The organism is Mycolicibacter hiberniae, from assembly GCF_010729485.1.
GTDB classification, from domain to species: Bacteria; Actinomycetota; Actinomycetes; order Mycobacteriales; family Mycobacteriaceae; genus Mycobacterium; species Mycobacterium hiberniae.
On sequence record NZ_AP022609.1, the window covers coordinates 796,245 to 1,026,930 of the forward strand.

Annotated in this window: 197 protein-coding genes, 7 tRNA genes, 3 rRNA genes and 4 pseudogenes (2 of these 211 only partly in view); 143 read left to right on the top strand and 68 right to left on the bottom strand. The window is 68.4% G+C overall.

The features are described 5' to 3' along the window. The 5 genes from G6N14_RS03785 to G6N14_RS03805 form a co-directional block, all read left to right on the top strand. Window positions 1-210, top strand: partial view of a beta-class carbonic anhydrase gene (locus G6N14_RS03785; RefSeq protein ID WP_085133748.1) — the final stretch only. 282 nt of this gene lie to the left of the window's left edge; the window shows 210 of its 492 coding nt (coding positions 283-492); the start codon falls outside the window, past its left edge; it ends in the stop codon at window positions 208-210. 201 nt (window positions 211-411) lie between these two features. Further along, window positions 412-1,350: a sulfate adenylyltransferase subunit CysD gene (gene cysD / locus G6N14_RS03790; protein WP_085133749.1), complete on the top strand. Its 939-nt coding sequence runs from the start codon at window positions 412-414 to the stop codon at window positions 1,348-1,350. Further along, on the top strand, window positions 1,350-3,203 hold the full coding sequence (gene cysC / locus G6N14_RS03795; protein ID WP_085133750.1) for a sulfate adenylyltransferase subunit CysN: 1,854 nt from the start codon (window positions 1,350-1,352) through the stop codon (window positions 3,201-3,203). The genes cysD and cysC overlap by 1 nt, the downstream gene beginning before the upstream one ends. Next, window positions 3,200-3,928: a 3'(2'),5'-bisphosphate nucleotidase CysQ gene (locus G6N14_RS03800; protein WP_085133751.1), complete on the top strand. Its 729-nt coding sequence runs from the start codon at window positions 3,200-3,202 to the stop codon at window positions 3,926-3,928. Before cysC ends, G6N14_RS03800 begins: the two co-directional genes overlap by 4 nt. A 25-nt stretch (window positions 3,929-3,953) precedes the next feature. Further along, entirely contained in the window at window positions 3,954-4,430 is a 477-nt protein-coding gene (locus tag G6N14_RS03805; protein ID WP_085133752.1) for an Rrf2 family transcriptional regulator, read from the top strand. 9 nt (window positions 4,431-4,439) lie between these two features. On the opposite strand, the gene G6N14_RS03810 is transcribed toward G6N14_RS03805, so the two are convergent. After that, a complete protein-coding gene (locus tag G6N14_RS03810; protein WP_085133753.1) occupies window positions 4,440-4,829 on the bottom strand; it encodes a VOC family protein in 390 nt (129 codons plus the stop codon). Window positions 4,830-4,876: 47 nt separating this feature from the next. On the opposite strand from G6N14_RS03810, the gene G6N14_RS03815 reads away from it, so the two are divergent. Together G6N14_RS03815 and G6N14_RS03820 are read left to right on the top strand one after the other, a co-directional pair. Then, entirely contained in the window at window positions 4,877-5,779 is a 903-nt protein-coding gene (locus tag G6N14_RS03815) for an LLM class flavin-dependent oxidoreductase (protein ID WP_234808754.1), read from the top strand. 132 nt (window positions 5,780-5,911) lie between these two features. Next, a complete protein-coding gene (locus G6N14_RS03820) occupies window positions 5,912-7,351 on the top strand; it encodes a glycoside hydrolase family 183 protein (RefSeq protein WP_085133754.1) in 1,440 nt (479 codons plus the stop codon). A gap of 10 nt (window positions 7,352-7,361) precedes the next feature. Here the strand turns inward: G6N14_RS03820 and G6N14_RS03825 are convergent, their stop codons facing one another. From G6N14_RS03825 to G6N14_RS03835, 3 genes are read right to left on the bottom strand one after another with little or no spacing between them, the layout of a single operon-like run. Further along, window positions 7,362-9,230, bottom strand: a complete 1,869-nt coding sequence (locus G6N14_RS03825) for a GMC family oxidoreductase (RefSeq protein WP_085133755.1) — start codon at window positions 9,228-9,230, stop codon at window positions 7,362-7,364. After that, on the bottom strand, window positions 9,227-9,583 hold the full coding sequence (locus G6N14_RS03830; protein ID WP_085133756.1) for a hypothetical protein: 357 nt from the start codon (window positions 9,581-9,583) through the stop codon (window positions 9,227-9,229). Before G6N14_RS03830 ends, G6N14_RS03825 begins: the two co-directional genes overlap by 4 nt. Continuing rightward, on the bottom strand, window positions 9,580-10,566 hold the full coding sequence (locus G6N14_RS03835; RefSeq protein WP_085133757.1) for a tocopherol cyclase family protein: 987 nt from the start codon (window positions 10,564-10,566) through the stop codon (window positions 9,580-9,582). Before G6N14_RS03835 ends, G6N14_RS03830 begins: the two co-directional genes overlap by 4 nt. Window positions 10,567-10,591: 25 nt before the next feature. Here G6N14_RS03835 and G6N14_RS03840 point away from each other — a divergent pair, with 25 nt between their 5' ends. Continuing rightward, on the top strand, window positions 10,592-11,314 hold the full coding sequence (locus G6N14_RS03840; protein WP_085133758.1) for a FadR/GntR family transcriptional regulator: 723 nt from the start codon (window positions 10,592-10,594) through the stop codon (window positions 11,312-11,314). Window positions 11,315-11,330: 16 nt separating this feature from the next. On the opposite strand, the gene G6N14_RS03845 is transcribed toward G6N14_RS03840, so the two are convergent. The 10 genes from G6N14_RS03845 to G6N14_RS03890 form a co-directional block, all read right to left on the bottom strand. Beyond that, the gene (locus G6N14_RS03845; protein ID WP_085133759.1) at window positions 11,331-12,251 is read right to left on the bottom strand and encodes an LLM class F420-dependent oxidoreductase; all 921 of its coding nucleotides are present in this window, start codon (window positions 12,249-12,251) and stop codon (window positions 11,331-11,333) included. A 77-nt stretch (window positions 12,252-12,328) separates the two neighbouring features. Beyond that, window positions 12,329-12,565, bottom strand: coding sequence for a hypothetical protein (locus tag G6N14_RS03850; protein ID WP_133054879.1), 237 nt, complete (start codon window positions 12,563-12,565; stop codon window positions 12,329-12,331). Window positions 12,566-13,253: 688 nt separating this feature from the next. Beyond that, a complete protein-coding gene (locus G6N14_RS03855) occupies window positions 13,254-13,565 on the bottom strand; it encodes a hypothetical protein (protein ID WP_133054881.1) in 312 nt (103 codons plus the stop codon). Between the two features lie 182 nt (window positions 13,566-13,747). Then, window positions 13,748-14,530 carry an IS21-like element helper ATPase IstB gene (gene istB, locus G6N14_RS03860; RefSeq protein ID WP_179960867.1) on the bottom strand — a complete coding sequence of 261 codons (783 nt, stop codon included), beginning with the start codon at window positions 14,528-14,530 and terminating at the stop codon, window positions 13,748-13,750. Window positions 14,531-14,532: 2 nt separating this feature from the next. Continuing rightward, window positions 14,533-15,774, bottom strand: coding sequence for an IS21 family transposase (istA, locus tag G6N14_RS03865; protein ID WP_085133763.1), 1,242 nt, complete (start codon window positions 15,772-15,774; stop codon window positions 14,533-14,535). Between the two features lie 54 nt (window positions 15,775-15,828). Next, window positions 15,829-16,107: a hypothetical protein gene (locus tag G6N14_RS03870; protein WP_163787050.1), complete on the bottom strand. Its 279-nt coding sequence runs from the start codon at window positions 16,105-16,107 to the stop codon at window positions 15,829-15,831. Between the two features lie 240 nt (window positions 16,108-16,347). Continuing rightward, window positions 16,348-17,037 (bottom strand): hypothetical protein, encoded by a 690-nt coding sequence (locus G6N14_RS03875; protein WP_085133765.1) that lies wholly within the window; start codon window positions 17,035-17,037, stop codon window positions 16,348-16,350. Continuing rightward, complete coding sequence (locus G6N14_RS03880) at window positions 17,034-18,431, bottom strand: hypothetical protein (RefSeq protein WP_085133766.1); 1,398 nt, start codon at window positions 18,429-18,431, stop codon at window positions 17,034-17,036. Before G6N14_RS03880 ends, G6N14_RS03875 begins: the two co-directional genes overlap by 4 nt. 6 nt (window positions 18,432-18,437) lie before the next feature. Further along, entirely contained in the window at window positions 18,438-18,797 is a 360-nt protein-coding gene (locus tag G6N14_RS03885) for a type VII secretion target (protein ID WP_163787052.1), read from the bottom strand. Window positions 18,798-18,875: 78 nt separating this feature from the next. After that, window positions 18,876-18,951: transfer RNA gene (locus G6N14_RS03890), tRNA-Arg, on the bottom strand. A gap of 112 nt (window positions 18,952-19,063) precedes the next feature. On the opposite strand from G6N14_RS03890, the gene argS reads away from it, so the two are divergent. The 21 genes and pseudogenes from argS to G6N14_RS03995 all read left to right on the top strand — a co-directional run. Then, window positions 19,064-20,710: an arginine--tRNA ligase gene (gene argS / locus G6N14_RS03895; RefSeq protein WP_085133768.1), complete on the top strand. Its 1,647-nt coding sequence runs from the start codon at window positions 19,064-19,066 to the stop codon at window positions 20,708-20,710. Beyond that, complete coding sequence (gene lysA / locus G6N14_RS03900; RefSeq protein WP_085133769.1) at window positions 20,707-22,134, top strand: diaminopimelate decarboxylase; 1,428 nt, start codon at window positions 20,707-20,709, stop codon at window positions 22,132-22,134. The genes argS and lysA overlap by 4 nt, the downstream gene beginning before the upstream one ends. A 2-nt stretch (window positions 22,135-22,136) precedes the next feature. Beyond that, window positions 22,137-23,471: a homoserine dehydrogenase gene (locus tag G6N14_RS03905; RefSeq protein WP_085128489.1), complete on the top strand. Its 1,335-nt coding sequence runs from the start codon at window positions 22,137-22,139 to the stop codon at window positions 23,469-23,471. Next, the gene (thrC, locus tag G6N14_RS03910) at window positions 23,468-24,550 is read left to right on the top strand and encodes a threonine synthase (protein WP_085133770.1); all 1,083 of its coding nucleotides are present in this window, start codon (window positions 23,468-23,470) and stop codon (window positions 24,548-24,550) included. Before G6N14_RS03905 ends, thrC begins: the two co-directional genes overlap by 4 nt. Continuing rightward, entirely contained in the window at window positions 24,550-25,497 is a 948-nt protein-coding gene (gene thrB, locus G6N14_RS03915) for a homoserine kinase (protein ID WP_085133771.1), read from the top strand. Before thrC ends, thrB begins: the two co-directional genes overlap by 1 nt. Window positions 25,498-25,760: 263 nt before the next feature. Continuing rightward, window positions 25,761-27,848: a transcription termination factor Rho gene (gene rho / locus G6N14_RS03920; protein WP_085133772.1), complete on the top strand. Its 2,088-nt coding sequence runs from the start codon at window positions 25,761-25,763 to the stop codon at window positions 27,846-27,848. A 166-nt stretch (window positions 27,849-28,014) separates the two neighbouring features. Then, a complete protein-coding gene (gene rpmE / locus G6N14_RS03925; protein WP_085133773.1) occupies window positions 28,015-28,257 on the top strand; it encodes a 50S ribosomal protein L31 in 243 nt (80 codons plus the stop codon). 72 nt (window positions 28,258-28,329) lie between these two features. Further along, window positions 28,330-29,406 carry a peptide chain release factor 1 gene (gene prfA / locus G6N14_RS03930; protein WP_085133774.1) on the top strand — a complete coding sequence of 359 codons (1,077 nt, stop codon included), beginning with the start codon at window positions 28,330-28,332 and terminating at the stop codon, window positions 29,404-29,406. 13 nt (window positions 29,407-29,419) lie between these two features. Next, window positions 29,420-30,313, top strand: a complete 894-nt coding sequence (gene prmC, locus G6N14_RS03935) for a peptide chain release factor N(5)-glutamine methyltransferase (protein ID WP_234808755.1) — start codon at window positions 29,420-29,422, stop codon at window positions 30,311-30,313. Continuing rightward, entirely contained in the window at window positions 30,310-30,969 is a 660-nt protein-coding gene (locus G6N14_RS03940; RefSeq protein WP_085133775.1) for an L-threonylcarbamoyladenylate synthase, read from the top strand. The genes prmC and G6N14_RS03940 overlap by 4 nt, the downstream gene beginning before the upstream one ends. Further along, window positions 30,966-32,144: a glycosyltransferase family 4 protein gene (locus tag G6N14_RS03945; RefSeq protein WP_085133776.1), complete on the top strand. Its 1,179-nt coding sequence runs from the start codon at window positions 30,966-30,968 to the stop codon at window positions 32,142-32,144. Before G6N14_RS03940 ends, G6N14_RS03945 begins: the two co-directional genes overlap by 4 nt. Before the next feature lie 115 nt (window positions 32,145-32,259). Beyond that, window positions 32,260-32,706 carry an ATP synthase subunit I gene (locus G6N14_RS03950; RefSeq protein WP_085133777.1) on the top strand — a complete coding sequence of 149 codons (447 nt, stop codon included), beginning with the start codon at window positions 32,260-32,262 and terminating at the stop codon, window positions 32,704-32,706. Next, window positions 32,699-33,454, top strand: a complete 756-nt coding sequence (atpB, locus tag G6N14_RS03955; RefSeq protein ID WP_085133778.1) for a F0F1 ATP synthase subunit A — start codon at window positions 32,699-32,701, stop codon at window positions 33,452-33,454. Before G6N14_RS03950 ends, atpB begins: the two co-directional genes overlap by 8 nt. 61 nt (window positions 33,455-33,515) lie before the next feature. After that, a complete protein-coding gene (locus G6N14_RS03960; RefSeq protein WP_019735417.1) occupies window positions 33,516-33,776 on the top strand; it encodes a F0F1 ATP synthase subunit C in 261 nt (86 codons plus the stop codon). Between the two features lie 8 nt (window positions 33,777-33,784). Next, complete coding sequence (locus G6N14_RS03965) at window positions 33,785-34,306, top strand: F0F1 ATP synthase subunit B (RefSeq protein ID WP_085133779.1); 522 nt, start codon at window positions 33,785-33,787, stop codon at window positions 34,304-34,306. An 8-nt stretch (window positions 34,307-34,314) separates the two neighbouring features. Beyond that, entirely contained in the window at window positions 34,315-35,652 is a 1,338-nt protein-coding gene (locus G6N14_RS03970; RefSeq protein ID WP_085133780.1) for a F0F1 ATP synthase subunit B/delta, read from the top strand. A 61-nt stretch (window positions 35,653-35,713) separates the two neighbouring features. Further along, a complete protein-coding gene (gene atpA / locus G6N14_RS03975; RefSeq protein WP_085133781.1) occupies window positions 35,714-37,363 on the top strand; it encodes a F0F1 ATP synthase subunit alpha in 1,650 nt (549 codons plus the stop codon). Between the two features lie 7 nt (window positions 37,364-37,370). Then, a complete protein-coding gene (locus G6N14_RS03980) occupies window positions 37,371-38,294 on the top strand; it encodes a F0F1 ATP synthase subunit gamma (protein WP_085133782.1) in 924 nt (307 codons plus the stop codon). Between the two features lie 24 nt (window positions 38,295-38,318). Continuing rightward, complete coding sequence (atpD, locus tag G6N14_RS03985; RefSeq protein WP_085133783.1) at window positions 38,319-39,749, top strand: F0F1 ATP synthase subunit beta; 1,431 nt, start codon at window positions 38,319-38,321, stop codon at window positions 39,747-39,749. Window positions 39,750-39,783: 34 nt separating this feature from the next. Then, entirely contained in the window at window positions 39,784-40,149 is a 366-nt protein-coding gene (locus tag G6N14_RS03990) for a F0F1 ATP synthase subunit epsilon (RefSeq protein WP_046321570.1), read from the top strand. A 13-nt stretch (window positions 40,150-40,162) separates the two neighbouring features. Next, window positions 40,163-40,600 (top strand): annotated as a pseudogene (locus G6N14_RS03995) (DUF2550 domain-containing protein); the annotation flags it as partial. 31 nt (window positions 40,601-40,631) lie between these two features. On the opposite strand, the gene G6N14_RS04000 reads toward G6N14_RS03995, so the two are convergent. Beyond that, on the bottom strand, window positions 40,632-41,225 hold the full coding sequence (locus tag G6N14_RS04000) for a cob(I)yrinic acid a,c-diamide adenosyltransferase (RefSeq protein WP_085133785.1): 594 nt from the start codon (window positions 41,223-41,225) through the stop codon (window positions 40,632-40,634). A 99-nt stretch (window positions 41,226-41,324) separates the two neighbouring features. On the opposite strand from G6N14_RS04000, the gene murA reads away from it, so the two are divergent. From murA to G6N14_RS04025, 5 genes are all read left to right on the top strand, one after another. Further along, complete coding sequence (murA, locus tag G6N14_RS04005) at window positions 41,325-42,578, top strand: UDP-N-acetylglucosamine 1-carboxyvinyltransferase (protein WP_085133786.1); 1,254 nt, start codon at window positions 41,325-41,327, stop codon at window positions 42,576-42,578. A gap of 273 nt (window positions 42,579-42,851) precedes the next feature. Further along, a 16S ribosomal RNA gene (locus G6N14_RS04010) occupies window positions 42,852-44,386 on the top strand. 361 nt (window positions 44,387-44,747) lie between these two features. Further along, window positions 44,748-47,866 (top strand): 23S ribosomal RNA (locus G6N14_RS04015). 122 nt (window positions 47,867-47,988) lie between these two features. Further along, window positions 47,989-48,101: ribosomal RNA gene (gene rrf / locus G6N14_RS04020) — 5S ribosomal RNA — on the top strand. The 16S, 23S and 5S rRNA genes sit together here, the layout of an rRNA operon. A gap of 280 nt (window positions 48,102-48,381) precedes the next feature. Then, window positions 48,382-49,488, top strand: a complete 1,107-nt coding sequence (locus G6N14_RS04025; RefSeq protein ID WP_234808829.1) for a PE-PPE domain-containing protein — start codon at window positions 48,382-48,384, stop codon at window positions 49,486-49,488. A gap of 47 nt (window positions 49,489-49,535) precedes the next feature. On the opposite strand, the gene G6N14_RS04030 is transcribed toward G6N14_RS04025, so the two are convergent. Together G6N14_RS04030 and G6N14_RS04035 are read right to left on the bottom strand one after the other, a co-directional pair. Beyond that, the gene (locus G6N14_RS04030) at window positions 49,536-50,027 is read right to left on the bottom strand and encodes a methylated-DNA--[protein]-cysteine S-methyltransferase (protein WP_085134655.1); all 492 of its coding nucleotides are present in this window, start codon (window positions 50,025-50,027) and stop codon (window positions 49,536-49,538) included. After that, a complete protein-coding gene (locus G6N14_RS04035; RefSeq protein ID WP_085134656.1) occupies window positions 50,024-51,529 on the bottom strand; it encodes a DNA-3-methyladenine glycosylase 2 family protein in 1,506 nt (501 codons plus the stop codon). Before G6N14_RS04035 ends, G6N14_RS04030 begins: the two co-directional genes overlap by 4 nt. Window positions 51,530-51,623: 94 nt before the next feature. Between G6N14_RS04035 and glsA the strand changes: the two genes are divergently transcribed. Further along, window positions 51,624-52,910: a glutaminase A gene (gene glsA / locus G6N14_RS04040; protein ID WP_085134657.1), complete on the top strand. Its 1,287-nt coding sequence runs from the start codon at window positions 51,624-51,626 to the stop codon at window positions 52,908-52,910. Here glsA and G6N14_RS04045 read toward each other — a convergent pair. Next, window positions 52,907-54,511, bottom strand: a complete 1,605-nt coding sequence (locus G6N14_RS04045) for an adenylate/guanylate cyclase domain-containing protein (protein WP_085134658.1) — start codon at window positions 54,509-54,511, stop codon at window positions 52,907-52,909. The two genes, glsA and G6N14_RS04045, sit on opposite strands and share 4 nt — an antisense overlap. 46 nt (window positions 54,512-54,557) lie before the next feature. Here G6N14_RS04045 and nucS point away from each other — a divergent pair, with 46 nt between their 5' ends. From nucS to G6N14_RS04060, 3 genes are read left to right on the top strand one after another with little or no spacing between them, the layout of a single operon-like run. Beyond that, window positions 54,558-55,229 (top strand): endonuclease NucS, encoded by a 672-nt coding sequence (nucS, locus tag G6N14_RS04050; protein ID WP_046321236.1) that lies wholly within the window; start codon window positions 54,558-54,560, stop codon window positions 55,227-55,229. 45 nt (window positions 55,230-55,274) lie between these two features. Continuing rightward, window positions 55,275-56,369, top strand: a complete 1,095-nt coding sequence (locus tag G6N14_RS04055; RefSeq protein ID WP_085134659.1) for an NADH:flavin oxidoreductase — start codon at window positions 55,275-55,277, stop codon at window positions 56,367-56,369. A 30-nt stretch (window positions 56,370-56,399) separates the two neighbouring features. Continuing rightward, complete coding sequence (locus G6N14_RS04060) at window positions 56,400-56,693, top strand: Rv1322 family protein (RefSeq protein ID WP_085134827.1); 294 nt, start codon at window positions 56,400-56,402, stop codon at window positions 56,691-56,693. Window positions 56,694-56,697: 4 nt separating this feature from the next. Here G6N14_RS04060 and mce read toward each other — a convergent pair whose 3' ends face one another. Beyond that, window positions 56,698-57,192 (bottom strand): methylmalonyl-CoA epimerase, encoded by a 495-nt coding sequence (mce, locus tag G6N14_RS04065; RefSeq protein WP_085134660.1) that lies wholly within the window; start codon window positions 57,190-57,192, stop codon window positions 56,698-56,700. 81 nt (window positions 57,193-57,273) lie between these two features. Between mce and G6N14_RS04070 the strand changes: the two genes are divergently transcribed. Beyond that, on the top strand, window positions 57,274-58,455 hold the full coding sequence (locus G6N14_RS04070; protein ID WP_085134661.1) for an acetyl-CoA C-acetyltransferase: 1,182 nt from the start codon (window positions 57,274-57,276) through the stop codon (window positions 58,453-58,455). Window positions 58,456-58,598: 143 nt separating this feature from the next. Continuing rightward, on the top strand, window positions 58,599-59,507 hold the full coding sequence (locus G6N14_RS04075; RefSeq protein ID WP_085134662.1) for a tetratricopeptide repeat protein: 909 nt from the start codon (window positions 58,599-58,601) through the stop codon (window positions 59,505-59,507). A 101-nt stretch (window positions 59,508-59,608) separates the two neighbouring features. Here the strand turns inward: G6N14_RS04075 and glgB are convergent, their stop codons facing one another. Then, a complete protein-coding gene (gene glgB, locus G6N14_RS04080; RefSeq protein ID WP_085134663.1) occupies window positions 59,609-61,825 on the bottom strand; it encodes a 1,4-alpha-glucan branching protein GlgB in 2,217 nt (738 codons plus the stop codon). Then, window positions 61,825-63,861, bottom strand: coding sequence for an alpha-1,4-glucan--maltose-1-phosphate maltosyltransferase (locus tag G6N14_RS04085; protein ID WP_085134828.1), 2,037 nt, complete (start codon window positions 63,859-63,861; stop codon window positions 61,825-61,827). The genes glgB and G6N14_RS04085 overlap by 1 nt, the downstream gene beginning before the upstream one ends. A gap of 140 nt (window positions 63,862-64,001) precedes the next feature. Here G6N14_RS04085 and glgP point away from each other — a divergent pair, with 140 nt between their 5' ends. Continuing rightward, window positions 64,002-66,584 carry an alpha-glucan family phosphorylase gene (gene glgP / locus G6N14_RS04090; RefSeq protein WP_085134664.1) on the top strand — a complete coding sequence of 861 codons (2,583 nt, stop codon included), beginning with the start codon at window positions 64,002-64,004 and terminating at the stop codon, window positions 66,582-66,584. Window positions 66,585-66,668: 84 nt separating this feature from the next. Here the strand turns inward: glgP and G6N14_RS04095 are convergent, their stop codons facing one another. Beyond that, window positions 66,669-68,039, bottom strand: a complete 1,371-nt coding sequence (locus tag G6N14_RS04095) for a neutral zinc metallopeptidase (RefSeq protein WP_407663156.1) — start codon at window positions 68,037-68,039, stop codon at window positions 66,669-66,671. Window positions 68,040-68,194: 155 nt separating this feature from the next. Further along, window positions 68,195-70,177: an ATP-dependent DNA helicase gene (locus G6N14_RS04100; RefSeq protein WP_085134830.1), complete on the bottom strand. Its 1,983-nt coding sequence runs from the start codon at window positions 70,175-70,177 to the stop codon at window positions 68,195-68,197. A 65-nt stretch (window positions 70,178-70,242) separates the two neighbouring features. Here G6N14_RS04100 and G6N14_RS04105 point away from each other — a divergent pair, with 65 nt between their 5' ends. Next, on the top strand, window positions 70,243-70,506 hold the full coding sequence (locus G6N14_RS04105) for a YdeI/OmpD-associated family protein (RefSeq protein WP_085134665.1): 264 nt from the start codon (window positions 70,243-70,245) through the stop codon (window positions 70,504-70,506). An 8-nt stretch (window positions 70,507-70,514) separates the two neighbouring features. On the opposite strand, the gene G6N14_RS04110 is transcribed toward G6N14_RS04105, so the two are convergent. Further along, window positions 70,515-71,822 carry a nicotinate phosphoribosyltransferase gene (locus tag G6N14_RS04110; protein WP_109559727.1) on the bottom strand — a complete coding sequence of 436 codons (1,308 nt, stop codon included), beginning with the start codon at window positions 71,820-71,822 and terminating at the stop codon, window positions 70,515-70,517. A gap of 55 nt (window positions 71,823-71,877) precedes the next feature. Here G6N14_RS04110 and clpS point away from each other — a divergent pair, with 55 nt between their 5' ends. From clpS to G6N14_RS04150, 8 genes are all read left to right on the top strand, one after another. Further along, a complete protein-coding gene (clpS, locus tag G6N14_RS04115; protein WP_085134831.1) occupies window positions 71,878-72,192 on the top strand; it encodes an ATP-dependent Clp protease adapter ClpS in 315 nt (104 codons plus the stop codon). Between the two features lie 31 nt (window positions 72,193-72,223). Next, window positions 72,224-72,811 (top strand): oxidative stress transcriptional regulator AosR, encoded by a 588-nt coding sequence (gene aosR / locus G6N14_RS04120; RefSeq protein ID WP_085134667.1) that lies wholly within the window; start codon window positions 72,224-72,226, stop codon window positions 72,809-72,811. 5 nt (window positions 72,812-72,816) lie between these two features. Next, a complete protein-coding gene (locus G6N14_RS04125; protein ID WP_085134832.1) occupies window positions 72,817-73,893 on the top strand; it encodes a P1 family peptidase in 1,077 nt (358 codons plus the stop codon). After that, window positions 73,890-74,543 (top strand): rhomboid family intramembrane serine protease, encoded by a 654-nt coding sequence (locus G6N14_RS04130; RefSeq protein ID WP_085134668.1) that lies wholly within the window; start codon window positions 73,890-73,892, stop codon window positions 74,541-74,543. Before G6N14_RS04125 ends, G6N14_RS04130 begins: the two co-directional genes overlap by 4 nt. Next, window positions 74,540-75,346 (top strand): glutamate racemase, encoded by an 807-nt coding sequence (gene murI / locus G6N14_RS04135; RefSeq protein ID WP_085134669.1) that lies wholly within the window; start codon window positions 74,540-74,542, stop codon window positions 75,344-75,346. Before G6N14_RS04130 ends, murI begins: the two co-directional genes overlap by 4 nt. Before the next feature lie 80 nt (window positions 75,347-75,426). Further along, window positions 75,427-76,203, top strand: coding sequence for a cyclic nucleotide-degrading phosphodiesterase (locus tag G6N14_RS04140; RefSeq protein WP_085128553.1), 777 nt, complete (start codon window positions 75,427-75,429; stop codon window positions 76,201-76,203). 76 nt (window positions 76,204-76,279) lie between these two features. Beyond that, window positions 76,280-77,059, top strand: a complete 780-nt coding sequence (rph, locus tag G6N14_RS04145) for a ribonuclease PH (protein WP_085134670.1) — start codon at window positions 76,280-76,282, stop codon at window positions 77,057-77,059. Between the two features lie 4 nt (window positions 77,060-77,063). Further along, window positions 77,064-77,672 carry a non-canonical purine NTP pyrophosphatase gene (locus G6N14_RS04150; RefSeq protein WP_085134671.1) on the top strand — a complete coding sequence of 203 codons (609 nt, stop codon included), beginning with the start codon at window positions 77,064-77,066 and terminating at the stop codon, window positions 77,670-77,672. A 12-nt stretch (window positions 77,673-77,684) separates the two neighbouring features. Here G6N14_RS04150 and G6N14_RS04155 read toward each other — a convergent pair whose 3' ends face one another. Then, entirely contained in the window at window positions 77,685-78,026 is a 342-nt protein-coding gene (locus tag G6N14_RS04155) for a DUF3817 domain-containing protein (RefSeq protein ID WP_085134672.1), read from the bottom strand. Further along, complete coding sequence (locus tag G6N14_RS04160; RefSeq protein ID WP_179960805.1) at window positions 78,023-78,397, bottom strand: hypothetical protein; 375 nt, start codon at window positions 78,395-78,397, stop codon at window positions 78,023-78,025. Before G6N14_RS04160 ends, G6N14_RS04155 begins: the two co-directional genes overlap by 4 nt. A 96-nt stretch (window positions 78,398-78,493) precedes the next feature. Here G6N14_RS04160 and G6N14_RS04165 point away from each other — a divergent pair. Both G6N14_RS04165 and G6N14_RS04170 read left to right on the top strand, forming a co-directional pair. Continuing rightward, window positions 78,494-78,580 (top strand) — tRNA-Leu (locus G6N14_RS04165). A gap of 90 nt (window positions 78,581-78,670) precedes the next feature. Further along, on the top strand, window positions 78,671-79,030 hold the full coding sequence (locus G6N14_RS04170) for a DUF732 domain-containing protein (RefSeq protein WP_085134674.1): 360 nt from the start codon (window positions 78,671-78,673) through the stop codon (window positions 79,028-79,030). A 6-nt stretch (window positions 79,031-79,036) separates the two neighbouring features. On the opposite strand, the gene G6N14_RS04175 is transcribed toward G6N14_RS04170, so the two are convergent. Continuing rightward, window positions 79,037-80,290, bottom strand: a complete 1,254-nt coding sequence (locus G6N14_RS04175) for an MFS transporter (RefSeq protein ID WP_085134675.1) — start codon at window positions 80,288-80,290, stop codon at window positions 79,037-79,039. A 564-nt stretch (window positions 80,291-80,854) separates the two neighbouring features. Here G6N14_RS04175 and G6N14_RS04180 point away from each other — a divergent pair. The 4 genes and pseudogenes from G6N14_RS04180 (at window position 80,855) to G6N14_RS04195 (ending at window position 92,972) form a co-directional block, all read left to right on the top strand. Further along, window positions 80,855-90,088 (top strand): type I polyketide synthase, encoded by a 9,234-nt coding sequence (locus G6N14_RS04180; RefSeq protein ID WP_085134676.1) that lies wholly within the window; start codon window positions 80,855-80,857, stop codon window positions 90,086-90,088. A gap of 61 nt (window positions 90,089-90,149) precedes the next feature. Then, on the top strand, window positions 90,150-90,542 hold the full coding sequence (gene acpS / locus G6N14_RS04185; RefSeq protein WP_085134677.1) for a holo-ACP synthase AcpS: 393 nt from the start codon (window positions 90,150-90,152) through the stop codon (window positions 90,540-90,542). Window positions 90,543-90,572: 30 nt separating this feature from the next. After that, window positions 90,573-91,963: pseudogene (locus G6N14_RS04190) on the top strand (M20/M25/M40 family metallo-hydrolase). A 58-nt stretch (window positions 91,964-92,021) separates the two neighbouring features. After that, entirely contained in the window at window positions 92,022-92,972 is a 951-nt protein-coding gene (locus G6N14_RS04195) for a LysR family transcriptional regulator (RefSeq protein ID WP_085134679.1), read from the top strand. Here the strand turns inward: G6N14_RS04195 and G6N14_RS04200 are convergent. From G6N14_RS04200 to bcp, 3 genes are all read right to left on the bottom strand, one after another. Further along, window positions 92,969-94,006, bottom strand: a complete 1,038-nt coding sequence (locus tag G6N14_RS04200) for an FAD/NAD(P)-binding protein (protein ID WP_085134680.1) — start codon at window positions 94,004-94,006, stop codon at window positions 92,969-92,971. The two genes, G6N14_RS04195 and G6N14_RS04200, sit on opposite strands and share 4 nt — an antisense overlap. 117 nt (window positions 94,007-94,123) lie before the next feature. Then, window positions 94,124-94,597, bottom strand: a complete 474-nt coding sequence (locus G6N14_RS04205) for a VOC family protein (RefSeq protein WP_085134833.1) — start codon at window positions 94,595-94,597, stop codon at window positions 94,124-94,126. Between the two features lie 38 nt (window positions 94,598-94,635). After that, window positions 94,636-95,109, bottom strand: coding sequence for a thioredoxin-dependent thiol peroxidase (bcp, locus tag G6N14_RS04210; protein WP_085134834.1), 474 nt, complete (start codon window positions 95,107-95,109; stop codon window positions 94,636-94,638). A gap of 92 nt (window positions 95,110-95,201) precedes the next feature. On the opposite strand from bcp, the gene G6N14_RS04215 reads away from it, so the two are divergent. Next, window positions 95,202-95,429 carry a DUF3618 domain-containing protein gene (locus G6N14_RS04215; protein ID WP_085134681.1) on the top strand — a complete coding sequence of 76 codons (228 nt, stop codon included), beginning with the start codon at window positions 95,202-95,204 and terminating at the stop codon, window positions 95,427-95,429. Window positions 95,430-95,486: 57 nt separating this feature from the next. Here G6N14_RS04215 and G6N14_RS04220 read toward each other — a convergent pair whose 3' ends face one another. Together G6N14_RS04220 and G6N14_RS04225 are read right to left on the bottom strand one after the other, a co-directional pair. After that, on the bottom strand, window positions 95,487-96,512 hold the full coding sequence (locus tag G6N14_RS04220) for a hypothetical protein (RefSeq protein ID WP_085134682.1): 1,026 nt from the start codon (window positions 96,510-96,512) through the stop codon (window positions 95,487-95,489). Between the two features lie 293 nt (window positions 96,513-96,805). Further along, window positions 96,806-96,878, bottom strand: a tRNA-Lys gene (locus G6N14_RS04225). Between the two features lie 155 nt (window positions 96,879-97,033). Here G6N14_RS04225 and G6N14_RS04230 point away from each other — a divergent pair. Next, complete coding sequence (locus G6N14_RS04230) at window positions 97,034-98,266, top strand: L,D-transpeptidase (RefSeq protein WP_085134683.1); 1,233 nt, start codon at window positions 97,034-97,036, stop codon at window positions 98,264-98,266. A 16-nt stretch (window positions 98,267-98,282) separates the two neighbouring features. Here the strand turns inward: G6N14_RS04230 and G6N14_RS04235 are convergent, their stop codons facing one another. Continuing rightward, entirely contained in the window at window positions 98,283-98,687 is a 405-nt protein-coding gene (locus G6N14_RS04235; RefSeq protein WP_163787054.1) for a VldE C-terminal domain-containing protein, read from the bottom strand. 703 nt (window positions 98,688-99,390) lie between these two features. On the opposite strand from G6N14_RS04235, the gene G6N14_RS04240 reads away from it, so the two are divergent. After that, window positions 99,391-99,759: a hypothetical protein gene (locus G6N14_RS04240; RefSeq protein WP_085134685.1), complete on the top strand. Its 369-nt coding sequence runs from the start codon at window positions 99,391-99,393 to the stop codon at window positions 99,757-99,759. On the opposite strand, the pseudogene G6N14_RS04245 reads toward G6N14_RS04240, so the two are convergent. From G6N14_RS04245 to orn, 3 genes and pseudogenes are all read right to left on the bottom strand, one after another. Next, window positions 99,750-100,268 (bottom strand): annotated as a pseudogene (locus G6N14_RS04245) (AMP-binding enzyme); the annotation flags it as partial. The gene G6N14_RS04240 and the pseudogene G6N14_RS04245 overlap by 10 nt on opposite strands. A gap of 72 nt (window positions 100,269-100,340) precedes the next feature. Continuing rightward, window positions 100,341-100,413, bottom strand: a tRNA-His gene (locus G6N14_RS04250). 44 nt (window positions 100,414-100,457) lie between these two features. Continuing rightward, window positions 100,458-101,102: an oligoribonuclease gene (gene orn, locus G6N14_RS04255; protein WP_085134686.1), complete on the bottom strand. Its 645-nt coding sequence runs from the start codon at window positions 101,100-101,102 to the stop codon at window positions 100,458-100,460. 75 nt (window positions 101,103-101,177) lie between these two features. On the opposite strand from orn, the gene G6N14_RS04260 reads away from it, so the two are divergent. After that, on the top strand, window positions 101,178-102,743 hold the full coding sequence (locus G6N14_RS04260) for a helicase HerA-like domain-containing protein (RefSeq protein WP_085134687.1): 1,566 nt from the start codon (window positions 101,178-101,180) through the stop codon (window positions 102,741-102,743). 4 nt (window positions 102,744-102,747) lie between these two features. Here G6N14_RS04260 and cmrA read toward each other — a convergent pair whose 3' ends face one another. Continuing rightward, window positions 102,748-103,554: a mycolate reductase gene (gene cmrA / locus G6N14_RS04265; RefSeq protein ID WP_085134688.1), complete on the bottom strand. Its 807-nt coding sequence runs from the start codon at window positions 103,552-103,554 to the stop codon at window positions 102,748-102,750. Between the two features lie 23 nt (window positions 103,555-103,577). Here cmrA and G6N14_RS04270 point away from each other — a divergent pair, with 23 nt between their 5' ends. Beyond that, window positions 103,578-104,891, top strand: a complete 1,314-nt coding sequence (locus tag G6N14_RS04270) for an MFS transporter (RefSeq protein ID WP_085134689.1) — start codon at window positions 103,578-103,580, stop codon at window positions 104,889-104,891. On the opposite strand, the gene G6N14_RS04275 is transcribed toward G6N14_RS04270, so the two are convergent. After that, entirely contained in the window at window positions 104,866-105,672 is an 807-nt protein-coding gene (locus G6N14_RS04275) for an MmpS family transport accessory protein (RefSeq protein ID WP_109559728.1), read from the bottom strand. The genes G6N14_RS04270 and G6N14_RS04275 overlap by 26 nt on opposite strands. A gap of 63 nt (window positions 105,673-105,735) precedes the next feature. Further along, window positions 105,736-106,368 (bottom strand): SACE_7040 family transcriptional regulator, encoded by a 633-nt coding sequence (locus G6N14_RS04280; protein WP_085134691.1) that lies wholly within the window; start codon window positions 106,366-106,368, stop codon window positions 105,736-105,738. Between the two features lie 210 nt (window positions 106,369-106,578). On the opposite strand from G6N14_RS04280, the gene G6N14_RS04285 reads away from it, so the two are divergent. From G6N14_RS04285 to G6N14_RS04350, 14 genes are all read left to right on the top strand, one after another. Next, window positions 106,579-107,325, top strand: coding sequence for a CoA transferase subunit A (locus G6N14_RS04285; RefSeq protein ID WP_085134692.1), 747 nt, complete (start codon window positions 106,579-106,581; stop codon window positions 107,323-107,325). 49 nt (window positions 107,326-107,374) lie between these two features. Beyond that, window positions 107,375-108,016, top strand: a complete 642-nt coding sequence (locus tag G6N14_RS04290) for a 3-oxoacid CoA-transferase subunit B (protein ID WP_085134693.1) — start codon at window positions 107,375-107,377, stop codon at window positions 108,014-108,016. Continuing rightward, the gene (locus tag G6N14_RS04295) at window positions 108,013-109,584 is read left to right on the top strand and encodes a carboxyl transferase domain-containing protein (protein WP_085134694.1); all 1,572 of its coding nucleotides are present in this window, start codon (window positions 108,013-108,015) and stop codon (window positions 109,582-109,584) included. Before G6N14_RS04290 ends, G6N14_RS04295 begins: the two co-directional genes overlap by 4 nt. A 5-nt stretch (window positions 109,585-109,589) precedes the next feature. After that, a complete protein-coding gene (locus G6N14_RS04300) occupies window positions 109,590-111,653 on the top strand; it encodes an acetyl/propionyl/methylcrotonyl-CoA carboxylase subunit alpha (RefSeq protein WP_085134695.1) in 2,064 nt (687 codons plus the stop codon). Next, on the top strand, window positions 111,650-112,807 hold the full coding sequence (locus G6N14_RS04305; RefSeq protein ID WP_085134696.1) for an acyl-CoA dehydrogenase family protein: 1,158 nt from the start codon (window positions 111,650-111,652) through the stop codon (window positions 112,805-112,807). Before G6N14_RS04300 ends, G6N14_RS04305 begins: the two co-directional genes overlap by 4 nt. Window positions 112,808-112,827: 20 nt before the next feature. Then, entirely contained in the window at window positions 112,828-113,352 is a 525-nt protein-coding gene (locus G6N14_RS04310) for a MaoC family dehydratase (protein WP_179960868.1), read from the top strand. A gap of 7 nt (window positions 113,353-113,359) precedes the next feature. Further along, window positions 113,360-114,157 (top strand): HpcH/HpaI aldolase/citrate lyase family protein, encoded by a 798-nt coding sequence (locus G6N14_RS04315; protein ID WP_085134697.1) that lies wholly within the window; start codon window positions 113,360-113,362, stop codon window positions 114,155-114,157. A gap of 23 nt (window positions 114,158-114,180) precedes the next feature. Continuing rightward, window positions 114,181-115,368, top strand: coding sequence for an enolase C-terminal domain-like protein (locus tag G6N14_RS04320; protein WP_085134698.1), 1,188 nt, complete (start codon window positions 114,181-114,183; stop codon window positions 115,366-115,368). Window positions 115,369-115,372: 4 nt separating this feature from the next. Beyond that, window positions 115,373-116,299 carry a ketopantoate reductase family protein gene (locus G6N14_RS04325; protein ID WP_085134699.1) on the top strand — a complete coding sequence of 309 codons (927 nt, stop codon included), beginning with the start codon at window positions 115,373-115,375 and terminating at the stop codon, window positions 116,297-116,299. Between the two features lie 66 nt (window positions 116,300-116,365). After that, window positions 116,366-117,187, top strand: a complete 822-nt coding sequence (locus G6N14_RS04330) for a class I SAM-dependent methyltransferase (RefSeq protein WP_085134700.1) — start codon at window positions 116,366-116,368, stop codon at window positions 117,185-117,187. An 87-nt stretch (window positions 117,188-117,274) separates the two neighbouring features. Next, window positions 117,275-117,883: a TetR/AcrR family transcriptional regulator gene (locus G6N14_RS04335; RefSeq protein WP_085134701.1), complete on the top strand. Its 609-nt coding sequence runs from the start codon at window positions 117,275-117,277 to the stop codon at window positions 117,881-117,883. Beyond that, window positions 117,876-118,949, top strand: coding sequence for a DUF1214 domain-containing protein (locus G6N14_RS04340; RefSeq protein ID WP_085134837.1), 1,074 nt, complete (start codon window positions 117,876-117,878; stop codon window positions 118,947-118,949). The genes G6N14_RS04335 and G6N14_RS04340 overlap by 8 nt, the downstream gene beginning before the upstream one ends. After that, window positions 118,946-120,181 carry a sulfotransferase family protein gene (locus tag G6N14_RS04345; protein ID WP_234808830.1) on the top strand — a complete coding sequence of 412 codons (1,236 nt, stop codon included), beginning with the start codon at window positions 118,946-118,948 and terminating at the stop codon, window positions 120,179-120,181. Before G6N14_RS04340 ends, G6N14_RS04345 begins: the two co-directional genes overlap by 4 nt. Window positions 120,182-120,222: 41 nt before the next feature. Continuing rightward, window positions 120,223-122,832, top strand: a complete 2,610-nt coding sequence (locus G6N14_RS04350; protein WP_085134702.1) for a multicopper oxidase domain-containing protein — start codon at window positions 120,223-120,225, stop codon at window positions 122,830-122,832. A 6-nt stretch (window positions 122,833-122,838) separates the two neighbouring features. On the opposite strand, the gene G6N14_RS04355 is transcribed toward G6N14_RS04350, so the two are convergent. Further along, complete coding sequence (locus tag G6N14_RS04355) at window positions 122,839-123,528, bottom strand: GNAT family N-acetyltransferase (protein WP_234808831.1); 690 nt, start codon at window positions 123,526-123,528, stop codon at window positions 122,839-122,841. A 157-nt stretch (window positions 123,529-123,685) separates the two neighbouring features. Here G6N14_RS04355 and pdhA point away from each other — a divergent pair, with 157 nt between their 5' ends. The 3 genes from pdhA to G6N14_RS04370 are packed head-to-tail and all read left to right on the top strand — an operon-like array spanning window position 123,686 to window position 127,019. Beyond that, window positions 123,686-124,783, top strand: a complete 1,098-nt coding sequence (gene pdhA, locus G6N14_RS04360; protein WP_085134703.1) for a pyruvate dehydrogenase (acetyl-transferring) E1 component subunit alpha — start codon at window positions 123,686-123,688, stop codon at window positions 124,781-124,783. Further along, complete coding sequence (locus G6N14_RS04365; RefSeq protein WP_085134704.1) at window positions 124,780-125,838, top strand: alpha-ketoacid dehydrogenase subunit beta; 1,059 nt, start codon at window positions 124,780-124,782, stop codon at window positions 125,836-125,838. The genes pdhA and G6N14_RS04365 overlap by 4 nt, the downstream gene beginning before the upstream one ends. Next, window positions 125,835-127,019, top strand: coding sequence for a dihydrolipoamide acetyltransferase family protein (locus tag G6N14_RS04370; RefSeq protein WP_085134705.1), 1,185 nt, complete (start codon window positions 125,835-125,837; stop codon window positions 127,017-127,019). Before G6N14_RS04365 ends, G6N14_RS04370 begins: the two co-directional genes overlap by 4 nt. Window positions 127,020-127,029: 10 nt before the next feature. Here the strand turns inward: G6N14_RS04370 and G6N14_RS04375 are convergent, their stop codons facing one another. Then, entirely contained in the window at window positions 127,030-127,788 is a 759-nt protein-coding gene (locus G6N14_RS04375) for an enoyl-CoA hydratase (protein ID WP_085134706.1), read from the bottom strand. 220 nt (window positions 127,789-128,008) lie between these two features. Continuing rightward, a tRNA-Arg gene (locus tag G6N14_RS04380) sits at window positions 128,009-128,082 on the bottom strand. Window positions 128,083-128,349: 267 nt separating this feature from the next. Here G6N14_RS04380 and G6N14_RS04385 point away from each other — a divergent pair. The 3 genes and pseudogenes from G6N14_RS04385 to G6N14_RS04400 all read left to right on the top strand — a co-directional run bounded on the left by G6N14_RS04385 (window position 128,350) and on the right by G6N14_RS04400 (window position 135,872). After that, complete coding sequence (locus tag G6N14_RS04385; RefSeq protein ID WP_085134707.1) at window positions 128,350-129,798, top strand: wax ester/triacylglycerol synthase family O-acyltransferase; 1,449 nt, start codon at window positions 128,350-128,352, stop codon at window positions 129,796-129,798. Next, window positions 129,795-133,792, top strand: a pseudogene (locus G6N14_RS21520) (glycerol-3-phosphate 1-O-acyltransferase). The gene G6N14_RS04385 and the pseudogene G6N14_RS21520 overlap by 4 nt, the downstream one beginning before the upstream one ends. Window positions 133,793-133,862: 70 nt before the next feature. After that, a complete protein-coding gene (locus G6N14_RS04400) occupies window positions 133,863-135,872 on the top strand; it encodes a bifunctional copper resistance protein CopD/cytochrome c oxidase assembly protein (RefSeq protein WP_085134840.1) in 2,010 nt (669 codons plus the stop codon). Here G6N14_RS04400 and G6N14_RS04405 read toward each other — a convergent pair. Beyond that, window positions 135,865-136,443 carry a TetR/AcrR family transcriptional regulator gene (locus G6N14_RS04405; RefSeq protein ID WP_085134710.1) on the bottom strand — a complete coding sequence of 193 codons (579 nt, stop codon included), beginning with the start codon at window positions 136,441-136,443 and terminating at the stop codon, window positions 135,865-135,867. The genes G6N14_RS04400 and G6N14_RS04405 overlap by 8 nt on opposite strands. Before the next feature lie 114 nt (window positions 136,444-136,557). Between G6N14_RS04405 and G6N14_RS04410 the strand changes: the two genes are divergently transcribed. Then, on the top strand, window positions 136,558-137,388 hold the full coding sequence (locus tag G6N14_RS04410; RefSeq protein ID WP_085134711.1) for an SDR family NAD(P)-dependent oxidoreductase: 831 nt from the start codon (window positions 136,558-136,560) through the stop codon (window positions 137,386-137,388). On the opposite strand, the gene G6N14_RS04415 is transcribed toward G6N14_RS04410, so the two are convergent. Continuing rightward, a complete protein-coding gene (locus G6N14_RS04415) occupies window positions 137,350-138,081 on the bottom strand; it encodes a nitroreductase family protein (RefSeq protein ID WP_085134712.1) in 732 nt (243 codons plus the stop codon). The genes G6N14_RS04410 and G6N14_RS04415 overlap by 39 nt on opposite strands. Window positions 138,082-138,244: 163 nt before the next feature. After that, on the bottom strand, window positions 138,245-139,576 hold the full coding sequence (locus G6N14_RS04420) for an MFS transporter (RefSeq protein ID WP_085134841.1): 1,332 nt from the start codon (window positions 139,574-139,576) through the stop codon (window positions 138,245-138,247). 171 nt (window positions 139,577-139,747) lie between these two features. Between G6N14_RS04420 and G6N14_RS04425 the strand changes: the two genes are divergently transcribed. The 5 genes from G6N14_RS04425 to G6N14_RS04445 all read left to right on the top strand — a co-directional run bounded on the left by G6N14_RS04425 (window position 139,748) and on the right by G6N14_RS04445 (window position 148,265). Then, complete coding sequence (locus tag G6N14_RS04425; RefSeq protein WP_085134713.1) at window positions 139,748-140,536, top strand: LppX_LprAFG lipoprotein; 789 nt, start codon at window positions 139,748-139,750, stop codon at window positions 140,534-140,536. Window positions 140,537-140,687: 151 nt separating this feature from the next. Further along, the gene (locus G6N14_RS04430) at window positions 140,688-141,167 is read left to right on the top strand and encodes a single-stranded DNA-binding protein (RefSeq protein WP_085134714.1); all 480 of its coding nucleotides are present in this window, start codon (window positions 140,688-140,690) and stop codon (window positions 141,165-141,167) included. An 80-nt stretch (window positions 141,168-141,247) separates the two neighbouring features. Then, a complete protein-coding gene (gene ettA / locus G6N14_RS04435; protein ID WP_085134715.1) occupies window positions 141,248-142,921 on the top strand; it encodes an energy-dependent translational throttle protein EttA in 1,674 nt (557 codons plus the stop codon). Window positions 142,922-142,974: 53 nt separating this feature from the next. Continuing rightward, complete coding sequence (locus G6N14_RS04440; protein WP_085134716.1) at window positions 142,975-147,828, top strand: NAD-glutamate dehydrogenase; 4,854 nt, start codon at window positions 142,975-142,977, stop codon at window positions 147,826-147,828. Between the two features lie 29 nt (window positions 147,829-147,857). Then, window positions 147,858-148,265, top strand: coding sequence for an acyl-CoA thioesterase (locus G6N14_RS04445; protein ID WP_264079941.1), 408 nt, complete (start codon window positions 147,858-147,860; stop codon window positions 148,263-148,265). Between the two features lie 15 nt (window positions 148,266-148,280). Here the strand turns inward: G6N14_RS04445 and G6N14_RS04450 are convergent, their stop codons facing one another. Beyond that, window positions 148,281-148,946, bottom strand: coding sequence for a TetR/AcrR family transcriptional regulator (locus G6N14_RS04450; RefSeq protein ID WP_085134842.1), 666 nt, complete (start codon window positions 148,944-148,946; stop codon window positions 148,281-148,283). Here G6N14_RS04450 and G6N14_RS04455 point away from each other — a divergent pair. Then, window positions 148,945-149,787: an alpha/beta fold hydrolase gene (locus G6N14_RS04455; RefSeq protein WP_085134718.1), complete on the top strand. Its 843-nt coding sequence runs from the start codon at window positions 148,945-148,947 to the stop codon at window positions 149,785-149,787. The two genes, G6N14_RS04450 and G6N14_RS04455, sit on opposite strands and share 2 nt — an antisense overlap. Window positions 149,788-149,800: 13 nt before the next feature. On the opposite strand, the gene G6N14_RS04460 is transcribed toward G6N14_RS04455, so the two are convergent. After that, window positions 149,801-151,378 carry a glycoside hydrolase family 13 protein gene (locus tag G6N14_RS04460; protein WP_085134719.1) on the bottom strand — a complete coding sequence of 526 codons (1,578 nt, stop codon included), beginning with the start codon at window positions 151,376-151,378 and terminating at the stop codon, window positions 149,801-149,803. After that, window positions 151,378-151,776, bottom strand: a complete 399-nt coding sequence (locus G6N14_RS04465; RefSeq protein ID WP_085134720.1) for a globin — start codon at window positions 151,774-151,776, stop codon at window positions 151,378-151,380. The genes G6N14_RS04460 and G6N14_RS04465 overlap by 1 nt, the downstream gene beginning before the upstream one ends. Before the next feature lie 135 nt (window positions 151,777-151,911). Between G6N14_RS04465 and G6N14_RS04470 the strand changes: the two genes are divergently transcribed. The 4 genes from G6N14_RS04470 to G6N14_RS04485 all read left to right on the top strand — a co-directional run bounded on the left by G6N14_RS04470 (window position 151,912) and on the right by G6N14_RS04485 (window position 154,105). Then, window positions 151,912-152,541 (top strand): HNH endonuclease, encoded by a 630-nt coding sequence (locus G6N14_RS04470; RefSeq protein ID WP_085134721.1) that lies wholly within the window; start codon window positions 151,912-151,914, stop codon window positions 152,539-152,541. A gap of 115 nt (window positions 152,542-152,656) precedes the next feature. Continuing rightward, complete coding sequence (ctaJ, locus tag G6N14_RS04475; RefSeq protein WP_192829954.1) at window positions 152,657-152,842, top strand: aa3-type cytochrome oxidase subunit CtaJ; 186 nt, start codon at window positions 152,657-152,659, stop codon at window positions 152,840-152,842. Continuing rightward, window positions 152,829-153,296: a DUF5130 family protein gene (locus G6N14_RS04480; RefSeq protein WP_085134722.1), complete on the top strand. Its 468-nt coding sequence runs from the start codon at window positions 152,829-152,831 to the stop codon at window positions 153,294-153,296. The genes ctaJ and G6N14_RS04480 overlap by 14 nt, the downstream gene beginning before the upstream one ends. Before the next feature lie 29 nt (window positions 153,297-153,325). Further along, window positions 153,326-154,105: a hypothetical protein gene (locus tag G6N14_RS04485; RefSeq protein ID WP_234808832.1), complete on the top strand. Its 780-nt coding sequence runs from the start codon at window positions 153,326-153,328 to the stop codon at window positions 154,103-154,105. Here G6N14_RS04485 and pepN read toward each other — a convergent pair whose 3' ends face one another. Further along, window positions 154,106-156,727: an aminopeptidase N gene (pepN, locus tag G6N14_RS04490; protein WP_085134723.1), complete on the bottom strand. Its 2,622-nt coding sequence runs from the start codon at window positions 156,725-156,727 to the stop codon at window positions 154,106-154,108. Between the two features lie 61 nt (window positions 156,728-156,788). On the opposite strand from pepN, the gene G6N14_RS04495 reads away from it, so the two are divergent. The 4 genes from G6N14_RS04495 (at window position 156,789) to G6N14_RS04510 (ending at window position 159,239) form a co-directional block, all read left to right on the top strand. Continuing rightward, window positions 156,789-157,169 carry a DUF1304 domain-containing protein gene (locus G6N14_RS04495; RefSeq protein WP_085134844.1) on the top strand — a complete coding sequence of 127 codons (381 nt, stop codon included), beginning with the start codon at window positions 156,789-156,791 and terminating at the stop codon, window positions 157,167-157,169. Between the two features lie 75 nt (window positions 157,170-157,244). Continuing rightward, the gene (locus G6N14_RS04500) at window positions 157,245-157,853 is read left to right on the top strand and encodes a DsbA family oxidoreductase (RefSeq protein WP_046315089.1); all 609 of its coding nucleotides are present in this window, start codon (window positions 157,245-157,247) and stop codon (window positions 157,851-157,853) included. 84 nt (window positions 157,854-157,937) lie between these two features. Then, entirely contained in the window at window positions 157,938-158,417 is a 480-nt protein-coding gene (locus tag G6N14_RS04505) for a ribose-5-phosphate isomerase (RefSeq protein WP_085134724.1), read from the top strand. Between the two features lie 18 nt (window positions 158,418-158,435). Beyond that, entirely contained in the window at window positions 158,436-159,239 is an 804-nt protein-coding gene (locus tag G6N14_RS04510) for an Fpg/Nei family DNA glycosylase (protein WP_085134725.1), read from the top strand. Between the two features lie 21 nt (window positions 159,240-159,260). On the opposite strand, the gene G6N14_RS04515 is transcribed toward G6N14_RS04510, so the two are convergent. Next, the gene (locus tag G6N14_RS04515; protein WP_085134726.1) at window positions 159,261-160,484 is read right to left on the bottom strand and encodes a serine hydrolase domain-containing protein; all 1,224 of its coding nucleotides are present in this window, start codon (window positions 160,482-160,484) and stop codon (window positions 159,261-159,263) included. A gap of 172 nt (window positions 160,485-160,656) precedes the next feature. Next, window positions 160,657-160,727 (bottom strand) — tRNA-Gly (locus G6N14_RS04520). Window positions 160,728-160,864: 137 nt separating this feature from the next. Between G6N14_RS04520 and G6N14_RS04525 the strand changes: the two genes are divergently transcribed. The 4 genes from G6N14_RS04525 to clpP2 all read left to right on the top strand — a co-directional run bounded on the left by G6N14_RS04525 (window position 160,865) and on the right by clpP2 (window position 163,744). Then, a tRNA-Pro gene (locus G6N14_RS04525) sits at window positions 160,865-160,941 on the top strand. 58 nt (window positions 160,942-160,999) lie between these two features. Further along, entirely contained in the window at window positions 161,000-162,424 is a 1,425-nt protein-coding gene (gene tig / locus G6N14_RS04530; protein WP_085134727.1) for a trigger factor, read from the top strand. 109 nt (window positions 162,425-162,533) lie between these two features. Next, window positions 162,534-163,112 carry an ATP-dependent CLP protease proteolytic subunit ClpP1 gene (gene clpP1 / locus G6N14_RS04535; protein ID WP_085134728.1) on the top strand — a complete coding sequence of 193 codons (579 nt, stop codon included), beginning with the start codon at window positions 162,534-162,536 and terminating at the stop codon, window positions 163,110-163,112. Beyond that, complete coding sequence (gene clpP2, locus G6N14_RS04540; RefSeq protein WP_046315104.1) at window positions 163,109-163,744, top strand: ATP-dependent CLP protease proteolytic subunit ClpP2; 636 nt, start codon at window positions 163,109-163,111, stop codon at window positions 163,742-163,744. Before clpP1 ends, clpP2 begins: the two co-directional genes overlap by 4 nt. Window positions 163,745-163,765: 21 nt before the next feature. Here clpP2 and mmuM read toward each other — a convergent pair whose 3' ends face one another. Further along, window positions 163,766-164,692, bottom strand: a complete 927-nt coding sequence (gene mmuM, locus G6N14_RS04545) for a homocysteine S-methyltransferase (RefSeq protein WP_085134845.1) — start codon at window positions 164,690-164,692, stop codon at window positions 163,766-163,768. Window positions 164,693-164,957: 265 nt separating this feature from the next. Between mmuM and clpX the strand changes: the two genes are divergently transcribed. The 17 genes from clpX to G6N14_RS04630 all read left to right on the top strand — a co-directional run bounded on the left by clpX (window position 164,958) and on the right by G6N14_RS04630 (window position 185,938). Beyond that, window positions 164,958-166,241 carry an ATP-dependent Clp protease ATP-binding subunit ClpX gene (gene clpX, locus G6N14_RS04550; RefSeq protein WP_085134729.1) on the top strand — a complete coding sequence of 428 codons (1,284 nt, stop codon included), beginning with the start codon at window positions 164,958-164,960 and terminating at the stop codon, window positions 166,239-166,241. 285 nt (window positions 166,242-166,526) lie between these two features. Next, entirely contained in the window at window positions 166,527-168,467 is a 1,941-nt protein-coding gene (locus tag G6N14_RS04555; RefSeq protein WP_085134846.1) for a 2-oxoacid:acceptor oxidoreductase subunit alpha, read from the top strand. Next, window positions 168,464-169,549, top strand: a complete 1,086-nt coding sequence (locus tag G6N14_RS04560; protein WP_085134730.1) for a 2-oxoacid:ferredoxin oxidoreductase subunit beta — start codon at window positions 168,464-168,466, stop codon at window positions 169,547-169,549. Before G6N14_RS04555 ends, G6N14_RS04560 begins: the two co-directional genes overlap by 4 nt. Before the next feature lie 4 nt (window positions 169,550-169,553). Continuing rightward, window positions 169,554-170,129 carry a molybdenum cofactor guanylyltransferase gene (gene mobA, locus G6N14_RS04565; RefSeq protein WP_085134731.1) on the top strand — a complete coding sequence of 192 codons (576 nt, stop codon included), beginning with the start codon at window positions 169,554-169,556 and terminating at the stop codon, window positions 170,127-170,129. An 834-nt stretch (window positions 170,130-170,963) separates the two neighbouring features. Then, entirely contained in the window at window positions 170,964-171,287 is a 324-nt protein-coding gene (locus G6N14_RS04570; RefSeq protein ID WP_085134847.1) for a transglycosylase family protein, read from the top strand. 88 nt (window positions 171,288-171,375) lie between these two features. After that, window positions 171,376-172,632, top strand: coding sequence for a saccharopine dehydrogenase family protein (locus G6N14_RS04575; RefSeq protein ID WP_085134732.1), 1,257 nt, complete (start codon window positions 171,376-171,378; stop codon window positions 172,630-172,632). Between the two features lie 99 nt (window positions 172,633-172,731). Beyond that, window positions 172,732-173,322, top strand: a complete 591-nt coding sequence (locus G6N14_RS04580; protein WP_085134733.1) for a DUF937 domain-containing protein — start codon at window positions 172,732-172,734, stop codon at window positions 173,320-173,322. Between the two features lie 109 nt (window positions 173,323-173,431). Beyond that, a complete protein-coding gene (locus G6N14_RS04585) occupies window positions 173,432-176,083 on the top strand; it encodes a valine--tRNA ligase (RefSeq protein ID WP_085134734.1) in 2,652 nt (883 codons plus the stop codon). Then, window positions 176,080-177,507, top strand: a complete 1,428-nt coding sequence (gene folC / locus G6N14_RS04590) for a bifunctional tetrahydrofolate synthase/dihydrofolate synthase (protein ID WP_085134735.1) — start codon at window positions 176,080-176,082, stop codon at window positions 177,505-177,507. Before G6N14_RS04585 ends, folC begins: the two co-directional genes overlap by 4 nt. 47 nt (window positions 177,508-177,554) lie before the next feature. Continuing rightward, the gene (locus G6N14_RS04595) at window positions 177,555-177,905 is read left to right on the top strand and encodes a DUF4233 domain-containing protein (protein WP_085129763.1); all 351 of its coding nucleotides are present in this window, start codon (window positions 177,555-177,557) and stop codon (window positions 177,903-177,905) included. A gap of 86 nt (window positions 177,906-177,991) precedes the next feature. After that, entirely contained in the window at window positions 177,992-178,438 is a 447-nt protein-coding gene (gene ndk / locus G6N14_RS04600) for a nucleoside-diphosphate kinase (RefSeq protein WP_085134848.1), read from the top strand. Between the two features lie 366 nt (window positions 178,439-178,804). After that, complete coding sequence (locus G6N14_RS04605) at window positions 178,805-181,792, top strand: ribonuclease E (protein ID WP_234808833.1); 2,988 nt, start codon at window positions 178,805-178,807, stop codon at window positions 181,790-181,792. A gap of 151 nt (window positions 181,793-181,943) precedes the next feature. Continuing rightward, window positions 181,944-182,255 (top strand): 50S ribosomal protein L21, encoded by a 312-nt coding sequence (gene rplU, locus G6N14_RS04610; RefSeq protein ID WP_085134737.1) that lies wholly within the window; start codon window positions 181,944-181,946, stop codon window positions 182,253-182,255. A gap of 47 nt (window positions 182,256-182,302) precedes the next feature. After that, entirely contained in the window at window positions 182,303-182,563 is a 261-nt protein-coding gene (gene rpmA, locus G6N14_RS04615) for a 50S ribosomal protein L27 (protein ID WP_085134738.1), read from the top strand. Between the two features lie 49 nt (window positions 182,564-182,612). Continuing rightward, window positions 182,613-184,058: a GTPase ObgE gene (gene obgE / locus G6N14_RS04620; protein ID WP_085134739.1), complete on the top strand. Its 1,446-nt coding sequence runs from the start codon at window positions 182,613-182,615 to the stop codon at window positions 184,056-184,058. Further along, window positions 184,055-185,167: a glutamate 5-kinase gene (proB, locus tag G6N14_RS04625; protein ID WP_085134740.1), complete on the top strand. Its 1,113-nt coding sequence runs from the start codon at window positions 184,055-184,057 to the stop codon at window positions 185,165-185,167. The genes obgE and proB overlap by 4 nt, the downstream gene beginning before the upstream one ends. Before the next feature lie 9 nt (window positions 185,168-185,176). Then, window positions 185,177-185,938 (top strand): PE-PPE domain-containing protein, encoded by a 762-nt coding sequence (locus G6N14_RS04630; protein ID WP_085134741.1) that lies wholly within the window; start codon window positions 185,177-185,179, stop codon window positions 185,936-185,938. Between the two features lie 8 nt (window positions 185,939-185,946). Here G6N14_RS04630 and G6N14_RS04635 read toward each other — a convergent pair whose 3' ends face one another. Then, the gene (locus G6N14_RS04635; RefSeq protein WP_085134742.1) at window positions 185,947-186,579 is read right to left on the bottom strand and encodes a TetR/AcrR family transcriptional regulator; all 633 of its coding nucleotides are present in this window, start codon (window positions 186,577-186,579) and stop codon (window positions 185,947-185,949) included. Between the two features lie 103 nt (window positions 186,580-186,682). On the opposite strand from G6N14_RS04635, the gene G6N14_RS04640 reads away from it, so the two are divergent. Continuing rightward, window positions 186,683-187,942 carry a cytochrome P450 gene (locus G6N14_RS04640; protein WP_085134743.1) on the top strand — a complete coding sequence of 420 codons (1,260 nt, stop codon included), beginning with the start codon at window positions 186,683-186,685 and terminating at the stop codon, window positions 187,940-187,942. Here the strand turns inward: G6N14_RS04640 and G6N14_RS04645 are convergent. The 3 genes from G6N14_RS04645 to G6N14_RS04655 are packed head-to-tail and all read right to left on the bottom strand — an operon-like array spanning window position 187,892 to window position 190,623. Further along, complete coding sequence (locus G6N14_RS04645) at window positions 187,892-189,178, bottom strand: MFS transporter (protein ID WP_234808834.1); 1,287 nt, start codon at window positions 189,176-189,178, stop codon at window positions 187,892-187,894. The two genes, G6N14_RS04640 and G6N14_RS04645, sit on opposite strands and share 51 nt — an antisense overlap. A 49-nt stretch (window positions 189,179-189,227) precedes the next feature. Beyond that, complete coding sequence (locus tag G6N14_RS04650) at window positions 189,228-190,079, bottom strand: SIR2 family NAD-dependent protein deacylase (RefSeq protein WP_085134744.1); 852 nt, start codon at window positions 190,077-190,079, stop codon at window positions 189,228-189,230. A gap of 4 nt (window positions 190,080-190,083) precedes the next feature. After that, window positions 190,084-190,623: a cysteine hydrolase family protein gene (locus tag G6N14_RS04655; RefSeq protein ID WP_085134745.1), complete on the bottom strand. Its 540-nt coding sequence runs from the start codon at window positions 190,621-190,623 to the stop codon at window positions 190,084-190,086. Between the two features lie 56 nt (window positions 190,624-190,679). Here G6N14_RS04655 and G6N14_RS04660 point away from each other — a divergent pair, with 56 nt between their 5' ends. Genes G6N14_RS04660 through G6N14_RS04670 form a run of 3 tightly spaced genes read left to right on the top strand, consistent with a single transcriptional unit; the run spans window position 190,680 to window position 193,910 of the window. Beyond that, a complete protein-coding gene (locus tag G6N14_RS04660) occupies window positions 190,680-192,734 on the top strand; it encodes an NAD(+) synthase (RefSeq protein ID WP_085134746.1) in 2,055 nt (684 codons plus the stop codon). A gap of 15 nt (window positions 192,735-192,749) precedes the next feature. After that, on the top strand, window positions 192,750-193,493 hold the full coding sequence (locus G6N14_RS04665; RefSeq protein ID WP_085134747.1) for a methyltransferase domain-containing protein: 744 nt from the start codon (window positions 192,750-192,752) through the stop codon (window positions 193,491-193,493). Between the two features lie 21 nt (window positions 193,494-193,514). After that, window positions 193,515-193,910: a tautomerase family protein gene (locus tag G6N14_RS04670; RefSeq protein WP_085134748.1), complete on the top strand. Its 396-nt coding sequence runs from the start codon at window positions 193,515-193,517 to the stop codon at window positions 193,908-193,910. 88 nt (window positions 193,911-193,998) lie between these two features. On the opposite strand, the gene G6N14_RS04675 is transcribed toward G6N14_RS04670, so the two are convergent. Then, entirely contained in the window at window positions 193,999-194,862 is an 864-nt protein-coding gene (locus G6N14_RS04675) for a ribokinase (protein ID WP_165756872.1), read from the bottom strand. A gap of 55 nt (window positions 194,863-194,917) precedes the next feature. Here G6N14_RS04675 and G6N14_RS04680 point away from each other — a divergent pair, with 55 nt between their 5' ends. The 6 genes from G6N14_RS04680 to G6N14_RS04705 all read left to right on the top strand — a co-directional run bounded on the left by G6N14_RS04680 (window position 194,918) and on the right by G6N14_RS04705 (window position 202,722). Continuing rightward, window positions 194,918-197,113 (top strand): adenylate/guanylate cyclase domain-containing protein, encoded by a 2,196-nt coding sequence (locus G6N14_RS04680; RefSeq protein WP_085134749.1) that lies wholly within the window; start codon window positions 194,918-194,920, stop codon window positions 197,111-197,113. After that, window positions 197,110-198,489 carry a mechanosensitive ion channel domain-containing protein gene (locus G6N14_RS04685; protein ID WP_085134750.1) on the top strand — a complete coding sequence of 460 codons (1,380 nt, stop codon included), beginning with the start codon at window positions 197,110-197,112 and terminating at the stop codon, window positions 198,487-198,489. The genes G6N14_RS04680 and G6N14_RS04685 overlap by 4 nt, the downstream gene beginning before the upstream one ends. Before the next feature lie 27 nt (window positions 198,490-198,516). Then, window positions 198,517-199,770 (top strand): glutamate-5-semialdehyde dehydrogenase, encoded by a 1,254-nt coding sequence (locus G6N14_RS04690; RefSeq protein WP_085134751.1) that lies wholly within the window; start codon window positions 198,517-198,519, stop codon window positions 199,768-199,770. Window positions 199,771-199,784: 14 nt separating this feature from the next. Then, a complete protein-coding gene (locus G6N14_RS04695) occupies window positions 199,785-200,684 on the top strand; it encodes an AAA family ATPase (protein ID WP_085134752.1) in 900 nt (299 codons plus the stop codon). Then, window positions 200,681-202,123, top strand: a complete 1,443-nt coding sequence (locus G6N14_RS04700; RefSeq protein ID WP_109559735.1) for a vWA domain-containing protein — start codon at window positions 200,681-200,683, stop codon at window positions 202,121-202,123. The genes G6N14_RS04695 and G6N14_RS04700 overlap by 4 nt, the downstream gene beginning before the upstream one ends. 224 nt (window positions 202,124-202,347) lie before the next feature. Further along, window positions 202,348-202,722, top strand: a complete 375-nt coding sequence (locus G6N14_RS04705) for a hypothetical protein (protein ID WP_085134754.1) — start codon at window positions 202,348-202,350, stop codon at window positions 202,720-202,722. Window positions 202,723-202,808: 86 nt separating this feature from the next. Here the strand turns inward: G6N14_RS04705 and G6N14_RS04710 are convergent, their stop codons facing one another. Next, window positions 202,809-205,427: a helix-turn-helix transcriptional regulator gene (locus G6N14_RS04710; RefSeq protein ID WP_407663158.1), complete on the bottom strand. Its 2,619-nt coding sequence runs from the start codon at window positions 205,425-205,427 to the stop codon at window positions 202,809-202,811. Between the two features lie 226 nt (window positions 205,428-205,653). Next, on the bottom strand, window positions 205,654-206,706 hold the full coding sequence (locus tag G6N14_RS04715; protein WP_275986310.1) for a class I SAM-dependent methyltransferase: 1,053 nt from the start codon (window positions 206,704-206,706) through the stop codon (window positions 205,654-205,656). A 137-nt stretch (window positions 206,707-206,843) separates the two neighbouring features. On the opposite strand from G6N14_RS04715, the gene nadD reads away from it, so the two are divergent. Genes nadD through G6N14_RS04740 form a run of 5 tightly spaced genes read left to right on the top strand, consistent with a single transcriptional unit; the run spans window position 206,844 to window position 210,134 of the window. Beyond that, complete coding sequence (gene nadD / locus G6N14_RS04720) at window positions 206,844-207,470, top strand: nicotinate-nucleotide adenylyltransferase (protein WP_109559730.1); 627 nt, start codon at window positions 206,844-206,846, stop codon at window positions 207,468-207,470. After that, window positions 207,467-207,853: a ribosome silencing factor gene (gene rsfS, locus G6N14_RS04725; RefSeq protein ID WP_085134758.1), complete on the top strand. Its 387-nt coding sequence runs from the start codon at window positions 207,467-207,469 to the stop codon at window positions 207,851-207,853. Before nadD ends, rsfS begins: the two co-directional genes overlap by 4 nt. Next, window positions 207,850-208,527, top strand: a complete 678-nt coding sequence (gene gpgP / locus G6N14_RS04730) for a glucosyl-3-phosphoglycerate phosphatase (RefSeq protein WP_085134759.1) — start codon at window positions 207,850-207,852, stop codon at window positions 208,525-208,527. Before rsfS ends, gpgP begins: the two co-directional genes overlap by 4 nt. Continuing rightward, complete coding sequence (gene octT / locus G6N14_RS04735) at window positions 208,517-209,266, top strand: diglucosylglycerate octanoyltransferase (protein ID WP_085134760.1); 750 nt, start codon at window positions 208,517-208,519, stop codon at window positions 209,264-209,266. Before gpgP ends, octT begins: the two co-directional genes overlap by 11 nt. 7 nt (window positions 209,267-209,273) lie before the next feature. Next, window positions 209,274-210,134, top strand: coding sequence for a DegV family protein (locus tag G6N14_RS04740; RefSeq protein WP_085134761.1), 861 nt, complete (start codon window positions 209,274-209,276; stop codon window positions 210,132-210,134). A gap of 4 nt (window positions 210,135-210,138) precedes the next feature. Here G6N14_RS04740 and G6N14_RS04745 read toward each other — a convergent pair whose 3' ends face one another. Together G6N14_RS04745 and G6N14_RS04750 are read right to left on the bottom strand one after the other, a co-directional pair. Then, window positions 210,139-213,051, bottom strand: a complete 2,913-nt coding sequence (locus G6N14_RS04745; RefSeq protein ID WP_085134762.1) for an MMPL/RND family transporter — start codon at window positions 213,049-213,051, stop codon at window positions 210,139-210,141. Then, window positions 213,048-213,491, bottom strand: coding sequence for an MmpS family transport accessory protein (locus G6N14_RS04750; RefSeq protein ID WP_085134851.1), 444 nt, complete (start codon window positions 213,489-213,491; stop codon window positions 213,048-213,050). Before G6N14_RS04750 ends, G6N14_RS04745 begins: the two co-directional genes overlap by 4 nt. 224 nt (window positions 213,492-213,715) lie before the next feature. Here G6N14_RS04750 and G6N14_RS04755 point away from each other — a divergent pair, with 224 nt between their 5' ends. Further along, window positions 213,716-214,297: a PepSY domain-containing protein gene (locus G6N14_RS04755; protein ID WP_085134763.1), complete on the top strand. Its 582-nt coding sequence runs from the start codon at window positions 213,716-213,718 to the stop codon at window positions 214,295-214,297. On the opposite strand, the gene G6N14_RS04760 is transcribed toward G6N14_RS04755, so the two are convergent. The 3 genes from G6N14_RS04760 to G6N14_RS04770 form a co-directional block, all read right to left on the bottom strand. Continuing rightward, window positions 214,294-215,382 carry an NAD(P)H-dependent amine dehydrogenase family protein gene (locus tag G6N14_RS04760; protein ID WP_085134764.1) on the bottom strand — a complete coding sequence of 363 codons (1,089 nt, stop codon included), beginning with the start codon at window positions 215,380-215,382 and terminating at the stop codon, window positions 214,294-214,296. The two genes, G6N14_RS04755 and G6N14_RS04760, sit on opposite strands and share 4 nt — an antisense overlap. Window positions 215,383-215,445: 63 nt before the next feature. After that, the gene (locus tag G6N14_RS04765) at window positions 215,446-216,555 is read right to left on the bottom strand and encodes an acyl-CoA dehydrogenase family protein (RefSeq protein ID WP_085134765.1); all 1,110 of its coding nucleotides are present in this window, start codon (window positions 216,553-216,555) and stop codon (window positions 215,446-215,448) included. 13 nt (window positions 216,556-216,568) lie between these two features. Continuing rightward, window positions 216,569-217,729, bottom strand: coding sequence for an acyl-CoA dehydrogenase family protein (locus G6N14_RS04770; protein ID WP_085134766.1), 1,161 nt, complete (start codon window positions 217,727-217,729; stop codon window positions 216,569-216,571). Between the two features lie 110 nt (window positions 217,730-217,839). On the opposite strand from G6N14_RS04770, the gene G6N14_RS04775 reads away from it, so the two are divergent. The 4 genes from G6N14_RS04775 (at window position 217,840) to holA (ending at window position 221,863) form a co-directional block, all read left to right on the top strand. Next, window positions 217,840-218,373, top strand: coding sequence for a DUF4352 domain-containing protein (locus G6N14_RS04775; RefSeq protein WP_085134767.1), 534 nt, complete (start codon window positions 217,840-217,842; stop codon window positions 218,371-218,373). A 107-nt stretch (window positions 218,374-218,480) separates the two neighbouring features. After that, window positions 218,481-219,329 carry a ComEA family DNA-binding protein gene (locus tag G6N14_RS04780; protein WP_085134768.1) on the top strand — a complete coding sequence of 283 codons (849 nt, stop codon included), beginning with the start codon at window positions 218,481-218,483 and terminating at the stop codon, window positions 219,327-219,329. A 5-nt stretch (window positions 219,330-219,334) separates the two neighbouring features. Continuing rightward, the gene (locus tag G6N14_RS04785) at window positions 219,335-220,888 is read left to right on the top strand and encodes a ComEC/Rec2 family competence protein (RefSeq protein ID WP_109559737.1); all 1,554 of its coding nucleotides are present in this window, start codon (window positions 219,335-219,337) and stop codon (window positions 220,886-220,888) included. Window positions 220,889-220,900: 12 nt separating this feature from the next. Continuing rightward, entirely contained in the window at window positions 220,901-221,863 is a 963-nt protein-coding gene (gene holA, locus G6N14_RS04790; protein ID WP_163787057.1) for a DNA polymerase III subunit delta, read from the top strand. Window positions 221,864-221,951: 88 nt separating this feature from the next. On the opposite strand, the gene rpsT is transcribed toward holA, so the two are convergent. Beyond that, the gene (gene rpsT, locus G6N14_RS04795; RefSeq protein ID WP_085134770.1) at window positions 221,952-222,212 is read right to left on the bottom strand and encodes a 30S ribosomal protein S20; all 261 of its coding nucleotides are present in this window, start codon (window positions 222,210-222,212) and stop codon (window positions 221,952-221,954) included. Window positions 222,213-222,312: 100 nt separating this feature from the next. Continuing rightward, window positions 222,313-223,170: a ribonuclease Z gene (locus G6N14_RS04800; RefSeq protein WP_085134771.1), complete on the bottom strand. Its 858-nt coding sequence runs from the start codon at window positions 223,168-223,170 to the stop codon at window positions 222,313-222,315. A 126-nt stretch (window positions 223,171-223,296) separates the two neighbouring features. On the opposite strand from G6N14_RS04800, the gene G6N14_RS04805 reads away from it, so the two are divergent. Next, the gene (locus tag G6N14_RS04805; protein WP_085134853.1) at window positions 223,297-223,725 is read left to right on the top strand and encodes a CBS domain-containing protein; all 429 of its coding nucleotides are present in this window, start codon (window positions 223,297-223,299) and stop codon (window positions 223,723-223,725) included. A 19-nt stretch (window positions 223,726-223,744) separates the two neighbouring features. Here the strand turns inward: G6N14_RS04805 and G6N14_RS04810 are convergent, their stop codons facing one another. Next, window positions 223,745-224,359: a type II toxin-antitoxin system PemK/MazF family toxin gene (locus G6N14_RS04810; protein WP_085134772.1), complete on the bottom strand. Its 615-nt coding sequence runs from the start codon at window positions 224,357-224,359 to the stop codon at window positions 223,745-223,747. A gap of 419 nt (window positions 224,360-224,778) precedes the next feature. On the opposite strand from G6N14_RS04810, the gene G6N14_RS04815 reads away from it, so the two are divergent. Genes G6N14_RS04815 through G6N14_RS04825 form a run of 3 tightly spaced genes read left to right on the top strand, consistent with a single transcriptional unit; the run spans window position 224,779 to window position 228,078 of the window. Next, window positions 224,779-225,312 (top strand): hypothetical protein, encoded by a 534-nt coding sequence (locus G6N14_RS04815; RefSeq protein ID WP_085134773.1) that lies wholly within the window; start codon window positions 224,779-224,781, stop codon window positions 225,310-225,312. Further along, window positions 225,230-227,317 (top strand): translation elongation factor 4, encoded by a 2,088-nt coding sequence (gene lepA, locus G6N14_RS04820; RefSeq protein WP_407663069.1) that lies wholly within the window; start codon window positions 225,230-225,232, stop codon window positions 227,315-227,317. Before G6N14_RS04815 ends, lepA begins: the two co-directional genes overlap by 83 nt. Beyond that, window positions 227,317-228,078, top strand: a complete 762-nt coding sequence (locus G6N14_RS04825) for a sensor domain-containing protein (protein ID WP_197747341.1) — start codon at window positions 227,317-227,319, stop codon at window positions 228,076-228,078. The genes lepA and G6N14_RS04825 overlap by 1 nt, the downstream gene beginning before the upstream one ends. Window positions 228,079-228,080: 2 nt before the next feature. Here G6N14_RS04825 and G6N14_RS04830 read toward each other — a convergent pair whose 3' ends face one another. Further along, window positions 228,081-230,108, bottom strand: coding sequence for a glycoside hydrolase family 15 protein (locus G6N14_RS04830; RefSeq protein WP_085134856.1), 2,028 nt, complete (start codon window positions 230,106-230,108; stop codon window positions 228,081-228,083). 198 nt (window positions 230,109-230,306) lie between these two features. On the opposite strand from G6N14_RS04830, the gene G6N14_RS04835 reads away from it, so the two are divergent. Then, entirely contained in the window at window positions 230,307-230,504 is a 198-nt protein-coding gene (locus tag G6N14_RS04835) for a hypothetical protein (RefSeq protein ID WP_085134774.1), read from the top strand. Between the two features lie 117 nt (window positions 230,505-230,621). Beyond that, window positions 230,622-230,686 carry the 5' portion of an Ms4533A family Cys-rich leader peptide gene (locus tag G6N14_RS21430; RefSeq protein WP_407663070.1) on the top strand. 34 nt of this gene lie beyond the right edge of the window, so only the first 65 of its 99 coding nucleotides appear in the window; its start codon is at window positions 230,622-230,624; the stop codon falls past the right edge of the window.

Here is a 230,686-nt window from a genome sequence, read left to right on the forward strand (position 1 = left end):
ACGTTCACCGACGACGACTTCAAGCGGTCCATCCTGGAGGAGACCGGCATCCGCCCGACCTGGTCGGCAGAGGCGTTCCCGGACGCCACGGAGGACGTCCGCCAGTCGCTGCGGCGGATCCAGGCCAGTCCTTTCATCACCGCCACCACGTCGCTGCGCGGGTTCGTGTTCGACGTCGCCACCGGCAAGCTCGACGAAGTCACCCTGTAATTCCCGCACCTGCCCCTGGGGGGTGGGTGAGGCCTGGTACAACGCGGTGCGGGGCCCCTGTCGCAAGGCAGCGGGTCCCGCATCGTGCGTTGGCACGCGTCACGTTGACAGCACCGCGGTGCGACTGGTTGCATAGCCAGCCATAACCAACAAATATGGTAAGTCTCACCAAGATTACCGGGTATCCCTGGCAAGGAAGTCATGACCAGCAACGTCGCCGCGCCGCCGGAAGCCACCACGGCCGGGCAGTACCAGCTCACGCATCTGCGCACGCTGGAGGCCGAGGCCATCCACATCATCCGGGAGGTGGCCGCGGAGTTCGAACGTCCGGTGCTGCTGTTCTCCGGCGGCAAAGACTCCATCGTCATGCTGCACCTGGCCGTCAAGGCCTTCCGGCCGGGCCGGCTGCCGTTCCCGGTGATGCACGTCGACACCGGCCACAACTTCGATGAGGTCATCGCCGCGCGCGACGAGCTCGTCGCGGAGACCGGGGTCCGGCTGGTGGTGGCCTCGGTGCAAGAGGACATCGACGCCGGGCGGGTGGTCGACGACGGTCCGTCGCGCAACCCGCTGCAGACCGTCACCTTGTTGCGTGCGATCCGGGAGAACAAGTTCGACGCCGCGTTCGGCGGCGCCCGGCGCGACGAGGAGAAGGCCCGCGCCAAGGAGCGGGTGTTCAGCTTCCGTGACGAGTTCGGCCAGTGGGACCCCAAGGTCCAGCGCCCCGAGCTGTGGAACCTCTACAACGGCCGGCACCGCAAGGGCGAACACATCCGGGCGTTCCCGCTGTCGAACTGGACCGAGTTCGACATCTGGTCCTACATCGGCTCCGAGCAGATCGCCCTGCCGTCGATCTATTTCGCGCACCAGCGCAAGGTTTTCCGGCGCGACGGAATGCTGTTGGCCGACCACGAGTTCCTGCGGCCCGCCGACGGCGAAGAGGTGTTCGAGACCTCCGTCCGGTTCCGCACCGTCGGCGATGTCACCTGCACCGGCTGTGTGGAGTCCACGGCGGCCACCGTGGAGGAGGTGATCGCCGAGACCGCGGTCTCGCGGCTCACCGAACGGGGCGCGACCCGCGCGGACGACCGGATCTCCGAAGCAGGCATGGAAGACCGCAAGAGGCAGGGGTATTTCTGATGGGTGCGGCCACCACGCTGCTTCGAATCGCGACGGCCGGCTCGGTCGACGACGGCAAGTCCACGCTGATCGGACGGTTGCTGTTCGACTCCAAGGCGGTCATGGAGGACCAGCTGGCCTCCGTCGAGCGCACGTCGCGCGAACGCGGCAACGACTACACCGACCTTGCTCTGGTCACCGATGGGCTGCGCGCCGAGCGCGAGCAGGGCATCACGATCGACGTCGCCTACCGCTATTTCGCAACGCCCAAGCGGAAATTCATCATCGCCGACACCCCTGGGCACATCCAGTACACCCGCAACATGGTGACCGGCGCCTCGACCGCCCAGCTGGCGATCGTGCTGGTCGACGCCCGGCACGGCCTGCAGGAGCAGTCTCGCCGGCACACCTTCCTGGCATCGCTGCTGGGCATCCGCCACATCGTGCTGGCCGTCAACAAGATGGACCTGATCGACTGGGACGCCGACAAATTCGAGGCGATCCGCGACGACTTCCATTCGTTCGCCACCCGCCTGGACGTCCACGACGTGACCACCATCCCGATCTCGGCGCTGCTCGGCGACAACGTGGTGACAAAGTCCGACAAGACGCCTTTCTACGACGGACCGGCCCTGCTGTCGCACCTCGAAGAGGTCTACATCGCCGGCGACCGCAACCTGGTCGACGTCCGGTTCCCGGTGCAGTACGTGATCCGGCCGCAGACCCACGAGCATGCCGACCACCGCAGCTACGCGGGTACGGTCGCCAGCGGCGTGCTGCGTCCCGGCGACGACGTGGTGGTGCTGCCGTCGGGCAAACCGAGCCGGATCGCCGCGATCGAGGGGCCCAATGGCGCTGTGGCCGAGGCATTTCCGCCGATGGCGGTCTCGGTGAGCCTCACCGACGACATCGACATCTCACGCGGCGACATGATCGCCCGGACCAACAACCAGCCGCGCGTGGTTCAGGATTTCGACGCCACCGTGTGCTGGATGGCCGACGGCGCGACCCTGCAGCCGGGCAACGACTACGTCATCAAGCACACCACCCGCACCACCCGGGTCAAGGTGATGGCGCTGGACTACCGCCTCGATGTCAACACCTTGCACCGCGACAAAGACGCCAACGACCTCAAGCTCAACGAGCTCGGCCGGGTCTCGCTGCGTGCCCAGGTGCCCCTGATGCTCGACGAGTTCACCCGCAACGACGCCACCGGCTCGTTCATCCTGATCGACCAGGCCACCAACGGAACCGTGGCCGCCGGCATGGTGCTGCGCGACGTGTCGCCGCGCGCGGCGAGCCCCAACACCGTGCGGCACCAGTCGCTGGTCACCGCCGCGGACCGGTTGTCCAAGGGGCGCACCGTGTGGTTGACCGGCCTCTCCGGTGCGGGCAAGTCGTCGGTGGCGATGCGCGTCGAACAGCTGCTGCTCGAACGAGGCACGCCCGCTTACGTTCTCGACGGCGACAACCTGCGGCACGGCCTCAACGCCGACCTGGGCTTCTCGATGGCCGACCGCGCCGAGAACCTGCGCAGGTTGGCCCATGTGGCCACCTTGCTGGCCGACTCCGGCCAGATCGTGCTGGTGCCGGCCATCAGCCCGATGATCGAGCATCGACAGCTGGCCCGCCAGGTGCACACCGACGCCGGGTTCGACTTCATCGAGGTGTTCTGCGACACCTCGCTCGAGGAGTGCGAGCAGCGTGACCCCAAGGGGCTCTACGCGAAGGCGCGGGCGGGTTTGATCACCCACTTCACCGGCATCGACAGCCCGTATCAGCGGCCGCGTAATCCCGACGTGCGCCTGACCTCCGACGACAGCATCGACGAGCAGGCCCGTCAGGTGGTCGCAGCGATCGACGCCCGGCAGTGAACGACCACCAGCTGGCAGGTCACCTCGCCACCGAGGCCGGCCGGCTGCTGCTGGCGGTGCGCCAGGAACTGGCCGGGGCCGGCGAAGCCGAGCGCAAGGCGGCCGGGGACCGGCGTTCCCACGAATTCCTGATGGCCGCCCTGGCGCAGGCGCGGCCGCAGGATGCGGTGCTGTCCGAGGAAGGCGCCGACAACCCGGCCCGGCTTCGCGCCGAACGGGTGTGGATCGTCGACCCGCTCGACGGCACCCGGGAGTTCAGCGAACTGGGCCGCGACGACTGGGCCGTGCACGTGGCGCTGTGGCAGGCCGGCGATCTGACGGCCGGGGCGGTGGCCCTGCCCGCACGAGACATCACGCTGGCGACCCCGTCGGTTGCCGCACCGCCCGCCGCCGACGGCGCGCCCCGGATCGCGGTGTCGCGCAGCCGGCCCCCGGCGATCTCGGAGGCCGTTCGCGCCCGGCTGGACGGTGTTCTGGTGCCGATGGGCTCGGCAGGGGTGAAGGTGGCCGCCGTGGTCCAGGGCACCGCCGATGTCTACGTGCACGCCGGTGGGCAGTACGAGTGGGACTCGGCGGCCCCGGTGGCGGTGGCCCGGGCCGCAGGACTGCACACCTCCCGCCTGGACGGCTCGCCGCTGGTCTACAACCGGGCCGACCCCCTGCTGCCCGACCTCGTGGTGTGCCGCCCCGAATACGCCCAAGCGGTGCTCTCGGCAGTCAATTGACCCACCAGATGGAAGAATGCTCGCAATGCGCATGTCGGCCAAGGCGGAGTACGCGGTGCGAGCGATGGTCCAACTGGCCACCGCCGAGCCCGGCTCCCTGGTCAAGACCGATGAGATCGCGGCGGCGCAAGGCATTCCGGCGCAGTTCCTGGTCGACATCTTGTCCGATCTGCGCACCGACCGGCTGGTGCGCAGCCAGCGCGGCCGCGACGGCGGCTACGAACTGGCCCGGGCGGCAACCCAGATCAGCGTCGCGGATGTGCTGCGCTGCATCGACGGTCCGCTGGCCAGCGTTCGCGACATCGGCGTAGGCGATCTGCCCTACTCCGGTCCGACCGCCGCCCTGACCGACGTGTGGCGGGCGTTGCGGGCCAGCATGCGCTCGGTGCTGGAGAAGACCAGCCTGGCCGACGTGGCCTCGGGCGAGCTGCCCGCGCACGTCGTCGAACTGGCCGCCGACTACCGCACCCAAGAGCGCCAGCGGGGCCACACTCCGGGCTAGTAACGGCGGTTAACCGCCGGAGCCGTACGGCCGGGTAAGGATCTCCATGTTGTGGCCGGCGGGGTCGCGGAAATACACACCGCGCCCGCCATCGCGGTGGTTGATCTGGCCGGCCTGCGTGCCGCCGGGATCGGCCCAGTGCTCCAGCCCCCGGTCGGAAATCTTGGCGTAGATCGCGTCGAAGTCGGACTCCGAGACCAAGAAGGCGTAGTGCTGCGGCCGAATCGGCTCACCGGCGGGCACGTCGGCGTAATCCAGGCTGGCCTGGTGTTCGAGGGCGACCACCTGGAAGTGGCCCAAGGGCTGCGGTGCGGGCAGGCCGAACAGCTCGGCCAGAAACGCTGCCGAGGACTGCTTGTCCCGGGCGGCCACGATGGTGTGATTGAAGGAGATTCCCATTCCTTCCAGTGTCGGCCGTGCACGGCGCGCATGCCACAATCGCGGTCATGCGCGTGGGAATGACCATGCCGGTGATGGAACCGGACCTGAATGCGACGCTGCTGCGCGACTGGGCCCGCGCGATCGACGACGGGCCGTTCTCGGCGTTGTGCTGGGGCGAACGGATCGCCTTCGCCAACCCGGACAGCCTGACGCTGGCGGGTGCGCTGGCGGCGTGGACCGAGCGGGTTCGCCTGGTGACCACGGTGATCGTCCCGCAACTGCACGACCCCGTGATGCTGGCCAAGGCGCTGGCCACCGCGGACGTGCTCTGCGACGGCCGGCTCACCGTCGGGCTGGGCGTGGGCGGCCGGGTCGAGGACTATCGCGCTGTCGGCGCCGACCCGGCCACGCAGACGATGCGCGCGATGGCCGACGCGGTGGCGATCATGCGACGGGTCTGGGCGGGGGAGAAGGTCACCGAGTCGGTGCTGCCGGTGGGGCCGAGCCCGGTGCAACCCGGTGGGCCGCCGCTGCTGGTCGGCACCATCGGTCCCAAGACGCTGCGCAGTGCCGCGTCGTGGGCCGAGGGCCTGGCCGGAATAACCATGGACCTTGATGTGGCCAAGCAGAACGAACTGTTCGACGTCGCGCGCGACGCCTGGCATCAGGCGGGCCGGGCCAAGCCGCGGCTGGCGACGTCGTTCTGGTTCGCGCTGGGGGATCGCGATGCTGCCCGTGACCAGGTCCGCCGGCACCTGTTGCGCTACATGAACTGGATTCCCGCCGAGTACGTCGAGGCGATGGCGCCGTCAACGGGCTGGGCGGGCAGCGAGGACGAGCTCGCCGAGGTGCTGCGTGGGTTCGCGGCGGTGGGCACCGACGAGGTGCACCTGATCCCCACCAGCTCGGATCTGGGCCAGCTGCGCGGCGTGGCCGACGTAGTCGCCGAGATCACCCGGGCCGGCTGAGCTGTCTTTCCTGCTGGTTGCGACACCGTCACGGATACATCTCTTTCCTTCACCGCCCGCCACACCAGCCCCAGGAATCACTATCGTCGCAGGGGAGTGAGACCCGGCACCGGGTCCGGGGAAAGGTGGGACATGTCGGCGACGCGTCGAATCGTCTCGGCGGCATTGGTGCCGGCGGTGGTTCTTGGGTTGGTGGCCGCCACCGAATTCGCCCCACCAGCCAACGCCGCTACCTGCCACGCCCCCGAGGCCAACATCGACCCGCCGCCGGGATCGCCCACCACCGGTGCGGGTCAGATGCCGACCGGGCGCCGGCCCCGCGGCACCAACGATCAGGCGCCGCTGCCCAAGCTGGGCCCGCTGATCGCCGCACTGATCAACCCGAACGGCACCATCAAGCAGCAGGCCGCGGTGGTGCCGCCGGTTCCCAACCCCGCCGGCCAGGCCGCCCCGAACGTCGCCCAGCCGGTGCAGCCCGTTCCGAACGTCGGCGCCGACCAGGGCATCTCCACCGCCGATCCCGGCGGGGCCATCGCCGGTGCGCAGACGTCCCTGGTGGAGTGGGTGACCGGGCCCAACAGCCCCAATAAGACACTGGAACGCTTCGGCATCTCCGGAACTGACCTCGGCATTCCTTGGGACAACGGGGATCCCGTCAACAGGCAGATCCTCATGGCATTCGGCGACACCTTCGGCTACTGCCGTATCGAGGGTAAGCAGTGGCGCAAGAACGTGCTGTTGCGCAGCCAGGACAACAACCTGTCCGACGGCATCACGGTGACCGCCGGAGCGGTGGGCAACAAATATTCGGGTTCGCCACTGCGGCAAGCGAATTTCTCCAAGCAGATTCTGCCCGCTGTGCAACTGGCGCCCCACCAGGAGGGCATGATCCCCACTGCCGCCATCGGGATTGCCGGCAACCAGTACATGAACTTCATGTCGATCAAGAAGTGGGGCCGCGACGGCGAGTGGTCCACCAATTACTCGGCGATCGCGGTCTCCAACGACAACGGCGAAACGTGGGGCGTCTATCCGGGCACCGTGCGGTCCACATCGCCGGAGAACGTCCCACGGGCCCGCTTCGTGCCGGGCAACGAGAAGTTTCAGATGGGCGCGTTCCTGCGCGGCAACGACGGCTATCTGTACTCCTACGGCACGCCTTCGGGCCGCAGCGGCTCGGCGTACCTGTCGCGGGTGTCCGAGCGCACCATTCCGGACGTGACCACATACGAGTACTGGAACGGCGACACCGGGGCGTGGGTGCCCAACAACCCGGCTGCGGCCACACCGGTGATCCCCGGACCGGTGGGCGAGATGTCGGTGCAGTACAACACCTATCTGCGGCAGTACCTGGCGCTGTACGGCAACGGCGGCAACGACGTCGTGGCCCGCACCGCGCCGACGCCGCAGGGTCCGTGGAGCGCCGAGCAGACGCTGATCCCCACCGGCCAGATTCCCGGCGGTATCTACGCGCCCTACATGCACCCCTGGTCGACCGGCAAAGAGGTGTACTTCACCCTGTCGCTGTGGAACGCCTACGACGTGATGCTGATGCGCACGGTGCTGGGCTGAGGGCGGCCGCTCAACACCGCGAGGCGACCACCTCGTCGGCCACCGCCAGGGCCAGCGCCATGATCGACACCTGAGGATTGACCTCGGGGCAGCTGGGCAGGATGGACGCATCGGCGACCCAGACGCCGTCCACTCCGCGCAGTCTCCCGCGCTCATCGACCGGGCACAGCTGGTCGTCGCTTCCGGCGGCGGCGGTGCCCGTCGGGTGGAATGCCGCCAGGTGCAGGCGCCGGGGATCGGCCCGGCGCAGAACGTCGCTCAGCTCCGCAACCGAGGACACCGTGGGCGCCGAGGACAGGCCGGTGATCACCTCCACCGCGCCGGCGGCAAACAGCAGGCGGCCCATGGCCTCGATCGCCACCACCAGTTTGGCCAGATCCCGATCAGTGATGTCATAGCGCAGCACGGCCGGGCCGCGCGCTGTTCTGACGACTCGCCCCACGCCCTCATCGGCAACCATGGCGCCCACCGACCCGATGTGATGCGCCCGGTCGAGCCAGCTCAGCAGTTCCCGGCCATAGCCCGGGAACACCATCGACCCCATCCCGGGCGGTGTGGCGGTGGCCTCGATCAGGATGCCGTGTGACCGGTGCAGCTCCTCGACCGCAGCGCTTTGCAGGACGCCGTTCCAGGCGTACACCTCTTCGTCGAAACGGCCGGCCAGCGGGACCGAGGGGTGCAGGGCCAGGTTGCGGCCGAGACGCGGATGACCGCCGAGTCGGCTGCGCCACAGAAGTTTCGGCGTCTCGCCGGCGCCACTGGCGATCACCACCGTCGATGCGAGCACCTCGAAGGTGGAACCGTCGGATCGCAGCGCCCGGACCCCTCGGGTGCGACCACCCGAATGCAACACGCGGGTCACCCGGGCCTGGGAAATGATGCGGGCCCCGGCGTCGCACGCCTGCGGCAGCGCGTTGAGGTGGACCCCGAACTTGGCGTTGCGGGGGCAGCCCAACGCGCATTGGCAGCAGGCGCCGCAGCCGGGGGCGTTGCGGGTGAGCGGCGCAGCGCTCCAGCCGAGTTCGCGGGCACCTGCCAAGAGCAGAGAGCCGTTGCGGCCCATGATGTCGTGGGGAACCGGGCCGACCTGCAGGGTGGCTTCGACGTCATCGAGTGCGCGTGCCAGCACGTCCTGATCGGCAAGTGCCAGACCGAAGTGATCCCGCCATCGTTGTTGCACGTCTGCCGGCGGGCGATAGCAGGTGCCCGAATTCACCACGGTGGTGCCACCGACGGCGCGGCCGATGGGCAGCACCAGCGGCGGGCGGCCCAGCGCGAGCGTGGTGCCCCCGGCGCGGTAGAGACCGGCATAGCGGTCCATCGGGTGGGTGGTGCGGAACTCTTCGGACGTCCAGTGCCGGCCTTCCTCGAGGACCACCGTGTCCAGGCCGGCTAGCGTCAAGGTCCGCGCCACCATGGCGCCACCGGCGCCGGAGCCGACAACCACGGCGTCGGCCCGAATCGCTGTGGCGGCTTCGGTCGAAGCGGTGACCGACAGGGCTGCGTCGGGCCGCACGACCGGGGTCGACTGCGCGTGTGCAAGCAGTTCGCCCGCGAAGGTGTCGGCGCCATTGGCCAGCAGTGCCACCGCTTTGAGGCCGTCGACTGCCGCCTCGGTGGCTGCGCCGAGTCCGGCGATGCGGCGCAGGACGGCCGCTCGCGCATCGGGCGGCAGGCGGCGCGCGGTGCGGCCGGTCCCCAGGTAGCCGGCTGCCGCCATCGACAGCAGCCCGGCGCGTACCGCGAGCCTGGTGCCACTGGGCAGCTGTCGGACGTAACGCTCGATCCGGGAGACGAGCACCTCTGGTGGGGGGCCGCCGTGCTCCTGCGGCAACAGCGCGGCACCAAACGACGCGGCGGCGCGGCCGGCGAGTGTCATGAGACCAACGTGAGTCGGCCGGCAGTACGACGCCGACCAAGGCGGCGGCCCAATTTGAGGAAGAACGGATACGTCGCGAAGAGGACCGCTGCCACAGCGTGCGCGCGCCATCCCAACGACTCGGTGCGAAGCCGCAGAATCCCGCTGTTCCACATGAAGTCGCGGCCGTCGCGCGAGCCGAAGGGCCGCCACATGATGCCCAGGCCGGGGACGTTGTTGTACAGCCCGAAGGATGCCCCGAAGAAGGTCCCCAGCACCGCGGCCTCTGCCAGATCACGCTCGGCGACATCGACTTCACGTTCGATCAAGACGCCGGCGGCAACCAGCATCGGGGGATCCAGCAGAAAACTCATCCAAGCGACCTTTCGTTGACGGTGGGCGCCGCGTCGCCGCGGAAGCCGATCTCGGCATGTCCGGTGCCCGACACCGACCAGCTGCGTTCCACGATGCGCACGCCGCGCCGGTGCCGGCCGACCTCGATGTGGATATCGGCCTGCCCGGTGTTGGTGCACACCGCGACGGCGCCGTCGGGATCCTGATAGCGCATGCTGACGCATCGCTCGGCCGGTTGATCGACGCGTATTCGAATGTCACGCCTGCCGATTCGTCCTTCCAGCTGCCACCTCGGCAGGTCGAGGCTGGTGCGCACCCGCACGGCCGGCAGGCCGCTGCCCGGCCAGTCCCGGCCATCGGCGCGCAACCGGATGAACGCCACCGGCCGCAGCGCGCGCAGGCCTGGCCGTCGCGATACCGCGGTGACGACCTCGAGGGCGTCCTGGCCGCCGAGATCGGCGTGGATCCAGCCCCACCGCTCGGCGTTTCCGTGACCGTAGATGTGCGATACCGCGCCGCGCCATCCGTCGATTCTGTGCGCAGTCCCGTTGAGCGACAACGTTCCCTGGAACTCGGCGGTCGGGGCCAACACCACCTGCGCGCCGGGCAGCAGCTCGCGCTCCCAGACGAATCGGGGGAAGGTCCACAGCGGCGCTGCGGGGTCTGTCCAGCGCAGGTCCCATTCCATGGCACCGGCGCGTCCACTAAGAAAGCCCGGGCCGACCCGGCCACCGGCGCCGCGGTACCAGCTGCCGTCGTGCTCGTGGGGCGCCAGCGGCTCCGGGCCGAGCCGCTGAGTCTGCGGTTCGCCCTGTGCCGGAAACCAGGTGATCCAGCCATGGCTGAACGGCGGGCCGCCGTCGGTCGGCGCGACAATCTCGTGGTGGATCCACAGGCCGGCGCGGCTCACCGGATCCGACAGGGTCGCGTACCACACCTCAAGGCGACCGGACTGTCCGCGCCAGCGGGCCGCGGCCGCCGATGCCACATCACTTGACGTCATCCTGCGTACTGTATTGGTTGAGCCAATGGACCAGTCAAGCCCCATCGGGCAACCGCAGCGCCGGCGCCTCGACGAGCAGATCGCGACGTCGATCATCGAGGCGATCGTCGACGGCGCTTATCCGCCGGGTTCGGTGCTGCCGCCGGAGCGTGATCTGGCCGAACAACTCGGGGTCAACCGGACCTCGCTGCGGCAGGCGCTGGCCCGGTTGCAGCACATGAGGCTGATCGAAGCCCGGCAGGGCAGCGGGAATCTGGTGCGTGAGCCCGCGGCGCTGACCGATCCGGCGATCGTCGGGGTCCTGCTGCGCAAGCTGGGTCCCGACTTCCTTGCCGAGCTGTTGGAGATCCGGGAGGCGCTCGGTCTGCTCATCGGCGAGCTGGCCATCAGCCGTGCTACATCCGAGGACCTGGCGGCGTTGCGCCCGACGTTGGAGTTCGTGCGCGCAGCCGACCGCCCCGAAGTGCTTCAGACCGCGGAGCTTGCGTTTTTCGCGGTGCTCATCCAGGCCACCCACAATCGCGCCCTGGCCCTGATGTTCGGTTGGGTGCAGCAGGGTTTCGGTGGGCGCGAGCATGAGCTCACCGCGGCCTTCGCGGACGCCGGCGCCGTACGGACTGCGCTGGCGGCGATCGCCGACGCCGTTATCGCCGGCGATGCGGCCCGGACCGCCGCCACGATGCGGGCACATCTGCAGGCCAGCGGCCAGCGCATGCTCGCCGCCGCACGTCTGACCGGTGCGGGCTGAGTGGCTGGGAACCCCGCTATCCGGCGTCGATCACCGCACGCAACGCCGCACCGACTTCGGCGACCAGGCCTGGGGTGTAGCCGGGGACGTTGATGGTCACGCCGCCGACGCCGGCGTCGAGCACCTTGGTCTTGATCTGCTCGGCGATCGACTCGGGGCTGCCCGCCACCGCGCGCTGTGCGATCGGGGCCGGGATCTGATCGGCGGTCAGGTTCGCACCGGCCAGTGCGGTGAGCAGCATGGTGGTTTCCAGCGTGGCCGGGTCACGGCCCACTTCCTCGCAGCTGCGCCGCACCGCGTCCATCTTCTGCGGGAGCTCGTCGAACCCGGTGATCAGGTTGAGGTGGTCGAAGTGCCGGGCCGCCATCGGGATGGTCTTCTTCTCGCCGCTGCCGCCGATCAACAGCGGAATGTGGTCGCGGTAGCGCGGTTCGGCCACGGCCTCGCGGGTCCGGTACCACTTGCCCTCGAAGGTCGGCCGCTCACCTTTGATCATCGGCAGGATGATCTGCAGCGCCTCGTCGAGCCGGTTGAACCGGTCGGTGAAGGTACCGAATTCGAAACCCAACTGGTCATGTTCGAGCTCGAACCAGCCGGTGCCGATGCCCAGGACGGCGCGCCCGCCGCTGACCACGTCCAGCGTGGTGATGATCTTGGCCAGCAGCGCCGGGTTGCGGTAGGTGTTGCCGGTGACCAGGGTGCCCAGCTGCACCGTTTCGGTTGCCGTCGCCAGCGCACCCAGGGCGGTGTAGGCCTCGAGCATCGGCTGATCGGGGGCGCCCAGCATGGGCAGTTGGTAGAAGTGGTCCATCAGGAAAACGGCGTCGAAGCCGCTGGCCTCGGCCTCGCGGGCTTGAGCGATCACGGTGGGGAAGAGCTGAGAAACATCGGTGCCGTAGGAGAAGTTGGGGATCTGGAAGCCAAGGCGAATCGTCACATGGCTGAGCGTAGGGGCAGCGGGGGAGTGGGATGGGGCGATTCCGCTGTGCGCGAAGTGAAATTCTGCCGGCGGGTTTAGCCGTCCAGCTTTCGGTGGCGGGGATGTGCTCGGTATTCCATCGACTGCTTGCGTCGCAGGGGCCGGCGCTGGCCGATGTAGTAGGCGGTCATGTAGAGCAGGGCGAAGATGCCCACGGTGATGACGGCGTTGACGCCGAACTGTAGGTATTGGCCGCGCGCAATCGGATAGCCCCAGCTCGCGTCGCCGTATGCGGTCACGACGGCGAGCATTGCGGCGAAGGCACCACTCATGACGCCCACCCAGATCTCGCCTTTTCCTATGGCGGCGAAATACTCATTTCCGGCGCCGATCGCACTGAGTACGACGAGAGCCCACCACATGGTTGTGGCGGTGACAGCCCGCTGTAGGAGTCGGGATGTGGATCGATCTCTTGCTGTGCGGCATCGGTTGTCGCGGGTGTGTCTTCGGGGTCGGGGTCTTCGATCGTCAAGGAGTAAATCTTTCCGCCGATCTTGATGTAGGGAGTCGATACATACGCTGCGATGGCCATCGCCGACGCGAAAAAGACTCCCCCGGCTGCGTTTTTCCACGTGGGATATGTCGCCAGGACGCCAAAAACCCCTGCAATGCAGGCAGAACTCCAATAGATCCGCCGCTGAGCGTGAATGCTGATTTTGAGAAACGAAAGGACAAATCCCGTAAAGAAGCACAAGACTACTACGAAGAAAGCCAGATTCCTCACCATTAGCCGCCCATCGCTTTCTCCACTGCTAACTCCCCGCCAAAACTACCTGCAATAGGGCCGGCAAGTCCGACAACCACGGTGCCTTCGGGCCCGACCAATGAACCGCGCGTCGCCCCTGCGGTGAATCCTCCTAACCAGCCCCCAAGACCGCGACCTCTGTGTTTGAGCGGACCCTTGGGCAAAGGGAGCTCCACTCAATATGTCGTCGCCAGTCACCAAGAAATCCAGTCCTCCTAGTTTCGATGCCGGGGGTGTGCTCGGTATTCCATCGACTGCTTGCGTCGCAGTGGCCGGCGTTTGCCCATGTAGTAGAGGGGCAGGTAAATCAGGGGCAAAGCGCCTGCGGTGATCACCGATACGACGGCGAACGGTGTGTATTGGCCGCGCGCGATGGGGTAGCCCCAGCTGGCGTCGCCGTAGGCGGCGCCGACAATTATCAGGGCAAAGAAGGTGGCGCTCATGGCGCCGACCCAGATCTCCCCTCGTCCCTCGGCGGCGAAGTAGACGTTTGCGGTGGCGGTCAGCGCGGGCACGAGGAGCCTCACCAGAATATTGTGGCGGTAAGGATCCCGCTGTAGGAGTCTGGATGCGGATCGATCTCCTGCTGCGTGGGATCGGTTGTCGCGGGTGTGTCTTCGGGGTCGGGGTCGATGATCGTCAAGGAGTGTTGACGACGGTCGAAATCTAGGCCAGAAGCGACGGTGAAAAGTAGGCCACGTGGTCGTGGTTATTGTGCCGTGTTGTCGGCTCTGGCGGAGGGCAAGGTGGCGATTCCGGTGTCTTTGAGGCGGTAGCTGGAGCCTTTGAGGGTCAGGACGTCGGCGTGGTGGACGATGCGGTCGATCATGGCTGCGGCCACGACCTGGTCTCCGAAGACGTCGCCCCAGCGGGCGAAGGGCAGGTTTGAGGTCAGGATCAGCGAGGCGTGTTCGTAGCGGCTGGAGACCAGTTGGAAGAACAGGTTCGCAGCGTCCTGCTCGAACGGGATGTAGCCGACCTCGTCGACGACGAGCAGACCGATGCGACGCAGCTTGGCCAGCTCGGCGGGCAGCCGGCCGGCGTTGTGGGCGGCCTTGAGGCGAGCGACCCAGTCCACGGCGGTGGCGAAGGCGATGCGGTGCCCGGTCTGGGCGGCTTTGATGGCCAATCCGATGGCGAGGTGGGTTTTGCCGGTGCCGGGTGGGCCGAGTAGCACCACGTTGCGGGATTTGGCCAGGAACGCGCTGGTGCCGAGATGAGCGATCATGTCTCGGTTCAGAGCTGGTTGGTGATCGAAGTTGAAGTCCTCCAACGATTTGCGGGTCGGGAATCCGGCGGAGCGGATGCGGGTCGCCGCGCCGGATGCTTCGCGGGCGGCGACCTCCCGCGAGAGCACCGCCGCCAAGTACTCCTCATGAGTCCAGCCGTCGTCGCGGGCTTGGTCGGCCAGCCGGGCGGCCGACTCGCGGATACGCGGGGCCTTGAGCGCTTGGGCGTAGTGCACAACGGCCTTCATCGGGTCCTCGGCCATGCTCACGCCACCTCCCCGTCGGAGGCGGTGGTGCTGCCGAGGAAATCAACACCGAAGGCCCGGTCATAGTCGGATAGATCCCGCATCGGATGATCACCGGCCGCCAAGGGTGGGCTGGCCTGGAACTGCTGACGCAACGCCGCGGCAGCCTGCACGTGGGCGGGGTCGGTCAGGGTCTGTCGCCTCGCCCAGCAGCGGTCATGAGCCGCCAGCAGGCGCCCCGATCTGCTCACCGTCACCTGCGTCAAGGTGGTGCTCACCTCGACGAGTTGGCCGATCGCTCGCGGGTCCACGGAGTAGTCATTGCCGGCCACCCGCACGTAGTAGTCACGCCCCAATCGCACCGAAGTCACCGACTGCACCAACGGTGGCACCGGTGGCAGCGCCAGCATGTGGCCTCGATCGGAATCGAGGAAGTCGACGGGTCGCCCATCGAGGACCCGCACCCGACGGCGGTTGGCGATCGGAAGCCACAGTTGCAGTTGGCTATTGAAGTCTTGCGGTGAGGTGAAGCTACGCCCGGGCAGAAACGAGGTCTCCAGGTACCGGTTGGCCCGCTCCACCACCCCCTTGGATTCGGGGTCATAGGGTTTGAGTTGCACCAGCCGCGACCCGAGGGTGCCCACCAGAGCCGTCACCGGATCAGTCAACCGGCCACGACGACCGATCCCGGCTTCGTTGTCCCACCACAGCTCACGGGGCACCGCGCCAAAGCTGCCCGAAAGCAGCTGCCACATCCCGGCCACCAGATCCATGGTCTGACGCGAGGGCAGCATCACCGCGGCGATGAACCGAGAAAACGCCGCCACCATCACCAGCACCGGCAGCACCGCCTCTTGGCCGAACCCCACCGCAATCTTGGGCGCGGGGAACCACAGGTCGCACTGGATCACCCGACCTGGCGGATGCTCAAGCCGATCCACCGGATCGGCAGGCAGGTACTCCGGGCGGATCGCCCGGACTCGCTCCCTAAACCACGAGATCGAACCGGCCCACCCGACCCGCTCGGCGAGCACCGTCGCCGGCATCTGCGGATAGACCGACAACACCGTCCGAATCCGCGGCTCCACCTCGCTGATCGCCGACGGCACCGCCGCCCGCTCGTACTTCGGTGGAACATCGCTGGCCAGCGCGCTGGCGACCGTGTCGCGCGCAATACCCAGCTGCCGTGCGATAGCCCGCTGCGACAACCCTTCGCTGCGGTGAAGATGCCGGATCAAGGCCCAGTCTTCCAAGGAGATCACCCATCCAATCTGATTGGGTGGCCTACTTTTCAACCGTCGCGACTGGCCGGACTTTCAACCGTTGTCAACAAAGGAGTAGATCTTGCCGCCGATCTTGATGTAGGGGGTCGCGAGATACGCCAAGCCCACCATTATCACCACGGGCGTGAACCCCAGCGCCGCTGCGCGATCCCACGTCGGATACGTCGACAGGACGCCCGCCGCCGCCGCGATACAAACAAGGCTCCAGTACCAGCGCCGCTGGACACTTCGGTCGATACTGAGAAATGACAGCACGACTCCGCCCGCCAAACACAGGGCGAACACCCAGAACATCAGGTCGCTCAGCGTCATCCGCCCAGTCCCCAGGTAGCTATCTTGTCCCCGAGCAACCCGCCCCCAGCCGCGCCGAGAAGGCCCGCAATTACGCTGCCCTCCGGCCCCATCCACGAACCCCAAGCTGCCGCTGCCGCGAATCCCCCGAGCCATGCGCCGGTACTGCGCCCTCCGAGTTTGGGGGCTTTGGCAAAGGGAGTTCCGCTCAAGATGTCGTCGCCAGCCACCAGTTACCAGTCACCATGAAATCCAGTCCTCCTATTTTCGATGCCGGGGGTGCACCAGATATTCCATGGACTGCTTGCGTCGCAGTGGCCGGCGTTTGCCCATGTAGTAGAGGGGCAGGTAGAGCAGGGGCAAAACGCCTGCGGTGATCACGGAGGCGACCACAAACGGGATGTATTGACCGCGCGCTATCGGGTAACGCCAGCTGGCGTCACCATATGCGGTGATGGCACATAGCATCGCGAAGAAGGTGCCACCCATCAGGCCGACCCAGATCTCGCCTTCCCCGGTAGTGGCGAAGTAGACGTTTCCGGCGGCGATCGCACCTAGTACGACGAGAGACCACCACAGGGTAGTGGCGGTGAGGAGTCCGCTGTAGGAGTCTGGATGTGGATCAATCTCCTGCTGCGTGGGATCGGTTGTCGCAGGTTCATCGTCGGGGTCAGGGTCTGTGATCGTCAGCGCATAGATTTTTCCGCCAATCTTGATGTGGGGCGTCCACACATACGCCATCACCACCATTGACACCGTGGGCATCAGTCCCCGCGCTGCCGCGCCTTCCCACGTCGGATACGTCGACAGGACGCCAGCCGCCCCCGCAAGGCAGGCGAGGCTCCAGTACCAGCGCCGCTGGACATTTCGGTCGATACTGAGAAATGACAGCACGACTCCGCCCGCCAAACACAGGGCGAACACCCAGAACATCAGATCGCTCAGCATCATCCGCCCAGTCCCCACGTAGCTATCTTGTCCCCGAGCAACCCGCCCCCAGCCGCGCCGAGAAGGCCCGCAATTACGCTGCCCTCCGGCCCAATTAGCGAACCCCAAACTACCCCTGCGGCGAATCCGCCAACCGCACCGCCGAGATTGCGTCCGCCAAGCTTGGCCCATTCTTCGTAAGCCGGAGCTCCCTGCCAGATGTCATCGGCGGTTACTAAGAGGTCGAGCCCGAAACCGGCAATGCCCACCCTGCGGCCCAGCGTCTTAAGGGCATCGACGTCTGCCGCAGACCACGTCGGAGCGTTGCCCCAATGCCTACCCTGGGGCAGGGCATTCGCCTGCGAACTGAGTCCGCTGCCCAAACCACCTACTCCGGTGGAGATTTCAGACCCCGCTTCGTGGATCAGCTGTCGGGGCGACTTGCCGCTTCGCACCTCTTCGAGTGCTTGGCTGATCCCTGCCGGGGACACCCCCGCCGATTTCAACTGGTCGGCGAAGCCTCCCAGGACCAATTCCCGAGCCTGCAACTCACACCGATCGAGCATCTGGGTTGCTTGATCGGGTGTCAGGGGTGGCCGGTCTGAATAGGCCCGCCCGGATTCGAGGAAACGCTGAAACTGCAGTCTGGCTTGGGCGCGGGTACGCGCGTCGCCCCCGAGCACCGGATCGGTTGGCAGGGGGCCGATGAACTGCGAATTCCGCAAGTCATCCAGACGTTCCTGGGCCAGTCGGCGCGCCGCCGGGTCTGCGGTGGGATCATCGGCAATCGCCTGATCGCGTTGCCGCACCGCATCTGATGGATCTGGTGTGAGCGGAGCCGGCGTCTGCGGTTTCGTGCCGGCACCGGTTGAGTCATGGGCGCCGTCTTCGCCGAAGGCGAAGTAGTGCAGACCTGTTGTTGCGGTGGTCAGGTCGCGGGCGATCTGGTCTTCGTTGGTGACCAGGTTGGCCACGCGGGACTTGATGAAACTTCCATGATCGGCCGCGGCCTGCTCGCGTTGAGCCTGCTCGGCGGTGGAGCTGTAGTAGGGCCACGTATCGGTGACGGCGTAGTCGTCGCCGACGCGGAATTCATCGCGTTCGGCGGCGGCGACGGCGTAGAGCACCTCGGCTTTGTTGTTGTGTTGGGTCTGCGCGCCGCGGGTGGCGGTAGTGGCGGCGTTGCGCAGCGCGTCGGCTGGACCGTGGACTTTGACCAGATCTGCGGCGGATCGGCGCTGAAAGCCTTCGGCGCCGGCGCCGGTCCAGGGCGTGCCGCCGGGCCTGGTCGCAGCGTCGCGGACTTCGGTGAACGCGGCTTCCCAGGAGTCGGCGAGGTTGGTCCAGGCGGTGGCGTTGGCGATCAGGTGATCCCAGGTGGCGTCTTCGACTTCGGTCAGTGTCGGTAGCCCGGACATCGCGGCCTACCTGCCGGTTCCGAGCGCGCCGGCGCCGGCGTCGACGCCGGAGTGCGGGGCCAAGGGTGGGGGGCCGCCTGCTCGCTGGGCGACCGCGGTCAGGGCGGCTGCGGCGTTGTTGTCCGTCGCCTCGTATTCGTCGGCGGTGGTGGTGAGCTTTGTCGCGTTGGCTGTCAGCCGGGCGCGCATCGCCGCTGCGGCCGTGCCGGCGCCAGTGTTGGTGGTGTTGCATGCTGCACTGCTGGTCTGCCATGCGGACGCTGGAAGTGTTGGTAACTGCGGTGCGACCTGGCCCGCCAGCATCGCGCAGCGTTGCGCCAGTTGGCGCAGGTCGGCTGGGACGACCCGCAGGACGGGGCTGGTCACCCGCCAAGCGTATAAGTGAATCCGAATTTGCGGAATTCAGTCGCCGAACGAGCTGAGTCAAAAAGATGGCATTTTGTGTGGTGCCCCCGGCAGGATTCGAACCTGCGGCCTTCTGCTCCGGAGGCAGACGCTCTATCCCCTGAGCTACGGGGGCGCTCGCGTAATGCGGCGCCATGTGGGCTTTGACAGAGTAGCGCATGAATGCCCCGAGCCGAGAACCGGACGGATTCGGGGCCTGACCACGACAGACCATAGGATGGGGCCTCGTGACCCCCGCCGATCTGGCCGAATTGCTCAAAACCACCGCTGCCGCGGTGCTGGCCGAGCACGACCTGGACACCGCCGCGCTGCCCGCGACGGTGACGGTCGAGCGGCCGCGCAACCCCGAACACGGTGACTACGCCACCAACCTGGCCCTTCAGCTGGGCAAGAAGGTGGGCGCCAACCCGCGTGAGCTGGCCGGCTGGCTGGCGCAGGCGCTGGAGCAGGCCGACGGGATCGCCGCGGCCGAGGTCGCCGGCCCGGGGTTTGTGAACCTGCGCATCGAGGCCTCGGCGCAGGGCGCCGTGGTGGCCAACATCGTCGCCGCGGGCGCCGACTACGGCCATTCCCGCGAGTTCGCCGACCTCAACGTCAACCTCGAGTTCGTCTCGGCCAACCCCACCGGCCCCATCCACATCGGCGGCACCCGCTGGGCCGCGGTCGGTGACGCGCTGGGCCGGCTGCTGAGCACCCAGGGCGCCGCGGTGACCCGCGAGTACTACTTCAACGATCACGGCGCCCAGATCGACCGGTTCGCCAACTCGCTGATCGCCGCGGCCAAGGGCGAGCCCGCCCCCGAGGACGGCTACGCCGGCGCCTACATCACTGATATCGCGGCTCAAATCCAGGCCCAGGCCCCGGACGCGCTGAACAGCCCGGATGCCCAGGAGACGTTCCGCGCGATCGGCGTCGACCTGATGTTCACCCACATCAAGGCCTCGCTGCACGAGTTCGGCACCGACTTCGACGTGTTCACCCACGAAGACTCGATGCACACCTCCGGGCGGGTCGAGCAGGCCATCGCGCGGCTGCGCACAGAAGGCAACATCTACGAAAAGGACGGTGCCACCTGGCTGCGCACCAGTTCCTACGGCGACGACAAAGACCGCGTCGTGATCAAGAGCGACGGCAAGCCCGCCTACATCGCCGGGGACCTGGCCTACTACCTGGACAAGCGCGAACGCGGCTTCAACCTGTGCATCTACATGCTCGGCGCCGACCACCACGGCTACATCGCCCGGCTCAAGGCGGCTGCGGCGGCCTTCGGCGACGACCCGGCAACGGTCGAGGTGCTCATCGGACAGATGGTCAACCTGGTGCGCGACGGCCAGCCGGTCAAGATGAGCAAGCGCGCCGGCACGGTGATCACCCTGGACGACCTGGTCGAGGCCATCGGCGTGGACGCCGCGCGCTACAGCCTGACCCGCTCCTCGGTGGACACGCCCATCGACATCGACCTTCAGCTGTGGTCCTCGGCGAGCAACGAAAACCCGGTCTACTACGTGCAATACGCGCACGCCCGGCTCTGCGCGCTGGCCCGCAACGCCGCCGAACTGGGCCTGGTCCCGAGCACCGCCAACCTCGGACTGCTGAACCACGACAAGGAAGGCGCGCTGATCCGCAACCTGGGCGAGTTCCCCCGGGTGTTGGAAACCGCTGCCGCGCTGCGTGAGCCGCACCGGGTGTGCCGGTACCTCGAAGACCTCGCCGGCGACTACCACCGTTTCTACGACAGCTGCCGGGTGCTGCCGCAGGGCGACGAAGAACCCACGGATCTGCACGTCGCGCGCCTGGCGCTGTGTCAGGCCACCCGCCAGGTGATCGCCAACGGGCTGGGCATCCTGGGCGTGAGCGCACCGGAGCGGATGTGAACGTCCACCCCGCCGGCCCCCGCCACGCCGAAGCGATCCAGCCCGACGGCCTGCCGCCGCGGCCGCAGAGCCCGCAGCAACTGCTGGAGCTGGCGCCGAACGTCTGGCCCCGCAACACCGTTCGCGACGACGACGGCGTGACGCGGATCGCCGGTGTGAAACTGACCGACCTGGCCGCCGAGTACGGCACCCCGCTGTTCGTCATCGACGAGGACGATTTCCGGGGCCGCTGCCGCGAGATCGCCGACGCGTTCGGCGGCGGCGAGCACGTGCACTACGCCGCCAAAGCCTTTCTGTGCAGCGAGATCGCGCGCTGGATCGACCACGAGGGCCTGTGCCTCGACGTCGCGACCGGCGGCGAGCTGGCCGTCGCTCTGCACGCCGGTTTCCCCGCGCAGCGAATCACCCTGCACGGCAACAACAAATCTGTTGAGGAACTGACCACTGCGGTCAAGGCCGGCGTCGGCCACATCGTGCTCGACTCGCTGATCGAGATCGAACGCCTCGACTCGGTCGCCGCGGCGGCCAGTGTGGTGCAAGACGTGCTGGTGCGGGTCACCGTCGGCGTGGAGGCCCACACCCACGAGTTCATCTCGACCGCGCACGAAGACCAGAAGTTCGGGCTCTCGCTGGCCAGCGGCGCGGCGATGGAGGCCATCCGGCGGGTGTTCGCCGCCGAGCATCTGCGGCTGATCGGCCTGCACAGCCACATCGGCTCGCAGATCTTCGACGTCGCCGGTTTCGAGCTGGCCGCCCACCGGGTCATCGGGCTGCTGCGCGATGTGGTCGCCGAATTCGGCGTCGACAAGACCGCGCAGCTGTCGGTGATCGATTTGGGCGGGGGACTGGGCATCTCCTACCTGCCACAGGACGACCCGCCGCCGATGGCCGAGCTGGCCGCCAAGCTGGCCGCGATCGTGCGCGACGAGTCCGCGGCGGTGGGCCTGCCCGCCCCCCAGCTGGTCGTCGAACCCGGCCGGGCCATCGCCGGGCCGGGCACCGTGACGCTCTATGAGGTGGGCACCGTCAAAGACGTCGACATCAGCGCCACCGCGCACCGCCGCTACGTCAGCGTCGACGGCGGTATGAGCGACAACATCCGCCCGGCGCTTTATGACGCGCATTACGACGTGCGGCTGGTGTCGCGGACTCTCGACGGTGCCGACGCTGAACCCGAGGTGGCGCGCATCGTCGGCAAGCACTGTGAAAGCGGCGATATCATCGTCCGCGACACCTGGGTGCCCCGCGGCCTGGTTCCCGGCGACCTGGTCGCCGTGGCCGCAACGGGCGCCTACTGTTACTCGATGTCGAGCCGGTACAACCTGCTCACCCGGCCGGCAGTAGTGGCGGTACGCGACGGAAAAGCTCGCCTTATGCTGCGCCGGGAGACTGTCGAAGACCTGATCAGCCTGGAGGTGGGGTAGAAGTGTCCGGTTCGCAGGTATCCGGGGCCCCCATCGGGGTGGCCGTACTCGGTCTGGGCAACGTCGGCAGCGAGGTGGTCCGCATCCTCGAAGCCAGCGCCGACGACCTGGCGGCCCGCATCGGGGCGCCGTTGGTGCTGCGCGGCGTCGGGGTGCGCCGTGTTTCGGCTGACCGCGGTGTCCCGGTGGAGTTGCTCACCGACGACATCGACAGCCTGGTCTCGCGCAGCGACGTCGACATCGTCGTGGAGCTGATGGGCCCGGTCGAGCCCGCCCGCAAGGCGATCCTGTCGGCGATCGCGCACGGCAAGTCCGTCGTCACCGCCAACAAGGCCCTGCTGTCGCGCTCCACCGGCGAGCTGGCCGAGGCCGCCGAGAACGCGCTGGTGGATCTGTACTTCGAAGCCAGCGTCGCCGGCGCGATCCCGGTCATCCGCCCACTGACCCAGTCACTGGCCGGGGACACCGTGCTGCGGGTGGCCGGCATCGTCAACGGCACCACCAACTACATCCTGTCCGAGATGGACTCCACCGGCGCCGACTACACCAGCGCGCTGGCCGACGCGAGCGCGCTCGGCTACGCCGAGGCCGACCCGACAGCCGACGTCGAGGGCTACGACGCCGCTGCCAAGGCCGCGATCCTGGCGTCGATCGCCTTCCACACCCGCGTCACCGCCGACGACGTCTACCGCGAGGGCATCACCAGCATCAGCCCGGCGGACTTCACCACCGCGCGGGCCCTGGGCTGCACGATCAAGCTGCTGGCGATCTGCGAGCGCATCACCACACCCGATGGCCAGCAGCGGGTTTCGGCCCGCGTTTACCCGGCGCTGGTTCCCCTGACCCACCCGCTGGCCAGCGTCAACGGCGCCTTCAACGCGGTGGTGGTCGAGGCTGAGGCGGCCGGGCGGCTGATGTTCTACGGCCAGGGCGCCGGGGGTGCTCCGACGGCGTCGGCGGTCACCGGAGACCTGGTGATGGCGGCGCGTAACCGGGTGCAGGGCGGTCGCGGCCCCCGCGAGTCCAAGTACGCCCAGCTGGCCATTGCGCCGATCGGCGACGTCGCCACCCGCTACTACGTGAGCATGGACGTGGCCGACAAGCCGGGCGTGCTGTCCACGGTGGCCGCCGAGTTCGCCGCGCACGGGGTGAGCATCGCCGAGGTGCGCCAGGAAGGCGTCGCCGACGGCGAAGGCCAGCTGGTGGGTGCTCGTATCGTGGTGGTCACCCACCGAGCCGCCGAGTCGGCTTTGTCGAAAACTGTTGCGGCGCTTGCGGGCCTGGACGCAGTCCAGCGGATCGCCAGTGTGCTGAGACTGGAAGGAACAGACCAGTGAGCTCCACCCGGACCCCGATTCATCGACCCTGGCCCGGCTTGATCGGCGCCTACCGCGATCGGCTCCCCATCGGCGACGACTGGACGCCGATCACCCTGCACGAGGGCGGCACCCCGCTGATCCACGCCAAGCGGATCTCCGAGCAGACCGGCTGCACGGTGCACCTCAAGGTCGAAGGCCTCAACCCGACCGGTTCGTTCAAGGACCGGGGGATGACGATGGCGGTCACCGACGCGGTGGCCCGCGGCCAGCAGGCGGTGCTGTGCGCCTCGACCGGAAACACCTCGGCCTCGGCGGCGGCCTACGCGGCGCGCGCCGGCATCACCTGCGCCGTGCTGATCCCGCAGGGCAAGATCGCCATGGGCAAGCTGGCGCAGGCAGTCATGCACGGCGCCAAGATCATTCAGATCGACGGCAACTTCGACGACTGCCTGGAACTGGCCCGCAAGATGGCCACCGACTTTCCCACCATCTCGCTGGTGAACTCGGTGAACCCGGTGCGCATCGAGGGCCAGAAGACCGCGGCTTTCGAGATCGTCGATGCATTGGGCACCGCACCCGACATCCATTCGCTGCCCGTCGGCAACGCCGGCAACATCACCGCGTACTGGAAGGGCTACCGCGAATACCACGCCGACGGCCTGACCGAGAAGCTGCCGAAGATGCTGGGCACCCAGGCCGCCGGGGCGGCGCCGCTGGTGCTGGGTGAGCCGGTGGCCAACCCGGAGACCATCGCCACCGCGATCCGGATCGGCTCGCCGGCGTCCTGGACGCAGGCCGTGGAGGCGCAGCAGGATTCCGGTGGGCGCTTTCTGGCCGCCACCGACGAGGAGATCCTGGCCGCCTACCACCTGGTGGCTCAGACCGAAGGCGTGTTCGTCGAGCCGGCCTCGGCCGCCAGCATCGCCGGCCTGCTCAAGTCGGTGGAGGACGGTTGGGTGGCTCCCGGTTCGACGGTGGTGTGCACCGTGACCGGCAACGGGCTCAAGGACCCCGACACCGCGCTCAAGGGCATGCCCGAGGTGACCGCTGTTCCCGTCGACGCGGCCGCGGTGGTCGCTGAATTGGGACTGGCCTAGTGGTCCAGGTGTTGCCGATCGGGTTGACGGCCAGCGTTGCGGTGGCGGCGTCGAGCGCCAACCTGGGTCCCGGGTTCGACTCTCTGGGCCTGGCGCTGGGCCTCTACGACGAGGTGATCGTCGAGACGGTCGAGTCCGGTCTGGTGGTGCGGGTCGAGGGCGAGGGTGCCGGCCAGGTGCCACTGACTTCGGATCACCTTGTGGTGCAAGGCATCATGCGCGGACTGCGCGAAGCCGGGGTGCAGGCGCCCGGGTTGGTGGTGCACTGCCGTAATGCCATCCCGCACCAGCGCGGCCTGGGCTCGTCGGCAGCCGCGGTGGTCGGCGGGCTTGCCGTGGTCAACGGCCTTGTCGCGCAAGTGGATCAGCGTTGCCTGACCCAGGCGCAATTGATCCAGCTGGCATCGGAGTTCGAGGGGCACCCGGACAACGCCGCGGCCGCCGTACTGGGCGGTGCGGTGGTCTCCTGGACCGAGTGCAGGCCCGACGGCGGTGCCGCCTATGCGGCGGCCGCGCTGCGGCTGCATCCCGACATCCATCTGTTCCCCGCGATACCGCAACTGCGCTCGTCGACCGCCGAGACCCGAGCACTGCTGCCCGAGCAGGTCAGCCACCACGATGCCCGGTTCAACGTCAGCCGCGCCGCGCTGCTCGTGGTGGCGCTGACCGAGCGCCCTGATCTGCTGCTGGCGGCCACCGAGGACGTCCTGCACCAGCCGCAGCGGGCCGCCGCGCAGCCGGGGTCCGCGGCGTTGCTGCAGTTGCTGCGCAGGCACGGCATCGCCGCCGTGCTCTCGGGTGCCGGACCCGCGGTGATCGCCCTGACGACGGCGCCTCAACTGCCGGCCGAAGTGCTCGAGTCCGACGAGGCCAGGGCATTCCACATCGCCGAGATGCCGGTTGGCGAGGCGGTCACCTGGAACTCCGGGGTGGCGGTACCGGGTTGAGGCGCGCCGAGGTATCTGTTGCGTCCAGCACAGAAGCGGGCTATCCTCGGTTCCGTCCCGCATTCGCGGCATCAGCACCTGAATCAGACTGCGATGTCAACCGGGATGCCACCAAATTCTTCCCGTAGCTGACGGTGTGTGTTACGACGCCGTCGATACGGGCAACACCGTTACACATTCGACGGTGACAAGCACTCGGCGGGTCCGCTGAATGCAACTAAGCCCCTCGCGTGAGGAAACCGCCGAGGGAAGAAAGGAAATCCGTGACAGAAACGGACCTCTTCGCGGCTGAAGGCAGCACCGACCAGGAATCGGTGCCGACCCCCCCGATCACTGCTGTGACCAGCCAGGATGTAGCCGCTGACAGCGGCGAGGCCGCACCGTCCGCCCCGGCTGAGAGCGCTTCGGCGCCCGCGCGGGGCGCCGCGACCGCCGTTGCCGATGGCGCACTGTCTTCGATGGTGCTGCCGGAACTGCGGGCGCTGGCCAACCGCGTCGGCGTCAAGGGCTCTTCCGGGATGCGCAAGAGCGAACTGATCGCTGCGATTCGCGAGGCGGGCGCCAACGGCGGCCAAGCATCGAACTCCGAGCCCAGCGCCGAGCCGTCCGCGACCGGCGTGGCCAACGGCGCCGAACCTGCCGCGGCCACTGATGCTGCTGAGGGCGACGCCCCCGCAGCACGGCCGCGGCACGAGCGCCGTGGCGCCAATCGGGCGACCGGTGCGCCCGCGGCCGACGCCGCAGCGGCCGACAAGCCCGCCGAGCAGGACAACGCCGCTGCGGCGGACAAGCCCGCCGAGCAGGACAAGCCCGCCGAGCAGGACAAGCCCGCCGAGCAGGGCAAGCCCGCCGAGCAGGACAAGGCCGCCGAGCAGGACAAGGCCGCTGCGGCCGACAAGCCCGCCGAGCAGGACAAGGCCGGCGACGGCGACGCCCCGGGCGGGTCGCGCAGGCAGCGCCGCACCGAGGACAGGGCAGACAGGTCCGACAAGCCCGAGCAGTCCGGTGAGCGGCGCGAGCGTGCGGGCGCCAAGGCCGAGGACGGCGCGCAGGCCAAGAACGACGACCAGGGCGATTCCGCCAACCGCGGCGACGACGACGACGGGCGCGGCGGCCGACGCGGTCGGCGCTTCCGGGACCGGCGTCGGCGTGGCGAACGCGGCAGCGAGGGCGGTGCCGGGAGCGACTCCGAACTGCGCGATGACGACGTCGTGCAGCCGGTCGCCGGCATTCTCGACGTGCTGGACAACTACGCGTTCGTGCGTACCTCCGGCTACCTGGCCGGGCCCAACGACGTCTACGTCTCGATGAACATGGTCCGCAAGAACGGGCTGCGTCGCGGTGACGCGGTGACCGGCGCGGTGCGGATTCCCCGCGACGGCGACCAGCAAAACCAGCGGCAGAAGTTCAACCCGCTGGTGCGGCTGGACTCGGTCAACGGCGGCCCGGTCGAGGACGCCCGCAACCGTCCCGAGTTCTCCAAGCTGACCCCGCTGTACCCCAACCAGCGGCTGCGGCTGGAGACCACGCCGGACAAGCTGACCCCCCGCGTCATCGACCTGATCATGCCGATCGGCAAGGGGCAGCGCGCGCTGATCGTGTCGCCGCCCAAGGCTGGTAAGACCACGATCATGCAGGACATCGCCAACGCGATCACCCGCAACAACCCGGAGTGCCACCTGATGGTGGTGCTGGTCGACGAGCGGCCCGAAGAAGTCACCGACATGCAGCGCTCGGTCAAGGGCGAGGTCATCGCCTCGACCTTCGACCGGCCGCCGTCAGACCACACCCAGGCCGCCGAACTGGCCATCGAGCGGGCCAAGCGCCTGGTCGAGCAGGGCAAGGACGTCGTCGTGCTGCTGGACTCGATCACCCGGCTGGGTCGTGCCTACAACAACGCCTCGCCGGCGTCGGGCCGCATCCTGTCCGGTGGTGTGGACTCCACCGCGCTCTACCCGCCCAAGCGGTTCCTGGGCGCGGCCCGCAACATCGAGGACGGCGGCTCGCTGACCATCATCGCCACCGCGATGGTGGAGACCGGCTCCACCGGCGACACGGTGATCTTCGAAGAGTTCAAGGGCACCGGCAACGCCGAGCTCAAGCTGGACCGCAAGATCGCCGAGCGCCGGGTGTTCCCGGCGGTCGACGTCAACCCGTCCGGCACCCGCAAGGATGAGCTGCTGCTCTCGCCGGACGAGTTCGCGATCGTGCACAAGCTGCGCCGGCTGCTGTCCGGCCTGGATTCGCACCAGGCCATCGACCTGCTGATGAGCCAGCTGCGCAAGACCAAGAACAACTACGAATTCCTGGTACAGGTCTCCAAGACCACCCCGGGAATGGACAACGACTGACCGCAGCGGGCCCACCCGCCCAGCGGGTGATCCCGGCGGAATACGGTGACCGCTCCCGGCGTTTTGGGGGTCGACAGCGTAGCTGGCATAATCGAAAACCTCAGGTTCCGGTTCACGTCCGCCACTGAGGCGGGCGACCCGGCGACCCACGATCGAAGAGGACACCATGAAAACTGGCATTCACCCTGCCTACGTCGAGACCACCGTGGTCTGCGGTTGCGGCAACACCTTCACCACCCGCAGCACCAAGGAGAGCGGCCACATCGTGGTCGAGGTCTGCTCGCAGTGCCACCCGTTCTACACCGGCAAGCAGAAGATTCTGGACAGCGGCGGCCGGGTCGCGCGCTTCGAGAAGCGCTACGGCAAGCGCAAGGCCGGTGCCGCAGCAGAAGCAGCCGACGACAAGTAGTTCCCACACCGACGCCCGGAACGTGCCAGCACGTCACCCGGGCGTCGGCTTGCGTTTGGGGATGGAGGTGAGATGACCCACAGTGTTCAGGGGATCGACGCCCTGCTTGCCGAGCACGCCGCCCTGGAAACGCAGCTGTCGGACCCCGAACTGCACAACGATCCGGCCGAGGCGCGGCGGGCGGGGCGGCGATTTGCCCAGCTCGCTCCCATCATCGCCACCCACCGCAAGCTCGAGTCCGCCCGCGGCGACTTGGAGGCCGCCCGGGAACTGGCCGCCGACGACGCGTCGTTCGCCGCCGAGATCCCCGATCTGGAAGCCCGCGTCGCCGAGCTGGACACCGCACTCACCGACATGCTGGCGCCCCGCGACCCGCATGACGCCGACGACATCGTGCTGGAGGTCAAGTCCGGCGAAGGCGGCGAGGAATCGGCCCTGTTCGCCGCCGATCTGGCCCGGATGTACATCCGCTATGCCGAACGGCACGGCTGGAAGGTGACGGTCCTCGACGAGACCACCTCAGACCTCGGCGGCTACAAGGACGCCACGCTGACCATCGCCAGCAAGGGCGACAGCCCCGACGGCGTGTGGTCGCGGATGAAGTTCGAGGGCGGCGTACACCGCGTTCAGCGCGTCCCGGTGACCGAGTCGCAGGGCCGCGTGCACACCTCGGCCGCCGGGGTGCTGGTCTATCCCGAGCCCGAAGAAGTCGCCGAGGTGGCCATCGACGAGTCGGACCTGCGCATCGACGTCTACCGGTCCTCCGGCAAGGGCGGCCAGGGGGTCAACACCACCGACTCCGCGGTGCGCATCACCCACCTGCCGACCGGGATCGTGGTGACCTGCCAAAACGAGCGGTCCCAGCTGCAGAACAAGGCCCGGGCACTGCAGGTCTTGGCGGCCCGCCTGCAGGCGCTCGCCGAGGAGCAGGCGCAGGCGGATGCCTCTGCCGACCGCGCCAGCCAGATCCGCACCGTGGACCGCAGCGAGCGCATCCGCACCTACAACTTTCCGGAGAACCGGATCACCGATCACCGCATCGGCTACAAGGCGCACAACCTCGACCAGGTCCTCGACGGGGATCTCGACCCGATGTTCGACGCGCTGGCGGCCGCCGATAAGGAATCCCGGTTACAGGGGACGGCGTGAGCCTGCGGTGACGATGCAGAGCGAAGCGATGAGCAGCAGACGGCGATCTCGGTCCGATCTCCGGGACGCAATCGATTCCGCTGCGGCGCTTTTCGCTGACGTCGGGATCGACTCCGCCCGCTACGACGCCGAAGAACTCGCCGCCCACGCGGCGGGCACCGATCGTGGCCGGCTGGCGTTGCTGGAATCTCCCGACGACGAATTCTTCAGCCGCTACCGCCAACTCGTCGCCGCGCGCAGCTCCCGTATCCCGCTGCAGCACCTGATCGGGACCGCTGCCTTCGGACCGGTGCTGCTGCATGTCGGTCCCGGGGTGTTCATTCCGCGGCCGGAGACCGAGGCCATGCTCGAATGGATCCTCAAACACGTTGCGGCGCAACCTCTGGGCCCGGCGCCGGTGATCGTCGACGCCTGCACCGGGTCAGGAGCACTGGCAGTCGCGTTGTCCCGCAGTTTCCCCAGCGCCCGGGTGTTTGCGGTTGAGGACTCCGAGGAGGCGCTGAACTACGCTGCGCGCAACTGCGCGGACACGCCGGTGGAGCTGGTTCGCGCCGATGTGACCACGCCCGGCCTGCTGGCGCAGTGGCATGGCCGGGTCGACCTGATGGTCAGCAACCCGCCCTATATTCCCGACGGTGCAGATCTCGACCCTGAAGTGGCCCAGCATGATCCGGCGCATGCGTTGTTCGGCGGGCCGGACGGAATGTCGGTGATCGCCCCGCTGGCCGGCCTTGCCGCGCGGTTACTGCGCCCGGGCGGTGTGTTCGCCGTCGAACATGACGACACCACGGCGGCGGCCACGGTGCGCACCGTGCGCGACACCGGGGGATTCGCCGAGGTGGTGTCGCGGCCGGACTTCACCGGACGGCTCCGGTTCGTGACAGCTATCAGGAACGGCCAACCATGACAGAGGTTTACGACTGTGCCGATGCGGACCGGCGTGCGGCCGGCGTAGCAGCGGCGATCGACGCCGTGCGTGGTGGCCGCCTGGTGGTGCTGCCGACCGACACCGTCTACGGCATCGGCGCCGATGCCTTCAACGCCGCGGGAGTCACCGCACTGCTGGCGGCCAAGCGACGCGGCCGCGACATGCCGGTGGGTGTGCTGGTCGGGTCGTGGAGTTCCATCGACGGGCTGGCCCTGATCGTGCCGGCGACTGCCCGCGAGCTGATCCGGGCGTTCTGGCCGGGCGCGTTGAGCCTGATCGTCAGGCAGGCGCCGTCGTTGCAGTGGGACCTCGGCGAGGCCCGCGGCACCGTCATGGTGCGCATGCCGCTGCATCCGGTGGCGCTGGAGGTCCTCAAAGCGGTGGGGCCGATGGCGGTGTCGAGTGCCAACGTCTCCGGCTCGCCGCCGGCGGCCGACGCCGCCGAAGCCCAGCGCCAGCTGGGGGAGTCCGTCGAGGTCTACCTCGATGCGGGCGCTGCCGAGCAGGGGGAGGCCTCCACGATCGTCGACCTCACCGGTCCCACGCCCCGGATCGTCCGGCCCGGCCCGATCTCCGCCGAACAGATCGGTGCCGTGCTGGGCCTGGAGGCGGACGAGCTGATGGGGACACCGTGACCAGCCTGCTGGCCCTGGCCGACCGGGGCGCCGGTGTGCCGTTGCGTGAGCTGGCGCTGGTCGGGCTCACCGCCGCGATCATCACCTACTTCAGCACCGGCCCGGTCCGCTGGCTGGCCACCCGGATCGGCGCGGTCGCCTATCCGCGCGAGCGGGACGTGCACGTACGGCCGACGCCGCGCATGGGTGGCCTGGCAATGTATGTCGGCATCGTCGCCGGGATCTTCCTGGCCTCGCAGCTGCCGGCACTGACCCGTGGATTCGTCTATTCCACCGGCATGCCCGCGGTGGTGCTCGCCGGCGGGGTCATCATGGGAATCGGTCTGCTCGACGACAAATGGGGCTTGGACGCCCTCACCAAATTCGCGGGCCAGATCACCGCGGCCAGCGTGCTGGTCACCATGGGGGTGGCCTGGAGCGTGCTTTACATCCCCATCGGCGGCGTCGGCACCGTGGTGCTCGACCAGGTGGCATCCATCCTGCTCACGCTGGCGCTGACCGTGTCGATCGTCAACGCGATGAACTTCGTGGACGGCCTGGACGGCCTGGCTGCCGGCCTGGGTCTGATCACCGCACTGGCCATCTGCATGTTCTCCGTCGGCGTGCTGCAGGACCACGGCGGTGACGTGCTGTTCTACCCGCCCGCGCTGATCTCGGTGGTGCTGGCCGGGGCGTGCTTGGGTTTCCTGCCGCACAACTTCAGTCCCGCGAAGATCTTCATGGGCGATTCCGGTTCGATGCTGATCGGGCTGATGCTGGCCGCGGCCTCGACCACCGCGGCGGGGCCGATCTCACAGACCGCCTACGGCGCGCGCGACGTCTTCGCGCTCTTGTCGCCGTTCTTGCTGGTGGCCGCGGTGATGTGTGTCCCCGCCCTGGACGTGGCACTGGCGATCATCCGCCGTACCCGGGCCGGTCTCAGTCCCTTCAGCCCGGACAAGATGCACCTGCACCACCGGCTGCTGCAGATCGGCCATTCCGACCGTCGGGTGGTCTTGCTGATCTACTTGTGGACGGCGATTGTCGCCTTCGGCGCGGCCAGCACCATCTTCTTCGACCCGCGCTATACCGGTGCGGTGATGCTGGGTGCGATGCTGATCGCGGTTGTCGTTACGCTCATCCCGTTGCTACGCCGGGACAATGCCTCGGACGACGGCCCCTACGACACACGGTAGTAGCACCGTCTAGGATGGTGTTGTAGGTGGTTCCACAGCGCGTTCGGGCATCCGATACGCTCGGCGGGCGACGCCACGACATTGGCGCACGGCAGACTCAGATTGGGGTGAAGCGGTGACGACACCAGCGCAGGATGCGCCGTTGGTGTTGCCGTCGGTGGTATTCCAGCCGATTCGGCTGCTGCTGATCTGTCTGGTGCTCACCGGCGCCGCAATCGCCGTGGCCGCTCAGTTCGGCAGCCCGATGTTCGGGGTGTTCTTCGGGCTGGGCCTGGCGCTCGGTCTGGGCAACGCCCTGCTGATCCGCCGCTCCGCGCTGCGGATCACCGCCTCCGACCATCCGCTGAAGAAGAAGATGGCGCTGAACTCGGCGTCTCGTCTGCTGGTCATCAGCGTGATCGGCCTGGCAATTGCTTACCAGTTCCGGCCGGCGGGTCTCGGCGCGCTGTTCGGGCTGGCCTTGTTCGAGGTAGTACTGGTGCTGACCACCATGCTGCCAGTGGTAAAAAAGCTCCGCGCGCAAGCGTCAGAGTCCGGCGCTGAAGGGACAGCAAATGACTGAGTCGATCCTGGCCGAGGGAGCCATTGAGGTCGGCCACCACGAGACCGCGGTGTGGCCGCTGGTCGGTGAGGTCAACATCGACACCATCCTGTCCACCTCGATCGCCGCGGTAATCGTGATCGCACTGGCGCTGTTCCTGCGCGCCAAGGTCACATCCACCGGCGTTCCCGGCGGGGTGCAGCTGTTCTTCGAGGCCATCACCATTCAGATGCGCAACCAGATCGAGGGCGCCATCGGGATGAAGGTCGCGCCGTTCGTGCTGCCGCTGGCCGTCACCATCTTCGTCTTCATCCTGGTCTGCAACTGGCTGTCGGTGCTGCCGGTGCAGTACGCCGACGAGCACGGCGTCCACGAGCTGCTTTCCTCTGCCGCGGCCGACATCAACTTCGTGCTGGCACTGGCGCTGTTCGTGTTCTGCGGCTACCACCTGGCCGGCTTCTGGCGGCGCGGTTTCATCGGCCACCCGCTGCGGGTGCTCAAGGGCCACGTGGCGGTCCTGGCGCCGATCAACCTGGTCGAGGAAGTCGCCAAGCCGGTCTCGCTGTCGCTGCGTCTGTTCGGCAACATCTTCGCCGGCGGCATCCTGGTCAGCTTGATCTCGTTGCTCGGGCCCTACTTCATGGTCGCGCCGAACGCGATCTGGAAGACCTTCGACCTGTTCGTCGGGCTGATCCAGGCGTTCATCTTCGCGCTGCTGACCATCCTGTACTTCAGCCAGGCCATGGAGCTCGAAGAAGACCACCACTAGTACAACCTGCAGGACCACATCAGACCTGGTAGAGCACTACCAGCTAGCAAGGAGGAATGAAATGGCAGATCCCAATCTGATCGGACTCGGTGCCCTCATCGGCGGCGGTCTCATCATGGGCGGTGGCGCCATCGGCGCCGGTATCGGTGATGGTATCGCCGGTAACGCGCTGATCGCCGGAATTGCCCGCCAGCCCGAGGCTCAGGGTCGGCTGTTCACCCCGTTCTTCATCACGGTTGGTCTGGTCGAGGCGGCCTACTTCATCAACCTGGCCTTCATGGCGTTGTTCGTCTTCGCCACCCCGATCGCCGCACAGCAGTAACGCGCACGATGGGTGACATGAGCGTTGTTGTCCTCGCAATGAGCGAGGCGGCTGAGGAAGGCCAGAAGAAGAGCTTCCTCATTCCCGACGGCACCTTCTTCGTCGTGCTCGCGATCTTCGTGATCGTGCTGGCCGTGATCAGTACCTTCGTGGTGCCGCCGATCATGAAGGTGCTGCGGGAACGCGAGAACATGGTCACCAAGACACTCGCCGACAACCGCGAGTCCGCCGAGCAGTTCGCGGCCGCCGACGCCGACTACGAGAAGCAGATGGCGGCGGCGCGCTTGGCGGCATCGACGGCACGGGATGACGCTCGTGCCGAGGGCCGCAAGGTGATCGAGGAGCAGCGGTCGGCGGCAGAGGCGGAGGTGGCTTCGAAGTTGCAAGCCGCCACCGACCAACTGAAGCAAGAAGGCGATGCGGTGAATGAGCAGCTGCAGGCCCGGGTGGAGACGCTGTCTGCCACCCTGGCCAGCCGGATCCTCGGCGTAGAGGTCGAGGCTCTTTCCGCGGCGAGCACGGGGCGGTAGCAACAGAGATGTCGATTTTCATCGGGCAGCTGGTCGGCTTTGCGATCATCGTGTGGCTGCTGGTCAAGTTCGTGGTGCCACCGGTGCGCAAGCTGATGGCCGACCAGCAGGAATCGGTGCGCAAGCAGCTGGAGGAGGCGGCAGCGGCCGCCGCCCGCCTGGCCGAAGCCGGCCAGGCGCACTCCGCGGCGCTGGCCAATGCCGCCACCGAGTCCGAACGCGTCACCGCCGAAGCCCGCACGGATGCCGAGCGGATCGCCGAGCAGCTGCGCAGCCAGGCCGGTGCCGAGGCGGAACGCGTCAAGGCTTCCGGCGGTCAGCAGGTCGGCCTGTTGCGGGCGCAACTCATCCGTGAGTTGCGGTCGGAGCTGGGCGACGAGGCTGTGCAGCGGGCCGCCGATCTGGTTCGCGCCCATGTGGCCGACCCGCAGCGCCAGTCCGCCACCGTCGACCGGTTCCTCGACGAGCTCGACGCCATGGCGCCGACTGCCGTCGAGGTGGAATCGCCGATCCTGGTCCAGATGCGCTCGGCCAGCCGGCAGGCACTGGCCGGACTGCTGGGCAAATTCGACGAGGTGGCCGGTGGCCTGGACCAGCAGGGCTTGACCGCGCTGGCCGGTGACCTGTCCGCGGTCGCCGAAGTGCTCCAGCGCGAAAGCGTCGTCACCCGGCACCTGAGCGTGCCGACGGACGACGCCGCACCGAAGGTGCGGCTGGTGCAGCGCCTGTTCGCCGACAAGATCGGCGCGCCGGCCCTGACCCTGGTGACCGAGGCGGCCGCGGCCCGGTGGTCTCACGGTTCCGACCTGGTCACCGCGGTCGAGCACGTCGCCCGGCAGGCCCTGCTGCTTTCGGCCGAAGGGGCGGGCACCGTCGACGAGGTGGAGGACCAGTTGTTCCGGTTCTCCCGCCTGCTCGACGCCCAGCCCCGGTTGGACATCCTGCTCGGCGACACCGCGACCCCGGCCACCGGTCGGGTCGGGCTGCTGCGCAAGGTCATCGGCGAGGGCAGCGGCGTCAACCCGATCACCGCAGCGCTGCTCGAGCAGACGGTGCGGCTGTTGCGTGGCCAGTCCGCGCATCAGGCGATCACCGAGCTGGCCTCGATCGCCGTGGCACGCCGCGGCGAGCTGGTGGCGCAGGTCGGTGCGGCCGCCGAGCTCAGTGACGCCCAGCGCAGCCGGCTGAAGACGGTCCTGAGCCGGATCTACAGCCACCCGGTCCGTGTGCAGGCCGGGGTCGACCCGGCGCTGCTGGGCGGGCTGACCATCTCGGTCGGCGACGAGGTGATCGACGGCACGCTGTCGTCACGCCTCGCGGCCGCCAAGACGCATTTGCCCGACTGATCAAGACCTACCAGGTCCAAGAGCCCACAACCCATTTTCGAAGGCAGGAAGACGAGAAGCCATGGCAGAGTTGACAATCTCCTCTGACGACATTCAGGGGGCGATCGAGGAGTACGTGAGCTCCTTCAGTGCCGAAACCGCGCGCGAGGAGGTCGGCACCGTCATCGACGCCGGCGACGGCATCGCACACGTCGAGGGCCTGCCTTCGGTGATGACCCAGGAGCTCCTCGAGTTCCCCGGCGGGGTGCTGGGCGTGGCCCTGAACCTCGACGAGCACAACGTCGGTGCGGTCATCCTGGGTAACTTCGAGAACATCCAAGAGGGCCAGCAGGTCAAGCGCACCGGTGAGGTGCTCTCGGTGCCCGTCGGCGACGGCTTCCTCGGTCGCGTCGTCAACCCGCTGGGGCAGCCGATCGACGCCCGCGGCGAGATCGAAGCCGAGACCCGCCGTCCCCTGGAGATGCAGGCCCCCTCGGTGGTGCAGCGCCAGAGCGTCAGCGAGCCGCTGCAGACCGGCATCAAGGCGGTCGACGCCATGACCCCGATCGGCCGCGGCCAGCGTCAGCTCGTCATCGGCGACCGCAAGACCGGCAAGACCGCACTGTGCGTGGACACCATCCTCAACCAGCGTAAGAACTGGGAGACCGGCGACCCCAACCAGCAGGTCCGCTGCGTCTACGTCGCGATCGGCCAGAAGGGCACCACCATCGCCAGCGTGCGTCGCGCGCTGGAAGAGGGCGGCGCCATGGACTACACCACGATCGTCGCCGCACCGGCGTCGGACTCGGCCGGCTTCAAGTGGCTGGCTCCCTACACCGGCTCGGCGATCGCCCAGCACTGGATGTACTCCGGCAAGCACGTGCTGATCGTCTTCGACGACCTGACCAAGCAGGCCGAGGCCTACCGCGCGATCTCGCTGCTGCTGCGCCGTCCGCCGGGCCGCGAGGCCTACCCCGGTGACGTGTTCTACCTGCACTCGCGCCTGCTGGAGCGTTGCGCCAAGCTCTCCGACGAGCTCGGCGGCGGATCGCTGACCGGCCTGCCGATCATCGAGACCAAGGCCAACGACATCTCGGCCTACATCCCGACCAACGTCATCTCCATCACCGACGGCCAGTGCTTCCTGGAAAGCGACCTGTTCAACCAGGGTGTCCGGCCGGCCATCAACGTCGGTGTGTCGGTTTCGCGTGTCGGTGGCGCCGCGCAGATCAAGGCCATGAAAGAGGTGGCCGGTTCGCTGCGTCTGGACCTGTCGCAGTACCGCGAGCTGGAGGCCTTCGCCGCCTTCGCCTCCGACCTGGACGCCACCAGCAAGGCCCAGCTGGAGCGCGGTGCGCGCCTGGTGGAGCTGCTGAAGCAGCCGCAGTACGCGCCGATGGCGGTCGAAGAGCAGGTGGTCTCGATCTTCCTCGGTACCGAAGGCCACCTGGACTCGGTGCCGGTCGAGGACGTGGGCCGCTTCGAAGCCGAGCTGCTGGACCACATCCGGGCCTCCGAGAGCGACATCCTCACCGGCATCCGGGAGTCCAAGAAGCTCTCCGAGGAGGCCAGCGAGAAGCTGGTCGCGGTGATCAACCAGTTCAAGAAGGGGTTCGCCGCCACTGACGGCAGCTCGGTGGTTCCCAACGAGCACGTCGAGGCTCTCGGTGAGGACAAGCTCGGCAAGGAAGCGGTGCAGGTCCGCAAGGCCGCGCCGGCGAAGAAGAAGTAACGTCGCTATGGCAGCCACACTTCGTGAACTACGCGGGCGAATCCGCTCCGCCGGGTCGATCAAGAAGATCACCAAGGCACAGGAGCTGATCGCCACCTCGCGTATCGGCCGCGCGCAGGCTCGGCTCGAAACCGCACGGCCGTACGCCGACGGGATCACCCGGCTGCTCACCACGCTGGCTGCAGAGGCGGCCCTGGACCACCCGCTGCTGGTCGAGCGCAGCGAGCCCAAGCGGGCGGGTGTCCTGGTGGTGTCGTCCGACCGTGGTCTGTGTGGCGGCTACAACGCCAATGTCTTCCGCCGGGCAGAGGAGCTGTTCGCGCTGCTGCGTTCGGAGGGCAAAGACCCGGTGCTCTATGTCGTCGGCCGCAAGGCGCTGGCGTACTACAGCTTCCGGAACTGGACGGTCACCGATTCCTGGACCGGCTTCTCCGAGCAGCCGACGTATGAGAACGCCGCCGCGATCGCCTCGACCCTGGTGGAGGCGTTCCTGGCCGGGGCCGACGACGACGGCAGCCACCCGGGCACCGACGGGCTGCTCGGCGTGGACGAGTTGCACGTCGTGGCCACCGACTTCCGGTCGATGCTTTCGCAGTCGGCGGAGGCCCGTCGGATCGCCCCGATGCTGGTGGAGTACGTCGGCGAGGAGACCGGTCCCCGGACGCTGTACTCCTTCGAACCGGACGCCACCACGCTGTTCGACTCGCTGCTGCCGCGGTATCTGACCACCCGCGTGTACGCGGCGCTGCTCGACTCGGCGGCCTCGGAGCTGGCTTCGCGCCAGCGCGCGATGAAGTCGGCGACCGACAACGCCGACGACTTGATCAAAGCGTTGACCCTTGAGGCCAACCGCGAGCGTCAGGCTCAGATCACCCAGGAAATCAGCGAAATCGTCGGCGGTGCGAATGCCCTCGCCGACGCCGCCCGGTAAGTCCCCAAGGAAGCGAAGAAGATAATGACTGTTACCGCTGACAAGACAACCGCCGGCCGCGTGGTGCGCGTAACCGGCCCCGTCGTCGACGTCGAGTTCCCCCGGGGCGCGGTGCCCGAGCTGTTCAACGCTCTGCACGCCGAGATCAGCTTCTCGGAGCTGGCCAAGACCCTGACCCTCGAGGTTGCCCAGCACCTGGGCGACAACCTGGTCCGCACCATCTCGATGCAGCCCACCGACGGCCTGGTGCGTGGCACCGAGGTCACCGACACCGGTGCCGCGATCTCGGTGCCGGTCGGCCACGAGGTCAAGGGCCACGTCTTCAATGCCCTGGGCAACTGCCTGGACAAGCCGGGCTACGGCGAAGACTTCGAGCACTGGGGCATCCACCGCAAGCCCCCGCCATTCAACGAGCTGGAACCGCGCACCGAGATGCTCGAGACCGGCCTGAAGGTCGTCGACCTGCTCACCCCGTACGTCCGTGGCGGCAAGATCGCCCTGTTCGGTGGTGCCGGCGTCGGCAAGACCGTGCTCATCCAGGAGATGATCAACCGTATCGCCCGCAACTTCGGTGGCACCTCGGTGTTCGCCGGCGTGGGGGAGCGCACCCGTGAGGGCAACGACCTGTGGGTCGAGCTCGAGGACGCCAACGTGCTCAAGGACACCGCCCTGGTGTTCGGCCAGATGGACGAGCCGCCGGGCACCCGTATGCGGGTGGCGCTGTCGGCGTTGACCATGGCCGAGTGGTTCCGCGACGAGGCGGGCCAGGACGTGCTGCTGTTCATCGACAACATCTTCCGGTTCACCCAGGCCGGCTCCGAGGTCTCGACCCTGCTGGGCCGCATGCCCTCGGCCGTGGGTTACCAGCCCACGCTGGCCGACGAGATGGGTGAGCTCCAGGAGCGGATCACCTCGACCCGGGGCCGGTCCATCACCTCGATGCAGGCCGTGTACGTGCCCGCCGACGACTACACCGACCCGGCTCCGGCGACCACCTTCGCGCACCTGGACGCCACCACCGAGCTGTCCCGTGCGGTGTTCTCCAAGGGCATCTTCCCCGCGGTGGACCCGCTGGCCTCCAGCTCGACCATTCTGGACCCGGCCATCGTGGGCGAAGACCACTACCGGGTCGCCCAGGAGGTCATCCGGGTGCTGCAGCGTTACAAGGACCTGCAGGACATCATCGCCATCCTCGGTATCGACGAGCTGTCCGAAGAGGACAAGCAGCTGGTCGGCCGGGCGCGGCGTATCGAGCGGTTCCTGAGCCAGAACATGATGGCTGCCGAGCAGTTCACCGGCCAGCCCGGTTCGACGGTGCCGCTGAAGGAGACCATCGAGGCCTTCGACCGGCTCACCAAGGGCGACTTCGACCACCTGCCCGAGCAGGCGTTCTTCCTCATCGGCGGCCTCGACGACCTGGCCAAGAAGGCCGAGAGCCTGGGCGCCAAGCTGTGACCCGGAATCTTCTGGCGGCGAAAGGCGGTGGGTAATGGCAGAGCTTGACGTCGACATCGTCGCTGTCGATCGCAAGGTGTGGTCGGGCAAGGCCACGTTCATCTTCACCCGGACCACCGCCGGGGAGATCGGCATCCTGCCCGGACACATTCCGCTGGTGGCCCAGCTCGTCGACGACTCCATGGTGCGGGTTGACCGCGTCGAGGAGGGCGAGCTGCGGCTGGCCGTACATGGCGGCTTCCTGTCGGTGACCGAAGAGGGCGTCAGCATCCTGGCCGAGGCGGTCGACTTCGCCGCGGAGATCGATGAGGCGACCGCACGGCACGAGGCGCAGTCCAGCGACCCGAAGATGGCCGCTCAGGGACGGGCACGGCTGCGCGCCCTGGGTGTGATCGACTAATCGGCGTGAACCAATGAGCACGCCCATGCTGTATATGGTCGTGCTCATCGCCGTTCTCCTTTGCGCGGTGACTGCGCTGAGCTACCGGCTGTGGAAGCTGCGGCAGGGCGGGACGGCGGCGATCATGCGCGATCTGCCGGCGGTCGGCGGGCAGGGCTGGCGCCACGGCGTGGTCCGGTACCGGGGCGGCGAAGCGGCCTTTTACCGGATCTCCAGTGTGCGGCTGTGGCCGGACCGTCGGCTGTCCCGCCGTGGGGTGGAGGTGGTGGCCCGGCGTGCTCCGCGGGGCGACGAGTTCGACATCATGACCGACGCGATCGTGGTGCTGGAACTGCGCGACACCACCCAGGACCGGCGCGCCGGCTTCGAGATCGCCCTGGATCGCGGCGCGCGGACGGCCTTCCTGTCGTGGTTGGAGGCTCGGCCGTCACCGCGGGCCGGGCGCCAGAATTACTCCGATACCCCCGTCGCGCAGCGCGCCGTCAGCCCTCGGGCTGGTCGGCGGGAGATCCGCCGCCGGGCTTCCACAGGACGTCGCCGCCGGCGTTGGCCACCCGGCACAACACGAACATCAGATCCGACAACCGGTTGAGGAACTTGGACGGCAACACCGAGACGCCCTCGGGATAGGTCTCCAGCGCCGCCCAGGCCGCGCGTTCGGCGCGGCGCACCGCCGTGCGGGCCACGTGCAACAGCGCCGAGAGCGGTGTTCCGCCGGGCAGGATGAAGGAGTTCAGCGCGGGCAGTTGCTCGTTGTACTCGTCACACCAGGCTTCCACGCGGTGGATGTATTCCTCGGTGATCCGCAGGGGCGGGTACTTGGGGTTCTCGGCCAGCGGCGTCGCCAGGTCCGCGCCCGCATCGAACAAGTCGTTCTGAATCCGCAGCAGCACCGCCCGCAGGTCTTCGGCCGGTTCGCCCAGGGCGATCGCGACGCCGATGGCAGCGTTGGCCTCCTCGACATCGGCGTATGCCACCAGTCGCGGATCGGTCTTGGGCACGCGGGAGAAGTCGCTGAGCCCGGTGGTTCCGTCGTCGCCGGTGCGGGTGTAGACGCGGGTGATGTGCACGGCCATAGCCCAAACCGTACCGGGGCGGCGCCCCGCGCGATCCGGCCCCGGGCCCCAGGACGGATTGGTCGGGACGCGACACCTGACGTCACTACACTGACGCGGGTGGGAGAGCGTTTTGTGGTTACCGGGGGTAACCGGTTGTCCGGTGAGGTCGCGGTCGGCGGGGCCAAGAACAGTGTCCTGAAGCTGATGGCGGCGACCCTGTTGGCCGAGGGCACCAGCACCATCACCAACTGCCCCGACATCCTGGACGTGCCGTTGATGGCTGAGGTGCTGCGCGGGCTTGGCGCCACCGTCGAACTGGACGGCACCACGGTGCGAATCACCTCGCCGGATGAGCCGAAATACGACGCGGACTTTGCCGCGGTGCGGCAGTTCCGGGCCTCGGTGTGTGTGCTCGGGCCGTTGGTGGGCCGTTGCCTGCGGGCCAAGGTCGCGCTGCCCGGCGGCGATGCGATCGGGTCGCGTCCGCTCGACATGCATCAGGCCGGCCTGCGCCAGCTGGGTGCCACCTGCAATATCGAGCACGGCTGTGTGGTGGCGCATGCCGACGCGCTGCGGGGTGCCGAGATCCAGCTGGAGTTTCCCTCGGTCGGGGCGACCGAGAACATCTTGATGGCCGCTGTGCTGGCCGAGGGTGTCACCACCATCCACAATGCGGCGCGCGAGCCCGACGTCGCCGACCTGTGCATGATGCTCAACCAGATGGGTGCCCAGATCGAAGGCGCCGGCTCGCCGACGCTCAAGATCACCGGGGTGCCGCGCCTGCACCCGACCGAACACGAGGTGATCGGCGACCGGATCGTCGCCGCGACGTGGGCCATTGCCGCGGTCATGACCCGCGGCGACATCTCCATCACCGGAGTTGACCCGGCGCACCTGCAGTTGGTCCTGCACAAGTTGCACGACGCGGGTGCCACCGTCACCCAGTCCGATAACGGCATCCGGGTGGTCCAGTACGACCGGCCCAAGGCCGTCAATGTCGCCACCCTGCCGTTCCCGGGATTCCCCACCGATCTGCAGCCGATGGCGATCGGCCTGGCGGCGATCGCCGAGGGCACCTCGATGATCACCGAGAACGTCTTCGAAGCCCGGTTCCGGTTCGTCGAAGAGATGATTCGCCTGGGTGCCGATGCTCGCACCGACGGACACCACGCCGTGGTGCGCGGTCTGCCGCAGCTCTCCAGTGCTCCGGTGTGGGCTTCCGACATCCGGGCCGGGGCCGGTCTGGTGCTTGCGGGCCTGGTCGCAGACGGAGACACCGAGGTCCACGACGTGTATCACATCGATCGGGGCTACCCGTTGTTCGTGGAAAACCTGGCCGATTTGGGCGCTGAGATAGAACGTGTAATATAGGTCGAGTCGGAGGGACGCGGACCGCGGAACTACCGGCAGTCTGGAACTCCTTCCGGAAGCCCCGAAAAACTCGGAGTTGACTCAACTCCAACTACGGAGTATAGTAGCGGGGTTGCCTGAAGCCGGGCGTGTTGTTTGAGAACTCAATAGTGTGTTTGGTGGTTTTTGTTTGTTGTTGTTTTTTGCCATGCCTTCGGCGCCCCGTGTTGGGGGTGTGGCGTTTTTTGATGTCAGTTTTTGACTGATGTTTTGGGATTGTTTCCAAATGGTTTTTGTTTGGAGAGTTTGATCCTGGCTCAGGACGAACGCTGGCGGCGTGCTTAACACATGCAAGTCGAACGGAAAGGCCCCTTCGGGGGTACTCGAGTGGCGAACGGGTGAGTAACACGTGGGTGATCTGCCCTGCACTCTGGGATAAGCCTGGGAAACTGGGTCTAATACCGGATAGGACCGCGCGCTTCATGGTGTGTGGTGGAAAGCTTTTGCGGTGTGGGATGGGCCCGCGGCCTATCAGCTTGTTGGTGGGGTAATGGCCTACCAAGGCGACGACGGGTAGCCGGCCTGAGAGGGTGTCCGGCCACACTGGGACTGAGATACGGCCCAGACTCCTACGGGAGGCAGCAGTGGGGAATATTGCACAATGGGCGCAAGCCTGATGCAGCGACGCCGCGTGGGGGATGACGGCCTTCGGGTTGTAAACCTCTTTCAGTATCGGCGAAGCTCCGTGGTTTTCTGCGGGGTGACGGTAGGTACAGAAGAAGCACCGGCCAACTACGTGCCAGCAGCCGCGGTAATACGTAGGGTGCGAGCGTTGTCCGGAATTACTGGGCGTAAAGAGCTCGTAGGTGGTTTGTCGCGTTGTCCGTGAAAACTCACAGCTTAACTGTGGGCGTGCGGGCGATACGGGCAGACTAGAGTACTGTAGGGGAGACTGGAATTCCTGGTGTAGCGGTGGAATGCGCAGATATCAGGAGGAACACCGGTGGCGAAGGCGGGTCTCTGGGCAGTAACTGACGCTGAGGAGCGAAAGCGTGGGGAGCGAACAGGATTAGATACCCTGGTAGTCCACGCCGTAAACGGTGGGTACTAGGTGTGGGTTTCCTTCCTTTAGGGATCCGTGCCGTAGCTAACGCATTAAGTACCCCGCCTGGGGAGTACGGCCGCAAGGCTAAAACTCAAAGGAATTGACGGGGGCCCGCACAAGCGGCGGAGCATGTGGATTAATTCGATGCAACGCGAAGAACCTTACCTGGGTTTGACATGCACAGGACGCCGGTAGAGATATCGGTTCCCTTGTGGCCTGTGTGCAGGTGGTGCATGGCTGTCGTCAGCTCGTGTCGTGAGATGTTGGGTTAAGTCCCGCAACGAGCGCAACCCTTGTCTCATGTTGCCAGCACGTAATGGTGGGGACTCGTGAGAGACTGCCGGGGTCAACTCGGAGGAAGGTGGGGATGACGTCAAGTCATCATGCCCCTTATGTCCAGGGCTTCACACATGCTACAATGGCCGGTACAAAGGGCTGCGATCCCGTGAGGGTTAGCGAATCCTTTAAAGCCGGTCTCAGTTCGGATTGGGGTCTGCAACTCGACCCCATGAAGTCGGAGTCGCTAGTAATCGCAGATCAGCAACGCTGCGGTGAATACGTTCCCGGGCCTTGTACACACCGCCCGTCACGTCATGAAAGTCGGTAACACCCGAAGCCGGTGGCCTAACCCTTGTGGAGGGAGCCGTCGAAGGTGGGATCGGCGATTGGGACGAAGTCGTAACAAGGTAGCCGTACCGGAAGGTGCGGCTGGATCACCTCCTTTCTAAGGAGCACCATGTTCCCCGTCCCCACACCTGTGGGATGAGTGCGGTTGGGATATTTTTCGCCGGCGCCTGTAGTGGGTGGCCGGTGGTGCAGATTATTTTGACAACAGCAGCAGCTTTGATCACCGACCGCCAGGAACGCTTGTTTCTGGTGGCCGGCCCCGTTTTCGGGGCTGGGCACACTGTTGGGTCCTGAGACAACAGGCCCGTTTTTCGCCTCCGTGTGGGGGTGGGTGTGTTGTCGCTCCATCTTGGTGGTGGGGTGTGGTGTTTGTTTTGTGGATAGTGGTTGCGAGCATCTAGCAAGCAAGACTTTTGGTCTTGTTTGTTTTTGCAATTTTTGTTTCTTGGTTTTTGTGTTTGTAAGTGTTTAAGGGCGCATGGTGGATGCCTTGGCATCGAGAGCCGATGAAGGACGTGGGAGGCTGCGATATGCCTCGGGGAGCTGCCAACCGAGCGTGGATCCGAGGATGTCCGAATGGGGAAACCCGGCACGAGTGATGTCGTGTCACTCACTGGTGAATATATAGCCAGTGTGGAGGTAACGCGGGGAAGTGAAACATCTCAGTACCCGTAGGAAGAGAAAACAAAATGTGATTCCGTGAGTAGTGGCGAGCGAAAGCGGAGGATGGCTAAACCGTATGCATGTGATACCGGGTAGGGGTTGTGTGTGCGGGGTTGTGGGAGTGTCATGTCTGGTTCTACCTGACCGGAGGGCAGTGACAAAGTGTTGTGGTTAGCGGAAGTGGCCTGGGATGGTCTGCCGTAGACGGTGAGAGCCCGGTACGTGAAAACCCGACACCTGCCTTGTGATGTTTCCCGAGTAGCAGCGGGCCCGTGGAATCTGCTGTGAATCTGCCGGGACCACCCGGTAAGCCTGAATACTACTCGATGACCGATAGCGGATTAGTACCGTGAGGGAATGGTGAAAAGTACCCCGGGAGGGGAGTGAAATAGTACCTGAAACCATGTGCCTACAATCCGTCAGAGCCCTCCCTTGTGGTGGGGTGATGGCGTGCCTTTTGAAGAATGAGCCTGCGAGTCACCGGCACGTCGCGAGGTTAACCCGTGTGGGGTAGCCGCAGCGAAAGCGAGTCTGAATAGGGCGTATCACATCCGTTGGGGTGTGTGTAGTGGCGTGTTGTGGACCCGAAGCGGAGTGATCTACCCATGGCCAGGGTGAAGCGCGGGTAAGACCGCGTGGAGGCCCGAACCCACTTAGGTTGAAGACTGAGGGGATGAGTTGTGGGTAGGGGTGAAAGGCCAATCAAACTCCGTGATAGCTGGTTCTCCCCGAAATGCATTTAGGTGCAGCGTTGCGTGTTTCTCACCGGAGGTAGAGCTACTGGATGGCCGATGGGCCCTACTAGGTTACTGACGTCAGCCAAACTCCGAATGCCGGTGAGTATAAGCGTGGCAGTGAGACGGCGGGGGATAAGCTCCGTGCGTCGAGAGGGAAACAGCCCAGATCGCCGGCTAAGGCCCCAAAGCGTGTGCTAAGTGGAAAAGGATGTGCAGTCGCTTAGACAACCAGGAGGTTGGCTTAGAAGCAGCCACCCTTGAAAGAGTGCGTAATAGCTCACTGGTCAAGTGATTGTGCGCCGATAATGTAGCGGGGCTCAAGCACACCGCCGAAGCCGCGGCAATCCGTAAGGATTGGGTAGGGGAGCGTCCTGCATCCGGTGAAGCCACAGAGTGATCTAGTGGTGGAGGGTGTGGGAGTGAGAATGCAGGCATGAGTAGCGATGAGGCAAGTGAGAACCTTGCCCGCCGAAAGACCAAGGGTTCCTGGGCCAGGCCAGTCCTCCCAGGGTGAGTCGGGACCTAAGGCGAGGCCGACAGGCGTAGTCGATGGACAACGGGTTGATATTCCCGTACCCGTGCGTGGGCGTCCCTGATGAATCCATTCTGCTAACCACCCAAAGGGTGGTCGATCAATCCCTTCGGGGAGCGACGATCACCGGCTGCGTGGGACCCGGGTGGGTAGTAGTCAAGCGATGGGGTGACGCAGGAAGGTAGCCGTACCAGTCAGTGGTAATACTGGGGCAAGCCCGTAGGAAGTCAGATAGGCAAATCCGTCTGACATATATTCCGAGAGGTGATGCATAGCCGTTTGCGGCGAATTCGGTGATCCTATGCTGCCAAGAAAAGCCTCTAGCGAGCACACACACGGCCCGTACCCCAAACCAACACAGGTGGTCAGGTAGAGAATACCAAGGCGTACGAGTGAACTATGGTTAAGGAACTCGGCAAAATACCCCCGTAACTTCGGGAGAAGGGGGACCCTCATACCGTCATGGCCCTTGCGGCCGGCAGCGGGAGGGGGTCGCAGAAACCAGTGAGAAGCGACTGTTTACTAAAAACACAGGTCCGTGCGAAGTCGCAAGACGATGTATACGGACTGACGCCTGCCCGGTGCTGGAAGGTTAAGAGGACCGGTTAACCCTTCGGGGTGAAGCTGAGAATTTAAGCCCCAGTAAACGGCGGTGGTAACTATAACCATCCTAAGGTAGCGAAATTCCTTGTCGGGTAAGTTCCGACCTGCACGAATGGCGTAACGACTTCTCAACTGTCTCAACCATAGACTCGGCGAAATTGCATTACGAGTAAAGATGCTCGTTACGCGCGGCAGGACGAAAAGACCCCGGACCTTCACTATAGCTTGGTATTGATGTTCGATGCGGTTTGTGTAGGATAGGTGGGAGACTGTGAAACCCGCACGCCAGTGTGGGTGGAGTCGTTGTTGAAATACCACTCTGATCGTATTGGACCTCTAACTTCGAACCATGAAACTGGTTCAGGGACAGTGCCTGGTGGGTAGTTTAACTGGGGCGGTTGCCTCCTAAAATGTAACGGAGGCGCCCAAAGGTTCCCTCAACCTGGACGGCAATCAGGTGTTGAGTGTAAGTGCACAAGGGAGCTTGACTGTAAGACTGACACGTCAAACAGGGACGAAAGTCGGGACTAGTGATCCGGCACCCCCGAGTGGAAGGGGTGTCGCTCAACGGATAAAAGGTACCCCGGGGATAACAGGCTGATCTTCCCCAAGAGTCCATATCGACGGGATGGTTTGGCACCTCGATGTCGGCTCGTCGCATCCTGGGGCTGGAGCAGGTCCCAAGGGTTGGGCTGTTCGCCCATTAAAGCGGCACGCGAGCTGGGTTTAGAACGTCGTGAGACAGTTCGGTCTCTATCCGCCGCGCGCGTCAGAATCTTGAGGAGACCTGTCCCTAGTACGAGAGGACCGGGACGGACGAACCTCTGGTATACCAGTTGTTCCACCAGGAGCACGGCTGGATAGCTACGTTCGGACAGGATAACCGCTGAAAGCATCTAAGCGGGAAACCTACTCCAAGACCAGGATTCTCACCCTTTTAGAGGGATAAGGCCCCCCGCAGACTACGGGATCGATAGACCAGACCTGGAAGCACCGCAAGGTGTGCAGGGAACTGGCACTAACCGGCCGAAAACTTACCAACACAAAGAAACAACGTGTTGCCCGCAACCACACCACAAACATGTGCAAACCCACACCCCACCACCAAACACACCCGGTGGCACGGTGAACGCAATCCCGCACCACCCAACAAAAAAATAGAGTTACGGCGGACATAGCGACAGGGAAACGCCCGGTCCCATCCCGAACCCGGAAGCTAAGCCTGTCAGCGCCGATGATACTGCCCACACGGGTGGAAAAGTAGGACACCGCCGAACACAACATAAAGCCCTGTGCCCCCCAAGAAATTGGGGGGCACAGGCATTTATGCGTTCGGGCGTATTCACGCGCATTCGCGGGCTTGCGCACCGCGGGAGAATGGCTGCCGAAAATGGACCGGCCCGCGGGCTGGGACGGGCATCGCCGGCGCGGGCAGACGGATCGAACTGCTGTTGCTGGATACGTCGCGAGGCGATACCTTTAAGCGTTGCTGAGAAACGTTCCAGGAGGACCTGCGTGCGCGTTAATACTTGTCTGCCGCTTGTCGCGACCCTCGCAGTGGCCAGCTTATTCGCCGGCGCACCGGTGGTGGCGCCGCCCGCCGGTGCCCAGTCCACCGCGGTTTCGCTGACCGGCAATGGCACAGCCCTCGGGGACGGCATCGCCTACATCATGGGCGGCACCGGTATGCCGCAGCCGTCGGACCGCTACCTGGACGCGGTCGACACGCTGTACCTGCAGCCGCACGGATTCGGTGGCGACCTGGTGTCGCTGTGGACGCCGGAGAACGTCAGCTCCACCTCGCAGGCAGTGGGCGGGCAGATCCTCTACAACACGGTGATGGACCAGATCAACGGTGGCGAGGTAGACGCCGACAATCCCGTGGTGGTGTTCGGGTACTCGCAGAGTGCCTCGATCTCGGTGGCCGTGATGGAGAGACTCGCCGAGGAAGGCGTGTCCGACGATCTGGTGCGGTTCGTGCTGATCGGCTCGCCGGGAACCAGCGGCGTGCCCACGGATCTGTATTCCACCGACGTCTACAACTACGAATACGACCCGGTGGCATTCCAACCGACCTATTTCAACCCGCTGGCGACCTTGAACGCGGCGTTGGGTTTCATCTACGGCCATTCGGTGCTGTTGAGCGCCACCCCCGAGCAGGTTGCCTCCGCCATCGAACTTCCGACCTCGGACCCGGACTCGCTGGCCAGCTTCTACATGATTTCCTCGGACCTGCTGCCGGTGTTGGCCCCGCTGCAGTTGATCCCGTTCATCGGCCAGCCGCTGTATGAGCTGTGGGAGCCGGTCACCCGGATCCTGGTGAACCTCGGCTACGGCAACATCGAGAACGGCTGGCCGCCCGGCGCTGTCGATTTGCCAGCGGACTCGGGACTGTTCCCCAATGTCGACCTCGGTGAGCTGTTCACCGCGCTGGGCAACGGGGTGCAGCAGGGCATCAGCAACGCCATCGCGACATTGCTGGACCCGGACAACTACCAGATCATCCCGCTGGTCGAACATCCGTCGCTGGCCGGAGTCATTCAAGAGGGCTACATCGTGGGCGCCATCGACACGCCCACTCCGACGCTGAGCGAAGCGCTGAGCGGTCTGGTGGAGTTCTTCCAGGGCTTCACCGACACGACCGAATACCCGATGCCGGATTAGCCCTTTCGCGAACAGGCCGTAGTGCAGCGGCGGCGCCGCCGGGCCGATCAGTCGAACAGCGTGGCGTGGGTGTGCCGTTGCTCCAAATCCAACAGGGTTCTTTTGCGGTCGATGCCGCCGCCGTATCCGGTCAGGCTGCCGGTGCTGCCGATGACCCGGTGGCACGGGACGATGATCGAGAGCGGATTGCGGCCGTTGGCCAAACCCACGGCACGCGAAGCCGTGGGGGCCCCGATCTGTAGGGCCAGCTGACCGTAGGAGCGGGTCTGGCCGTACGGGATGGTCAGCAGGGCGGTCCAGACGCGGCGCTGGAACTCGGTGCCGACCATCTCATAGTCCAGGTCGAACTCGGTGCGCTCGCCGGCGAAGTACGCGGTGAGCTGCTCAACGGCAGCGGCGAACGCGGTGTCGTCGCGGACCCAGCCCGCCCGGTCGGGAGCGTGCGCGTGATCGAACATCAACAGATGGTGCAGGGTGCCGCCGCGTCCTGCCAGCGTCAGCGGGCCCAGCGGGCTCTCGACGATGCGGTAAGTGCTCATGCGATCTCCTTCGCGGCCGGCGGCCAGGCGTTCACGGCATGATCCAGGCTGGCCCATAAGTGCTGGGTCGCATAGGCGCGCCAAGGCCGCCACCGGGCACTGTGCCGGATCAGCGCCTGCGGGCTCTCGGGCAGGCCGTGCCGGCGTGCAGCTGCCTGCACACCGAGGTCGGTGGCGGGGAAGGCGTCGGGGTCGCCGAGGGCCCGCATGGCGATCACCTCCGCGGTCCAGGCCCCGATCCCGGGCAACGTCAGCAGGTCGCGGCGGGCGCGTTCCCAGTCGCAGCCCGGACTCAGGCTCAGCGTCCCCTCGGCCAGGTGCGAGACCAGGGCCAGCAGTGCCCGCCGGCGCGAGCGTGGGAGGGCCAGCCGTTCCGGATCCAGGTCGGCAAGGCATTCCGCCGACGGGAAGACGTGGGTCAGTCCACCGTCGGGATCGTCGAGCCGCTGACCGTGCGCCACCACCAGGCGATGGGCGTGGGTGCGTGCCGCCGCGGTCGAGACCTGCTGACCCAGCACCGCCCGCACCGCGAGTTCGGCCTCGTCGACGGTCCTCGGGATGCGCTGGCCCGGTGCCTTGGTCACCAGGGGGGCCAGATCGGGGTCGGCCATCAGGACGTCGACGACGGCCTGCGGGTCGGCGTCGAGGTCCAGCAACCGTCGGCAGCGGGTGATCGCGGCGGTCAGATCCCGGAAGTCGTCGAGGGCCAGGTGGCACCGGACATGGTCGCTGGCGGGCCGCAGGCTGGCGACGGCGCTTCCGTGCGGCAACCGCAGGGTGCGCCGGTAAGCGCCGTCGCGCACCTCCTCGCAGCCAGGAACCGCGCCGGCCGCCAGGTGCGCGAACACTCCCGCGTAGGCGAACGGGGTGCGTACCGGCAGCCGTAGCGACAGCACTCCCGGGCCCGATACCTCGCGGCGGCCCGGGGCGGGCGAACGCGCCGCGGCGTTGCTGCGCAACACCGACGGCGTGGTGGCGCATACGGCGCGGACGGTGTCGTTGAACTGCCGGATGCTGGCGAAACCCGCGGCGAAGGCGACATCGCCCAACGGCAGGTCAGTGGTTTCGATCAGAATGCGGGCGGTCTGGGCGCGCTGCGCGCGGGCCAGCGCCAGAGGACCGGCGCCCACCTCCGCCTGCAACAACCGCTGCAGTTGGCGGGCGGAATAGCCGAGGCGAGCGGCGAGCCCGCCGACGCCCTCCCGGTCGATCGTGCCGTCGGCGATCAACCGCATGGCCCGCCCCACGACGTCGCCGCGGATGTTCCACTCCGGCGATCCCGGTGCCGCGTCCGGCCGGCAGCGCTTGCAGGCGCGGAAACCGGCCCGCTGGGCCGCGGCGGCGGTGGGGTAGAACTCCACATTCGGCGGCAGAGGCGTGCGCGCCGGGCAGCTGGGCCGGCAATAGATCCCGGTCGTGAGGACCGCGGTGACGAACCAGCCGTCGAAGCGCGCATCCTTGGACTTCACAGCGCGATAGCAGCGGTCGAAGTCGTCGTGCACCGTTCAACCATGACATGCGCCCGCCGCCCGCACTAGCGGAAAAACGACACGACAGTGGCGGGCCTCGGTGCACCATGGGGGCTAGCATCGGTGCGTGGCGGCACTGGTGCAGCGGTACTTGGACGAGATCCTCGCCGAGCATGCCGGGGTGCACGACGGGAACCTGGCGAGCTACATCCCCGAACTCGCCCGGGTCGATCCCACCAGGTTCGGGCTGGCGCTGTCCTCCTCCGACGGCTACGTCTACGAATCCGGCGACGCCGGGACGCAGTTCACCATGCAGTCGATTTCCAAATCGTTCACCTACGCCCTGGCCCTCGATCAGCTCGGCCAGGCCGCCGTCGACGCCAGGATCGGTGTGGAACCGTCCGGTGAGGGCTTCAACAAGATCAGTGTCGATCAGGTCACCAACGTGCCCAAGAACCCGATGATCAATGCCGGCGCGATCGTGGCGTGCTCGCTGATCCCCGGCAAGACGGTCGCCGACCGTTTCGCGCTGATCCGGGAGTTCTTCAGCGCGTGTGCCGGACGCAGCCTGGACTTCGACGACGCCGTCTACGCCTCCGAGCGGGCCAGTGGGAGCCGCAATCGCGGGATCGCTTATCTGCTGGACAGTTTCGGCGCCCTGGGCTCGGACCCCGATGACGCCCTGGACCTCTACATCCGCCAGTGTTCGCTCAAAGTCACCAGCACGGACCTTGCCCGGATGGCGGTGACGCTGGCGCGCGGCGGTCTCAACCCGCTGACGGGGCGCCAAGTCACCGGTGCGGCGGTGGTGCGCCGCACCCTGTCGGTCATGGTCACCTGCGGCATGTACGACGCGGCGGGCGAGTGGGTCAGCGCAGTCGGCATGCCGGCCAAGAGCGGGGTGGCGGGCGGCATCGTGGCCGTGCTGCCCGGCCAGATCGGCATCGGCGTCTATTCGCCGCGGATTGATGCCAAGGGCAACAGCGTACGTGGGATGCTGGTGTGCCGGAGCCTTTCTCGCCAGCTCGGGCTGCACTTTCTGACGGTGAGCAGCGACGCGCATGCCGCCATCCGCGGAGTGTATTCACCCCGCCCGGGAATCCGGGTCTACGAGGTGCACGGCGACCTGTTGTTCGCCGGCGCCGAGCAGGTGGCCCGCACCGCGACCCGCGAATGCGCCGAGTTCGACGTCGCGATCCTGGATGTCTCGCGGCTGCATGCGATCAGCGAGCCTTCGCGGGCGCTGCTTGCGGGGCTGGCCGAGGAGTTGCGGGCGCTGGGCAAGCAGGGCCTGCTGGTCGATCCGTCCGGCTCGGTGACGCCCGACCCGGCGGCCTACTCCGGGCTGGTGTTCGCCTCCGTCGAGCAGGCGCTGGCCGAGACCGCGCAGTGGGAGCAACCGCTTCCCGGTTAGAGCGGGTTGGCCAGCACCGTGGGTTCGTCGTAGCCGCGCAACACGATCGAATCACCCACCACCCAGTGGGCCTGCTCGCTGATGCTGGCCGCGTACATGGTCTTGGCCGTCGTCAGCAGTGGCACGGGTTGGGCTTTGGCCAACTCGCAGAGCCGGGCGGCCTCGTTGACCGGCTCGCCGATCACGGTGTACTCGAAGCGTTCCTTGGCGCCGACGTTTCCGGCGACCACCTGCCCGGCCGCCACCCCGATTCCCGCCCGGATCTCCGGCACCTCCTCGGCCAGCCGGTACAGGATGCCCCGCGCCGCGGCCAAGGCCTCGTCCTCGGGCTGATCAAGGTGGTTCGGTGCGCCGAATATCGCCAGCGTCGCGTCGCCCTCGAATTTGTTGATCAGCCCATGGTGGCGGTCGACCTCGTCGACCACCACCGCGAAGAAGCGGTTCAGCAATGCGACCACCTCAGTAGCCCGGCAGGCGGTCACAATCTTGGTCGAACCGACGATGTCGACGAAAAGCACTGCGACATGGCGCTCTTCGCCGCCCAGTTGGATCTGGTCGCGTTCCGCGGCTGCGGCGACGTCGCGCCCGACATGGCGGCCGAACAGGTCGCGCACCCGTTCACGCTCCCGCAACCCGTGCACCATCGCATTGAAGCCGCTCTGCAGCTCGCCGAGTTCGGTTCCGTCGAACACCACCAGATCACCTTGTAGGTCGCCCCTTTCGACGCGCCGCAGCGCCGCGCGCACCACCCGGACCGGAGTGGCGGTGAGCCAGGCCAGGATCAGCATCAGCAGGAAGCCGAAGGTGAGGGTGGTCACCGAGGCGATCAGCACGGCGACGCCCAACTGCTCCAAGGTCAGATTTTTGAGCACCACGGCAAAAAGTGCCGCCAGGGCGATGCCCAGGATCGGGACGCCCGAGGTGAGCAGCCAGACCATCATGGTTCGGCCCATGATCCCCGACACCATGCGCCGCGGGGGAGGGCCGGCGGCCAGGGCCTGGGCGGCCACCGGCCGCAACGCGAACTCGGTGAACAGGTAGGTGGCGGTGGACACCAGCGAGCCGCAGACGCACAGCGAGAACCCGATGATGGGGATGAAGATCTTGTCGGAGATCCCGTAGAGCACGGTGAACAACACCGTCGCCACACCCCACAGACCCAGCACGACCTGTGCCACCCGAAACGGCGTGAGGAAGGCGTTGCGTTCGTCCTCGGGAGTCGGCGGCTGTTCCTCGATGGCCCAGCGCAACTTTTTGATGGTGTGCCGGGTGACGCCGAAGGTGCCTGCGATCAATGCGGTGAGCACATAGCCCGGCGCCAACCCGTAGGTCAGCCAGCCCGGGGCGTCCCGGAACACACTGGGCACCGGAAAAGCCACTGTCACCAGGAGAATTTCCACCGCGACACCGGTCAGATTCGTCCCCACCACCACGATGGTCAAGATGAACTGGATACGAATGCGGCGCAGGTACTGACTTTCCGACACCCGGCCCAGCAGCCACGAGCCGTACTCCGGTGTCTCGGGCAGCCGACCGCTCTGACGGGTGAGCAACTCCAGCACTCGACCCAGCCGTTGCGCGATCGTCTTCGGCGGCTTCATCGTGGCGTAAGAATAGTTGCTCGGCTGGGCCTTTAAGGTGGTTCGGATGCGACTCGTGATCGCCCAGTGCACCGTCGACTACGTCGGCCGACTCACCGCACACCTGCCGTCGGCCCGGCGACTGCTGCTGCTCAAAGCCGACGGGTCGGTCAGCGTGCACGCCGACGACCGTGCCTATAAGCCGCTGAACTGGATGAGTCCACCGTGCCGGCTCACCGAGGAGACCGACGGGCAGTGCCCGGTCTGGGTGGTGGCGAACAAGACCGGCGATCAGCTGCGGATCACCATCGAGGAGATCGAGCACGACTCCAGCCACGAACTGGGCGTGGACCCCGGCCTGGTCAAGGACGGCGTCGAGGCGCAGTTGCAGGCGTTGCTGGCAGAACATGTCGAGCTGCTCGGCGAGGGCTACTCCCTGGTGCGGCGCGAGTACATGACCGCGATCGGCCCGGTGGACCTGTTGTGCCGCGACGAGAACGGACGGGCGGTCGCCGTGGAGATCAAGCGGCGTGGCGAGATCGACGGAGTGGAACAGCTCACCCGGTACCTGGAACTGCTCAACCGCGACAGCCTGCTGGCGCCGGTCAGCGGGGTGTTCGCCGCCCAACAGATCAAGCCGCAGGCGCGCACGCTGGCCACCGACCGCGGCATCCGCTGCCTGACATTGGATTACGACGCGATGCGCGGCCTGGACAGCGACGAGTACCGGCTGTTCTGAGAGCCGGCCGGAATAGTCCGGCCCGGCCCGACGTTGGAGCCCACCGTGGCATTAGACGATCTCTTCCAGCCGCTGACGGTGCGCTCGCTGACGGTGCCCAACCGGTTCGCCATGGCACCGATGACCCGCCAGGCCTCGCCAGACGGCGTTCCGGGCGCCGATGTGGCCGAGTACTACCGGCGGCGGGCCGCGGGCGGTGTCGGGCTGATCATCACCGAGGGCATTCGGCTACCGGACCCGGCTGCGGGATACCCCGCCAGCGTGCCGACGCTCGCGGGCGACGACGTGCTCGCCGGCTGGGCGCGAGTCATCGAGCAGGTCCACGCCGAGGGCGCCACGATCGCTGCGCAGCTGTGGCACCAGGGCGTCGAGCGCCGCGACGACGACGGCGTGCAACCGGTGGGCCCGTCGGGCGTCGACGGGCTCGGGCAGCCCCGCGGCCGCGCGCTGCGGACCGATGAACTCGCCGAGGTTGCACAGCTCTTTGCCACCAGTGCCGCCACCGCACGAGACCTCGGCTTCGACGCGGTTGAGATCCACGGTGCCCACGGATATCTGCTCGATCAATTCCTGTGGGAGCGCACGAATCGGCGTACCGACGGCTACGGCGGCTCCTCGGCGGCCCGGACGCGCTTTCCGGCCGAAGTGGTCGCGGCCATCCGCGCGGCGGTGGGCCCCGACTATCCGATCATCTACCGCTTCTCCCAGTGGAAGGGAACCGATTACGCGGCGTCCATCGCCGAGCGCCCAGAACAGCTCCAGGAGCTGCTCATGCCCTTGGTGGCCGCCGGCGTCGATGTCCTGCATCCCTCGACGCGGCGACACTACGAACCCGGGTTCCCCGATCACGACCCGCACGTGAGCCTCGCCGGATGGACCAAGAGGCTCACCGGACAGCCGGTGATCGCGGTGGGATCGGTGGGGCTGGAGACGCAGTTCCGCGCGGAGAAACGCGGCCAGGTGATCCAGCCGGCTCCCATCGACCGGGTGGTCGAACAGTTCGAGGCCGGCGAGTTCGATGTGGTGGCGATCGGACGAGCCCTGCTCACCGAACCGAACTGGGTGGACATGCTGCGCGACGGCCAGCTGGGCGGGTTCGGCGGCTACGACGCCGCAGCCGCCCTATCAGCACTCGCCTGAGGGCGGGCGACTGGTCCTAGGCTGGTGGTCATGGCACGTCGTCGCGGATCGTCGCGTGCGCAACCGCTTCCGGCGTTGCGTATGCCACCGCGCATCCAGACCGGGCCGGACGGCTACGACTATGTGGTCCAGTCCATCGCCGGTGCCCGGGCGGTCAAGATCTATCGATGCCCGGGATGTGATCATGAGATCCGTTGCGGCGTCGCGCATGTGGTGACATGGCGGGCCGACTCAAGTGACTCCGCCGGCGAGGATCGCCGGCATTGGCATACCCCGTGCTGGGCGAACCGGGACAACCGGCGCCCGACGCGCAAGTGGTCCTGAGGCGTTAGTGCGACGCCGGGGCCTCGCTCGCCGGCTCGACCAGCTCGACCAGCACGCCGCCGGCGTCCTTGGGGTGGATGAAGTTGATGCGCGAGTTCGACGTGCCGCGCCGCGGGACCTCATAGAGCAGGCGAACGCCCTGCTCGCGCAGCCGCTCTGAGAGGGCGTCGATGTCGCTGGTGCGATAGGCCAGCTGCTGCAGGCCCGGGCCGCGCTTGTCCAGGAACTTCGCGATGGTCGACGTCTCGTCGATCGGGGCCATCAGCTGAAGCTGCGCGCTGCCGACCGGGGCGCCGCGTACCGTCAGCATCGCCTCGACGATGCCCTGCTCCTCGTTGACCTCTTCGTGCAGCACGATCATGCCGAGCTTGTCGTGGTACCACTTCTTGGCAGCTTCGAGGTCCGGGACCGCGATACCGACGTGGTCGACAGCGGTCACCAGGGCCGAGGCCAGGGCGGGGCGTACCTCGCAGGAGTCAGCGACGGATTCGGTCGTCATAAAGCAACGGTAACCTGGGCGGAAACATCGCGCTGAGCCGACCGGAAGATCGGCCCCAGAAGACCTGCCCAGGAGGTAGTAATGACGACATCGGTGATCGTTGCTGGGGCTCGGACCCCGATCGGCCGCTTGATGGGTTCGTTGAAGGATTTCTCCGGCAGTGACCTGGGTGCTGTTGCCATCGCCGGGGCGCTGGAGAAGGCTCAGGTCCCGGCGTCGCTGGTGGAATACGTCATCATGGGCCAGGTGCTCACCGCCGGGGCGGGCCAGATGCCGGCCCGGCAGGCGGCGGTGGCGGCCGGTATCGGCTGGGACGTGCCGACCCTGACCATCAACAAGATGTGCCTGTCGGGAATCAACGCCATCGCCATGGCCGACCAGCTGATCCGCGCCGGAGAATTCGACGTGGTGGTGGCCGGCGGCCAGGAATCGATGAGCAAGGCCCCGCACCTGTTGCTGGACAGCCGGTCGGGCTACAAGTACGGCGACGTGACGGTGCGCGACCACCTCGCCTACGACGGCCTGCATGACGTCTTCACCGACCAGCCGATGGGTGCTCTGACCGAGCAGCGCAACGATGTGGACAAGTTCACCCGCGCCGAGCAGGACGAGTTCGCCGCCGAGTCGCACCGCAGGGCCGCCGCGGCCTGGAAGGACGGCGTGTTCGAAGACGAGGTGGTGCCGGTGAAGATCCCGCAGCGTAAGGGCGATCCGCTGGAGTTCACCGAGGACGAGGGCATCCGCGCCAACACCACCGCGGAGTCGCTTGCCGGGCTCAAGCCGGCGTTCCGCTCCGACGGCACCATCACCGCCGGTTCGTCGTCGCAGATCTCCGACGGCGCCGCCGCGGTGGTGGTGATGAGCAAAGCCAAGGCGCAGGAGCTGGGCCTGGACTGGCTGTGTGAGATCGGGGCGCACGGGGTGGTCGCCGGGCCGGACTCGACCCTGCAGTCGCAGCCGGCCAACGCCATCAAGAAGGCGATCGCCCGCGAGGGCATCTCGGTCGACCAACTCGACGTGGTGGAGATCAACGAGGCGTTCGCGGCGGTGTCGCTGGCCTCGACCCGGGAGCTGGGCGTGGACCCCGCCGTGGTCAACGTGCACGGCGGTGCGATCGCCGTGGGGCACCCGATCGGGATGTCGGGGGCGCGGATCACCCTGCACGCCGCCCTGGAGCTCAAGCGGCGCGGCTCGGGCTACGCGGTGGCCGCGCTGTGCGGTGCCGGCGGCCAGGGGGACGCGCTGATTCTGCGCGCCGGGTAGCGGCTGCCCTGCGCTTCCGGTGTTGCTGGGGCCGGGGCAGTGTCCCGCCCGGCCGCGTCGTGTGATCTTCGTCATAGCGGGGAGGGGGCGCGGGCAAACGGCCCTCAGCGGCACCGTGCGGGCGGCGTGACAGACTTGACGGCGTGACGCGTCCTCGACCCCCGATCGGACCGGCCTTGGCCGGAGCAGTGGACTTGTCCGGCCTCAAGAAGCCGGCTCCATCCGGCGGCGCCGCCGGCGGCACCGCCGCCGCCCCGTCGGGCGCCACCGAGATCACCGAGGCCAACTTCGAAGACGAGGTGCTGGTCCGGTCCAACCAGGTGCCGGTGGTGGTGTTGCTGTGGTCGCCGCGCAGCGAGGCCTGCCTCCAGCTGGCCGACACCCTGGCCGCGCTGGCGCAGGCCGACAACGCGGGCGGCCCGGCCAAGTGGGCGTTGGCCACCGTCAACGTCGACGTCGCCCCGCGGGTGGCGCAGGTGTTCGGCGTGGACGCGGTGCCCACGGTGGTGGCCCTGGCGGCCGGCCAGCCGGTCACCAGCTTTCAGGGCCCCCAGCCGCCCGATCAGCTGCGTCGCTGGGTGGACTCGCTGGTGTCGGCCACCGCGGGCAAGCTTGCCGGCGACGCCGAGCAGCCCGAGCAGGTGGATCCGAAGCTGGCGCAGGCCCGCGACCACCTCGACGCGGGCGACTTCTCCGCGGCGCGCGTCGCCTACCAGGCTCTGCTGGACGCCGACCCCAACCACAACGAGGCCAAGGGGGCGCTGCGCCAGCTCGCCTTCCTGGAGCGGGCGACCAGCCGGCAGCCCGATGCGCCGGCCCGCGCCGACGCCGACCCCGACGACATCGAGGCCGCTTTCGCCGCCGCCGATGTGCAGATCCTCAACCAGGACGTCACTGCCGCCTTCGACCGGTTGATCGCCCTGGTGCGACGTACCTCCGGCGACGAGCGCACCCAGGTACGGACCCGGCTGGTGGAGCTGTTCGAGCTGTTCGACCCGGCCGACCCCGAGGTCATCGCCGGTCGCCGCAACCTGGCCAACGCCCTGTACTGACACCGGGCGAGTCTCCAGGGCGAGCAGACAGAGAATCGCACTCCGCTACGCGGATTAGTGCGATTCTCTGTCTGCTCGCGGTAGTGGCCGTGCCCCGCGGGCTACTCCGGGGCGAGCCACACCGCCGACAAGGCCGGTAAGACCAGCACCGCCGAGGCCGGCCGGCCGTGCCACGGGCTGTCGACGGCTTCGACGCCGCCCAGGTTGCCCTGGCCCGAACCCCGATAGCCGACCGCATCGGTGTTGAGCACCTCGCGCCAGCGGCCCGCCCGCGGCAGCCCGAGGTGGTAGTCGGTGTGGGCGACGCCGGCGAAGTTGAACACGCAGGCCAGCACCGAACCGTCGGTGCCGTAGCGCAGGAAGCTCAGCACGTTGTTGGCCGAGTCGTTGGCGTCGATCCACGAGTAGCCGCGGGGGTCGGCGTCCTGGGTCCACAGGGCGGGCAGCGCCCGGTAATGGGCGTTGAGGTCGCCGACCAGGCGCAGGATGCCGGGGGAGTAGCCGTCGGGCTCGACGGCGGGATCGAGCTGAAACCAGTCGACGCCGCGTTCGTTGCACCACTCGCTGCGCTGGCCGAACTCCTGGCCCATGAACAGCAACTGCTTGCCGGGGTGGGCCCACTGGTAGGCCAGCAGTGCTCGCAGGCCCGCGGCCTTGTGGTGGTCGTCTCCCGGCATCCTCGACCACAATGTGCCCTTGCCGTGCACCACCTCGTCATGGCTGATCGGCAACACGTAGTGCTCGCTGAACGCGTACAGCATCGAGAACGTCATGTTGTGGTGGTGATAGCTGCGGTGCACCGGATCATGACCCAGATAGGCCAGGGTGTCGTGCATCCAGCCCATGTTCCATTTCATCGAAAACCCGAGGCCGCCGAGGCCGGTGTCCCGGGTGACCCCCGGCCAGGAGGTGGACTCCTCGGCGATGGTCACAATGCCCGGCGCGACCCGGTGGGTGGTCGCGTTGAGCTCCTGCAGGAACTGCACCGCCTCCAGATTCTCGCGGCCCCCATAGATGTTGGGGGTCCACCCGCCGTGCGGCCGCGAGTAGTCCAGGTAGAGCATCGATGCGACGGCGTCCACCCGTAGCCCGTCCACGTGGAACTCGGTCAGCCAGTACAGGGCGTTGGCGACCAGGAAGTTGCGCACCTCCGGTCGGCCGAAGTCGAACACGTAGGTGCCCCAGTCGAGTTGCTCACCGCGGCGCGGATCGGAATGCTCATACAGCGGGGTCCCGTCGAACCGGCCGAGCGCCCAGTCGTCCTTGGGGAAGTGCGCCGGGACCCAGTCCACGATCACCCCGATGCCGGCGCCGTGCAGCGCGTCGACCAGCGCCCGGAAGTCGTCGGGGGAGCCGAAGCGGGCGGTCGGAGCGTAGTACGAGGTCACCTGATAACCCCAGGACCCGCCGAAGGGATGCTCGGCGACCGGCAGCAGTTCCACATGGGTGAAGCCCCGGTGTGCGACGTATTCGGTCAGTTCCACCGCGAGCTGGCGGTAGCTCAGACCGGGACGCCAGGAGCCCAGATGGACCTCGTAGGTGCTCATCGGCTCGTTCACCGGGTCACGCCGGGCGCGTTGCGCCATCCACTCGGAGTCATTCCACGTGTAGTGGCTCGAGGTCACCACCGAGGCGGTGCGCGGCGGCACCTCGGTGGCGAAGGCGAAGGGGTCGGCGCGCTCGGTGACCGCGCCGTCGGCTCCATGCACGCGGAACTTGTAGAGACCGCCGGCGGGGAAGTCCGGCCAGAACAGCTCCCAGACACCGGAGAACCCCAACGACCGCAGCGGTGCGTCGTCACCGGACCACCCGTTGAAGTCACCGATCAGGCTCACGCCGGTGGCGTTGGGGGCCCACACCGCGAAGGACACGCCGGACACCTCGCCGTCCGGTGTGGTGAAGGTGCGCCGATGAGCGCCCAGCACCTCCCAGAGACGTTCATGGCGCCCCTCGGCGAACAGGTACAGGTCCAGTTCCCCCAGGGTCGGGGCAAACCGGTAGCCGTCGGCGACCAGGCACACACCGGTGGGTTCGGCGAACTCGGCCGATTCGGGGTAGTGCACCTCCAGCCGGTAATCGGGCAGGCCGGTGAACGGCAGAGCCGCCGCGAACAGTCCGGATCCGAGGTCACGCATGACGAATCGCTGCCCACCGGTGATCACCACCACCCGGTGGGCCCGCGGACGCAACGTCCGGATGATCGTGGTTCTACCGACCTCGTGCGCGCCCAGGATGGCGTGCGGATCGTGGTGTTCGCCGGCGAGCAGCCGCGCCAGGTCGGCAGCCGCGGGCGCCAGGTGTCGGGTGGCGGGGGCCATCAACGGCGCAGCAGTTCGGTGCGGCTGCCGGCGTTGATCGGCGGCATCGTCACGATGTGGGCGACCGCGCGTGCCGGGTCCAGCCGCACGTAGTTGTCCTGACCCCAGTTGTAGTCCTCTCCGCTGATCTGGTCGCGCACCCAGAACCGTTGGTAGTCCGGCATTCCCAGCGCCCACATATCCAGGTGCAGGGTCGCCTCCTCGGCGCTGAACGGATTCAGCGTGACGACCACCAGCACGGTGTCGCCGGTGGCCGGGTCGAATTTGCTGTAGGCCAGCAGCGCGTCGTTGTCCACATGGTGGAAGCGGATGGTGCGCAGCTGGTCGAACGCCGGATGCAGCCGGCGAATCTCGTTGAGCCGGGCGATGAACGGCTCCAGCGAACGGCCCGCCGCCACGGCGCCGGCGAAGTCGCGCGGCCGGAGCTCGTACTTTTCGGAGTCCAGGTATTCCTCGCTGCCTTCGTGCAGTGCACGGTCTTCGAACAACTCGAAGCCGGAGTACACGCCCCAGGCCGGGCTCAGCGTCGCGGCCAGCACCGCGCGGATCGCGAACATTCCCGGACCGCCGTGTTGCAGGCTGGCGTGCAGGATGTCGGGGGTGTTGACGAACAGATTCGGCCGGCGGAAGTCGGCGAACTCTGCGATCTGCATGCCGAACTCGGTGATCTCGGCTTTGGTCGTGCGCCAGGTGAAGTAGGTGTAGGACTGGGTGAAGCCCAGCTTGGCCAAGCCGTACTGGCGAGCCGGTGGGGTGAACGCCTCGGACAGGAACAGGACGTCCGGGTCGATGTTCTTGACGGCGGCGATCAGCCAGAGCCAGAAATCAGGTGGTTTGGTGTGCGGGTTGTCCACCCGAAAGATCTTGACGCCGTGCTCCATCCAGAACTGCACCACCCGCAGCACCTCGGCATACAGACCGGCCGGGTCGTTGTCGAAGTTCAGCGGATAGATGTCCTGGTACTTCTTCGGCGGGTTCTCGGCGTAGGCGATGGTCCCGTCGGGCAGTTCGGTGAACCACTCCCGATGCCCGGTGGCCCAGGGGTGATCCGGTGCGCACTGCAGCGCCAGGTCGAGTGCGACTTCCAGATTCAGCCGCTGTGCTGCCGCGACGAACGCGTCGAAATCGTCGATGTCACCCAGCTGCGGATGCACCGCGTCGTGGCCGCCCTCGGCGCTGCCGATGGCCCACGGCGAGCCGACGTCGCCGGGTTCGGCGGTCGCGGAGTTGTTGCGGCCCTTGCGATGGACCCGGCCGATGGGATGGACCGGCGGCAGGTACACCACGTCGAAACCCATCTCGGCGATCCGGGGCAGGGCCGCCGCCGCGGTGGCGAAGGTGCCGTGCACCGGCCGGCCGTCGGAATCCCAGCCACCGGTGGAGCGGGGGAACATTTCGTACCACGCACCGCTGCGCGCCGCCGGCCGGTCCACCCACACCTGGTGCTCGGCGCTGGGGGTCACCAGCTCCCGCAGCGGGTGGCGGGCCAGCAGCTCGTCCAGATCCGCCGACAGCGCCGGGGCGGCCCTGTACAGCGGATCGCCCGGCGCGCGCAGTGCCGCGGCGGCCGCCAGCACGGGTTTGCGCAGGGCCGCCGGAGCGCCGGCCGCGGCCCGGTCCAGCAGCTCGGCGCCGATCACCAGGTCATTGGAGAGCTCGGCCGCACCCTGGCCGGCGTCCAGTTTGGCCGTAACCGCCTCGCGCCAGCTCTGCAGCGGATTGCCCCAGCCTTCGACCCCGAACGCCCACAAGCCGACGGCGTCGGGGCAAAACGCCCCGTGGAACACATAGGCGTCGAAACCGGTGTGCATGGGCAGGCGCAGCGCCGAGCCGGGCGACGCGGCGGACGCGACGTCCCCGGGCAGCGGATAGCGCCGCCCCAGGTAGCGCACCACCAATGTCGCTGCGACGGCCTCATGGCCTTCTCGCCAGACCGTGGCCTTGACCGGCACGGTCTCCCCGACCACGGCCTTGGCCGGATAGCGGCCGCACGAGACGACCGGTGCGACATCGTCGACCTCGACTCGGCCAGCCACCGCACTCCGTTCGTCGTCGGGCTGTATGCGCCCACGGTAGCCGCCGCCCGGGTGGGCTGGCATTACGCAACATGTTCGCAACCGAATTGTCAGGTCTGGGGGACAGTCCCAGATTCGCGTCGCCGGTAGTGTGGTCAAGCGTGAAGGCCCTCCGCCGGTTCACCGTTCGCGCCCACCTGCCCGAGAGGCTGCTGGCGCTTGAGCAGCTGTCGATGAACCTGCGCTGGTCCTGGGAGCAACCCACCCAGGAGTTGTTCGCCGCCATCGATCCCGAACTGTGGGACGGCTGCGGGCGTGACCCGGTGGCACTGCTGGGCGCGGTGAGCCCGGGGCGCCTGGAGGCGCTGGCCGGCGATCACGGATTCACCTCCCGGCTCGACGCGCTGTCTGCCGACCTCACCGCGTACCTGACGAAGCCCCGGTGGTATCAGCACCGCCAGGACGACGGCGCCGCGCTGCCGACGGCGATCGCCTACTTCTCCATGGAGTTCGGCGTCGCCGAGGCGCTGCCGAACTACTCGGGCGGGCTGGGAATTCTGGCCGGGGACCACCTGAAGTCGGCATCGGATCTGGGTGTGCCGTTGATCGCGGTCGGGCTCTACTACCGCTCCGGCTATTTCCGGCAAGCGCTGACCGCCGACGGCTGGCAACGGGAGACCTATCCCGCGCTGGACCCGCAGGGGCTGCCGTTGCGGCTGCTCGTCGAGGCCGACGGCACACCGGTGCTGATCGAGGTGGCCCTGCCCGGTGCCGGCCGGTTACGGGCCAGGGTGTGGGTGGCCCAGGTCGGCCGAGTGCCGTTGTTGCTGCTGGATTCCGACATCGGAGAGAACCCGCACCAGCTGCGGGGCATCACCGATCGGTTGTACGGCGGCGACCAGGAGCACCGAATCCGCCAGGAGATCCTGGCCGGGGTCGGCGGGGTGCGGGCGATCCGGGAGTTCACCCGGCTGCAGGGCATGCCCGCCCCTGAGGTGTTCCACATGAACGAGGGCCATGCCGGCTTCCTGGGCGTGGAGCGCATCCGCGAACTGATCGCCGAGCAGGGCCTGGATTTCGACACCGCTCTGACCGTGGTGCGCTCGGCGACTGTGTTCACCACCCACACACCGGTGCCGGCCGGAATCGACCGGTTCCCCACGGAGATGGTGCGCCGCTACTTCGATGACGGCGGTCAGGCTCTGGTCCCCGGGGTGCCCACCGAGCGGGTCATGGAACTGGGCGTCGAACACGATCCGGCCATGTTCAACATGGCCCATATGGGCCTGCGCCTGGCGCAGCGGGCCAACGGTGTCTCGCGGCTGCACGGTCGGGTGAGCCGGGCCATGTTCAACGACCTGTGGCCGGGTTTCGACGCCGACGAGGTGCCGATCGGCTCGATCACCAACGGGGTGCATGCGCCGAGTTGGGCGGCGCCGCCGTGGCTGCAGCTGAGCCGCGACGTGGGCGCCGCCGACTCCACCGCCTCGCCCGCGGCCTGGCAGCGCATTGCGCAGGTCGACCCGGTGGCGTTGTGGGCGATCCGCTCGCAACTGCGCGCCCTGCTGGTCGACGAAGTCCGGTTGCGGCTGTTGCAGTCCGGGCTGCAGCGCGGCTCCTCGGAGGCCGAACTGGGCTGGATCGCCACGGCGTTCGACCCCGACGTGCTGACCATCGGGTTCGCCCGCCGGGTGCCGACCTACAAGCGGTTGACGCTGATGCTGCGCGATCCCGAGCGGTTGGAGCGCCTGCTGCTCGACGAGCAGCGCCCGGTCCAGTTGATCGTCGCGGGCAAATCCCATCCGGCCGACGAAGGCGGCAAGGCGCTGATTCAGCAGGTGGTGCGCTTCGCCGACCGTCCGGAGGTGCGGCACCGGATCGCCTTCCTTCCCGACTACGACATGTCGATGGCACGGCGGCTGTACTCCGGATGCGATGTCTGGCTGAACAATCCGCTGCGGCCGCTGGAGGCCTGCGGCACCTCGGGGATGAAGAGCGCGCTCAACGGCGGCCTGAACCTGTCGATCCGCGACGGCTGGTGGGACGAGTGGTTCGACGGGGAGAACGGCTGGGCGATCCCCACCGCCGACGGCGTTGCCGATGAGAATCGTCGTGACGACCTGGAAGCCGCGGCACTCTACGACTTGCTGGCCACCTCGGTGGTGCCCAAGTTCTACGACCGCGATGAGCGCGGCGTGCCACCGCGCTGGATCGAGATGGTGCACCACACCCTGCAGACGCTGGGCCCCAAAGTGTTGGCAACGCGCATGGTGCAGGACTACGTGGAGCGGTGTTATGCGCCGGCGGCGTTGTCGGTGCGGCGCACCCGCGAGCCGATTGACGGCGTGTCCTACGGTGCGGCACGTCAACTGGCCGACTACCGGCGCCGGGCGGAGGCGGCCTGGCCGCACATCGAGATCACCGACGTCGACAGCACCGGCTTACCCGATGCGCCTTGGCTCGGTTCGGAATTGACGCTGACGGCCTCGGTGCGCCTGGCCGGACTTCGGCCCGACGAGGTGGTGGTGCAGGCGGTGCTCGGCCGGGTGGATTCCGGTGACACGCTGCTGGATCCGGTCAAAGTGGCGATGTCGCACTCGCATACCGGCGCCGACGGAACCGAGGTGTTCTCCACCACCAGCCGGCTGCCGGTCGCCGGGTCGGTGGGCTACACCGTACGGGTGTTGCCCAGCCACCCGCTGCTGTCCGGTGACGCCGAGCTGGGGCTGGTCACGCTGGCCTGAGCGCGCCAACCCGACCGCGAGCAGACGCAGAATCGCACGTCCGACGCACGTCGGGTGCGATTCTGCGTCTGCTCGCCGAAGGGCTCAGGGGAAGCGGCCCAGGCAGTGATCGAAATCGCCGAGCACCCCGGTGCGGTAGGCGTCGATGCGGGAGAAACCGGCCGGTACCGACTCGCCGTTGACGTCGCCGGCCGCCAGGCCGTTGGTCAACAACCCGGCGACGGCTTCGTCGAGGTCGCCCGCGGTCAGCGCGATCCGGCCCCCATTGGAGGTGGTGACGCCCTGCGACAGCAGGGTGGTCGCCACTCCGGTAAGGCACGCGGTGCGCAGCGCGGCGGCGGCATTGTCGAGCACCAGCCCGCCGTGTTCGATCTGAACCCGCTGCAGGTAGCGCGAGATCAACACCGAATAGGCGGTGTTGTCGCCGGACAGCGTCGCCAGCTTCTGGTCCTTGCTGGGGGTGCCCATGGCCTGCAGCGCGGGCAGGTCGATCGCGATGGTGTTGGTCGCCGGACAGTACGAGGCCGGTGAGCTTGGGCGCGCATCGGGGCACGGCGATGCAGCCGGGGCGTCGAAGGCCAGCTTGGGCGGCTGGGCCGGCGTGAAGGCGATGTTCATCGCGTCAACGACCAGCCGCACCGAATCCTCGCTGACCGGCACTTCGCCGGTTTCGTTCTGTTGCAACTGAACAGGCAGTTCGCCGCGCCGCTGCTCGATCTCCTTGGCGTCAATGCCCGCACACGAATCGGCGCCGTCGGTGAACCCGAACTGAAAAGCCGAGATCCGCTCGAAAGCCGAGCCGTGCTCGTTGTTGCCGATCGTCTCGCCGGGATTCAGCAACGGATCGCGCAGCGCGAGCATCGCGGCCAACACGCCGTTGAGCCCGTCGCCGGTGCTCAAGGTGAAGCGGGGGGAGTCGCCCTGGGCCACCCACCGCAGATAGACCCCGGCCAGGCAGTCGGCCTGCTGCTCGGCCACCAGGGTCGGGGTTTGGCGCCGTTTGGTGATCCCGGCCGTCCGGGCGATCGCGTGGCCGTACTCGTGGGCCAGCACCATGGCGATGGCCATGTCGCCGTAGGCGCTGCGCAGCGCGGGCAGCAGCAGCCGGCGATCCCAGCCGATGGTGTTGTCCAGGTAGCAGTAGGCGGCGTTGACCAGCAGGAAAGTCCGGTTACCGCAGAACTTTCCGCGTGGTTGCCCGGGATCCCACGACACCAGCGCCTTGGCGGACCGGAAATCGCCGTCGAAGGTGTTGGGGTAGGTGGTGGTCCAAAACGCCTCGAGGTCGCTGACTGACTGGGCGGCCAGCGAATCGATGCGACCGCCGTCGGTGCCTCGGACCTCCCGGGTCGGCGCCGGAGCGTCGGGGCGCAGGCCGGTGGGGCCGTCGACGGCCTGCAGGCCCCCCACCCGGAACGGGTCGGCGAAGATCGACACCGGTGTCCCGTCGATCATCCGGGCGCAGCCGCTCAGCAACAGCACCAGCGTGCAGGCGGTGACGAGAACACGGCGGTTCAGCGAGCCTCGACGACGGAGAGGCGAAGCTGGGGCCGCCGCATCTACACGGTGCCGTCGGGGGGCTTGGCGCATGGGGTATCACGATAGTGGGCTTAATCGCCGCGCAGCCGCTGCAGCGCCAGTCGCACCTTGCCGGCATCGGTGGTGGCCCAGAACGGCGGCAGCGAGGCCCGCAGGTATCCGGCGTAGCGGGCGGTGGCCATCCGGGAGTCCAGCACCGCGACCACGCCGCGGTCGTCGATCCCGCGCAGCAGCCGGCCGGCGCCCTGGGCCAGCAGCAGTGCGGCGTGGTTGGCGGCCACCGCCATGAAACCGTTGCCGCCGTGCGCGGTGATCGCGCGCTGGCGGGCCGTCAACAGGGGGTCATCGGGCCGCGGGAACGGGATGCGGTCGATGAGCACCAGCGACAGCGACGGTCCGGGCACATCGACGCCCTGCCACAGCGACAGCGTGCCGAACAGCGATGTCTCGGCATCCTCGGCGAACTGTTCGACCAGCGCGCCGGTGGTGTCGTCGCCCTGGCACAGCACCGGGGTGTCGAGGCGCTCGCGCATGGACTCGGCAGCGGCCCGCGCCGCCCGCATCGAGGAGAACAATCCCAGGGTCCGGCCACCGGCCGCGGTGATCAGCGCGGTGATCTCCTCGAGCTGCTGGTCGTTTCCGGTGCCGTCGCGCCCGGGCGGCGGCAGATGGGCGGCGACGTAGAGGATGCCCGCCTTGGCGTGGTCGAACGGGGAACCCACGTCCAGGCCGCGCCAGCGCGCCGCCTGAGCCTCCGCGCCGCGCCGCAGGCCCCAGTCCCCGGCCATCGCGTCGAAGGAACCTCCGACCGTCAGCGTCGCCGAGGTCAACACCGTCGTCGCCCGGGCGAACAACCGCTCGCGCAGCAGGCCCGCCACCGACAGCGGCGCCACCCGCAACACCGCGCGCACCGAGCCGCGGTTGTCCTCATGGCTGAGCCAGACCACGTCGTAGCGGTCGGGAATGGCCGGCTCGAACGAGGTCAGGATCCGGGCCGCGGTATCGGAGATCTCGGTCAGGGCCGCAACGGATTCCTTGCGGGCGGCGGCGGCCTTGGGGTCGGCGGGGGCGGTGTCGATGGCCGCGCGGGCCGCACCGGCCGCATCCCGCAGCGCGGCCAGATAGGTGGCCAGCTCCTCGTCGAGATGATCCATCCGCCCGGGTGTGGCGTCGTGGATCGCCGAGCCGAACGTCAGCGATGCGGCGTCGAGGCGCTGGACCAGTTCGGGGGAGACCAGCCGTGCCACCCGGCGCACCGCGACGCCGAGCAGGGTGGCGCTGAGCTCGGCGGTGGCCACCGATGTCACCCGGTCGGCGAGCTCGTGTGCCTCGTCGATCACCAGCAGGCGGTGCTCGGGCAGCACTGTGGTGTCGGAGATGGCGTCGATGGCCAACAGCGCGTGGTTGGTGACGACGACGTCGGCCTGCGCGGCGACCGCCCGAGCCCGCTCGGCGAAGCAGTCGGTGCCGTATTGGCAGCGCACCGCACCCATGCATTCTCGGGCCGAGACGCTGACCTGCGACCAGGACCGTTCCGGTACACCGGGTTTGAGGTCGTCGCGGTCACCGGTGTCGGTGTCTTCGGCCCACGCGGTCAGTCGCTGCACGTCGCGGCCCAGGGCGCTTGCCGCAAACGGATCGAACAGTTCGGCCTGTGGACCCTCGTCTTGATCATCGGCTGCGCCGGTATGGATCTTGTTCAGGCACAGGTAATTCCGTCGGCCTTTGAGCAGCGCGAAGGTGGGCCGGCGGGGCAGCACCTTCTCCAGGGCGCCGGCCAGTCGCGGCAGGTCCCTGTCGACGAGCTGGCGCTGCAGCGCGATGGTCGCGGTCGACACCACGACCGGGCTCTCGTCGGCCAGCGCCCGGGCGATCGCCGGAACCAGGTAGGCCAGCGACTTGCCGGTGCCGGTGCCGGCCTGCACGGCCAGGTGCTCGCCGGTCTCGAAGGCGCGCGCCACCGCCTCGGCCATCTGAACCTGGCCCTGGCGTTCACTGCCGCCGAGTGCGGCCACCGCGGCGGCGAGCAACTCGGATACGGACGGGTCAGCCATGGTGTGCACACGGTAGCCCGCCGGACCTCACGGTCGATCCCGCCGGTGTCCCCTACCCTGAGGTGATGAGCGGCCAATTGCCGGGCGGCGCGGTGCACCAACTTCCCGCAGACCTGCAGGAGGGCCTGCTGGAGTGCCCCGCCGCGGTGACCGCCTGGCTCGACATCACCCCGTTGGCGCGCAACGAGTTCATCTGCTGGGTCGAAGACGCCAAGCAGCAGGCGACCCGGGAGCGCCGCATCCGCCGCACCCGGGAGGAACTCGAGGAAGGCAAGCGGCGGCCCTGTTGTTGGCCCGGGTGCAAGCACCGGGAACGCAACGGCAAGTAGACCAGCGGTCAGAAGCCGCCGGCCACCACCCGCGTCGGGATGGCCGGCTCACCACGGCCGAGCTTGCGGCCTTCCCACGGCAGGCTGTGCAGCCCGGACGTCACGCGCTCGCGCGCCGCGGCCAGCGCCGCCGGACCGGTCTCGGCCACCGGCTCGCCGCCGCGTACCAGCGGAACCGTCACACCCCGGGCCGGTGCATCCGTGGCGGGCGGGCGCCCAGCCGGGTAGACGACCTCCTCGACGACGGTGCCGTTGCGCGCCAGGCGCATCGCGTGTTTGCATCCGCCCTGCGACTGCTTGCCGGCACTGAGTTTGCCCACGGGTCTGCCGTCGACCTCGACCAGTTTGTAGACGAAGCCGGCGGTCGGCACGCCCGAACCGGTCACCAGGGCGGTGCCGACGCCGTAGCTGTCCACCGGCGCGGCCCGCAGCGCCGCGATGGCGTACTCGTCGAGGTCGCCGGAGACGACGATCTTGGTTGCGGTGGCGCCCAATCGGTCCAGCTGGTCGCGCACCTGATGGGCCAGCACCGCCAGCTCCCCGGAGTCGATCCGGACCGCACCGAGGTCCGGTCCGGCCGCCGCCACGGCGTTGGCGACCCCGGTGGCGACGTCATAGGTGTCCACCAGCAGTGTGGTGCCGACGCCCTGCACGGCCACCTGGGACCGGAACGCTTCAAGCTCGCCGTCGGCTCCGGTGTGCAGCAGTGTGAAGGCGTGGGCGCTGGTGCCCAGCACCGGCAACCCGAAGCGGCGGTGCGCCTCCAGATTGGACGTCCCGGCGAATCCCGCCAGGTAGGCGGCGCGTGCCGCGGCCACGGCGGCCTGCTCGTGGGTGCGGCGCGAACCCATCTCGATCAGCGGCCGCCCGGCGGCGGCGTGGACCATGCGGGCCGCCGCCGAGGCGATCGCGGTGTCGTGGTTGAAGATCGACAGGGCCAGGGTCTCCAGCACGACGCACTCGGCGAAACTGCCCTGCACGGTGAGCACCGGCGAGCCGGCGAAGTGCAGCTCACCTTCGGGATAGCCGTCGATGTCGCCGCGGAAGCGGAAATCGGCCAGGAACTGCAGCGTCGAGGGATCCAGGAATTCCGAGAGCAGACTCAGCGCGGCATCGTCGAAGGAGAAGTCCAGCACAGCCTGCACAAACCGGTCGGTGCCGGCAACCACGCCGTAGCGGCGTACCTCGGGCAGTCGGCGGGTGAACATTTCAAAACCGGTCCGCCGACCCGCCGTGCCGTCGCGCAGCGCCGCGGCGAGCATGGTCAGCTCGTACTTGTCGGTGAGCAGCCCGCTGCACCGGGCCGAGGAGTCCACCTGCCAACCGTATCGACTGGACCGCACCCCGGCTCGGCTCGGTATCCTGACCGGTATGGCCACGTCAGCACCGACGTCTGCCCCGGTGAAACCGCAGGGCACCGGGGAGCGGCGCGCCGACCCGCTCGAGGGGACGGCGTCCCCGTGGGTGACCATCGTCTGGGACGACCCGGTCAACCTGATGACGTATGTGACCTACATCTTCCAAAAGCTGTTCGGTTACAGCGAGCAGCACGCGACCAAGCTGATGTTGCAGGTGCACAACGAGGGCAAGGCCGTGGTGTCGGCGGGCAGCCGGGAGTCGATGGAGGTCGACGTGTCCAAACTGCATGCCGCCGGGCTGTGGGCGACCATGCAGCAGGACCGCTGAGACTCGATCGGAAGGGAACCGGGACGTCACCGTGCGAAATTGGAAGCGGGTCGAAACCGCCGACGGGCCCCGCTTCCGTTCTGCGCTGGCCCTGCACGAGGCCGGGCTGCTGCGCAACCTGATCGGCTCGGTGCTGGGCATGCTCGACGCACGGGAGTCCGGCTCCCCGCCAGACGAACTCGAGCAGATCACCGGGATGCGAACCGGCAACACCCGCCCACCGGCAGACGCCACCACGCGCCGGCTGCTGCCGGACTTCTACCGCCCGCAAGGTCCCGGGCAGGATCCCGCGGTCGACGCCGAGAGCCTGAACGCGGCGCTGCGCAGCCTGCACGAGCCGCAGATCATCGACGCCAAACGTGCCGCGGCACAACAGGTGCTGGACACCATTCCCGAACAGGGCGGCCGCTTGGAGTTGACCGAAGACCAGGCGAACGCGTGGGTCGCCGCCGTCAACGACGTGCGGCTCGCGCTGGGCACCGTGCTCAAGATCGGTCCCGACGGCCCCGAGCAGTTGCCTGCCGGCGATGTGGCGGCCGCGCAGCTCAACGTGTACCAGTGGCTGACCGTGCTGCAGGAATTCCTGGTAGTCGCACTGATGGGAAGGCCCAGACGATGATGCGCATGGGTTCGATCACCGATGTCGCCGGCATCCGGGTGGGCCACCACCAGCGGATCGACGACGATGCGACGCTCGGAAGCGGTTGGGCCACCGGTGTCACCGTGGTCCTGGCGCCGCCCGGCACCGTCGGCGCGGTCGACGGTCGCGGTGGTGCACCCGGTACCCGCGAGACCGACTTGCTGGACCCGGCCAACAGCGTGCGCTGGGTGGACGCCGTTGTGCTCTCCGGGGGCAGCGCCTACGGGCTGGCGGCCGCCGACGGCGTGATGACCTGGCTGGAAGAACAGGGCCGTGGCGTGGCGCTGGACGGCGGCGTGGTGCCGATCGTGCCGGCCGCGGTCATCTTCGACCTCCCGGTCGGCGGCTGGGATCGGCGACCCACCGCGGAGTTCGGCTACGCCGCCGTGGCGGCGGCCGCCGGCCCCCAGGGCGACCTGCCGGCGGTGGGCAGTGTCGGCGCCGGAGCCGGTGCGCGTGCCGGGGTCTTCAAAGGTGGTGTGGGGACGGCCTCGACGACGCTGGAGCTCGGCGACCAGGTGGTCACCGTGGGCGCGATCGTGGTGGTGAACCCCACCGGTGAAGTCATCGACGCGACCACCGGGCTGCCCTGGTCGGCGCTGCTCATCGAGGAGTTCGGGCTGACGGCGCCGCCGTCCGAGCAGCTGGCCATCCTGGCTGGTCTGGAGCCCAAATCCCTGACGCTCAACACCACCATCGCCGTGGTGGCCACCGATGCCGCGCTGAGTCCGGCCGGTTGCCGCCGGATGGCCGTCGCCGCTCAAGACGGGCTGGCCCGCACCATCCGGCCCTCGCACACCCCAGTGGACGGGGACACCGTGTTCGCGCTGTCGACCGGAACCGTGGAGGTTCCGCCGCTGCCGGGAACACCGGCCGCCCTGTCTCCGGAGACCGGACTGATCACCGAGGTCGGCGCCGCCGCGGCGGACTGTCTGGCCCGAGCGGTGCTCGGTGGGCTGCTGTCGGCCGATCCGGTGGCCGGCATTCCCACCTACCGCGGCACGGTGCCGGGCGCATTCGCCGACCGGTCCCGCGACCGCAGCGCGCGGGGTGCGCAGTGAACGCCCGCGATAAGACGGCACCCGCGCCCCGGCCGGCCGACAAGCCCGTCTGGCGCACCGGCGGGGCCACCATCCTCGCGTTCGTCGGCCTGCTCTACCTTGTCGAAACCGTCGATCAGGCGGGCGGTCACCAGCTGGACCGCAACGGCATCCGTCCGTTGGAGACCGACGGCCTGTGGGGGGTGCTGTTCGCCCCGCTGCTGCACGCGAACTGGGCGCACCTGCTGGCCAACACCGGTCCGGCGCTGGTACTGGGTTTCCTGCTGACGCTGACCGGGCTGTCCCGGTTTGTGCTGGCCACCGCGATCGTGTGGATCGTCGGCGGTCTGGGCACCTGGCTGATCGGCAACGTCGGATCCTCCTGCGGGCCCACCGACCACATCGGCGCCTCCGGGCTGATCTTCGGCTGGCTGGCCTTCCTGCTGGTGTTCGGCTGGTTCACCCGCCGGATCTGGCAGATCCTGGTCGGGCTGGTGGTGCTGTTCCTCTACGGCGGAATTCTCTGGGGAGCGGTGCCGGTGCTCAACATCTGCGGTGGGGTGTCCTGGCAGGGCCACCTGTGTGGGGCGCTCGCCGGCGTGCTGGCCGCCTACTGGCTGGCGCGCCCGGAACGCAAAGCCCGCGAACGGCGCCGGGGGGCTGCGGCGTGAGCCCGATCGGAATCTTCGACTCCGGTGTCGGTGGGCTGACCGTCGCCCGCTCGATCATCGACCAGCTGCCCGACGAGGACATCATCTATGTCGGCGACACCGGCAACGGACCGTACGGACCGCTGACCATCCCCGAGGTCCGCGCGCATGCGCTGGCAATCGGGGACGATCTGGTCGAGCGGGGCATCAAGGCGTTGGTGATCGCCTGCAACACCGCCTCGGCGGCGTGCCTGCGCGATGCCCGGGAACGCTACGACGTGCCGGTCGTGGAGGTGATCCTGCCGGCGGTGCGCCGGGCGGTGGCAACCACCCGCAACGGCCGCATCGGGGTGATCGGGACACAGGCGACCATCGCCAGTCACGCCTACCAGGATGCGTTCGCCGCCGCCCGCGACACCGAGATCACCGCGGTGGCCTGCCCCCGCTTCGTCGACTTCGTCGAGCGCGGCATCACCAGCGGCCGGCAGGTGCTGGGACTCGCCGAGGGATATCTGGAGCCGCTGCAGCGCGCGGGCGTCGACACGCTGGTGCTCGGCTGCACGCACTACCCGCTGCTGTCTGGACTGATCCAGCTGGTGATGGGCGAGGTGGTGACGCTGGTCTCCAGCGCCGAAGAGACCGCCAAAGAACTGCTGCGGGTGCTCACCGAGCAAGATCTCCTGCGCCCCCACGAGGCCAGCCCGGCCACGCGGGTCTTCGAGGCCACCGGTGACCCCGAGGCCTTCGCGCACCTGGCCACCCGATTTCTGGGACCGGTCATCAGCGGGGTCGGAGCGGTCCACCGCCGCGCCCCTTCGCGCTAGGCGGTGATTTCGATGACGAATCGTGGGTAAAGCACCGGTGTCTTCGTCATGGCCGCAGCGAACATGGCACAGTAGGGAACGTGCGACTGACCGTGCTGGGCTGCTCCGGCAGTGTGGTGGGTCCGGACTCGCCGGCATCGGGTTACCTGCTGCAGGCGCCGGACACGCCGCCGCTGGTTATCGACTTCGGCGGTGGGGTGCTGGGCGCCCTGCAGCGCCATGTCGATCCCGGGTCGGTGCACGTGCTGTTGTCGCATCTGCATGCCGACCACTGTCTGGATCTGCCGGGTCTGTTCGTCTGGCGCCGCTACCACCCCTCGGTGGCGGCCAAGCCGTTCGACAAGGGTTTGCTCTACGGCCCCAGTGACACCTGGTCGCGGATGGGTGCCGCGTCCTCGCCCTATGGCGGTGAGATCGACGACATCACCGACATCTTCGATGTGCGAGCCTGGGCGGACGGCGAGCCCGTCACGTTCGGCGCGCTGACCGTGGTGCCCGGCCTGGTCTCGCACCCCACCGAGTCCTACGGCATGCGGATCACCGACCCCTCCGGCGCGACCCTGGTCTACAGCGCCGACACCGGTTTCTGCGACGAGGTGATCGAGTTGGCGCGCGGCGCCGATGTGTTCTTGTGCGAGGCGTCGTGGACCCACGAGGCCAACCGCCCACCCAACCTGCACCTGTCGGGAACCGACGCCGGGCGTACCGCGGCGGCGGCCGGAGTGGGACAGCTGCTGCTGACCCACATCCCGCCCTGGACCGCGCGCGAGGACGTGATCCGGGAGGCGAAGGCCGAATTCGACGGCCCGGTGCACGCCGTGGTGTGCGACGAGTCGTTCGACATCACGAAGGGCTGATTCCCCAAAGTCCGCCGCGCCGGCCCGACGTGCCCGGCTCGCCGCGGCGCTTGCGATCCCCGTTAGGGTTGTTCGCGTGTCCAAACGAGAAGACGGTCGCCTCGACGACGAGCTGCGCCCGGTCGTCATCACCCGCGGGTTCACCAGCAACCCGGCCGGTTCGGTTCTGGTCGAGTTCGGCAACACCCGGGTCATGTGCACGGCCAGCGTCACCGAAGGCGTTCCGCGCTGGCGGAAAGGCTCTGGCCAGGGCTGGCTGACCGCCGAGTACGCCATGCTGCCCGCCGCCACCCACACCCGCTCGGACCGGGAATCGGTCCGGGGCAAGGTCGGCGGCCGCACCCAGGAGATCAGCCGGCTGGTGGGCCGCTCGCTGCGTGCCTGCATCGACCTGGGCGCGCTGGGCGAGAACACCATCGCGATCGACTGTGACGTGCTGCAGGCCGACGGGGGCACTCGCACCGCGGCCATCACCGGGGCCTACGTGGCGCTCGCCGACGCGGTCACCTACCTGTCGGCCGCCGGCAAACTGTCCGACCCGCGGCCGCTGTCGTGCGCCATCTCAGCGGTCAGCGTCGGCGTGGTCGACGGCCGGGTGCGCGTCGATCTGCCCTACGAGGAGGACTCGCGCGCCGAGGTCGACATGAACGTCGTCGCCACCGACACCGGAACCCTGGTGGAGATTCAGGGCACCGGCGAGGGCGCGACGTTCCCGCGCTCGACGCTGGACAAGATGCTCGACGCGGCGCTGGCCGCCTGCGAGAAGCTGTTCGTGGTGCAGCGCGAGGCGCTGGAGCTGCCCTACCCGGGGGTGCTGCCGGAGGGGCCGGCCCCGAAGAAGGCGTTCGGCAGCTGACCGGATGAGGCGACTGCTGGTGGCCAGCCGCAACCGCAAGAAGCTGGCCGAACTGAGTCGGGTGCTCGAGCATGCCGGCCTGTCGGGGCTGCAGCCGGTCTCGCTCGACGATGTCGAGCCGTACCCGGAAGCCCCGGAAACCGCCGCAACGTTCGAGGGCAACGCCCTGGCCAAAGCCCGCGACGGCTATAACGCCACAGGATTGCCTTGCGTCGCAGACGATTCCGGGCTGACCGTCGAAGCGCTCAACGGGATGCCGGGAGTGTTGTCGGCACGCTGGTCGGGCAGCCACGGCGACGACGCGGCAAACACCGCGTTGCTGCTGGCCCAACTGCGCGATGTGCCCGACGAGCGGCGCGGCGCGGCGTTCGTGTCCGCGTGCGCGCTGGTCTGGGGCGAGGGCCCCGAGCACGAGCTGGTGGTGCGCGGGCAGTGGGTGGGCCGCATCGCCCGGGAACCGCAGGGCCAGGGCGGATTCGGCTACGACCCGGTGTTCATCCCGGCGGGCGGCGGCCGCACCGCCGCGCAGCTGAGCCCGGCTGAAAAAGACGCGGAGTCACACCGCGGCCGGGCTCTGCAGCTGCTGTTGCCGGCGCTGCGCTCGCTGGCCTAGTGCCACGGGGCCTCAGAGGCCGAACTGCGCCTTGACGTTACGGGTCTGGAAATGCTCAACGATGACGCCCAGCAACGGAATGGTGCCGGCCAGCAGCACACCCACGGTCTTGCCCAGCGGCCAGCGAACCTTGACCGCCAGGTTGAAAGTGGCCAGCAGGTAGGCGAAATACACCCAGCCGTGCACCACACCGATCCAGATGGGCGGGTTGTCGACCTTGACCACGTAGCGGACCACGATCTCGTAGCACAGCGCGATCAGCCAGATACCCGTTGTCCACGCCAGCACCCGGTAGGGCAACAGTGCGCTGCGGACCTTCTCGGCGGGGGCGGCATTGGCGGGTGTGCCGGTCATGCGGTGTTCCTGTTCTCTCGTTTCGTCTTGCTGAGTTCGGCCAGATAGGCGTTGTACTCGCGAAGCTCGGGATCATCGGTCGGGGTGGCGGCGGGCGCCGGACGCTCGGGCAGCAGCCCGGCCGGAATCTCGGTCACCGCGTCGGCCGGGTGCAGCTCCGGCGGTTCTTCCTCGTAGCGGACGAACTTGCGGTAGGCGTACACGCAGAACCAGGCGAACAGCGGCCACTGCAGCGCATAGCCGAGATTCTGGAAGTTCCCGTTGACCTCTTGAAAACGGGACCACTGCCACCAGCCCAGCGCCAGGCACGCGCAGGCGGCGACGATCACCAGCACGACCAGTGCCGGTCTCCGACGCCGTGTAGTGGACACCCCTTGACCGTACCGCCTGCGTTGGCGGGGGCAGGCGGGCCCAAGGCGGTTCGCGTTGGGGGAAGCTCCGCGGGCGACGTACGATGACGTGCGCTTGCGGGCGTGGTGGAATTGGCAGACACCCGGGCTTTAGGTGCCCGTGCTCGAAAGAGCGTGAGGGTTCGAGTCCCTCCGCCCGCACCAGCGTCGTAAATCGGCGACAACACCCCTGTGCTATCGGCCGCATCGGTGCCAGACTGGTTTTCTGGTCCCTGCATGGATTGGTGCGGCGTCATGGGCAGAGGGTTGATTCCAGCCGTGTTCCTCGCGGTGCTCTCGTGCGTGGTGGCGGGGGCGCCCGCCGTATCGGCCGACCCTGAAGAGGATCAGGTTTTCTTCGACGAACTGGAGCACCAGGGGCTACATCCCGACTATGACCGGCAGATCTGTGGCCCGGTGTGCGAGCCGCTGCGCAACGTGCTGGTGCGGGAGGCCCACGACGTCTGTGTGGGGCTCAGCGACGCGCCCAAGCTGGTACCGGTGTCGGTCATCGCGCACCTGAAAATGTCGCCGGGCTCGGCGCATCTGGTCATCAACGCGGCTCGGCAGGCGTACTGTCCGCAGTCGCCGGACCCGTACACGGCACCGGCATAGCCCCCGCTAGGGTGCGGCCGCCACGGGTATGTGAGTTTCGCCCAGGGGTTCGCCGTTGCGGACTTTGCGTGCGTAGATCACCACGGCGGCCGCCGACACCGCCCAGATGACGTACTGCACGGTCCAGGCCATCCGGAACGCCGCAAACGAATAGCCGCCCGCCATCGCGATCACCAGGCCCATCGCCTGCATGACCAGCAGCGTCGCGATGAAGCCGCCGGTGTTGACCATGCCCTGGGCGGTGCCCATGGCGGCCGGTGGGTTGTAGGTGCGGGCGAAGTCGAATGCCAGCATCGACACCGGCTGGCCGGCCGAGATGACCAGGATCAGCACCACCAGCAACCAGTGCGGCGCGGGGTGCGGCAGCGCCAGCACCACCGTCCAGATCAATGCGGTCAAGGCGATCATCGTCAGCGCCACGCTCGACCGACGGTCGGGCCGGCGCGCCGACATGGTCCCCACCAACAGTCCGACCACCACGAACGCCGCCACCGACAGCGTCAGCGCTGCCCCCGCCACGTCGCGCGAGAGGCCCTGCGCGGTGGTCAGGTAGGGCACGCCCCACATCAGAGCGAACACGCCGGGCGAGGACGAGTTGCCCATGTGGGTGAACAGGCCCAACTTGGTTCCCGGCCGCGACCACACCGTCTTGACGTCGCTGAACGCCGACCGCAGCGGTCGCGCCTGCACGGCGGGCGGGGCCCCCGGCGGGGCGTCGCGGGCGACGGCGAGCGTCAGGGCCACGGCGAACAGGCCCAGGCCGGCCGCCGAGAGGTAGGCGGCGGTCCAGCCCCCGTGCAGCAGGATCGCCAGGAACGGCACCGCCGACAGGAACTGGCCGAACTGACCGCAGATGCCGGTCAACTGGGTCAGCAGCGGAACCCGCTCCGGTGCGAACCAGTTGGGCAGCAGCCGGATGACCGAGATGAAGATGAACGAGTCGCCCAGCCCCACGACCCCGTAGGCGCCGACCGCGACGGGCAGCGAATGGGTGAGCGACAAGGTGACCTGGGCGGCGGAGAGCACGGCCACGCCCGTGGCGATCATGGCCCGCGCGCCGAAGCGGTCGAGCAGCACGCCGGCCGGAATCTGCATGGCGGCGTAGACGATCAGCTGCACGATCACGAACGACGACAACGTGGACGGCCCGGCGTGGAACCGTTCGGCGGCGTCAAGACCCGATACCCCGAAGGTGGTGCGGTCCAGCACGGCCACCAGATAGGACAGCAGGCCGGTGCCCCACACGATCCAGGGACGCAATCTGGGCCTGCCTTGTCTGTTAAGTGCGCGGACTCCGCAATGGTCGCACACGGTTTGGGCGCCGAAGCCGTCGGCAGAGTCCGGCCGGCGACGGGCATCGGCAAGAACCGGTTCGGGCGCCGGGGGTCACCGGCGGCGCGACGCCGGCCGTCCAGCAAACTGGCCCCGCCCGCCGCCGCGGGGGGACCGGGATTGCCGCGCCGGTTGGGGGCCTGAGCTGCAGCCGAGCCCGAACCCGGTTGGCCTCGCTGATTCAAACATAACGATTAGATAACAATGCAGCCTTGATCAGCGCCGTTGTGGCTACTCGACCGTAACCCCACACATGCAGGACGTTTGTTCCGGAACGTTCCGGCCGTCACAGCAACCCGTGATATCCGGGGCCGGGTTACCCGAGCGTAGAACTCGCCAGTAACCAATTTGCTGCGGAAACGGCACAGGTTCTTATGACACTCTTACAGCTGAGCGCGGCCGCGAAGATGCGAGAGCCCGCGAATTGGGCCGGCTATCCCGGCGGGCGTCGACGACGACGCGACGTTAACCAGGGCATGGGAGATATATAACGTGACGATCCACGAACACGACCGGGTGTCTGCCGACGGATCAGGCTCTGGGCGGTTCCCCAGCGCCTCGTCCGCTCTGGTGGACCGGCTGACGGCCGGCGAGCCGTACGCGGTCGCTTTCGGTGGGCAGGGCAGCGCCTGGCTGGAGTCGCTCGAAGAGCTGGTGTCCTCCGCCGGGATCGAGACGGAGCTGGCCACCCTGGCCGGCGAGGCCGACCTGCTGCTCGAGCCGATCGCCAACGAACTTGTGGTGGTCCGGCCCATCGGCTTCGAGCCGCTGCAGTGGGTGCGGGCGCTGGCCGCCGAGGACGCGATCCCGTCGGCCAAGCAGCTGACCTCGGCTGCGGTGTCGGTGCCGGGCGTCCTGCTGACCCAGATCGCCGCCATGCGCGCGCTGGAGCGCCAGGGGCTGGATCTGGCGGCAACCCCGCCGGTGGCCGCGGCCGGCCACTCGCAGGGCATCCTCGCCGTCGAGTCGCTGAAGGCCGGCGGCGCCAACGACGTGCAGCTGCTGGCGATCGCCCAACTGGTGGGCGCCGCCGGAACCCTGGTGGCCCGGCGCCGGGGCATCTCGGTGCTGGGAGACCGTCCGCCGATGGTGTCGATCACCAACGTCGACCCCGAGCGCATCAGCCAACTGCTGGACGAGTTCGCCCAGGACGTGCGCACGGTGCTGCCGCCGGTGCTGTCCATCCGCAACGGCCGGCGCTCGGTGGTCATCACCGGAACTCCCGAACAACTCTCCCGTTTCGAGCTGTACTGCGAGCAGATCGCCGACAAGGAGGCCGCCGAGCGCAAGAACAAACTGCGCGGCGGTGCGGTCTTCGCCCCGGTGTTCGAGCCGGTGCAGGTCGAAGTCGGATTCCACTCGCCGCGGCTGTCCGACGGCGTCGAGATCGTCTGTCGGTGGGCCGCCAGGGTGGGCCTCGACGTCGAGCTGACCCGTCAACTGGCCGGTTCGATCCTGGTGGGCCAGGTCGACTGGGTCGATGAGGTCACCGCGCTGGATGAGGCGGGCGCCCGTTGGATCCTGGATCTGGGACCCGGCGACATCCTGACCCGGCTGACCGCACCGGTGATCCGCGGCCTGGGCATCGGAATCGTGCCGGTGGCCACCCGCGGGGGACAGCGCAACCTGTTCACCATCGGCGCCGTGCCCGAGGTCGCCCGGCCTTGGACCAGTTACGCACCCACCGTGGTCGCGCTTCCCGACGGCCGGGTCAAGCTCGAGACCAAGTTCACCCGGCTCACCGGCCGCTCGCCGATCCTGCTGGCCGGCATGACGCCGACCACCGTCGACGCCAAGATCGTCGCCGCGGCCGCCAATGCCGGGCACTGGGCGGAGTTGGCCGGCGGCGGGCAGGTCACCGAAGAGATCTTCGACGACCGCGTTGCGCAGCTGACCGAGCTGCTCGAACCGGGCCGCACCGTGCAGTTCAACTCGCTGTTCCTGGACCCCTACCTGTGGAAGCTGCAGGTCGGCGGCAAGCGGCTGGTGCAGAAGGCACGTCAGTCCGGCGCCCCGTTCGACGGGCTGGTGATCAGTGCCGGCATCCCCGAACTGGAAGAGGCCGTCGAGCTGATCGCCGAGCTCAACGACGCCGGCATCAGCCATGTCGTCTTCAAGCCCGGCACCGTCGAACAGATCCGGTCGGTGATTCGCATCGCCGCCGAGGCGCCCACCGCGCCGGTGATCGTGCACGTCGAGGGAGGCCGCGCCGGCGGTCACCACTCCTGGGAGGACCTCGACGACCTGCTGTTGGCGACCTACTCCGAGCTGCGTTCGCAGCCCAACATCACGCTGTGCGTCGGCGGCGGTATCGGCACCCCCGAGCAGGCCGCCGAGTACCTGTCCGGCCGGTGGTCGCAGCAGTACGGCTTCCCGCTGATGCCCGTCGACGGCATCCTGGTGGGCACCGCGGCGATGGCCACCAAGGAGGCCACCACCTCGCCGGCGGTCAAGCAGATGCTGGTGGACACCACGGGCACCGACCAGTGGATCGGCGCCGGCAAAGCCCAGGGCGGCATGGCATCTTCGCGAAGCCAGCTCGGCGCCGACATCCACGAGATCGACAACGTCGCCTCCCGTTGCGGCCGGCTGCTCGACGAAGTCGCCGGTGACGGCGAGGCCGTCGCCGAGCGCCGCGACGAGATCATCGCCGCGATGGCCGACACCGCTAAGCCGTACTTCGGCGATGTCGCCGAGATGACGTATGCGCAATGGCTGCGCCGGTACGTGGAATTGGCGATCGGCGCGGGCGACTCCACCGCCGACACCGCGTCGCCGGACAGTCCCTGGCTTGCCGACACCTGGCGCGAGCGGTTCGGCTCGATGTTGCAGCGCGCCGAAGCGCGACTGCACGAGCTGGAGTCCGGGCCGATCGAGACCCTGTTCGCCGACACCCCGCAGGGACAGGCCATCCTGGAGCGCCCGGCGGAAGCCATCGAAGCGCTGGTGGCTCGCTACCCCGACGCCGAGAAGGTCCGGCTGCACCCGGCCGACGCGCCGTTCTTCACCCAGCTGTGCAAGACGCCGGGCAAGCCGGTCAACTTCGTGCCGGTGATCGACAAGGACGTGCGCCGCTGGTGGCGCAGCGACTCGCTGTGGCAGGCGCACGACGCCCGCTACACCGCCGAGCAGGTCTGCATCATTCCGGGTATCTCCGCCGTCGCCGGGATCACCCGGATCGACGAGCCGGTCGGCGAGCTGCTGGACCGTTTCGAGCAGGCCGCGGTCGACCAGGTGCTGGCCACCGGCGCGGAGCCGACGCCGGTCAGCGCGCGCCGCCGGGGACGCACCGATGTCACCGGTGCGCTGGCCGTCGTGCTCGACGCTCCCGACGTGCTGTGGGCGGGACGCACCGCCACCAACCCGGTGCACCGGATCGCCGACCCCCACGAGTGGCAGGTGCACGAGAACCGCACCGCCACCCACCCGTCCACCGGGGCGCGTCTGGAGGCCGTCTCGGAGTCCACCGTGGAACTGCAGGTGCCGCTGTCGGGTGTGTGGATCAGCATCCGCTTCACCGTGCCGGCCACCGTCGTCGACGGCACCGCCCCGCTGGTGTCCACCGAAGACGCCGCCGCCGCGATGCGTTCGGTGCTGGCCATCGCCGCCGGTGTCGAGGGCCCGGACGCACTGCCCCCGGTGCACGAGGGCACGGCCACCGTGACCGTGGCGTGGGACCCCGAGCAGGTCGCCGACCACACCGGGGTGACCGCGACCTTCGGGGCGCCGCTGGCGCCGGGGCTGTCCACCGTGCCCGACGCACTGGTCGGCCGGTGCTGGCCGGCGGTGTTCGCCGCCATCGGCTCGGCCACCACCGACACCGGTTTCCCGGTGGTCGAGGGCCTGCTGTCGTTGGTGCACCTGGACCACGCGGCGCAGCTGCTCGGCGCGCTGCCGGCCGAACCGGCCGAATTGACCGTCACCGCAACGGTTTCGGCGGCCACCGACACCGAGGTCGGCCGCGTCGTCCCGGTGTCGGTCACGGTTGCTGCGGCCGATGGCACCGTGCTGGCCACCCTGCAGGAGCGCTTCGCGATTCGCGGGCGCACCGGCGCCGCGGAATTGACTGACCCGGTCCGGGCCGGCGGCGCGGTCTCCGACAACGCCACCGACACCCCGCGCCGCCGCCGGCGTGACGTCACCGTCACCGCGCCGGTGGACATGCGACCGTTCGCTGCCGTCTCCGGTGACTACAACCCGATCCACACCGACCGGGCCGCGGCGCTGCTGGCCGGCCTGGAATCGCCCATCGTGCACGGCATGTGGCTCTCGGCCGCGGCCCAGCACGTGGTGACCGCCACCGACGGCCAGGCCCGCCCGCCGGCGCGGCTGGTGGGCTGGACCGCGCGCTTCCTGGGCATGGTCAAGCCCGGCGACGACGTCGACTTCCGCGTGGACCGGGTCGGAATCGACCTGGGCGCAGAGGTTTTGGAGATCAGCGCACGGATCGGCTCGGATCTGGTGATGTCGGCGACCGCCCGGCTGACCGCCCCCAAGACCGTCTACGCATTCCCGGGCCAGGGCATCCAGCACAAGGGCATGGGCATGGAGGTCCGCGCCCGGTCCAAGGCCGCACGCAAGGTGTGGGACTCCGCGGACAAGTTCACCCGCGAAACCCTGGGCTTCTCGGTGCTGCACGTGGTGCGCGACAACCCGACTTCCCTGATCGCTTCCGGCGTGCACTACCAGCACCCCGAGGGTGTGCTGTACCTGACGCAGTTCACCCAGGTGGCGATGGCCACCGTGGCCGCCGCGCAGGTCGCCGAGATGCGCGAGCAGGGCGCCTTCGTCGAGGGCGCGATCGCCTGCGGCCACTCCGTCGGCGAGTACACCGCGCTGGCCTGTGTCAGTGACGTTTACGAGCTGGAGGCACTGCTGGAGGTGGTGTTCCACCGCGGCTCGAAGATGCACGACATCGTGCCGCGCGACGCGATGGGACGCTCCAACTACCGGTTGGCCGCCATCCGGCCGTCGCAGATCGACCTCGACGACGCCGATGTGACCGCGTTCGTCGCCGAGATCTCTGAGCGCACCGGGGAATTTCTGCAGATCGTCAACTTCAACCTGCGCGGCTCGCAGTACGCGATCGCCGGCACGGTGGCCGGTCTGGAGGCGCTGGAGGCCGAGGTCGAGCGGCGCCGGGAGATCTCCGGCGGCAAGCGCTCATTCATCCTGGTTCCCGGGATCGACGTGCCGTTCCACTCGAGCGTGCTGCGTATCGGCGTCGACGACTTCCGGCGTTCGCTGGAGCGGGTCATGCCGCGTGACACCGACCCCGAGCTGATCGTCGGACGCTACATCCCGAACCTGGTGCCCAAGCCGTTCACTTTGGATCGGGAGTTCATCCAAGAGATTCGCGACTTGGTCCCGGCCGAGCCCCTCGACGAGGTTCTGGCCGACTACGACACCTGGCGCAACGAGAAGCCCGCCGAGTTGTGCCGCAAGATCGTCATCGAGTTGCTGGCCTGGCAGTTCGCCAGCCCGGTCCGCTGGATCGAGACGCAGGATCTGCTGTTCATCGAGGAGGCGGCCGGCGGGCTGGGCGTGGAGCGATTCGTCGAGATCGGTGTGAAGACCGCACCGACGGTGGCCGGACTGGCCACCAACACCCTCAAACTGCCCGAGTACGCCCACAGCACCGTGGAAGTGCTCAACGCCGAGCGGGACGCCGCGGTGCTGTTCGCCACCGACACGGACCCCGAGCCGGAACCGGAGGAGGAAGAGGCTCCGGCTGAGGCATCTGCGGAAGGCGCCCCGGCCGCGGCGGCCGCCCCGGCGCCGGCGGCTCCGGCCGCACCGTCCGGGGGCCCGCGCCCTGAGGACATCGCGTTCGACGCCGCCGACGCCACCTGCGCGCTGATCGCGTTGAGCGCCAAGATGCGCATCGACCAGATCGAGGCCCTGGACTCCATCGAGTCCATCACCGACGGGGCGTCCTCGCGGCGCAACCAGCTGCTGGTGGACCTGGGCTCGGAGCTGAACCTGGGCGCCATCGACGGCGCCGCCGAGGCCGACCTGGCCGGGTTGAAGTCGCAGGTGACCAAGCTGGCGCGCACCTACAAGCCGTACGGCCCGGTGCTGACCGATGCGATCAACGACCAGCTCCGCACCATTCTGGGGCCCTCGGGCAAGCGGCCCGGTGCCATCGCCGAGCGGGTCAAGAAGACCTGGGAGCTCGGTGACGGCTGGGCCAAGCACGTCACCGTCGAGGTGGCGTTGGGGACTCGCGAAGGCTCCAGCGTCCGGGGCGGACCGTTGGGCGGCCTGCACGAGGGTGCGCTCGCCGACGGTGCGGCTGTCGACAAGGTGATCGACGCGGCCGTGCAGGCCGTTGCCGCGCGGCGCGGTGTCGCGGTGAGCCTGCCGTCGGCCGGCGGTGGCGGCGGCGGCGCGACCGTGGACGCTGCTGCGCTGGGCGAGTTCACCGCCCAGATCACCGGCCGCGACGGGGTGCTGGCTTCTGCTGCCCGACTGGTGTTGGGCCAGCTCGGATTCGACGACGCCGTGAGTGCGCCGGCGGGTGTCACCGACAGTGAGCTGATCGACCTGGTGACCGCCGAATTGGGGTCGGACTGGCCGCGCCTGGTGGCGCCGGCGTTCGACGGCCGCAAAGCGGTGCTGCTCGACGACCGCTGGGCCAGTGCCCGCGAGGACCTGGTCAAGCTGTGGCTGACTGACGAAGGCGAGATCGACGCCGACTGGACCCGTCTCGCCGAGCGTTTCGAGGGCACCGGCCATGTCGTGGCCACCCAGGCCACCTGGTGGCAGGGCCGGGCGCTGGCGTCGGGCCGGCAGATTCACGCCTCGCTCTACGCCCGGATCGCCGCCGGCGCGGAGAACCCCGGCCGGGGCCGCTACAGCGACGAGATCGCAGTGGTGACCGGGGCCTCCAAGGGCTCGATCGCGGCGTCGGTGGTCGGGCAGCTGCTCGACGGCGGTGCGACCGTGATCGCGACCACCTCCCGGCTCGATGACGAGCGGCTGGGCTTCTACCGCAGCCTCTACCGCGAGCACGCCCGGTTCGGTGCGGCGCTGTGGGTGGTGCCCGCCAACATGGCCTCCTACGCCGATATCGACGCACTCGTGGAGTGGGTCGGTACCGAGCAGACCGAAAATCTTGGGCCGCAGTCGATTCACCTCAAAGACGCGCAGACCCCGACGCTGCTGTTCCCGTTCGCAGCACCGCGGGTCGCCGGCGACCTGTCCGAGGCCGGTCCGCGTGCCGAGATGGAGATGAAGGTGCTGCTGTGGGCCGTGCAGCGGCTCATCGGCGGATTGTCGAAGATCGGTGCTGAACGCGACATCGCCTCACGGCTGCACGTGGTGCTGCCGGGTTCGCCCAACCGCGGCATGTTCGGCGGTGATGGCGCCTACGGGGAGGCCAAGGCATCGCTGGACGCCGTGGTGGCGCGGTGGAAGGCCGAGTCGTCGTGGGCCTCGCGGGTCAGCCTCGCGCACGCCCTGATCGGCTGGACCCGGGGCACCGGGCTGATGGGCCACAACGACGTCATCGTCGATGCGGTCGAGGAAGCCGGTGTCACCACCTACTCGACCGAGCAGATGGCCGCCATGCTGCTGGAGCTGTGCAGCGTCGAGTCCAAGGTGGCCGCGGCCAACGCGCCGATCGAGGCCGACCTGACCGGTGGCCTGGCCGAGGCGAACCTGGACATGGCAGAGCTGGCCGCCCGGGCGCGCGAGGAGATGACCGCCGAAGCGGCAGCCGGGGACGAGTCCGCGGGCGCCGACACCGTCGCGGCACTGCCGAGCCCGCCGCGCGGGCAGACCGCGGCACCCGCGCCGGCCTGGGCCGACCTCGACGTCGACCTGGCCGACATGGTGGTCATCGTCGGTGGCGCCGAACTCGGCCCGCTGGGCTCCTCGCGGACCCGCTTCGAGATGGAGGTCGCCGGCGAGCTGTCGGCAGCCGGGGTGCTGGAGCTGGCGTGGACCACCGGGCTGGTCCGCTGGGAAGACGACCCGACGCCCGGTTGGTATGACACCGCCACCGGCGAGCTGGTCGACGAGGCCGAGCTGGTCGAGCGGTACCACGACACCGTGGTGGAACGCGTGGGCATCCGCGAGTTCGTCGACGACGGAGCGATCGACCCGGACCACGCCTCGCCGCTGCTGGTCAGCGTGTTCCTGGACAAGGACTTCTCGTTCGTGGTCTCCAGCGAGGCCGACGCGCGCGCGTTCGTCGAGTTCGACCCCGAGCACACCGTGGTGCGCCCGGTGCCGGACTCCTCGGACTGGCAGGTGATCCGCAAGGCGGGCACCGAGATCCGGGTCCCGCGCAAGAGCAAGCTGTCGCGCACGGTGGGTGCTCAGATCCCGACCGGGTTCGACCCGACGGTGTGGGGCATCAGCCAGGACATGGCCACGTCCATCGACCGGGTGGCGCTGTGGAACATCGTCGCCACCGTGGATGCGTTCCTGTCGGCGGGCTTCACCCCGACCGAGCTGATGCGCTGGGTGCATCCGTCGCTGGTGGCCAGCACCCAGGGCACCGGCATGGGCGGCATGACGTCGATGCAGACCATGTACCACGGCAACCTGCTCGGGCGCGCCAAGCCCAACGACATCCTGCAGGAAGTCCTGCCGAATGTGGTTGCGGCGCATGTGGTCCAGAGCTACATCGGCTCCTACGGCGCGATGATCCACCCGGTGGCCGCCTGTGCCACCGCGGCGGTTTCGGTCGAAGAGGGCGTCGACAAGATCCGGCTGGGCAAGGCGGAGCTGGTGGTCACCGGCGGGTACGACGACCTGACGCTGGAGGCCATCATCGGATTCGGTGACATGGCGGCGACCGCCGACACCGAGGTGATGCGCGCCAAGGGCATCAGCGACGCGAAGTTCTCCCGCGCCAACGACCGGCGCCGGCTGGGCTTCGTCGAGGCCCAGGGCGGCGGCACCATTCTGCTGGCCCGCGGCGACCTGGCCGCCAAGATGGGCCTGCCGGTGCTGGCCGTGGTGGCCTACGCACAGAGCTTCGCCGACGGCGTGCACACCTCGATCCCGGCGCCGGGCCTGGGCGCGCTGGGCGCGGGCCGGGGCGGCAGGGACTCGGTGCTGGCCCGCTCACTGGCCAAACTGGGTGTGGGCGCCGACGACATCGCGGTGGTGTCCAAACACGACACCTCCACGTTGGCCAACGACCCCAACGAGACCGAGCTGCATGAGCGGCTGGCCGACTCGCTGGGCCGCTCGGAGGGTGCACCGCTGTTCGTGATCAGCCAGAAGAGCCTCACCGGGCACGCCAAGGGCGGCGCGGCGGTGTTCCAGATCATGGGCTTGTGCCAGGTGCTGGCCAACGGGGTCATTCCGCCGAACCGGAGCCTGGACTGCGTCGACGACGAGCTGGCGACCGCCGGGCACCTGGTGTGGGCGCGCGAGACCCTGGAGCTGGGAGAGAAGTTCCCGCTCAAGGCCGGGCTGGTCACCAGCCTCGGATTCGGTCACGTGTCCGGGCTGGTCGCGCTGGTGCACCCGGCGGCGTTCCTGGCGGCGCTGGACCCGACTCAGCGCGCGACCTACCAGGAGCAGGCAGCTGCCCGGGTGCTGGCCGGCCAGCGGCGTCTCGCCTCGGCGATCGCCGGTGGCAAGCCGATGTATGAGCGGCCCGCCGACCGGCGGTTCGACCACTCCGCGCCGGAGAAGCGTCAGGAGTCGGCGATGCTGCTCAACCCGGCGGCACGGCTCGGCGACGACGACGTCTATATCGGCTAACGTCACCGGCTATGGGCCGCGCCGCGACGATGCACAGCGAAGCGATGATGAGGAGCGGTGCATGAGCATCGTTGGTGTGGGGATCGACCTCGTCTCGATTCCCGACTTCGCCGAGCAGGTGGACCAACCCGGGACGGTGTTCACCGAGACGTTCACCCCCGGTGAGCGGCGGGATGCCTCCGACAAGAGTTCGTCGGCGGCACGGCACCTGGCCGCCCGCTGGGCGGCCAAGGAGGCGGTGATCAAGGCGTGGTCGGGGTCGCGGTTCGCCCAGAAGCCGGTGTTGCCGGAGGCGATTCACCGCGACATCGAGGTGGTGACCGACACCTGGGGACGCCCCAAGGTGCGACTCTCCGGGGAGATCGCCCAGCATCTGGCCGAGGTGACGATCCACGTGTCGCTGACCCACGACGGCGACACCGCCGCCGCGGTCGCCATCCTGGAGGTCACCTAATCCGCGAGCAGACACAGAATCGCGCTCCGGATGGCTCGGGCGTGCGATTCTGTGTCTGCTCGCGGGGAAGGAATACTGGCGCCATGAGTGATCTGGCTGCGCGAGTCCGCGAGGTCCTGCCGTCGGTGCGGGCCGACTTGGAGGATCTGGTGCGCATCGAGTCGGTGTGGGCCGACCCGGCACGTCGCCCCGAGGTGCACCGCAGTGCACAGCGCGTCGCAGACCTGTTGAGCCAGGCGGGTTTCCCGCAGGTACAGATCGTCGCCGAAGGCGGCGCGCCGGCGGTCATCGCGCACTACCCGCCACCGGACGGGGCGCCCACCGTGCTGCTCTACGCCCACCACGACGTGCAGCCCGCGGGGGACGCACAACAGTGGGATTCGCCGCCGTTCGAACCCACCGAACGCGACGGGCGCCTCTACGGCCGGGGCACCGCCGACGACAAGGCGGGGATCGCCACACACCTGGCGGCCTTCCGGGCGCACGGCGGGCGCCCGCCGGTCGGGGTGACGGTCTTCGTCGAAGGTGAGGAGGAGTCCGGATCACCGTCGCTGGGCGCGCTGCTGGCCGCGCACCGCGAAGCGCTGCGCGCCGACGTGATCATCATCGCCGACTCGGACAATTGGAGCACCGAGATCCCCTCGCTGACGGTGTCGCTGCGCGGGCTGGCGGACTGTGTGGTGGAAGTCGCCACGCTCGACCACGGCCTGCACTCGGGCCTGTGGGGCGGTGTGGTGCCCGACGCGCTGACCGTGCTGGTGCGCCTGCTGGCGAGCCTGCACGACGACGACGGCAACGTCGCGGTCGCCGGGCTGCACGAAAGCGTGGCCGCTCCCGTCGACTACCCGCCGGAGCGCGTGCGGGCCGACACCGGACTGCTGGACGGGGTGACCGAGATCGGTTCCGGCTCGGTGCCGCAACGGATGTGGGCCAAGCCGGCGATCACCGTGATCGGAATCGACACGACCAGCATTGCGGCGTCGTCGAATACGCTGATCCCCCGGGCGCGGGCCAAGGTGAGCATGCGGGTGGCCCCCGGCGGCGACGCCGCCGCCCACCTGGATGCGCTGGCCGCGCACCTGCGGCAGCACGCGCCGTGGGGAGCCCAGGTGACGGTCACCCCGGGCGATGTCGGTCAGCCCTACGCGATCGACGCCACCGGCCCGGTGTACGACGCCGCCCGGGCCGCGTTCGCCCAGGCGTGGGGCGTGGAGCCGATCGACATGGGCATGGGCGGTTCCATCCCGTTCATCGCCGAGTTCGCTGCGGCCTATCCGGACGCGACCATTCTGGTGACCGGGGTGGAGGATCCCGCAACCCAGGCCCACAGCGTCAACGAGAGCCTGCATCTGGGCGTGCTGGAGCGCGCCGCCACCGCTGAGGCGCTGTTACTGGGGAAGCTGGGCGCCCGGCCCGTCTGAGGACCGCGGCGGACGGGCGCACCGGCCTCACAACGGTGCCTTGTGATTGCATGGGCAGATGCCGCTGAGCCCCCGCATGCCCGATCTGCCGGCGTTCGAGATGTTGCTGGCCATCGCCAAGACCGGCAGCCTGGGTGCGGCCGGCCGGGAATTGGGGCTGACACAGCAGGCGGTCTCGGCGCGGCTTTCGGCCATGGAGGCACAGACCGGGGTGCGGCTGGTGACCCGCAGTGCGCGGGGCTCGCAACTGACGTCGGCCGGGGCCGTCGTCACGGAGTGGGCGGACCAGCTGCTGGAGGTCGCCGCCCACGTCGATGCCGGGCTGGCTTCGTTGCGGACGGCCAGCCGTAAGAAGGTGACCGTGGCTGCGAGCCTGACCGTCGCCGAACATCTGATGCCCCGGTGGATCGTGTCGCTGCAGGCCTCCGCGGCTCGAGCGGGGCAACCGGCCCCGGAGGTCATTCTGAGCGCCGGCAACAGCGAGCAGGCGGTAGCCAATGTCCGCGCCGGTTCGGCAGACCTCGGCTTCATCGAGAGTCCGGGGGCCCTGGCGGGGATCCGAAGCCGTGTCGTCGCCCAGGACAGCCTCGTGGTGGTGGTGCCGCCCGACCACAAATGGGTGCGCCGCTCCAAGCCGGTGAGCGCCGCCGAACTGAGCCAGACCCCGCTGGCCGTCCGGGAACAGGGGTCGGGCACGCGGGACACGCTGACGGCGGCGTTACGCGCCGTCTTGGGTCCCGGCGTCCAGCAGGCAGCTCCGGCGCTGGAACTGTCGTCGTCGGTGGCCGTGCGCGGTGCCGTGCTGGCCGGTGCCGGGCCGGCGGTGATGAGCAGATTGGCCGTCGCCGACGATCTTGCGATCGGCAGGCTGCGCTGCGTCGATGTGCCCGAAGTGGACCTGCGCCGGACGCTGCGGGCGATCTGGACGGGTGGACGCAATCCACCGGCCGGTGCGGTCCGGGAGCTGTTGAGCCACATCGGCAGCACGGCCACCGGCCGCGGTGGCTAGGTGCCGTATTGCAGCCACAGCGGCAGCGCAGTGGTGATCCTTTGCATGAACTTGATCAGCCCGATCCGATACTGCCCGGAACCGGATGCGTCCATCCCGTACTCGGGGAAGGCGATCCCTGCCCCGAACAGTCCCGGCGCCAGAATGCCGTTGGCCGCATCGTATTCCAGCTCACCCCACTGCGGTGTGGCGGGCAGTTGCCGCCGGGCGAAGCCGACGGTGTAGACGACGTGAGTGCAGGCGCGCAGCTGCTCGGCGAACGCCGGGTCGTTCACGTGGCACCGTTGCAGCCGATCCGGATACGTGCCGTCGATGTTCTCCCGGGCCCACGCGGCGGCGTTGCCCTTCAAGCCGGTGTCGTCGAACAGGATGCGGTCGTCGAGGTAGACCGCGTATGTGTTGGGGCTGCGGTAGAAGTTGACGATGTTGCGGACCCGGGTGTCGAGCAGGTTGGGCAGCGCCACCATGGCGGAGTGGGAAGAGCCGAAGACGGCCACGGTGGCGTCATCGAGGTCCCGTTGCGCGAGCTTGCGTGGGTCCAGCGCCACCTGAAGCGGAATCTCCTCCAGGTGCGGGTGATGCAGCTTCTTGGGGACGGAACCCACCGCCAGGATCACGTTCTTCGCTTCGATCTCGGCGTCCTCGGTGCCCACCAGCCACCGGCGGTTGCGCAGGGTGAGTTCGGTGGCCATGGCGCGAACCGGTGTCACCCGTTGGCAGAGGTGTTCGGTGATCCACACCAGCGGGTCGGCGACCAGGCCGAGCAGGCAGGTCTGAGTCGGATCGACCTCGGTCAGCTCGAACGGAGGAGCTTCGGCGAAGCGGAAAGCTGGTGAGGCGTTCAGGTAGTCGAGGAACAGGGAAACGTGGGTGTTGCCCGGCACCGCGCGCCATTTGGTGCCGAGGTCGCCGGCGGCGAAGTCGGGATCGATCCAGACGATCTCGGCTGCCGGGACGCCGTGGTCGAGCAGCCGGCCCACCGCCGCTATGCCCGCGGGGCCTGCCCCAATCACTGCCCAGCTGTACCCAGTCATGTTCCTGCCTTCCATCGAGTGGAGATCATCGAGCGATGGAATTAATGCTGCGCCGGGCGGCAGTCGCCGACTAGGGGGCTTGTTCTTGTCAGGTCACAAGGTGTTGTTGTGGGTTGGTCAGCGCCCATCGGCTGCGGCCTCCAGGGCGGCGATGTCGAGCTTGACCATGGTGTGCATGGCCCTTTTCGCCCGCAGCACCCGCTCAGGGTCTGGGTCGGTCATCAACGCCGCCAACTGGTTCGGGATCACCTGCCAGGACAATCCGTAGCGATCGGTGAGCCAGCCGCACTGGACTTGCCGGCCGCCGGCGCTCAACGCGTCCCAGTAGCGATCCAGCTCGGCTTGGTCGGCGCAGTACACCTGAATCGAAACGGCCTCATCGAAGGTGAAGTCCGGTCCGCCGTTGATCGCCGAGAACTGCCGCCCGTCGAGTTCGAACAGCACCTCCAGCGGGCTGCCTTTTCGCTCGGAGTTCTCCGCGCCCCAATACGAGACATCGGTGATCTTCGAGTTGGGGAAGATCGACACGTAGTACTCGGCGGCCTCCAACGCCAAGGTGTCGAACCAGAGGCTCGTCCGGATGACTGGCATGCGCTGCTCCTCGTCGGCCGGCGGCAAGCCCGGTGCGATCAGACCGACAGGTCTCGCCGCAGTTTCGCCACGTGCCCGGTGGCGCGCACGTTGTACTGAGCCTCGGCGATCTTGCCCTGCTCGTCAACGACGAACGTCGAACGAATGACGCCCTGCACGGTCTTGCCGTACATCTTCTTCTCGCCGAAGGCGCCCCAGGCCGCCAGCACCGACCGGTCCGGGTCGGACAGCAGCGGGAAGGTCAGTGCCTCGGCGTCACGGAATTTGGCCAGCTTGGCGGGCTTGTCGGGGGAGATGCCGATGACGTCGAGGCCGGCGTCGTTGAATTCGCGCAAGTTGTCCCGGAAGTCGCAGGCCTGCTTGGTGCAGCCGGGCGTCGAGGCCGCCGGGTAGAAGTAGACGATGACTCGTCGTCCCCGGTAGTCCGAGAGCGACACGGTGTTGCCGTCGGCGTCGGGAAGGCTGAACTCCGGCGCTTGATCGCCGGGCGCCAGGCGTGCGGTGTCGGTCAACAACTGCCCCTTTCTGCTCGCCGGAGAGTGCGGCCAACCCCGGCTGCTCTAGGGTAGTTCGACAGGGTCAGCATCGGACAGGGAGGACGACAGTGGCGGAACGCGATCCCGACGCGATCATGAAGGACATCGACCAGGCCCGCGAGCAGTTGGCGTCGACGGTCGATATTCTCGCGGACCGGGCCAACCCCCGTCGGCTGGCCGACCGGGCAAAGGCCCGCGCGATCGAGACATTGAGACAACCCGCGGTGATGGCGTCGCTCGCCGGTGTCGGGGGACTGGTTCTGATTCTGGCGATTCGCCGCATCCGCAACCGCTAAAGCACAACGGCCGGGAAGGGATCCACAGATCCCTCCCCGGCCGCAGTACTGACGTGGCTATCCGGCGAAGGCGCCCCAGATGCTGCCGTCGAACAGGCTCGACAGGAAGTCCGCCCCGAACAGGTCGACGTCGGCACTGGCGGGCAGGATCTCCACGGCGTTGACCGGCAGGTCCGCGGTGCCCACGGTCAGCGCTTCGGCGGCGCGGGCGGGCCAGTCCACCAGCAACAGATCGAAGATGCTGTCGTTGTTGATCAGGCCGACGAAAACCGCCTCGGTCACGGGAACCTCGTAGCCGTTGACCAAGCTGTTCACGAAGTCCGCGGGCGCGCTCAACAGCGCCTCGAAGTCGCCGCCGAGAACATTGGTGAGGGTCTCGGCGAACTGGTAGAACAGGCCGATCACCGGAGCCATCATGGTCTGGCTCACGGCCTTGATCAACGCCCATGCGTCGAGCGGGCCGATGAACTCGTTGAACAGCGTGGAGATGTTCTCCATCTGGCGGGCCGGGATGGACAGCACCGGTGCCATCGCCTTGCCGATGTCCTCGATACCGTAGAGCGTCCAGATGTTCAGTTCGTTGAACGCCTCGAAGGGGTTCCCGTTGGCCAGGGCCTCGCCGATGCGCTCCAGCAGCACTTCGAGGCCGGGGTACTTCAGGTCTTCGCCCTCGACCCCGAAGATCATCTTCTCGAGCGCCTCACCGACGCCGGCGAAACCGGAGGTGACAAACCGCGGGTCCATGCCCTCGCGGGCGTCCAGCGGGACGTCCTCCATGCCGATGATCAGCTGGGCGTAGTCGCCCCAGTTGCTGGCGGCCTGGCCGACCACGTCGAAGACGTTGGCGTTGCTGAACAGGGTGCTCAGGTTCTCCGCGGTCCGCTCGAACACCGACGACCAACCGAAGAGGCCCTCGATGCCCGAGGTCAGCTGGACTGCCTGGTGGCGGACGTCGAGCTGGCTCGGCGCCACGGGGTGCACTGCCAGCATGCCGGCTCCCGCCAGAGCGATTCCGGCCGCCGCCAGCCGGGTCGCGTGACCGGCGCGGCGCGGGGTCGCTTCAGGGTGTAGGGCGAACTCCACGGGGTGACTCCTTTGAAAGTTTTATGAGCTGCACCCTTGGTTTAGGGAGCAGGATCCTGCGCGCCCGATAATAGCAATTAATCAAAGGAAACCCTTACCTAAGTACCCCTTGTCTAACTTCCGGGGGCGGGGACGTGCCGTCAGAGGCGTGCCGGCATGCCGGCGGGGAGGCGGTGCGCGGGTGATTGCGGCTGGCGGGCAGGGCTGCCGAGGGGCCGCTGTGCGCTCAGACCAAGGGAGAGGGGCGGCGGCCAACGAGCCTGCCGGAAGAATCGCATTATCTGCGATAACTGTGCGCCGTCAGGGTTTCGAACCCCGGACCCGCTGATTAAGAGTCAGCTGCTCTACCAACTGAGCTAACGGCGCTGGGCGGTCATAACCGCGAGACAGACAATAACAGGCGCCGTGCCATGAGACGAAATCAGCGGGTTCTTACCTGGTGACCGCAGCCACGGCGACACCGCCGATTAACCACTAGACTGCCTGCGGAGCAGCACGGAGCGCGATCAGGTGGGAAAAGTATGGGGCAGGTTGGTTGGGTGCAACGCTGCCGGGGGTTCGGGTCCCGGGTGGCGGCATTGGTGATGGTTTCGGCCGCGGTGGGGAGCCTGAGTGCCTGCGGCGGTGACGCCGACGCCGAGGCGGCAAGGATCATCACCGACAAGGGCACGCCGTATGCCGACCTGCTGATTCCCAAGGTCACCGCATCCGTCACCGACAAGGCCGTCGGCGTCGCGGTGGACGCACCGGTGACCGTCACCGCCGAGGACGGCGTGCTCGACTCGGTCACCATGGTCAATGAATACGGTGCCGTCGTCGACGGCAAGCTCAGTGCAGATGGCTTGACCTGGGCGACATCTGAGCAACTCGGCTACAACAAGCGCTACACGGTGGACGCGAGGGCGCTGGGTCTCGGCGGCGTAACCAGCCGGCAGATGACGTTTCAGACGCACTCGCCGCAGAACCTGACCATGCCCTACGTCATGCCGCGCGACGGCGAGGTCGTCGGCGTCGGTCAGCCGGTGGCCATCCGGTTCGACGAGAACATCGTCGATCGTGAGGCGGCCGAAAAGGCGATCACCATCACCACCAAACCGCCCGTGGAGGGTGCCTTCTACTGGCTGAACAACCGTGAGGTGCGTTGGCGGCCACAGGCTTTCTGGAAGCCTGGCACCGTGGTCGACGTCCAGGTCAACACCTACGGGGTGGACCTGGGCAACGGGGTTTACGGGCAGGACAACGCCGCCAGCCACTTCGTCATCGGCGACGAGGTGATCGCCACGGTCGACGACAACACCAAGTCGATGGTGGTCCGGGTCAACGGTGAAGTGGTCAAGACCATGGCGGTGTCGATGGGCAAGGAGAGCACCCCGACCAACAACGGCACCTACATCGTCGGTGAGCGCTTCGCGCACATCGTCATGGACTCCTCGACCTACGGCGTTCCGGTCAACTCGCCCAACGGGTATCGCACCGACGTCGACTGGGCCACCCAGATCTCCTACAGCGGGATCTTCGTGCACTCGGCCCCGTGGTCGGTCGGCGCCCAGGGTTACGCCAACACCAGCCACGGCTGCATCAACGTCAGCCCCAGCAATGCGCTGTGGTTCTACGACCACATCAAACGCGGCGACGTGGTGCAGATCACCAACACCATCGGCTCCCTGCTGCCCGGCACCGAGGGACTCGGGGACTGGAACATCCCGTGGCCGGAGTGGCAGGCCGGCAACGCCAAGGCGGAACCGCTGCGCTGACACCGCGGCGGGGCCGTCAGCCCTCGTCGCGCAGGTATTCCTCACCGCCGTTGGGGTAACCCCCACCGAACGTGGTGATGTGCACGTGGTCGTAGTGCCCGTTGCCGCCACCGCTGGGTCCCCCCGGCGTGTAGTAGGTGCCCCGCCAGATCGCGTCCTGCAGGGCGAACCGCCCGGAGTTGCGTAGCGCGTAGGCCACGATCTCGTCGCCCAGCGCGATGCCCTCAGGGCTGCCGGGGTTCGGGATCATCACATCGATGGCCAGGCCGGAGGGATGCCAGCGCTGGCCGTCGGGCCGCACGCCGATCATGTCGTGAATCTGCGGGAACGCTTCGCTGATGCTGCGGGCCACGAGGATCGTCTTGACCTGCATGCCGTGCTCGTTGACGAGGCTGGGGGGCAGCGCCTGCGGCGCCGGCATGGCCCAGTTGCTCAGCAGGTCGGGTACCGGCAGTCCCCAGTCCTGCGGCGGGGGCGGCGGAAAGTCCTGAGGGGGCGGGGGTGGGGCGCCCTCAGGCGGCGGGGGTGCGTCCTGCGGGGCGGCGGGGGTGCGTCCTGCGGGGGCGGCGGGGGTGCGTCCTGCGGGGGCGGCGGGGGTGCGTCCTCCGGCGGGGGTGGCGGCGGTGCGTCCTCGGGCGGCGCGTCCACGGCTGCCGGGGGTGGCGGCTCGTCGGTGTTACCCGGTTCGGCACCCACTGCGCCGGCCAGGAACACGGCGGCCGGCAACACAGTCGTCGCGGCCAGCACCGAGGATTTCATGCGCAGATCTACTAGTCCTTGCGTGAGCACGCAGGGAACCGTAACCAAAACGTTATATCGAGTTCAACCCGGCACGCGGCAATGCGCCCGCTGAGACGGGGCCCAGCGGGTGGGCAATCGCGGGGAACCGCAGGCAGACCAGGTCAGCTCGATGACTGTCGGCGGTGTGCTCGACTGTGATGTGCCGGTGTCCGCTCGATCACTGCATGGCGAACACGGCAGTAAGTGCCGACACCAGATCGGCGAAATCAAAGGGGGCGGCCTCGGCCGAGATTTGCTGGTTCTCAATATCGGACATGCAGGCGGAGGTCGTCAACGCGGTACGGCAGGCCGGGAGTGACCCGAGCGGGGTCTAGCGTGGCGGAATGGGTTTGTTCAGCCATGAGGAGTTCCGTGACCCGTCCGACGGCTCTGCCGGCGGCACCGGCGGCGGTGCTGTTGAGAGGGCCCGGCGTGCTGAGGTGGACGAGTACGGGGTGGAGGAGCTGGTCGTGGTGGGTCCGGGGTCACCGCCCGAGGATGGTTCGTGTGGTCAGTTCGCCGTGCAGTTCCACGTGACGACGTCAATGCTGTTCGGGCTGAAGCGCGTTGCCGATGCGCGCGGGGTGAGCGTGCCGGAGGTGTGCCGGCAGGTGATCGGTGTGTTCGTGGCGCAGCAGGAGGGCGAGCTGGGGGCGTTGCTTGCCGCTGAGGCGCAGGCGGCCGACTACCGGCCGGGTTTGAGTCAGGGGTAGAACTGCTGGGCCTCGGCCCGAACAGCGACACTCCTGCGGCGAGGGTCCCGCAGCGGTGTCGCGGGGGACAGGTAGTTCTCGCGGAGCTTGCCCTTCACGAGCTTGCCTGTGGGCGTGCGGGGCAGGGAGTCGACGAAGTCGACTGAGCGTGGCGCCTTGTAGTGCGCGATGCGGTCGCGGGTGTACTCGATGAGATCGCGGGCCAGCTCATCGGTGCCGTGCACGCCGGGCTTCAACTGCACCACGGCCTTGACCTGCTCACCCATCTCGGGGTCCGGCACACCGATCACCGCGACGTCGAATACTGCGGGATGCAGCGTCAGGGTGTTCTCCACCTCCTGCGGGTAGATGTTCACCCCGCCGGAGATGATCATGAACGACTTGCGGTCGGCCAGATACAGATTGCCGTCCGCGTCGACATAGCCCATGTCGCCCGCCGTGGTCCACGTCGGATGCACGGGATGCTGTGCCTCGGCTGTCTTCTGGTCGGCGTTGTGGTACCGGAACGGCTCGTTGCACGGACCTGAAAACGAACATCGCCTCACCCGCGTATTCGCAGGTGAGGCGATGTATTACCTCGGGGTGGCTGACGGGACTCGAACCCGCGACACCCAGGATCACAACCTGGTGCTCTACCAACTGAACTACAGCCACCATTGCTGCCGGCGAGGCGAGCCAAGCAAGCAGCGTCGTTGATACTAACCGCTCGGACGCTCAGCGACCGAATCGAGCGCCCCCTGCGGCCCCAGTTCTGCGGCGACGGCGGCAATATCGCTGGTAGAAGGACCGGGCGGGGCGACGAACGCGGTGCGCCGGTAGTACTTCAATTCCCGGATCGACTCGTGGATGTCGGCCAGCGCGCGGTGCGCCAGGCCCTTTTCCGGCTGGCCGAAGTAGATCCGCGGGTACCAGCGGCGGCACAACTCCTTGATCGAGCTCACGTCGATCATCCGGTAATGCAGGTAGTCGTTGAGGGCGGGCATGTCGCGGGCCAGGAAGCCGCGGTCGGTACCGATCGAGTTGCCGGCCAGCGGTGCCGTCTTGGCCTGCCGCACATGGGTGCGGATGTAGTCGAGCACCATGGCCTCGGCGGTGGCCAGATCCACCGTCGAAGCCCGGACCTCCTCGATCAGGCCGGATCGGGTGTGCATGTCGGTCACCACCGGACTCATCGCGTCCAGATCCGCGTCGTCGGCGTGGATCACCACGTCAATACCGTCGCCCAGGATGTTCAGTTCGCCGTCGGTGACCAGGACGGCGATCTCGATGAGCTTGTCCGAGCCCAGATCCAGGCCGGTCATCTCGCAGTCGATCCAGACGAGTTCGTCTCGTGCAGCACTCACAGTTTGCCAACGTTAGCCGTTGCCCGCGGCCATAGCCGCACAGTGGTCCCGACAGGCCAAGTAGTGTCGTGACCTGTGAGTCCCGACTCGGCGGCTAACGCCGCGCAGCAGATTGCGGCGGGCTACGCCGCCGACGGCCAGGCCCTGGAACTGGGCACGGTGGTCATCGACGGCATCGCCGACGCCTCGGCGCAGGTCCGCATTCCGCTGGCCACCGTCAACCGCCACGGGCTGGTGGCCGGCGCCACCGGCACCGGCAAGACCAAGACCCTGCAGGTGATCGCCGAGCAGTTGTCTGCCGCCGGCGTCCCGGTGCTGATGGCCGACGTCAAGGGCGACCTGTCCGGTCTGGCGCGGGCCGGGCAGGCCGGCGACAAGATCACCCAGCGGGCCGCCGAGACCGGCGACGACTGGGCGCCGACGGCGTTCCCCACGGAGTTTCTGTCGCTGGGCACCGGCGGCGCCGGCATCCCGGTGCGTGCCACGATCTCCAGCTTCGGCCCGATCCTGCTGTCGAAGGTGCTGGGCCTGAACAACACCCAGGAGTCGACGCTGGGGTTGATCTTCCGCTGGGCCGACGACAACGGTTACCTGCTGCTGGACCTGAAGGATCTGCGCTCGGTGATCAGCTACCTGATCAGCGATGAGGGCAAGCCGGTGCTCAAACAGCTGGGCGCGGTTTCGGCGGCGACGGCCGGGGTGATCCTGCGTGCGCTGGCGAACCTGGAGGCCGAAGGCGCCGACACCTTCTTCGGCGAGCCCGAGTTGGACCCCAAGGATCTGATCCGGCTGGACCCCCAAGGGCGCGGCATCATCTCGCTGCTCGAACTCGGCGACCAGGCGGCGCGTCCGGTGTTGTTCTCCACCTTCCTGATGTGGGTGCTGGCCGACCTGTTCACCTTCCTGCCCGAGGTGGGCGACCTCGACAAGCCGAAGCTGGTGTTCTTCTTCGACGAGGCCCACCTGCTGTTCACCGGCGCATCCAAGGCGTTTCTGCAGCAGGTGGAGCAGACCGTCAAACTGATCCGCTCCAAGGGCGTCGGGGTGTTCTTCTGCACCCAACTGCCCACCGATGTGCCCAACAGCGTGCTCTCCCAGTTGGGTGCCCGGATCCAGCACGCGTTGCGGGCCTTCACCCCCGACGATCAGAAGGCGCTGAGCAAGACGGTGCGCACCTACCCGAAGACGAAGGTCTACGACCTGGAGTCCGCGCTGACGTCGCTGGGTATCGGCGAAGCGATCGTCACGGTGCTCTCCGAACGGGGCGCGCCGACCCCGGTGGCGTGGACCCGGTTGCGGGCCCCGCGGTCGATGATGGGAGCCATCGGCTCCGAGGCGATCGGCGCGGCGGCCAAGGCCAGCCCGCTGCACGCCCAATACGGTCAGACCATCGATCGCGAATCGGCCTATGAGATGCTCTCGGCGACACTGGCAGCCGGGCAGGGAAACCGGCCCCCGGCGGGTCAGGGCAGCGTGCCCCCGCCCGTGCCCGAACGCCCACCGTGGTGGCGGCGCTTCGGACGCTGGCTGGCCCACTTCCTCACCACCCGGGAAGGCAAGCGGGTGGTGACGGCGGTGACCACCGTTGTGGTGGGCCAGATCTCGCGCGGCGCGATGGGCACCGGCCAGCGCAAGCGCTGAAGGCCTAGCCCCCGCCGAGCTTCTTGTAGACCGCCCCCACGATCGGGGTGACGATGGCGCGCGGCGCGTAGCCACTGGCCATCGACATGGCTTTGGAGGTGATCCCGGGTACCACCCGCATCTTGTTGCGCGCCAGGGCATCCAGCGACAGCTTCGCGGTGTGCTGGGTGGAGATCCACAAGAAGTCGGGGATCAGCCGGTCGACCAGGGACGCCTCGGCGGCGTCGGGCATCTCGGCACGCACCGGCCCGGGCGCCAGCAGGGTGACATGGACCCCGGTCTTCAGCAGCTCCCCGCGCAGCGACTCGCTGAACGTGTTGGCGAACGCCTTGGTGGCCGCGTAGGTGGCGTTGTTGGGAATCGGCGAGTTGCCCGCCGCCGAACCGGAGATCAAGATGCCGCCGGCGCGCCGGCGCAACATGCCCGGCAACACCGCCAACACCAGGTCGTGCACCGCCACCGCGTTCAGCTGCACCTGGGCCTTCTCCGCGGCCGGGTCCAAACCGGAGATCGGCCCGAACGTCGCCGTGCCGGCGTTGGCGCACAGCACCGAGATCTCCTGCTCGGCCAGCTCGGCGCAGAAGGCCTCACGCGCCGGCGGATCGGCCAGGTCGACCGCGCGGACGTCCACGGCGACCCCGTACTTGTCGCGCAGGCGGGCCGCCACGGTGTTGAGCACATCTTCGCGGCGCGCGGTGATGAGCAGCGAGTGGCCGCGGGCGGCCAGCTCGGCGGCCAGCGCCGCACCGATCCCCTGGGACGCTCCGGTCACAACGGCGCGGGCTTCGGGGCTGGGAGCAGGAATGGGCATGCGGCAATCGTAGAGTGCCAGTCATGGGACAGCCTGGGGCGGACAAGCCGGGGCTATCCCGGATCGTGGCATGGGCGCTGTGGGACACCGGGGCCGCCGGAATCAGCGCGATCGTCGTCACGTTCGTGTACTCGGTGTATCTGACCAGCAGTGTCGGCCGCGACCTGGCCGGGCCGGTGTCACCGGCCAGCTGGCTGGGCCGCACCCTGGCCATCTCCGGGCTGACCGTGGCCGCGGTGGCACCGGTGATCGGGGTCTGGGTTGCCGCACCGCACCGCCGCCGGGTGACGCTGGCGGTGCTGACGGGAACCGCGGCGGTGCTGACCGCGTCGATGAGCCTGATCCGGGACGAGCCCGGCTATCTGGCTCCCGGCCTGGTGCTGCTGGCCCTGACAGCCGCGTGCGGCGACCTGGCCAGCGTGCCCTACAACGCCATGCTCCGGCAGGTGTCGACGCCGCAGAACTCCGGCCGCATCTCCGGCTTCGGTTGGGCAGCAGGCTATGTCGGGAGCGTGCTGTTGCTGTTGCTGGTCTATCTGGGCTGCATCTCCGGCAGTGGTCCCACCCGCGGCCTGCTCGGCTTGTCCACCGAGGGCGGTCAGTACGTCCGGGTCGCCATGCTGGTGGCCGCGGCCTGGCTGACGGTGTTCGCGCTGCCGCTGCTGTTCACCGCGCACCGCCTGGCCGGCGAGCCGCAGCCGCCGGCACCGCGGCTGGGGTTCTTCGGCGGTTACCGCCAGCTGTGGCGTGACATCACCGGCGCCTGGCAGCGCGATCGCAACCTGGTCTTCTACCTGGTCGCCAGCGCGATCTTCCGGGACGGCCTGGCCGGGGTGTTCGCCTTCGGTGCGGTGCTGGGCGTCACCGTCTACGGCATCTCGCCCGGCGACGTGATGATCTTCGGGATCGCTGCCAGCGTGGTCGCCGCGGTCGGGGCAGTGGCCGGCGGCCTGCTCGACGACCGGCTCGGATCCAAAACGGTCATCGTCGGATCGCTGGTCGCGATGATCGCCGCCGGCACCACCCTGATGGCGCTGTCCGGTCCGAAAGCCTTCTGGGCGTGCGGACTGCTGCTGTGTCTGTTCATCGGGCCGACCCAGTCCGCAGCGCGCACCCTGCTGTTGCGGATGGCCGACGACGGCATGGAAGCGGTGGCCTTCGGCCTCTACACCATGACCGGCCGGGCGGTGTCGTTCCTGGCGCCGTGGCTGTTCTCGGTCTTCGTCGACATCTTCCACACCGAACGGGCGGGCATGGGCGGGCTGTGCACCGTACTGCTGCTCGGCCTGCTGGCGCTGCTGCCGATCCGGGTCAGCCGGCCGCTGCGCACACCGTGAGGATCGAACCGGTGCGCTGACGCACCTGGGTGCCGTCCACCGACACCGAGCAGGTGATCTGCTCGCCGAAGTTGACCACGGTGACCGCCGCGGCGGTCGTCGCCGGTGGCGTCAGCGTCACCTGTTTGCTCCACGGCAGCACCACATTGAATTCGGTCTGCAGGATCCCGCCGGTGTCGATGTAGGCGATGCTGAGCGCCTTGCCCTTGCCGCTGACGCTGTAGACGATCGTCTCCGCCGCACCGGCGGTGGTGGAGGTCGTCGGAGGCGGCGTTGTCGTCGAGGTGCTGGGCGCCGGTGTCGGTGTCGGGGAGGGCGTGGTGGTCGGAACGCGCTTGGGCACCGGGGTGCTCGGAGCCGTCGGTAAGGGGGGCACCGACGTAGCCGTGGCCGAATTGCGCTGGGAGCCATTGACGATCACCAACGCGGCGACCATGCCGACCACCAGCAGCACGGCAGCGCCGGCTACCAGGAACAGCCAGTTCGGCAGCCGCGGGGGCTCCGGCGGTCCACCCTGGCCGCCGCCCGCCGGACCGCCCGGCGGGGGTGCTTCCCAGTGGCCACCTGGCGGGGGTGCTTCCCAGTGACCACCCGGCGGGGGCGCTTCCCAGTGCTGCCGGGGCAGTTGTTCGGTGGGCTGGGGGGCCTGCGGCGGATACATCGGGAGTTGCCCGGCGTAGGCCGGGTCGACGTAGGGCGGAAAGCCGTAAGTCGGCGGTTCGGATCCGCCGCCGCCTTGCCATGGCTGATTGGAGCCCTCCGGCCGGTTCGGATCGGTCATTCCCACCTCATGGCTTGCAGGGTACCTGTGTCGGGCAGTTGGGGCCGGGACCTCTGCGCCCGGCTATGTTTCCGCGGCGCCCAGAGCCCTGATAGTCATCGCCCGCAACACCGCTCGTGAGCGTTCCGGACCGGCCGATTTCGCGCGGGCCTTCATGGAGTGCGGTGTGGAGTTCAACAGGCCGAACGCGGCGTGCGCCATCAGCCGCGCATCGGCTTCGGCCAGGCCGGGGTGCAGCGCACGCAACACCCCCACCCACACCTCGACATACTGCCGCTGGGCGCTGCGCACCTGCCGCTGGGCGGCGGCCGGCAGGTGCGCCAGGTCACGGTCCTGGATGCGGATCAGGTCCGGTTCGCCGAGGGCAAAGTCGAGATGGAAGTCGACCAGGGCGTCCAGCACCTCCCGCGGGCCCTCGCCCTCCGCTTCGACGGCCCGCGCGCCGGCGAGCAGTCGGGTGCTGATGCCGACGAGCAATTCGACCAGCAGGGCCTCTTTTCCTGCGAAGTGCCGGTAGATCGCCGGGCCGCTGACGCCGGCGGCGGCGCCGATGTCCTCCAGCCGCACCGCGGGGTAGCCGCTCTGGGCGAAAAGGCGTTCCGCGGCCGCGAGCAGCTGGCTGCGCCGGTCGGATTTGAGCCGGCTGCGCCGGCTGGCCGGTTCGTTGTCGCCCGCCGGGGAGAGGGAAGCTGCCATCACGCCTCCGCTCGTCGTGGCCCGTTCAGTTAATGACCACTAACGTAACACCCGTTCTGCGGCAATCGCTCGCAGTTGCGGCCACCGATGCGGGGTGGTTGCAGCGGAGGCGGAAGAACATGGCCATGGACTGACAGGGGTGTCCAGAGAATGGTATTCTCTGGCATCAGTTAATGGACATTAACTGAAAATGAGGAGGCGCGCGTGCCGATGGACAAGGTCGTGGCCACGGCAGCAGCGGCCGTCGCCGACATCACCGACGGCGCGTCACTGGCGGTAGGCGGATTCGGGCTGTGCGGCATCCCGGAGGCGCTGATCGAGGCCGTGCTGCAGCTGGGCGTCACCGATCTGGAGACGGTGTCGAACAACTGCGGCGTCGACGGTGTGGGCCTGGGCGTGCTGCTGGAACACAAGCGGATCCGCCGCACCATCAGCTCCTATGTGGGCGAGAACAAGGAGTTCGCCCGGCAGTTCCTGTCCGGCGAGCTCGAGGTCGAATTGACCCCCCAGGGCACCCTCGCCGAGCGCCTGCGTGCCGGCGGTGCCGGAATCCCGGCCTTCTACACGCCCACCGGCGTGGGCACCCAGGTCGCCGACGGCGGCCTGCCGTGGCGCTACGACGGTACCGGCGGGGTTGCGGTGGCCTCACCGCCCAAGGAGACCCGGGAATTCGACGGGCGCACCTACGTTCTGGAACGCGCGATCCGCACCGACTTCGCGCTGGTGCACGCCTGGAAAGGGGACCGGCACGGCAACCTGGTCTACCGCGAGGCCGCCGCCAACTTCAACCCGGACTGCGCCACCGCGGGCAGGATCACCATCGCCGAGGTCGAGCATCTGGTGGAGCCGGGCGAGATCGACCCCGCCACCGTGCACACCCAGGGGGTTTTCGTGCACCGGGTGGTGCACGTGCCGGATCCGGTCAAGCGGATCGAGCGGGAGACGGTGCGCGCATGACCCCACCGACGACGATGCCCAGCGAAGCGATGAGCAGGAGTGGCGTCAGATGACCCTGACCAGAGATGAGCTGGCGGCGCGGGTCGCCGCCGAGCTGCGCGACGGGCAGTACGTCAACCTGGGCATCGGCCTGCCGACCCTGATTCCCAACCACATCCCCGATGGCGTCAGCGTGGTGCTGCACTCGGAGAACGGCATCCTCGGGGTCGGCCCGTACCCGCTGCCCGAAGACCTCGACGCCGACCTGATCAACGCGGGCAAGGAAACCGTGACCACCTTGCCCGGCGCCTCGTTCTTCTCGTCGTCGGCCTCCTTCGGGGTCATCCGCGGCGGTCACCTGGACGTGGCGGTCCTTGGCGCCATGCAGGTCTCGGCCGCCGGCGACCTGGCCAACTGGATGATTCCCGGCAAGATGATCAAAGGCATGGGCGGGGCCATGGACCTGGTGCACGGCGCGCGCCGGGTGATCGTGATGATGGAGCACGCCGCCAAAGACGGCAGCGCCAAGATCGTCGAACAGTGCACCTTGCCGCTCACCGGCGCCCGCTGCGTCAACCGCATCATCACCGACCTTGCCGTCATCGACGTCGCCGAGGCGGGTCTGCAGCTGGTCGAGACCGCTCCGGGTGTCTCCGTGGACGAGGTCGTCGCGAAAACCGACGCGGCGCTGGACCTTTCGGCACTGTCATGACAGCACCGGCATTCGCGGACGAGCACCGCCGACTGGTCGCCGAGCTCAACGCCAAACTGGCGACGGCCGCCCTGGGCGGCAACGAGCGGTCCCGGCAGCGCCACGTGTCCCGCGGCAAGCTGCTGCCCCGCGACCGGGTCGACCGGCTGCTGGACCCCGGCAGCCCGTTTCTGGAGCTGGCGCCACTGGCCGCCGACGGGATGTACGACGACGAGTGCCCCGGAGCCGGGATCATCACCGGCATCGGGCGGGTCGCGGGGCGCGAGTGCGTGATCGTCGCCAACGACGCCACCGTCAAGGGCGGCACCTACTACCCGGTGACGGTAAAAAAGCACCTGCGTGCCCAAGAGGTGGCGCTGGCCAACCGGCTGCCGTGCCTGTACCTGGTGGACTCCGGGGGAGCGTTCCTGCCCCGCCAGGACGAAGTCTTCCCCGACCGCGAGCACTTCGGCCGAATCTTCTACAACCAGGCCACCATGAGCGCCGCGGGCATTCCCCAGATCGCGGCGGTGCTCGGGTCGTGTACCGCCGGCGGCGCCTACGTCCCGGCGATGAGCGACGAGGCCGTCATCGTGCGCGAACAGGGCACCATCTTCCTGGGCGGACCGCCGCTGGTGAAGGCCGCCACCGGCGAAGTGGTGACCGCCGAAGAACTCGGCGGCGGCGACCTGCACTCCAAGGTCTCCGGCGTCACCGATTATCTGGCCGACGACGACGAGCACGCACTGCGCATGGTGCGTCAGATCGCGGCGACCTTCGGTCCCCGCCCGGAAAGCCCCTGGGACGTCAGCGAAACCGTTGAGCCCCGCCATGATCCGGCCGAGCTCTACGACGTGGTACCCCCGGACTCGCGGGTGCCCTACGACGTGCGGCAGGTGATCGTCCGACTGGTCGACGGCAGCGAGTTCAGCGAGTTCAAGGCCGAGTACGGCAAAACCCTGGTGACCGCGTTCGCGCGCATCCACGGCCACCCGGTGGGGATCATCGCCAACAACGGCGTGCTGTTCGGTGAGTCCGCGCTCAAGGGGGCGCACTTCATCGAACTGTGCGACAAGCGCTCGATCCCGCTGGTGTTTCTGCAGAACATCGCCGGATTCATGGTCGGCCGCGACTACGAGGCCGGGGGCATCGCCAAGCACGGCGCCAAGATGGTCACCGCGGTTGCCTGCGCGAGGGTGCCCAAGCTGACGGTCGTGATCGGCGGGTCCTACGGGGCCGGCAACTACTCCATGTGCGGTCGGGCCTACTCGCCGCGGTTCCTGTGGATGTGGCCCAACGCCCGCATCTCGGTGATGGGCGGCGAGCAGGCCGCGTCGGTGCTGGCCACCGTGCGTGGCGATCAACTCGACGCCGCCGGCAAGCCGTGGTCGGCGGCGGATGCGGAGGCCTTCAAGGCCCCGATCCGCGAGCAGTACGAGGTCCAGGGCAACCCGTACTACTCCACCGCCCGATTGTGGGACGACGGGATCATCGATCCCGCTGACACCAGAACAGTGCTGGGCCTTGCGCTTTCGGTCTGCTCGAACGCGCCTCTGGGTCCGGTCTCCTACGGCGTATTCCGGATGTGACAACGATGAGTCCGAGGCCTTTCGACACAGTCCTGGTGGCCAACCGCGGCGAGATCGCGGTGCGGGTGATCCGCACCCTGCGCCGGATGGGCATTCGATCGGTCGCCGTCTACAGCGACGCCGACGCCGCAGCACGCCATGTGCGCGAAGCTGACACCGCAGTGCGCCTCGGACCTGCCCCGGTGCTGCACAGCTACCTGTCGATCCCCAAGGTGCTCGCGGCTGCCGCGGACACCGGCGCCCAGGCCATTCACCCCGGCTACGGATTCCTCTCCGAGAACGCCGGGTTCGCGGCCGCCTGCGAGCAGGCCGGAGTGGTCTTCATCGGGCCGCCCGCCCGGGCCATCGAGGTGATGGGCGACAAGATCTCGGCCAAGAACACCGTCACCGCTTTCGAGGTGCCGGTTGTGCCCGGTCTCGCCAGGCCCGGCCTGACCGATGACGAACTGGTGGCCGCCGCAGACGAGATCGGCTACCCGGTGCTGATCAAGCCATCGGCCGGCGGGGGCGGCAAAGGCATGCACCTGGTCGACGATCCCGCGCAGCTGCGTGCGGCGCTGGTCACCGCGCGCCGCGAGGCGGCGTCGGCGTTCGGCGACGACACCCTGTTCCTGGAGCGATTCGTGCTGCGGCCCCGGCACATCGAGGTGCAGGTGCTCGCCGACACCCAGGGCAACGTGGTGCACCTGGGCGAACGCGAATGCAGCCTGCAACGGCGCCACCAGAAGGTGATCGAAGAGGCGCCGTCGCCGCTCCTGGACGCCGCCACCCGCGACCGGATCGGCGCGGCGGCCTGCAACACCGCCCGCAGCGTGGACTACGTGGGCGCGGGCACCGTGGAGTTCATCGTCTCCGCGGACCGGCCCGACGAGTTCTTCTTCATGGAGATGAACACCCGCCTGCAGGTGGAACATCCGGTGACCGAAGCGATCACCGGCCTGGACCTCGTCGAATGGCAGGTGCGGGTGGCCGCCGGGGAGAAGCTGTCCTTCACCCAGGACGACATCACGCTCACCGGCCATGCCGTGGAAGCCCGGGTGTACGCCGAGGACCCGGCTCGCGGCTTCCTGCCCACCGGCGGACGGGTATTGGCGGTGCACGAACCCACCGGCGGTTCAGCGAGGCTCGACGGAGGAGAGGCGAAGCTGGGACCGCCGCATGGGCCCGGCGGTCCGGGGGTGCGGGTGGATTCGTCGTTGCAGGCCGGCACGGTCGTCGGCAGCGATTACGACCCGATGCTGTCCAAGGTGATCGCGCACGGGTCCGACCGGGCGCAGGCACTGGCGCGTCTGGATGCGGCGCTGGCCGCCACGGCGGTGTTCGGGGTGCAGACCAACGTGGAGTTCCTGCGGTTCCTGCTGGCCGATTCGCGGGTGCTGGCCGGAGACTTGGACACCGAACTGCTGGACACGCGAGCCGGCGATTTCGCCCCGCTGCCCGCCCCCGACGATGTGTTGGCCGCCGGTGGCCTCTACCGCCAGTGGGAGCTCGCCCAGCTCGGCCGCACCGATCTGTGGGCGGCCCCGAGCGGATGGCGAATCGGCGCGGCGGCGCCGGTGCGCACCGAGATGCACACCCCGCTGCGCACCGAGACGGTGTCGGTGTGGGGGCTGCCCGACGCCGCGCAGGTGCAGATCGGTGACGGCGAGATCCAGAGCGCCAGCGCCCATGTCGAAGGCGACCAGCTGACCGCGACCGTGGCCGGACGGCGGCGCCGGTACCTGTTCGCCGAAGACGACGGCCACCTGTGGATCGGGGACGAACGCGGAACCTGGCTGTTGCGGGAGGCCCAGGAAAGCACCGTGGTGCGGTCCGCTGGTGGGCCCCGCAGCGCCGAGATCGTCAGCCCGATGCCGGGCACCGTGATCGCAGTGGGCGTCACTTCGGAATCGGCGGTCGCCGAAGGCGACCCGGTGGTGGTGGTGGAGGCCATGAAGATGGAGCACACTCTGGCCGCCCCGATCTCCGGGCGGGTGCAGGTGCTGGTGTCGGTGGGCGAGCAGGTGAAGGTGGATCAGGTGCTGGCGCGGCTGATCCCAGAGGAACAAATCGAGGAAGCGACATCATGACGACCGAGGCGGGAACACTGCCGAGCCACTATCAGGATCTGCGCGACACCGTCGCGGAGTTCGCCCGCACCGTTGTTGCGCCGGTGGCGGCCAAGCACGACGAAGAGCACAGCTTCCCCTACGAAGTTGTCGCCAAGATGGGGGAGATGGGGCTGTTCGGGCTGCCGTTCCCCGAAGAGTACGGGGGCATGGGCGGCGACTACTTCGCCCTGGCCCTGGCTCTGGAGGAGCTCGGCAAAGTCGACCAGTCGGTGGCGATGACCCTGGAGGCCGGGGTGGGCCTGGGGGCGATGCCGATCTACCGGTTCGGAACCGAGGAGCAGAAGCAGACCTGGTTGCCGGACCTGGTGACCGGTCGCGCCCTGGCTGGGTTCGGCCTCACCGAGCCGGGCGCCGGTTCGGATGCCGGCGGCACCCGCACCACCGCCCGCCGGGACGGCGACGAGTGGGTCATCAACGGCACCAAGCAGTTCATCACCAACTCGGGAACCGACATCACCTCACTGGTGACCGTCACCGCGGTCACCGGAACCCGCCCGGACGGTAAGAAGGAGATCTCCTCGATCATCGTTCCGTCCGGCACGCCGGGATTAACCGTCGAACCGGCCTACAACAAGGTGGGCTGGAACGCCTCGGACACCCACCCGCTCACCTTCGCCGACGCCCGGGTTCCGCAGGGCAATCTGCTCGGTGAGGAGGGCCGGGGTTACGCCAACTTCCTGTCCATCCTCGACGAGGGCCGCATCGCGATCGCGGCTGTGGCGACCGGAGTGGCGCAGGGCTGCGTGGATGAGAGCGTCAAGTACGCCGGCCAGCGCGAGGCGTTCGGTCAGACCATCGGCTCCTATCAGGCGATCAGCTTCAAGATCGCCCGGATGGAGGCCCGCGCCCACGTGGCGCGCACCGCCTACTACGACGCTGCCGCGAAGATGTTGGCGGGCAAGCCGTTCAAGAAGGAAGCGGCGATCGCCAAGATGATCTCCTCGGAGGCGGCGATGGACAACGCCCGCGATGCCACCCAGATTCACGGCGGCTACGGCTTCATCAACGAATACCCGGTGGCCCGGCACTACCGGGACAGCAAGATCCTGGAGATCGGCGAGGGCACCACCGAGGTGCAGCTGATGCTCATCGCGCGGTCGCTGGGACTGTGACCACCGGCCCGTGCCGCGGAATGCACAACGGCGAGCCAAACGGAGAGGGAAGCGGTATGACGAAGACGGTCGAGCAGCGGGGGCTGTGGTTCGAGGAGTACGAGATCGGCACGGTCTACGCCCACCGGCCCGGGCGCACCATCACCGAGGCCGACAACGTGCTGTTCACCACCTTGACCATGAACACCCAGTCACTGCACCTGGATGCGGCCTGGGCGGCTCAGCAGCCGGGGTTCCGTGGTGAGCGCCTGGTGAACTCGATGTTCACCCTCTCCACGCTGGTCGGTCTGTCGGTGGCCCAGCTGACGCTGGGCACCATCGTGGCGAACCTGGGCTTCTCGGAGGTGTCGTTCCCCCGGCCGGTGTTTCACGGTGACACCCTGTACGCGGAGACGGTGTGTACCGACAAGCGGGAGTCCAACAGCCGTCCCGGTGAGGGAATCGTGACCTTGGAGCACGTCGGGCGTAACCAGAACGGCGACGTCGTCGCCCGGGCGGTACGCACCACGCTGGTGCGCAAGCGTCCCGCCGAGGACCAGCGGTGAGCCGCCGATGAGCACCGGCCCGGCCTGGCTGTTCTGCCCTGCGGACCGGCCGGAGCGCTACGCCAAAGCGGCCGCGGTGGCCGACGTGGTGATCCTGGATCTGGAAGACGGCGTGGCCGCAGCGGATCGGCCCGCCGCGCGGGAGGCATTGCGGCGCACCCCCCTTGATCCCGAACGCACGGTGGTCCGGGTGAACCCGGCAGGTACCGACGATCAGGCCCGTGACCTCGAGGCGCTGGCCGACACCGCCTACACCACCGTGATGCTGGCCAAGACCGAATCCGCCGCGCAGGTCGCCGCACTGGCGCCCCGTCAGGTGGTGGCCCTGATCGAGACCCCGCGCGGCGCAGTGTTCTGCGCGGAGATCGCCGCCGCCGACCAGTGCGTGGCGATGATGTGGGGAGCCGAGGATCTGGTCGCGGCCATGGGCGGCGGCTCGAGCCGCCACAGCGACGGCCGGTACCGCGATGTGGCCCGGCATGTGCGTTCCAGTGTCCTGTTGGCGGCCTCGACATTCGGCCGGACCGCCTTGGACGCCGTCTACCTGAACATCGGCGACCTGGACGGACTGCGGGCCGAAGCACTCGATGGCGCCGCGGTCGGATTCGCTGCTACGGTGTGCATCCACCCGAGCCAGGTCGCGGTGGTCCGGGACGCCTACCGGCCGGCCCCCGAGCGGGTCGACTGGGCGCGCCGGGTGCTCGCCGCCGCGAAGAGCGAGCGCGGGGTGTTCGCGTTCGAAGGGCAGATGGTCGACTCGCCGGTGCTGCGTCACGCCGAAGCGATCCTGCGGCGAGCGGAATGACCCACCAGGAGGACTGACCGCGCATGCGCATCACCCAGATCGTCGAGACATCGGTGCCGTTGCGTGGCGCGATCGCCAACGCCCTGGTGGACTTCTCCCGCCATACGGTGTCACTGGTCGCCGTCGTCAGCGACCAGATCCGCGACGGCAGGCCGGTGACCGGCGTCGCGTTCAACTCGATCGGCCGGTTCGCCCAGGGCGGCATCCTGGCCGATCGGATGATCCCGCGGGTGCTGCGGGCGGCACCCGATGCGCTGCTCGACGACACCGGCCGGATCGATCCGGCCCGGGTGCTGCAGTGTGCCATGGCCGACGAGAAGCCCGGCGGGCACGGCGACCGGGCCGGTGCGGCGGCGGCGCTGGAACTGGCCTGCTGGGACCTCAACGCCAAGCTGGCCGACGAACCCGCCTACCGCACCATCGCCGGGTATTTCGGCAGGGAGTTTCTCGGGGAGCCCGTCCCCGCCGCCGTGCCGGTGTATGCCGCCGGCGGGTACTACTACCCGGGCGACGGCCCGCAGACCGGACTGCAGCGGCTGCGGACCGAGATCCGCGGCTACCTCGATCTGGGCTACGACGCGGTCAAGATGAAAATCGGCGGGGCCCCGATGAGTGCGGACCTGGCGCGCATCGAGGCCGTGATCGACATCCTCGGCGGCGGTGACCGGGTCGCGGTCGACGCCAACGGCAGGTTCGACGAGTCCGCGGCGGTCCAGTGGGCCAAGGCGCTGCACCCCTATGGGCTGCGCTGGTACGAGGAGCCCGGCGACCCGCTCGACTTCGCGTTGAATGCCGCAGTCATCGCCGGTTACGACGGCGCCGTCGCCACCGGGGAGAACCTCTTCTCGGTACGCGACGCGACCAACCTGGTCCGCTACGGAGGTATGCGGCCCGGTGTCGACATCTTCCAGATGGACGCCGGGCTCAGCTACGGGCTGACCGAGTACGCCCGGATGATCGAGGTCCTGGAGAGCAACGGCTTCGACCGCCGCTGCGCCTTCCCGCACGGCGGACACCTGATCAACCTGCACATCGTGGTCGGGCTCGGCCTGGGCGGCTGTGAGTCCTACCCGGGGGTGTTCGCGCCGTTCGGCGGCTACGCGCCCGGCTGCGTCCTGGAGCGGGGCACCATCGCGCCCACCGACGCCCCGGGTTTCGGTCTGGAACAAAAGCCCGACCTGGCCGCCGTGATCGCCGACCTGGTGGGATGAGCAGATGAAGATCGCGGTCATCGGTTGCGGCGCCATGGGTTCCATCTACGCGGCCAGACTGGCGGCGGCCGGCAACGACGTGCTGGCCGTGGACCGGTCAAGCGCGCACGTCGAAGCCATCGCCGCGCACGGCATGCGGGTCAGCGGACCCCAGCCCGACCAGGTGGTGCCCATGCGCGCGGTCACCACCGCGCCCCACGAGCCGATGGATCTGGTGATTCTGGCGGTCAAGGCCGCCGACGTCGCCGCCGGGGCCGCGCAGGCACTGCCGCTGCTCGGCGAGGACACCCCGGTGCTGACCATCCAGAACGGGCTCGGCTCGGCCGGCACCGTGGCCGACATCGTCGGCGCGGGCCGGGTCGCGGTCGGCATCGCCAGCGGATTCGGGGCCTCGCGGCCCGCGCCCGGGCATGTGCACCACAACGCGATGCGGGCGGTCCGTTTCGGCGCCTACGCGGGGCTGCCGCTGCCGGTCGTCGACACCATCGCCCAGGTGTGGTCGGAGGCCGGTTTCGACGCCGCCGCCGTTGCCGACATCGCTGCCATGCAATGGGAGAAGCTGATCTGCAACGCCGCCTACAGTGCGCCGTGCGCGCTGACCGGCATGACGGTGGGGCAGGTCATGGACGACGACACCGCCATGGGGCCGGTCAGCCGAGCCACCGCAACGGAGGCGTGGACGGTGGCTCGGGCCGCCGGAGTCGCCATCGCGGTGGCAGATCCGGTGGCCCACGTCCGGGCATTCGGCGCCCAGATGCCCGATGCCAAACCGTCGGCGCTGCTGGATCACCTGGCCCGCCGGGTCAGCGAGATCGATGTCATCAACGGCGCCGTGGTGCGCACGGCCGCTCAAGTGGGAGTGCAGGCCCCGGTGAACTCCACGCTGACCGCACTGGTCAAAGCCGTTGAACGTCAGTGGATGGCGCGGTAGCGCGAAACGCCGACCCCTCCGGTGTGCGCCCCGCCCGATTCCGATGCGGCGCTAGCGTGGGGTGGTATGACGCAGGACAAGGTCCGGGTGCAGCTGCGCGGCGCGCCGCAGACCATGCTCGCGACGCTGTACGCCAAGGCCCTGGACGCTGACCGGGCCGACCCCATCCTCGCCGATCGCTACGCCAAGGCAGTGGTCGAACGCATCGACTACGACTGGTCTCAGACGGCCATCACGGCGGCGCGATCCCCTTCGGTGACAACCCGTTCGGCGCACTTCGACAACTGGGCCCGCCGATTTCTGGCGGCCCACCCCGACGCGGTGGTGCTGCATGTCGGATGTGGGCTCGACGCCCGCTATTTCCGGCTGCAGCCCGGCGACGGCGTCGACTGGTATGACATCGACTACCCGGCGGTGGCCGACCTGCGCCGGCAGCTGCTTCCCGAGCAGCGGCACAACCACGTGGTCGCGGCGTGCGTCACCGACCCCTCCTGGCTCGCCGAAATCCCCACCGGCCGCCCGGCGTTGATGCTCGGCGAAGGCCTGACCATGTATCTGACCGAAGCCGACGGCGTGGCGTTGCTGCAACGGGTCGTCGAGCATGCCCCGAGCGGTGAGCTGCAGTTCGACGCTTTCAACTGGCTCGGCATCAAGTCCCAGTGGTCTAACGCGGTGGTGCGCAGATCCGGGGCGAGGCTGCACTGGGCGATCAACGGCCCCGGTGACATCCTGGCCGCGGTTCCCGGGGTCCAGCTCGTGGCATGGCAGCGCTGGTTCGAATCAGACACCTTCCACCGACTGCCGCGCGGCTACCGGGCGTTGGGTGCGGCGATGTCGCTGATTCCGGCGGTGGCGAACATGTCGCAGTACCACTGCTACGCCTTCTGAGCTGCGCAGTCAGGCGCCGCAACACCATTGACCAATTACGTTACGGCGTGTAATTGTTTAGGGCGTGCGTGGGCGGCAGAGGCGACCGTGACGGTGGATTCGGTCCCGGCCGGCCGCGGCCGGCCGCGCGATCCGCGCACCGAGCAGGCCATCACCGAGGCGGCCCGGCGGCTGCTGGCCCGCGACGGCTACGACCAGCTGTCCATCGAGGCGATCGCCCGCGAGGCGGCGGTCAGCCGCCCCACCATCTACCGGCGCTGGCCGTCGAAGACCCACCTGGTGTTCGACGCGGTCTTCGGCGCCGCCGAGGCCGGCGACGTGCTGACCGGCTCGGGGGACTTCGAGTCCGACCTGCGCCAATTCGTCGCCGGGGTGTTCGCGTTCTGGAGCGCACCGGAGGTGGCGGCGGCGGCCCTGGGCATCCTGGCGGATCGGCACCGCGATCCGGAGCTGTTCATCCGCACCCAACAGCTGCTCGACGAAAAGACCCGTGCCGCGTTCGGCGCGCTGGTCCGCACCGGCATCGATCGCGGCGTACTCGACGCCGACGTCGATGCCGAGATCGCCTACGACGCGGTGGTGGGCACCAGCTTCGCGCTGGCCCACGGCTTCGCCGGTGACACCGCCGATGCGCCCGATCGGCTGTGCTCGTTGCTGCTGCGGGCAATGACAACGAAGGAGAACCGTGGTGAGTGACCCTGAGTCACAACTGTCGACGGCGTTCGGCGAGCTGCTCGAGGAAGTCCGTGCCGTCGAGCAGCGGCTGCTGAGCGCCGATCCACCGCTGGAGGAGGCAGATCTGCTCGACGGCTACCGCTGGGCGCTGAGCCTGCTGCGGGTGGCTGCAGACGCCTACATCTGGGGAGATGCCGACAAACCCATCCTCACCGACGTGATCGGCCCCTACCTGAAATGGGGCGGCGACAATGCGGACGCCTTCTACCAGCTCGCGCCGATCGACCCGAGCCGCAGCTACCGCGTCACCGGCAACCGCGGCGACGCCGTCTACCTGTCCATGACCGTCTACGGCGGCCCGAACGACGGGCGCTACAGCGACCGCATCATCGACACCATCAACGACCGCGACCTGGGCTGCGACGCCGACGGCAACTTCGACTTCGTCATCAGCGCCACCGAACAGCCGGGCAACTGGCTGAAACTGGAACCCGACGCCGTGTTCGTCCTCACCCGCGACTATGTCACCGAGCCGGGCGCCGGCCGGCGGGTCCGCTGGCAGATCGAACCCCTCGACGGCGCCGGGCGCCGTCTCGACAGCCCGGCGGATCTGAGCCGGCGAATGCGGGCGGCCCGCACCTGGATTCGTGAACAGGCCGCCATGGCCCCGGTACGGCTGCCGGCCAACGCCCTCCAGGATCCCTACCCGGTGCCCAGCCGCACCGTCGGCTGGGCCGCCGGCGATGCCGCCTACGCGATGGGCGCCTACGACTTACAGCCCGGCCAGGCACTGCTCGTCGAGGGGACGTCGCCGGAGTGCGTGTTCTGGAACCTGTGCCTGTGGAATCCGTTCCTGCACACCTACGACTACACCCGCGAACGCGTCACCATCAACGGCGCTCAGGTCAGCTACGCCCCGGACGGGTCGTGGCAGATCGTGATCAGCGACACCGATCCCGGCCATCCGAACTGGGTGTCCACGGCGGGCCGGTCGAAGGGTTTGATCTGGCTGCGCTGGTTCTTGCCCGAGTCCACCCCTGCACCGCTGAGCTGCCGGGTCGTCGACGTGACGGAGGCGGCCTCGTGAGCGCGATCCGGCTCGACGACCTCGCCGATCCGGTGTTTCCCGAGGCTGCCCGCCCGATGCGCGACGGCCTGGCCGGCTACGGCGCGGTGGTGCAACTGCACCCGGACGCGCTGCTGCAGGCGGCGGTGGAACGAACCGGTCTGGACAACTGGGGCGACAACGCATTCCGGGAGCGCCTCGAGGTGCTCTGCGGGTCGTTGACCGACGAGGCCGAGCTGTCCGGTGTCGGTCGGGCGATGGCGTTCGAACAACTGGTGGGCCATCTGGTGAACCGGCTTCGGCTGGAGGCGCTGATCAAGGCGCACCCGGAGATCGAGAACATCGACATCCGGCGACCGATCATCATCGCCGGCCTGCCGCGTACCGGCACCACCCATCTGCACAACCTGATCGCCGCCGACCCGGCGCTGCGCCACCTGCCCTATTGGGAGAGCATGGAGCCCGTTGCCGCTTCCGGTGAGGCCGAGCAGGAGCGGCGGGACCGATGCGCGGTCGGGCTGGACCTGATCAACACCTCGATGCCCGAGTTCAAGCGCATGCACGACATGACCGTCGACCACGCGCACGAAGAGATCCAGCTGCTGGCCAACGACATCTCCGGAATGCTCTTCGAATGCAGCTACTACCTGCCGACTTTCGCCCAGCACTACAAGTCGCACGATCAGAGCGCGTCGTACGCGTACCTCAAACGCACCCTGCAGGCGCTGCAATGGCTGCGCGGCGGAACGCGCTGGGTGCTCAAATCGCCCCAACACCTGGAGCAGTTCCCGGCGCTGTATGCGACCTTCCCCGACGCGACCTTCGTTGTCACCCACCGGGACCCGGTCGAGGTGACGCGATCCATGGCCACCATGATCAGCTATGCCGCGCGGATGGGCTGCGACCGTCCCGACCCGGTCAAGATCTCGAAGTACTGGCTGGACCGGGCCGACGACCTGCTGAGCGGGTGTCTGCGCGACCGCGACGTGCTTCCGGCGGACCAGTCCGTGGACGTGCGATTCGAAGACTTCATGGCCGATGAGGACGGCACCGTCGCCCGCATCTACGAACTGGCCGGTCAGCCACTCGACACCCGGGCGCGCGCGGCGATGAAGCAGTTCTGTGTCGAGCACCCGCGCGGGCGCCACGGCGCGGTGGACTACCGGCCCGCTGACCTGGGGCTCGACGACGGCGAGGTGGCAAACCGCCTGCGCGACTACCACAACCGCTTCGTCGGAAGACTGATGCCTTAGGACACTTACGGCCGGGCGGAATCCCGCCGTAGCCTGACGCCATGATCCAGTTGGGGCCGCCGCCCCCGGTGCCGGCCGGCCCAAGCCGCCGTCGGGGCGGCCCACGGGGACCGGTCTTCCTCGGCGCCAACCTGGCGGTGCTGGGCTGGCTGGCCGTCGCCGTGGTGCTGTTGATCGCGCACCGGGCCCTGGCGCAACCGATGTGGCTGCCGGTGCACGCCCTGCTGCTCGGTGCCGCCAGCACGGCGATCGTGACCTGGTCGGGGCACTTCACCACCACGCTGTGCCGGGTGCCCGATCCGCCGCAGTGGCGCCTGGTGGCCAAGCTGGGCGTGCTCAACATCGCTGCGATCGCCAGTGTGCTCGGCGTCATCACCGGCGCCGACTTCCTGACCGGGATCGGCGGTGCAGGCGTTGCCCTGCTCGCGGTTGCCCACGGCGCCGAGTTGCTCGCGATGAAGAGATCCGCGCTGTCCGCGCGCTTCGACTACCTGGTGGGTTTCTATGTGGCCGCCGCGGCGGCCCTGCTGGCCGGTTCGGCGGCGGGTGCTGCGATGGCCTTCGGTATCACCCGGTGGTATGAGCGACTGTGGCTCACCCACGTGCATGTGATGCTCTACGGCTGGATCGGTCTGACGGTGCTGGGAACGCTGTTCACCCTGTGGCCCACCACGATCCGGGAGAAGATCAGCGAGCGTAACGCCGCGATGGCCCGGCGCGCCCTGCCGACTCTGGTGGCCGCTCTGATCGTCGTTGCGGCCGGGCTGCTGGGCGGCAGCCCGTTGCTGACCGCCACAGGGCTGCTCGGCTATGCGGCCGGAGTCGTGTTGTGCATGGCCGGCCTGTGGCCGGGCCGCGGCTTCACCGGGCCCGCGGCGTGGATGCTGGCCGGTGCGACGGCCTGGCTCGGTGTCGCCGTGGTGATCGAGGCGGGGGTGCTGATCGCAGGCCGGTCGTTTGACCTGCTGCCCGGCTTCGTGGAGAGCGCCCTGCTGCCGATGCTGGCGGTCGGATTCGTCGCCCAGATCCTGTTGGGCGCGTTGAGCCAGCTGCTGCCGATCCTGGTGGCCCACGGCCCGCCGATCCGCAAGGCGGTGATGGGCTATCTGGACCAGGGCTGGCAGGTGCGGGTGTGCGCGATCAACCTCGCCGTGCTGCTGGTCGCCGGGCCGTGGCCGGCCCCGCTGCCGCTGATCGGCTGGGTGCTGGCAGCGGTCTCGACGGCCGGCTTCGTGGTGCTGGCACTGCGGCTCGCGCTTCCGGTGGCGCTGTGCGGTCCGCTGGACGCCGAAGCGATCCCGCCGCACCCGCGCGCCGTCACGGGGCTGGTTGCCGGGGCCGCCGCGGCTGCGCTCGCGGTCGCGCTGGCATGGGGAACGGGCGCCCCGGCGCCCCCGGTGGCCGCCGGTGGCGTCGGTGCGGCACGCACGGTCGAGCTCCGGCTCGACAACATGCGGTTCTCCCCGGACGTGATCGACGTGCCGGCCGGAGATCGCCTGGTGCTGCGGGTCACCAACGACGACGGGCTGCCGCACGACGTGCACGTCGACACCGGCGAGCGCACCCCGCGGCTCAGCCGCGGTCAGACCGCTGTCCTGGATCTCGGCGCGGTGCACCAGGACCGGGACGTCTGGTGCGATGTGCCCGGCCACCGGGCCGCCGGCATGACGATGCGGATCCACGCCGTCGGCGCCGCCGCGCGTCATCAGCACGCCGATGCCGGATCGCCCGCGCCCACCGCCCCCGACCCGATGGCCCCGGCCCCGATGCCCCTGGACCTGGCCGCCGAGCCGGCGCCGGGGTGGGCGCCGTATGACGCGGCGCTGGCCGCAGCGACCCCGGGTGTGCATCGCGTGGAGTTGCACGCCGTGGACCGCGAACTGGATATCGCGCCCGGCCGCCGCGAGATCCGCTGGACCTTCGCGGGCATGGAGCCGGCGCCCACCCTGCGCGGCCGGGTCGGCGACACCTTTGAGATCACCGTGATCAACGATGCGGAGATGGGCCACGGAATCGACTTTCACGCCGGCGCGCTGGCCCCCGATCAGCCGATGCGCACGCTGGCGCCGGGGGAGCGGCTGGTGTACCGGTTCACGGCGCACCGGGCCGGGGCCTGGCTGTACCACTGCAGCACTCCGCCGATGTCCCTGCACATCGCCAACGGCATGTACGGAGCGGTGATCGTCGACCCGCCGGGGTTGCCCGCGGTGGACCGGGAATACGTGCTGGTGGGCGCGCAACTCTATGCGGGCGCACCGGATTCCGACGCCAAGCCCGCTTCGATCCGCGCCGGCCGGCCGGACGGCTGGATGTTCAACGGCACCGCGGGCCAGTACCTGCACGCCCCGCTGCGGGCACGTACCGGCGAGCGGGTGCGCATCTGGGTGGTCAACGCCGGGCCCGGAGACGCGATCGCGTTCCACGTCGTCGGCTCGCAGTTCGACACCGTCTACAAGGAGGGCGCGTGGCTGCTGCGGTATGAACCCACCGGTTCGGCCCCGGCGGGGGGTTCACAGGTCTTGGACCTGGCACCGGCCCAGGGCGGCTTCGTCGAGCTCAGCTTCGGCGAACCGGGTCACTATCCGTTCATGGACCATGACATGCGGCATGCCGAGAACGGGGCCCACGGCATCGTCGAGGTCTCCGGCTAGCGAAGGTCAGGCCGTCGCGCGCTGGATCCGCTGCGCGAGTCGCCGGCGCACCTCGGGCCAGTCTTCGGCGGTGATCGAGAACAGCACCGAGTCGCGGATGGTGCCGTCGTCGCGGCGGAAGCTGCGGCGCAGGGTGCCTTCGTAGTGGGCGCCCAGCCGAGCGATGGCTTGTTGCGATCGATGGTTTCGGGTGTCGGTCTTGAGCTGGATCCGCCCGGCGTGCAGGGTGTCGAAGGCGTAGCCGAACAGCAGCAGTTTGGCTTCGGGATTGACCGCGGTCGCCCACATCGCAGGGTTGTAGAGCGTGAAGCCGACTTCGAGCCAGGCGTCGCGCGGGTGTGCGTCCAGGAACGAGGTCGTCCCGACCACCGCCCCCGCGGCAAGCCCGCCGATGCTGCGGCGGGTGCGCACCACCCAGGGTTGCCAGTCGGCGAGGTCGCATCGTTGCTGCAGAGTCGCGCGGAAGTCCGCGAGGCCGGTGGGGCGGCCGGGCACGTGCGCCCACACCGCGTCGTGATCCAGCGCCGCCAGCAACTCCGCGGCATCGGTCTGCGGATCCAGGGCCGATAACCGGATCGCTTCCCCGATCAGTTCCGTGCCGGCCGGCACGGGCCAGGTCATCTCCGGCCAGGCGGTGTCGTGCGGGCGCGGATCGGTAACGGGGGTGAACCGCTGGAGTTCGTCGCTGTGTGCCACATCGGGACTATAGGGCCGCCGGTGCCGCCGGGGCGACAGCTTTTTCGCCCGCCGCGCACCGGAACGCGGGCCGACACGCGCACCGCCGAGCGCCGCGGCCACGGGGTTCGCGGCGCGATCGCTGGCATAATGAGATCAGCGTCACAAGGAGGCTCGCATGGGCCAGCTGCCAGGGATTACCGGTCCGCAGGTCGCCCTGGAACCTGTGCAGCTGATCGGGCCGGACGGCACGCCCACCGGCGAGCGTCGCTACAGCCCAGAACTGCCCGAGACGACTCTCGCCCGGCTCTACGAGCTGATGGTGCTGATTCGCGAGATCGACACCGAGCTGGTCAATCTGCAACGCCAGGGAGAGCTCGCACTCTATGCGTCGTGTCGCGGCCAGGAGGCGGCCCAAGTCGGCGCGGTCGCCTGCCTGCGCGACACCGACTGGCTGTTTCCGCAGTACCGGGAGTTGGGGGTCTTCCTCACCCGGGGAATCCCGCCATGGCATGTCGCGGCCTCCTGGCGTGGAACCTGGAACGGCGGGCTGGATTTCACCGCGAAACGCTGCGCTCCGATCGCGGTGCCGATCGGCACGCAGGCGCCGCACGCGGTGGGCGCGGCGATGGCGGCCCGACTCCTGCACGAGGACTCGGTCACCGTCGCCTTCGCCGGCGACGGTGCCACCAGCGAGGGAGACGTGCACGAGGCACTGAATTTCGCCGCGGTGTTCGCCGCCCCGTGCGTGTTCTATGTGCAGAACAACCAGTGGGCGATCTCGGTGCCGCTGCGCAAGCAGACCGCCGCTGCGTCTTTGGCGCACAAGGCGATCGGGTACGGCATGCCGGGCGTCCGGGTCGACGGAAACGATCCGCTGGCCTGCTACGCGGTGATGGCCGAGGCGGCCGAACGAGCGCGGAACGGTGACGGACCGACCCTGATCGAGGCCGTCACCTACCGGCTGGGCCCGCACACCACGTCAGACGATCCGACGCGTTACCGCAGCACTGCCGAACTCGACCAGTGGACGGCGCTCGACCCGCTCCCGCGCTATCGCAGCTACCTGCGCAATATCGGCGTGTGGTCGCAGCGCCTGCAGGATCGGGTCGAGGCCGACGCCGAGCGCGCGCGCACCGAACTGCGCGAGGCCACCGTCGGCGCCCCCGACGCCGACATCGACGAGGTGTTCACCGCCGTCTACGCCGAGATCACCCCGGACCTGCGGCAGCAGCGCGCGGCGCTGCGCGCCGAGTTGGACAGGGGGCGCCAGTGACCCAGATTCTCGAACCGGCCTCGCGGCCGGGCGGTACCGGGCCCGCCGCAAGCCACCCGGAGCAGCCCGCACCTACCGGCGAGCTGACCATGGTGGCCGCGCTCAACCGGGCACTGCGCGACGCGATGGACGCCGACCCCAACGTCCTGGTCTTCGGCACCGATGTAGGCGTGCAGGGCGGGGTGTTCCGGGTGACCGATGGGCTGACCGAAACCTTCGGGGAGCAAAGGTGTTTCGATACGCCACTGGCTGAGTCGGCGGTGATCGGCATCGCCATCGGCCTGGCCATCCGCGGATTCGTCCCCGTACCGGAGATTCAGTTCGACGGGTTCAGTTACCCGGCGCTGGATCAGGTGGTCAGTCACCTGGCCAAGTACCGGACCCGGACCCGCGGCGCGCTGTCGATGCCGGTCACCGTTCGCATCCCGTCCTTCGGGGGAATCGGCGCGGCGGAACATCATTCGGAATCCACCGAAACCTATTGGGCGCACACCGCCGGCCTCAAGGTGGTGGTGCCGGCCGATCCCTCCGACGCCTATTGGCTGCTGCGCCATGCGATCGCGGCACCCGACCCCGTGATGTTCCTGGAGCCGAAGCGGCGGTACTGGGCCCGGGGCCCTGTCGACACCGCGCGCCCAGCGCCGGGTATCGGCAGCGCTGCCGTGCGCCGGCCCGGCTCTGACGTCACGGTGCTCACCTACGGCGGCGGGGTGGCCACCGCGCTGTCGGCGGCCGATATCGCGGCGCACCATCATGGGTGGAGCCTGGAGGTGCTAGACCTGCGTTCGCTGGTTCCGCTCGACTTCGACACCGTCGCGGCGTCGGTGCGGCGTACCGGGCGATGCGTGGTGCTGCACGAGGGCCCGCGCAACCTCGGCTACGGCGCAGAGTTGGCGGCGCGCATCTCCGAGGAACTGTTCTACGAGCTGGAGGCACCGGTGTTGCGCGCCAGCGGTTTTGATACGCCGTATCCGCCGGCCCGATTGGAACGCCTGTGGCTGCCAGGCCCCGATCGGCTGCTGGACTGCGTTCAGCGAGTCTTGGAAGCGCCGTGAGTACCGAGACGGTCCAGACCTTCGCCGTGCCCGACCTCGGCGAGGGGCTCGAAGAGGTGACGGTGACCGCCTGGAACGTCGCAGTCGGCGAGGTGATCGAACTCAACCAGACCTTGTGCTCGGTGGAGACGGCCAAAGCCGAGGTGGAGATCCCCAGCCCGTACGCCGGCCGGGTCGTGGAACTCGGCGGTGCGGTCGGCGACGTGCTGGCGGTCGGGGCACCGCTGGTGCGCATCGACACCGGCGCCTCGGCCCCGCGCCCCGCGCCCGCCGGCCGAACCCCGGTGCTGGTCGGCTACGGCGCCGACGACACCTTCGACACCAGTACCCGCGCCTGCACCTCCACGACCGGGAGGCCCAAGGCCAAACCGGGTGCCCGCAAGCTGGCCGCCGAGTTGGGCGTCGACCTCAGCGCGGTACCGCCCGGCCCGGGCGGCGTGATCACCGCCGACGGTGTGCGCGCCGCCGTCGGGCAGTCGGCACTCGAGGACGAACTTCGTTCACCGAGCCCGGTACAGGCGGCCATGGCCGAGCGGATGGCCCTGTCCCGCAGCACCATTCCCGACGCACATGCCCGCGTGCACGTGGATGCCGCCAACCTGCTGGCGTTGCGGGATCGGCTTGCCGCGGCGGGCGGCGCCGAGATCACCCCGTTCGTGTTGATCCTGCGCCTGCTGATCGTCGCCCTGACCCGCCACCCGGTGCTCAACGCGACCTGGGTGCAAGCGCCCGGCGGCCCGAAGATCCGCACTCACCGCGCGGTGCACCTGGGCTTCGGGGTGGCCACCGCCCGCGGACTGCTGGTCCCGGTGATCTTCGACGCGCACCGCATGACCACGCGCGAGCTCGCCGCCGAAGTGGCCCGGCTGATCGCCGGGGCCCGGGCCGGCACGCTGCGGCCGGCCGAACTGCAGGGGTCGACGTTCACGGTGTCCAACTTCGGCGCGCTCGGCCTCGACGACGGGGTTCCGGTGATCAACTACCCGGAAGCCGCCGTCGTGGGAATCGGTGCGGTGAAACCGCGGCCGGTCGCGGTCGGCGACACTGTCGCCGTGCGGCCGCAGCTGAGCGTGATATGCGCATTTGACCATCGGATTGCCGACGGCGCGCAGGCGGCCCAACTGCTCTGTGCGCTGCGCGATCTGATCGAGCAGCCCGAGATCGCGCTGCTGGACCTCTAGGCGGGCGCGGCTACCTGCGCTGGGCCGCTGCCAACCGGGCGGCGAACTCCGGGGACTCCACGGTGGCTGCCTGGGGGCCGAGCTCTGACTGCTTGGCGAACTCGTGCTGCTCGCCTTCGATGGCACCGGGGCTGGCGGTGGCCCGCATGGTGGCCTTGGTCGCCAGAACCACCTGCCGGGGCGCCGAGGCGGGCCGCGCGGCCAGCGCCAACGCTGCGGCCACCGGGTCGTCGTCGAGCTGCAGCGCCAAGCCGTGGCGCACCGCGGCCTGGGCGTCGAACCGCATGCCGAACAACAACGCGGCCCGTGCCACCTGCGGACCCACCGCGCGGTGCAGCATCCAGGTCGCGCCGCCGCCGGGATGCAGACCCAATTGCTGGAAGCGGGCGTCGAACACCGCCGCGGGCCCGGCGATGCGGACGTCGGCGGCCAGTGCCAGGTTCAGGCCCGCGCCCACAGCGGCGCCGTTGACCGCGGCGATCGTGGGCAGCGTGCACTGGGCGACCGCCATGAAACCGTCGTAGAGCGCCAAGAGTCCGTCCTCGGTCGCCGCACCGAGGGCTGACAGGTCCGCTCCGGCGCAGAACGCCCGGCCTGCACCGGTGACCACCACGGCATGCACGCCGGGGTCGGCTTCGGCCCGCTCGACGGCGGCCCGCAGCTGCGCCGACATGGCGCCGGTGACGGCGTTACGCCGGTCCGGATCGTTGACCGTGATCAGCGCTACGCGATCGGCGACGCTGTATAAGACGAGGTCGGGGCGTGTCATTGAGGACGACGCTACTGCGGCGTGACCGGTCAGGCGGTGAAGGCGACGGCTACCGCGGTTGCCACCACCAGTCCGATCATGAAGAAGGTGAAGAGCATGATCGTACGTTCGTGGCTCATTGGCCTGCCTTTCCGGATCGCGGCGACTTCGGGGGTATCTTCGCCGTTTGGTGACACCATGTCATGTCGTTTGGACTTCTAGCGCTTCACCCCGGCTCACGCGCCCCCGGCAGGACTCGAACCTGCGACCACAAGATTAGAAGTCATGTGCTCTATCCACCTGAGCTACGGAGGCAATACCGGCCCAGTTTATCCGCTGGTCACCGGGGCTTGGAGCCGGCCGAGCGCGCCGCGGGGCTGCGCTGCCAATTGGACCGGCCAACACGGTATTTCGATTCGACGGCCCGGCTGCGGATCTGCGCCAATCGGCACCCGTCGCCGTCAGCCAGCATTTAGCGTTGAATAGTGCCCGTGACGTGTGTGAATCATCAGGAGTGTGCGGTGACGGCCGCCTCGGTTTGTCGAGCAGGGCGGCGCGGAGCGTCGGAGGGGGTGGCGCGGCGTGGGTGAGCTCGTCGACGCCGCGGGCCTGCCCACCGAACTCGGGCCGCTGGACTACCTGCTGCACCGCGGTGAGGCCAACCCGCGCACCCGCTCGGGGATCATGGGCGTGGAGCTGCTCGACACCACCCCGGACTGGGATCGGTTCCGGAACCTGTTCGAGAGCGTCTCCCGCAAAGTCCTGCGACTGCGCCAGAAGGTGGTGGTGCCCACCCTGCCGACCGCTGCCCCGCGCTGGGTGGTGGATCCGGATTTCAACCTCGACTATCACGTCCGGCGGCTCCGGGTGCCCGAGCCCGGCGGCTTACGCCAGGTGCTCGACATGGCCGAGGTGTCGTTGCAGTCACCGATGGACCTCCAGCGCCCGCTGTGGTCGGCCACGCTGGTGGAAGGTCTGACCGGCGGCCGGGCCGCGACCATCATGCACCTCAGCCACGCGGTCACCGACGGTGTCGGGGGTGCCGCGATGTTCGGCAGGATCTATGACCTGGAACGCAATCCGCCGGCCCGGCCGATGCCGCCGCAGCCGGTACCGGAAGATATGTCGGCCAACGACCTGATGCGTGACGGCATCACCCATCTGCCGCTGTCGCTGCTCGGCGGCACCCGCGACGCGCTGGCGGGGGCGCTGTCGATGGCCACCCGCACGGTGCGCGACCCGTTGTCGGCGGTCACCGGCGCCATCTCCTACGCCCGCTCCGGAGCGCGCGTGGTGCGGCAGGCGGCCGAGCCCTCCCCGCTGCTGCGCCGGCGCAGTCTGAGCAGCCGGACCGAGGCCATCGACATGCGCCTGGCCGACCTGCACCGCGCGGCCAAGGCCGGCGGCGGGTCCATCAACGACGCGTATTTGGCAGCGCTGTCGGGTGCGCTGGGCAGATACCACCGGGCGCTGGGGGTGCCGATCGCCGCCTTGCCGATGGCGATCCCGGTGAACCTGCGCGCCGAGGAGGACCCGGCCGGGGGCAACCGGTTCACCGGGGTGAACTTGGCCGCCCCGATCGGGGTCGCCGACCCGGTCGAGCGGATCAAACGGGTCCGGGCCCAGATGATCGAGCGTCGTGACGAGCCGGCGATGAGTATGCTGGACTCCATCGCGCCGCTGCTCAGCGTCTTTCCGGACCCGGTGCTGGAGAAGATGTCCGAGTCGGTGGTCAACGCCGATGTGCAGGCCAGCAATGTGGCGTTCTATCCCGGCGAGACCTATATCGCGGGAGCAAAGGTGCTGCGGCACTACGGAATCGGTCCGTTGCCGGGTATCGCGATGATGGTGGTGCTGATCTCGCGCGGCGGCGAGTGCACGGTTACGGTCCGCTATGACCGCGCCGCGGTCCGCGACGAGAAGCTGTTCGCCGCATGCCTGGTGCAGGGCTTCGATGAGGTGCTGGCGCTGGCCGGGGACCCGGCGCCGCACTGTGTTCCGGCGTCGTTCCAGCTGGGCGGCCAGTCATGAGCGACGGTGCGAAGTCTCGGCCGCCGCGCGACATGCGGCTGCCCGGCTCGGTCGCCGAGATAGCCGCCAGTCCGTCGGGCCCCAAGATCGGGGCGTTCTTCGACCTCGACGGCACCCTGGTGGCCGGCTTCACCGCCGTGATCCTCACCAGGGAGCGGGTGCGCAGCCGCGACATGGGGCTAGGTGAGTTGTTCGGCATGATCCAGGCCGGGCTCAACCACCAGCTCGGCCGTATCGAGTTCGAGCAACTCATCACCACGGCCTCGGCGGCACTGCGTGGGCGCTCGATCAGCGACCTCGACGAAATCGGTGAGCGGATGTTCGTCCAGAAGATCGCCAAGCGCATCTATCCCGAGATGCGTGAACTGGTGCGGGCCCACCAGGCGCGCGGGCACACGGTGGTGTTGAGTTCGTCGGCGCTGACCATTCAGGTGGAACCGGTGGCCCGTTTCCTGGGTATCACCAACACCCTCACGAACGAATTCGTGACCGACGAGAACGGCGTGCTCACCGGCGAAGTGGTCAGGCCGATCCTGTGGGGACCCGGCAAAGCAGCGGCGGTACAGAAGTTCGCCGCCGAGCACGACATCGACCTGCAGGACAGTTACTTCTATGCCGACGGGGACGAGGACGTCGCGCTGATGCACCTGGTCGGAAATCCCCGGCCCACCAATCCCGAGGGCAAGATGGCCGCCGTCGCCCGCAAGCGGGGCTGGCCGATCCTGCGGTTCAGCAGTCGCGGCAGCGGCGTGGTGGGCCAGCTGCGCAATCTGGCCGGGCTCGGTTCGATGCTCCCGGTGGGGGCGGGGGCGGTCTGGGTGGGTCTGCTCAGTGGCAGCCGCCGTCGGGGCGTCAACTTCTTCACCACCGTCTTCCCGCAGGTGCTGTTGGCCCTCAACGGCGTGCGGCTCAACGTCATCGGCAAAGAGAACCTCACCGCCCAGCGGCCGGCGGTGTTCATCTTCAACCACCGCAACCAGGTCGATCCGGTGATCACCGCGGCACTGGTCCGCGACAACTGGATCAGTGTCGGTAAGCGGGAACTGGAGAAGGACCCGATCGCCGGGCCGCTGGGCAAGCTGACCGAGATGGTGTTCATCGACCGCGACGACCCGGCAGCAGCGGTGGAGTCGTTGCAGCAGGTCGAGGAGCGTGCCAGGCGCGGCCTGTCGGTGATGATCGCCCCCGAGGGAACCCGGGTCGACACCACCGAGGTGGGCCCGTTCAAGAAGGGGCCGTTCCGGCTGGCGATGGCGGCCGGGATCCCGATTGTGCCGATCGTGATCCGCAACGCCGAGGTGGTTGCGGCCCGGGACTCGATGAGCGCCCACCCGGGCACCGTTGACGTCGCGGTGTTCCCGCCGATCTCCGTCGCGGACTGGACCTTCGACACGCTGCCCGAGCGGATCGCCGAGGTTCGCCAGCTGTATCTGGACACCCTGGCGCACTGGCCGGACGACGGGCTGCCGCCGGCCCCCGAACCGTCGGCGCCCAAGGCGCCCGCGAAGAAGGCTCCCGCCAAGAAAGTGCCCGCCAAGAAGGCGCCGGCCAAGAAGGCCGCCGCCAAGAAGACCGCCGCCAAGAAGGCACCCGCCAAGAAAGCACCCGATAACCAGCCGCCGACTCCGAAGGGGGACCTGTGACGACATCACCGGCCACGCCGCCCCCGGAGTCCGCGAGCGCCGACACGCTGGTCCTGGCATACGTGTCGTCACCGGTGGAGGCCGATCTCGTCCACGAGTGGCTGGAACGCTACCGCGACGGCCGGCCTGGCGTCCGCGTCGAACTCCTGGAGCTCGACCCCGCACAGCGCTCCGGCGGGGCCATGGCCCGGCTGGTCGGGCACCTTCAACATGACGAACGGCGGTCGATCCTGCCGGTGCGGGTGTTCTGGATGCCACGTGCCGAAGCCTCCGCCCTCAAGCGGGTGGCCGCGTTGCTGCCCGGCCGCAATCCCTACCGGCCCAGCGAACGCCAACAACGGCAGATCCTGCGCACCGAGGCGTCGCTGGCCCGGGTGGTCGTCGGTGAACCCGCCAGCGTCGCCGAGCTGCGCAGCCAGTGGGCCGAGCACACCGTCGGTGAGCATCCCCGCGACTTCGCGCACTTCGTCACCCGCCGTGCGAAGCTGGCCCTGGCGCGCGCCGAGAACCGGATCCTGGGGCCGCAATACAAGTCGCCGCGACTGGTCAAGCCCGAGATTTTGGCGTCCGCGCGTTTCCGGGAGGGCTTGGAGGCCATACCCGGCGCCACCCTCGATGAGGCCGGCAAGATGCTCGATGAGCTCTCCACCGGTTGGAGCCGGGTGTCGGTGGACCTGGTCGCGGTGCTGACCCGGCTGCTCAGCCGCGGTTTCGACCCGCAGATCGACTACGACGAGTATCAGGTGGCGGCGCTGCGGACCGCGCTGGAAAACCACCCCGCGGTGCTGCTGTTCTCCCACCGGTCCTACATCGACGGGGCGGTCATGCCGGTGGCGATGCAGGAGAACCGACTGCCGCCCGTCCACGTCTTCGCCGGCATCAATCTGTCGTTCGGCCTGATGGGGCCGTTGCTGCGCCGCGCCGGGGTGATCTTCATCCGGCGCAATATCGGCAACAACCCGCTCTACAAGTACGTGCTCAAGGAGTACGTCGGCTATGTCATGGAGAAACGGTTCAACCTGAGCTGGTCCATCGAGGGAACCCGGTCGCGCACCGGCAAGATGCTGCCCCCCAAGCTCGGGCTGATGACCTACGTGGCCGACGCTTACCTGGACGAGCGCACCGAGGACGTTCTCCTGCAGGGCGTTTCGATCAGCTTCGACCAGCTGCACGAGATCGACGAGTACGCCGCCTACGCCCGCGGCGGCGAGAAGACCCCGGAGGGCGTGCGCTGGCTCTACCGGTTCATCAAGGCGCAGGGCGAACGCAACTACGGCAAGATCTACGTGCGGTTCCCCGAGGCCGTATCGATGCGCCAGTACCTCGGTGCCCCCGACGGTGCGGCGGCCACCGATCCCGACGCCAAGCGACTGGCCATGCAGAAGATGGCGATCGAGGTGGCCTGGCGGATCCAGCGTGTCACCCCGATCAGCGCCACCGGCCTGGTGTCGGCCCTGCTGCTGACCACGCACGGCCTGGCGCTGACGCTGGAGCAGATTCATCATTCGCTGCAGGCCGGGCTGGACTACCTGGAACGCAAGCAGACCCCGATCTCCACCAGTGCCTTGCGGTTGCGCAGCCGCGACGGGGTACGCGCGGCCGTCGACGCGATGTCCAATGGGCATCCGGTCACCCGCGTCGACGGTGGACGTGAATCGGTGTGGCGGATCGCCCCGGAAGACGAACACGCGGCGTCGTTCTACCGCAACTCGGTGATCCACGCCTTCCTGGAGACCTCGATCGTCGAGCTGGCCCTGGCCCACGCCGGCAGCAGCGACGGCGACCGGCTGGACGCGTTCTGGACCCAGGCGATGCGGTTGCGGGACCTGCTCAAGTTCGACTTCTACTTCGCCGATTCGGCGGCGTTCCGGGAGAACCTCGCCGAGGAGATGTCGTGGTTCGGCGACTGGCAGACACGGGTCGCCGCCGGCGGCGCCGAGATCGACAAGATCCTGTCCGAGAAGACCCCGGTGACCTCCGACGTGATGTTGCGGGTGTTCTTCGAGTCCTACGCGATCATCGCCGACGTGCTGTGCGACGCACCGGCCGACGTCGGTGAGAACGAACTGATCCAGATGGCATTGGGCGTCGGCCGCCAGTATGTGGCGCAGGGGCGCGTCCGCAGCAGCGAGTCCGTGTCCACGCTGCTGTTCGCCACCGCCTGCCAGGTGGTCGCCGATCAGGGTCTGCTGGAACCCGCGCCGGACCTGGCCGACCGCCGCAAGGCGTTCCGGGCCGAGCTGCGCCAGATCCTGCACGACTCCGACCGCATCGCCGGCATCGCCCGGGATGCGTTTGCCGCCCGGGACATGGAGGTGCGGCGGCATTGGCGGGGAGTCGGCGGGGGCTGAGCAGGTAGCCGCCGGTGCCGTGTTCCGCCTGGTATGCACCGCGGCGGGCGCGCCCCATACCCTGGAACCCATGACGGCGATTTCGGCGATCCGCGGCCGCGCGGCGACCCTGGTGCCGATGCTGTCCGGCTTGGCGCTGCTGGCCGGCGGCACCGCCGCGGGAATCGGGGCGCTGTCGCTGACCGACGCGCTGACGGCCACAGGCCTGCCCGACCCGGGGCCGGTGACCACCCTGGGGCTGCCCTTCGTGCGGGCGGTCGGCGAGTTCGCCGCCGCGCTGGCGGTCGGATCATTCCTGCTCGCGGCGTTTCTGGTGCCGCCGCAGCAAAGCGGGGTGCTCGACGCCGCCGGCTATCGCGCGCTGCGGTTGGGCACCGTCGCGTCGGGCACCTGGGCGGTCTGCGCGGCGCTGCTCGTTCCCCTGACCATCTCCGACGTCTCCGGCCACCGGCTCTCGCAGCTGCTGGAACCGTCGACCGTGTGGTCGCTGGCGGGTCTGCTCGACACCGCATCGGCCTGGCGCTGGACGGCCTTTTTGGCGGCGCTGCTCACGCTGGTGAGCCTGCCGGTGCTGCGCTGGTCGTGGACCCCGGTGCTGCTGGCCGGATCGCTGCTGACCCTGCTGCCGTTGGGGTTGACCGGTCACTCAGCGGCCGGCGGCTCGCACGACATGGCCACCAACAGCCTGCTCATCCACCTGATCGCCGCGGGCCTGTGGGCCGGCGGGCTGCTGGCGCTGCTGGTCCACGCGCTGCGCGGCGGCGAGCACGCCGACTTGGCAGCACGGCGGTTCTCCACGGTGGCGCTGTGGTGTTTCGTGGCGATGGGCCTGTCGGGGATGCTCAACGCACTGGTGCGGGTGACCCCCGCGGAACTGTTCACCACCCCATACGGCCGGTTGGTGACGGCCAAGTTCGTGGCCCTGTGCGTGCTGGGCGTCATCGGAGTCTGGCAGCGGCGCCGCGGCGTGGCGGCGCTGCAGGAAGACCCGGGCCAGCGCGCTCCGCTGATCCGGTTGGCGCTGACGGAGGCGGTGGTCTTCGCGGTCACGTTCGGGATCGCGGTGGGGCTGGGTCGCACCCCGCCCCCTCCGCCGGCGGTGCTCGACCCGTCGATCCCGATGGTCAAGATCGGCTACGACTTCGCCGGTCCGCCGACCGTGGCGCGCATCCTGTTCGACTGGCGCTTCGACGTGGTGTTCGGCACGGCCGCGCTGGTGCTGGCGGGCGTGTACCTGGCCGGTGTGCTGCGGCTACGCCGGCGCGGCGACGCCTGGCCCGCGGGCCGCACCACCGCCTGGATGCTGGGCTGTGCGACGCTGCTGTTCGCCACCTCGTCGGGCACCGGCCGCTACATGCCGGCGATGTTCAGCATTCACATGATCGTGCACATGCTGCTGTCGATGCTGGTGCCGATTCTGCTGGTGTTCGGCGGGCCCACCACGCTGGCGTTGCGGGCGCTGCCGGTCGCCGGACGCGGCGAGCCCCCCGGAATGCGGGAGTGGCTGCTGGCCGCGCTGCACAGCCGGTTTTCGCGGTTCCTCACCAACCCGATCATTGCGGCGGTGATCTTCGTCGTCGGCTTCTACGGGCTGTACTTCAGCAGCCTGTTCGACTCGATCGTCGGCAGCCACGCCGGGCACCTGGCGATGAACGTGCACTTTCTGCTCAGCGGCTATCTCTTCTACTGGGTGGTGATCGGCGTGGATCCGACGCCCCGGCCCATCTCGCCGCTGGCGAAACTGGCGGTGGTGTTCGCCTCGCTGCCGTTGCACGGCTTTTTCGGGGTCTTCCTGATGGGCATGCACAAGGTGCTGGGGGAGTGGTTCTACGGTTCCCTGGGTTTGCCCTGGCATACCGACCTGGCCGGCGACCAGCATCTCGGGGGCGGAATCACCTGGGCGGCAGGGGAGTTGCCGCTGCTGATGGTGATGATCGCGCTGTTGGTGCAGTGGCATCGCAGTGATCGCCGCACCGCGAAGCGACTTGACCGCGCCGCCGCCCGCGACGACGACGCCGACCTGGCCGCCTATAACGCGATGCTGGCTGAGATGTCCGGCCGCGACGGCCCGCCTAGGTGATCTGCCCGGCTGTGACCAGCACCGCCGCGCGCACCCGGTCGGCGAGGGCCTGTGCCGAGGAGGTGTCGAGCTTGCCGTCCAGGTGCAGGAAGGCCAGGCCGTGCACCAGTCCCCACACGGCGATGGCCATCGCCTCCGGGTCGGAAGCGGGAAAAACCTGCCGCACCGTCGCGTTCAGGTAGCCCTGGATCGCCGTCACCGCCGCTGACCGCTCCGGGTTGGTCGGGTCGCACTTCTCGGCGAACATCACCCGGAAGAGTCCAGGGCGGTTCACGGCGAACTGGACGTAGGCGATCGCGATTGCGGCGAGATCGTCGGCCGTCGTCGGCTCGGGATGTGCCGCGACGAGGTCGGTCGCCAATTCCTGATAGCCCACGGCGGCGATCGCCGACAGCAGCGCGTTGCGGTCGGCGAAGTGCCGGTAGGGCGCGGCGGTCGATACCCCGGCGCGGCGGGCCGCGGCACGCAGCGACAGTTCCGAGGCGCCGTTTTCCTCAAGGAGATCCATAGCTGCGCGCAACAGGGTTCCGGGCAGGTCACCGTGGTGGTAGGCCTTGGTCGACGGTGACATCTGTGACTACCCCGTGTTGACGCCGCTTACATGAGTTCTTAATGTTAGCAGCGTCCGCGTGTAAGCGTCGCTAACATAAGGCGCTCGGCGGCGTTCATCGAAGGAGGCCGTGCAGTGAGCTCACCGCGAACGATCGTGATCACCGGCGCCAGCGACGGCATCGGTGCCGTCGCAGCGCGCGCCCTGGCCGGACCGGGGGTCAACCTGGTCGTCGCCGGCCGCTCCGCCCAGAAATTGGCGCCGGTCGCCGCCGATACCGGTGCCACCGCGCTCACCGCTGATTTCGCCGATCTGAACCAGGTCCGCGCCCTGGCCGAACAGATCCGCGAACAGGTCGGCTCCATCGACGTGCTGCTGAACAATGCGGGAGGAACCTTCACGCCGCGTCTGCGTACTGCCCAAGACCATGAACCCAACTTCGGGATCAACCACCTCGCGCCCTTCCTGCTGACCAACCTGCTGCGCGATCGACTGGCCGCGTCCGGTGGCGCTTTGGTGCTCAACACTTCCAGCATTGGCAACCGGCTGGGACACGTCGACCTCGATGACCTGGACTACCGGCGCCGGCATGCCTTCGAGGGGCGGGCCTACGGGACAAGCAAGCTGATGAACATCCTGTTCACCCGCGGTATCGCTGCGCGCTGGTCTGATGACGGGATCGTCTCGGCCGCAGTGCATCCCGGTCCGGTCGCGTCAAGCTTCGGTCGCGACTCATGGTTCGTCGGGCTGCTCTACCGCACTCCGCTGCGGCACCTCGCGACCATCACCCCCGCCCGGGGCGCCACGCCGTTGATCGAACTGGCCAACCGCGGCGCCGACCCGGAGATCAACGGCGTCTACTTCGACCGGCACCGTGCGCATGGCCGTGAGAATCGGCAAGCCCATGACCCCAAGCTCATCGACGGTCTATGGACCATCTCCGCCGAGCTTGTCGGGCTGGACTGATCGCAACGGCTGGTGACCGAAGCGGTCGACGTGCACCACGTCCTCGATCGGTGGACGCTGGGTCGGGCCGTAATGCCCGCGAGCCCAGCCGATCGGGATGATGCACACCGGCACCATCTCGGGCGGCAGCTCCAGCACGCGGCGTGTGCGGCGTACCAGCCACACGGGCAGCGTCTGCAGGGAGGCGCCCAGGCCCACGGCGCGGCACGCCAGGAGCAGGTTCTGCACCGCGGGATAGACCGAGCCGTAGAACGACGAGACGGAGATCTGCGGCCAGCCCACCGGCCGGTGGCGCAGGTTGCGCCGGTAGCAGGCCACCACGAGGGTCGGCAGCTCGTGGAAGTGCTCACGTTGCCATTCGGACACCCGCAACTGGCGTCGCGTCGGTTCATCGGTGGCAGCGTGCCTGGCAAACCACCCGAACAGCGTGAACATTCGTTGGTAGCTGCGCACCAGGCGTCGCTTCTGCTCGGGGTCGTTGACGACGACAAATGCCCAGTCTTGACTGTTTGAGCTGGTAGGAGCCTTCAGTGCGAGCGCCAGCACCTCGCGCAGCAGTTCCTCGTCGACGGCGGCGAAGTGCAGCCGGCGGATCGCCCGCTGCGAGCGCATGGCCTCGGCGAGCGGCATGCTCAAGCCCGCGAGAGCCTCGGCGGCGTCAGGGGGCGTGAAGGGGGCCGGGGTTGTGCTCATCGCTTCTCCTCGACGACACGACATTCGATACCGGCGTCGGTGAGTCGGCGCAGGGGGTTCTCGCCACCGGGGGCGACGCGGCAAGCAATGTTAACGGTGCTTACGTCAGCATAGACGGCGACGTGGTGCCGACAACCCTGCGCTCGGTCAGGGTGGGCCGGCGCTACTCGCGCAGCCCCGCTTCGGCGAGCGCCTCGGCCTCGTGCTCAGTGGCCACCGAGGGCCCCGATCCCGGGAGTCGTTTACCGGCGACCTCCGGGGTGAACCACACCGTGATCGCCCCCACGACGCCCGCACCCATCAACAGATAGGCCGGCATCAGCACATTGCCGGTCCCCGCCACCAGCGTCTCGGCGACCAACGGCGTGGTGCCGCCGAACAGCGACACCGAAATGTTGAAACTGATCGCCACCGCGAAGTACCGCACGGGCGAGGGGAACAGGGCGGGCAGGGTCGACGGTGTGGTGCTGTAGAAGCACAACAGCCCCAGCCCGATGAGCAGCACACCGAGCAGACGCAGCGGATAGCTGCCGCCCCGGCCGATCAACAAGAACGCCGGAACGGAGCCGACGATCAGCACAGCGCTGCCGGTCCACAGGATCGGCTTGCGGCCGATCCGGTCGGACAGCCTGGCCAGCGGCACCACCGCGATCAGCATCAGCACCAGCGTCACCACGATCATGCCCAGTCCGCGGCTGCCGCTGATCCGGCCGACCTGCTTGAAGTACGTCGGCAGGTAACCGGTGAGCAGGTAGTTGGTGACGTTCTCGGCCAGCACCAGGCCAACGCAGATCAGCAGGCTGCTACGCAGCCCGAGCACCGTCCGCCAGGCCGGCGCGTTGCCGGGTCCGGTTTCTGCGTCGGCGTGCAGCCGTTCGTAGACCGGTGACTCGTCGATGCGCAATCGCATGTACAGCGCGACGGCCGCCAGCGGGACACCCAGCAGGAACGGCACCCGCCAACCCCACCGCAGCATCTCGGCCACCGGCAGCTGCGCCTTGAGGACGGCCACCACCGCCGCGCCCATCACGTAGCCGCCCAGGGTGCCCAACGGCAGGAATCCGGTCAGCGCACCGCGATCGCGATCGGGGGCGTGTTCGCTGATGTGGGTCATGGCGCCCACGTACTCGCCGCCGGTGGAGAACCCCTGCATGATGCGGGTGACCAGGAGCAGGATCGGAGCCCAGATCCCGATCTCCTCAAAGGGCGGCAGCAGACCCGTCACCGTGGTGCCGACCGCCATCAGCGTGACGGTCATGATCAACACCCGTTTGCGGCCGATCCGGTCACCCAGCGCGCCGAAGATGATGCCGCCGAACGGTCGCACCGCGAAGGCCGCCGCCAGGGTCCCGAACGTGGCGATCAGACCGGCCGCGCTGGAGCTGTCACCGGGGTAGAAAACCTGCGCGATCGTGGTGGCCGAAAAGCCGTAGATGCCGAAGTCGTACCACTCCATGAAGTTGCCGATGGCGGTGCCCGCGATCGAGCGCCGCATGGCTACCGGGTCCGCGACCCGGATATCGTCGCGCGCCCAGGTGCCGCGGCCCGTGTGTTCACCGCTGCCGGTTCGGCCCTTGGTACCCACCGCAAGCAACGTATACCAACTGCCCGGCCCCGCCACGGCAACTCCTGCCCGGCCGGTCGGGTGGTCTCTACCATGGCGAATATGCGCAGGCTGCCTGGCGTGCTGACCGTGGCCGGCGCTGTCGCTGCCCTGACGGCCGGATGCTCGGTGACGCCGCCGGAACGGGGTCCGGAGGCCTCGGCGTCAGCGGTCGCGCCGTCGGCGCCCACCGCACCGCCGGGGTCCTGGGCCAGCGCAGTGCCGCGCCCGCCGAAGAAATTCACCGAGCCGCTGCCCGATGCGGCGGCGCTCCTTCAGGAGTCCGGCGTCGCCACCGCGCAACCCGGCAGTGTGCACCTGTCGTTGTCGGTGATCGGTGAGATCGACACCATGGGCATCACGGCGCTCGATGCCGACGTGACCGAGCAACCGGCTCCGGCGGCCCGGGGCTACGCCAAGATCGGCTACCGGGGCGCGGCGGCCTATGTCGACGTCGTGGTGTTCGGCGGCCGCCTCTACGTGTCGCAGGAGCAGGGCCGGTGGGTCGATTACGGGCCGGCCTCCAACTTCTATGACCCGGCGCGCATCCTGAGCCCGGACACCGGCCTGGCGGATCTGCTGACCGGCTTCGTGGACCCCGAGGTGGAGCAGCGCGAGATGGTCGGCGACGTGGCCACGGTCCGGATCACCGGCGAGGTCTCGGCCGCCGCGGCGAAGAAGATCGTGCCCCGGCTGCAGGCCACCAAGCGGACCGCGTGCACGGCCTGGATCCAGGAGACCGACGCGCATCACCTGGTCGCACTCGAGCTGGCCTCGGGGGACGACGCCGCTGTGCAGCTGAGGTTCTCCAACTGGGGAGCGCCGGTGACCGTCGGGCAGCCGCGCACCTAGCTGGTGCGCGGCGTTATCCCCAGTTCGCTGTTCTTCCACAGATGGGCGGTGCGGGCGATCCCCGGCAGGGCTCGTTGTCGGCCCCGACCGGCCCAATGGGTGCAGCACCGGCGGGCTCGTCGGGTTCGCCGCAACAAGGAGGGAAGTACCCATGTTCGAGACAACGCTGACCGTGATCGGCAACATCGTCACCGACCCCATCCGCCGCCGGGTGGGTGAGCACGAGCTGATCAAGTTCCGGGTCGCCAGCAACTCGCGCCGGCGCGGCGCCGACGGGAGCTGGGAGACCGGCAACACGCTGTTCATCACCGTCAACTGCTGGGACCGGCTGGTCACCGGAGTGGGTGCGTCGTTGAGCAAGGGACTGCCGGTGATCGTGGTCGGGCACGTCTTCACCAGCGAATACGAGGACAAGGACGGAGTCCGCCGGTCCTCGGTCGAGCTGCGCGCCACAGCGGTGGGCCCCGACCTGGCGCGGTGCGCGGCCCGCGTGGAGAAGATCATCGCCGCCGGACCGGACAGTCCGCTGGTCGCCGCACGCGGTGAGCACGCCGATGGCCCGGACAGCACCCACCCCGACGCCGACGCCGATGCCGGAGCCGAGATGACGGGCATGGCCCTGGCACCGTGAGCGCAGCCGACAGCGGTGCCGGGTGACCCCCTAGGATGGTCAGCGAGCAATTTCGCGAGACCAGGAGGCGACACCCCGGCATGGCTGAGTTCATCTACACGATGAAGAAGGTGCGCAAAGCACACGGCGACAAAGTCATCCTCGACGATGTCACGCTGAATTTCCTGCCCGGCGCCAAGATCGGTGTGGTCGGCCCCAACGGTGCCGGCAAGTCCAGCGTCCTGCGGATCATGGCCGGCCTGGACAAGGCCAACAACGGCGACGCCTTCTTGGCGCCCGGCGCCACGGTCGGCATCCTGTTGCAGGAGCCGCCCCTGGACGAGACCAAAACGGTCCGGGAGAACGTCGAAGAGGGCGTGCCGATCAAGGCCAAGCTCAACCGGTACAACGAGGTCGCCGAGCTGATGGCCACCGACTACACCGATGAGCTGATGGAGGAGATGGGCAAGCTCCAGGAGGAGCTTGACGCCGCCGACGCCTGGGACATCGATTCGCAGCTCGAACAGGCGATGGACGCCCTGCGCTGCCCGCCGCCCGACGAGCCGGTGACCCACCTCTCCGGGGGCGAGCGGCGGCGGGTGGCGCTGTGCAAGCTGCTGTTGAGCAAGCCCGATCTGCTGCTGCTCGACGAGCCGACCAACCACCTCGACGCCGAGAGCGTGCTGTGGCTGGAGCAGCACCTGGCCTCCTACCCGGGCGCGATCCTCGCGGTTACCCACGACCGCTACTTCCTCGACAACGTGGCGGAGTGGATTCTGGAGCTCGACCGCGGCCGGGCCTACCCCTACGAGGGCAACTACTCCACCTATCTGGAGAAGAAAGCCGAGCGCCTTGAGGTGCAGGGCAAGAAAGACCAGAAGCTGCAGAAGCGGCTCAGGGACGAACTCGCCTGGGTGCGCTCGGGCGCCAAGGCCCGCCAGGCCAAGAACAAGGCCCGGCTGCAGCGCTACGAGGAGATGGCTGCCGAGGCGGAGAAGACCCGCAAGCTCGACTACGAGGAGATCCAGATCCCGGTCGGCCCGCGCCTGGGCAACCAGGTGGTCGAGGTCGAACACCTCGACAAGGGCTTCGGCGGCCGCCTGCTGATCAAAGACCTGTCGTTCACACTGCCGCGCAACGGCATCGTCGGTGTGATCGGCCCCAACGGCGTCGGCAAGACGACCCTGTTCAAGACCATCGTCGGTCTCGAAGAGCCGGACAGCGGCACGGTCAAGGTCGGCGAGACGGTCAAACTGAGCTACGTCGACCAGAATCGCGCGGGCATCGACCCGAAGAAGACGGTCTGGGAAGTGGTCTCCGACGGTTTGGACTACATCGAGGTCGGCCAGAACGAGATCCCCTCGCGGGCTTACGTCTCGGCGTTCGGCTTCAAGGGCCCCGACCAGCAGAAGCCTGCCGGTGTGCTCTCCGGCGGTGAGCGCAACCGGCTGAACCTGGCATTGACGCTCAAGCAGGGCGGCAACCTGATCCTGTTGGACGAGCCGACCAACGACCTCGACGTCGAAACGCTCGGTTCGCTGGAGAACGCCCTCGAACAGTTCCCCGGGTGCGCGGTGGTGATCAGCCACGACCGCTGGTTCCTCGACCGCACCTGCACGCACATCCTCGCGTGGGAGGGTGACGACAACAACGAGGCCAAGTGGTTCTGGTTCGAAGGAAACTTCGGCGCCTACGAGGAGAACAAGGTGGAACGGCTCGGGGCCGAGGCGGCGCGTCCGCATCGAGTGACCCATCGCAGACTCACCCGCGGCTAAGGTTGGTCCGGTAGCGGCGCTGCCGGAACTGACACTGGTCAGGAGGGGTGGGGATGACCGAGTCCACCGAGGAATCGACCGCGTGGACAACGTTTCCCGATCCCTCTGAACCGCAAGGCGTTCCCGCCTGGGTAACGGCTGCCTACGTCGAGGCCTACCGGGGGTCGCACAGCGACTCGCTGGTCGGTGACGAACTCATCGGTACCGATCCGGCCGGCCGGGCGGCCGCCACCGCCGTGGTGGCCCCGGCCCTGGCGGCCGCGCAGGCCCGGCTGGCGTCGCACCGGCTCGCCGGGCAGACCCGAGTCGCGGTGTACCCCGCCGACGACAGGTGGGGATTCGGGCCGGCGCTGCAGGTGGTCACCGAGCACGCCGGCATGCTGATGGACTCCCTGGCGGTGCTGCTGCACCGCCTCGGGGTGGCCTTCGTGGGCATCAGCACGCCGGTGTTCACCGTGCAGCGCGACGAGGCAGGGGAGCTGCGCAGCGTCTCCCCGGCTGCGGCGGACGGCGCGGCGGGCGCTGAGGCGTGGATCCATGTACAGCTGTCGCCAACGGTCAGCCGGCACACCCTCGCCGAGATCGAACGGGTGCTGCCGGACGTGATGGCCGACGTACGGCAGGTAGCCGTTGATTCCCACGCGATGCGCAGCGCGCTGACCGGGCTTGCCGCCGAGGTCGAGGCCGACCCCCACGGCCACTACCGTGCACCGGATCGCCACGATGTCGCCGCTTTGCTGCACTGGCTGGCCGATGGGCACTTCGTGCTGCTCGGCTGCCAGAAAGGGGTGGTGCGCGACGGGCAGGTGCTGGTCGACGACGCCGCCCGGCTGGGGGTGCTGCGTCTTCGTAAGTCGTTGCGGCCCAGGCTTACCGGCGACAAGTTGTTGACCTTGGCGCAGGCCACCGTGCCCAGCTTCATGCGGTTCAGTTCGCGTACCTATGTGGTGGTGATCCGTCAGGACACCGGCGACAGCGTCGTCGCGCACCGCTTCGTCGGGCTGTTCACCGCAGCGGCCATGAACGCCGATGTCTTCGAGATCCCCGTCATCTCCCGCACTGTCCGCGAGGCTCTGGCGCTGGCGGACCAGGAGCCCGGCCATCCGGGGCAGCTGCTGCTCGACATCATCCAGACCGTCCCACGTTCAGAGCTTTTCGCGATCGACGCCGAGCAGCTGCTGAGCATGGCGATGGCGGTGTCGGATCTGGGTTCGCGGCGCGGAACTCTGCTGTTCCTCCGCGGCGACCGGACCGGGCGCTTTGTGTCCTGCCTGGTGTATCTGCCCCGCGACCGCTACACCACGCCGGTGCGGGTGCACATGGAGCAGATCCTGCTGCACGAGTTGGGCGGGGTAGGGCTGGAGTACAGCGCCCGCGTCAGTGAAGCGCCTTGGGCGTTACTGCATTTCATGGTCCGGATGTCCGATGAACCCGACGCCCGCGCGGTCGACTGCGGCGAGGCCGACCGGCTGCGGATCCAGGCGCTGCTGGCCGAGGCCACCCGCACCTGGGGCGACCGGCTGCTGGAGGCGGCGGCGCAGGACTCCATCGACGCCGACCTGGCCGAACACTATGCCGCGGCTTTCGACGAGAGCTACAAGCAGGCTGTCACCCCGGCGCAGGCAGTCGCCGACATCCCGATCGTCGAGCGGTTGACCGATGGTTCGGTCAACTTGGTGTTCTCCGGCTACGGCGAGGCCGACGGAGCGCAATTGGCCTGGTTTCTCGGCGGGCACGGAGCATCGCTGAGTCGGCTGTTGCCGATGCTGCAGTGCATGGGGGTGGCGGTGCTCGAGGAGCGGCCGTTCACCGTCACCCGCGCCGACGGGCTGACCGCGTGGATCTACCGATTCAGGGTGTCAGCGGACCCCACCATCGCAATCCCGGCGACCGGGGACGCACGCGTCGATGCCGAGCAGCGGTTCGCCGAGGCCGTCACAGCCATTTGGGAGGGCCGGGTCGAGGCCGACCGATTCAACGAGTTGGTGCTGCGCGCCGGGCTGACCTGGCAACAGGTCGTGGTGCTGCGCGGCTACGCCAAATACCTGCGTCAGGCCCGATTCCCCTACAGCGAGAGCCACATCGCCGCGGTGCTCAACGACTACCCCGGCATCGCGCGGGCACTGGTGGCGCTGTTCGAGGCCCTGTTCGACCCATCCCGTGTGCAGCGCAACACCGGCGCGCAAGCCGCGGCCGCCGAGGTCGCCGCCGGAATCGACGCAGTGGTCAGCCTGGACACCGACCGGGTGCTGCGCGCGTTCGCCTCCCTGATTCAGGCCACCCTGCGCACCAATTACTTCGTCACCCGCACCGAGTCGGCACGGGCGCGCAACGTGCTGGCGCTCAAGCTGAATGCCCGTTTGATCGATGAGTTGCCGCTGCCGCGGCCCAAATTCGAGATCTTCGTCTACTCGCCGCGTGTCGAGGGTGTGCACTTGCGATTCGGCTTCGTCTCGCGCGGGGGGCTGCGCTGGTCGGACCGCCGTGAGGACTACCGCACCGAGGTCCTCGGGCTGGTCAAAGCCCAGGCGGTGAAGAACGCCGTCATCGTCCCCACCGGGGCCAAGGGCGGATTCGTGGTCAAAAGCCCGCCGACGCCCACCGGCGACCCGATCGCCGACCGCGAGGCGGCCCGCGCCGAAGGAATTGCCTGCTACACCCTGTTCATCTCCGCCCTGCTCGACGTCACCGACAACGTCGATCACGCCACCGGGACCATCAGCGCGCCGCCGCAGGTGGTGCGCCGCGACGGCGACGACGCCTACCTGGTGGTGGCCGCCGACAAGGGCACCGCGAGCTTCTCCGACATCGCCAACGGGGTCGCCGAGTCCTACGGCTATTGGCTGGGCGACGCGTTCGCGTCCGGTGGGTCGGTCGGATACGACCACAAAGAGATGGGGATCACCGCCAAGGGCGCCTGGGAATCGGTCAAGCGGCACTTCCGCGAGATGGGCGTCGACACCCAGACTCAGGACTTCACCGCCGTCGGTGTCGGGGACATGAGCGGCGACGTGTTCGGCAACGGGATGCTGCGCAGCCGACACATTCGGTTGGTCGCCGCCTTCGACCATCGGCACATCTTCCTCGACCCCGACCCCGATCCGGTCCGGTCCTTCGCCGAGCGGCAGCGGATGTTCGACCTGCCCCGGTCCAGCTGGGACGACTACGACAAGTCACTGATCAGCGCCGGCGGCGGTGTCTATGCGCGAGACCGCAAGTCCGTGCCGGTCAGCCCGCAGGTGGCCGCGGTGCTGGGCCTCGACGCGGACGTCGCCGAGCTGACCCCGCCGGCGCTGATCCGGGCGATCCTGCGGGCACCGGTGGACCTGCTGTTCAACGGCGGCATCGGCACCTACGTCAAAGCCGAGTCCGAGTCCGACGCAGAGGTGGGCGACCGCGCCAACGACCAGGTGCGGCTCAACGGAAACCAGGTGCGCGCCAAGGTGATCGGTGAGGGCGGAAACCTCGGCGTCACCCCGCTGGGCCGGGTGGAGTTCGACCTGGCCGGCGGGCGGATCAACACCGACGCGCTGGACAACTCCGCCGGAGTGGACTGCTCCGACCACGAGGTCAACATCAAGATCCTCATCGACGCCCTGGTCACCGTCGGCAAGCTCGACGCCGCGGATCGTCCGCAGTTACTCGCGTCGATGACCGATGAGGTCACCGCCCTGGTGCTGGCCGACAACACCGCCCAGAACGACCTGATGGGCACCAGCCGCGCCAACGCGGCGAGCCTGCTGCCGGTGCATGCCGACCAGATCCGGCACCTGGTGGCCGCCCACGGCCTGCACCGCGAACTGGAGGCGCTGCCGTCGGAGAAGGAGATCATGCGGCGGGCCGAGGCCGGGCTGGGTCTGGCCTCCCCGGAACTGGCCACGCTGATGGCGCACGTCAAGCTGACGCTCAAGGCGGCGGTGCTGGCCACCGATCTGCCCGACCAGGACGCGTTCGCAGCCCGGCTGCCGAAATACTTCCCGCGAATCCTGCAGCAGCGCTTCGGCGCCGAGATCCGCCAGCACCAACTGCGCCGCGAAATCGTGGCCACCATGCTGGTCAATGATGTGGTGGACACCGCGGGCATCACCTACGCCTACCGGATCACCGAGGACGTGGGCGTCGACCCGGTCGATGCGGTACGCGCCTACGTCGCGACCGACGCCATCTTCGGGGTGGGTGAGCTGTGGCGCCGGATACGCGCGGCCGGTGAGCGGGACGGCCTGCCGGTGGCGGTGACCGACCGGATGACCCTGGACCTTCGCCGGCTCATCGACCGGGCGGGCCGTTGGCTGCTCAACTACCGCCCCCAGCCGCTGGCGGTGGGCGCCGAGATCAACCGGTTCGCCGGGCAGGTCGCCGAACTGTCACCGCGGATGACGGACTGGTTGCGCGGTGGCGACGCCGGCATCGTCGCCAAGCACGTCGGTGAGTTCGAAGCGCAAGGCGTGCCGCGTGACCTGGCCACCGACGTCGCCATGGGCCTGTACCGCTACAGCTTGCTCGACGTCATCGACATCGCCGACATCACCGAACGCGACGCCGAGGAGGTGGCGGACACCTACTTTGCGTTGATGGACCGGTTGGGCACCGACGGGTTGCTGACCGCGGTCGCCCAGTTGCCCCGCAATGACCGCTGGCATGCCTTGGCGCGGTTGGCCATCCGTGACGACATCTACAATTCGGTGCGGTCGCTGTGCCTGGACGTGCTGGCGGTCGGGGAACCGGATGAGGACGGGATGCAGAAAATCGCCGAATGGGAATCGACCAACGCCTCGCGCGTTGAGCGGGCGCAGCGCACGCTGACCCAGATCTATGAGTCCGACCAGCGCGATCTGGCGACACTGTCGGTGGCGGCGCGCCAGATCCGCAGCATGACGCGCGCCAGCGGGCGAGGAGCGGCGTCGTGACTCACGCCGGCGAACCGACCGGGCAGCCGGTGGGCTTTGTGGCAGCGGTTCCGGTGCGCTGGTCGGACATCGACATGTACCAGCACATCAACCACGCCACCATGGTGACGATGCTCGAAGAGGCGCGGGTGCCCTTCCTGTCACCGGCCTTTGCGGTCGATATCACCAGCATCGGTCTGCTGATCGCCGAGGTCAAAGTCGCCTACAAGGGGCAACTGCGGCTGACGGACTCACCCCTGCAGGTAACGATGTGGGTGCCGCGGCTGCGCACGGTGGACTTCACCATCGGCTATGAGGTGCGTTCGGTGCACGCCGCGCCGGATTCCCGGCCGGCCGTGATCGCCGAGACGCAGCTGGCCACCTTCAGCATCGACGAGCAGAAGCTGGTGCGGCTGTCCGCGGACCATCGCGCCTACCTGGAGAAATTCGTCCGCTGACGGGCGCCCGCTGGATCAGCTCTCGGTGAGCATGGCGTCCAGCAACCGGTGCACGACGACGCCCACGTCGGCGCGCGCCTGGTCGGGATCATCCGCGGTGGCGATCACCATCGCTGCTTCGTCGAGTGCCCCGATGAGCACATGAGCAAGGGCGCGGACCGGCTGGTGGGGCAGTTGTCCCGCCTGCATGGCCGCGCTCAGCAGCTGTTCGGTCATGCCCAGGCTGTAGCGCTGGGCCACGTCGCGAAAGCCGTCCCAGCCCAGCACGGTGGGCGCGTCGAGCAAAAGTAATTGACGCACCTCCGGGTCGTCGGCCACCACCAGCCAGCTTTCGGCTGCCGACCGTAACGCCGCGGCGGGGGTGGTGGCCGCGGAGGCGGCCACTGCCTGTGCGAGCCGCGTCATGACGTCGGCCTCCACGGCTTCCACGACCGCCAGGAACAGCGCGGCCTTGTCCGGGAATTGGTGGTACATCGCGCCGCGGGTCACCCCGGCGGCCTCGGCGATCTCCGGGGTCCCCACGGCCGCGTAGCCGCGCGCGCCCCACAAGGCACGGGCCGCGGTCATCAGGGCGGCACGGGTTGCGGCCGAACGCTCCGCCTGCGTCCGACGCTTGATTTCCGTACAGGCTGTCGGTAAGTTATCGGCAGGTTGCACGTAACTATGGTAGGAGCGCCCCATGCCCACCGTTGACATTGACGCCGGAACAATCCACTACGACACCGCGGGCCCGCGCGACGGCCGCCCGGTGCTGTTCGTCCACGGCTACGCGATGGGCGCCTCCCTGTGGGGGCCGGTGAGCCAACGACTGGTGGCGCGCAACCTGCGCTGCATCGCCCCGACCTGGCCGCTGGGCGCCCATCCGGCGGCGTTGCGGCCCGGAGCTGACCGGACCCTGCCCGGCATTGCCGCGATGGTGGACGCGTTCATGGGCGCGCTCGGCCTGCAAGACGTGGTGCTGGTGGGCAACGACACCGGGGGCCTGGTCAGTCAGCTGGTCGCGGTCGGTCATCCGGACCGGTTGGGTGCGCTGGTGCTGACCAGTTGCGATGCATTCGAAAATTTCCCGCCGCCCATCATCAATCCGTACATCGTGGCTGCCAAAGCCGCAGTCACCCTTCGCGTTGCGCTGCAGCCGATGCGGCTGCGTGCATTTCGTCACTACGCCTACGGGAAGCTGGCGCACCGCGACATCGACCAACTGGTGAAAGAGTGGGTCAAACCCCCGCTGCGTGATTCGGCAGTCGCTGAGGACCTCCGTCAGCTCACCAAGTCGCTGAACCAGCAGACCTCCTTAGATGCCGCGGCGCGACTGCCCGGGTTCGCCAAGCCGGTGCTTATCGCCTGGTCCGCCGACGATCTGTTCTTTCCCGCCGAGGACGGCAAACGCTTGGCGGAGACGCTGCCCAACGCGCGTTTCGAACTCATCGAGGGCGCACGCACCTATTCGATGATCGATCAGCCGGACCGACTGGCAGATCTGGTCGCCGAATTCGCAACCGCCACAAGCGGTATGCGCTGACCGGAACGGCCGCTCAGGCCAGCCACGCGGCGGCGTTGGGCGCCAGCCGTCCGTCGGTCGCCGGGGCGCTGCACAGCAGCAGCCGGCCCTCCGGCAGATCCACCGGGCGGTCACCGGCGTTGAGCACACACACCAGCCCACCGCGCCGGAAGGCCAGCATTGCCGGCGGTGTGTCGAGCCAGTCGACCTTGCGGCCGGTGAGTTCGTCGCGGCGCCGGCGGATCGCCAGCGCCTGCCGGTACAGCGACAGGGTGGAGCCGGCTTCGTGGCGTTGCCGGTCGACCGTGCACTGCGCCCAGTCCGGCGGCATCGGCAGCCAGGTGTGCGGGTTCTCGGAGAACCCGAACGGCGGGGTGTCGCCCGACCAGGGCATGGGCACCCGGCAGCCGTCGCGTCCGCGTTCGGTGTGCCCGGAGCGTTCCCAGACCGGGTCCTGCAGGGCGCTGTCGGGCAGCTCGACGTTCGGCAGGCCCAACTCCTGGCCGTTGTAGACGAACACCGCGCCCGGCAGGGCCAGCAGCACCAGGGCCATGGCGTGTGCCCGCTGCAGCCCGAGAGCCCCGCCGCCATAGCGGGTGACCGCCCGTTCGACGTCATGGTTCTCCAGCGCCCAGGTGGCGTCGGCGCCCACCGAGGCGACCGCGGCCAGGGAGTTGTCGATCGCACTGCGGATCTCCGCGGCGTCGAAGTGGGCTTGCAGCAGCCGGAAGTTGAAGGCCAGGTGCAGCTCGTCGGGCCGCAGATACTCGGCGAACGCGGCGTTGTCGTGCACCCACACCTCGCCCACGCTCACCGCGTCCGGATAGTCGTCCATGACCGCCCGGATCGCCCGGTGGATGGGGTGGACCCCGGGCCGGTTGAACCGCGGGTCGTCGTCGCGATGGGCCAGCAGTTTCAGATCGGCCTCCGGCATGTCCGGCAGGCCCGGCGGCTTGGCCATGCCATGCGAGACATCGATGCGGAAACCGTCCACGCCGCGGTCCAGCCAGAACCGCAGCGTTGCCTCGAAGTCGGCGAAGACCTCCGGGTTGTCCCAGTTGAGATCCGGTTGTGCGACGTCGAACAGGTGCAGGTACCACTGGCCGGGGCCGTCGGACCCGGCGACCCTGGTCCAGGCCGGGCCGCCGAACACCGACTCCCAGTTGTTGGGCGGCAGCTGGCCGTCGGGGCCGCGGCCGTCACGGAAGATATAGCGATCCCGTGCCTGGCTGGCCGGCTGCGCGGCCAGCGCCTCGACAAACCACGGATGGGCCGAACTGGTGTGGTTGGGCACCAGGTCCATGGTCACCTTGATGCCGCTCGCATGCGCGGCGGCCACCAGCCGATCCAGCGCCGCCAGATCACCGAAGAGCGGATCGATGTTGCGGGGATCGGCTACGTCGTAGCCGTGGTCGGCCATCGGCGACACCGTCACGGGGTTGAGCCACAGCGCGTCGACACCGAGCCGGCGCAGGTAGTCCAGGTGCGCGGATATGCCGTCGAGGTCGCCCACGCCGTCGCCGTTGCTGTCGGCGAACGAGCGGGGATAGACCTGGTAGAACACGCTGTCGGCCCACCACGGGGCGTGGCCGGAACCCTCGCCTGCGCTCATCAGATGGGAGCGTTGACCATGAAATCGGCGGCCGAGTGCAGGTACTGCAGCAGTTCGGCGCGGTGGGCGTCGTCGAGGGTGTCGCTGTCGATCTCGTCGACGGCGGTCATCATGCAGCGCAGCCAGGCGTCGCGTTGCAGCGGTCCGATCCGGTACGGGATGTGGCGCATCCGCAACCGCGGGTGCCCGCGACGCTCGGTGTAGGTGCGCGGCCCGCCCCAGTACTGCTCGAGGAACATCCGCAACCGCTCTTCGGCGCCGGCCATGTCGTCAGCGGGATACATCGGGCGCAGGATCGGATCCTGGGCGACCAGTTGGTAAAACCGCGACACGATGGCCTGAAACGTCTTCGCGCCACCGACTGCGTCATAAAACGAGGGTTCTTCTATCGGCTGCATCGCCCACCATTGTGGGGCATCGCCCGCGCCTGCCGGTGAACACACAGCAAATAGGCGTGCGACCAGCGTCGAATCGTGGTGAACTGTTCGGCGGAGGTCAATGGTGCGACATCTCAACCGGCTGCAAGACCGGATATGAAACGTCGGGGCCACCGCACCCCCGGTGCCCCACCGGCGAGCCTGAGCGGGCTTGCCAGCGCCCCATGCCTGCACTCGGTCGCCGCCGGGACCACCGAGACCACCTCGATCTGGACCCGCCGCCGGGTCCTGCTGCTGAACTCCACCTTCGAGCCGTTGACGGCGCTGCCGCTGCGGCGCGCCGTGGTGATGCTGATCTGCGGCAAGGCCGACGCGGTGCACGACGACCCGTCCGGCCCGGTCATCCACTCGGCGACCCGGGCGGTGCCGGTCCCGTCGGTGATCCGGCTGCGCAGCTACGTGCGGGTGCCCTACCGGGCCCGGATCCCGCTGACCCGGGCCGCACTGATGCACCGCGACCAGCACAGCTGCGCCTACTGCGGCGGCAAGGCCGACACCGTCGACCACGTGGTGCCGCGCAGCCGTGGTGGAGATCACTCCTGGGAGAACTGTGTGGCCGCCTGCTCGACGTGCAATCACCGCAAGGCGGACCGGTTGCTCACCGAGATCGGCTGGACGCTGCGGCTGGTGCCCACCTCGCCCAAGGGCCAGCATTGGCGGCTGCTGGCGGTGATCAACGATCTCGACCCGGTGTGGATGCGCTACCTGGGAGAAGGCGCCGCTTGAGCCAGGGCGGGCCCTGTCGGGCCGGGTTCTCGCACCGGTCGATCAGCGGTGGGATACCGTCTACGGCGTGAGCGTGTTGGAAACCCTCGGCATCTTCATCGGCATCCCGGTGGCAATGTTCGCACTGCTTGCCGCCCGGACCCTGACGCAGAAGGGGCCGCGCGCGGCCACCTATCAGATGGGCGATCGGTGGACGCATCCGCCGATCCTGTGGGCGGCGACCGACGAGGCCGTCGGCGGCGGGCATGGCCATGGCAAATCGGAATTCAGCGTGGGGGGTGGAGCCAGTGGCAACTGGTGAAGTCACGACTATCGACCCGGCGGACCTGCCGTACGGTTCGGTGATCACCACCAGCGGCCGGGTCTCGGGCGTCACCGAGCCCGGCGAGGTGTCGACGCACTACCCGTTCCCGGTCAAGCAGCTGGTGGCCCTCGACGACGCACTGACCTACGCGTCGCGGGCGACCGGTGCCCGGTTCGCCACCTACATCGGCGATCTGGGTGCTGACACCGCCGCCCGGGCCCGCGAGATCCTCGCGAAGGTGCCCACTCCCAACGACGCGGTGCTGATCGCGGTCTCGCCGGACCAGAAGGCCATCGAGGTGGTCTACGGTGCCGGTGTGGCCGGCCGGATCGCCCCGGCCGCGGCCCCGCAGGGCGTGGCAGCGGCGGCTGCGGCATTCCGGGACGGCCACCTGATCGACGGTCTGGTGAGCGCCGTTCAGGTGATCAGCGCCGGAGTCACCCCGGCCTAGCCGCTGGGCGCCCGCAGAGCTGACATCGCGTGCGCGTCCCCGATCGCCATGCCGCGTGGGAGCCCGTCGCTGCGCAGGCCGCTTCGGCGGCGCACCGTGCCTGGCTGGGCAACATCGATGTGCGCGGGGTGGCCCCGCAAGCGGTAGCCGAGATCGTCCGCGAGCGGCGCATCACGCGGGACAGCTTCCGTGCTCTGGACGCGATGGAACGCCTCGCCGATCCGGCGGGCCGCAGCTATTTCGTGATCCCCCCGACGGTTGGCGGCGACGACGCGCGCCGTGCCGTACTGCTGACCTACATTCTCAACGCGGGCACCGGCTACGGCCGGCCCGGTGCTCCCAGCGACTTTCCCGAAACGCCCTACGGTGCCGCCGAAGTGCGCCGGATCGCCGATCGGCAGCGCGCGAACCGCTGGAGCTACACGACGGTGTGGAGCATCTCTAACAGCGGCGGTTGTGTGGTCACCACCCCGAACGGGGTGTTGATGGTGGTGGGCGGCAGGATTCACGGCTCCCTGAGCCATCGCGGCGGCACCATGTGGGGCGATCTGTTCCTGGTCAACAGCCAGCGTGTCAGTGACCCGGCCCGCCGGATGCGCGAGATAGTCGAATCCGGGCGGCTCGGCCGGCACGGACCGGGGCTCGATTCACTGCTGCATCACGAGGAGATCCACGCCCAGCAGTGGGCTGACCTGGGGCCGCTGCGGATGCCCGCGCGCTACCTCGCCGAGGAGGCCAGAGCGCGAATCCTGGGTGGCGTCAACCGTTTCGAGGAAGAGGCCGGCCTGCGCGACGGCGGCTACCGCTGATCAGGCGCCATCAAGGGCGCGCGCCCGCAGCGACCGCTCCACCCCGGCCCGGCCCTCCAGCACCAACCGGCGCAGCGCCGGCGGCACCTGTGGGTCGGCGAGGAAGGCATCGGCGGCGTCCAGGCCGGCCTGACTGACGTCCCAGCCCGGGTACAGACCCACCACCACGGTTTGCGCCACCTCGCTGGATCGGCGCTCCCACACACCCAGAATCGCCTCGAAGTAGCGGGCGGTGAACGGCGCCAGCAACGCGCCCTGTCCGGGCTGCACGATCCCGGCGATGATCGACCGGCCGGTGATGTTGGCCAGCGTGTCGTCCTCGATCACCTGCCGCCAGGCCGCTTCCTTGACGGCGGCCTGGGGTCGCGCCGCGGAAGCCTGGGCGCCCTGGCGCTTTCCGGCCGCGGTGGGGTCACGCTGGATCTCGCCGTCGATCTCCGCGGCGTCCACCACACCACTTCGGGCCAGCGCCACCACGATCCGCCACCGCAGGTCGGTGTCGACGGCCAGCCCGGCTAGCCCCTGGGCGGCCGGATCGGCGTCCAGCAGCGCGGCGAGCACTGCGGTGTGCCGCTCGGCGAGCACCGAGGTGCACAGGGCGTTGAGGAAAGCCAGCTGATGATCCGAGCCGGGCCCGGCGGCGCGGGCCAGCTCCAGCAGCCGGTCGGCGAACGCCGGCCAGCCCTGCTCGGCAGCCCATTCCGGTTCGGCGTAGAACCCCAGCGCGGTCTGCGCCTGCAACAGCAGCCGTTGCGCCACACCGACTTCGGTCTCGGCGCCGATACCCTGTTGCACCAGCGCCAGAAAGTCACGGGCGCGCATCTCGGCCTCGCGGGTCATCTCCCAGGCCGCCGACCACACCAGGGTGCGGGGCAGCGGGTCGGCGATGTCGGCGATACGTTCGGTTGCCGCGGCAAGAGACTGCGGATCCAGCCGCAGCGCGCAATACGTCAAATCGTCGTCGTTGACCAGGATCAGCTTGCCGCGGGAGACGCCGACCAGGCCCGGCACCGGCGTGCTGGGTCCCTCGATGTCCAGCTCCTCGCGGTGCACCCGCACCAACCGGCCCGAGCCGGCGGGGTCATGCGCCGGTCCCAGCTTCACCTCTCCTTCGTCGAGGTTCGCTGAACCGGCGGGGTCGTCGTCATAGATGCCGATCGCCAGCCGGTGTACCCGGGTTTCTCCGGCGCCGGGGGCGGCCCCGCTCTGCGACACCGCGAACCTGCTGAACCGCCCCTCGGCGTCGACATCGAAGTCCGCCCGCAGGGTGTTCAGGCCGGTGGTCTTGAGCCACTGCCGGCCCCAGTCGGACAGGTCCCGGCCAGAAGCCTTCTCCAGCGCTGCCAGCAGATCGTCGAAGGTGGCGTTGCCGAACGCGTGCGCGGCGAAGTAGTCGCGCAGGCCGGCCAGAAAGTGATCCAGGCCGACGTAGGCCACCAACTGCTTGAGCACCGATGCGCCCTTGGCGTAGGTGATCCCGTCGAAGTTGACCTCCACCGCGGCCAAGTCGGGGATATCCGCGGCGATCGGGTGCGTCGACGGCAGCTGATCCTGGCGGTAGGCCCAGGACTTCTCGGCGTTCGCGAACGTGGTCCAGGCGCTGCTGTATTCGGTTGCCTCGCTTTGGCACAGCACCGACGCGAACGTCGCGAATGACTCATTGAGCCACAGGTCGTCCCACCAGCGCATGGTGACCAGGTCCCCGAACCACATGTGCGCCATCTCGTGCAGCACGGTCTCGGCGCGCCGCTCATAGGACGCCCGGGTCACTTTGCTGCGAAAGACGTAGTCCTCCAGGAACGTCACCGCGCCGGCGTTCTCCATGGCGCCGGCGTTGAACTCCGGCACGAACAGCTGGTCGTACTTGCCGAACGCGTAGGGCACGCCGAAATTGCTGTGGTAGAACCCGAATCCCTGCTTGGTCTCGGTGAAAAGCCGCTCGGCGTCCATGTGTTCGGCCAGCGAGGCCCGGCAGAACAGGCCCAGCGGAATCTCGCCGTGCTCGTCGCGGTGGACGTCGTCCCATCGCGCGTACGGACCGGCGATCAGGGCCACCAGGTAGGTGCTCATCTTCGGGGTGGTGGCGAAGGTGTGCACGCCGTCGCGCACGTCGACGGTGGCGCCGTTGGACACCACCTGCCAGTGCTGCGGCGCGGTGACCGTGATGTCGAAGGTGGCCTTGAGGTCCGGCTGGTCGAAGCAGGCGAACATCCGCTTGGCGTCGGCGGTTTCGAACTGCGAGTACAGGTACACCTCGTCGTCGACCGGGTCGACGAACCGGTGCAGGCCTTCCCCGGTGTTGGAGTAGAAGCACTGTGCGTCGACCTCGACGGTGTTGTGCTCGGCCAGGCCGTCCAGCGCGATGCCGACTGACTCGTCGTAGCCCGAGATGTCCAGGGCGCGGCCGTTGAGGGTGGCGCTGTGGATCGTCTCTGCGGCGATGTCGATGACGGTGTCGCTGCCGGCCAGCGCGTCGAAGGTGACGGTCGTGGTGGAGCGGAAGGTGCGCTCGCCCGGGGCGCCCCTGCCGTCGGTCAGGTCCAGGGCGATCCGGTAGTTGACGACGCTGACGAGTGCGGCCCGTTCGGCGGCCTGGTCGCGGGTGAGATTAGGAAGTGCCACGCCCGCCTACAGTAGCCGTCAAACACGGTGGGCGGACGCCCGACGGCGTTTAATGGAGACCATGCTCATCGCCGGTGTGACGTTCGCCGCGCTGGCGGCCGCGCTGCATGTCTACATCTTCGTGCTGGAGTCGCTGAGCTGGACGGCGCCGCGTACCCGGGCGGTGTTCGGCACCACCGCCGAGGAGGCCGAGACCACCAAGGCGCTGGCCTTCAACCAGGGCTTCTACAACCTGTTTCTGGCGGTCGTGACGACTGTCGGCATCGGTGCCGTGGCCGGCGGCCACCGCGCCGTGGGGCTGGCACTGATCTTCGCGGGAGTGGGATCGATGCTGGCGGCGGCGCTGGTTCTGGTGGCGTCGTCGCCGGAGCGGGCGCGCGCCGCGGTCGTCCAGGGAGCTTTCCCGGCTGTCGCGGTGGTACTGCTGGTATTGGGCCGGTAGGCGCGGGGGAGGGCATAGATGCGCCCGGTGCCGCGTTAGACCCGGACGTAACCGTTGTAGGCCGAGAGGATTCCCATGCCCGAGAAGTCGCACGCCGAGTTCTGGTTCGACCCCCTGTGCCCGTGGTGCTGGATCACCTCCCGATGGATCCTTGAGGTCGAGAAGGTGCGGGATATCGACGTCACCTTCCACGTGATGAGCCTGGCCGTCCTCAACGAGGGACGCGACCTGCCCGAGCAGTACCGCGAGCGGCTCAAGCACGCGTGGGGGCCGGTGCGGGTGGCGATCGCCGCCGAGCAGCTGCGCGGCAACGAGATCCTGCGGCCGCTGTACACCGCGATGGGCACCCGGATCCACAACCAGGACAACAAGGACTTCCCCGACGTGATCGCCGGGTCGCTGGCCGAGGTCGGACTACCGGCCGAACTTGCTGACGCCGCCACCAGCGACGCCTACGACGACGCGCTGCGCGCGAGCCACCACGCCGGGATGGACGCGGTCGGCGACGACGTCGGCACCCCCACCATCCACGTCAACGGGGTGGCGTTCTTCGGCCCGGTTCTGTCGCGCATTCCCCGCGGGGAGCAGGCGGGCAAGCTGTGGGACGCGTCGGTGACCTTCGCGTCCTACCCGCACTTCTGGGAGCTCAAGCGCTCCCGCACCGAGGCGCCGGAGTTCGACTGACCCGGCCGCTGCGATCCCCGCGGCGCCCCGCCGCGGGGCGCAGGCTCGTCAAAGGCCGCCGGCCGACTCTGAGACAATGACGTCATGCGCGTCTACCTCGGCTGCGATCACGCCGGTTACGAACTCAAAGAGCAGATCATCGAGCACCTGCGCCAGGCCGGTCATGAGCCGGTCGACTGCGGGGCTTTCGCCTACGACGCGGAAGACGACTACCCGGCGTTCTGCATCGCGGCGGCCACCCGTACGGTCGCCGACCCGGGCAGCCTGGGCATCGTGATCGGCGGCTCGGGCAACGGCGAACAGATCGCGGCCAACAAGGTGCCCGGGGCGCGCTGTGCGCTGGCCTGGAGCACCGAGACCGCGCAGCTGGCGCGCGAACACAACAACGCCCAGCTGATCGGCATCGGCGGACGGATGCACACCACCTCCGAAGCGCTGGCGATCGTCGACGCGTTCCTGAGCACGCCCTGGTCGCAGGCCGAACGGCACCAGCGCCGTATCGACATCCTGGCCGCCTACGAACGCGACCACCAGGCGCCTGCCGTACCCGGCGCGCCGGCCTGACCCGCTCCGCGGCCTGACATGCCGGAGGGGCACATCCTGCACCGGCTGGCCCGGCTGCATCAGCGCCGCTTCGCGGGTGCGCCGGTCGCGGTGTCCAGCCCGCAGGGCCGCTTCGAAACCGGTGCCGCAGCCGTCGACGGGAGGCCGCTGCTGCGCGCCGAGGCCTGGGGCAAGCACCTGTTCCACCGCTACGCGCACGGGCCGATCGTGCACGTGCACCTGGGGATCTACGGCCACTTCACCGAGTTCGACCTGGCTGACGGTGGCCTGCCCGAACCGGTCGGCCAGGTTCGGATGCGCATGGTGGGCACCGGGTACGGCACCGACCTGCGCGGACCGGCCGCCTGCGATGTGGTCGACGCGGCGCAGGTCGCCGACGTGATTGCGCGTCTGGGGCCCGACCCGCTGCGCAGCGAGGCCGACCCGGGGCTGGCCTTCAAGCGAATAGTCAAGTCCCGCAGGACGATCGCAGCGTTGCTGATGGACCAGTCCGTGATTGCCGGGGTGGGCAACGTCTACCGCAGCGAGGTGCTGTTCCGGCACCGGATCGACCCGTATCGGCCCGGCACGCAGATCGATGAAGCCGCTTTCGCCGCGATCTGGACCGACCTGGTGGCGCTGATGAAGGTCGGCCTGCGGCGCGGCAGCATCGTGGTGGTGCGGCCCGAGGACGACCACGGAGCACCGGCGTATGCGCCCGGCAAGCCGCGTACCTACGTCTATCGCCGCGCCGGGGAGCCCTGCCGGCGGTGCGGTGTCGCCGTGCGCACGGCGCAACTGGAGGGCCGCAACGTGTTCTGGTGCCCGACGTGCCAGGCGTGACGTCCGCCCGGTAGTGGCCCGTCAGTCGTCGTAGACCGATTCGCGCCGGGGCCGGATCGGCACGCCGAGCGCCCGGTAGATCTCGTTGGACAGCACCACGCTGCGCGGATCGGCATTGGCCTGGGTGTGGTCGAACCGGTTCATCACGTAGCCGTAGCCGATCCGGTGCTCGAGGTCGACGAAGGCGAACGACCCGCCGAGGCCGCCGTGACCGAAGATCCGGCGGTTGGGCCCGTTGACGCCCTGCGCGTTGAGCATGTATCCCAGACCCCAGCCGTGCTCGGCGACCCGGGACCCGAGCACCAGATCGGTTTCGGTGCCGCCCTGCAGCACCCGCAGGCGGTCCATCGCGGCACGGCTGAGCAGTTTCTCCTGCAGCAGCGCGTTGTAGAACGTGGCCATGCCCAGGGCGGAGACCTGGGCGTTGGTGCCGGGGAACTCCAGCTGGCGCCACAGGGTGAGGTCGTTGGTGGCGATCTCGTCGTCGGGGGCGAACCCCATCGCCACCGCCAGCCCGGCCTTCGGGTGGTCGTCCAGCGAGGTCGGGCGCTTGGGCGCCCCGGCCGAGGCCAGCATCTCCCGAATCGTCGGCTTGCCCACCGGGTCGGCGCAGCGGTACGGCTGCTGCTCGGCCGGAACCCCGATGTGCACCTCGGCGCCCAGCGGACCGGCGACCTCGTTGCGCAGGTATTCGCCGACTGTCATGCCGGTGACCCGCCGGACCACTTCACCGATGATGAAGCCGTAGCTGGTCATGTGATAGCCCTGCGCGCTGCCGGGACGCCACCACGGTTCGGCGGCGGCGAGGCGCTCGCAGACCAGGTCCCAGTCGGTGACGTCGCGCCAGTGCATCGGTTCGCGCGGCCCGATGGCCCCGGAGCGGTGTGCCAGCACCATGGCCAGGGAGATGTCGCCCTTGCCGGCCTGGCCGAACTCCGGCCAGTAGCGCGCCACCGGCACCCGCAGGTCCAGTACGCCGGCTTCGGCGAGGCGGTGGACACACGTGCTGGTCAGGCCCTTGCTGCCGGACAACACCGTGCTCAGGGTGTCTTCCTGCCAGGGGCGCCGGCCCTCGACGTCGGCGGAGCCGGCCCACAGATTGACGACGAGTTCGCCGTCGACATAGGCCGCGACGGCTGCGCCGAGCTCTTCGCGCAGCGTGAAGTTGCGCTCGAACTCGTACCGCACCTTCTCAAAGCGCGGGGAGCACGTTCCATGAATTTGGACGTGCCGTGTGCCGCCCATCGAGTGCCTTCCTGCTAGGGAGAAGCCCCTTCCGCGGGGCGACGAGGCGATCGGACCCGCGTTCGAAGGATAAGTCGCGGGCCGGGCGCGCGTACAGCGGCCCCGGCCCCGGCTCACGGCCCAGATCGACCGTGGCGGAGACCGCCGAACCGCTGTCCGGCGGCCCTTGCAGAGCGGGCGACGGGAATCGAACCCGCGTAGCTAGTTTGGAAGACTAGGGCTCTACCATTGAGCTACGCCCGCATGAATAGCTAGAGCGAAACTGTACCGGCGTGGCGGACTCGAAATCCAATTGCCCCGCCGCGGGGCCGTTTGTGGGGCGCTGACAGCAGGTCATTGCGACTGCCGATCAACCGGGCCGTAAGATCGCCTGGTCAGTGCGGGGTGTAGCGCAGCTTGGTAGCGCATCCGCTTTGGGAGCGGAAGGCCGCAGGTTCAAATCCTGTCACCCCGACCAGCAGCGCGCGCCGCACCGGCACACGACTGACCACGTCAACCATATCGAGGAGTAACCCGTGAAGAGCACCGTCGAGCAGCTGACCCCGACCCGGGTTCGCATCAACGTTGAGGTGCCGTTCACCGAGCTTCAGCCGGATTTCGAGCGGACCTACAAGGAGCTGGCCAAGCAGGTGCGGTTGCCGGGTTTCCGGCCGGGCAAGGCGCCGGCCAAGCTCATCGAGGCCCGCTTCGGCCGGGCTGCGGTGCTGCAGCAGGTCGTCAACGAGGCACTGCCCAGTCGCTACAGCGAGGCGGTGACCACCTCGGACCTCAAGCCGCTCGGTCAGCCCGACATCGAGGTCACCAAGCTCGACGACGGTGAGCAGATCGCCTTCACCGCCGAGGTCGACGTGCGCCCGGCGATCACCCTGCCCGACCTGGAGCAGCTCGCGGTCACCGTCGACCCCATCGAGATCAAAGACGAAGAGGTCGACGCCGAACTCGACTCGCTGCGCGCCCGCTTCGGCACCCTGACCGGTGTCGACCGCCCGGCCGCCGAGGGCGACTTCGTCTCGATCGACCTCGACGCCACCATCGACGGCGAAGCGGTCGAGGGGGCCGCCACCGAGGGCCTGTCGCATGAGGTCGGATCGGGTCAGCTGATCGAGGGACTCGACGAGGCCATCGTGGGACTGTCCGCCGGTGAGAGCAAGACCTTCACCACCAAGCTGGCGGCCGGCCCGCAGGCCGGCAAGGAGGCCGAGGTCACCGTCACGGTCCAGTCCGTCAAGGAACGCGAGCTGCCGGAGGCCGACGACGAATTCGCGCAGCTGGCCAGCGAATACGACACCATCGCGGAGCTGCGGGAGAACCTCAGCGAGCAGGTGAGCCGGACCAAGCGCATCCAGCAGGCCGAGAAGGTCCGCGAGCTGACGCTGGAGGACCTGGTCGAGCAGGTCGAGATGCCGCTTCCCGAGGCCGTCGTACAGGCGCACATCGACAACACGCTGCACAACGCCCTGCACGCTGTCGACCACGACGAGAACAAGTTGGCCGAGTCGCTCGCCGAGAAGGGCTCCTCGCGGGCCGAGTTCGACGCCGAGACCCGCAGCGAGGCCGAGAAGTCGGTGAAGACCCAGTTGCTGCTCGACGCGCTCGCCGACAAGCTCGAGGTCAAGGTGGGCCAGAACGACCTGACCCAGCACCTGGTGCTGATGGCGCGCCAGTACGGCGTCGCCCCGCAGCAGCTGATCCAGTTCCTGCAGGAGAACAACCAGCTGCCCGCCGTTCTGGCCGACGTGCGCCGCGGGATGGCGCTGGCGGCGGCGGTGCGCGCCGCCACGGTCAAGGACTCCGACGGCAACGAGGTCGACACCGCTGAGTTCTTCGGTACCGACGAATCCGCCGACGAGGGCGACGAGGCTGAGGTGGCCGAGGTCTCCGCCGGCGAGACCGAGGTGGCCGAGGAACCCGCCGACGAGGCCGCGACAGCGTCCGACTAGTGACGCTGTAAGCGAACGAACCCGGTTCGGGCCGTCCTCGGCCGCGCCCGTTGGTTAGGGTCTTAAACATGTCTCGGCATATGAATCTCGAGAAAGCAGGTACCCCACTGTGAGCCAGCCTGGTCTGAATCTGGTCGACTCGGTTTACGAGCGGCTACTGCGAGAACGCATCATTTTCCTGGGGTCACAGGTGGACGACGACATCGCCAACCGGCTGTGCGCCCAGATCCTGCTGTTGGCGGCCGAAGACCCGACCAAGGACATCTCGCTCTACATCAACTCTCCGGGCGGCTCGATCAGCGCCGGGATGGCGATCTACGACACCATGGTGCTGGCACCGTGTGACGTCGCCACCTACGCGATGGGCATGGCCGCCTCGATGGGCGAGTTCCTGCTGGCGGCGGGCACCAAGGGCAAGCGCTACGCCCTTCCGCACGCCCGCATCCTGATGCACCAGCCGTTGGGTGGGGTGACCGGCAGTGCGGCCGACATCGCCATCCAGGCCGAGCAGTTCGCGGTCATCAAGAAGGAGATGTTCCGGCTCAACGCGGAGTTCACCGGTCAGCCCATCGAGCGCATCGAGGCCGACTCGGACCGCGACCGCTGGTTCACCGCCGCCGAAGCCCTGGAATACGGCTTCGTCGACCACATCATCACTCGCGCCCACCCCAACGGAGCCGCATCATGAACCCGCACATCCAGCCGCAGGCGCGCTACATCCTGCCGTCGTTCGTGGAGCACTCCAGCTGGGGCGTCAAGGAGTCCAACCCGTACAACAAGCTGTTCGAGGAGCGCATCATCTTCCTCGGCGTGCAGGTCGACGACGCCTCGGCCAACGACATCATGGCCCAGCTGCTGGTCCTGGAGTCGCTGGACCCCGACCGCGACATCACCATGTACATCAACTCCCCGGGTGGCTCCTTCACCTCGCTGATGGCGATCTACGACACCATGCAGTACGTGCGGGCCGACATCCAGACCGTGTGCCTGGGCCAGGCCGCATCGGCGGCCGCGGTGCTGCTGGCAGCGGGAACGCCCGGTAAGCGGATGGCGCTGCCCAACGCGCGGGTGCTCATCCACCAGCCGTCGCTGTCCGGCGTGATCCAGGGGCAGTTCTCCGACCTGGAGATCCAGGCGGCCGAGATCGAGCGGATGCGGACGCTGATGGAGGCCACCCTGGCGCGGCACACCGGCAAGGACGCCGACGTGATCCGCAAGGACACCGACCGCGACAAGATCCTCACCGCCCCCGAGGCCAAGGACTACGGGATCATCGACACCGTCCTGGAGTACCGCAAGCTCTCGGCGCAGACGGCGTAAGTCTTCGCACCGAGCGTGCATTCAGGGCGATTTTCCGGTGGGATTTTCGCCCTGAGTGCACGCTGGGCGTAATCCGGCGGCCACTTCGGCCACCGCGCCGATGTCCGCCGGCGACACCCGGCAGCACCCGCCCACGATTCGGGCGCCCGCGGCGACCCACTGCGGAACCAGCGCGGGGGAGAACCCCCTCGGTCCGGTCCAGGCGCCCCGTTCCCAGCGCTCGCCGCTGTTGGGATAGACGATCACCGGCTTGCCGGTAACCGCGCGGGCGATCTCTATCGCCGGCAGGACGTCGGCGGGCGCACAGCAGTTCACCCCCACCGCGACGAGCTGCCGCACCCCGGCGGCCACCGCGAAGGCCTCGGCGAGCGGCTGCCCGGCGCGGGTCGCCGTACCGTCGATCGTGTAGCTGAGCCAGGCCGGCACGTCGGCCTCGCGAATCAACTCCACCAGCGCCGCGGCTTCCTCGAGGTCCGGCACGGTCTCCACGGCCAGCAGATCGGCGCCGGCGTTCGCCAGCAGCTCCAGTCGGCCCCGGTGCCATGCCGCTAACCGGGCCACCGAAAGCCCGTACCGCCCGCGGTATTCCGAACCGTCGGCGCGGGCGGCGCCGTAGGGGCCGATCGACGCCGCCACCCAGCGCCCGCGCACCGGGCCGCAGGCCTGGCGCGCCAGGCCCACGCTGCGCCGCAACAGGTCCGCGGCGTCTCGGCGGCCGATCCCGCGGGCGGCGAAGCCGTCGAAGCTCGCCTGGTAGCTGGCGGTGGTCGCGATCTGGGCGCCCGCGGCGAAGAAGGCGCTGTGGGCGGTCACGATCGCCCGGGGGTCGTCGATGAGCAGGCGGGCCGACCACAGGGGGTCGGACAGGTCTGCTCCGCGGGCCGCCAGCTCGCTCGCCAGCCCCCCATCGGCGACGAGCACGGTATCGTCGGGCACGGCGAACCCCACGGTCGCCACTGTAGGGCCCCGACGCTCTGCCGTGTCTCACAGCCGGGTAACACCCCCGAATCGCTCACGCCACGCCAGCGCGTCACACCGCGGGGAGCGGCGTCCCGGGCTATATCTTCTTGGGCAGGCAGACGGGCTAGTGACGAATACCAACGACGCGATTCGGCCTTATCGGTCGCCTCGCACCGGAATGAACGGGTAGCGTCGGGGCAGACATCGGCTCCCCGACGACAGACGGCGAACAGGAAGTAGGTCCTAACGCACTATGGCGCGCATTGGAGATGGCGGGGACTTGCTGAAGTGTTCGTTCTGCGGGAAGAGCCAGAAGCAGGTCAAGAAGCTCATCGCAGGACCGGGCGTCTACATCTGCGATGAGTGCATCGACCTGTGCAACGAGATCATCGAAGAGGAGCTGGCCGACGCCGACGACGTCAAGCTCGACGAGCTGCCCAAGCCCGCGGAGATCCGGGAGTTCCTCGAGGGCTACGTCATCGGTCAGGACACCGCCAAGCGCACCCTGGCGGTGGCGGTCTACAACCACTACAAGCGGATCCAGGCCGGCGAGAAGAGCCGGGATTCCCGCTCCGGTGAGGCAGTCGAACTGACCAAGTCCAACATCTTGATGCTCGGGCCCACCGGCTGCGGCAAGACCTACCTGGCCCAGACGCTGGCCAAGATGCTCAACGTGCCGTTCGCGATCGCCGACGCCACCGCGCTGACCGAGGCGGGCTACGTCGGCGAGGACGTCGAGAACATTCTGCTCAAGCTGATTCAGGCGGCCGACTACGACGTCAAGCGCGCCGAGACCGGCATCGTCTACATCGACGAGGTGGACAAGATCGCCCGTAAGAGCGAGAACCCGTCGATCACCCGGGACGTCTCCGGTGAGGGCGTGCAGCAGGCGCTGCTGAAGATCCTGGAGGGCACGCAGGCCTCGGTTCCGCCGCAGGGCGGCCGCAAGCACCCGCACCAGGAGTTCATCCAGATCGACACCACCAACGTGCTGTTCATCGTGGCCGGGGCCTTCGCCGGACTGGAGAAGATCGTCTCGGACCGGGTTGGCAAGCGCGGCTTGGGTTTCGGCGCCGAAGTCCGGTCCAAGGCGGAGATCGACACCACCGACCACTTCGCGGAGGTCATGCCCGAGGACCTGATCAAGTTCGGGCTGATCCCCGAGTTCATCGGCCGGTTGCCGGTGGTGGCCTCGGTGACCAACCTGGACATGGAGTCGTTGGTCAAGATCCTCTCGGAGCCCAAGAACGCCCTCGTCAAGCAGTACACCCGGCTGTTCGAGATGGACGGGGTGGAGTTGGAGTTCACCCAAGACGCCCTGGAGGCCATCGCGGAGCAGGCCATCCATCGGGGCACCGGTGCGCGCGGTCTGCGGGCGATCATGGAGGAAGTCCTGCTGCCGGTGATGTACGACATCCCCAGCCGCAACGACGTCGCCAAGGTCGTGGTGACCAAGGAAACGGTGCAGGACAACGTGTTGCCGACCATCGTTCCGCGCAAGGCGTCGCGCGGCGAGCGTCGCGACAAGAGCGCCTAGTGCCCCGCGCCGCCCGCCCGGCGGCGGGTTTTCGAACAGTACGGGCGTTTTCTTAGACTTGGCCCGTGGGCAGACGTGACGAAAACCACATTTACGCCCCAAGTTGTCCGTGAACCCCGGTGTGACATCGACATTTAACACTGAGTAACCCGAAATTCGACACGGTGTGGCGTCGTATGGTCTATAAGAGCGATGCAATAATCGGTACTGCTAGTGACAGAAAAACTTGTGGGTGCGCCGGCCGTGCTGCGCGGGCCCGGGTCGGACGTGAGGGAAGGCGGGGCCGTGGGGCCGAGTGGTAACGGAGTCGGATCGGCACCGGGACGCCAAAAACTCGAGAAGGTCGTCATCCGTTTCGCCGGGGACTCCGGCGACGGCATGCAGCTGACCGGCGATCGCTTCACCTCCGAGGCGGCCCTGTTCGGCAATGACCTGGCCACCCAGCCGAACTATCCGGCGGAGATCCGCGCACCTCAGGGCACCCTGCCCGGTGTGTCGTCGTTCCAGATCCAGATCGCCGACTTCGACATCCTGACCGCCGGCGACCGTCCCGACGTCCTGGTGGCGATGAACCCCGCGGCGCTCAAGGCCAATATCGGCGACCTGCCGCGTGGCGGCATGGTGATCGTCAACTCCGACGAGTTCACCAAGCGCAACCTGGCCAAGATCGGTTACGAGACCAACCCGCTGGAGACCGAGGAACTCTCCGACTACGTCGTGGTCCCGGTCGCGATGACCTCCCTGACGCTGGGTGCGGTCGAGGCGATCGGCGCCACCAAGAAGGACGGCGCCCGCGCCAAGAACATGTTCGCCTTGGGCCTGCTGTCGTGGATGTACGGCCGCGAGCTGGCGAGCAGTGAGCGCTTCATCCGGGAGAAGTTCGCCAAGAAGCCCGACGTGGCCGACGCCAACGTGCTGGCGCTCAAGGCGGGCTGGAACTACGGCGAGACCACCGAGGCGTTCGGCACTACTTATGAGATCGCCCCGGCCAAGTTGCCGGCCGGCGAATACCGCCAGATCTCGGGCAACACCGCGATGGCCTACGGCGTGATCGTTGCCGGCCAGCTGGCCGACACGCAGGTGGTGTTGGGGACCTACCCGATCACCCCGGCCTCGGACATCCTGCACGAGCTGTCCAAGTACAAGAACTTCAACGTGCTCACCTTCCAGGCCGAAGACGAGATCGCCGGTATCGGCGCGGCGATCGGTGCCTCCTACGGTGGTGCACTGGGTGTCACCAGCACCTCCGGTCCGGGTTTGGCTCTCAAAGCCGAGGCGCTGGGCCTGGCTGTGATGACCGAGCTGCCGTTGCTGCTGATCAACGTCCAGCGCGGCGGCCCGTCCACCGGCCTGCCCACCAAGACCGAGCAGGCCGACCTGCTGCAGGCCCTCTTCGGGCGCAACGGTGAGTCGCCGGTTGCGGTGCTGGCGCCGTGCACGCCGTCGGACTGCTTCGACGCGGCCGTCGAGGCCGTTCGGATCGCGCTGACCTACCGCACCCCGGTGGTGCTGCTCTCCGACGGTGCGATCGCCAACGGTTCCGAGCCGTGGCGTATCCCGGACGTGGCGTCGATGGAGCCGATCGACCAGAACCTGGCCAAGGCCGGCGAGGACTTCGCGCCCTACGCGCGTGACCCCGAGACGCTGGCCCGGCAGTTCGCCATCCCCGGCACCCCGGGCCTGGAGCACCGGATCGGTGGACTGGAGAAGGCCAACGGCTCCGGGGCGATCTCTTACGAGCCGGCCAACCACGACCTGATGGTGCGGCTGCGGCAGGCCAAGGTCGACGGCATCAAGGTGCCCGACCTGGTCGTCGACGACCCGTCCGGGGACGCCGAGCTGCTGATGCTGGGCTGGGGCAGTTCCTACGGTCCGATCGCCGAGGCCTGCCGGCGGGTCCGGCGCAGCGGGATCAAGGTCGCGCAGGCGCACCTGCGGAACCTCAACCCGTTGCCGGCCAACCTGGGCGAGGTGCTGCGACGCTACCCCAAGGTGGTGCTGCCGGAGATGAACCTGGGCCAGCTGGCGCTGCTGCTGCGCGGTCGCTACCTGGTCGACATCCAGTCGGTCACGAAGGTGACCGGCCAGGCGTTCCTGGCCGATGAGATCGAGGGAATCATCGACGACGCGCTGGCCGGCACGCTGGCCGATCGGGAGAACGAGAAGGCGTCGCTGGCCAGGTCCGCGGCGGTCACCATTGCGGGCACAGCGGGAGCGAATTCATGACCACCACCGAATCAGCAGACACGCTCGTCGGTACCAACCTGGGGCTGACCGCGCTGAGCGGGGTGCCCACCACCGACGAGCCGCAGAAGGCCAAGGACTACACCTCCGACCAGGAGGTGCGCTGGTGCCCGGGCTGCGGTGACTACGTCATCCTCAACACGATCCGTGGCTTCCTTCCCGAGCTGGGACTGCGCCGGGAGAACGTGGTGTTCGTCAGCGGTATCGGCTGCTCGAGCCGGTTCCCGTACTACATGAACACCTACGGCGTGCACTCGATCCACGGGCGCGGGCCGACGTTTGCCACCGGGCTGGCTACCGCCCGTGAAGACCTCAAGGTGTTCCTGGTCACCGGTGACGGCGACGCCCTGTCGATCGGCGGCAACCACCTGATCCACACGCTGCGACGCAACGTCAACATCACCATCTTGTTGTTCAACAACCGGATCTATGGCCTGACCAAGGGCCAGTACTCGCCGACGTCGGAGACCGGCAAGGTCACCAAGTCGACGCCCTACGGCTCGCTGGACAACCCGTTCAACCCGATCTCGCTGGCCATCGGCGCTGAGGCGACGTTCGTCGGTCGCGCCCTGGACTCCGACCGCAAGGGACTCACCGAGGTCCTGCAAGGTGCGATGGAGCACCGCGGCTCGGCGCTGGTGGAGATCCTGCAGGACTGCCCGGTGTTCAACGACGGCTCCTTCGACCTGCTGCGCAGGGACGGTGCGGAGAACCGCATCATCAACGTCCGGCACGGTGAGCGCATCGTGTTCGGTGCCGAGGGGGAGTACTGCGTCATCAAGTCCGGTTTCGGGCTCGAGGTCGCCAAGACCGCCGATGTCTCGGCCGAGCAGATCGTGGTGCACGACGCCACCCAGGCCGACTCCTCGTACGCGTTCGCGCTGTCGCGGCTCTCCGAGCAGGACCTGTCGCACGTCCCGATGGGCATTTTCCGCAAGGTGAGCAAGCCCACCTACGACGACCTGGCACGCGCGCAGGTCGCCGAGGCCCGGCAGGCGACCGCCCACGACACCGCCGCACTCCAGGCGCTGTTGCGTGGTCGCGACACCTGGACCGTCGACTGACGCGATGACCGCCGGTCGGTTGGCCGGCGTGGTACTGGCGGGCGGCGCTTCCCGCCGGATGGGCCGTGACAAGGCCACCCTGACGGTGCCGGGCCGATTCGCCGGCCTGACCCTGGTGCAGCATCTGGTCTCGGTGCTGGCGCAACGCTGCGATCCGGTGTTCGTGGTGGCCGCCCAGGGCCAAGTGCTGCCGCCCGTACCCGCAGGGGTGCTGCGCGACGAAGTTCCCGGGCTGGGACCGTTGCCGGCCATCGGGCTGGGGCTGCGCGCCGCCGAGCGCGAGGGCGCCCCCAGGGCATTTGTCTGCGCCGTCGACATGCCTTACCTGACAACGGAATTGATCGACCTCCTCGCCGGGGCCGCAGCGGCGGACATCGTGTTGGCGCGCGCTGGCCGCGACCACTATCTGGCCGGGGTGTATCGCACCGGCCTGGCCCCGACCGTCCAGACCCTGGTGGCTGCCGGCCAACGACGGGTGGGCGCCCTGATCGATGCCGTCGACGTCCGTCGGGTCGTGCTGGCCGACGCGTCCCCGCTGGTCAATCTCAACTCCCCGGACGACATCGCCGGACTGCCCTGAGGCGTACCGTCAGCAAATTCGGGTAATTCCCTGGAAATAAAGCGCAGTTCCCGCAGGCGAGACGGGGGCGTTTATCGCTGAATTATCCGACCGATATACAACGACTAATGGGTGGTACCGACTCAAGGCTTTGTCGAGGTGGTCGTGCATGCTGGAAATACGTTGCCGTACAACCTGATTCACAGACCCGATGGACGGCGCGGGAAAAATGGCGACGCAATGGCGGCGGCGTCGGGAAACCGCAAGCCGCAACGCACGCGACCAGTGCGGCGCAGCGCCGAGCAGCGTGACGGCCGGCCGAGCGGCACCGTCTCGACGACCTGTGCCTTTTGAGGCCAAAGATGCTGCTGAGGCCCCTGTGGGGACGCGCCGGTGCCCGCGGACGGCCGTCCGAACGGCCCCCAGGGGCGCATTTGCCGTGCTCTGGGCCACAAAATCACCGTGATCTGACTCACGAATCCCGCGGGAGCGCCAGCACCGTTGCGGTCTGGGCGAATTCGCTCTGACCTGCTTAAACCCTCGGTGATGTCAGGGTGATCGTTTCGTTATCTGACCGAAATATTCGCATCATGCAATTCGACGTGGCGTCCTGACATTTCGTAAGTTCCCTTCGCCCTCATGTGAGGCAAACAAATTGAATCCCTCCAAACGCGTGCGAGCGGGGGAGGCGGGCGGCCGATGCAACGCCTCCCGCGGGCGCCGGGTGCCTCCTGGCCTGCCCGGCTGCCCCTGCTGTCGTGCCTGACCTAGACGGCACGTCTCGAAGACCACTCTCGCCCGGACCCCGGGCCGTCTCTCGTGAGCTTCGGAGTGCGCGCCGCGAAAGGAACGAAGTTGAAGAACGTCCGCAAGTCCCTCACCATGGCCGCGATCGCCGGAGCCATGATCACCGGCGCGGTCACCCTGTCCGACGCCACCGCCAAGGCGGACAGCGTCAACTGGGACGCCATCGCGGCCTGCGAGTCGGGCGGCAACTGGTCGATCAACACCGGCAACGGCTACTACGGCGGACTGCAGTTCAACCCCGGCACCTGGCGCGCCAACGGTGGCGCCGGCATGCCGCACACCGCCAGCCGTTCCGAGCAGATCCGGGTTGCCGAGAACGTTCTGCGCAGCCAGGGCATCGGTGCGTGGCCCGTCTGCGGCCGTCGCGGCTGACCACTGATCGTGACGACGGCGCCGGGCGAGCAGCCCGGCGCCGTCGCCGTCGCAACCGGCTTTCCAGGCGGCGAGTAACGTCGGGCGGGTGCCAGACACGCCACGCGAGCTCGACATCATCCTCTACGGAGCGACCGGTTTCGCCGGAAAGCTGACCGCGCTATACCTCGCCCGCGCCGGCGGCGCCGCCCGGATCGGGTTGGCGGGCCGCTCCGAGGAGCGGTTGCGCAGGGTCCGCGCCGAACTGGGCTCGGTTGCCCAGGAATGGCCGCTGGTGGTGGCCGACGCCGACCGGCCCGCATCGCTGGAGGCGATGGCGCAGCGCACCCGGGTGGTGATCACCACCGTCGGTCCCTACACCCGCTACGGATTGCCCCTGGTCGCGGCATGCGCGGCGGCGGGCACCGATTACGTCGACCTCACCGGCGAGGCGATGTTCGTTCGGCAGAGCATCGACCTGTACCACAAGCAGGCCGCCGACAACGGGGCCCGCATCGTGCACGCCTGCGGCTTCGACTCCATCCCCTCGGATATGAGCGTGTACGCGCTCTACCGGGCGGCCCGCGAGGACGGCACCGGCGAGCTGCTGGCCACCGATCTGGTGGTGCGGGGCTTCTCTGGCGGGGCATCCGGCGGCACCCTCGCCTCGATGATCGAAGTGCTGACGACCGCTGCCAACGACCCGGAGGCCCGGCGCCAGCTGTTGGATCCCTACACGCTCAGCTCCGATCGCCCCGCCGAGCCGCAGCTGGGTCCCGAGCCGGACCTGTCCTGGCGGCGGGGTCGTGACATCGCGCCGGAGCTGAACGGTATCTGGACCGCCGGCTTTGCCATGGCGCCCTACAACACGCGGGTCGTGCGGCGCAGCAACGGCCTGTTGGACTGGGCCTACGGTCGGCGCTTCCGCTACGCCGAGCACATGAGTTGCGGCTCGTCGGCCGCGGCGCCGGTGCTGTCGGGATTGGTGACCGGCATCGGCAAGGTGACCATCGACCTGGGCGGCCGACTCTTCCGGCTCCTGCCGGCCGGCCTGCTGGAGCGGGTGTTGCCCAAGCCGGGAACCGGTCCCAGCCGAAGCGTTCGCGAGAACGGCTTCTACTGTGTGGAGACCTACACGACCACCACCAGCGGCGCCCGCTACCGGGCGGACATGGCGCAGCGCGGCGACCCCGGCTACCAGGCCACCTCGGTGATGCTGGGGGAGAGCGGGTTGGCCCTGGCACTGGACCGCGACGCACTGCCCGAACGCTACGGCGTGCTCACCCCGGCGGCCGCTATGGGCGACGTGCTGCTGGAGCGACTGCCCGCGGCCGGAGTGACGCTGACGGTTACCCGGCTGCGCTGATCGGCCGGAATTTGCCGGTGTCGGCCGCCGGTGTTTGGGGCTAGTGTCGATTTCGACCGCTGCCCTCGGCAGCGCCCAGCAACGGAGGTGGAAACTCTTATGGCCGGCCTCGACGACCTCTTCGCTTCGATCCCTGTTCAAGACATTGCCAACCAGCTCGGCGCCGACTCGGCCGACGTGGACAGCGCTATTCACACCTTGGTGCCGGTGCTGGTCGGCGGGCTGAGCCAAAAGGCCCAGGAACCCGGGGAGGCCGACAGCATCGTCAACACCGCCGCCACCTTCGCCTCCCAGGGCCTGCTGGACAACGCCCTGGGCGCCAGCCAGGCCCAAGGCCAACAGGTGGTCTCCACCCTCTTCGGCGGCAACGACACCAGTCAGGTGGCCTCGGCGCTTTCGGGTGCCGGCGCGGGAAACAGCGACCTGCTGCAGAAGCTGCTGCCGATCATCACCCCCATCGTGCTGGCCTACATCGGCAAGCAGCTCAGCGGCCAAAAGGCGGAGCCGGCCCAGGAACAGGCCTCCAGCGGCGGCCTCGGCGATGTGCTGGGCGGAATCCTGGGCGGACTGGCCGGGGGCGGCAACGCCAAGAACCAGTCGATGGGCAGCATCCTGGGCAACATGCTCGGCGGCAAGACCGGCGGCGCCATCGGCGACATCCTCGGCGGCCTGCTGGGCGGCAAGAAGTAGCCCGCCCACGCATCGCGTCGAGCCCCCGGATCAGTCCTGATCCGGGGGCTTTTCTCGATGACACCTCCCTCGTCGGGGATTGCCCGCCGGTCATTCCTAGAATTGAGCGGTGACTGACACCCCCAACGCCGCCGACACCACCCGCTTACCCAAGTCCTGGGAGCCGGGTGCGGTCGAGGGCGCGACCTACCAGCGTTGGGTGGACGCCGGTTACTTCACCGCGGACCCCAACAGCGACAAACCCAGCTATTCGATCGTGCTGCCCCCGCCCAACGTCACCGGCAGCCTGCACATGGGCCACGCGCTCGACCACACCCTGATGGACGTGTTGACCCGGCGTAAGCGGATGCAGGGCTACGAGGTGCTGTGGCTGCCGGGCATGGACCATGCCGGCATCGCCACCCAGAGCGTGGTGGAACGCCAGCTCGCCGTCGACGGCAAGACCAAAGAAGATTTCGGCCGCGAACTGTTCGTCGACAAGGTGTGGGACTGGAAGCGGGAGTCCGGCGGCACCATCGGCGGCCAGATGCGCCGGCTCGGCGACGGCGTGGACTGGAGCCGCGAGCGGTTCACCATGGACGAGGGCCTCTCGCGCGCGGTCCGCACCATCTTCAAGCGGCTCTACGACGCCGGGCTGATCTACCAGGCCGAACGGCTGGTCAACTGGTCACCCGTCCTGCAGACCGCGATCAGCGACCTCGAGGTCAAATACGAAGACATCGAGGGCGAGCTGGTGTCGTTCCGGTACGGCTCGATGCAGGACTCCGAGCCGCACATCGTGGTGGCCACCACCCGGCTGGAGACCATGCTCGGCGACACCGCCATCGCGGTGCACCCCGACGACGACCGCTACCGCGACTTGGTGGGCACCACGCTGCCGCACCCGTTCTCCGATCGGGAGATCGTGGTGGTCGCCGACACCCACGTGGACCCGGAATTCGGCACCGGTGCGGTCAAAGTCACCCCCGCCCACGATCCCAACGACTTCGAGATCGGACTGCGCCATCAGCTCGACATGCCGACGATCCTCGACGAACGCGCCCGGATCACCGGAACCGGCACCCAGTTCGACGGCATGGACCGCTTCGAGGCGCGCGTCGCGGTGCGCGAAGCTCTGGCGGCACAGGGCCGTATCGTCGCCGAGAAGCGGCCCTACCTGCACAGCGTGGGGCATTCCGAGCGCAGCGGTGAAGTCATCGAGCCGCGGCTGTCCATGCAGTGGTGGGTCGAAGTCTCCTCGCTGGCCAAGGCCGCCGGGGATGCGGTCCGCGACGGCGACACCGTCATCCACCCCAAGAGCCTGGAGCCGCGCTGGTTCGCCTGGGTCGACGACATGCACGACTGGTGCATCTCCCGGCAGCTGTGGTGGGGACATCGCATCCCGATCTGGCACGGGCCGAACGGCGAGAAGGTCTGCGTCGGGCCGGACGAGACCCCGCCGGAGGGCTGGGAGCAGGACCCCGACGTGCTCGACACCTGGTTCTCCTCGGCGTTGTGGCCGTTCTCCACGCTGGGCTGGCCGGACGCCACGCCGGAGTTGAAGAAGTTCTACCCGACGAGCGTCTTGGTGACCGGCTACGACATCCTGTTCTTCTGGGTGGCGCGGATGATGATGTTCGGCACCTTCGTCGGCGGCGACGCCGCCCTGCCCGACGCCGATGTTCCGTTCCGCGACGTGTTCCTGCACGGTCTGATCCGCGACGAACACGGCCGCAAGATGAGCAAATCCCGCGGCAACGGCATCGACCCGCTGGACTGGGTGGAGAAGTTCGGCGCCGACGCCCTGCGGTTCACCCTGGCGCGCGGGGCGAGTCCCGGTAGCGACCTGTCGATCGGCGAGGACCACGCCCGGGCCTCGCGCAACTTCGTCACCAAGCTGTTCAACGCCACCCGCTTCGCCCTGCTCAACGGCGCCGCCCCGGCACCGTTGCCGGCGATCGAGGAACTGACCGACGCCGACCGGTGGATTCTCGGGCGGCTGGAGGAGGTACGCGCTGAAGTCGATTCGGCGTTCGACGCCTACGAGTTCGGGCGGGCATGTGAGGCGCTGTACCACTTCGCCTGGGACGAATTCTGCGACTGGTACGTCGAACTGGCCAAAACCCAGCTGGGACAAGGACTTGCACACACCACCGCGGTGTTGGCTGCGGTGCTCGACACGCTGTTGCGGCTGCTGCACCCGGTGATCCCGTTCGTCACCGAAACGCTGTGGCAGGAGCTCACCGGCGCGGAGTCGCTGGTCGTTGCGGACTGGCCGGTGTCGTCGGGAATCGCGGTGGACCAGGTTGCCGCGCAGCGGATCGCGGACATGCAGAAGCTGGTGACCGAGGTGCGCCGATTCCGCAGCGACCAGGGCCTGCGGGACCGGCAGAAGGTGCCGGCCCGGCTGACCGGTATCGACGACGCCGACCTGGCCACCCAAGTGGCGGCGGTGGCCTCCCAGGCCTGGCTGACCGAGCCCGGCGAGGGATTCGCACCGTCGGCCACCGTCGAGGTGCGGCTCGGCGCCGGCGCCAAGACCAGCACGGTCGTGGTCGAACTCGACACCTCCGGAACCGTGGACGTCGTCGCCGAGCGCCGGCGGCTGGAGAAGGATCTGGCCACCGCCCGCAAGGAACTCGAGGCCACGTCGGGAAAGCTGGGCAACGAGGCGTTCTTGGCTAAGGCGCCCGAGGCCGTGGTCGACAAGATCCGGGGCCGCCAGCAGCTGGCCCGCGACGAGGTCGACCGGATCACCGCACGTCTCGCGGCCCTGGCATGAACCCCGAACCGGCCGCCGGCCCCGAACCGACACCGGACGAGATCGCGGCCTTGCTGCAGGTGGAACACCTACTCGATCAGCGTTGGGGCGAAACCCAGATCGAGCCGAGCCTGGCCCGGATCAACGCGCTGCTGGACCTGCTCGGCTCCCCACAGCGCAGTTATCCGTCCATTCACGTCGCCGGGACCAACGGCAAGACCTCGGTGGCGCGCATGATCGACGCGTTGCTGACCGCTTTCTCCCGCCGTACCGGGCGCACCACCAGCCCGCACCTGCAGTCGGCGGTCGAGCGCATCGCCATCGACGGCGAGCCGATCAGCCCGGCGCGATACGTGCAGACCTACACCGAGATCGAGCCCTTCGTTCAGATGGTCGACGCGTCCTCCCACGCTGACGGGGGACCGGCCATGAGCAAGTTCGAGGTGCTGACCGGCATGGCATTCGCGGCCTTCGCCGACGCGCCGGTCGACGTCGCGGTGGTCGAGGTCGGCATGGGCGGTCGCTGGGACGCCACCAACGTGGTGCAGGCTCCGGTCGCCGTCATCACCCCGATCGGCATCGACCACGTCGACTATCTCGGTGCGGACATCGCCGGAATAGCCGCGGAGAAGGCCGGCGTCATCCACCGCTCGCCGGACGAACTGACCGACACCGTGGCGGTGATCGCCCGTCAGGCGCCCGAGGCGATGGAGGTGCTGCTCGCGGAATCGGTGCGCGCGGATGCCGCGGTGGCACGGGAGGACTCCGAGTTCGCGGTACGCAGCCGTCAACTCGCGGTCGGCGGACAGGTGCTGGAACTGCAGGGCCTCGGCGGGGTGTACTCCGAGATCTTTCTGCCGCTGCACGGCGCGCACCAGGCCCACAACGCCGTGCTGGCACTGGCGGCGGTGGAGGCATTTTTCGGCGCCGGCGCCGACCGTCAACTCGACGTCGAGACGGTCCGGGTGGGCTTCGCGGCGGTGCGCAGCCCCGGCCGGCTGGAGCGGATGCGCAGCTCGCCCACAGTCTTCATCGATGCGGCCCACAACCCGGCCGGGGCCGCCGTGCTGGCCCAGGCCCTGACCGACGATTTCGACTTCCGCCATCTCGTCGGTGTGGTCAGCGTGATGCGGGACAAGGACGTGGACGGCATTCTGGCGGCGCTGGAGCCGGTGTTCGACCGGATTGTGGTGACGCACAACGGTTCCGAGCGGGCGTTGGACGTCGAGCGGCTTACCGTTGCAGCAGCGCGGTGGTTCGGTGACGACCGGGTGGTCACCACCGAAACGCTCGAGGACGCGATCGACGCCGCCACCGCTTTGGTCGACGAATTCGACTCTGCGGAGCAGGCGATGGCGGGTGGGTCGGGGGCCGGGATCGTGATCACCGGCTCGGTGGTCACCGCCGGCGCCGCGCGTTCGCTGTTCGGCAAGGACCCGGCATGACCGGAGACGACGAGGTGCAGCGCAGCGATGAGGAGAAGGCGGCCGACATGACCCAGCGTCCAGACGCTCCCGATCCGTGGCGGGGCTTTCGCGGCGTGATGTCCGCGACGCTGATCCTGGAGGCCATCACGGTGCTGCTGGCCCTGCCGGTGGTCAGCGTCGTCGGGGGCGGCCTGACCCCGTTCTCGCTGGCCTACCTGCTCGGCCTGGCGCTGGTGCTGCTGGCGTTCGCGGGCATCCAGGGCCGGAGTTGGGCAATCTGGGCCAATCTGGCGCTGCAAGCGGTGTTGGTGGCCGGGTTTGTGGTCTACCCCGGCGTGGGGGTGATGGGCCTGGTGTTCACCGCGGTGTGGGTGCTGATCGCCTATTTCCGTGCCGTGGTCATGCGACGCTCGTGACGCCATCCGGCCTGTCGGCCGGTACGCTGTCGCCCGTGCCGCTGGCGACGATGCCCGGCGGGGCGAGGGATGAGGAGCGGCGCTGCATGACTGAGCGGACTTTGGTACTGATCAAGCCGGACGGCGTGAACCGTCGGCTGGTGGGCGAGATCATCAGCAGGATCGAGCGCAAGGGTCTGACGTTGGCGGCACTGGAGCTGCGGCCGGTGCAGCAGGCGGTGGCCCGCCAGCACTACGGCGAGCACGAGGGGAAGGCGTTCTTCGCCTCACTGCTGGACTTCATCACCTCCGGACCCGTGGTCGCCGCCGTGGTGGAGGGCCCGCGCGCGATCGAGGCGTTCCGGCAGCTCGCCGGTGGTACCGACCCGGTGGCCAAGGCCACCCCCGGCACCATTCGGGGCGATTTCGGTTTGGAGACCCAATTCAACCTGGTACACGGCTCGGACTCGCCGGAGTCCGCCGAGCGGGAGATCGCACTGTGGTTCCCCGACCTGAAGCCGTCGGCGCCGACGTCGCCGATGACACTGGCCTGACCACGCCAGTTAGCGCCTTTTGTCCGGCGCCTGCGGGTTGTGTGGGATACTGGCTAACGGGTGAACGTGACCGGACCGGTTTCCGACACCCGAATGAAGACTTCGGCGAGTGCGACGGTCGCGATACGTGATGCGGCGCCGATCGCCGGTCGTCATTCAGCCAGGCACCGAGTCGGTTCAACCAGAGCCCCTCGGAGCGAGACCACCACAAGCCCGGGATAGTGAGTCGGGCTCATAACGAGAAGTCCTCGCGTGGCCGCGTCGCAATCACGCGCCCGGGGGCTTGAGGAGACGTACGTGGTAGACCCTTCCCTTTTTAGAGGCCCGGAATCCGCACCGTCGGGACCGCCGGCCGAGCATGAGGACTTGCCCGATCGCCTGCGCGTGCACTCGCTGGCGCGGGTGCTCGGCACCACCAGCCGCCGGGTGCTGGACGCATTGACCGAGCTGGACGGCCGGACGCGCAGTGCCCACTCGAGCGTGGACCGGGTCGAGGCCGTGCGGGTCCGCGACCTTTTGGGTGCGGCCGCCGAACCCGCGTCGGCCGGCTTGTTCCAGCAGGCCGGGCAGGCCGAGGCGCCCGACGAGGTTCCGGACGAGCCGGAGTCCCGGCTGCTGCTGGAGACCGCACCCGAACCCGTGGCCGTCCGCGCCGACTACATGCCACTGTTCGTAGCGCCGCAACCGGTTGCCTTCGAGCGCCCGGTGGTGCCCGACGACGAGGACGACGACGAGGACGAAGACGATCTCGGTGGCGCTGAGGCCGACGCCGACGCCGACGCCGACGCCGAGGACGACAGCGACGACCGGCCCGCCAACCGGCGCCGCCGACGTGGCCGCCGGGGTCGCGGCAGGGGCCGCGGGTCTGAGGGCGCGGTCGCTGAGGAAGCCGAAGACGACAACGACGACGAGGACCCCGCCGTAGAAGCGGAGGAGTCCGGGGACGCCGAGGACGCCACCGAGGAGGAGGAGGAGGGCGGCTCGGCCGAGGAAGCCGGCAGCCGTCGCCGCCGCCGTCGCCGTCGTCGCAAGACGGGAGCCGGCGAGGAAGAGGACACCAGCTCCTCCGACGACCCGCCCAACACCGTCGTGCACGAACGCGCCCCGCGTGCCAAGAACGGCCGGACCGCCAAGAGCGAGCGGGGTACCGGCGACGACGAGATCCAGGGCATCACCGGCTCCACACGGCTGGAGGCCAAGCGGCAGCGTCGCCGCGACGGCCGCGACGCCGGGCGCCGCCGCCCGCCGATCCTGAGCGAAGCCGAGTTCCTGGCCCGCCGCGAGGCGGTGGAGCGCAGGATGGTGGTGCGCGACCGGATCCGGACCGAGCCGCCGCATCCCGGTGCCCGATACACCCAGATCGCTGTGCTCGAAGACGGCGTGATGGTCGAACATTTCGTGACCTCTGCGGCGTCGACCTCCTTGGTGGGCAACGTCTACCTGGGCATTGTGCAGAATGTGCTGCCGTCGATGGAGGCCGCCTTCGTCGACATCGGGCGGGGCCGCAACGGCGTGCTCTACGCCGGCGAGGTGAACTGGGAAGCCGCCGGGCTCGGGGGCGCCAACCGCAAGATCGAGCAGGCGCTCAAACCCGGCGACTATGTCGTCGTGCAGGTCAGCAAAGACCCCATCGGGCACAAGGGCGCCCGGCTGACCACCCAGATCTCGCTGGCCGGCCGCTACCTGGTCTATGTCCCGGGTGCGTCGTCGACCGGTATCAGCCGCAAGCTGCCCGACACCGAACGTCAGAGGCTCAAGGAGATCCTGCGCGAGGTGGTGCCTGCCGACGCCGGCGTGATCATCCGCACCGCCTCCGAGGGGGTCAAGGAAGCCGACATCCGGGCCGACGTCGAGCGCCTGCAAGAGCGCTGGACTCAGATCGAGGCCACCGCCGCCGAGGTCAAGCAGAAAGCGGCCGGCGCCGCCGTGGCGCTCTACGAGGAGCCCGACGTCCTGGTCAAGGTGATCCGGGACCTGTTCAACGAGGACTTCACCGAGCTGGTGGTCTCCGGGGACGCGGCCTGGGACACGATCAACGACTATGTGGGTTCGGTCGCCCCCGAACTGGTGCCCAAGCTGACCCGCTATCAGCCACCCACCGGCCCGGACGGTCAACCCGGTCCAGACGTGTTCGCTGTGCACCGCATCGACGAACAGCTGGCCAAGGCGCTGGACCGTAAGGTCTGGCTGCCCTCGGGCGGCACGCTGGTGATCGACCGGACCGAGGCGATGACGGTGGTCGACGTCAACACCGGCAAGTTCACCGGCTCCGGGGGCAACCTCGAGGAGACGGTGACCAAGAACAACTTGGAGGCCGCCGAGGAGATCGTGCGGCAGCTTCGCCTCCGGGACATCGGCGGCATCATCGTCATCGACTTCATCGACATGGTGCTGGAGTCCAACCGGGATCTGGTGCTGCGCCGTTTGACCGAGGCGCTGGGCCGCGACCGAACCCGCCACCAGGTCTCCGAGGTGACGTCGCTGGGCCTGATCCAGCTGACCCGCAAGCGCTTGGGCACCGGGCTCATCGAGGCATTCTCGACGTCGTGTCAGCACTGCGCCGGCCGCGGCATCGTGCTGCACGCCGACCCGGTGGACTCGGCCGCGCCGGGACGCAAGGCCGAATCGGGCGGTACCACCAGCAGCCGCCGCAGCAAGCGCTCGAAGAAGCCGAAAGTCGACGAACCGGCAGTCGCCAAGGTCCCGGTGCACACCCCCGGTGACCATCCGATGTTCAAGGCGATGGCTGCGGCCAGCGACCGGCATGAGGACGCGCCGGACGAAGACGGTGCGGCACCCGGCGCCGATGAGCTGGCGGTGGACGTCACCGTGCAGGTCGAGGGAGACGAGCTCGCTGTCGACGGCGAGGGCGCCGCGGTGCACGTGGAGCCGGACGCCGACATCGTGTCCGAGGATGGCGATGAGACGGTCGAGGACCTGGCCGACGAGGTCGCCGACGACGACTCCGACGATGACGAAGTCGATGATGACGAGGACAGCGTCGAGTCCGACGAAGACGAGTCCGACGAAGACGAGTCCGACGAAGACGAGTCCGACGAAGACGATGTCGAAGTCGATCTCGACGACGATGACGACGAGGACTTCGACGAGGACTTGGACGTAATCGATGACGCCGACGAGTCCGATGACGACGACGATGACGACGATGACGACGATGACGACGACGATGACGACGATGACGACGATGACGACGACGAGGATGACTCCGACGAGGACGACTCTGACGGCGATGAGGATTCCGAGGAGTCGGTCTTCGAGGAGTCCGAGGTGCCGGTGGTCGAGCGTCCGCGACGGCGACGCGCGGCAGCCCGGCCAGCGGGGCCACCGATGTAATGTCGTGCCGGTTTGACCCCTTAGACGCTGGTCACGTACCCTTGACCAGTTGTCGCCAGGCGGGAATAACCCCAGCTCGGCGGACAGAACCCCAGACACCTGCGCAAGTCCCGATGGCGTGCGCGCCCGAGAAGCAGAGGTAAAACCAACGATGGCGACGTACGCAATCGTCAAGACCGGCGGCAAGCAGTACAAGGTTGCCGTCGGTGACGTGCTCAAGGTCGAGAAGATCGAGTCCGAGCCGGGATCGTCGGTCTCGCTGCCGGTCGCGCTGGTCGTAGACGGCGCCACCGTCACCACCGACGCAGCCAAGCTGGCGAAGGTGGCGGTCACCGGCGAGGTGCTCGAGCACACCAAGGGTCCCAAGATCCGCATCCACAAGTTCAAGAACAAGACCGGCTACCACAAGCGGCAGGGTCACCGTCAGCAGCTGACCGTGCTCAAGGTCACCGGAATCGCGTGATGAGCCGTCCGGCGAAGAACAGATAACACTGAGCAGGAGACAACCACATGGCACACAAGAAGGGCGCTTCCAGCTCACGTAACGGGCGCGACTCCAATGCCCAGCGGCTTGGCGTCAAGCGGTTCGGCGGCCAGGTCGTCAAGGCCGGCGAGATTTTGGTGCGGCAGCGGGGTACTCATTTCCACCCCGGCATCAACGTGGGGCGCGGCGGCGACGACACCCTGTTCGCCACGGCGCCCGGTTCGGTCGAGTTCGGGCTGAAGCGCGGCCGCAAGACCATCAACATCTTGCCTGTCGCCCGCGACTAGTCGCCGGGCGTGATTGGGCGCCTTTGCGCGCCGGATAGGTAGTAACGCCATGTCCCGGTTCGTCGACCGCGTTGTCATCCATGTGCGCGCCGGCGACGGAGGTAACGGCTGCGCGTCGATCCATCGGGAGAAGTTCAAGCCGCTCGGCGGCCCCGACGGTGGAAACGGCGGTCGCGGCGGCAGCGTCGTGCTGGTGGTCGATCCCGGCGTGCATACGCTGCTGGACTTTCACTTCCGGCCGCACATCTCGGCGGCGTCCGGCAAGCAGGGACAGGGCAACAACAAGGTCGGCGCCGCCGGCGCGGACCTGGAGATCAAGGTTCCCGACGGCACCGTCGTCCTCGACGAACATGGCCGGCTGCTGGCCGACCTGGTGGGCGCGGGCGCGCGTTTCGAGGCGGCGGCCGGCGGTCGCGGAGGGCTGGGCAACGCCGCGCTGGTGTCGCGGGCCCGCAAGGCGCCCGGCTTCGCGCTGTTGGGGGAGAAGGGCGAAGCCCGTGACCTCACCCTGGAACTCAAGACCGTCGCCGACGTCGGCCTGATCGGGTTCCCCTCTGCGGGCAAGTCCGCGCTGGTATCGGTGATCTCGGCGGCAAAGCCGAAGATCGCCGACTATCCCTTCACCACCCTGGCGCCGAACCTGGGCGTGGTCTCGGCCGGGGAGGACACCTACACCGTCGCCGATGTCCCCGGCCTCATCCCGGGTGCCTCCACCGGGCGCGGCCTGGGTTTGGATTTTCTGCGGCACATCGAGCGCTGCGCGGTGCTGGTGCACGTCGTGGACTGCGCGACCGCTGAGCCCGGTCGGGATCCGCTGTCCGACATCGAGGCGATCGAGGCCGAACTCGCCGCCTACACCCCCACCATGCAGGGGGATTCGGTGCTCGGCGACCTGATCGATCGGCCGCGGGCGGTGGTGCTCAACAAGATCGACGTTCCTGAGGCGCTGGAGATGGCGGAGTTCGTCCGCGACGACATCGTGGCCGAGCGCGGATGGCCGGTGTTCATGGTCTCCACGGTGAGCCGGGTCGGCTTGCGGCCGTTGACTTTTGCGCTGGCCGAGATGGTGCGGGACTACCGTGCCGCGCAACCGGAGCCAGTGGCGCGCCGTCCGGTGATTCGCCCGGTGGTCGCGGGGGAGACCGGCTTCAGCGTCGAACCCGACGGCGAGGGCGGCTTCGTCGTGCGGGGCACCCGTCCCGAGCGCTGGGTGCACCAGACCAACTTCGACAACGACGAGGCGGTCGGATACCTGGGCGACCGACTGGCCCGGCTCGGGGTCGAGGAAGAGCTGCTGCGGCTGGGCGCCCGCCCGGGCTGTGCGGTGACCATCGGGGACATGACCTTCGACTGGGAGCCGGCCACACCGGCGGGGGTGGACATCACGCTGTCGGGCCGGGGTACCGACAGCAGGCTGGAACGCACCGACCGCGTGGGGGCCGCGGAGCGCAAGGTCGCGCGCAAGCAACGGCGCGAGCATTCGGAGGATTCATGAGCCGCGTGCACTCGGATGCGCGCGAGGCTGTCCGGACTGCGCGCAGTGTGGTGGTCAAGATCGGCACCACCGCGCTGACCAGCGAGAATGGCAGGTTCGACGCGGCCCGGCTGGCGGGGCTCGCCGAGGCCATCGAGGCTCGGATGAAGGCCGGCTCGGATGTGGTGATCGTGTCCTCGGGGGCTATCGCCGCCGGCCTGGACCCACTCGGGTTGAGCCGGCGGCCCACCGACCTGGCGACCAAGCAGGCCGCGGCCAGCGTGGGCCAGGTGGCGCTGGTCAACGCCTGGAGTGCCGCCTTCGGCCGATTCGGCCGCACCGTCGGACAGGTGCTGCTCACCGCCCAAGACGTCTCGATGCGGGTGTCGCACACCAACGCCGCACGCACCCTGGACCGGCTGCGCGCGTTGCACGCGGTGGCCATCGTCAACGAGAACGACACGGTGGCCACCAACGAGATTCGCTTCGGCGACAATGACCGGTTGTCGGCCCTGGTGGCGCATCTGGTCGGCGCCGACGCGCTGGTGCTGCTCTCCGACATCGACGGCCTCTACGACTCCGATCCGCGTAAGGGCCCGGCCCGTCTGGTCCCGGAGGTGTCCGGACCCGACGACCTCGCCGGCGTGGTCGCCAGCGAAGGCAGTCACCTGGGCACCGGCGGCATGGTCTCGAAGCTGTCGTCGGCGTTGCTGGCCGCCGACGCAGGCGTGCCGGTACTGCTGGCCGCGGCCGACGATGCCGCTGCGGCGCTGTCGGAGGCGTCGGTCGGCACCGTCTTCGCCCCCCGGGCTCAGCGGCTGTCGGCACGCAAGTTCTGGGTGCGTCACGCCGCCGACGCGGCCGGGCTGCTGACGCTGGACGCCGGGGCGGTCGAGGCGGTGCTGGCGCGCCGCCGGTCGCTGTTGCCCGCCGGTATCGTCGCGGTGTCGGGCCGGTTCTACGGCGGCGACGTCGTCGAACTGTGCGGTCCGGACGGTTCGGTGGTCGCCCGCGGCGTCGTCGGCTACGACGCCGCGGAGCTGGACGCCATGATCGGCCGTTCCACCGCCGACCTGGCACCCGATGCGCGGCGCCCGGTGGTCCATGCCGACGATCTGGTGGCGCTGTAAGTACCGGCCATGAGCACGGTATTCACCATCGACGGCGCGGGCTGGAGCGGCTTTTTGCGGTTCATGTGCCGCGGCGCGGTCACCAAGGGCAAGACCATCCGGCGCGTCGCCTACCCCAACGCCTACCGCGACGGCCTGCGCTACGTCCCTGCGGTACGGGCGGTGCAGCGTGGCGCTGCCGCCCTCGATGAGATGCTGACCGGCCACTTCGCCGCCGCGCCCGATGCCGACGACGTGGTGGTCTACGGCGTGAGCATGGGGGCCCAGGTCGCCTGCAAATGGCTGCGCGAGCGGGGGCCGGCATCGCCGGTTCCCACGGACAAGGTGTCGTTTGTGCTGCTGGCCAACCCGGAACAGCCGTTCCACGGCATCTATCGGGCCGACGCCAAGCTGGTCAGGTTCATGACGCTGCCCGACTACGGCGGCCTCGGGGTTCCGCCGGACACCCGGTACCGGGTGACCGACGTGTGCCGGCAGTACGACGGCACGGCCGACTTTCCCAATCGCCCAGCTGCGCAGGTCCCCGCCGTGGCCGTCGTCAACGCCCTGGCGGGCCTGGTGACGATCCACAACAACTACTTCCGGGTCGATATCGACAGCCCCGACAACCTCCGTACGCGCCGCGGCAATGTCACCTACGTCATGGCCCCGACGCGCTGGCCGCCGGCCTGCGTTCTGGGCGCGCTGTCGCCGGCCCGGCGGGAAAAGCGGTGCCGGAAGATCGAGGACTCCTACGACCGCTCGGCCTGGGCCCGTCCCGTCGCGAACTAGTCCGGGTACTACTGCGCCGGTGTCAGATACAATGCGCCCCAAACGATTTCAGTGATCGTCCGGGCGATCTCGGCGTCGTGTTGCGGGTCTCGGGACGGCAGGTCCTGCTGGCAGACCCGTTCCACCATCCAGGTCAGCGCACTGGCGGTGGCGGCGGCCGGTAGCGCGCGGCGGATGGCGCCGTCGGCTTGGCCGGCTTCGATGACCCCGGTCAGCCGGCCGGAGATCGACGTCAGCAGCGCGCGGTAGGTGTCGCCCACCAGTGGGTCGTAGGCGGCCATTTCGTTCAGCGCGATCAGCAGTGGTTGGTGGCGCCGATAGCTGGCGATGATCGCGGCCATCGCCGCGCCGACATCGGATGGATCATGGCGGTGCGCCACGTCCCACCATCGCTGTGCGCTCGAGGCGAGGTCGCCGAAGACCTGACCGGCGAGGCGGCGCAGCAGGTGGCCCTTGTCCTCGAAGTAGATGTAGAAGCTGGCGCGTGAGATGCCGGCCGCGGTGGCCAAGCGGTCCACGCTGAGCTCGGTGAAGCTGGCGCCGGCGCCCATCAGCCGTTCGGTGGCGTCGAGCAGGCGGCGCTCGATGTCCTGGCGCCGCTGTTGGCGGCTGCCGGGAGGCTTGCGGGTCACAGAGGCCACAACGCTGAGGTTACCGAGCAAAAGACGCCTTGACTAGACAAGATGTCTAAACATATCGTCAGGGCACTCCGCTGTGACCGGAGTCATACCCTGAGGAGGCATCGTGACCGCATCGTCCACCGCCGCACGCGCCTATGACACGGTCGATCTCTCCTCGCGGGCGTTCTGGTCGCTCACCGCCGCCGAGCGCGAGCGATCCTTCGCCCTACTGCGCGCCGAACGCCCGGTGAGCTGGCATCCGCCGGTCGAGGACGCCATGCTCAACGATCCCGACGATCCCGGCTTCTGGGCCATCACCCGCCACGCCGACATCGTCACGGTGAGTCGCGCCAACGACGTGTTCCTGTCCGGCAAGGGCGTCATGTTCGAGAACTTTCCCGAGGAGATGCTGGAGACCACGCAGTCCTTCCTGGCCATGGACCCGCCCCGGCACACGAAGTTGCGCAAACTGGCCACCGCGGCGTTCACGCCCCGCCAGATCCGGCGCATCGAGGCCTCGATCAAGGCGAATGCCAAGGCGATCGTCGAAGAACTCACCGCTGCCGGCAGCGGAGCCGACTTCGTCGAACACTGCGCCAAGGAACTGCCGCTGCGCACGCTGGCCGACATGGTCGGCGTCCCGGACTCCGAGCGCGAGCAGGTGGCCCACGCCGCCGACGCACTGGTGTCCGTCAACGACCCGGTGTTCCTCGCCGGGCGCGACCCGCTGGCGGTGATGGGCGAAAACATCATGTACCTGCATCAGGTCGCCGGCGCACTGGCCGCGCAGCGCCGGGAGTCGCCCGGCGACGATCTGTTCAGCGGCCTGGTCAACGCCGAGGTCGACGGCGATCGGCTCACCGACGCCGAAGTGTCGGCCTACTTCGTGCTGCTGGCGGTGGCCGGCAACGACACCACCCGCCAGGCCACCAGTCACGCCCTGCGGGCGCTCACCGATTTCCCCGACCAACGCCGGTGGCTGCTGGCGGACTTCGACCGCCGGATCGGGACCGCCGTCGAGGAGTTCGTCCGCTACGCCACGCCGGTGATGACCTTCCGGCGCACCGCGGCAACCGATTACGAGCTCGGCGGCCAGACCATTCGGGCCGGTGACAAGGTGGCGCTGTTCTACTCGTCGGGTAACCGGGATGAGCAGGTGTTCGACCAGCCGGATCGCCTGGACCTGAGCCGCGGCCCGAATCCACACGTGGGCTTCGGCGGCGGCGGCCAGCACTACTGCCTGGGAACCAATGTGGCGCGGGCCCAGCTGCGGGCCATATTCGGCGAGCTGCTACACCAGCTGCCGAACATCGAGGCCGGCGAGCCGGAGTACCTAGCGGGCAGCTTCATCCACGGTATCCGCACCATGCCCTGCACTTTCTGAGTCGGCGGAGCCCGGCTGCCCGAATCGCCGGCCGGTGGCGTCCTTGCCGATTGCGGTGAGCACGATGACGGCGATCAGCGTGGGCACCAGCGTGACCACCAGGGCGAAGGGATAGCCGCGGCTGGCCGCGACGTGCTCCTGGATCGGAAGGTTGAACGCCGCGAACAGATTGCCCAGCTGGTAGGTCACCCCGGGATAGAAGCCGCGGATCGCATCAGGCGACATCTCGGTCAGGTGTGCCGGGATGACACCCCAGGCGCCCTGCACGCAGATCTGGATCAGGAAGGAGCCGAGGCACAGCATGCCCGCGGTCTGCGACAAGGCGAACAGCGGCACGATCGGTAAACCCATCACGGCGGCGAAGATGATCGCGTGGCGCCGGCCCACACGTTGCGACAGCGAGCCGAAGAACAGCCCGCCGATGATGCCGCCGATGTTATAGATGACCGCGATCCACTTGGCCGTGACGTGCGACAGGCCCGCGCCGTCGGCCGACGTCAGGAATGTCGGGTAGATGTCGTGGGTGCCGTGGCTCATCCAGTTGAACGCGGTCATCAGCAGAACCAGATAGCAGAACCGGCGCAGCACCTTGCCTTCGGTGAAGACGTCCCGGATCTTGGTGCTGGTCAACCGCATCCGGTCTTGGGTGGCCTGCCACACCTCGGACTCGGTCACCCGGTAGCGGATCAGCAGACTCACCATGGCCGGCAGGATGGAAAGCCCGAACAGCCAGCGCCAGGACAGTCCGAGGACGTCGTTGACCAGCAGCGAGGCCACGGTGGCTGCCAGGTAGCCGAACAGATACCCCTCCTGCAACAACCCGGAGAAGAACCCGCGCCGCTCCGGGGGGATCTTCTCCATGGCCAGCGCCGCGCCGAGCCCCCACTCGCCGCCCATCCCGATCCCGTACAGCAGGCGCAGAATCACCAGCACGGTGAAGGTGGGCGCGAATGCGCACAGGAATCCCACCGTCGAGTAGAAGATCACGTTCACCATCAGCGGTATCCGCCTGCCGACCCGGTCGGCCCACAGGCCGAACAGCAGCGCGCCCAGCGGGCGCATCATCAGGGTGGCGGTGGTCAGAAACGCGACCTCGGTCTTGGTATGGCCGAAGGTCTTGGCGATGTCGGCGTAGACGAACACCACGATGAAATAGTCGAAGGCATCCATCGACCAGCCGAGCACCGCTGCGAGGAAGGAATTGCGCTGGTCGGGAGTGAGTCGCTGCTTCGCCACCCGAGCATAGTGCCGGATTTCGGTGCGATTGTGTGCCTCTACCGACGGATTACCGCAACGGAGTCTTGCAGGCCAGCTCCGAAGCCAGTAACGCCAGCGTCGGTGAACAACCGCCGTCGAACTTGACGTCGGCCAACTCGTCGCCGCGGGTGGGACCGCGGTTGACGATCGCGACCGGAATCCCGCGTGCGGCGGCGTGGCGAACAAACCGGTAGCCGGAGAACACCGTCAGCGACGAACCAGCCACCAGCAATGCCTCTGCATCGTCGACCATCGAATAGGCCTGAGCTACGCGTTGTTTGGGGACGCTTTCGCCGAAGTAGACGATGTCGGGCTTCAGCATTCCGCCGCAGTGCCGGCAGTCGACGAAGCGGAAGGACGCGGTATCGCTGACGACGGCGTCCGCGTCGGGCGCCACGGCGATACCGCCGAGCCTCCCAACCCGGTCGATGAACCCGGGGTTGAGCTGCTCGAGCTGCTCGTCCAGCGACGCTCGGCTCAACGATTTCCCGCAGCTCAAGCAGACCACCGTGGCGTAGCTGCCGTGCAGGTCCACCACGCGTCGGCTCCCCGCTTTGGTGTGCAGCAGATCGACGTTCTGGGTGATCACCCCGGTCACCACGCCAGCCGCCTCCAGCGCAGCCAGCGCCCAGTGCCCGATGTTGGGTGCGGTGTCGGCCATGTGGCGCCAGCCGATGTGGTTGCGAGCCCAATACCGCTGCCGGAACACCGGGTCGCCGGTGAACTGGGCGATGGTCATCGGGTTGCTCGGCGGGGAGTCCGGGCCGCGATAGTCCGGAATGCCCGAATCGGTGGAGATGCCGGCGCCGCTGAGCACCGCGACCCGCCGCCCCGCCAGCAGCGTCAGCAGATCGCAGACCGTCGGCTCGGTTCCGCCCATGCGGCTAGCGTAGGCACTCCGCGGCGGTTGACCGTTCGGCAGCCATGTTGCGGCACATCATCTCCAGCGCGGCGGCACCCAGTTCGGCGTCGATGTGGGCGACGGCGTCGACCGGTATCACCACCGGTAGGTGCCGTACATAGGCGTCCAGGGCGGTGTAGAGGACGCATTGCTCGGTGACCTGGCCGGCCAGGATCAACCGCCGGGTGCCGAGCCGGCCGAGCAGGTACTCCAGCGGAGTGGCGTAGAAGGCGCTGTGTCGCACCTTGGTCATCAACCGGTCGCCGGCAACTGGGGCGACGGGCCGAACCAGCTCGGGTCTGCTGCCGTTTAGCGCCGACTCGGCGATCTGGGCGAATCCAGCGGTGAAGTCGCCGTAGTTGTCGTTGACGTAGATCAGGTCGACATCATTGGCGGCCCGGCTGCATTCCACCAGGTCGGCCAGTGGTTCGACGATCTGCGCGACGTTGTCGGCCAGTTGTTCGGCGTCGGGGTGGCGGTAGGCGTTGAGCATGTCCACGACGACCACAGCGGTATCGGTCATGCCCTGGTGATACCCGAAAGCTGCACGTTGACACAGTCCAGGCGACAATGGGGGCAATGGAGCATTCTGGGGACTTCTACAACGCCTACCGGCATGGGTTCGCGCGGGTCGCCGCCTGCACGCACCGAACGACGCTCGCCGATCCGGCCGCCAACGCCGAGTCGGTGCTGCAGCTGGCGCGCGAATGCCATAACGACGGCGTCGCGCTGGCCGTCTTTCCCGAACTCACCCTGTCGGGATACTCCATTGACGACATCGTGCAGCAGGACAGCCTGCTCAGCGCCGTCGAGACGGCCCTGCTTGACGTGGTCGCTGCGTCGACGGAGCTGCTGCCGGTCCTGGTGGTGGGGGCGCCACTGCGCTATGCCCATCGCGTCTACAACACCGCGGTCGTCATCCACCGCGGGAGCATCCTCGGCGTCGCGCCGAAGTCCTACCTGCCCACCTACCGGGAGTTCTACGAAGGGCGCCAACTGGCTGCCGGCGCCGACGAACGCGGACTCATTCGGCTGGGCGGCTTAGACATCCCGTTTGGACCGGACCTGCTGTTCGCCGCGACCGACCTGCCCGGGTTCGTACTGCACGCCGAGGTGTGCGAAGACATGTTCGTGCCGGTGCCGCCCAGCGCGCAGGCTGCCCTGGCCGGCGCGACGGTGCTGGCCAATCTGTCCGGCAGTCCGATCACCGTCGGGCGTGCCCAAGACCGCAGACTGCTGGCTCGATCGGCCTCGGCGCGATGCCTGGCCGCGTACGTGTACGCCGCCGCGGGAGAGGGGGAGTCGACCACCGACCTCGCGTGGGACGGCCAGACCATGATCTGGGAAAACGGCACGCTGCTCGACGAAAGCGAACGCTTTCCCAACGGACCCCGCCGATCGGTCGCCGATGTCGACCTCGGGCTGCTGCGCTCGGAACGGCTGCGAATGGGCACATTCGACGACAACCGACGCCACCACCGGGATGCGGTCCAGGCGTTCCGGCGGGTGGAGTTCGTTCTGGACCCGCCGTCCGGGGACATCGGACTTCGGCGGGTCGTCGAACGATTCCCGTTCGTGCCCTCGAATCCGCAGCGACTGCAACAGGACTGCTACGAGGCCTACAACATCCAGGTTTCTGGTCTGGAGCAGCGGCTGCGCGCGCTGAACCATCCCAAAGTCGTCATCGGGGTGTCGGGCGGGCTGGATTCGACCCACGCCCTGATCGTCGCCGCTCGGGCGATGGACCGGGAAAACCGGCCCCGCAGTGACATTCTCGCGTTCACCATGCCCGGCTTTGCCACTGGCGAGCGCACCAAGGCCAATGCCGCTGCGCTGAGCAGGGCGCTGGGGGTGACGTTCGCCGAAATCGACATCCGCGAGACCGCGAAACTGATGCTGTCCGAGCTCGGGCACCCGTTCGCCCGCGGTGAAGCGGTCTACGACGTCACGTTCGAGAACGTCCAAGCAGGTCTGCGCACCGACTATCTGTTCCGGATCGCCAACCAGAACGGTGGCATCGTGTTGGGCACCGGCGACCTGTCCGAGCTGGCGCTGGGCTGGTCCACCTACGGGGTGGGCGATCAGATGTCGCACTACAACGTCAACGGTGGCGTACCCAAAACGCTGATCCAGCACCTGATCCGGTGGGTGATCAACTCCGGGGAGTTCGACACCGACGTGTGCGCGGTCCTGGCCTCAGTGCTCAACACCGAGATCAGCCCGGAACTGGTGCCGGCCACTGACGGCGAAGAGATTCAGCGCAGCGAGGACAAGGTGGGCCCGTACTCGCTGCAGGACTTCGCGCTGTTTCAGGCGCTGCGGTACGGATTCACGCCTGCCAAGACCGCGTTCTTGGCCTGGCACGCCTGGCATGACGTCAACTCGGGTTCCTGGCCGCCCGGATATCCGGTTGAAAAATGGCAGGCATATTCGCTGGCCGATATTCGGCACTGGATGAAAGTCTTTGTGCAGCGGTTCTATTCGTTCAGTCAATTCAAGCGCTCGGCGTTGCCCAACGGGCCGAAGGTGTCCCACGGCGGTTCGCTGTCCCCGCGCGGAGAATGGCGGGCTCCATCGGACATGTCGGCGCGGATCTGGCTCGACGAGATCGAACGGGAGATTCCGCAGGGGTAGGGAGGATCGCCGAGGATGGGCGACATTCGACGGTTTCCGTTGTCACCGGCGTTGCAGCGCGCGGTGACCCTGCTCAGTGATCCGCCGTCGGACCCGCAGGTGGGCCACGGCTATCTCGACCTGCTCGACGAAGCAGGGGCGGTGGGCGCTCAGCAGAACACCGGCGCCATCCAGCGGCTGTGGGACTCGTCCTTCGGGTCGATGTTCTACGACAATGCTCAATCGGTGGCCCGCCGACTGCTCGAGGCCTGGCAGCACCCGATCGCCTGGCTGAACATCCCGGTCGGCGGGGTGGCGCTGGACGTCGGTTGCGGGCCGGGCAGCATCACCGCCTCGCTGGCACAGGCTGTCGGCCCCGAGGGGCTAGCCTTGGGCGTCGATGTCTCCCAACCGATGCTGGCCCGAGCGGTACGGGTGCAGGCCGGCTCCCAGACCGGCTTCCTGCGCGCTGATGCGCAGCGACTCCCGCTGCGGGACCAGACCGTGGATGCGGTGATCTCGATCGCTGTCCTGCAGTTGATCCCCGATCCGGTGGCCGCGCTGAGCGAGATGGCACGGGTGCTCAAGCCCGGCGGGCGCGTTGCCGTGATGGTGCCCACCGCAGGGGCAGCCTCCCGGCTGTGGAAAGTGCTGCCCAAGGCCGGTGCGCGGGTGTTTGACGACGACGAAATCGGCGACACCCTGGAAGGCCAAGGTCTGACCAGCGTGCGGGTCAAGAACTTCGGCACCATCCAGTGGGTGCGCGCCAGACGGGACTGATCGTCTGGCAGGGTGTGAGCCGTGCCCACCGTCCTGATCGAGGTCCGCCGCCGCTACGAGCCGGCCGAAGAAGTTGCGATCATCGACGCCGTCCACGGCGCGCTCGTGACGGCCTTCCAGATCCCGGCCGCCGACAAGAACGTGCGGCTGGTCGTGCACGAGCCGCACCGGTTTGCGGTTCCGGCGCAGCTCACCAACCCCGAGTACCGCACTCTGGTCTCCATTGACTGTTTCTCCGGCCGGTCGCTTGAGGCCAAGCGGCGGCTTTATGCCGGGATCGTCGAAAACCTTGCTGCGCTGGGTATTCCCAGTGAACATGTGATGATCACCCTGCACGAAGTGGATCGAGAGAACTGGGGTATCCGGGGCGGGCAGGCCGCATCCGACGTCGATCTGGGTTTCAACGTTCAAGTCTGAACACGGCGAATCGCCAAGTCACAGCCATCCCATCATGATGCTGCGGCCGAATTGGTCCGCAGCGATATTCGCAACCTTTTGACGGTTGTTAGATGCCCAGTTGCTTCATCGCCCGGCCGATCGACTCGGCGTCGGGGGCGCAGTCCCCAGCACCGCGCACCAACGTGGCCAGCGCCCCTGCCACACAGGCGCGTTGCAGTGCGTGTTCGACGCCGCCAGCCCATTCGGTCGCCAGCACACCGGCGAACACATCGCCCGCGCCCGTGCTGTCGACAGTCCGCACCGCCGGCGCCGGCACGGTATACGTGCCGGCTGACCCGCGGTAGCGGGCCCCCCGGGCGCCGAGGGTGACCACCCGGTGCGGCACCTCATGGTGCAACCGTGCGGACTCCGACTCGTTGACCACGGCGACGTCGGTCAGCGCGGCCAGCCGGGTCAACGCGGCCGAGTCGGCGGGCGGGGGAGACACGTTGAGGATCACCGTCGCCCCGCCCGTGCGGGCCAGCCCGGCGGCGGCGGCCGCCACCGCCAGCGGAATCTCCAACTGAAGCAACAGCACGTCGCAGTCGGCGATCAGGTCGCGCTGCCCGGAATCCAGTACCCACGACCTGTTGGCGCCGGGCGCCACCACTACCGTGTTCTCCCCGGACGGATCGACGGTGATGAATGCTGCGCCACTGGGTTCCGGCAGCGTCCGCAGCCCGTCGGTTCCCACCCCGTTGTCGCGCAGGTGCCCGCGCAGTCGCAGTCCGGCGTCGTCGTCGCCGACCCCGCCCACGAACTGCACCCGTGCCCCGGCCCGGGCCGCTGCCACCGCCTGGTTGGCGCCCTTGCCGCCGGGGTAGGTGCGCGGCGTCTCGGCCAGCACCGTCTCGCCCGGACGGGGCAGGGCGCCAACGCGGAACACGGTGTCGGTGTTGACACTGCCCACCACACACACGCGCGCCGCCATGAGATCCAGCTTCGCATTTGCAGCCGCGTCATGGGTGGCCATCCCCTAGGGTGAGATGCCATTCGACAACCGCGAAGGGAGCCGCTGCGTGGACTCGGCACCGTCGACACCGGCCACGGCCACCGAACAGCGTCTGTACCGGCGTCTGGCGGCCAGGCTGAGTATCAAGACGAAGATGGTGATCATCTTGCTGTTGACCAGCATCGCCTCGGTTGGCGTGGTGGGGTTCGTCGAGCTTCAGTATGGCGCAACGCAATTGCAGCACGCGGCTACCAAAATGCTGGTGCAGGCCCGGGAGTCGCAGCGCCGCGCGGTCACCGCGTTGTTCGCCGACATGACCGATTCGCTGGTGGTGTTCAGCGGGGGAGTGACGGCGGCCACCGCGCTCAAGGCGTTCTCCGCGGGGTTCGACGAACTCGGCAGCGCCGTGGTCACTCCCGAGCAGCAACGCGCCATCGTTGCCCACTATCGGGACAACTTCACCAAGGCGCTGGCCGAGCGGACCGGCGAGCAGGCCGATGTCCCGGCACTGCTGCCCGACTCCAACGCGCAGCGTTACCTGCAGGCGCACTACACCGCGCGATTCACCGGGGACGCGACGAAACCCGGCGGCGCCGGCGACGGCAGTGCCTGGTCGGCGGCGAACGCCCAATTCGACGATGCGTTCTCCGAAGTCGTCGAACTCAACGGCTACCGCGACGCCCTGCTGCTGGACGCCCGGGGCAACGTGGTCTACTCGGTCAACAAGGGCGTGGACCTGGGCACCAACGTGCTCTCCGGCCCCTACCGCGAGTCCGGGTTGCGCGAGGCCTACCGCAAAGCGCTGGGCGCCAATGCGGTCAACTTCGTGTGGATCACCGATTTCCAGCAGTACCAGCCCGCCCTGGACGAACCCATCGCCTGGCTGGTGTCGCCGGTCGGTACCCAGGGCACGGTCGAGGGCGTGCTGGCCCTGGCCCTGCCCAGTGCCAAGATCTCCCGGGTCATGACCGCCGACCGCGACTGGGAAGCCGCCGGGCTGGGGCATACGACCGAGACCTATCTGGCCGGTCCGGATGATCTGATGCGTTCGGATTCCCGCATGTTCCTCGAGGACCCCGACCGGTACCGCCGGGAGGTGGTGGCAGCGGGGACCTCGGAGGCGACGGTGGACCGCGCGCTGCGACTGGGGACCACCACCATCGTCCAGCCGGTCGGGGGTCCGGGATTGCAGGCCGCCCACCGGGGCCAGACCGGCACGCTCACCGCCGGGTACGACTATCTGGGGAACCGGGAGTTGACCGCCTACGCGCCGCTGACGGTGCCCAATTCCGACCTGCAGTGGTCGATCCTGGCGACGCGGGAGTATTCCGAGGCGTACTCCGCTGTGACCGCGTTCAGCAGGAGAGTGGTGCTGGCGACCACCGCGGTCATCTTCGCCATCTGTGTGCTGGCGATGGTGTTCGCCCGGCTTCTCCTGCGACCGATCCGGCGGCTGCAGGAAGCCGCACAGCGGATCAGCGCCGGTGATTACAGTGCCGTGGTGCCGGTCCGGACGGCTGATGAGATCGGAGATCTGACCAGGGCGTTCAACGATATGAGCCACAGCCTGCGCACCAAGGAGGAGATGCTCACCGCGCAGCGCAGGCAGAACGACGAGCTGATGTTGTCGCTGATGCCCGAACCCCTGGTGCGGCGTTACCGCGGAGGTGAGCAGGCCATCGCCGACGAGCATCACAACGTCAGCATCGTCTACGCCGAGTTGCAGGGTATCGGGCACTTGTCCGCCGAGGTGGGTGCGAGCGAGCTGGTGACGATCGTCGACGACCTGGTGCGGCAGTTTGATGCCGCGGCCGAAGCCGTTGGCGTCGAGCGAATCCGGACCATGTACAACAGCTATCTCGCCGGCTGCGGGCTTACCACCCCCCGGCTGGACGGCGTGCACCGCATCGTCGAATTCGCCTGCGAGATGCAGCGCATCGTGGATCGGTTCGCCATCGAATCCGGTTACCGGCTGAGCCTATGGGCCGGCGTCACCTCCGGAGAGGTCGTCAGTGGCCTGGTGGGTCGGTCCGGCGTCACCTATGACCTGTGGGGATCGGCAGTCAACGATGCCTACCTGCTGCGCAGGCAAACACCGGATTCCGGGATCTACGTGACCGCCGCGGTGCGCGACATGCTCGGCGACACCGAGGAGTTCGTGCCCGCGGGCAGCGGTGACGGCGGGGAGCGGGTCTGGAGATTGGCCTCGAGATCGTCCGAGGCGACGTGAACGTCTTCGGTCCGTGGCTGTATTGGGCGATCGGGGTCGGCATCGGCTTCCCCGCGGGCCTGATCCTGCTCACCGAATGGCATGGGGCGCTGGCCCGAAGAGACAGCTTTTTGGCCCGGCCCGTAGCGCTGGCCCGCAATTATCTGCTGCCCCTGGCGGCGCTGCTGGTGTTGCTGGCGAATGTGGCCGGTGTACCGGCACAGGATCCGACGTTACGGGTCATCTACACCGCGTTCGGCCTGGTGCTGCTGGTCCTGGTGCTCTCGGTGCTCGACGTCACGGTCTTCCAGAGCGCCCCCACAAGTTCCTGGCGAGGCCGGCTACCGACCATTTTCGTCGACGTGGCCCGGTTCCTGCTGATCGGTGCGGGGCTGGCCCTGACCCTGTCCCTGGTCTGGGGGGCCAAGATCGGCGGGCTGTTCACCGCGCTGGGCGTGACGTCGGTGGTCATCGGCCTGATGCTGCAGAACTCGGTCGGCCAGATCGTCTCCGGCCTGTTCATGCTCTTCGAGCAGCCGTTCCGGATCGGGGACTGGTTGTCCACGCCCGCCGCGCGCGGCCGCGTCGTCGAGGTGAACTGGCGCGCCGTGCACATCAACACGGCTGAGGGGCTGCAGGTCACACCCAACTCCGTGCTGGCGTCCACCTCGTTCACCAACATCAGCCGTTCGGGCGGCGAGCACCGGGTGTCGATAACCACGACGTTCGCTGTCGGCGACCCGCCGGACCGGGTATGTGCGCTGCTGTCGCGCGTTGCCGCCGAACTGCCGCTGAGCACCGGAGCGGCGGATTCGGCGGCCCTGGGTGGCGGCCAGTACCGCACCACGATCGCGGTGGACTCCCCGCACGACGACAGCGCGGTGCAGGCCACCTTCCTGCGGTGGTTGTGGTACGCCTCCCGCCGCGAGGGACTGCACCTCGACGACGCCGAAGACGATTTCGCCACGCCCGAGCGCGTCGCCGAGGCGCTGCGCATGGTCGTGGCGCCGGTGCTGCGGCTGACCGACGCCGACCAGCAGGCTCTGGTGCCGCACGCCCGGATGGTCCGCTACGCCGGCGACGAGCCGCTGCAGCGGGTTGGTCAGGTGCCGACCGCCATGACGTTCCTCACCGACGGCGCAGTCCGGCTCACCGCCGCAGATCCGGCCGTGCCGGACACCACACTGCGCCGGGGCGGGTTCCTCGGCGTCACCACGCTGACCCGCCAGTCCAGTCAGTTCGACGCGCGCGCATTGCAGGAAGTGACCGCGGTGGTCATCGACCGCGAGCACATCGAGGATCTGGTGACGGCCAAGCCGCTGCTGTTACAGGAACTGGGCCGCATCATCGATCAGCGACGGCGGGTGCCGGCCGAAGACCGGGGCCGTTTTACCTGATCGGGCGTTCGCCGATACTCTGGCACGATGAGCGTCCCCGTGCTTCCCGACCTGCGCCAAGAGGTCCATGACGCCGCCCGGCGGGCAAGGATCGCCTCGCGCTCCCTCACGGCGTTGTCCACCGCGGCCAAGAACAGTGCGCTGAACGCCGCAGCGGATGCGCTGCTGGCCCATGCCGATGACATCCTGGCCGCCAACGAGCGTGACGTCGCCGCCGCCCGGGCCGCGGGCACACCCGAGGCCATGCTGGACCGGCTCGCGCTGTCGAAGTCCCGCGTCGACGGGATCGCCGCGGGGCTGCGTCAGGTAGCCGGTCTGCCCGATCCGGTCGGTGAGGTGTTGCGCGGCTACACCCTGCCCAACGGCCTGCTCCTGCGTCAGCAGCGCGTCCCACTGGGCGTGGTGGGCATGGTCTACGAGGGTCGGCCCAACGTCACAGTCGACGCATTCGGGCTGACGCTGAAGTCCGGCAACGCCGCACTGCTGCGCGGCAGTTCCTCGGCAGCCCATTCCAACCAGGCCCTGGTGGATGTGCTGCGCGGCGCGCTGGTGGATGAGGACCTGCCCGCCGACGCCGTGCAGCTGCTGTCGTCGGCCGACCGCGCCACCGTCACCCACCTGATCCAGGCCCGCGGACTGGTCGACGTGGTGATCCCGCGCGGCGGCGCGGGCCTGATCGAAGCCGTGGTGCGCGACGCGTTGGTGCCGACCATCGAGACCGGCGTCGGTAACTGCCACGTCTACATCCATGAGGCCGCCGACCTCGACGTCGCCGAGCAGGTGTTGCTCAACTCCAAGACCCGCCGGCCCAGCGTCTGCAACGCCGCCGAGACACTGCTGATCGACCAGGCCATCGCCGCCGAGGCGGTGCCCCGGCTGGTGGATGCGTTGAGCGCCGCCGGGGTAGCGGTGCACGGCGACGCCGACGCAGCCGCCGCCGAAGACCACCTGCGGCGCGAATACCTCGCGATGGACATCGCGCTGTCGGTGGTCGACGGGCTTGAGGACGCGATCGACCACATCAACGAGTACGGCACCGGCCACACCGAAGCCATCGTCACCACCAATATGGCCGCGGCGCAGCGATTCAGCGAGCAGGTCGACGCCGCCGCCGTCATGGTCAACGCCTCGACGGCCTTCACCGACGGCGAACAGTTCGGCTTCGGCGCCGAGATCGGCATCTCCACCCAGAAACTGCACGCCCGTGGCCCGATGGGCCTGCCGGAGCTGACGTCGACCAAATGGATCGTGTGGGGTGACGGCCACACCCGTCCCGCTTAAGGAGCCCGCACCGCATGGACAACCCCACCACCCCCGTGCAGCACGCCTCGCTGTTCTCCGACATCGACGACGTGGCGCGCCGGCTGGCCGAGACCGGCTACCTGGCCGACACCGCCACCACCACCGCGGTGTTCCTCGCCGACCGGCTGGGCAAGCCCCTGCTGGTGGAGGGCCCGGCCGGGGTCGGCAAAACCGAACTTGCGCGTGCGGTGGCCGCGGCCACCGGCGCCGGGCTGGTGCGGCTGCAGTGCTACGAGGGCGTCGACGAGGCCCGGGCGCTCTATGAGTGGAACCACGCCAAGCAGATTCTCCGGATCCAGTCCGGCAACACCGCCGGTACGGGCGGCGACTGGGACGACACCAAGGTGGACGTGTTCTCCGAGGAGTTCTTGTTGTCGCGTCCCCTGCTGACGGCGATCCGGCGTACCGATCCGACGGTGCTGCTGGTGGACGAGACCGACAAGGCCGACATCGAGATCGAGGGCCTGCTGCTGGAGGTGTTGTCCGACTTCGCGGTCACGGTGCCGGAACTGGGCACCATCACCGCCACGCGCACCCCGTTCACGGTGCTGACCTCCAACGCCACCCGGGAACTGTCCGAGGCGCTCAAGCGCCGCTGCCTGTTCCTGCACATCGACTTCCCCGACCCCGACCTGGAACGCCGCATCCTGCTGTCGCGGGTGCCGGAGCTGCCCGAGCACCTGGCGGCCGAGTTGGTGCGCATCATCGGGGTGCTGCGCGGCATGCAGCTCAAGAAGCTGCCGTCGGTCGCCGAAACCATCGACTGGGGCCGCACCATCCTGGCCCTGGGCATGGACACCATCGACGACGCCACCGTCGCGGCGACCCTGGGAGTGGTGCTCAAGCACCAATCAGATCAGGTGCGGGCATCCGGAGAATTGCGACTGAACTGATGGTGCGCCGCATCCACCCAGCGCAGCCGCTTGCCCCGCACGGGATTCCGGGCCACCTGGTGGGGTTCGTGGAAGCCCTGCGGGCGCAGGGGATTTCGGTAGGGCCGTCGGAGACCGTCGACGCCGGCCGGGTGCTCACCGTGATCGGGCTGGGGGACCGGGAGGTGTTGCGGGAGGGTTTGGCCTGCGCGGTGCTGCGCCGACCCGATCACCGCGACACCTACGACGCCATGTTCGACCTGTGGTTTCCCGCCGCCCTGGGCGGGCGCACCGTGGTGCTGTCCGACGATCCGCAGTCAGCCGATGACCTGCCGCTGCCAGAGGACGCCGAGGACATGCGGGCAATGCTGGTCGACCTGCTGACGGCGAATCCCGACCTCGCCGACACCGATCCGCGGCTGTCGGCCATGATCGCCGCGATCGTCGGGGCCTACGGGCAGTACCGTTCGAGCCGCGGCCCGTCCTACTCGGCCTACCAGGCACTCAAGGCGCTGGCGCTCGACGAGCTGGAGGGCAAGCTGCTGGCCGGGCTGCTGGCCCCCTACGGCGAGGAGCCCAGCCCCACTCAGGAACAGATCGCCAAGGCGATGGCCGCGCAGCGGATCGCCGCGCTGCGCAAGCTCGTCGACTCCGAGACCAAGCGGCGTACCGCCGAACAGCTGGGACGCGAACACGTGCAGATGTACGGCATCCCGCAACTGAGCGAGAACGTCGAGTTCCTCCGTGCGTCCGGGGAGCAGCTGCGCCAGATGCGACGGGTGGTGGCGCCGTTGGCGCGGACCCTGGCAACGCGGCTGGCCGCACGCCGGCGGCGCTCCCGCGCCGGCACCATCGACTTGCGCAAGACATTGCGCAAGTCGATGTCCACCGGCGGGGTTCCGATCGACGTGGTGCTGCGCAAGCCGCGCCCCGCCCGCCCCGAACTGGTGGTGTTGTGCGATGTGTCCGGCTCGGTCGCCGGGTTCAGCCACTTCACCTTGCTGCTGGTTCACGCGCTGCGCCAACAGTTTTCCCGCGTGCGGGTCTTTGCGTTCATCGACACCACCGACGAGGTCACGCACCTGTTCGGGCCGGACGCCGACCTGGCGGTGGCCATTCAGCGGATCACACGGGAGTCCGGGGTCTACACCCGCGACGGCCACTCCGATTACGGCAACGCCTTCGTCTCGTTTGCCGAGAACTATCCCAACGTGGTGTCGCCGCGCAGCGCGCTGCTGGTACTCGGGGACGGACGGACGAACTACCGCGATCCCGGGGTGCAGGTGCTGTCGCATCTGGTGACCGCCAGCAGGCACGCGCACTGGCTCAACCCCGAGCCCGAGCATCTTTGGGGCAGCGGCGATTCGGCGATACCGCGCTACCGCGAGGTGATCCCCATGCACGAGTGCCGCTCGGCCAAGCAGCTCGCCGGGGTCATCGACGCCCTGCTGCCGGTCTAGCCCGCTCTGCCCTTTCTGGCGGGTGGAGTAGGCACGGCGCCGATTCGAGTAGAAGGGTCGGTCTTCGCCGCAAAACTAGAGTAGATGGTTGCTCTATGAACCCAAGCCACCGGCGAAATAATCTAAGGCGTCTTAGCGTGTTTTAAGTATCCGGGCAACGGGGAGGTCGTGTGATGGCTGGCAGCCACCGCGTTGCGAAGCAGAATTTCTCACGCAGGGCAAAGGTGCGTTTCGGTCGCCGGGTCGCCGGTGGCCTTTTCCCTGTCGGCGGCAGTTGTGGTGCCGCCGACATCGGGGATGACGGGGGCACCGGTGGTCCGGTCGCGGCTGGGACCGGCTTCGCCGGCGACGGCGCCAAGGGGGGCACCGGCGGAATCGCCGGGTTCGGCACCGGGGGCCCGGGGGGAACGGTGGCACCGGCGGCGCCGGCGTCAACGCCGCTGATGGCGGCGTTGGCGGCGATGGCGGCGCCGGTGCCACCGGCGGGTCCGGCAGTGGCCGCGGCGGCACCCGGAACCGAGTGCAGCGCAACCGGTTCCGGCGGCAGTGCCGGTACCACACCGGGCAGCGAGCGCGGCAAGGGCATACCACTGGCTTAACAGCCGGTGTTGCATACGACCACGGTCGTCGGAGATCTGAATCCGGCGGCCGTGGTCGCCGTTGTGGGTGCCGGCGCGGAGGGGCCTCAGGTTCCCGCTTGGGGCCGGCTGAGCAGACGGACCAGTTCGTCTCGACGCTCGATACCGAGTTTGGCGAATATCCGGTAGAGATGCCCGTCCACCGTACGCACCGAGACGGAGAGCCGATCGGCGATCTTGCGGTTGGACAGGCCGGCGGCCACCAGGGCAGCGATCTCGCGCTCACGGTCGGTGATCGGTAACGGCTGACTCACCGCCTCGACTGCGGGGGTGTGAATGTCGCCCTGTCCGGCCAACCGCCGGGCCCGCGTCGCCGACTCCAACTGCTTGCCCCGTTCACCTGTATGGCCGTACTCAAGGGACGCCTGGGCTGCCGCATCGGCGGCCAGGGCGCTCGCTCCCATTGCCGCGAATCTGTCCGAGGTGGTGCTGAGCAGGTCGGCGTCGCGGTTGGCGAGGCCGCGCGCATGCGCAGCGACCGCATCCGGCAACGGCGCGGCCAATGCCTCGGCGAGCTCAGCCAGCCGGTCGGCCTGGGTCCGGTCGCCGAACCGGACGGCGGTGTGCAGCGCGCGCATCTCAACAGCGAGCATCCCGGAGCGGCGCGCGACCTGGGCGGCCCGCAAGGCGTGCATCCGGCCGTCGGAGATCTGGCTATGCGCCACCCTTTCCCACGCGCGGGCCAGCTCCAGTTCCGGTAGGAAAACGGCGATCTGCGGCCCGTAGACCGCTTCACAGCGTCGCAGGGCGGCCGAGGCCGCCGTTGCGGCGTTGCCTCGCGCTGCTTGGGCGTGGGTGGCCCAGGCATTGGCAAGCATCGGCCACAGCTTCGGGGCGGCACTCGACAACACCCGCGCTGAATCCTGAAACAGCGAGCACGCCAGCGGGAGTCGCCCGCTGGCCAGGTGTACCACACCGGACAGCAGCTTGGCCATCGCATCGGGTTCCGGGATGCCGGCGGCCATCGTGAGATAGCGCTCGGCGACCCGCTCGGCGGTCGGAAGATCACCCGCGGTGACCAGTGCCATGACCTCGGCGATACCGATGCCGAATCGGACCATTCCCGCGTGACTGTTTGCCGCAGCCTGCAATCCCGCTTGGGCGATTGTGGCGGTCGCGCCGAACTGTCCCGCTTTGGCCAGCGCGTGCGCGGTCGGAAGAGCGGTCAGGGCTGTGGCGATCGCCGGTACGTGCGCCTCACACAGCGGCGGCCCGCTCCGGATCGTCGCGGTGATGTCGCCGGTGAAGAACGCGAAAGCCAACTCGAGCGCCTGGACCGTTGCGGCGCTCGCCTCGGAGCGGGCGCGGTCCCGGACCTCGGCCAGGATGCGGCGGCCGGATTCGGTTTCGCCGCAGTTCCAGAACAGGTTCAGCGCACGTGTGCACGCCCATAGGACAAGCGACGTATCGTCGGCACCGTCCAGGCTGACCTGGGCGAGAACCGCCTCCGCGTCCTGGCCCCGGCCCTGCCAGACCAGGACTTCGCCGAGGACCAGCGCGGCCGGCAGACCCCCGCCACGGTCGAAGGCGAACCGTGCCAGCTCTTCGGCGTGGCGGAGGTTCGACATGGCCGCGGCATCCACCGCCGCGTTGAGAATCAGGTCCAGGTCGGGTTTCAGATCGCTGTGAATCATGAACTGGGCCATCCGGATTCTGCCGCGCAGGTCGGGTATCTGCAGACGGCTCCCGCTTTCCTGTAAGTATTTGTTGAACGCCTGGCACAACACGCCGTTGAGCTGGCGCGAACGCGCCACCCCGGCACCTTCGAGCACCGCCTCGCCGAGCAAGGGGTAGGTCACCTGCGCCACGGTCCCCGCTCCGTCGGAAACCAGTCGGATCAACCGATGATGCTCCAGGGCGGAAACCGCCTCGACCGAGCACAGCTCGCGGAAGACCTCCCAGTCCAGCAATTCTGCTGTCGCCAGAATCTGCAGCGCCTCGAGTTCTTTGGGCTTCAGCGCCTGCAGCCGAAACGCAATGAGGTCGGACAGTTCCTGGTCGGCCTGCAGTGCGCCCTTGATCTGCCAGCCGTCGTCGTCGTGCACCAGGAGGCCGCTTTCCCGGCCGGCCCGCAGAATTCCACCCAAGTACAACGGATTTCCCGCACTTCGGTTGTGCAAATCGCTGATCATCGCCGGGCTGACGACACCGCCGAGTACGCGGCAGGTCAGTTCGGCGGTCTGTTCGCGGGTGAACCGGCCGATGTGCAGGTTCAAAAGCAGCCGTTCTTTGAACAATGCAGTCACGGCATCCAGCAGAGTCGCGCCGGACGGGACCACCACGATCAGTTGTGCGGTGCGTTCAGCCGCCATCTGATAGACCAGCGTGGCCGACAGTGGATCGAGCAGGTGAGCGTCATCGACAATGACCACCGGGTTGTTCACCGCGGCAATGTTCTTGTGCGCCACCTGTAACATCGCTGCCGGTTCGGGGGCCATATCGACGGTCACTGATCGGGAGAACGCCCCCAGCGGTACGTCGCGGCCCGTCTGGGTGCCCAGCACAGACCGCACATTGCGCCCGGTTTCGGCCAGCCGCGCACCGAGCGCACGGGCCAGAGTCGATTTGCCCACTCCGCTTTCGCCTACCAACCCGACGCCCCGATACTCCGAATCGGGACCGAGCGTCGCCAGCCCTAGGCGCATTTCATCGTCGCGGCCGACCAGTGGCCACGCAGAACCCGCATCCCCCCGTGCACGCAAAAGTTTCCCGACCTCCCCCCCGGACACCCGCGTGCATCCAAATCTACGCCGAGGTACCAGGGGGTGTATAGGTTACCGAACTACCGAACAAAGGTTGACGATCGCGTAAAAAGGCTTGTGGGACAGCCGGAAAGCGGCTCTGTGAGTGTCCGCGATGAGTGGCCCCACTCCGGCGCCGGCCGGACTCCGCTCAGTGCGTCCGCTCGTAGATCAGCCAGCGCAGTTCCATCGGGGACTCTTCACGGGTGGTGCGGAACGCGTCGAGTCCGCTGGCCCAGTCGATGTACCAGTGCGTGGGCGGCCAGGCGCCCTCGGGAAGATGAGCCTTCTCGTATTCGTAGACGGACTCGTCGGAACGCAGCACAAGCGGTAGGCCGGCCGACGCGGCAGCCATCTCGGCACGAGTGAACAGACCCGAGTAGACCTGCTGGCAGAACTCCCGGGCCGCGCTGTCGGGCTCGAAGCCCTCGTGGGCCAGAAAGCTGTTGAACACCAGGCGCCCGCCGGGGGCCAGGCAACGGGCGGCCAACTCGAACAGCTTGCGCACTTCCTCGGTGGACCGGAAGTCGGTCAACACCTCAGAGAGCACCATCAGCTGGTAGTCGTCGCGGAGATCGTCGGCGTGCGAGAACACGTCACGCACGATGACGCGGACGTCCAGGGACTCGGCCTGCGCGTCGGCGACGAGCATCTCGGCGAATTTCGGGGTCATCTCCACCACATCGACCGGATGCCCGCGGCGCGCCAGCGCCAGGGCGTTACGGCCGGTGCCACCACCGATTTCGAGCACCCGGTGACTGGCCGGATCAGCGGCCTCGCCGGCCAGGTGCCATACCCGTGCGTCGGGCTCGGTGCCGAACAACGGCGGCTTGCGCTCGTTCAACCAGGCTTCGTACGCCTGGGCGACCGAACTCCACTGAGCCCGCACCGTGTAGTTCAGCGTCGGGCCGACCGGGGCGTTGTAGGAGATGATGATGTGCGAACGCACCGAGTGTGAGTACGCCTCGGCGAGTTGGCCCTGCAGCACCTCCCGGAGGCGCTCAAGCTCCTCGTCGCTGAAGGGCTTACCCAGGCCGGTGAAGACGTCCGTGCACATCTTCACGTATTCGTCGAGCATGCTCGGCACGGCCGGAAGCCGGATGTCACCGCTGATCTGGGCGCGGGTATGAAATCGCCGCACCATGGCTTCTTTGGTGGCCCGGGCGCGATCAAGCGAACTCAACGGAAAATCTTCCACAGACATCTTCTACACGATCGGCCTGGGTTTCGCGCCGGCAACCGTCAGTTGCGCCCGCATCGGCGCGCAGCGGCAGCCCGGCGCAGGCCGGCGACGTCCGGACGGCACGGCGGCACCGGCACGCACCCCAAGTAAGCTGGCCTATCGTGCGAAAACGGCGGCTGGGAGTCATGGGCGGGACGTTCGATCCCATCCATCACGGACACCTGGTCGCCGCGAGCGAGGTGGCTGATCTGTTCGGGCTCGACGAGGTGGTTTTCGTACCGACCGGCCAGCCCTGGCTCAAGGAACGCCGCGTCACCGCCGCCGAGGACCGTTACCTGATGACGGTGATCGCCACCGCATCGAATCCACGGTTCTCGGTGAGCCGGGCCGATATCGATCGCGGCGGTCCCACCTACACCAAAGACACCCTGCGTGACCTGCAAGAACAGAATCCCGACGCCGAGCTCTACTTCATCACCGGTGCGGATGCGCTGGCCACCATCTTGACCTGGCAGGATTGGCCGGAGATGTTCGAGATGGCGCGGTTCGTGGGGGTGAGTCGGCCCGGTTATGAGCTCAACGGCGACCACCTCGCCGAGGCGCTCGGCTCCCTGCCGGAGCACGCGCTGACGCTGGTGGAAGTGCCGGCGCTGGCGATCTCGTCGACCGACTGCCGGCGACGTGCAGCCCGATCCCGCCCGATCTGGTACCTGGTCCCCGACGGTGTGGTCCAGTACGTGTCTAAACGCCGCCTCTACCAACCGACCCCCGGAGACCCACAATGACCGCGACACCCGAGGCGCTGCGAATGGCCGCCGTGGCGGCCGGCGCCGCCGAGAACAAACTGGCCGACGACGTGGTCGTCATCGATGTCTCCGCCCAGTTGGTGATCACCGACTGCTTCGTCATCGCCTCGGCGTCCAACGAACGGCAGGTCAACGCCATCGTCGACGAGATCGAGGAGAAGATGCGCGTGGCCGGGTACAAACCGGCGCGCCGCGAGGGCACCCGGGAGGGGCGCTGGACGCTGCTGGACTACGTCGACATCGTCGTGCACGTCCAGCACCAGGACGAACGGGACTTCTACGCGCTGGACCGGCTGTGGAAGGACTGTCCGGTCGTGCCGATCGACGCGTCCGGTGCCGCGGCGCCCGAGGACGCGTCGTGAGGGTCCGCAGGCTGATCCTGCTGCGCCACGGCCAGACGGAGTACAACGCCGGCAGCCGCATGCAGGGCCAGCTGGACACCGTGCTCAGTGACCTGGGCCGCGCGCAGGCGGGGGCGGCCGCCGAAGTGCTGCGCAAGCGGCATCCGCTGCTGATCGTGTCGTCGGACCTGTGGCGGGCCTACGACACCGCCACTGTGCTGGCCGAGCACAACGGGTTGAACGTCCGGGTGGACACGCGGTTGCGGGAAACCCACCTGGGGGACTGGCAGGGCCTGACCCACGAAGAGGTCGACGCCGCCGCGCCCGGTGCCCGGCTGGCCTGGCGCGACGACGCCCGATGGGCGCCCCACGGCGGCGAGAGCCGCATCGACGTCGCCGAGCGCAGTGTCCCGCTGGTGCGCGAGCTGGTGGCCGGGGAGCCGGAGTGGGGCAGAGCCGACCACGCCGACCAGCCGGTGGTGCTGGTGGCCCACGGCGGGCTGATCGCCGCGCTGACCGCGGCCCTGCTGCGCCTTCCGGTGGAGAACTGGCCGATCCTGGGCGGCATGGCCAACGCCAGCTGGACCCAGCTCAGCGGCTATTCCGACGCTCAGGGGCCCGACGACTTCGACGCCGTGCGCTGGCGTCTCGACGTCTGGAATGCCTCAGCACAGGTGGCCGGCGATGTCCTCTGAACCGCGCATACCCGCCCAGACCCGGCCCACGCTGCTGGTCTTCGCCGACTCACTGTCCTATTACGGGCCCACCGGCGGCTTGCCCGCCGACCACCCGCGGATCTGGCCGAACCTGGTCGCCGACCAGCTGGGCTGGGATGTCGAACTCATCGGCCGCATCGGCTGGACCAGTCGCGACGTGTGGTGGGCGTCCACCCAGGACCCGCGGGCGTGGGCCGCACTGCCCCGGGCGGGTGCGGTCATCTTCGCCACCAGCGGGATGGACTCCTTGCCGTCGGTGTGGCCGACGGCGCTGCGTGAGTTGATCCGCTACGTGCGCCCCTCGGGACTGCGGCGTTGGGTCCGCGATTTCTACGGCTGGCTGCAACCACGGTTCTCGCCCTTTGCGCGGGCCGCCCTGCCGCCGCACCTCACCGTGAGTTATCTCGAGCTGACCAGGGGCGCCATCGATTTCAACCGTCCGGGAATCCCCATCGTCGCCTCGCTGCCGTCGGTGCACATCGCCGACACCTACGGCAGAGCCCACCAGGGACGCGAACCCACGGTGCGGGCCATCACGGCCTGGGCGCGCGAACACGACGTCCCGCTGGTGGACCTGAAGGCCGCGGTGGCCGATGAGGTCCTGAGCGGGCGCGCCAATCCCGACGGCATCCACTGGAACTTCGAAGCGCACCAGGCGGTCGCCGAGCTGATGCTCAAGGCCCTCAGCGAGGCCGGCGTCCCCAGCCCGCCGGTATGAGTATCCGATGAGCGTTGTCGTCGTCACCGATTCGTCGGCCTGCCTGCCCGCTGAGCTGCGGGACCGCTGGGGCATCCGCACGGTGCCGCTGCACATCCTGCTCGACGGGGCCGATCTGCGCGACGGCGTCGACGACGTGCCCGACGATCTCTATCTGCGCGAGCGGGTCACCACGGCCGGTGCGGCGCCGGAGGACCTGGCCGAGGCCTACCGCGCCGCGCTCGCCCACAGCTCCGGCTCCGGTGTGCTGGCGGTGCACATCTCCGCAGCCCTGTCGGGAACCGTCGCCACCGCCGGCCAGGCCGCCCAACAGCTCGGCCCCGCAGTGCAGGTGGTCGATTCCAAGTCCGCGGCGATGGGCACCGGTTTCGTGGCGCTGGCCGCCGCCCGGGCCGCCGCGGGCGGCGCCGACCTGCACCAGGTCGCGGCGGCGGCCGATGCCGCCGTGCGGCGCGGCCACGCCTACATGGTGGTGCAGCGGCTGGACAACCTGCGGCGCAGCGGCCGGATCGGCAGCGCAGCGGCGTGGCTCGGAACCGCCCTGTCCCTGAAGCCGCTGCTGGCAGTCGATGAGGGAAAGCTCGTGCTGGCGCAGCGGGTACGCACCGTCGGTAAGGCGGTCGCGTCGATGATCGACCGGGTCTGTGAGGTGGTCGGGGACCGCCCGGCTTCCCTTGCCGTGCATCACGTCGCCAATATGGCGGGGGCCCAGGAGGTGGCCGATGCGCTGGCCGAGCGGTTGCCGGGTTGCGAGCCCGCGGTGATCACCAGCCTGTGTCCGACGCTCGCTCTGCATGTCGGGGCCGGGGCGGTCGCGGTGTGTGTCGATGTCGCTGCGGCGCAACCGGATTCCTCGGCTCACAGCTGAGGTCTCAGGGCGTGGCCGCTGCTCCGCCGGCGACCGGTTCCTGCGCACCAGAGTGGGCCGCGATGCCGCGGATGTTGGTGTTGGGTCCCCACGGCCGGACCACCTGCGGCCACCAGAACCATTTGCCCAGCAGCGTCGCGATCGACGGCATGAAGAACGCCCGGACCACGAAGGTGTCCAGCAGCAGCCCGATCGCCACGGTGGTGCCGTACATGCCGATGGCCTTGAGGTCGCTGAAGAACATGATGCCCATGGTCGCGGCGAAAACCATGCCGGCCGAGGTCACCACGCCACCACTGCCGGCCATCGCCCGGATATACCCGGTCTTGAGCCCGGCGTGGATCTCCTCCTCGAAGCGGGAGACCAGTAGCAGGTTGTAGTCCGAGCCGACGGCCAGCAATACGATGACCGCCAGCACCAGCGTCACCCAGTAGATGTGCTGGCCGAAGATGTGCTGCCAGATCAACACCGAGATGCCGAACGACGCGGCGATCGAACTGGATGCGGTGCCGACGATGACGACCGCGGCCACCAGGGACCGGGTGATCATCATCATGATCAGGAAAATCAGGGTCAGCGACGCCACGACCGCGATCATCAGGTCGTACTTGGCGCCGTTCTGCATGTCCTCGTAGAGAGCCGCCATACCGCCGATGTAGACCTTGGCGTCGGACAGCGACGACTGTTTCAGGGCCTCCTGCGCAGCGATCCGCTCCGGCTCAACCCGCTTGATGCCCTCGGCGGTGGCCGGATACGTCTGATGGGTGACGAAGAACCGGGCCGATTTGCCGTCCGGCGACATGAACAGTCGCAGCCCGGTCTGAAAGTCCTTGTTGTCAAACGCCTCGGCGGGCAGGTAGAAGAAGTCGTCGTTTTTGGAGTCGTCGAAGCTCTGACCCATCATGATCTGGGTGTTGCTCAGGTCTTCCATCTGGTCGATGAACGCCGAGAACGTGGAGTGCACGGTCAGCACCAGAGCCCGCATGATCCGCATGGTGTCGACCACCGCCGGCAGCAATTCGACCGCCTGGGGCAGCAGGCGCGCGGTCTTGGTGATGTCGTCGGACAGGTAGTGCAGTTGCTCGGCGAGCTGGTCGATGCCGTCGGTGGCGTCGAAGGTGTTGCGCAGCGCATTGCACATCGGGATGTCGAAACAGTGTGGCTCCCAGTAGAAGTAGCTGCGCAGCGGCCGGAACTGGTCGTCGAACTCGGCAATGTGGTCGCGGATCCGGTCGGAGACGTCCACGGTGTTGCGGGTCACTTCGGCGGTGTCGTCGAAGGTCCGGTCGACCTCCTGCAGATATCCGTACATCTGAATGAGCAGCTCGATGTCTTTGTCGAGTTGCTGGGAGATGGTGTCGATATCTTTGATCCGGTCCTTGAGCGACTTCATGTTCTGGATCATCAGCTGGTTGGAGACACTGAGCTGGAATGGAATCGAGCTGTGCTGCAGCGGAATTCCCAGCGGACGGGTGATGTCCTGAATCATCCCGATCCCGACCACCCGCATGATGTTCCTGGCGACCCGGTCCAGCACCAGCATGTCGGCGGGATTGCGCATGTCGTGCTCGGATTCCACCATGGTGATATCCGGCGCCATCCGGGCTGCCGAGAAATGCCGTTCCGCGGCGGCGTAGGCCACATTGACCGGGGTGTCGGCGGGCAGATACTTGCGGTCGTCGTAGCCGGGTCTGAATCCCGGCAGCGCCACCAGACCGATCATGATGATCGCCAGGCTGGCCACCGCGATCGGTCCCGGCCAGCGCACCACCGAGACCCCGGCCCGGCGCCAGAACCCGCCCCGCTTGGCGGGTTTGGGGTCCAGCAGGCCGAAGCTGCTGACCACCACCAGCATGGCCGGTCCCAGAGTGAGCGCCGCGGCCACCACCACGAGCATGCCCACCGAGACCGGGATGCCCATGGTGTGGAAGTAGGGCAGCCGGGTGAAGTGCAGCATGGCCGACGCTCCGGCGATGGTCAGTCCGGATCCCAGCACCACCGGGGTGACACTGCGAACGGTGGTGTAATACGCCTCGACCCGGTCCGTGCCCGCCAGCCGGGCCTCCCGGTAGCGGCCGATCAGGAAGATGCCGTAGTCGGTGCCGGCGGCGATCGCGAGCATCACCATGATGTTGACCGCGAACGTCGTCAGGCCCATGACGTCGTGAAAACCGAGGACCGCCACGACGCCGCGGGCGCAGACCAGCTCCAGCAGGGTCAGGAACAGCTGCGTCAACATCGCTGCCACCGACCTGAACACGATGAGCAGCATGATCGCGATCGCAGCGATGGTGAACAGCGTGATCTTGACCAGGCTGGCATCGCCGATCTGACGAAGGTCTGCGGTCAACGCGGCCGGCCCGGCCACATAGGCCTGCACGCCCGGCGGCGCAGGGGTGTCGTCGATGGCCTTGCGCACCGCGACCACCGAGTCATTCGCCTCGGTCATACCCTGGTTGCCCACCAGGTTGAGCATGATGTAGGCGGCTTTGGCGTCGGAACTCTGAACGCCGGCAGCGGTCAGCCGGTCGCGCCAGAAGTCTTGGGCGTGTTCGACATGGGCGGTGTCGGCGATCAGCTTCGCGACGATCTCGTCGTAGTAGTGGTGGGCGGCCTCGCCGAGTTCTTCCTCGCCGACCACCACCATCATCACGGTGCTGTTGGACTGGTATTCCTCGAAGTTCTCGCCGACCAGCTTGCTGGCGATCATCGAGGGGGCGTCGATCGGCGCCAGTGGTGCGGAGTGCTCTTCGGAGATGACTTCCAGCTGGGGCACAAGGACATTCACCAGCACGGTGAGCACGATCCAGACAATGATGATCGGCACCGCGAAAACACGCAGCAGGTGGGCGAAGAACGGCCGCTTGGCGGGCCGCTCGTTCTGGTGCTCGCGCTGCGCGGTGATCCGTTTGATCATCCGGACTTCACCAGGCAGAAGGTCTGGGCGTTGAGTCCGGTGGCGCGGCGCTCGTCGAGCAACCGGTCGTCGATTTTGATCCGGCAACCGATTTCACCGCTGTCGCCCTGCACGATCATGTTCGCCATGACGGCAGGCAGCACGGTGACCACGGTGTAGGTCCACGGCAGCGGGACGCCGTTGAGCTGATGAACGTTGGCCTCGGCGTCCCAGTAGTTGATGTCGGCGACGGTGCCCGGCGGCCCGAAAGCCTCGTAGGCGACGTATTTCGGGTTGAACTGCACGATTTCGATGCCCGTGCCGGCATGGGGATTGAGGTCCTGGGAGGCAAACACCTTATGCAGCCGGGTCACGATGACACTCGAAATCGCGATGATCACGATGAAGACCAGCGGAATCCAATACCGCTTGAGCACGGCGGCGACCGATGTTCGCCCCATCTCACCGCCTTCCGCCTGGCGTGCGGTTGAACGTCGGCGGCCGGCGGTCTGCCCCCCGGTTTCGCGGGAAGCATCGATGGTTCCGCGAATCGCGCCTGTGGGCAGCATAACCTTCGATTAGCTAAGGAACGCAACCCGCGTTTTCCCGGCGCAGTGGGGCCCGGATGCCCGCAGGGCCCCTCGGACCGAGCGCCGACGCCGGGAGTTCAGTAGCATGGCCGCTGATGCACGCTCTGGGAAATGTCGTCCGATTCGGTGCGGTCGTCCTCGTGGTGACGCTGGCGCTGTCCGGGTGCAGCGGGAAGGGCTTGTCCGGCGCGTCGTCGCAGGCATCGGCGGCCCCGGACGCGTCGTGGACGCGCCCCGATGCGCCGCCTGACCCCCGAACCCTCCTACGCGCCGGTGACCTCGCGGTTTCGCAGCTGCCCGCCGGCGTGCTGATCTTCATCGAGAGTCAGGACAGCGGCACCTGGAAGGCCGGGCTTGTCGCCCCTGATGGCACCGAACACCAGCTCAAGGTCGCATCCGACGGCCTGACGGTGCTTGTCGGCCCCACCGCGACCGAGGACAGCGACGCCGACAAGGCCAAGCGGCGCGCCAACGTCGACGGGACCCACCTGGACTATCACGGCGCTGTGGGCCGGGTTTTACAGGCCGTGCCGAACGGTTCCATCACCGAGCTGAGCCTGCTCGACATGAACGGCACAGTGGTGTGGGAAGCCGACGTGTGGGACGACCAGCTCGCCGAACACGACGTGATCGTGGACGCGGCTTCCGGAACGGTCACCGCCAACCGGCAGGTCTAGTCGCTGGGCGGCGTGCCGACGCGCCCGGTGATCGGTGGCAGGTCGGCCAGGGTCACGATGCCCGGCTCGGCGGCCACCACCGCCGGCACCGCGTTGGTCACCGGCATGGCCGTGTAGATCGAACCCAGCCCGTTGAGGTTCGGCTCCCTCCAGTCCGTCGGGGGCAGGCAGTGGATCACGGTGCGCATGTTGGGCCGCCCGAACACCTGGATGACGTGGCCGTGCGCCACCGGCTTGGGCGGGGTGACCTGGTCGCCCATGATCCAGTTGAAGCCCACACTGACCACGTTGCGGCTGCCCACCCAACCGCGGTGATAGCCCAGGACACTGCCCACCGTGCCGGCCGGAATCTTCATGAAGCCCAGGTCGCTGTCGCCGGCCGCCGCGGTGAACTCGACGTCGAACGTGATGCGGTCGAGTTTCGCCCCGATCGCACCGGCCATCATCGCCGCGGACTCGGCGAACACCTCGCTCTCCCGGCGCACGCTTTCGGCCAGGCCGGGGGTCTGCGGGTCCTGGCCGAAGCCCATCGCCGCCATGGTGGCCGCCGATTCATACGTCGAGCAGTCCACCGACTCGGTGATCCGGATCTCGTCGACCCGCTCGCACGCACCGGAAAGCACCATGCCCACCATGTTGGTCAGTCCCGGGTGAGCACCGCCGCCGAACATCGTGGAGTTCCCGGCCCGACAGGCGTCCTCGATGCGCCGGCGGTCGTGCGCGCTCTGCTTGCCGCCGGTGATCCAGGCCGCGCTCGAGCAGACATTGACCCCGGCCTCCAGCAGCCGGACCAGCTCGTCGATGCTCGGCCACAGCGGGTTGTAACAGCACGCATCCGGGCGCAGCGCCAGCAGGGCGTCGATGTCGTCGGTGGCGGTGATCCCGGTGGGTTCGGGCCAGCCGGCCAGCTCGGCTGCGTCCACCCCGACCTTGTCCCTGCCGTGGGCGTAGACGCCGACCAGCTCCATGTCGGGCCGGCCGATGATGGCGTGCAACGAGCGCTGGCCGATGTTGCCGGTGGTCCATTGGATGACGCGCAGCGGGCGCTCAGCCGGGGAGTCGGAAACAGACCCGGAAACAGACATCGTGCTCCTAGTGGCGGGTGCGGGCAGTGGCCCGCCGGCGGCGCGGCCGACGGCGGCTGCGTGCTACAGCTTGGCCAGGTCGTAGCCGCCGAGGTTGTCGATCAACACATGCAGCTGATCCTGCGACGAACCCAGGGTGTGCTCGATCGCGGTGAGCCGGGCCGCATAGTGGCTGACCGGGTACTCCCAGGTCACCCCGATCCCGCCGTGCAACTGGATGGACTCCTGTGCGATGTGGCGCCCCGACCGTCCGATCTGCAGCTTGGCGCGCGCGGCGATCAGCGGGTCCACGTTGTCGTCGGCCAGCGACATCGCCGCATACATGCTCATGCTGCGCGCCAACTCCAGCGACACGTACATGTCGGCGGCACGCTGGGTCAGCGTCTGGAAGTTGTTGAGCGTGACACCGAACTGCTTGCGCGTCTTGAGGTATTCGGTGGTCAGCCGCAGGGACTCTTCCATGGCGCCGAGAGCTTCGGCGCACAATGCCGAGGAGATGCCGATGAGCGCGCGCTCGATGGCATCGGTGGCGTCGGTCGCCTCACCGAGGGCGGTGGCCGGGGTGTCGGCGAAGTCGATCTGGGCACCGCGCTGGCCGTCGAAGGTCCGGTAGGGCTGCCGGTTGAGGCCGTCGGCGCCTGCGTCGACCAGGAACAGTCCGGTCCCGCCGTCCGGCAGGGCGGCGCTGACCACCAGGGTGTCGGCGCGATCTCCGGTCAGCACCGGGTTCTTGCGCCCGGTCAGTCGCCACGCATCACCGTGTGCGGCAGCGGTGGTGCTCACCGTGCCTGCCGCACCGCGCCAGCCGGGCTCGGTGTGGGCGAAGGCGAGGATCTGCTCGCCGCCGGCGACGGCGTCGAGCAACGCGCGCTGCTGCGCATCGCCGCGCGCGGCGATCAGTGCGCCCGGCCCGAGCGCGCCGTGCACGATCGGCTCGGGTGCCAGCCGGCGCCCGACCTCGGTGAGCACCACCATGATCTCCAGCGGGCCGGATTCCTGCGGATCGAACCCGAGCCCGAGAATCCCGATCTCGGCGAGTTGCTGCCACACCTCGGGGCTGAAACCGGGTTCGGTCTCGATGGCCTTGTTGCGGGTCTCGGTGTCATAGCCCGACAACATCGACCGGGTGGTGTCGCGCAGCAGAACCTGCTCGTCGCTGAGTTGAAAGTCCATGCCGTCATGCCTCCTAAAGGCCGAGAATGGTCGACGCGATGATGGTGCGCTGCACCTCGTTGCTGCCGCCGTAGATCGAGGTCTTGCGGTAGTTGAGGTACCGCGGCGCCGCGGCCTGTGCCCAGTCGGGCGAAACGATGCCCTCGCCCGCCTCGAAGGGCAGAGCATCGGGCCCGGCCAGCTCCACGAACAGCTCGGTGGCGGCCTGCTGCAGCTGGCTGCCGCGCAGCTTGAGCACCGACGACGCCGGGCTGGGCTTTCCGTCGGCGGAGTCGCTGGACACCCGCATCTGGGTGAGCTCGAGCGCGAGCAGATCGTTCTCAAGCTCGGCGACCCGGGCGGCGAACAACGGGTCGTCGAGGGCCCCCAGCTCCTTTGCGCGCTTCTTGAGCTCGGCGACACGCACTTTGGTGTGGGTCACCCCGGCGATACCCGTGCGCTCGTTGCCCAACAGGAACTTCGCGTAGGTCCAGCCGTGGTTCTCCTGGCCGACCAGCTGGTCAGCGGGCACCCGCACGTCGGAGAAGAACACCTCGTTGACCTCATAGCCGCCGTCGATCATCTTGATCGGCCGCATGGTCACGCCGGGCGTCGACACCTCGAACAGCAGGAAGGAGATTCCGGCCTGCTTCTTGGGGGCCTGCGGGTCGGTGCGCACCAGGCAGAAGATCCAGTCCGCGTACTGGCCGAGCGTGGTCCAGGTCTTCTGCCCGTTGACGATGTAGCTGTCGCCGTCGCGAACCGCCGTGGTGCGCAGGCTGGCCAGGTCGGAGCCGGCGTCGGGCTCGGAAAAGCCCTGGCACCACCAGATGTCGAGGTTGGCCGTGGCGGGCAGGAAGCGTTCCTTGATCGCCTGGGAGCCGAATTCCGCAATCACCGGGCCGACCATCTTGGCGTTGAAGGTCAGCGGTTCGGGCACCGAGGCCAGGTTCATCTCGTCGTGCCAGATCTGGTGTTGGGTCGCGGTCCAATCCTTGCCGCCCCACTCCACCGGCCAGTTGGGTACCGCCAGGCCATGGGCGTTGAGGATCCGCTGCGTGGCGATGGTGTCGTCGGGAAGGACCGAGCGGCCCAGCCGATTGCGTTCGCGGATGTCGGCGGGGATCTCGGTGGTGAAGAAGGTCCGCATTTCGTCGCGGAATGCTGCCTCCTCCGCGGTCAATGCCAGTCTCACGTCGACCTCCCGGTTGGTTGGGTGAACTCACGGTTGGTATGCACCCTAATCGGCACGCTCGCGGTCGCTGCGGGGGAGGGCATGGCGTGCGCCTTTGTAGTCTGGACCTCATGAGACGGTGGGGCGTCGCGCTCGGGGTGCTGGCCTTGTCGGTGGTGTCGTGTTCACCGGAGCCGGCCCCCAAGCCCCAGCCGGAACCAGCGGATGCCCAGCCTCCGGCGGCGCCACGGCCGGCCGCCCATACCGGCCAGACGCTGGAGCTGATGCGCATCGGCGGGCAGCAGATCGCGGTGACCCTGACCGAGGTGATCGCCCCGGCGACCGTCCCGAACGGCTGGGGGGCGGCCGACAAGACCTATCTGGCCACCAAACTGCGGATCGAGAACACCGGGACCACGACCATCGTCGGCAACAGCAACAGCGATGTCACGGTGGTCGGTTCCGACGGCCAGGATTACCACGCCGATTTCGCCACGGTGACCGAGTGTGACGATTTCGCCTACGGCTGGTTTCTGATCGCCGCCGGTTCGTCCAAGGCCGGCTGCGTCGTCTTCGCACTGCCCACCGGTGTCACCGCGACCAAGGTGCGCTATACGCCGTCGTCGGGGATCTCCCACGATGTGGGGGAGTGGCTGAACCCGTAGCGGCGACCGGGCCGGCGTTGTGCACAGCTGGCGCTGCATCCACAGAACCGTCGGTATCGGGCCGTGAGCGCAGCGCGCTGCCGGGGCCCGCACCTACCGTCGGCGCCATGGCATCAGAACTACCGGGTGAACGGCTGCAGCGCCGGCTGGGCCTGCTGGCCGAACCCGACCCTGACGAGTGCGGCCCCGAAGCCGACGATGCGTCCGGCCCCGCCGCGTTGCCGCGCTGGCTGCCCGACGGCGCCACCGAGGCGGGCTGGCTCGCCAAGGTAAGGGCCGACCCGGGCCGGGCCGGGGTGATCGCGACGGCGGTGATTGCCGCGGTCGCGGTGCTGATCACGGTGTTCACCATGCTGCGGGACCGGCCCGCGCCGGTAGTCAGTGCCAAACTGCCTCCGGTGGAGGCGGTTTCGCCGGCCAGCCCGCCCCCCGACAAGCCGGCGGCGGACGCCGGGGCGCCGCCCGCCGAGCAGGTGGTGGTCAGCGTGGTCGGACTGGTGCGCAAGCCCGGTCTGGCGACGTTGTCGCCGGGATCACGCATCGCCGACGCGCTGACTGCAGCCGGCGGCGCCCTCGACGGTGCCGACACACTCGGGCTGAACCTGGCCCGGCCCCTGGTCGACGGCGAACAGATCGTGGTCGGTCTGGCGCCGCCCGCCGGCCTGCCGGTGCTGGGCAGTTCGGCCGGTGCGGTGCCGGCGGTCGCGGACGCGCCGCGTACCAGCACCGCGCCGACGGCAACCGGTCCCGAGCCGCACCGGGACGAGCTGGTCAACCTCAACACCGCGACGGCCGAGCAACTTGACGCGCTGCCGGGAGTGGGGCCGGTGACCGCGGCCGCCATCGTCGCCTGGCGTGACACCCACGGCAGGTTCGCCAGCGTCGATCAGCTCGGCGAGGTCGACGGGATCGGCCCGGCGCGCCTGGAGAAGTTGCGTGCCCTGGTCCGTGTCTGACCGTGATGCAGGTAGCGGCCGCGCCGGCGGCCCGGCTCGATATCCGGCTGGTGCCCGCAGCGGCGGCCGGCTGGCTGGTGGCGGCGGCGGGCATTCAGTGGCGGATCGGCGGTGTGCTGGCGGTGCTGTGTGCGCTGCTGGCGGTGGCTGCCGGAGCGCTCTGCCGGTACGCCGGGCGGCGCCGGCGCCCCGGCTGGCGACTGGCGGGCGCGGCGGCGGCCGTGGCGGCGCTGACCGGCGGGGGATTCGGCTGGGCCGTTGCGCTGCGCACCGACGCGGTGGAGCATCACCTGATCGCCGCGGCGGTCGGCACCACCGCGTCGGTGACGGTGACCGCCAGCGAGAGCGCGTTGCCCGTCGGTGCCCGCCGGGTGATGTTTCGGGCCACGATGCAGCGGCTCAACGATGCCGTCGCGTCCGGCCGGGTGGTGGTCTTCGCGTCGAGCGCCGACTTCGACGAGGTGATGGTCGGCGAGCCGATGGCGTTTCGCGCCAAGGTCTCCCACCCGGCCCGGCGCGACCTGTCGGTCGCGGTGCTCACGGCCGCCGGCCCGCCGGTGCGCGGCAGGCCCGGCCCGGTCGCCCGGACGGCACACCGGGTCCGGGTCCGCTTCGCGGCCGCCGCCGCGCGCGTGCTGCCCGACGAGCAGGCCCGGATGCTGCCCGCTTTGGTGCTCGGCGACACCTCAGCGATCACCGCGGCGACCGGCCGAGACTTCCGGGCCGCCGGGCTGACTCACCTGATGGCGGTTTCCGGGGCCAACGTGACCATCGTGTGCGGCGCGGTGTTGTTCTCGGCGCGGCTGGTCGGTCCGCGGCCGGCGGCGCTGCTGGCCGCGGTGGCACTGGTGGCCTTCGTGATCGTGGTGCAGCCGACGGCCAGCGTGCTGCGCGCGGCGGTGATGGGAGCCATCGCGCTGCTGGGTGTGCTCTCGGCCCGCAGCCGCCAGGCGGTGCCGAGTCTGGCCGCCGCCGTGCTCGTGCTGCTGGCGCTGGCCCCACACCTGGCTGTCGACATCGGGTTCGCGCTGTCGGTGGTGGCCACCGCGGCATTGGTGCTCATCGCCCCGGTGTGGACGGCGCGACTGGTGGAACGCGGATGGCCGCGGTCGCTGGCCGCCGCCGTCTGCGTGGCATGGGCCGCGAACCTGGTGACCGCGCCGTTGATCGCCGGCATCTCCGGGCGGCTGAGCCTGGTCAGCACGGTCGCCAACCTGGCGGTGGCGGCGCTGGTCGCGCCGATCACGGTGCTGGGCAGCGCGGCGGCGGTGCTGTGCGGATGGTGGCCCACCGGAGCCGACCTGCTGATCCGCTTCACCGGACCGGAGCTGTGGTGGGTGTGTGCCGTCGCCCGCTGGGCCGGTGGACTTCCCGCGTCGGCCGTGCCGGTGCCGGGGGGCGTGGGCGGAGTCGCCGGAGTCGGCGCCGCAGCGCTGCTGGTGGTGGTGTGCTGGCGGTGGCGGTGGTTCCGGTGGGGGCTGACGGCGTTGATGCTGGGCGTGCTGGCGTGGTCGGTCACCGAGGTGTTGACCGGCTGGGCCGGTGTCGGGCCACCGTGACACGATTGCTGGGTGAGGCAACCGGTGGCGCCGCTGCATCTGATCCTCGGGGATGAGGAATTGCTGGTCGAACGGGCCGTCGGCCAGGTGCTGGCCGGGGTGCGCGCACAAGCCGGCAGCACCGACATCCCGGTGGACCGGTTGCGCGCCGGCGAGGTCGAGGCCGGCGAGCTCGCCGAACTGCTGAGTCCGTCGCTGTTCGCCGACGAGCGGGTGGTGGTGCTCGAGGCAGCGGCCGAGGCGGGCAAGGACGCGGTAACGCTGATCGCCGCCACCGCGGAGGACGTCCCGCCGGGCACCGTCCTGGTGGTCGTGCACGCCGGTGGGGGGCGGGCCAAAGCTCTGGCCGGGCGGTTACAGGAACTCGGCGCACAGGTGCATCCCTGCGCCCGCATCACCAAGCCCGGCGAACGGGCCGACTTCGTCCGAGCCGAGTTCCGCCGACTGAAGCTGCGCGTCGACGACGACACGGTCACGGCGCTGCTCGACGCGGTGGGCTCCGACATCCGCGAACTGGCGTCGGCGTGCTCACAGCTGGTCGCCGACACGGGCGGGCATGTCGACGCCGCCGCCGTGCGCCGCTACCACAGCGGGAAAGCCGAAGTGAAGGGGTTCGACATCGCCGAGCGGGCCGTGGTCGGCGATGTCGCCGGCGCCACCGAGGCGCTGCGCTGGGCGATGATCCGCGGGGAGCCGCACGTGGTGCTGGCCGACGCCCTGGCCGAGGCGATCCACACGATTGCCCGGGTTGGGTCCAGGTCCGGCGACCCCTACCGGTTGGCCGGTGAACTGGGCATGCCGCCCTGGCGGGTGCAGAAGGCGCAGAAACAGGCCCGGCACTGGTCGAGGGATTCCCTTGCGGCAGCCGTGCGGATGGTGGCCGCCCTCAACGCCGACGTCAAAGGGGCCGCCGCGGACGCCGATCACGCGCTGGAAAGCGCCGTCCGCGGGGTCGCCGAGTTGGCCGCCCGCTGATCCCTTCCCAACACGAAGGCACCTGCCCAACACGAAGGCCCCTGTTCCGCGGGGGATCAGGGGCCTACGCCAGCGGCGCTCGGGGGAATCAGAGCTGGTTGAGTGCCTTGGCCAGTGCCGACTTCTTGTTGGCGGCCTGGTTCTTGTGGATGACGCCCTTGCTGGCGGCCTTGTCCAGCTTGCGGCTGGTGGCGGCCAGCAGCTCGCCGGCCTTGTCCTTGTCACCGGTAGCGGCGGCGTCGCGGAATGCGCGGATCGCGGTGCGCACCGCAGACTTCACCGACTGGTTGCGCAGCCGGGCTTGCTCGTTGGTCCGGTTGCGCTTGACCTGCGACTTAATGTTGGCCACGGAGTAATTCCTTCGCAAAAGCTTGAGTTGGGTTGGCCTCCCGACGCGGGAGCAACAGCTGTTCAGGGTAGCAGCTGGCCCGGCAAGTCCCCAACTCGACTCATCCGCGCGCGCTCACCTCGACGCGATGCAGGTCGTTGCCGAGCTCGATCGGCCCGTCGAACTCCGCGGCCGCCAACGCCCGCCACTGGTCCTCCTGCCCGGGCACCAGGGCCGGCACATAGTGGGTCAGCACCAACGTGCCCACCCCCGCCCGCTTGGCGGTCGCGGCTGCCTGCGCCACCGAGGAGTGGTAGTCGCAGATATCGCGGATCCGCTGTTGGGGAAGTCTCTCGATGAGGTCGTCGCGGATCACCGTGTGCACCAATGCGTCCGCCCCGGCTGCCAGTTCGTCGAGGCTCTCGCAGGGCACGGTGTCGCCGGCCATCACCACCGATGCGGTGCCGTTTTCGTCGCGGTGCTCGATCCGGAAGCCGATGGTGGGAGTCACCGGACGGTGGTCGGTGGGTGCCACCGTGATGGTCACGCCGTCGCGGTCCCGCACCGGCCCGGTGGTGTGTTCCCGCACGTCGACACCGGGCGGAGCGGTCAGATCGTCGTGGTGGGCGATGCGGTAGCCGATGTCGTGGCCGAAGGCGCGCAGCGTCGCCTCCACGACCTCCGCGGTGCCGGGCGGTCCGATGATCGGCAGCGGCGGGGCCTCCGGGGTGAAGGTGCTGACCCAGCGGGTGATCAGCAGATCACCCAGGTCGGCGATGTGGTCACTGTGCAGATGGGTCAGCAGCAGCGCGGAGAGCGTGTTGGCCCCTGCACCGGCGGCCGCCAACCGCTGCAGCACTCCTCGCCCGCAGTCGACCAGCAGTTGCTGGCCACCGGCCCGGATCAGGGTCGACGGGCCGGCGCGGTTCGGGTCGGGGATCGGACTTCCGGTGCCCAGCAGGGTGATCTCGATCGTCATGACGTCACATATGCCACACAATCGCCTCCGGCGCCGCGCCTTCGGTGCAGTTTCTCTATCGCCGCCCCGCGGTTTGGCCAGATGCCCTAGCCTGGTGTGAAGCAGATCACTGCGGCGGGAGGCTTCATGCGGATCGCGGACGTATTGCGGAACAAGGGTGCGGCGGTGGTGACCATCCATCCGGAGGCCACCGTCATGGAGTTGCTCGCGGGCCTGGCGGAGCACAACATCGGCGCCATGGTCGTGATCGGAAGCGAGGGGCTCGAGGGGGTGGCATCCGAGCGTGACGTGGTACGCCAGCTGCACGTGCACGGCGCCAGTCTGCTGGCCCGGCCGGTGTCGGCGATCATGACCCGCGTCGTGGCGACCTGCACCAAGGCAGATACCGCCGACGACGTCAGCATCTTGATGACCGAGCATCGGGCCCGTCACATTCCGGTACTCGACAGCGGCCGGCTGGCCGGCATCGTCAGCATCGGTGACGTGGTGAAGTCCCGGATGGAGGAGCTGCAGGCCGAACAAGCGGCGCTGCGCTCCTACATCAGTCAGGGCTAGGTGCCGCGCGCGCCCGGTTTCAGCTCCACGAGTAGTCGCTGCGCAGTCGGGCGGCCACCGTCTCGAACACCGCACGCGCCAGGATGGCGCCTTCGCGCCGGATCGATTCCTCGGGAACGTCGAGCACCCGGTCGAGCCGCACCCAGCTGAGCCGGCGGGACTCATCCCAGCTGCCGGCCCCGATGCCGATCCAGTTCGTGTCCTCGGCATGCCGTTGTCGGCTCGACACCATCAATCCCAGCAGCACGTCCCGGTCGCGGCCGACGACCAGCACCGGCCGGTCCTTGCCGCGGTCCGGCTCGTCCTCGTAGGCCACCCATGTCCACACGATCTCTCCCGGATCGGCGCGGCCGTTGAGGTTCGGGGCGTACACCAGCCGGCGGGCGCGCTGCGCAGTGGGGACACTGCTGTTGGTCACCGGGCGCCCGGAGGGGACCGGGGCGGGCGGTTCGGCCGTTGTGCCGCCGAGAATCTCCAGACCGATCCTGATGCCCTGCTCGATACCGCGCTGGACGCGCTGCTGTACCAGCGGTGCCTGCTCAAGCTGGCGGATGAACCGTGGGGCTTCGTTGAACACCAGGTTCTCCGCGAATCGCTGCATCGTCTGCCATCGGGTCTTCCGCGGGGAAGCCATGCTCGCAGCATAGGCGGAAAACCGCTCCGGCACCGGGTCCCGGCGCCCCTGCGCGGACCGGACCCGACTGAGGGCCGCGCGCCAGGCGAGGCCGAGGTCGGGTCATTCACTTAACGAATCGCCAGATGGCATCAGGGCCGCGCGCCCCCTGTGTGCGGCTCACGTGACCGCGGTGCGTCATCGAAGATGCCTGGTGGCGCCCCGTTGCCGCGCCCTTTGTCGGGAAAAGGCTCCGCCCGCGGTGAGAGCCGGGCGCCGCCGAAGGCGATGCGGTGCAGGACGGGCAGGCATTCACTTGTATTGATCACAGGTGCTTGTTAGATTTAACGTGGCTTGCAGCAATGGTGCTGGGGGGCCGGCGTTTGGTTGGGGAATCAGTCGCCGGAGGGGCCATCGCGAATGACGTGGGGGGATCAATAATGCGCAAACTGGGCGCGGTGGGCAGCTTCGCTGCGGGTCTGGCATTGGCGTTGGCGCCGGTGGCAGCGGCCGAGGAGTCCGACGCCGTGGACTTCGGCCCGTTGCTGGACTTCCAGATCGGCTCGATGAATTTCCTGTTCGAGTCGCAGGCCATTCTGGCCGGCGTCGGCGACAAGGTCATCGACGTGACTGCTGCCAACCCGTTTCTCACCATCGATCCCGAGGAAGTGAACGCCGTCTTGGGCTCCTTGCTCTACGGCTTCAACTGGGAGGACGAGATCTCGTCTGACCCCGGCTCCTACAGCTTGTTCAACGGCGCGGTGACTCAGTTCGTCGACGCCAACAACGTGCTGCTTTTCGCGATCCTCAACGGGGGAGACCAGATCGAGTTCGAGGACGCCGCCGACTACCTGTTCGGCTCCGACGCCGCGATCGCGGCCGGTCTGGCAGGTGACACCGCCTGGGAAGACGCCGCAAACTTCTTCATGGCCGGCGTCGCGGACACCGGTGGTTACCTGGCGATCGACCTGTGATTGCCGCTGCAAACCCGAAGCCCCTGGAGATGCGTCTCCGGGGGTTTCGTCTTGCGGCCTCCGCCTCGCTACCCTGACTAGGCAGAAAGCATCACCGCCCCCGGTTCACCAGGAGATTCCCATCAGCAGTTTCGCCGACCAGACCTTCACCGCGCCGGCGCAGATACGGAACTTCTGCATCATCGCCCACATCGACCATGGCAAATCGACCCTGGCCGACCGGATGCTGCAGCTCACCGGCGTCGTCGACGACCGATCGATGCGGGCCCAGTACCTGGATCGGATGGACATCGAGCGGGAGCGCGGCATCACCATCAAGGCGCAGAACGTTCGGCTGCCCTGGACGGTCACCGAGGACCCTGAGCGGGGCCCGGGCGGGCCGGCGGCCGGCGACTACGTGTTGCACCTGATCGACACGCCCGGCCACGTCGATTTCACCTACGAGGTGTCCCGCGCGCTGGAGGCCTGCGAGGGCGCGGTCCTGCTGGTCGACGCCGCCCAGGGCATTGAGGCCCAGACCCTGGCCAACCTGTATCTGGCACTGGACCGGGATCTGACGGTCATCCCGGTGCTCAACAAGATCGACCTGCCCGCTGCCGACCCGGAGCGCTACGCCGCCGAGCTGGCCCACATCATCGGGTGCGAGCCCGAAGACGTCCTGAAGGTGTCGGGAAAGACCGGCGAGGGCGTGGCGGAGCTGCTCAACGAGGTGGTCCGGCTTGTGCCCCCGCCCACCGGCGACGCCGACGCGCCGACACGGGCGATGATCTTCGACTCCGTCTACGACATCTACCGCGGCGTGGTCACCTACGTCCGGGTCGTCGACGGCAAGATCCTGCCGCGCGAGAAGATCGCGATGATGTCCACCGGTGCCACCCACGAGCTCCTCGAAGTCGGCATCGTGTCCCCGGAACCCAAGCCCGCCAAGGGGCTGGGCGTCGGCGAGGTGGGCTATCTGATCACCGGAGTGAAGGATGTGCGGCAGTCCAAGGTGGGCGACACCGTCACCACCGCGCGGGGCGGGGCCACCGAGGCCCTCACCGGATACCGCGAGCCCAAGCCGATGGTCTATTCCGGGCTGTACCCGGTGGACGGGTCGGACTATCCCAACCTGCGTGACGCCCTGGACAAACTGCAGCTCAACGATGCCGCTTTGACCTACGAACCGGAGACTTCGGTGGCGCTGGGCTTCGGTTTCCGCTGCGGCTTCCTGGGACTGCTGCACATGGAGATCACCCGGGAACGTCTGGAACGCGAATTCGACCTGGATCTGATCTCCACCTCGCCCAACGTGGTCTACCGCGTGATCGCCGAGGACGGCAGCGAGATCATCGTCACCAACCCGTCGGACTGGCCGGAAGGAAAGATCCGCACGGTTTTCGAGCCGGTCGTCAAAACCACGGTGATCGCGCCGAGCGAATTCGTCGGCACCATCATGGAACTGTGCCAGTCCCGCCGCGGCGAACTCGGCGGGATGGACTACCTCTCGCCGGAGCGTGTCGAGCTGCGCTACACGATGCCGTTGGGCGAGATCATCTTCGACTTCTTCGACTCGTTGAAGTCACGCACCCGCGGCTACGCCAGCCTGGATTACGAGGAGGCCGGCGAGCAGGAGGCCGACCTGGTCAAGGTCGACATTCTGCTGCAGGGTGAAGCGGTGGACGCGTTCAGTGCGATCGTGCACAAAGACGCGGCCTCGGCCTACGGCAACAAGATGACGACCAAGCTCAAGGAGCTGATCCCGCGCCAACAGTTCGAAGTGCCCGTGCAGGCGGCCATCGGATCGAGAATCATTGCGCGCGAGAACATCCGGGCTATCCGCAAAGACGTGTTGTCCAAGTGCTACGGCGGTGACATCAGCCGCAAGCGCAAGCTGCTGGAAAAGCAGAAAGAGGGCAAGAAGCGGATGAAGACCATCGGTCGGGTGGACGTGCCGCAGGAGGCGTTCGTCGCGGCGCTGTCCACTGACAGTGGCGGCTCGACCGGCGACAAGGCCAAGAAGTAGTGACCGCCCGGGCACGCACAATCGTGGCCGCCGCGGCGCTGGTGCTGCTGTCCAGCGGGTGCACCACGGTGGTCTCCGGGACTGTCCGGCCCGCAGCGGATCTGGCGCCCACGCCGGTCACCGGGATGGCGGTCCGGCAGGTGTTGCTCGACGATTCCGAGCTCACCAAGCTGACCGGTCAGCCCTTCCGCAGCGACCCCTCCCTGCCGCCGCGGTACGGCGGTCTCGACGAACTGCCCGACGCCTGGGAGTCGGCCGCGCCGCAGGACTGCGTCGGTGCCGCCGTGGGTGGGCAGCGCAGCGTGTACAACTCCGCGAACGTGCGCGACGCCGCCCATGAGTTCTGGGACAGTTCCGCCGCCGAGGATTCCCCGCTGACCGGGGTGGGCGAGGCGGTGATCGCACTGGACAGCGCCACCGAAGCCGATGCGCTGGTGGAGAAGTTCGCCCAGCAGTGGCGTAGCTGCGACGGGGTGGTGGTGACCCGTGACAGCGGCACCGATAGCGAGGCCAGCGGGGAGATCGCCGACGTCTCCGACGAGGACGCGATCCTGGTGGCCGTCGTGCGCACCAGCGTGGACGGCGAAGCGGGACTGCGGGTTTCCCGCGCGCTCGGGTCGCGGGTGAACTGCATCGTCGACGTCGACGTGTTCTGGTTCGCCGACGAGGGCGACGATTCCGGCGTTCCGCCCACCGGCGACACCACCGCCGCCGACATGGTGCGGGCAATGCTGGACAAGGTCCGCAACCTCAGCGGCTGAGGCTACATCGGCGCGTTCGCGGGCTGGAAACCTCCGGTGGAGTCGGCCTCCTCCTCGGCGCGGATCACGTGCACAACGGCGTTGATCAGCGCCAAGTGGGTGAAGGCCTGCGGGAAGTTGCCCAGGTGCCTGCCGGTGCGGGGCTCGATCTCCTCGGCGTAGAGGTGCAGCGGGCTGGCAAACGACAGCAGCCGCTCGCACAGGTGCTTGGCGCGACTGACCTCGCCGATCTCCACCAGCGCCGAGACCAGCCAGAACGAGCAGATGGTGAAGGTGCCCTCGGCGCCGGACAGGCCGTCGTCGGTCTCCTCGATCCGATACCGCAACACCAGGCCGTCTTCGGTGAGTTCCTCGGCGATCGCCATCACGGTGGCCCGCACCCGCGGGTCGTCGGCAGGCAGAAACCGGGTCAGTACCACCAGCAGCAGGGACGCGTCCAGCGCCGTGCTGCCGTATGCCTGGGTCAGCACACCCCGGGAATCCACGCCGTTGGCCAGTACGTCTGCCTTGATCTCCTCGGCGATCGCCCGCCACTGCTTGGCATAGGACACCGCGCCCTGCAGTTCGGCCAGCTTCGACCCGCGGTCCAGCGCCACCCAGCACATCACCTTCGAAGAGGTGAAGTGCTGCGGTTCGCCCCGGACCTCCCAGATACCCCGGTCGGGTTCGCGCCAATGCTTGATGGCCTCCTCCACCTGGCGTTTGAGCACCGGCCACAGGGTCTCGGGGATCTGCTCGCGAGACTTGGCGTGCAGGTAGACCGAGTCGAGCATGGTGCCCCAGATGTCGTGCTGTTGCTGGTTGTAGGCACCGTTTCCGATCCGCACCGGACGGGCGTTGTCGTAGCCGGACAGGTGGTCCAGCTCCTCCTCGACCAGCTCGTGCTCCCCGCCGACGCCGTACATCACCTGCAACGGATGCTGCTGACCGTTGTTGACACCGGACACATCGGCGATGAAGGAGAAGAAGTCGTCGGCTTCACGGTCCAGGCCCAGCGTGTACAGGCCCCACAGGGTGAACGCCGAGTCCCGCACCCAGCTGTAGCGGTAGTCCCAATTTCGTTCGCCCTGAGGTGTTTCGGGCAGCGACGTCGTCGGCGCGGCCAGCAGGGCCCCGGTCGGGGAGTAAGTCAGGCCTTTGAGTGTGAGCGCACTGCGCTGCAGATAGGAACGCCAGGGGTGGTCGGGGAAGTTGCCGACGTTGATCCACTGGCGCCAGCACTCGGTGGTGTTCCACATCTTGTCGGCGGCTTCGGCGTAGCTCTGCGGCGCAGGGTGTTTCGACCAGCTCAAGGCGACGAACACGTCATCGCCCTCGGTCAGCCGGGTCCGGGCGCGGGCCTCGCGGCCCTCCAGCCCCAGCCGCAGGTTCGTCGTCAGGCGCAGGGTGGGATGGGCGTCGGGATTCTGCCGGGCCCGCGCTGTCGCCTCACCGTAGGCGTTCGACGAGTACTCCCAGGTGGCGCCGGTGCGGTGATAGTCGAACGCCGGCTCGCAGCTCATGGTCAGTTCGACGGTGCCGCTGACACAGCGCACCGTGCGCAGCAGGATGTGTTCTGCGTCCCAATCGGTGGGGGTGCGGCGGTGGGTCTGCGACCGGGCTTCGATGTCGTGCCACTTGCCCATCACCAGCGCGTCCCGCACGATCAGCCAGCCGGTGTGGGTCTGCCAGGTGGTTTCCATGATCGGGCTGCCGGGCAGGTAGCGCCGCGCCGCGGGCACCGAAACCCCGTAGGGGCCGAGCCGAAAGTGCCCTGCGCTGCGGTCCAGCAGAGCGCCGAAGACGCTGGGGGAGTCCGGACGCGGCAGGCACATCCACTCCACCGAACCGGCCGCCGAGATCAGGCAGGTGTTCTCGCAGTCCGACAGGAAGGCGTAGTCGGCGATCGGCGGAAAAGGGTTGCGGACCTGGCTCGGTGACGCCGCATAGGGCACCGGGGCGGTGGCCGACAGGGGCGGCGTGGCCACCGTGCCGGCGGCCTCCGGAGCGGCGGGAGCGGGTGCATCGCCCGGCGGGGTGTGCAGGTCCATGCGGTCATCATCGCTGGCGGCCTGCCACACGTCTACCCGGCGGACCGGGACCCGGGGTGGGCGGTGACCCGCTTCGCCCGGCTTCGCCGCGCTCGCGATCACCGCGGTGCTGGTTGGCGGTGACCCGCTTCGCCCGGCTTCGCCGCGCTCGCGATCACCGCGGTGCTGGTGGGCTCATGACCCGCTAAGGTGGGCTAGGTGGTGGGCTTCCTGAGCTGGTGGGACGGCGTTGAGCTCTGGCTGTCCGGCCTCGGCTTCGTGGTACAGACCGCCGTGGTGATGCCGGTGGTGTTGTTGTTGGCCTATGGTCTGGCGTCGCTGCTGGATGCGCTGTTGGGGGAGGGAATCCGGGTGCTCGAACGTGTCCGGCACGGTCGTGAAGGCGGGACCCGCTGATGCCGCGCTCACAAGTGACCCTGGTGCTGGTCAGTCTCATCCTGCTGGTGATCGTCAGCTGGTTACTCACGCGCTGACCCGCTGGTGAGAAGCTGAGCCTCTGTTATGCTTCCCGGCATGTTTGCAGCGACCGGTGACCGGCGGCGCCATATTTTGGCGTTCCCGATGCTCGCCGTGATCAC

Bases quoted from the DNA above. Each gene is read 5' to 3' on its own strand.
- cysD (WP_085133749.1), top strand. From the start codon at position 412: ATGACCAGCAACGTCGCCGCGCCGCCGGAAGCCACCACGGCCGGGCAG.
- cysC (WP_085133750.1), top strand. From the start codon at position 1,350: ATGGGTGCGGCCACCACGCTGCTTCGAATCGCGACGGCCGGCTCGGTC.
- G6N14_RS03805 (WP_085133752.1), top strand. From the start codon at position 3,954: ATGCGCATGTCGGCCAAGGCGGAGTACGCGGTGCGAGCGATGGTCCAA.
- G6N14_RS03810 (WP_085133753.1), bottom strand. From the start codon at position 4,829: ATGGGAATCTCCTTCAATCACACCATCGTGGCCGCCCGGGACAAGCAG.
- G6N14_RS03815 (WP_234808754.1), top strand. From the start codon at position 4,877: ATGCGCGTGGGAATGACCATGCCGGTGATGGAACCGGACCTGAATGCG.
- G6N14_RS03820 (WP_085133754.1), top strand. From the start codon at position 5,912: ATGTCGGCGACGCGTCGAATCGTCTCGGCGGCATTGGTGCCGGCGGTG.
- G6N14_RS03825 (WP_085133755.1), bottom strand. From the start codon at position 9,230: ATGACACTCGCCGGCCGCGCCGCCGCGTCGTTTGGTGCCGCGCTGTTG.
- G6N14_RS03830 (WP_085133756.1), bottom strand. From the start codon at position 9,583: ATGAGTTTTCTGCTGGATCCCCCGATGCTGGTTGCCGCCGGCGTCTTG.
- G6N14_RS03835 (WP_085133757.1), bottom strand. From the start codon at position 10,566: ATGACGTCAAGTGATGTGGCATCGGCGGCCGCGGCCCGCTGGCGCGGA.
- G6N14_RS03840 (WP_085133758.1), top strand. From the start codon at position 10,592: ATGGACCAGTCAAGCCCCATCGGGCAACCGCAGCGCCGGCGCCTCGAC.
- G6N14_RS03850 (WP_133054879.1), bottom strand. From the start codon at position 12,565: ATGAGTGGTGCCTTCGCCGCAATGCTCGCCGTCGTGACCGCATACGGC.
- istB (WP_179960867.1), bottom strand. From the start codon at position 14,530: ATGGCCGAGGACCCGATGAAGGCCGTTGTGCACTACGCCCAAGCGCTC.
- G6N14_RS03870 (WP_163787050.1), bottom strand. From the start codon at position 16,107: ATGACGCTGAGCGACCTGATGTTCTGGGTGTTCGCCCTGTGTTTGGCG.
- G6N14_RS03875 (WP_085133765.1), bottom strand. From the start codon at position 17,037: ATGATGCTGAGCGATCTGATGTTCTGGGTGTTCGCCCTGTGTTTGGCG.
- G6N14_RS03880 (WP_085133766.1), bottom strand. From the start codon at position 18,431: ATGTCCGGGCTACCGACACTGACCGAAGTCGAAGACGCCACCTGGGAT.
- rpmE (WP_085133773.1), top strand. From the start codon at position 28,015: ATGAAAACTGGCATTCACCCTGCCTACGTCGAGACCACCGTGGTCTGC.
- prfA (WP_085133774.1), top strand. From the start codon at position 28,330: ATGACCCACAGTGTTCAGGGGATCGACGCCCTGCTTGCCGAGCACGCC.
- prmC (WP_234808755.1), top strand. From the start codon at position 29,420: ATGCAGAGCGAAGCGATGAGCAGCAGACGGCGATCTCGGTCCGATCTC.
- G6N14_RS03940 (WP_085133775.1), top strand. From the start codon at position 30,310: ATGACAGAGGTTTACGACTGTGCCGATGCGGACCGGCGTGCGGCCGGC.
- atpB (WP_085133778.1), top strand. From the start codon at position 32,699: ATGACTGAGTCGATCCTGGCCGAGGGAGCCATTGAGGTCGGCCACCAC.
- G6N14_RS03960 (WP_019735417.1), top strand. From the start codon at position 33,516: ATGGCAGATCCCAATCTGATCGGACTCGGTGCCCTCATCGGCGGCGGT.
- G6N14_RS03965 (WP_085133779.1), top strand. From the start codon at position 33,785: ATGGGTGACATGAGCGTTGTTGTCCTCGCAATGAGCGAGGCGGCTGAG.
- G6N14_RS03970 (WP_085133780.1), top strand. From the start codon at position 34,315: ATGTCGATTTTCATCGGGCAGCTGGTCGGCTTTGCGATCATCGTGTGG.
- atpA (WP_085133781.1), top strand. From the start codon at position 35,714: ATGGCAGAGTTGACAATCTCCTCTGACGACATTCAGGGGGCGATCGAG.
- G6N14_RS03980 (WP_085133782.1), top strand. From the start codon at position 37,371: ATGGCAGCCACACTTCGTGAACTACGCGGGCGAATCCGCTCCGCCGGG.
- atpD (WP_085133783.1), top strand. From the start codon at position 38,319: ATGACTGTTACCGCTGACAAGACAACCGCCGGCCGCGTGGTGCGCGTA.
- G6N14_RS03990 (WP_046321570.1), top strand. From the start codon at position 39,784: ATGGCAGAGCTTGACGTCGACATCGTCGCTGTCGATCGCAAGGTGTGG.
- G6N14_RS04000 (WP_085133785.1), bottom strand. From the start codon at position 41,225: ATGGCCGTGCACATCACCCGCGTCTACACCCGCACCGGCGACGACGGA.
- G6N14_RS04030 (WP_085134655.1), bottom strand. From the start codon at position 50,027: ATGAGCACTTACCGCATCGTCGAGAGCCCGCTGGGCCCGCTGACGCTG.
- G6N14_RS04045 (WP_085134658.1), bottom strand. From the start codon at position 54,511: ATGAAGCCGCCGAAGACGATCGCGCAACGGCTGGGTCGAGTGCTGGAG.
- nucS (WP_046321236.1), top strand. From the start codon at position 54,558: ATGCGACTCGTGATCGCCCAGTGCACCGTCGACTACGTCGGCCGACTC.
- G6N14_RS04060 (WP_085134827.1), top strand. From the start codon at position 56,400: ATGGCACGTCGTCGCGGATCGTCGCGTGCGCAACCGCTTCCGGCGTTG.
- mce (WP_085134660.1), bottom strand. From the start codon at position 57,192: ATGACGACCGAATCCGTCGCTGACTCCTGCGAGGTACGCCCCGCCCTG.
- G6N14_RS04070 (WP_085134661.1), top strand. From the start codon at position 57,274: ATGACGACATCGGTGATCGTTGCTGGGGCTCGGACCCCGATCGGCCGC.
- glgB (WP_085134663.1), bottom strand. From the start codon at position 61,825: ATGGCCCCCGCCACCCGACACCTGGCGCCCGCGGCTGCCGACCTGGCG.
- G6N14_RS04095 (WP_407663156.1), bottom strand. From the start codon at position 68,039: ATGATCGACGGGACACCGGTGTCGATCTTCGCCGACCCGTTCCGGGTG.
- G6N14_RS04100 (WP_085134830.1), bottom strand. From the start codon at position 70,177: ATGGCTGACCCGTCCGTATCCGAGTTGCTCGCCGCCGCGGTGGCCGCA.
- G6N14_RS04105 (WP_085134665.1), top strand. From the start codon at position 70,243: ATGAGCGGCCAATTGCCGGGCGGCGCGGTGCACCAACTTCCCGCAGAC.
- clpS (WP_085134831.1), top strand. From the start codon at position 71,878: ATGGCCACGTCAGCACCGACGTCTGCCCCGGTGAAACCGCAGGGCACC.
- G6N14_RS04125 (WP_085134832.1), top strand. From the start codon at position 72,817: ATGGGTTCGATCACCGATGTCGCCGGCATCCGGGTGGGCCACCACCAG.
- G6N14_RS04150 (WP_085134671.1), top strand. From the start codon at position 77,064: ATGAGGCGACTGCTGGTGGCCAGCCGCAACCGCAAGAAGCTGGCCGAA.
- G6N14_RS04155 (WP_085134672.1), bottom strand. From the start codon at position 78,026: ATGACCGGCACACCCGCCAATGCCGCCCCCGCCGAGAAGGTCCGCAGC.
- G6N14_RS04170 (WP_085134674.1), top strand. From the start codon at position 78,671: ATGGGCAGAGGGTTGATTCCAGCCGTGTTCCTCGCGGTGCTCTCGTGC.
- acpS (WP_085134677.1), top strand. From the start codon at position 90,150: ATGAGCATCGTTGGTGTGGGGATCGACCTCGTCTCGATTCCCGACTTC.
- G6N14_RS04195 (WP_085134679.1), top strand. From the start codon at position 92,022: ATGCCGCTGAGCCCCCGCATGCCCGATCTGCCGGCGTTCGAGATGTTG.
- G6N14_RS04200 (WP_085134680.1), bottom strand. From the start codon at position 94,006: ATGACTGGGTACAGCTGGGCAGTGATTGGGGCAGGCCCCGCGGGCATA.
- G6N14_RS04205 (WP_085134833.1), bottom strand. From the start codon at position 94,597: ATGCCAGTCATCCGGACGAGCCTCTGGTTCGACACCTTGGCGTTGGAG.
- G6N14_RS04230 (WP_085134683.1), top strand. From the start codon at position 97,034: ATGGGGCAGGTTGGTTGGGTGCAACGCTGCCGGGGGTTCGGGTCCCGG.
- G6N14_RS04235 (WP_163787054.1), bottom strand. From the start codon at position 98,687: ATGCCGGCGCCGCAGGCGCTGCCCCCCAGCCTCGTCAACGAGCACGGC.
- G6N14_RS04240 (WP_085134685.1), top strand. From the start codon at position 99,391: ATGGGTTTGTTCAGCCATGAGGAGTTCCGTGACCCGTCCGACGGCTCT.
- cmrA (WP_085134688.1), bottom strand. From the start codon at position 103,554: ATGCCCATTCCTGCTCCCAGCCCCGAAGCCCGCGCCGTTGTGACCGGA.
- G6N14_RS04270 (WP_085134689.1), top strand. From the start codon at position 103,578: ATGGGACAGCCTGGGGCGGACAAGCCGGGGCTATCCCGGATCGTGGCA.
- G6N14_RS04275 (WP_109559728.1), bottom strand. From the start codon at position 105,672: ATGACCGATCCGAACCGGCCGGAGGGCTCCAATCAGCCATGGCAAGGC.
- G6N14_RS04280 (WP_085134691.1), bottom strand. From the start codon at position 106,368: ATGGCAGCTTCCCTCTCCCCGGCGGGCGACAACGAACCGGCCAGCCGG.
- G6N14_RS04285 (WP_085134692.1), top strand. From the start codon at position 106,579: ATGGACAAGGTCGTGGCCACGGCAGCAGCGGCCGTCGCCGACATCACC.
- G6N14_RS04290 (WP_085134693.1), top strand. From the start codon at position 107,375: ATGACCCTGACCAGAGATGAGCTGGCGGCGCGGGTCGCCGCCGAGCTG.
- G6N14_RS04295 (WP_085134694.1), top strand. From the start codon at position 108,013: ATGACAGCACCGGCATTCGCGGACGAGCACCGCCGACTGGTCGCCGAG.
- G6N14_RS04300 (WP_085134695.1), top strand. From the start codon at position 109,590: ATGAGTCCGAGGCCTTTCGACACAGTCCTGGTGGCCAACCGCGGCGAG.
- G6N14_RS04305 (WP_085134696.1), top strand. From the start codon at position 111,650: ATGACGACCGAGGCGGGAACACTGCCGAGCCACTATCAGGATCTGCGC.
- G6N14_RS04310 (WP_179960868.1), top strand. From the start codon at position 112,828: ATGCACAACGGCGAGCCAAACGGAGAGGGAAGCGGTATGACGAAGACG.
- G6N14_RS04315 (WP_085134697.1), top strand. From the start codon at position 113,360: ATGAGCACCGGCCCGGCCTGGCTGTTCTGCCCTGCGGACCGGCCGGAG.
- G6N14_RS04320 (WP_085134698.1), top strand. From the start codon at position 114,181: ATGCGCATCACCCAGATCGTCGAGACATCGGTGCCGTTGCGTGGCGCG.
- G6N14_RS04325 (WP_085134699.1), top strand. From the start codon at position 115,373: ATGAAGATCGCGGTCATCGGTTGCGGCGCCATGGGTTCCATCTACGCG.
- G6N14_RS04330 (WP_085134700.1), top strand. From the start codon at position 116,366: ATGACGCAGGACAAGGTCCGGGTGCAGCTGCGCGGCGCGCCGCAGACC.
- G6N14_RS04350 (WP_085134702.1), top strand. From the start codon at position 120,223: ATGATCCAGTTGGGGCCGCCGCCCCCGGTGCCGGCCGGCCCAAGCCGC.
- pdhA (WP_085134703.1), top strand. From the start codon at position 123,686: ATGGGCCAGCTGCCAGGGATTACCGGTCCGCAGGTCGCCCTGGAACCT.
- G6N14_RS04375 (WP_085134706.1), bottom strand. From the start codon at position 127,788: ATGACACGCCCCGACCTCGTCTTATACAGCGTCGCCGATCGCGTAGCG.
- G6N14_RS04400 (WP_085134840.1), top strand. From the start codon at position 133,863: ATGACGGCGATTTCGGCGATCCGCGGCCGCGCGGCGACCCTGGTGCCG.
- G6N14_RS04405 (WP_085134710.1), bottom strand. From the start codon at position 136,443: ATGTCACCGTCGACCAAGGCCTACCACCACGGTGACCTGCCCGGAACC.
- G6N14_RS04415 (WP_085134712.1), bottom strand. From the start codon at position 138,081: ATGAGCACAACCCCGGCCCCCTTCACGCCCCCTGACGCCGCCGAGGCT.
- G6N14_RS04420 (WP_085134841.1), bottom strand. From the start codon at position 139,576: ATGCGGCGCTCGATCGCGGGCACCGCCATCGGCAACTTCATGGAGTGG.
- G6N14_RS04425 (WP_085134713.1), top strand. From the start codon at position 139,748: ATGCGCAGGCTGCCTGGCGTGCTGACCGTGGCCGGCGCTGTCGCTGCC.
- G6N14_RS04430 (WP_085134714.1), top strand. From the start codon at position 140,688: ATGTTCGAGACAACGCTGACCGTGATCGGCAACATCGTCACCGACCCC.
- ettA (WP_085134715.1), top strand. From the start codon at position 141,248: ATGGCTGAGTTCATCTACACGATGAAGAAGGTGCGCAAAGCACACGGC.
- G6N14_RS04440 (WP_085134716.1), top strand. From the start codon at position 142,975: ATGACCGAGTCCACCGAGGAATCGACCGCGTGGACAACGTTTCCCGAT.
- G6N14_RS04455 (WP_085134718.1), top strand. From the start codon at position 148,945: ATGCCCACCGTTGACATTGACGCCGGAACAATCCACTACGACACCGCG.
- G6N14_RS04450 (WP_085134842.1), bottom strand. From the start codon at position 148,946: ATGGGGCGCTCCTACCATAGTTACGTGCAACCTGCCGATAACTTACCG.
- G6N14_RS04460 (WP_085134719.1), bottom strand. From the start codon at position 151,378: ATGAGCGCAGGCGAGGGTTCCGGCCACGCCCCGTGGTGGGCCGACAGC.
- G6N14_RS04465 (WP_085134720.1), bottom strand. From the start codon at position 151,776: ATGCAGCCGATAGAAGAACCCTCGTTTTATGACGCAGTCGGTGGCGCG.
- G6N14_RS04470 (WP_085134721.1), top strand. From the start codon at position 151,912: ATGAAACGTCGGGGCCACCGCACCCCCGGTGCCCCACCGGCGAGCCTG.
- ctaJ (WP_192829954.1), top strand. From the start codon at position 152,657: ATGTTCGCACTGCTTGCCGCCCGGACCCTGACGCAGAAGGGGCCGCGC.
- G6N14_RS04495 (WP_085134844.1), top strand. From the start codon at position 156,789: ATGCTCATCGCCGGTGTGACGTTCGCCGCGCTGGCGGCCGCGCTGCAT.
- G6N14_RS04500 (WP_046315089.1), top strand. From the start codon at position 157,245: ATGCCCGAGAAGTCGCACGCCGAGTTCTGGTTCGACCCCCTGTGCCCG.
- G6N14_RS04505 (WP_085134724.1), top strand. From the start codon at position 157,938: ATGCGCGTCTACCTCGGCTGCGATCACGCCGGTTACGAACTCAAAGAG.
- G6N14_RS04510 (WP_085134725.1), top strand. From the start codon at position 158,436: ATGCCGGAGGGGCACATCCTGCACCGGCTGGCCCGGCTGCATCAGCGC.
- G6N14_RS04515 (WP_085134726.1), bottom strand. From the start codon at position 160,484: ATGGGCGGCACACGGCACGTCCAAATTCATGGAACGTGCTCCCCGCGC.
- clpP2 (WP_046315104.1), top strand. From the start codon at position 163,109: ATGAACCCGCACATCCAGCCGCAGGCGCGCTACATCCTGCCGTCGTTC.
- clpX (WP_085134729.1), top strand. From the start codon at position 164,958: ATGGCGCGCATTGGAGATGGCGGGGACTTGCTGAAGTGTTCGTTCTGC.
- G6N14_RS04560 (WP_085134730.1), top strand. From the start codon at position 168,464: ATGACCACCACCGAATCAGCAGACACGCTCGTCGGTACCAACCTGGGG.
- mobA (WP_085134731.1), top strand. From the start codon at position 169,554: ATGACCGCCGGTCGGTTGGCCGGCGTGGTACTGGCGGGCGGCGCTTCC.
- G6N14_RS04580 (WP_085134733.1), top strand. From the start codon at position 172,732: ATGGCCGGCCTCGACGACCTCTTCGCTTCGATCCCTGTTCAAGACATT.
- folC (WP_085134735.1), top strand. From the start codon at position 176,080: ATGAACCCCGAACCGGCCGCCGGCCCCGAACCGACACCGGACGAGATC.
- G6N14_RS04595 (WP_085129763.1), top strand. From the start codon at position 177,555: ATGACCCAGCGTCCAGACGCTCCCGATCCGTGGCGGGGCTTTCGCGGC.
- ndk (WP_085134848.1), top strand. From the start codon at position 177,992: ATGACTGAGCGGACTTTGGTACTGATCAAGCCGGACGGCGTGAACCGT.
- rplU (WP_085134737.1), top strand. From the start codon at position 181,944: ATGGCGACGTACGCAATCGTCAAGACCGGCGGCAAGCAGTACAAGGTT.
- rpmA (WP_085134738.1), top strand. From the start codon at position 182,303: ATGGCACACAAGAAGGGCGCTTCCAGCTCACGTAACGGGCGCGACTCC.
- obgE (WP_085134739.1), top strand. From the start codon at position 182,613: ATGTCCCGGTTCGTCGACCGCGTTGTCATCCATGTGCGCGCCGGCGAC.
- proB (WP_085134740.1), top strand. From the start codon at position 184,055: ATGAGCCGCGTGCACTCGGATGCGCGCGAGGCTGTCCGGACTGCGCGC.
- G6N14_RS04630 (WP_085134741.1), top strand. From the start codon at position 185,177: ATGAGCACGGTATTCACCATCGACGGCGCGGGCTGGAGCGGCTTTTTG.
- G6N14_RS04650 (WP_085134744.1), bottom strand. From the start codon at position 190,079: ATGGGCGGAACCGAGCCGACGGTCTGCGATCTGCTGACGCTGCTGGCG.
- G6N14_RS04655 (WP_085134745.1), bottom strand. From the start codon at position 190,623: ATGACCGATACCGCTGTGGTCGTCGTGGACATGCTCAACGCCTACCGC.
- G6N14_RS04660 (WP_085134746.1), top strand. From the start codon at position 190,680: ATGGAGCATTCTGGGGACTTCTACAACGCCTACCGGCATGGGTTCGCG.
- G6N14_RS04665 (WP_085134747.1), top strand. From the start codon at position 192,750: ATGGGCGACATTCGACGGTTTCCGTTGTCACCGGCGTTGCAGCGCGCG.
- G6N14_RS04675 (WP_165756872.1), bottom strand. From the start codon at position 194,862: ATGGCGGCGCGCGTGTGTGTGGTGGGCAGTGTCAACACCGACACCGTG.
- G6N14_RS04680 (WP_085134749.1), top strand. From the start codon at position 194,918: ATGCCATTCGACAACCGCGAAGGGAGCCGCTGCGTGGACTCGGCACCG.
- G6N14_RS04690 (WP_085134751.1), top strand. From the start codon at position 198,517: ATGAGCGTCCCCGTGCTTCCCGACCTGCGCCAAGAGGTCCATGACGCC.
- G6N14_RS04695 (WP_085134752.1), top strand. From the start codon at position 199,785: ATGGACAACCCCACCACCCCCGTGCAGCACGCCTCGCTGTTCTCCGAC.
- G6N14_RS04715 (WP_275986310.1), bottom strand. From the start codon at position 206,706: ATGTCTGTGGAAGATTTTCCGTTGAGTTCGCTTGATCGCGCCCGGGCC.
- rsfS (WP_085134758.1), top strand. From the start codon at position 207,467: ATGACCGCGACACCCGAGGCGCTGCGAATGGCCGCCGTGGCGGCCGGC.
- octT (WP_085134760.1), top strand. From the start codon at position 208,517: ATGTCCTCTGAACCGCGCATACCCGCCCAGACCCGGCCCACGCTGCTG.
- G6N14_RS04740 (WP_085134761.1), top strand. From the start codon at position 209,274: ATGAGCGTTGTCGTCGTCACCGATTCGTCGGCCTGCCTGCCCGCTGAG.
- G6N14_RS04745 (WP_085134762.1), bottom strand. From the start codon at position 213,051: ATGATCAAACGGATCACCGCGCAGCGCGAGCACCAGAACGAGCGGCCC.
- G6N14_RS04750 (WP_085134851.1), bottom strand. From the start codon at position 213,491: ATGGGGCGAACATCGGTCGCCGCCGTGCTCAAGCGGTATTGGATTCCG.
- G6N14_RS04755 (WP_085134763.1), top strand. From the start codon at position 213,716: ATGCACGCTCTGGGAAATGTCGTCCGATTCGGTGCGGTCGTCCTCGTG.
- G6N14_RS04760 (WP_085134764.1), bottom strand. From the start codon at position 215,382: ATGTCTGTTTCCGGGTCTGTTTCCGACTCCCCGGCTGAGCGCCCGCTG.
- G6N14_RS04765 (WP_085134765.1), bottom strand. From the start codon at position 216,555: ATGGACTTTCAACTCAGCGACGAGCAGGTTCTGCTGCGCGACACCACC.
- G6N14_RS04775 (WP_085134767.1), top strand. From the start codon at position 217,840: ATGAGACGGTGGGGCGTCGCGCTCGGGGTGCTGGCCTTGTCGGTGGTG.
- G6N14_RS04780 (WP_085134768.1), top strand. From the start codon at position 218,481: ATGGCATCAGAACTACCGGGTGAACGGCTGCAGCGCCGGCTGGGCCTG.
- G6N14_RS04785 (WP_109559737.1), top strand. From the start codon at position 219,335: ATGCAGGTAGCGGCCGCGCCGGCGGCCCGGCTCGATATCCGGCTGGTG.
- G6N14_RS04800 (WP_085134771.1), bottom strand. From the start codon at position 223,170: ATGACGATCGAGATCACCCTGCTGGGCACCGGAAGTCCGATCCCCGAC.
- G6N14_RS04805 (WP_085134853.1), top strand. From the start codon at position 223,297: ATGCGGATCGCGGACGTATTGCGGAACAAGGGTGCGGCGGTGGTGACC.
- G6N14_RS04810 (WP_085134772.1), bottom strand. From the start codon at position 224,359: ATGGCTTCCCCGCGGAAGACCCGATGGCAGACGATGCAGCGATTCGCG.
- G6N14_RS04815 (WP_085134773.1), top strand. From the start codon at position 224,779: ATGCGCAAACTGGGCGCGGTGGGCAGCTTCGCTGCGGGTCTGGCATTG.
- G6N14_RS04830 (WP_085134856.1), bottom strand. From the start codon at position 230,108: ATGGACCTGCACACCCCGCCGGGCGATGCACCCGCTCCCGCCGCTCCG.